181 protein-coding genes, 1 tRNA gene and 2 pseudogenes (2 of these 184 running past the window's edge) are annotated in these 229,855 nt (G+C 73.5%); 72 read left to right on the forward strand and 112 right to left on the reverse strand.

Annotated features, from left to right (window positions below; genetic code table 11):
- From tdh to AC5WAM_RS08045, 8 genes are all read right to left on the reverse strand, one after another.
- Nucleotides 1-574, reverse strand: the 5' portion of a protein-coding gene (tdh, locus tag AC5WAM_RS08010; protein WP_366793235.1) for an L-threonine 3-dehydrogenase. Its footprint begins 455 nt before the window's first position; the window shows 574 of its 1,029 coding nt (coding positions 1-574); the start codon lies at nt 572-574; the stop codon falls past the left edge of the window.
- A 181-nt stretch (nt 575-755) separates the two neighbouring features.
- Nucleotides 756-1,940, reverse strand: a complete 1,185-nt coding sequence (locus AC5WAM_RS08015; RefSeq protein WP_495522115.1) for a Gfo/Idh/MocA family protein — start codon at nt 1,938-1,940, stop codon at nt 756-758.
- Between the two features lie 248 nt (nt 1,941-2,188).
- A complete protein-coding gene (locus tag AC5WAM_RS08020) occupies nt 2,189-2,809 on the reverse strand; it encodes a GAF domain-containing protein (protein WP_495522116.1) in 621 nt (206 codons plus the stop codon).
- A 16-nt stretch (nt 2,810-2,825) separates the two neighbouring features.
- The gene (locus AC5WAM_RS08025) at nt 2,826-3,422 is read right to left on the reverse strand and encodes a GTP-binding protein (RefSeq protein ID WP_495522117.1); all 597 of its coding nucleotides are present in this window, start codon (nt 3,420-3,422) and stop codon (nt 2,826-2,828) included.
- Nucleotides 3,400-3,771, reverse strand: coding sequence for a DUF742 domain-containing protein (locus tag AC5WAM_RS08030; RefSeq protein WP_138962816.1), 372 nt, complete (start codon nt 3,769-3,771; stop codon nt 3,400-3,402). Before AC5WAM_RS08030 ends, AC5WAM_RS08025 begins: the two co-directional genes overlap by 23 nt.
- Nucleotides 3,772-3,773: 2 nt before the next feature.
- Complete coding sequence (locus AC5WAM_RS08035; RefSeq protein ID WP_138962814.1) at nt 3,774-4,208, reverse strand: roadblock/LC7 domain-containing protein; 435 nt, start codon at nt 4,206-4,208, stop codon at nt 3,774-3,776.
- Between the two features lie 80 nt (nt 4,209-4,288).
- Nucleotides 4,289-6,190: a sensor histidine kinase gene (locus tag AC5WAM_RS08040; RefSeq protein WP_495522118.1), complete on the reverse strand. Its 1,902-nt coding sequence runs from the start codon at nt 6,188-6,190 to the stop codon at nt 4,289-4,291.
- A 362-nt stretch (nt 6,191-6,552) separates the two neighbouring features.
- Nucleotides 6,553-7,770: an MBL fold metallo-hydrolase gene (locus tag AC5WAM_RS08045; protein ID WP_495522119.1), complete on the reverse strand. Its 1,218-nt coding sequence runs from the start codon at nt 7,768-7,770 to the stop codon at nt 6,553-6,555.
- A 189-nt stretch (nt 7,771-7,959) separates the two neighbouring features.
- Here AC5WAM_RS08045 and AC5WAM_RS08050 point away from each other — a divergent pair, with 189 nt between their 5' ends.
- Both AC5WAM_RS08050 and AC5WAM_RS08055 read left to right on the forward strand, forming a co-directional pair.
- The gene (locus AC5WAM_RS08050) at nt 7,960-9,150 is read left to right on the forward strand and encodes a Glu/Leu/Phe/Val dehydrogenase dimerization domain-containing protein (RefSeq protein WP_366793229.1); all 1,191 of its coding nucleotides are present in this window, start codon (nt 7,960-7,962) and stop codon (nt 9,148-9,150) included.
- A gap of 10 nt (nt 9,151-9,160) precedes the next feature.
- Nucleotides 9,161-9,769, forward strand: a complete 609-nt coding sequence (locus AC5WAM_RS08055) for a TetR/AcrR family transcriptional regulator (protein ID WP_495522120.1) — start codon at nt 9,161-9,163, stop codon at nt 9,767-9,769.
- 18 nt (nt 9,770-9,787) lie between these two features.
- On the opposite strand, the gene AC5WAM_RS08060 is transcribed toward AC5WAM_RS08055, so the two are convergent.
- The 3 genes from AC5WAM_RS08060 to AC5WAM_RS08070 all read right to left on the reverse strand — a co-directional run bounded on the left by AC5WAM_RS08060 (nt 9,788) and on the right by AC5WAM_RS08070 (nt 13,814).
- Nucleotides 9,788-10,546 (reverse strand): SIMPL domain-containing protein, encoded by a 759-nt coding sequence (locus AC5WAM_RS08060; protein WP_366793227.1) that lies wholly within the window; start codon nt 10,544-10,546, stop codon nt 9,788-9,790.
- A 240-nt stretch (nt 10,547-10,786) separates the two neighbouring features.
- Entirely contained in the window at nt 10,787-11,593 is an 807-nt protein-coding gene (locus AC5WAM_RS08065) for an SGNH/GDSL hydrolase family protein (protein ID WP_366793226.1), read from the reverse strand.
- Between the two features lie 109 nt (nt 11,594-11,702).
- On the reverse strand, nt 11,703-13,814 hold the full coding sequence (locus AC5WAM_RS08070; protein ID WP_495522121.1) for an alpha-galactosidase: 2,112 nt from the start codon (nt 13,812-13,814) through the stop codon (nt 11,703-11,705).
- A gap of 245 nt (nt 13,815-14,059) precedes the next feature.
- On the opposite strand from AC5WAM_RS08070, the gene AC5WAM_RS08075 reads away from it, so the two are divergent.
- Entirely contained in the window at nt 14,060-14,857 is a 798-nt protein-coding gene (locus AC5WAM_RS08075) for a tyrosine-protein phosphatase (protein WP_495522122.1), read from the forward strand.
- A 15-nt stretch (nt 14,858-14,872) separates the two neighbouring features.
- Here AC5WAM_RS08075 and AC5WAM_RS08080 read toward each other — a convergent pair whose 3' ends face one another.
- The 19 genes from AC5WAM_RS08080 to AC5WAM_RS08170 all read right to left on the reverse strand — a co-directional run bounded on the left by AC5WAM_RS08080 (nt 14,873) and on the right by AC5WAM_RS08170 (nt 35,990).
- A complete protein-coding gene (locus AC5WAM_RS08080; protein WP_037827059.1) occupies nt 14,873-14,989 on the reverse strand; it encodes a DUF6126 family protein in 117 nt (38 codons plus the stop codon).
- A gap of 28 nt (nt 14,990-15,017) precedes the next feature.
- The gene (locus tag AC5WAM_RS08085; RefSeq protein ID WP_366793223.1) at nt 15,018-15,650 is read right to left on the reverse strand and encodes a helix-turn-helix domain-containing protein; all 633 of its coding nucleotides are present in this window, start codon (nt 15,648-15,650) and stop codon (nt 15,018-15,020) included.
- An 83-nt stretch (nt 15,651-15,733) separates the two neighbouring features.
- Nucleotides 15,734-17,128, reverse strand: a complete 1,395-nt coding sequence (locus AC5WAM_RS08090; protein ID WP_366793222.1) for an aspartate aminotransferase family protein — start codon at nt 17,126-17,128, stop codon at nt 15,734-15,736.
- Nucleotides 17,125-19,101 carry a 1-deoxy-D-xylulose-5-phosphate synthase gene (gene dxs / locus AC5WAM_RS08095; RefSeq protein ID WP_495522123.1) on the reverse strand — a complete coding sequence of 659 codons (1,977 nt, stop codon included), beginning with the start codon at nt 19,099-19,101 and terminating at the stop codon, nt 17,125-17,127. Before dxs ends, AC5WAM_RS08090 begins: the two co-directional genes overlap by 4 nt.
- Before the next feature lie 25 nt (nt 19,102-19,126).
- Nucleotides 19,127-20,293 (reverse strand): flavodoxin-dependent (E)-4-hydroxy-3-methylbut-2-enyl-diphosphate synthase, encoded by a 1,167-nt coding sequence (gene ispG / locus AC5WAM_RS08100; RefSeq protein ID WP_495522124.1) that lies wholly within the window; start codon nt 20,291-20,293, stop codon nt 19,127-19,129.
- Between the two features lie 4 nt (nt 20,294-20,297).
- On the reverse strand, nt 20,298-21,317 hold the full coding sequence (hpnH, locus tag AC5WAM_RS08105; protein ID WP_138962791.1) for an adenosyl-hopene transferase HpnH: 1,020 nt from the start codon (nt 21,315-21,317) through the stop codon (nt 20,298-20,300).
- Between the two features lie 5 nt (nt 21,318-21,322).
- On the reverse strand, nt 21,323-21,973 hold the full coding sequence (locus tag AC5WAM_RS08110; RefSeq protein ID WP_138962789.1) for a phosphorylase family protein: 651 nt from the start codon (nt 21,971-21,973) through the stop codon (nt 21,323-21,325).
- The gene (gene shc, locus AC5WAM_RS08115) at nt 21,973-23,967 is read right to left on the reverse strand and encodes a squalene--hopene cyclase (protein WP_495522125.1); all 1,995 of its coding nucleotides are present in this window, start codon (nt 23,965-23,967) and stop codon (nt 21,973-21,975) included. Before shc ends, AC5WAM_RS08110 begins: the two co-directional genes overlap by 1 nt.
- Before the next feature lie 105 nt (nt 23,968-24,072).
- The gene (locus AC5WAM_RS08120; RefSeq protein ID WP_366793218.1) at nt 24,073-25,194 is read right to left on the reverse strand and encodes a polyprenyl synthetase family protein; all 1,122 of its coding nucleotides are present in this window, start codon (nt 25,192-25,194) and stop codon (nt 24,073-24,075) included.
- A complete protein-coding gene (gene hpnE / locus AC5WAM_RS08125; RefSeq protein WP_495522126.1) occupies nt 25,191-26,627 on the reverse strand; it encodes a hydroxysqualene dehydroxylase HpnE in 1,437 nt (478 codons plus the stop codon). Before hpnE ends, AC5WAM_RS08120 begins: the two co-directional genes overlap by 4 nt.
- Before the next feature lie 100 nt (nt 26,628-26,727).
- Complete coding sequence (hpnD, locus tag AC5WAM_RS08130) at nt 26,728-27,678, reverse strand: presqualene diphosphate synthase HpnD (protein WP_172387452.1); 951 nt, start codon at nt 27,676-27,678, stop codon at nt 26,728-26,730.
- The gene (gene hpnC, locus AC5WAM_RS08135; protein WP_495522127.1) at nt 27,675-28,577 is read right to left on the reverse strand and encodes a squalene synthase HpnC; all 903 of its coding nucleotides are present in this window, start codon (nt 28,575-28,577) and stop codon (nt 27,675-27,677) included. The genes hpnD and hpnC overlap by 4 nt, the downstream gene beginning before the upstream one ends.
- Before the next feature lie 335 nt (nt 28,578-28,912).
- Nucleotides 28,913-29,695 (reverse strand): ABC transporter ATP-binding protein, encoded by a 783-nt coding sequence (locus tag AC5WAM_RS08140; protein ID WP_495522128.1) that lies wholly within the window; start codon nt 29,693-29,695, stop codon nt 28,913-28,915.
- Nucleotides 29,688-30,617: an ABC transporter permease gene (locus AC5WAM_RS08145; protein ID WP_138962777.1), complete on the reverse strand. Its 930-nt coding sequence runs from the start codon at nt 30,615-30,617 to the stop codon at nt 29,688-29,690. The genes AC5WAM_RS08140 and AC5WAM_RS08145 overlap by 8 nt, the downstream gene beginning before the upstream one ends.
- Nucleotides 30,618-30,733: 116 nt before the next feature.
- Entirely contained in the window at nt 30,734-31,579 is an 846-nt protein-coding gene (locus tag AC5WAM_RS08150) for a glycosyltransferase family 2 protein (protein ID WP_051855813.1), read from the reverse strand.
- A 44-nt stretch (nt 31,580-31,623) separates the two neighbouring features.
- Entirely contained in the window at nt 31,624-32,403 is a 780-nt protein-coding gene (locus AC5WAM_RS08155; RefSeq protein ID WP_138962773.1) for a CDP-alcohol phosphatidyltransferase family protein, read from the reverse strand.
- Nucleotides 32,381-33,445, reverse strand: coding sequence for an iron-containing alcohol dehydrogenase family protein (locus AC5WAM_RS08160; protein WP_366793296.1), 1,065 nt, complete (start codon nt 33,443-33,445; stop codon nt 32,381-32,383). Before AC5WAM_RS08160 ends, AC5WAM_RS08155 begins: the two co-directional genes overlap by 23 nt.
- A complete protein-coding gene (locus tag AC5WAM_RS08165; protein WP_366793297.1) occupies nt 33,433-34,185 on the reverse strand; it encodes a phosphocholine cytidylyltransferase family protein in 753 nt (250 codons plus the stop codon). The genes AC5WAM_RS08160 and AC5WAM_RS08165 overlap by 13 nt, the downstream gene beginning before the upstream one ends.
- Nucleotides 34,182-35,990, reverse strand: a complete 1,809-nt coding sequence (locus AC5WAM_RS08170) for a DUF5941 domain-containing protein (RefSeq protein WP_495523530.1) — start codon at nt 35,988-35,990, stop codon at nt 34,182-34,184. Before AC5WAM_RS08170 ends, AC5WAM_RS08165 begins: the two co-directional genes overlap by 4 nt.
- 278 nt (nt 35,991-36,268) lie before the next feature.
- Between AC5WAM_RS08170 and galE the strand changes: the two genes are divergently transcribed.
- The 3 genes from galE (at nt 36,269) to idi (ending at nt 39,352) form a co-directional block, all read left to right on the forward strand.
- Complete coding sequence (galE, locus tag AC5WAM_RS08175) at nt 36,269-37,258, forward strand: UDP-glucose 4-epimerase GalE (RefSeq protein WP_495522129.1); 990 nt, start codon at nt 36,269-36,271, stop codon at nt 37,256-37,258.
- A 167-nt stretch (nt 37,259-37,425) separates the two neighbouring features.
- On the forward strand, nt 37,426-38,352 hold the full coding sequence (locus AC5WAM_RS08180; protein ID WP_495522130.1) for a cation diffusion facilitator family transporter: 927 nt from the start codon (nt 37,426-37,428) through the stop codon (nt 38,350-38,352).
- 406 nt (nt 38,353-38,758) lie between these two features.
- Nucleotides 38,759-39,352, forward strand: coding sequence for an isopentenyl-diphosphate Delta-isomerase (gene idi / locus AC5WAM_RS08185; RefSeq protein WP_366793300.1), 594 nt, complete (start codon nt 38,759-38,761; stop codon nt 39,350-39,352).
- A gap of 18 nt (nt 39,353-39,370) precedes the next feature.
- Here idi and AC5WAM_RS08190 read toward each other — a convergent pair whose 3' ends face one another.
- Both AC5WAM_RS08190 and AC5WAM_RS08195 read right to left on the reverse strand, forming a co-directional pair.
- Entirely contained in the window at nt 39,371-39,883 is a 513-nt protein-coding gene (locus AC5WAM_RS08190; protein ID WP_242726358.1) for an ATP-binding protein, read from the reverse strand.
- Nucleotides 39,884-39,976: 93 nt separating this feature from the next.
- Nucleotides 39,977-40,684: an HdeD family acid-resistance protein gene (locus AC5WAM_RS08195; protein WP_495522131.1), complete on the reverse strand. Its 708-nt coding sequence runs from the start codon at nt 40,682-40,684 to the stop codon at nt 39,977-39,979.
- Between the two features lie 74 nt (nt 40,685-40,758).
- On the opposite strand from AC5WAM_RS08195, the gene AC5WAM_RS08200 reads away from it, so the two are divergent.
- On the forward strand, nt 40,759-41,532 hold the full coding sequence (locus tag AC5WAM_RS08200) for an enoyl-CoA hydratase/isomerase family protein (protein WP_495522132.1): 774 nt from the start codon (nt 40,759-40,761) through the stop codon (nt 41,530-41,532).
- On the opposite strand, the gene AC5WAM_RS08205 is transcribed toward AC5WAM_RS08200, so the two are convergent.
- Together AC5WAM_RS08205 and AC5WAM_RS08210 are read right to left on the reverse strand one after the other, a co-directional pair.
- Nucleotides 41,513-42,154 (reverse strand): DJ-1/PfpI family protein, encoded by a 642-nt coding sequence (locus AC5WAM_RS08205; RefSeq protein ID WP_366793304.1) that lies wholly within the window; start codon nt 42,152-42,154, stop codon nt 41,513-41,515. The two genes, AC5WAM_RS08200 and AC5WAM_RS08205, sit on opposite strands and share 20 nt — an antisense overlap.
- Nucleotides 42,145-43,143, reverse strand: a complete 999-nt coding sequence (locus AC5WAM_RS08210; RefSeq protein WP_495522133.1) for a GlxA family transcriptional regulator — start codon at nt 43,141-43,143, stop codon at nt 42,145-42,147. The genes AC5WAM_RS08205 and AC5WAM_RS08210 overlap by 10 nt, the downstream gene beginning before the upstream one ends.
- A 144-nt stretch (nt 43,144-43,287) precedes the next feature.
- Here AC5WAM_RS08210 and AC5WAM_RS08215 point away from each other — a divergent pair, with 144 nt between their 5' ends.
- From AC5WAM_RS08215 to AC5WAM_RS08225, 3 genes are all read left to right on the forward strand, one after another.
- A complete protein-coding gene (locus AC5WAM_RS08215) occupies nt 43,288-44,214 on the forward strand; it encodes an SCO6745 family protein (protein ID WP_495522134.1) in 927 nt (308 codons plus the stop codon).
- A gap of 106 nt (nt 44,215-44,320) precedes the next feature.
- Nucleotides 44,321-44,485 (forward strand): LPFR motif small protein, encoded by a 165-nt coding sequence (locus AC5WAM_RS08220; RefSeq protein WP_495522135.1) that lies wholly within the window; start codon nt 44,321-44,323, stop codon nt 44,483-44,485.
- Between the two features lie 67 nt (nt 44,486-44,552).
- Nucleotides 44,553-46,949 carry a Tex family protein gene (locus AC5WAM_RS08225; protein WP_495522136.1) on the forward strand — a complete coding sequence of 799 codons (2,397 nt, stop codon included), beginning with the start codon at nt 44,553-44,555 and terminating at the stop codon, nt 46,947-46,949.
- 119 nt (nt 46,950-47,068) lie between these two features.
- Here the strand turns inward: AC5WAM_RS08225 and AC5WAM_RS08230 are convergent, their stop codons facing one another.
- Both AC5WAM_RS08230 and AC5WAM_RS08235 read right to left on the reverse strand, forming a co-directional pair.
- Nucleotides 47,069-48,712, reverse strand: coding sequence for an ABC-F family ATP-binding cassette domain-containing protein (locus AC5WAM_RS08230; RefSeq protein WP_366793309.1), 1,644 nt, complete (start codon nt 48,710-48,712; stop codon nt 47,069-47,071).
- Nucleotides 48,713-48,836: 124 nt separating this feature from the next.
- A complete protein-coding gene (locus tag AC5WAM_RS08235; protein ID WP_495522137.1) occupies nt 48,837-49,850 on the reverse strand; it encodes an oxidoreductase in 1,014 nt (337 codons plus the stop codon).
- A gap of 66 nt (nt 49,851-49,916) precedes the next feature.
- Here AC5WAM_RS08235 and AC5WAM_RS08240 point away from each other — a divergent pair, with 66 nt between their 5' ends.
- Nucleotides 49,917-50,900 carry an FAD-dependent oxidoreductase gene (locus AC5WAM_RS08240; protein WP_495522138.1) on the forward strand — a complete coding sequence of 328 codons (984 nt, stop codon included), beginning with the start codon at nt 49,917-49,919 and terminating at the stop codon, nt 50,898-50,900.
- Nucleotides 50,901-51,160: 260 nt separating this feature from the next.
- On the opposite strand, the gene AC5WAM_RS08245 is transcribed toward AC5WAM_RS08240, so the two are convergent.
- From AC5WAM_RS08245 to AC5WAM_RS08255, 3 genes are all read right to left on the reverse strand, one after another.
- Entirely contained in the window at nt 51,161-52,852 is a 1,692-nt protein-coding gene (locus AC5WAM_RS08245) for a BCCT family transporter (protein WP_495523531.1), read from the reverse strand.
- A 140-nt stretch (nt 52,853-52,992) separates the two neighbouring features.
- Nucleotides 52,993-54,273 (reverse strand): M14 family metallopeptidase, encoded by a 1,281-nt coding sequence (locus AC5WAM_RS08250; RefSeq protein WP_495522139.1) that lies wholly within the window; start codon nt 54,271-54,273, stop codon nt 52,993-52,995.
- Nucleotides 54,270-56,252 (reverse strand): Xaa-Pro dipeptidyl-peptidase, encoded by a 1,983-nt coding sequence (locus tag AC5WAM_RS08255; RefSeq protein WP_495522140.1) that lies wholly within the window; start codon nt 56,250-56,252, stop codon nt 54,270-54,272. Before AC5WAM_RS08255 ends, AC5WAM_RS08250 begins: the two co-directional genes overlap by 4 nt.
- A gap of 270 nt (nt 56,253-56,522) precedes the next feature.
- On the opposite strand from AC5WAM_RS08255, the gene AC5WAM_RS08260 reads away from it, so the two are divergent.
- The gene (locus AC5WAM_RS08260; RefSeq protein WP_366793315.1) at nt 56,523-58,025 is read left to right on the forward strand and encodes a M1 family metallopeptidase; all 1,503 of its coding nucleotides are present in this window, start codon (nt 56,523-56,525) and stop codon (nt 58,023-58,025) included.
- Between the two features lie 67 nt (nt 58,026-58,092).
- Here the strand turns inward: AC5WAM_RS08260 and AC5WAM_RS08265 are convergent, their stop codons facing one another.
- Both AC5WAM_RS08265 and AC5WAM_RS08270 read right to left on the reverse strand, forming a co-directional pair.
- On the reverse strand, nt 58,093-59,562 hold the full coding sequence (locus AC5WAM_RS08265; protein WP_495522141.1) for an amino acid permease: 1,470 nt from the start codon (nt 59,560-59,562) through the stop codon (nt 58,093-58,095).
- A 184-nt stretch (nt 59,563-59,746) separates the two neighbouring features.
- Nucleotides 59,747-61,552: an AMP-dependent synthetase/ligase gene (locus AC5WAM_RS08270; RefSeq protein ID WP_366793318.1), complete on the reverse strand. Its 1,806-nt coding sequence runs from the start codon at nt 61,550-61,552 to the stop codon at nt 59,747-59,749.
- A 212-nt stretch (nt 61,553-61,764) separates the two neighbouring features.
- Between AC5WAM_RS08270 and AC5WAM_RS08275 the strand changes: the two genes are divergently transcribed.
- Nucleotides 61,765-62,553, forward strand: a complete 789-nt coding sequence (locus AC5WAM_RS08275) for a MerR family transcriptional regulator (RefSeq protein WP_495522142.1) — start codon at nt 61,765-61,767, stop codon at nt 62,551-62,553.
- Between the two features lie 37 nt (nt 62,554-62,590).
- Here the strand turns inward: AC5WAM_RS08275 and AC5WAM_RS08280 are convergent, their stop codons facing one another.
- From AC5WAM_RS08280 to AC5WAM_RS08295, 4 genes are all read right to left on the reverse strand, one after another.
- The gene (locus tag AC5WAM_RS08280; protein ID WP_495522143.1) at nt 62,591-64,768 is read right to left on the reverse strand and encodes a 3-hydroxyacyl-CoA dehydrogenase NAD-binding domain-containing protein; all 2,178 of its coding nucleotides are present in this window, start codon (nt 64,766-64,768) and stop codon (nt 62,591-62,593) included.
- A 48-nt stretch (nt 64,769-64,816) separates the two neighbouring features.
- Entirely contained in the window at nt 64,817-66,031 is a 1,215-nt protein-coding gene (locus AC5WAM_RS08285) for an acetyl-CoA C-acetyltransferase (protein ID WP_366793321.1), read from the reverse strand.
- Nucleotides 66,032-66,159: 128 nt separating this feature from the next.
- Nucleotides 66,160-67,302, reverse strand: a complete 1,143-nt coding sequence (locus AC5WAM_RS08290) for an acyl-CoA dehydrogenase family protein (protein ID WP_366793322.1) — start codon at nt 67,300-67,302, stop codon at nt 66,160-66,162.
- A gap of 53 nt (nt 67,303-67,355) precedes the next feature.
- Nucleotides 67,356-68,498: a CaiB/BaiF CoA transferase family protein gene (locus AC5WAM_RS08295; RefSeq protein WP_495522144.1), complete on the reverse strand. Its 1,143-nt coding sequence runs from the start codon at nt 68,496-68,498 to the stop codon at nt 67,356-67,358.
- Nucleotides 68,499-68,715: 217 nt separating this feature from the next.
- Here AC5WAM_RS08295 and AC5WAM_RS08300 point away from each other — a divergent pair, with 217 nt between their 5' ends.
- On the forward strand, nt 68,716-69,903 hold the full coding sequence (locus AC5WAM_RS08300; protein ID WP_495522145.1) for a saccharopine dehydrogenase family protein: 1,188 nt from the start codon (nt 68,716-68,718) through the stop codon (nt 69,901-69,903).
- Between the two features lie 21 nt (nt 69,904-69,924).
- Here AC5WAM_RS08300 and AC5WAM_RS08305 read toward each other — a convergent pair whose 3' ends face one another.
- Nucleotides 69,925-70,629, reverse strand: a complete 705-nt coding sequence (locus tag AC5WAM_RS08305) for an endonuclease V (protein WP_495522146.1) — start codon at nt 70,627-70,629, stop codon at nt 69,925-69,927.
- A 344-nt stretch (nt 70,630-70,973) separates the two neighbouring features.
- On the opposite strand from AC5WAM_RS08305, the gene AC5WAM_RS08310 reads away from it, so the two are divergent.
- Nucleotides 70,974-72,662, forward strand: a complete 1,689-nt coding sequence (locus AC5WAM_RS08310; protein ID WP_366793326.1) for a hypothetical protein — start codon at nt 70,974-70,976, stop codon at nt 72,660-72,662.
- A gap of 4 nt (nt 72,663-72,666) precedes the next feature.
- Here the strand turns inward: AC5WAM_RS08310 and AC5WAM_RS08315 are convergent, their stop codons facing one another.
- Entirely contained in the window at nt 72,667-74,814 is a 2,148-nt protein-coding gene (locus AC5WAM_RS08315; RefSeq protein WP_495522147.1) for an NB-ARC domain-containing protein, read from the reverse strand.
- Between the two features lie 208 nt (nt 74,815-75,022).
- Between AC5WAM_RS08315 and AC5WAM_RS08320 the strand changes: the two genes are divergently transcribed.
- Complete coding sequence (locus tag AC5WAM_RS08320; protein ID WP_495522148.1) at nt 75,023-76,228, forward strand: hypothetical protein; 1,206 nt, start codon at nt 75,023-75,025, stop codon at nt 76,226-76,228.
- On the forward strand, nt 76,225-76,626 hold the full coding sequence (locus AC5WAM_RS08325) for a hypothetical protein (protein ID WP_495522149.1): 402 nt from the start codon (nt 76,225-76,227) through the stop codon (nt 76,624-76,626). The genes AC5WAM_RS08320 and AC5WAM_RS08325 overlap by 4 nt, the downstream gene beginning before the upstream one ends.
- Here AC5WAM_RS08325 and AC5WAM_RS08330 read toward each other — a convergent pair.
- Complete coding sequence (locus AC5WAM_RS08330) at nt 76,530-79,166, reverse strand: ATP-binding protein (RefSeq protein ID WP_495522150.1); 2,637 nt, start codon at nt 79,164-79,166, stop codon at nt 76,530-76,532. The genes AC5WAM_RS08325 and AC5WAM_RS08330 overlap by 97 nt on opposite strands.
- A gap of 220 nt (nt 79,167-79,386) precedes the next feature.
- Here AC5WAM_RS08330 and AC5WAM_RS08335 point away from each other — a divergent pair, with 220 nt between their 5' ends.
- Together AC5WAM_RS08335 and AC5WAM_RS08340 are read left to right on the forward strand one after the other, a co-directional pair.
- Nucleotides 79,387-82,479: an AfsR/SARP family transcriptional regulator gene (locus AC5WAM_RS08335; RefSeq protein ID WP_495522151.1), complete on the forward strand. Its 3,093-nt coding sequence runs from the start codon at nt 79,387-79,389 to the stop codon at nt 82,477-82,479.
- A gap of 346 nt (nt 82,480-82,825) precedes the next feature.
- Nucleotides 82,826-83,125 (forward strand): YciI family protein, encoded by a 300-nt coding sequence (locus tag AC5WAM_RS08340; RefSeq protein ID WP_495522152.1) that lies wholly within the window; start codon nt 82,826-82,828, stop codon nt 83,123-83,125.
- On the opposite strand, the gene AC5WAM_RS08345 is transcribed toward AC5WAM_RS08340, so the two are convergent.
- A complete protein-coding gene (locus AC5WAM_RS08345) occupies nt 83,122-84,309 on the reverse strand; it encodes a WD40/YVTN/BNR-like repeat-containing protein (protein ID WP_495522153.1) in 1,188 nt (395 codons plus the stop codon). The genes AC5WAM_RS08340 and AC5WAM_RS08345 overlap by 4 nt on opposite strands.
- 281 nt (nt 84,310-84,590) lie before the next feature.
- Here AC5WAM_RS08345 and ssgD point away from each other — a divergent pair, with 281 nt between their 5' ends.
- Nucleotides 84,591-85,007 (forward strand): spore wall synthesis regulator SsgD, encoded by a 417-nt coding sequence (gene ssgD, locus AC5WAM_RS08350; RefSeq protein WP_138962733.1) that lies wholly within the window; start codon nt 84,591-84,593, stop codon nt 85,005-85,007.
- A 104-nt stretch (nt 85,008-85,111) separates the two neighbouring features.
- On the opposite strand, the gene AC5WAM_RS08355 is transcribed toward ssgD, so the two are convergent.
- Nucleotides 85,112-85,945 (reverse strand): isocitrate lyase/PEP mutase family protein, encoded by an 834-nt coding sequence (locus AC5WAM_RS08355; protein WP_495522154.1) that lies wholly within the window; start codon nt 85,943-85,945, stop codon nt 85,112-85,114.
- 369 nt (nt 85,946-86,314) lie between these two features.
- On the opposite strand from AC5WAM_RS08355, the gene AC5WAM_RS08360 reads away from it, so the two are divergent.
- Together AC5WAM_RS08360 and AC5WAM_RS08365 are read left to right on the forward strand one after the other, a co-directional pair.
- A complete protein-coding gene (locus AC5WAM_RS08360) occupies nt 86,315-87,979 on the forward strand; it encodes an ABC-F family ATP-binding cassette domain-containing protein (protein WP_495522155.1) in 1,665 nt (554 codons plus the stop codon).
- Between the two features lie 10 nt (nt 87,980-87,989).
- Nucleotides 87,990-90,278, forward strand: a complete 2,289-nt coding sequence (locus AC5WAM_RS08365; RefSeq protein ID WP_495522156.1) for an ATP-binding cassette domain-containing protein — start codon at nt 87,990-87,992, stop codon at nt 90,276-90,278.
- Between the two features lie 41 nt (nt 90,279-90,319).
- Here the strand turns inward: AC5WAM_RS08365 and AC5WAM_RS08370 are convergent, their stop codons facing one another.
- The gene (locus AC5WAM_RS08370; protein WP_495522157.1) at nt 90,320-91,207 is read right to left on the reverse strand and encodes a DUF4394 domain-containing protein; all 888 of its coding nucleotides are present in this window, start codon (nt 91,205-91,207) and stop codon (nt 90,320-90,322) included.
- 279 nt (nt 91,208-91,486) lie between these two features.
- Between AC5WAM_RS08370 and AC5WAM_RS08375 the strand changes: the two genes are divergently transcribed.
- Nucleotides 91,487-92,791 carry a PucR family transcriptional regulator gene (locus tag AC5WAM_RS08375; protein WP_495522158.1) on the forward strand — a complete coding sequence of 435 codons (1,305 nt, stop codon included), beginning with the start codon at nt 91,487-91,489 and terminating at the stop codon, nt 92,789-92,791.
- A 127-nt stretch (nt 92,792-92,918) separates the two neighbouring features.
- A complete protein-coding gene (locus AC5WAM_RS08380) occupies nt 92,919-93,893 on the forward strand; it encodes an acyl-ACP desaturase (protein ID WP_172382778.1) in 975 nt (324 codons plus the stop codon).
- A gap of 46 nt (nt 93,894-93,939) precedes the next feature.
- On the opposite strand, the gene AC5WAM_RS08385 is transcribed toward AC5WAM_RS08380, so the two are convergent.
- Nucleotides 93,940-97,362, reverse strand: a complete 3,423-nt coding sequence (locus AC5WAM_RS08385) for a hypothetical protein (RefSeq protein ID WP_495522159.1) — start codon at nt 97,360-97,362, stop codon at nt 93,940-93,942.
- A 208-nt stretch (nt 97,363-97,570) separates the two neighbouring features.
- On the opposite strand from AC5WAM_RS08385, the gene AC5WAM_RS08390 reads away from it, so the two are divergent.
- Nucleotides 97,571-100,042 carry a glucosidase family protein gene (locus tag AC5WAM_RS08390; RefSeq protein WP_495522160.1) on the forward strand — a complete coding sequence of 824 codons (2,472 nt, stop codon included), beginning with the start codon at nt 97,571-97,573 and terminating at the stop codon, nt 100,040-100,042.
- Nucleotides 100,043-100,081: 39 nt separating this feature from the next.
- On the opposite strand, the gene AC5WAM_RS08395 is transcribed toward AC5WAM_RS08390, so the two are convergent.
- A complete protein-coding gene (locus AC5WAM_RS08395) occupies nt 100,082-100,342 on the reverse strand; it encodes a WhiB family transcriptional regulator (RefSeq protein ID WP_030668194.1) in 261 nt (86 codons plus the stop codon).
- Nucleotides 100,343-100,793: 451 nt separating this feature from the next.
- Here AC5WAM_RS08395 and AC5WAM_RS08400 point away from each other — a divergent pair, with 451 nt between their 5' ends.
- Nucleotides 100,794-102,017 (forward strand): glycoside hydrolase family 64 protein, encoded by a 1,224-nt coding sequence (locus AC5WAM_RS08400; RefSeq protein WP_495522161.1) that lies wholly within the window; start codon nt 100,794-100,796, stop codon nt 102,015-102,017.
- A gap of 67 nt (nt 102,018-102,084) precedes the next feature.
- On the opposite strand, the gene AC5WAM_RS08405 is transcribed toward AC5WAM_RS08400, so the two are convergent.
- The 3 genes from AC5WAM_RS08405 to AC5WAM_RS08415 all read right to left on the reverse strand — a co-directional run bounded on the left by AC5WAM_RS08405 (nt 102,085) and on the right by AC5WAM_RS08415 (nt 105,691).
- Nucleotides 102,085-103,242: an acyltransferase family protein gene (locus AC5WAM_RS08405; RefSeq protein WP_495522162.1), complete on the reverse strand. Its 1,158-nt coding sequence runs from the start codon at nt 103,240-103,242 to the stop codon at nt 102,085-102,087.
- A 355-nt stretch (nt 103,243-103,597) separates the two neighbouring features.
- Nucleotides 103,598-104,359, reverse strand: coding sequence for an SDR family oxidoreductase (locus AC5WAM_RS08410; RefSeq protein WP_495522163.1), 762 nt, complete (start codon nt 104,357-104,359; stop codon nt 103,598-103,600).
- Nucleotides 104,360-104,599: 240 nt separating this feature from the next.
- Entirely contained in the window at nt 104,600-105,691 is a 1,092-nt protein-coding gene (locus AC5WAM_RS08415) for a LacI family DNA-binding transcriptional regulator (RefSeq protein ID WP_495522164.1), read from the reverse strand.
- A gap of 163 nt (nt 105,692-105,854) precedes the next feature.
- Here AC5WAM_RS08415 and AC5WAM_RS08420 point away from each other — a divergent pair, with 163 nt between their 5' ends.
- Nucleotides 105,855-106,373: an RICIN domain-containing protein gene (locus tag AC5WAM_RS08420; RefSeq protein WP_495522165.1), complete on the forward strand. Its 519-nt coding sequence runs from the start codon at nt 105,855-105,857 to the stop codon at nt 106,371-106,373.
- 38 nt (nt 106,374-106,411) lie between these two features.
- Here the strand turns inward: AC5WAM_RS08420 and AC5WAM_RS08425 are convergent, their stop codons facing one another.
- Nucleotides 106,412-107,431 (reverse strand): multicopper oxidase domain-containing protein, encoded by a 1,020-nt coding sequence (locus AC5WAM_RS08425; RefSeq protein ID WP_495522166.1) that lies wholly within the window; start codon nt 107,429-107,431, stop codon nt 106,412-106,414.
- A gap of 324 nt (nt 107,432-107,755) precedes the next feature.
- Here AC5WAM_RS08425 and AC5WAM_RS08430 point away from each other — a divergent pair, with 324 nt between their 5' ends.
- Both AC5WAM_RS08430 and AC5WAM_RS08435 read left to right on the forward strand, forming a co-directional pair.
- Nucleotides 107,756-110,212 (forward strand): ThuA domain-containing protein, encoded by a 2,457-nt coding sequence (locus AC5WAM_RS08430; protein WP_495522167.1) that lies wholly within the window; start codon nt 107,756-107,758, stop codon nt 110,210-110,212.
- The gene (locus AC5WAM_RS08435; protein WP_495522168.1) at nt 110,209-112,434 is read left to right on the forward strand and encodes an OmpL47-type beta-barrel domain-containing protein; all 2,226 of its coding nucleotides are present in this window, start codon (nt 110,209-110,211) and stop codon (nt 112,432-112,434) included. The genes AC5WAM_RS08430 and AC5WAM_RS08435 overlap by 4 nt, the downstream gene beginning before the upstream one ends.
- 21 nt (nt 112,435-112,455) lie before the next feature.
- Here AC5WAM_RS08435 and ligD read toward each other — a convergent pair whose 3' ends face one another.
- Complete coding sequence (gene ligD, locus AC5WAM_RS08440; protein ID WP_366793351.1) at nt 112,456-113,478, reverse strand: non-homologous end-joining DNA ligase; 1,023 nt, start codon at nt 113,476-113,478, stop codon at nt 112,456-112,458.
- Nucleotides 113,479-113,553: 75 nt separating this feature from the next.
- Between ligD and AC5WAM_RS08445 the strand changes: the two genes are divergently transcribed.
- From AC5WAM_RS08445 to AC5WAM_RS08455, 3 genes are all read left to right on the forward strand, one after another.
- Complete coding sequence (locus tag AC5WAM_RS08445; protein ID WP_366793352.1) at nt 113,554-114,627, forward strand: ATP-dependent DNA ligase; 1,074 nt, start codon at nt 113,554-113,556, stop codon at nt 114,625-114,627.
- 158 nt (nt 114,628-114,785) lie between these two features.
- Complete coding sequence (locus tag AC5WAM_RS08450) at nt 114,786-116,570, forward strand: hydroxysqualene dehydroxylase (protein ID WP_495522169.1); 1,785 nt, start codon at nt 114,786-114,788, stop codon at nt 116,568-116,570.
- 29 nt (nt 116,571-116,599) lie between these two features.
- Nucleotides 116,600-117,565, forward strand: a complete 966-nt coding sequence (locus tag AC5WAM_RS08455) for a DUF3048 domain-containing protein (RefSeq protein ID WP_495522170.1) — start codon at nt 116,600-116,602, stop codon at nt 117,563-117,565.
- A gap of 12 nt (nt 117,566-117,577) precedes the next feature.
- Here the strand turns inward: AC5WAM_RS08455 and AC5WAM_RS08460 are convergent, their stop codons facing one another.
- A complete protein-coding gene (locus AC5WAM_RS08460; protein WP_495522171.1) occupies nt 117,578-118,033 on the reverse strand; it encodes a MarR family winged helix-turn-helix transcriptional regulator in 456 nt (151 codons plus the stop codon).
- Between the two features lie 162 nt (nt 118,034-118,195).
- Here AC5WAM_RS08460 and AC5WAM_RS08465 point away from each other — a divergent pair, with 162 nt between their 5' ends.
- Genes AC5WAM_RS08465 through pcaG form a run of 4 tightly spaced genes read left to right on the forward strand, consistent with a single transcriptional unit; the run spans nt 118,196 to nt 120,948 of the window.
- Nucleotides 118,196-118,951: a CoA transferase subunit A gene (locus tag AC5WAM_RS08465; protein WP_366793356.1), complete on the forward strand. Its 756-nt coding sequence runs from the start codon at nt 118,196-118,198 to the stop codon at nt 118,949-118,951.
- Nucleotides 118,951-119,589 (forward strand): 3-oxoacid CoA-transferase subunit B, encoded by a 639-nt coding sequence (locus AC5WAM_RS08470; RefSeq protein WP_366793357.1) that lies wholly within the window; start codon nt 118,951-118,953, stop codon nt 119,587-119,589. Before AC5WAM_RS08465 ends, AC5WAM_RS08470 begins: the two co-directional genes overlap by 1 nt.
- Nucleotides 119,590-119,629: 40 nt before the next feature.
- Nucleotides 119,630-120,385 carry a protocatechuate 3,4-dioxygenase subunit beta gene (pcaH, locus tag AC5WAM_RS08475; protein WP_366793358.1) on the forward strand — a complete coding sequence of 252 codons (756 nt, stop codon included), beginning with the start codon at nt 119,630-119,632 and terminating at the stop codon, nt 120,383-120,385.
- Complete coding sequence (gene pcaG, locus AC5WAM_RS08480) at nt 120,382-120,948, forward strand: protocatechuate 3,4-dioxygenase subunit alpha (RefSeq protein WP_495522172.1); 567 nt, start codon at nt 120,382-120,384, stop codon at nt 120,946-120,948. The genes pcaH and pcaG overlap by 4 nt, the downstream gene beginning before the upstream one ends.
- A gap of 28 nt (nt 120,949-120,976) precedes the next feature.
- Here the strand turns inward: pcaG and AC5WAM_RS08485 are convergent, their stop codons facing one another.
- Together AC5WAM_RS08485 and AC5WAM_RS08490 are read right to left on the reverse strand one after the other, a co-directional pair.
- Nucleotides 120,977-121,903, reverse strand: coding sequence for an SDR family oxidoreductase (locus AC5WAM_RS08485; protein ID WP_495522173.1), 927 nt, complete (start codon nt 121,901-121,903; stop codon nt 120,977-120,979).
- Between the two features lie 56 nt (nt 121,904-121,959).
- Nucleotides 121,960-122,724 (reverse strand): SDR family oxidoreductase, encoded by a 765-nt coding sequence (locus tag AC5WAM_RS08490; protein ID WP_495522174.1) that lies wholly within the window; start codon nt 122,722-122,724, stop codon nt 121,960-121,962.
- A gap of 71 nt (nt 122,725-122,795) precedes the next feature.
- On the opposite strand from AC5WAM_RS08490, the gene AC5WAM_RS08495 reads away from it, so the two are divergent.
- Genes AC5WAM_RS08495 through AC5WAM_RS08510 form a run of 4 tightly spaced genes read left to right on the forward strand, consistent with a single transcriptional unit; the run spans nt 122,796 to nt 126,410 of the window.
- On the forward strand, nt 122,796-123,596 hold the full coding sequence (locus AC5WAM_RS08495) for an enoyl-CoA hydratase family protein (RefSeq protein ID WP_495522175.1): 801 nt from the start codon (nt 122,796-122,798) through the stop codon (nt 123,594-123,596).
- Entirely contained in the window at nt 123,593-124,585 is a 993-nt protein-coding gene (locus tag AC5WAM_RS08500) for a CoA transferase subunit A (RefSeq protein WP_495522176.1), read from the forward strand. Before AC5WAM_RS08495 ends, AC5WAM_RS08500 begins: the two co-directional genes overlap by 4 nt.
- Nucleotides 124,582-125,349 carry a CoA-transferase subunit beta gene (locus AC5WAM_RS08505; RefSeq protein ID WP_366793364.1) on the forward strand — a complete coding sequence of 256 codons (768 nt, stop codon included), beginning with the start codon at nt 124,582-124,584 and terminating at the stop codon, nt 125,347-125,349. Before AC5WAM_RS08500 ends, AC5WAM_RS08505 begins: the two co-directional genes overlap by 4 nt.
- 14 nt (nt 125,350-125,363) lie before the next feature.
- Nucleotides 125,364-126,410 (forward strand): NAD(P)H-dependent flavin oxidoreductase, encoded by a 1,047-nt coding sequence (locus tag AC5WAM_RS08510; RefSeq protein WP_495523532.1) that lies wholly within the window; start codon nt 125,364-125,366, stop codon nt 126,408-126,410.
- A gap of 182 nt (nt 126,411-126,592) precedes the next feature.
- Here AC5WAM_RS08510 and AC5WAM_RS08515 read toward each other — a convergent pair whose 3' ends face one another.
- From AC5WAM_RS08515 to AC5WAM_RS08530, 4 genes are all read right to left on the reverse strand, one after another.
- Nucleotides 126,593-129,238 carry an ATP-binding protein gene (locus tag AC5WAM_RS08515; protein WP_366793365.1) on the reverse strand — a complete coding sequence of 882 codons (2,646 nt, stop codon included), beginning with the start codon at nt 129,236-129,238 and terminating at the stop codon, nt 126,593-126,595.
- A gap of 192 nt (nt 129,239-129,430) precedes the next feature.
- Entirely contained in the window at nt 129,431-130,588 is a 1,158-nt protein-coding gene (locus AC5WAM_RS08520) for an acetyl-CoA C-acetyltransferase (RefSeq protein WP_495522177.1), read from the reverse strand.
- A 45-nt stretch (nt 130,589-130,633) separates the two neighbouring features.
- Nucleotides 130,634-131,293, reverse strand: coding sequence for a TetR/AcrR family transcriptional regulator (locus AC5WAM_RS08525; RefSeq protein WP_366793367.1), 660 nt, complete (start codon nt 131,291-131,293; stop codon nt 130,634-130,636).
- Nucleotides 131,294-131,308: 15 nt separating this feature from the next.
- Nucleotides 131,309-132,091 (reverse strand): SDR family oxidoreductase, encoded by a 783-nt coding sequence (locus tag AC5WAM_RS08530; protein WP_495522178.1) that lies wholly within the window; start codon nt 132,089-132,091, stop codon nt 131,309-131,311.
- A gap of 107 nt (nt 132,092-132,198) precedes the next feature.
- Here AC5WAM_RS08530 and AC5WAM_RS08535 point away from each other — a divergent pair, with 107 nt between their 5' ends.
- The 4 genes from AC5WAM_RS08535 to AC5WAM_RS08550 all read left to right on the forward strand — a co-directional run bounded on the left by AC5WAM_RS08535 (nt 132,199) and on the right by AC5WAM_RS08550 (nt 137,547).
- Nucleotides 132,199-133,416: an acyl-CoA dehydrogenase family protein gene (locus tag AC5WAM_RS08535; protein WP_366793369.1), complete on the forward strand. Its 1,218-nt coding sequence runs from the start codon at nt 132,199-132,201 to the stop codon at nt 133,414-133,416.
- Nucleotides 133,416-134,414 (forward strand): acyl-CoA dehydrogenase family protein, encoded by a 999-nt coding sequence (locus tag AC5WAM_RS08540; RefSeq protein ID WP_495522179.1) that lies wholly within the window; start codon nt 133,416-133,418, stop codon nt 134,412-134,414. The genes AC5WAM_RS08535 and AC5WAM_RS08540 overlap by 1 nt, the downstream gene beginning before the upstream one ends.
- A 352-nt stretch (nt 134,415-134,766) precedes the next feature.
- Nucleotides 134,767-135,951, forward strand: a complete 1,185-nt coding sequence (locus AC5WAM_RS08545) for an anhydro-N-acetylmuramic acid kinase (protein WP_495522180.1) — start codon at nt 134,767-134,769, stop codon at nt 135,949-135,951.
- Nucleotides 135,952-136,548: 597 nt separating this feature from the next.
- Nucleotides 136,549-137,547: a DUF2510 domain-containing protein gene (locus AC5WAM_RS08550; protein ID WP_495522181.1), complete on the forward strand. Its 999-nt coding sequence runs from the start codon at nt 136,549-136,551 to the stop codon at nt 137,545-137,547.
- 180 nt (nt 137,548-137,727) lie between these two features.
- On the opposite strand, the gene AC5WAM_RS08555 is transcribed toward AC5WAM_RS08550, so the two are convergent.
- A complete protein-coding gene (locus tag AC5WAM_RS08555) occupies nt 137,728-138,369 on the reverse strand; it encodes a TetR/AcrR family transcriptional regulator (RefSeq protein WP_138962695.1) in 642 nt (213 codons plus the stop codon).
- A 159-nt stretch (nt 138,370-138,528) separates the two neighbouring features.
- Here AC5WAM_RS08555 and AC5WAM_RS08560 point away from each other — a divergent pair, with 159 nt between their 5' ends.
- Nucleotides 138,529-139,422 (forward strand): phosphatase PAP2 family protein, encoded by an 894-nt coding sequence (locus AC5WAM_RS08560; RefSeq protein ID WP_495522182.1) that lies wholly within the window; start codon nt 138,529-138,531, stop codon nt 139,420-139,422.
- Complete coding sequence (locus tag AC5WAM_RS08565) at nt 139,419-140,324, forward strand: DMT family transporter (protein ID WP_495522183.1); 906 nt, start codon at nt 139,419-139,421, stop codon at nt 140,322-140,324. Before AC5WAM_RS08560 ends, AC5WAM_RS08565 begins: the two co-directional genes overlap by 4 nt.
- Nucleotides 140,325-140,403: 79 nt before the next feature.
- On the opposite strand, the gene AC5WAM_RS08570 is transcribed toward AC5WAM_RS08565, so the two are convergent.
- Together AC5WAM_RS08570 and AC5WAM_RS08575 are read right to left on the reverse strand one after the other, a co-directional pair.
- On the reverse strand, nt 140,404-141,294 hold the full coding sequence (locus tag AC5WAM_RS08570; protein ID WP_495522184.1) for an LURP-one-related family protein: 891 nt from the start codon (nt 141,292-141,294) through the stop codon (nt 140,404-140,406).
- A 188-nt stretch (nt 141,295-141,482) separates the two neighbouring features.
- Entirely contained in the window at nt 141,483-143,540 is a 2,058-nt protein-coding gene (locus tag AC5WAM_RS08575; protein WP_495522185.1) for a phosphocholine-specific phospholipase C, read from the reverse strand.
- A gap of 241 nt (nt 143,541-143,781) precedes the next feature.
- Between AC5WAM_RS08575 and AC5WAM_RS08580 the strand changes: the two genes are divergently transcribed.
- From AC5WAM_RS08580 to AC5WAM_RS08590, 3 genes are read left to right on the forward strand one after another with little or no spacing between them, the layout of a single operon-like run.
- On the forward strand, nt 143,782-144,702 hold the full coding sequence (locus tag AC5WAM_RS08580; protein ID WP_366792237.1) for an NADP-dependent oxidoreductase: 921 nt from the start codon (nt 143,782-143,784) through the stop codon (nt 144,700-144,702).
- Nucleotides 144,699-145,511, forward strand: coding sequence for a GNAT family N-acetyltransferase (locus tag AC5WAM_RS08585; protein WP_495522186.1), 813 nt, complete (start codon nt 144,699-144,701; stop codon nt 145,509-145,511). Before AC5WAM_RS08580 ends, AC5WAM_RS08585 begins: the two co-directional genes overlap by 4 nt.
- Before the next feature lie 13 nt (nt 145,512-145,524).
- Nucleotides 145,525-146,037 carry an FBP domain-containing protein gene (locus tag AC5WAM_RS08590; protein WP_366792238.1) on the forward strand — a complete coding sequence of 171 codons (513 nt, stop codon included), beginning with the start codon at nt 145,525-145,527 and terminating at the stop codon, nt 146,035-146,037.
- On the opposite strand, the gene AC5WAM_RS08595 is transcribed toward AC5WAM_RS08590, so the two are convergent.
- Both AC5WAM_RS08595 and AC5WAM_RS08600 read right to left on the reverse strand, forming a co-directional pair.
- A complete protein-coding gene (locus AC5WAM_RS08595) occupies nt 146,038-147,378 on the reverse strand; it encodes a 6-phospho-beta-glucosidase (RefSeq protein ID WP_366792239.1) in 1,341 nt (446 codons plus the stop codon).
- A 66-nt stretch (nt 147,379-147,444) separates the two neighbouring features.
- The gene (locus AC5WAM_RS08600; RefSeq protein ID WP_495522187.1) at nt 147,445-147,942 is read right to left on the reverse strand and encodes a thioesterase family protein; all 498 of its coding nucleotides are present in this window, start codon (nt 147,940-147,942) and stop codon (nt 147,445-147,447) included.
- Between the two features lie 178 nt (nt 147,943-148,120).
- Here AC5WAM_RS08600 and AC5WAM_RS08605 point away from each other — a divergent pair, with 178 nt between their 5' ends.
- A complete protein-coding gene (locus tag AC5WAM_RS08605) occupies nt 148,121-150,355 on the forward strand; it encodes a terpene synthase family protein (RefSeq protein ID WP_495522188.1) in 2,235 nt (744 codons plus the stop codon).
- An 11-nt stretch (nt 150,356-150,366) separates the two neighbouring features.
- Here AC5WAM_RS08605 and qcrB read toward each other — a convergent pair whose 3' ends face one another.
- The 3 genes from qcrB to AC5WAM_RS08620 form a co-directional block, all read right to left on the reverse strand.
- Entirely contained in the window at nt 150,367-152,010 is a 1,644-nt protein-coding gene (gene qcrB / locus AC5WAM_RS08610; RefSeq protein WP_495522189.1) for a cytochrome bc1 complex cytochrome b subunit, read from the reverse strand.
- A 91-nt stretch (nt 152,011-152,101) separates the two neighbouring features.
- Nucleotides 152,102-153,250, reverse strand: a complete 1,149-nt coding sequence (gene dgoD / locus AC5WAM_RS08615; RefSeq protein WP_495522190.1) for a galactonate dehydratase — start codon at nt 153,248-153,250, stop codon at nt 152,102-152,104.
- Nucleotides 153,251-153,309: 59 nt separating this feature from the next.
- Complete coding sequence (locus AC5WAM_RS08620) at nt 153,310-154,068, reverse strand: SDR family NAD(P)-dependent oxidoreductase (protein WP_366792244.1); 759 nt, start codon at nt 154,066-154,068, stop codon at nt 153,310-153,312.
- 259 nt (nt 154,069-154,327) lie between these two features.
- On the opposite strand from AC5WAM_RS08620, the gene AC5WAM_RS08625 reads away from it, so the two are divergent.
- A complete protein-coding gene (locus AC5WAM_RS08625) occupies nt 154,328-154,954 on the forward strand; it encodes a response regulator transcription factor (RefSeq protein ID WP_366792245.1) in 627 nt (208 codons plus the stop codon).
- A 19-nt stretch (nt 154,955-154,973) separates the two neighbouring features.
- Here AC5WAM_RS08625 and AC5WAM_RS08630 read toward each other — a convergent pair whose 3' ends face one another.
- Complete coding sequence (locus AC5WAM_RS08630; RefSeq protein ID WP_366792246.1) at nt 154,974-155,843, reverse strand: metallophosphoesterase family protein; 870 nt, start codon at nt 155,841-155,843, stop codon at nt 154,974-154,976.
- Nucleotides 155,844-155,876: 33 nt separating this feature from the next.
- Nucleotides 155,877-156,074 (reverse strand): hypothetical protein, encoded by a 198-nt coding sequence (locus tag AC5WAM_RS08635; protein WP_366792247.1) that lies wholly within the window; start codon nt 156,072-156,074, stop codon nt 155,877-155,879.
- A 957-nt stretch (nt 156,075-157,031) separates the two neighbouring features.
- On the opposite strand from AC5WAM_RS08635, the gene AC5WAM_RS08640 reads away from it, so the two are divergent.
- From AC5WAM_RS08640 to AC5WAM_RS08660, 5 genes are all read left to right on the forward strand, one after another.
- Nucleotides 157,032-158,204: a radical SAM protein gene (locus AC5WAM_RS08640; RefSeq protein WP_495522191.1), complete on the forward strand. Its 1,173-nt coding sequence runs from the start codon at nt 157,032-157,034 to the stop codon at nt 158,202-158,204.
- A gap of 203 nt (nt 158,205-158,407) precedes the next feature.
- Nucleotides 158,408-160,531, forward strand: a complete 2,124-nt coding sequence (locus tag AC5WAM_RS08645) for a DegT/DnrJ/EryC1/StrS family aminotransferase (protein ID WP_495522192.1) — start codon at nt 158,408-158,410, stop codon at nt 160,529-160,531.
- Nucleotides 160,528-161,745: a hypothetical protein gene (locus AC5WAM_RS08650; protein ID WP_495522193.1), complete on the forward strand. Its 1,218-nt coding sequence runs from the start codon at nt 160,528-160,530 to the stop codon at nt 161,743-161,745. Before AC5WAM_RS08645 ends, AC5WAM_RS08650 begins: the two co-directional genes overlap by 4 nt.
- A 10-nt stretch (nt 161,746-161,755) precedes the next feature.
- Nucleotides 161,756-162,904, forward strand: coding sequence for a phenylacetate--CoA ligase family protein (locus AC5WAM_RS08655; RefSeq protein ID WP_495522194.1), 1,149 nt, complete (start codon nt 161,756-161,758; stop codon nt 162,902-162,904).
- Between the two features lie 152 nt (nt 162,905-163,056).
- Nucleotides 163,057-163,914 carry a phytanoyl-CoA dioxygenase family protein gene (locus tag AC5WAM_RS08660; RefSeq protein ID WP_366792252.1) on the forward strand — a complete coding sequence of 286 codons (858 nt, stop codon included), beginning with the start codon at nt 163,057-163,059 and terminating at the stop codon, nt 163,912-163,914.
- 28 nt (nt 163,915-163,942) lie between these two features.
- On the opposite strand, the gene AC5WAM_RS08665 is transcribed toward AC5WAM_RS08660, so the two are convergent.
- Nucleotides 163,943-164,896 (reverse strand): Gfo/Idh/MocA family protein, encoded by a 954-nt coding sequence (locus tag AC5WAM_RS08665; RefSeq protein WP_495522195.1) that lies wholly within the window; start codon nt 164,894-164,896, stop codon nt 163,943-163,945.
- A 13-nt stretch (nt 164,897-164,909) separates the two neighbouring features.
- Nucleotides 164,910-165,932: a zinc-dependent alcohol dehydrogenase gene (locus AC5WAM_RS08670; protein ID WP_495522196.1), complete on the reverse strand. Its 1,023-nt coding sequence runs from the start codon at nt 165,930-165,932 to the stop codon at nt 164,910-164,912.
- Between the two features lie 492 nt (nt 165,933-166,424).
- Here AC5WAM_RS08670 and AC5WAM_RS08675 point away from each other — a divergent pair, with 492 nt between their 5' ends.
- A complete protein-coding gene (locus tag AC5WAM_RS08675; RefSeq protein ID WP_495522197.1) occupies nt 166,425-168,278 on the forward strand; it encodes a glycoside hydrolase family 3 protein in 1,854 nt (617 codons plus the stop codon).
- Nucleotides 168,279-168,365: 87 nt separating this feature from the next.
- Here the strand turns inward: AC5WAM_RS08675 and AC5WAM_RS08680 are convergent.
- Nucleotides 168,366-168,453 (reverse strand) — tRNA-Leu (locus AC5WAM_RS08680).
- A 176-nt stretch (nt 168,454-168,629) separates the two neighbouring features.
- Here AC5WAM_RS08680 and AC5WAM_RS08685 point away from each other — a divergent pair.
- Nucleotides 168,630-169,937, forward strand: a complete 1,308-nt coding sequence (locus AC5WAM_RS08685; protein WP_495523533.1) for a DUF2254 domain-containing protein — start codon at nt 168,630-168,632, stop codon at nt 169,935-169,937.
- Nucleotides 169,938-170,144: 207 nt separating this feature from the next.
- Here AC5WAM_RS08685 and sucD read toward each other — a convergent pair whose 3' ends face one another.
- Together sucD and sucC are read right to left on the reverse strand one after the other, a co-directional pair.
- Nucleotides 170,145-171,050 (reverse strand): succinate--CoA ligase subunit alpha, encoded by a 906-nt coding sequence (gene sucD / locus AC5WAM_RS08690; protein WP_495522198.1) that lies wholly within the window; start codon nt 171,048-171,050, stop codon nt 170,145-170,147.
- Nucleotides 171,051-171,060: 10 nt separating this feature from the next.
- A pseudogene (gene sucC, locus AC5WAM_RS08695) lies at nt 171,061-172,198 on the reverse strand (ADP-forming succinate--CoA ligase subunit beta).
- A gap of 166 nt (nt 172,199-172,364) precedes the next feature.
- Here sucC and AC5WAM_RS08700 point away from each other — a divergent pair.
- The 5 genes from AC5WAM_RS08700 to AC5WAM_RS08720 all read left to right on the forward strand — a co-directional run bounded on the left by AC5WAM_RS08700 (nt 172,365) and on the right by AC5WAM_RS08720 (nt 180,524).
- Nucleotides 172,365-174,059: a thiamine pyrophosphate-binding protein gene (locus AC5WAM_RS08700; protein ID WP_495522199.1), complete on the forward strand. Its 1,695-nt coding sequence runs from the start codon at nt 172,365-172,367 to the stop codon at nt 174,057-174,059.
- 12 nt (nt 174,060-174,071) lie between these two features.
- Nucleotides 174,072-175,340: a formyl-CoA transferase gene (gene frc, locus AC5WAM_RS08705; protein ID WP_495522200.1), complete on the forward strand. Its 1,269-nt coding sequence runs from the start codon at nt 174,072-174,074 to the stop codon at nt 175,338-175,340.
- On the forward strand, nt 175,341-177,497 hold the full coding sequence (locus AC5WAM_RS08710) for an acetate--CoA ligase family protein (RefSeq protein ID WP_495522201.1): 2,157 nt from the start codon (nt 175,341-175,343) through the stop codon (nt 177,495-177,497).
- Nucleotides 177,498-177,616: 119 nt separating this feature from the next.
- The gene (locus AC5WAM_RS08715; RefSeq protein WP_495522202.1) at nt 177,617-179,005 is read left to right on the forward strand and encodes an OFA family MFS transporter; all 1,389 of its coding nucleotides are present in this window, start codon (nt 177,617-177,619) and stop codon (nt 179,003-179,005) included.
- Nucleotide 179,006: 1 nt separating this feature from the next.
- On the forward strand, nt 179,007-180,524 hold the full coding sequence (locus AC5WAM_RS08720; RefSeq protein WP_495522203.1) for an OFA family MFS transporter: 1,518 nt from the start codon (nt 179,007-179,009) through the stop codon (nt 180,522-180,524).
- A 173-nt stretch (nt 180,525-180,697) separates the two neighbouring features.
- On the opposite strand, the gene AC5WAM_RS08725 is transcribed toward AC5WAM_RS08720, so the two are convergent.
- From AC5WAM_RS08725 to AC5WAM_RS08820, 20 genes are all read right to left on the reverse strand, one after another.
- Nucleotides 180,698-181,774 (reverse strand): sugar phosphate isomerase/epimerase family protein, encoded by a 1,077-nt coding sequence (locus AC5WAM_RS08725; protein WP_495522204.1) that lies wholly within the window; start codon nt 181,772-181,774, stop codon nt 180,698-180,700.
- Nucleotides 181,775-181,973: 199 nt separating this feature from the next.
- Complete coding sequence (locus tag AC5WAM_RS08730) at nt 181,974-183,374, reverse strand: alkaline phosphatase family protein (protein ID WP_495522205.1); 1,401 nt, start codon at nt 183,372-183,374, stop codon at nt 181,974-181,976.
- The gene (gene eboE / locus AC5WAM_RS08735) at nt 183,371-184,576 is read right to left on the reverse strand and encodes a metabolite traffic protein EboE (protein WP_495522206.1); all 1,206 of its coding nucleotides are present in this window, start codon (nt 184,574-184,576) and stop codon (nt 183,371-183,373) included. The genes AC5WAM_RS08730 and eboE overlap by 4 nt, the downstream gene beginning before the upstream one ends.
- A 3-nt stretch (nt 184,577-184,579) precedes the next feature.
- Nucleotides 184,580-185,428 carry a TatD family hydrolase gene (locus tag AC5WAM_RS08740; protein WP_495522207.1) on the reverse strand — a complete coding sequence of 283 codons (849 nt, stop codon included), beginning with the start codon at nt 185,426-185,428 and terminating at the stop codon, nt 184,580-184,582.
- Nucleotides 185,428-186,126: an EboA domain-containing protein gene (locus AC5WAM_RS08745; protein ID WP_495522208.1), complete on the reverse strand. Its 699-nt coding sequence runs from the start codon at nt 186,124-186,126 to the stop codon at nt 185,428-185,430. The genes AC5WAM_RS08740 and AC5WAM_RS08745 overlap by 1 nt, the downstream gene beginning before the upstream one ends.
- Nucleotides 186,123-187,196 carry a sugar phosphate isomerase/epimerase family protein gene (locus tag AC5WAM_RS08750; RefSeq protein WP_495522209.1) on the reverse strand — a complete coding sequence of 358 codons (1,074 nt, stop codon included), beginning with the start codon at nt 187,194-187,196 and terminating at the stop codon, nt 186,123-186,125. The genes AC5WAM_RS08745 and AC5WAM_RS08750 overlap by 4 nt, the downstream gene beginning before the upstream one ends.
- Nucleotides 187,193-188,377, reverse strand: coding sequence for an SCO3242 family prenyltransferase (locus tag AC5WAM_RS08755; protein WP_495522210.1), 1,185 nt, complete (start codon nt 188,375-188,377; stop codon nt 187,193-187,195). Before AC5WAM_RS08755 ends, AC5WAM_RS08750 begins: the two co-directional genes overlap by 4 nt.
- 2 nt (nt 188,378-188,379) lie before the next feature.
- Nucleotides 188,380-189,780, reverse strand: coding sequence for an inositol-3-phosphate synthase (locus AC5WAM_RS08760; protein ID WP_495522211.1), 1,401 nt, complete (start codon nt 189,778-189,780; stop codon nt 188,380-188,382).
- 131 nt (nt 189,781-189,911) lie between these two features.
- Nucleotides 189,912-191,342, reverse strand: a complete 1,431-nt coding sequence (locus AC5WAM_RS08765) for a ThuA domain-containing protein (protein WP_495522212.1) — start codon at nt 191,340-191,342, stop codon at nt 189,912-189,914.
- A 15-nt stretch (nt 191,343-191,357) separates the two neighbouring features.
- Complete coding sequence (locus tag AC5WAM_RS08770) at nt 191,358-193,805, reverse strand: PQQ-dependent sugar dehydrogenase (protein WP_495522213.1); 2,448 nt, start codon at nt 193,803-193,805, stop codon at nt 191,358-191,360.
- Between the two features lie 318 nt (nt 193,806-194,123).
- Nucleotides 194,124-195,122, reverse strand: coding sequence for a sugar phosphate isomerase/epimerase family protein (locus tag AC5WAM_RS08775; RefSeq protein WP_495522214.1), 999 nt, complete (start codon nt 195,120-195,122; stop codon nt 194,124-194,126).
- Between the two features lie 57 nt (nt 195,123-195,179).
- A complete protein-coding gene (locus tag AC5WAM_RS08780) occupies nt 195,180-196,604 on the reverse strand; it encodes a Gfo/Idh/MocA family protein (RefSeq protein WP_495522215.1) in 1,425 nt (474 codons plus the stop codon).
- 66 nt (nt 196,605-196,670) lie between these two features.
- The gene (locus tag AC5WAM_RS08785; protein WP_366792283.1) at nt 196,671-197,720 is read right to left on the reverse strand and encodes a substrate-binding domain-containing protein; all 1,050 of its coding nucleotides are present in this window, start codon (nt 197,718-197,720) and stop codon (nt 196,671-196,673) included.
- A 24-nt stretch (nt 197,721-197,744) separates the two neighbouring features.
- The gene (locus tag AC5WAM_RS08790; RefSeq protein ID WP_495522216.1) at nt 197,745-198,764 is read right to left on the reverse strand and encodes an ABC transporter permease; all 1,020 of its coding nucleotides are present in this window, start codon (nt 198,762-198,764) and stop codon (nt 197,745-197,747) included.
- Nucleotides 198,761-200,440: a sugar ABC transporter ATP-binding protein gene (locus AC5WAM_RS08795; RefSeq protein WP_495522217.1), complete on the reverse strand. Its 1,680-nt coding sequence runs from the start codon at nt 200,438-200,440 to the stop codon at nt 198,761-198,763. Before AC5WAM_RS08795 ends, AC5WAM_RS08790 begins: the two co-directional genes overlap by 4 nt.
- Before the next feature lie 118 nt (nt 200,441-200,558).
- The gene (locus tag AC5WAM_RS08800; RefSeq protein WP_366792285.1) at nt 200,559-201,740 is read right to left on the reverse strand and encodes an ROK family transcriptional regulator; all 1,182 of its coding nucleotides are present in this window, start codon (nt 201,738-201,740) and stop codon (nt 200,559-200,561) included.
- Between the two features lie 350 nt (nt 201,741-202,090).
- Nucleotides 202,091-202,768: a GntR family transcriptional regulator gene (locus AC5WAM_RS08805; RefSeq protein ID WP_495522218.1), complete on the reverse strand. Its 678-nt coding sequence runs from the start codon at nt 202,766-202,768 to the stop codon at nt 202,091-202,093.
- A gap of 99 nt (nt 202,769-202,867) precedes the next feature.
- Nucleotides 202,868-203,815, reverse strand: a complete 948-nt coding sequence (locus AC5WAM_RS08810; RefSeq protein ID WP_366792287.1) for a beta-ketoacyl-ACP synthase III — start codon at nt 203,813-203,815, stop codon at nt 202,868-202,870.
- Between the two features lie 123 nt (nt 203,816-203,938).
- Complete coding sequence (locus AC5WAM_RS08815; RefSeq protein WP_172382705.1) at nt 203,939-204,100, reverse strand: MFS transporter small subunit; 162 nt, start codon at nt 204,098-204,100, stop codon at nt 203,939-203,941.
- A complete protein-coding gene (locus AC5WAM_RS08820) occupies nt 204,069-205,403 on the reverse strand; it encodes an OFA family MFS transporter (protein WP_495522219.1) in 1,335 nt (444 codons plus the stop codon). Before AC5WAM_RS08820 ends, AC5WAM_RS08815 begins: the two co-directional genes overlap by 32 nt.
- Nucleotides 205,404-205,686: 283 nt before the next feature.
- Here AC5WAM_RS08820 and AC5WAM_RS08825 point away from each other — a divergent pair.
- A pseudogene (locus AC5WAM_RS08825) lies at nt 205,687-205,809 on the forward strand (2Fe-2S iron-sulfur cluster-binding protein); the annotation flags it as partial.
- Nucleotides 205,810-205,814: 5 nt separating this feature from the next.
- Entirely contained in the window at nt 205,815-206,666 is an 852-nt protein-coding gene (fdhD, locus tag AC5WAM_RS08830; protein ID WP_366792290.1) for a formate dehydrogenase accessory sulfurtransferase FdhD, read from the forward strand.
- Between the two features lie 165 nt (nt 206,667-206,831).
- Here fdhD and AC5WAM_RS08835 read toward each other — a convergent pair whose 3' ends face one another.
- Nucleotides 206,832-207,284: a MarR family winged helix-turn-helix transcriptional regulator gene (locus tag AC5WAM_RS08835; RefSeq protein WP_366792291.1), complete on the reverse strand. Its 453-nt coding sequence runs from the start codon at nt 207,282-207,284 to the stop codon at nt 206,832-206,834.
- 90 nt (nt 207,285-207,374) lie between these two features.
- Here AC5WAM_RS08835 and AC5WAM_RS08840 point away from each other — a divergent pair, with 90 nt between their 5' ends.
- From AC5WAM_RS08840 to AC5WAM_RS08850, 3 genes are all read left to right on the forward strand, one after another.
- The gene (locus AC5WAM_RS08840) at nt 207,375-208,298 is read left to right on the forward strand and encodes a quinone oxidoreductase family protein (protein ID WP_366792292.1); all 924 of its coding nucleotides are present in this window, start codon (nt 207,375-207,377) and stop codon (nt 208,296-208,298) included.
- A 196-nt stretch (nt 208,299-208,494) separates the two neighbouring features.
- Nucleotides 208,495-210,465, forward strand: coding sequence for an exo-alpha-sialidase (locus AC5WAM_RS08845; RefSeq protein WP_366792293.1), 1,971 nt, complete (start codon nt 208,495-208,497; stop codon nt 210,463-210,465).
- A 10-nt stretch (nt 210,466-210,475) separates the two neighbouring features.
- Nucleotides 210,476-211,759, forward strand: coding sequence for a DUF5005 domain-containing protein (locus AC5WAM_RS08850; protein WP_495522220.1), 1,284 nt, complete (start codon nt 210,476-210,478; stop codon nt 211,757-211,759).
- On the opposite strand, the gene AC5WAM_RS08855 is transcribed toward AC5WAM_RS08850, so the two are convergent.
- Complete coding sequence (locus AC5WAM_RS08855; RefSeq protein ID WP_495522221.1) at nt 211,695-212,732, reverse strand: bile acid:sodium symporter family protein; 1,038 nt, start codon at nt 212,730-212,732, stop codon at nt 211,695-211,697. The genes AC5WAM_RS08850 and AC5WAM_RS08855 overlap by 65 nt on opposite strands.
- Nucleotides 212,733-212,889: 157 nt before the next feature.
- On the opposite strand from AC5WAM_RS08855, the gene AC5WAM_RS08860 reads away from it, so the two are divergent.
- Complete coding sequence (locus AC5WAM_RS08860; protein WP_138962641.1) at nt 212,890-213,768, forward strand: LysR substrate-binding domain-containing protein; 879 nt, start codon at nt 212,890-212,892, stop codon at nt 213,766-213,768.
- A 13-nt stretch (nt 213,769-213,781) separates the two neighbouring features.
- On the opposite strand, the gene AC5WAM_RS08865 is transcribed toward AC5WAM_RS08860, so the two are convergent.
- The gene (locus AC5WAM_RS08865; protein ID WP_366792296.1) at nt 213,782-214,741 is read right to left on the reverse strand and encodes an Lrp/AsnC family transcriptional regulator; all 960 of its coding nucleotides are present in this window, start codon (nt 214,739-214,741) and stop codon (nt 213,782-213,784) included.
- 147 nt (nt 214,742-214,888) lie between these two features.
- On the opposite strand from AC5WAM_RS08865, the gene AC5WAM_RS08870 reads away from it, so the two are divergent.
- Together AC5WAM_RS08870 and AC5WAM_RS08875 are read left to right on the forward strand one after the other, a co-directional pair.
- Nucleotides 214,889-216,394 carry an MFS transporter gene (locus AC5WAM_RS08870; protein WP_495522222.1) on the forward strand — a complete coding sequence of 502 codons (1,506 nt, stop codon included), beginning with the start codon at nt 214,889-214,891 and terminating at the stop codon, nt 216,392-216,394.
- Nucleotides 216,395-216,598: 204 nt separating this feature from the next.
- Nucleotides 216,599-218,422, forward strand: coding sequence for an AMP-dependent synthetase/ligase (locus tag AC5WAM_RS08875; RefSeq protein ID WP_366792298.1), 1,824 nt, complete (start codon nt 216,599-216,601; stop codon nt 218,420-218,422).
- Between the two features lie 60 nt (nt 218,423-218,482).
- Here the strand turns inward: AC5WAM_RS08875 and AC5WAM_RS08880 are convergent, their stop codons facing one another.
- The 8 genes from AC5WAM_RS08880 to pqqA all read right to left on the reverse strand — a co-directional run bounded on the left by AC5WAM_RS08880 (nt 218,483) and on the right by pqqA (nt 224,973).
- Entirely contained in the window at nt 218,483-219,583 is a 1,101-nt protein-coding gene (locus tag AC5WAM_RS08880) for a PQQ-dependent sugar dehydrogenase (protein WP_495522223.1), read from the reverse strand.
- 46 nt (nt 219,584-219,629) lie between these two features.
- Entirely contained in the window at nt 219,630-220,457 is an 828-nt protein-coding gene (locus AC5WAM_RS08885) for a polysaccharide lyase family protein (RefSeq protein WP_495522224.1), read from the reverse strand.
- A 7-nt stretch (nt 220,458-220,464) separates the two neighbouring features.
- The gene (locus AC5WAM_RS08890; protein WP_495522225.1) at nt 220,465-221,631 is read right to left on the reverse strand and encodes a glycoside hydrolase family 88/105 protein; all 1,167 of its coding nucleotides are present in this window, start codon (nt 221,629-221,631) and stop codon (nt 220,465-220,467) included.
- On the reverse strand, nt 221,628-222,692 hold the full coding sequence (gene pqqE / locus AC5WAM_RS08895) for a pyrroloquinoline quinone biosynthesis protein PqqE (RefSeq protein WP_495523534.1): 1,065 nt from the start codon (nt 222,690-222,692) through the stop codon (nt 221,628-221,630). The genes AC5WAM_RS08890 and pqqE overlap by 4 nt, the downstream gene beginning before the upstream one ends.
- 131 nt (nt 222,693-222,823) lie before the next feature.
- Nucleotides 222,824-223,045 carry a pyrroloquinoline quinone biosynthesis peptide chaperone PqqD gene (pqqD, locus tag AC5WAM_RS08900; protein WP_172382832.1) on the reverse strand — a complete coding sequence of 74 codons (222 nt, stop codon included), beginning with the start codon at nt 223,043-223,045 and terminating at the stop codon, nt 222,824-222,826.
- Nucleotides 223,046-223,102: 57 nt separating this feature from the next.
- Nucleotides 223,103-223,834, reverse strand: coding sequence for a pyrroloquinoline-quinone synthase PqqC (pqqC, locus tag AC5WAM_RS08905; protein WP_495523535.1), 732 nt, complete (start codon nt 223,832-223,834; stop codon nt 223,103-223,105).
- Nucleotides 223,835-223,917: 83 nt separating this feature from the next.
- Entirely contained in the window at nt 223,918-224,832 is a 915-nt protein-coding gene (pqqB, locus tag AC5WAM_RS08910) for a pyrroloquinoline quinone biosynthesis protein PqqB (RefSeq protein ID WP_495522226.1), read from the reverse strand.
- A gap of 9 nt (nt 224,833-224,841) precedes the next feature.
- Nucleotides 224,842-224,973, reverse strand: a complete 132-nt coding sequence (gene pqqA / locus AC5WAM_RS08915) for a pyrroloquinoline quinone precursor peptide PqqA (protein ID WP_138962631.1) — start codon at nt 224,971-224,973, stop codon at nt 224,842-224,844.
- 348 nt (nt 224,974-225,321) lie between these two features.
- Here pqqA and AC5WAM_RS08920 point away from each other — a divergent pair, with 348 nt between their 5' ends.
- On the forward strand, nt 225,322-226,113 hold the full coding sequence (locus tag AC5WAM_RS08920; protein WP_366792323.1) for an aldo/keto reductase: 792 nt from the start codon (nt 225,322-225,324) through the stop codon (nt 226,111-226,113).
- Between the two features lie 15 nt (nt 226,114-226,128).
- On the opposite strand, the gene AC5WAM_RS08925 is transcribed toward AC5WAM_RS08920, so the two are convergent.
- Nucleotides 226,129-229,855, reverse strand: partial view of an SAV_2336 N-terminal domain-related protein gene (locus AC5WAM_RS08925; protein WP_495522227.1) — the 3' portion only. Its footprint extends 683 nt past the window's final position; only the last 3,727 of its 4,410 coding nucleotides appear in the window; the start codon falls outside the window, past its right edge; it ends in the stop codon at nt 226,129-226,131.

Genomic DNA, 229,855 nt, shown 5'->3' on the forward strand with positions numbered 1-229,855 from the left:
CGACGTTGCGGGCGCCCGCGTGGCGTGCGACGGCGGCGGCCATCAGTCCGATCGGCCCGGCCCCCGTGATCAGCACGTCCTCGCCGACCAGCGGGAACGACAGGGCGGTGTGCACGGCGTTGCCGAACGGGTCGAAGATCGCCGCGATGTCGAGGTCCACCGGCACCCGGTGCACCCAGACGTTGCCCGCGGGCAGCGCGACGTACTCCGCGAACGCGCCGTCGCGCCCCACGCCGAGGCCGACCGTGGCCCGGCACAGATGGCGCCGCCCGGCCAGACAGTTGCGGCACTTGCCGCACACCAGGTGGCCCTCGCCGCTGACGAGGTCGCCCGTCTTGACGTCCGCCACGTCCCGGCCGGTCTCGACGACCTCGCCGACGAACTCGTGCCCGACGATCAGGGGCGCCGAGATCGCCTGCTGCGCCCAGCCGTCCCAGGCCCGGATGTGCAGGTCGGTCCCGCAGATCCCGGTGCGCAGCACCTTGATCAGGACGTCGCCGGGCCCGATGACCGGCTCCGGTACCTCCATGAGACGGAGCCCGGGCTCCGCTTTCTCCTTGACCAGCGCCTTCACGCGACGGCTCCTGTCATGCGACCTAGGGAAGTGGCTGACCGGCATCCCACCGGCCACATCCGCACAGCAATCTTCCGTACGTCACGGCACGGGTCCATCGAGGATTTCTTAACCGCGGCCGCAGCTTTCCTTCAGACCCCGGGCGCACCGAGCCCCCCGCCGGTCCCGGGGCGCGCGTCCGCTAGCGGATCTGCCCCCGTTCGAAGTACGCGATCAGCTCCGCGTCGAGCGGCGGCACCTCCCGCGGGCCACCGCCGTCCCGCAGCGACCGGGTGGCACCCACCCCCGCGGCGACGGCCATGCGCGCGGCCACCGGCGAAGTGTCGGTGCGCCCGCCCTCGCGGGCGAAGCGCAGGAACTCGTCGATGATCAGCGGGTCGGCGCCGCCGTGCCCGGACTCGTCGACAGCGCCCCCGATCGGGTACTCGGCGTCGCCCTCGCCGCGGTGGAGCGAGCGCCCGCCGTTCCACACCCGGACCACGCCGCCGGGGCCGTCGCCGAAGTTCTCCAGGCGGCCCGCGTCGCCGATGACCGTGTAGTTGCGCCAGTAGTCGGGGGTGAAGTGGCACTGCTGGTAGGCGGCGAGGACGCCGTTGTCGAGGCGCAGGTTGACCAGGGACACGTCCTCCACGTCGATCACCGGGTTCAGGTCCCGCTGGGCGCCCGGCGGCCAGGCGCCGTCCTCGACGGGGCCGCCGTCCGGCTTGGGCTCGCCCGGCGCGCGGCGGTGCGGGATGTCGCCGTAGACCATGAGGTCGCCGAGCGCTTGGACCTGCCGGGTGTAGCCGCCCGCGATCCAGTGCACGACGTCGAGGTCGTGGGCGGCCTTCTGGAGCAACAGGCCTGTGGTGTACTGCCGTTCGGCGTGCCAGTCCTTGAAGTACCAGTCGCCTCCGAAGCCCACGAAGTGCCGCACCCAGACCGTCTTGACGGTCCCGATCTCGCCGCGCGCGACGATGTCCCGCATCAGCCGCACGACCGGCATGTGGCGCATGTTGTGCCCCACGTACAGGCGCGTACCGGTCTCGTACGCGGTCCGCAGGATGGCGTCGCTCGCCTCGACGGTCACGTCCAGGGGCTTCTCGACGAAGACCGGCTTGCCCTGGTGCAGCACCGCGCGGGTGAGGGACGCGTGGGTGTGGTCGGGGGTGAGGACGAGGACGGCGTCCACGTCCGGGGCCGTGATGACCTCGCGCGGGTCCGCGGTCGTGCGCAGGCCCGGGAAGTCGCGGGCCGCGCGGGTCCGCGCGGCCTCGTCGGGGTCGGCGAGCGCGGTGACGCGGGCGCCCGCGCCGGGGCGGTGGGCGGTGCGGGCGAGCGGGCCGCGCAGTCCGTAGCCGAGGACGCCGAGCCGGAGGTCGCTCATGCGGTGTGCCTTTCGGTGGGGCCCCGCGCGGGCGGCGGGGGTCTCCGTCAGGGGCCTCGCACCGTAGAGCCATGTCCTTGTATCGTCAACGTACCGCCCTGGAAGCAGACTTGACGGGCGGGCAGCGTCCCGAACGGGCGCGGGGCCGTGCCGACATGCGGCTCCGCCGCGCGGGCGCGACCGGCCACGCCGAGGCCGCGGGCGACCGATCTCCCGGTTCGGCCCTCCCGGCGCGGCGCCGGAGGGCGTCACAGGGGCGCGCCCGACTCCCCCTCGGCCTCGCGCAGGTGGATCCGGTCGGTCAGCTCCGCCGCCATCGACTTGATCGTGTCGAGCCCGGCCCGGCCCCACGGCCGGGGCTCCACGTCGAGGACGCACACCGCGCCGAGCGCGATCCCGGTCCGGTCGATCAGGGGCGCGCCCAGATAGGACCGGACCCCGAACTCGTCGACGACCGGGTTGCCCGCGAACCGCGGGTAGTCGCGGACGTCCTCCAGGACCAGCGCCTTGCCCCGCACCACCACGTGCGGGCAGTAGCCGCGGTCCCGCGCGAGGCGGCGCTCGGCGAACGGCCGCACCACGGGCTCGTCCGCCTCCTCGCCCATCCCGTTCACCGCGAGCCCGAGCGCCCCGGGCTCGGCGGGCCCGCCCTCGGTCCGGTGCAGCCCGGCGAAGAACTGCCCTTCCTCGCCGACGAAGTTGACCATGGCGTACGGGGCGTCCATGACCCGGGCGAGGCGGTCGGCGAACGTGTCGAGCCCGGGTTCGGGCCGCTCGCCGAGGTCCAGCTCCCGCAGCCTGCGCACCCGTGCGGCCGCCCCCTTGTCCACCGGGGTCACCAGCAGGCGGCCGGTCGCTTCGTACATCATGCGTGTGCTCCATGGGTCATGTGTGGGCCCCCGACGTGGGCGTGGCGGGGGCGTGGGCGAGCAGATGGCGGACGAGCGTGAGCAGCGTCTGGATGCCGGAGCTGGAGATCCGCGCGTCACAGCGCACGACCGGCACCTGCGGGTCCAGGTCGATGGCGGTGCGGACCTCGTCGGGCTCGTAGCGGTAGGCGCCGTCGAACTCGTTGACGGCGACGATGAATCCCATGCCGCGCTGCTCGAAGAAGTCGACGGCAGCGAAACAGTCCTCCAGGCGCCGGGTGTCGGCGAGCACCACCGCGCCGAGCGCCCCTTCGGACAGCTCGTCCCACATGAACCAGAACCGTTCCTGTCCGGGTGTGCCGAACAGGTACAGGACGTGGTCGGGGTCGAGCGTGATCCTTCCGAAGTCCATGGCGACGGTCGTCGTGGTCTTGTTCTCCACGCCCGACAGGTCGTCGGTGGCTTCGCTGACCGTCGTGAGCAACTCCTCCGTGCTGAGCGGCGCGATCTCGCTGACCGCGCCCACGAAGGTCGTCTTGCCGACCCCGAACCCGCCCGCCACGAGGATCTTCAGCGCGGTGGGGAAGGCGTCAGAGCTGTCGTCGTAGTCCATCGAGCACTGCCTCCAACAGGGACCGGTCGGTCGGGTTGTGGTAGAAGTCCGGGGCTCTGGTGGTGATCGCCCCGCAGTCGACGAGGTCGGACAGGAGCACCTTGGTCACCGCCACGGGCAGCTTCAGCTGGGCGGCGATCTCCGCCACCGACGTGGGTGCCTCGCACATGCCGAGGGCGAGGGCGTGCTCCGGGCCGAGGTAGCCGGCGGGGGTGGTGCCGGTCGCCCTCACCTGGGACAGCAGGTCGAGCCGCGTGGTCGGTCTGGTGCGTCCGTTGCTGACCGTGTACGGGCGGATGAGCCGCCCTGCGGCGTCGTCGAGCCATGGCCCGTCGTGCGGGGCCCCCACGCTCAGCGCCTCATCGACGCGGGCTCACCGGCGTGCTGGCGCGGCGCTGTGACCAGGTACGGGCGCACGCTCTTGACCAGCATCGCCATCTCGTACCCGAGCACCGCGGCGTCCGCCTCACGCCCGGCGAGCACGGCGAGACAGGTGCCGGAACCGGCGGTGGACACGAAGAGCAGGGTGGAGTCCAGCTCCACGACCACCTGGCGCACGTCGCCCCCGTCGCCGAAGCGGACGCCCGCGCTGCGCCCGAGGGAGTAGAGCCCTGAGGCGAGCGCGGCCATGTGGTCGGCGCTGTCCGGGTCGAGGCCATGGACCGACTTCACGAGTCCGTCGCAGGAGAGCAGGACGGCGCTGTGGGTGTGCGGCACGCGCTGTACGAGGCCGCTCATCAGCCAGTCGAGATCGGATACCTGGCCGGTCGGCGCATCGCTCACCATGGTGGATCGACTCCTTGGGAAGTACGGGTTCGAGAGGGTTCTCGACGTCTGCGGGGCAGACGGGGTGGGGGGTGGTGCGGTCAGCCGCCCTGGTCGCTGCGGCCGACGGGGCCGGTGCGGTCGGCTCTGTCGCCGGGTGTCGGGGGCACGCTGACGTCGTGGTCGGGCAGGGCGTCCCTGGCCTGGGCGGCCTGGGCGAGGCCGATGCCGCGCTGGAAGGCGGCCATCAGGCCCGGGTCGTGGCCGACGAGCTGGTCGTCGGCCGGGCGCGGGGCGCGGGCGTCGCGCAGCTGCGGCGCGAGGTGTTCCTGGGCCCGGCGGCGGGGCAGCTGGGGTTTGCCGACCCGGCCGCGCACGGCGCCGTTGCGGGGCACGGGCGGGGCCGCGGTGTGCTCGGCGGTGACGCTCCGGTCCTCGGGGCGGATGCCGGGCAGGGCTTCGGCGGGGGTGGGCCGGTCGCCGCGCGGGCCGCGGACGGGGAGCGGGGCGGGCGGGGTGGCGGTGGCCGCCGGGGGGTGCGGGGCGGCGGGCCGGTGGGCCGGGGTGCCGTTCCGGTAGGGCGGGTGGGGCGGCTGCTCGTGGGGGGCGGCGGCCGGGTGCGGGGTGGGCGCGGCGGCCGCTTCGCGCGCGGCGGTCGCGCGCGCGGCGCCGGAGGCGGGCGGCGCGGCGGACTGCGGGGAGGTGGGGGCGGAGGTGTGGGCCGAGGCGGGGGTGGCCGTGGGTGCGGCCCGGTGTGCGGCGGGGGTGGCTCCGCGGGGGGCGGCCGGGGCGTCCTGGTCGGCGCCGAGCAGTCCCTGGGGCAGGATCAGGACGGCCTGGACACCGCCGTAGATGTTGGTCTGCAGGCGCACCGCGATGCCGTGGCGGCGGGCGAGGGCGGCGACGACGAACAGGCCGATGCGGCCGTCCTGGAGGAGGCTCGCGACGTTGACCTGGTCGGGGTCGGCGAGGAGTTGGTTCATCCTGGTCTGCTCGACGACGGGCATGCCGAGGCCGCGGTCCTCGACCTCGACGGCGAGCCCGGACGTCACCCGGCCCGCGCGCAGCAGGACCTGGGTGTGCGGAGCGGAGAACACCGTGGCGTTCTCGACGAGTTCGGCGAGCAGGTGGATGACGTCGGCGACGGCGTGGCCGCGCAGGGTGCCGTCGACGGGCGGCACCAGCTTGACCCGCGAGTACTGCTCGACCTCGGCGATGGAGGAGCGGAGCACCTCCGTCATCGACACGGGCCTGCTCCACTGGCGCCGCGACACGGCGCCGCCGAGCACGGCGAGGTTCTCGGCGTGCCGCCGGATGCGGGTGGCCAGGTGGTCGATGTGGAAGAGGCCCTTGAGGAGTTCGGGATCCTCGACGGAGTTCTCCAGCTCGTCCAGGAGCGAGATCTCGCGGTGCACCAGGGACTGCAAGCGCCGGGCGAGGTTCACGAAGACCTCGACCTTCTGCTCGTTGCCCGCCCGTCCGGACAGGCGGGAGGCCTGCACGACGGCGCTGAGGGCGCCCTCGTGGGCGCGGGCCAGCTCGTCGGCGAGCAGGCCGAACTCGTCCTGGGCCGGGGCGGGGCCCGCGCCGGGCTCGCGCACCGCGGGGGTCTCGCCCTGGCGCAGCCGTTCCAGGAGTTCGCGCAGGTCGGCCTGGCCGCGCGCGGTGGCGCGGCGCAGCGCGACGACACGGTCGCGCACGGCCCGCGCGGTCCGGTCGGCGGCCACCGCGGCGACGACGATGCCGAGGACGCCGAGCCCGGCGGCGGCGCCGAGCAGGGCGAGCAGCGGCGGCTGCGGCCGCGCCCCGGCGGCCCGGGCCATGAAGAGCACGGCGGCACAGCCGCACAGGCCGACGGCGACGGCGGGCAGTACGGCGATGCGCATCAGCTGGAGCCGTATGCGCGTCTCGGGAGGGGGCGGCGCGGCGCGGCTCCCGGAGCGTCCGTGCCGTCCGCCCTCACGGCGGTCTGCGCGTGCTGCCGGTGCGCGAAGGTGAGACATCAGCGTCCTCGGTACGTAGCGACGCGTGCCGCAGCGGTCCACTGCGGCACCTCGTCGATGGCATCGCGGTGCCGGCCGGCAGGCCGTGATGCCATCCCTGCGTCGCCCGACGGCCACTCACGGTAGTCGTCGCGACCTCACGTGCGGTGGGCAGTTGACAAAGTCCGGCGGACAGCGTCCCGCTCTGGTATGACGCGTCGCACGAGAGGACGAAATATGTCGTACGTCAGCACGAGCGCGGCGGTGTGCGCCGCACAGGGCGTACGAGGGACACCCGTTCCCCGGGCGCGGCGGACCAAGGGCGCGCCGCCTCAGGGAGTCGCCCGCCCCGGGCGCCCGCTCCTGTCGTCCGCCGCCCGGCGTCAGCCGACGGGCGCGGTCTCCTGGTCGGCCGCGCCCAGCGCGGGGCCCGGGGCGTGGTCGCTCCAGCCGCCCGCCGGCGCGACGGCGATCTCGCGCCACCACGGGGCGTCGGGCACCGCCTCGGACGCCGGCTCGAACGGCTCGCCGGGGATGGGCAGCGCCACCGGGGCGCCCGCGGCGCGCGCGGCGGCGAGCGTGCCCTCGGCGGGCTCCGACCAGGCGTGCGGCGCGAGGTTGAACGTGCCCCAGTGGATCGGCAGGAGCACGCCGTGCGGCCGTCCGCCCTGGAGGTCGAGGTGGGCCCGCACGCCTTCCTCGGGCCTCATGTGGATGTCCGGCCAGAACTCCGAGTAGGCGCCGATCTGGATCATCGTGGCGTCGAACGGGCCGTGGGCGGCGCCGATCTCCGCGAAGCCCGGGAAGTACCCGGTGTCGCCGCTGTGGAAGACGCGGTGCTCGGGGCCCGCGACGCTCCAGGACGCCCACAGCGTGTGCTGCTGGTTGCGCAGCCCGCGGCCGCAGAAGTGCCGGGCGGGCGTCGCCGTCAGGGTCAGGCCCGCGACGTCCGTGGACTCGTGCCAGTCGAGCTCGCGGAGCCGGTCCGCGGGGACGCCCCAGTGCTCCAGGTGCGCGCCGACGCCGAGCGGCACCGCGAACACCGTGTCCGTGCCCGCCAGGGCCTTGATGCTGGGCAGGTCCAGATGGTCGTAGTGGTCGTGCGAGATGACGACGGCGTCGACCGGGCCGAGCGCCGCGAGCGGCAGCGGCACGGGGTGCAGGCGCTTGGGTCCGGCGAAGGCGAAGGGCGAGCAGCGCTCGCCCCACACGGGGTCGAAGAGCACCCGGCGCCCGTCGATCTCGGCGAGGACGCTGGAGTGGCCCATCCAGGTGAGCCGGAGGCCGCTCGCCGGGGGCTTGGCGAGGTCCGCGAGGGTCGTGGCGTGCACCGGCACATGGCCCGCCGGGACGCGCCGGGAGCGCTCCTCGCGGCGGAAGTAGACCTTCGCGAACTCCAGGGCGGACCCGGAGGGCCTGGTGCGCGCGCCCACCGGGTTCTGGAACGAGCCGTCGGCGAAGTTCGGCGATCTGTGGATGCGCGCGAGCCGGTCACCGGCCGGATCCGCACCGAACGCGGGCGTCCGCAGGGAGCGGAGCAAGGGGCTCAGGGACCGGGACACGGCGCACCTCCAGAAACAGGGCTGCTCAAGCCTCCCCATTATGTGCGCCACCGCTGACAACGACCGCCGGGGGCCGTCCGCGGGGCCCGCACGGACCACCGCCCCCGCACACCCCCGCGCCCCCGTTCCGCGAAGGACGCCGACGTTCCGCGAAGGACGCCGACCCCACCGCGCGGCGTGCTGTACTTGCTACTGAATGATCGGTCAGTAGCACGTACAGGAGTCCGCATGCCCGTGCCGTCCGCGCCCCTCATCTCGCTGACGTGGACCGATCACGTCACCGGCCGCCAGGGCTTCCTCGTCGTCGACCGTCTGGTGCGCGGCGTGTGCAGCGGCGGCCTGCGGATGCGGCCGGGCTGCACGCTCCAGGAGGTCACCGGGCTCGCCCGCGGCATGACCATGAAGGAGGCCCTGCACTACGACCCGGCGGCGCGGTACGTCCCGCTCGGCGGCGCCAAGGGCGGCATCGACTGCGATCCGCGCTCCCCCGAGGCGTACGGCCTGCTCGTGCGCTATCTGCGGGCGGTGCGGCCGTACGTCGAGGCCTTCTGGAACACCGGCGAGGACCTCGGCCTGACCCAGGACGTCGTCGACCGGGCGGCCGCCGAAGCGGGCCTGACCTCCACCGTGCAGGCCGTCTACCCGCTGCTCGACGACGCGGCCGCGGCCCGGCGGCGGCTCGCGGACGCCTTCGCCGTGGAGGTCGACGGGATCGGCCTGGACGCGCTCGTCGGCGGCTGCGGCGTCGCCGAGTCCGTCCTCACCGCCCTGGACGCGGCGGGCGCGGACCGCGGCCACGCGCGCGTGGCGGTGCAGGGCCTCGGCACGATGGGCGCCGCCACCGCGCGCTTCCTCACGCGCGCGGGACTCACGGTGGTGGCCGTCGCCGACATCAAGGGCACCATCGCCAACCCCGAGGGCCTCGACGTGGAGGCGCTGCTCGCCGCGCGCGACGCGTACGGCACCGTCGACCGCGCCGCGCTGCGCCCCGGCGACCGCGAGCTGCCGGGCGACGCCTGGCTCGCCGCCGACGTGGAGGTCCTGGTGCCCGCCGCCGTGTCGTACGCGATCGACGCGGCGAACCAGGAGCGGATCACGGCGCGCTGGATCGCCGAGGCGGCGAACATGCCGGTGCTCCCGGAGGCGGAGCGGCTCCTCGCCGCGCGCGGCACCACGGTCCTGCCGGACGTCGTCGTGAACTCCGGTACGAACGCCTGGTGGTGGTGGACCCTGTTCGGCGACATCGGCGAGGCCCCCGACAAGGCGGGTGAGGCCTTCGCGTACACGCGCCGGGCCCTGCGCGCACTGGTCGCGGAGCTGCTCGCGCGCGCGGAGCGGGACGGCACCACGCCCCGTGCCGCCGCCCACGCCCTGGTGGCCGACCGCCTGCCGCGGATCGCCGAGCGCGTCGGTCGGTAGGGTGCGGAGCGTGGCGAGGGTGCGGCTGAGCGTGGCGGAGCGGCGGGTGGAGCTGCTGACCGCCACCGTCGGGCAGATCGAGGAGCGGGGCGTGGCTGCCGTGCGCATCGCCGACGTCGCGGCCGCCCTCGGGGTGAGCAACGCGCTCGTGCTGTACCACTTCTCCACCAAGGACGAGCTGGTCGCCGCCGCGTTCGCGCACGCCGCCGAGGGCGACCTCGCCCGCCTCGACAAGCTGCTGCGCCGCCGTACGACCGCGCGGCGCCGGCTGCGGGCCGCCGTGCGCTGGTACGCGCCGACGGGGCAGGCCAAGGGCTGGCGGCTGTGGATCGAGGGCTGGGCGGCGGCCGGGCGCGAGCCCGCCCTGCGGGAGGTGGCGCGCGACCTCGACCGGCGCTGGAAGGCGGCGCTCGCCGAGGTCGTCGCGGAGGGCGTGGCCGCGGGCGAGTTCCGCTGCCCCGACCCGATGGGCACGGCCCTGCGGCTCACGGCGCTGCTCGACGGCCTGGCCGTCCAGCTCACGGCGTACGGCGCGGTGTCCCGGGCCCGTGCCCGCGGCTGGGCCGACGAGGCGCTGGCCCGGGAGCTGGGCCTGGCCGTGGCGGACCTGCGGGCCTGAGGGCCCGGACCGCCGGGGCTAGTCCAGCTCGTACACGGCGGTGAGCGTCACCTGGTCCTCGATCTCGCCGGGCGCGACGGGGACCCCCTGGTCCTTGGCGAGGGCCTCCACGGGCACCGCCAGCGGTCGCGGGCCGCCGCCGTCGCTCTCGCTGAGCGAGACGAGGCGGCCGAGGGGGCGGCCGGTCAGCTGCGCGTACTGCTCCGCCTTGGCGCGCGCGTCGTCGTGGGCGGCCGCGCGGGCCTCGGCCCGCAGCCCCCGCTTGTCGGCGACGTCGAAGGCCACGCCGTCGACGCGGCCCGCGTCACCGGCGGCGTCCATCGCGGCCTGGAGGACCCGGCCCGTGGCGGGCAGGTCGCGCACGGTGAGCGAGAACGACTGGGACGCCCGGTACCCGGTCAGCTTGGACGCGCCGTCCTCGTCCTTGTACACGGCGGACAGCGACAGGCCGACCGTGCGGGCGTCGCGCTCGGCGACGCCCTGCTCGCGCGCGGCGGCGAGCAGCGCCCGCGCCGCGGTGTTCTGCCCGGCGAGCGCCTTCTTGGCCGTCGGCGCGGTCACCTCGACGCCCATGCTGATCACGGCGAGGTCCGGCGCCGCGCTGGCGGAGCCGGTGCCGGTGACCGTCACGGTGGCGGGTTGCCGCGCGGAGACGGCGGCGGGCGCCTCGGCGACCGGCGCCACGGCCCCCGCGGGCGCGGCCCCGACCCCGAGCGCGGCGAGGGCGAGCAGGGCGGTGGCGAGCGGACGTGCGGGCGCGTACGAGCGTGGCGGCATGGGCGGGAGTCCTTCCGGTCTGCCGGTCGTCCGCCCCGCGCGTGCGACCCGCCGCCCCGCAGAGGGACGGCCGGGGCCGCACGGGGACGGCTGGCGGCCATCCCAGCACGCGCGCACGCGCGCGCGGGGACGCCACGCCCGCCCTGTCACCCCACCGGACCACCCCCGTCGCGGACCGGGTGGGCGCCTACAGCCGTATCAGGACGGCGACATCAGAACAGCCCCGCCAGGTCGCTGGCCTCAGGTCAGCGGCATCAGGTCGGGCCGCTTCGCCGCCACGTGGTCGCCCGACGACTCGCCCCGCAGCCGCCGCCCGATCCACGGGACCAGGTGCTCACGCGCCCAGTGGATGTCGTCGCGGCGCACCTCGAGGGTGCCGCGCGGCGGCAGCGGCGGCCACGCCTGGTCGGGGTCGGCGGGCACGGGGATGCCGAGCACCTGGGCCGCGCGCAGCGCCACGCGCGTGTGCCCGTCGGGCGACAGGTGCAGCCGGTCGGCGTCCCAGGCCCGCCGGTCCTGGACGGTCTTCAGCGACCACAGGTCGAGCACCGGGCAGCCGTAGCGGTCGGCGACCGCGCGGACGTGGCCGTTGTACGTGGCGATCTTGCCGCGCAGATGCTTGAGGAGGGCCACGCCGCGGGTGTCGAAGCCGGTGGTGACCACGACGGTGCCGACGGCCGACGAGAGGTCGGCGACGGCCCGCTCGAAGCGCTCGGCCACGTCGTCCGGATCGGTGCCGGGCCGGATGATGTCGTTGCCGCCCGCGGCGAACGTCACCAGGTCCGGGGCCAGCTCCTTGGCCCGCGGCACCTGGTCCGCGACGATCTGGTCGAGCAGCTTGCCGCGCACCGCGAGGTTCGCGTAGCGGAAGGTGTGCTCCGGTGCCAGGTCGTCGAGCAGGACGGCGAGCCGGTCGGCCCAGCCGACGAAGGTCCCGTCGGGCCCGGGGTCCCCCACGCCCTCGGTGAAGCTGTCGCCGACCGCTGCGTAGGAGGTGATGGTCTCTGTGGGTACGTTTTTGACGAAAGGTGTCGACTCTGCTGTCACGTCGTCCCATCTTTCCTTCCGTCAAGTGACCTACGCCACCGTAATATGGGGTTGACGTGGCGTGAGATAAGCCATTGGTCAAGATTGCGCCAACCCGGAATACCCAGGCCTACGGCCTCGACGGGGCGCCCGCGACCCGGCTCAGGCGGAAGACCGCCGCGTCCAGATCGCCGCTGAGGCCCGTGCGCAGGCCGTGGTGGAGCAGGACCGCGCCCCGGTGCACCGCGCCGGTGTCCCGGCACACGTACGCCGCCGCCGGGTCGAGCCCGCGCAGCCGCACCGGGGCGGGCTCCTCGCCGTACGCCTGGGCCCGCAGCCAGGCGAGCACCACGGCCTCGTCGCCCCGCACGTACTGCACCGCGCTGAGCCCCTCGCCGGGTGCCCGCAGGCGGTACAGCTCGCCGAGCTGCACGATCGGCCTGATCTCCTTGTACAGCTCCACCCAGCCGCGCGCCTCGGCCCGTTCCGCCGCGCTCCACCGCGTGAGGTCGCCGCCCACGCCGAGCACCCCGGCCATGGCGCTGACGAACCGGAACCGCAGGGAGCTGACGCGCCCGTTGAGCTGGGTGTTGGGGCTGTCGGTGACCCAGGCGGCCATCACGCGCGCGGGGTGCACCTGGCTGAAGCCGTGCTGGATGGCGAGGCGGTCCGCCGGGTCGGTGTTGTCCGAGGTCCACACCTGGTCCGTACGGGCGAGGATGCCGAGGTCGACCCGGCCGCCGCCGCCCGAGCAGGACTCGAAGGCGACGGACGGATGCGCGGCCCGCAGCCGGTCGATGAGGTCGTAGACGGCGTGCACATGGGCCGACCAGAGGCGTTCGGGATGGGCGTCGCCGGGCCAGCCGGGGTCCGTGAAGCAGCGGTTGAAGTCCCACTTCACATAGTCGATCGGGGCGCCGGACAGGAGCGCGTCCAGCTGCTCCCACAGGTACTCCCGCACGTCCTCGCGCGCGACGTTGAGGACGAGCTGGTTGCGGAACTCCGTGCGGGTGCGGCCCGGCTGGTGCTGCACCCAGTCGGGGTGCGCGCGGTACAGGTCGCTGTCCGCGTTCACCATCTCCGGCTCCACCCAGATCCCGAACCCCATGCCCAGGCCGCGCACGTGGTCCGCGAGCGGCTTCAGACCGCCCGGGAACCGCTCCGGGTTCGGCGTCCAGTCGCCGAGCCCGGACCGGTCGCTGACGCGTCGGCCGAACCACGCGTCGTCGACGACGAACAGCTCGACGCCCATCTCGGCGGCCCGCTCCGCGAGGTCGCGCTGCTGGTCCTCACCGATGTCGAAGCCGGTGGCCTCCCAGGAGTTGTAGAGCACGGGCCGCACCTCGTCGGCGTCCGGGATGACGTGCGCACGCTGGTAGGCGTGCCAGGCCCGGCTCGCCCCGCCGAAGCCGCCGTCGCTCCACAGACCCGCGAAGACGGGCGTGACGACCGCCGTGCCGGGCCCGAGCACCTCGTGGCCCGCGTCGTCGTGGCCGGAGCCGCCCGTGATCTGCACGGCGCCGTCCGGGAGCTGGTGCACCGCCACGCGCCACGACCCGGACCAGGCGAGCGCGCAGCCGTAGACCTCGCCGTGCTCCTCGGTGGCGCCGTCGGCGTCGAGCGCCACCCAGGGCAGGTGCTGATGCCCGGTGTGCCCGCGACGGCTGCCGATGATCCGCTCCCCGTACGTGAGGCCGGAGCGCACGAGGCGCGACTCCGCCGCCCAGCGGCCGTGCAGCTGGGACAGACGCCAGTGGTCGCGGCGCGGCAGGGTCCAGGTCGCGGAGTCGGCGCGCAGCAGCTCCACCTCCGGGGACCCGGCGGGCCCCTGGTGCATGACGACCACGTACCGCTCGACCACGTCGCCGCGCAGCCGGTAGTCGAGCAGCACCGCCAGGTGGTGCACGGGGTCGGTGAAGTTCAGCTGGAGCTCGTCCTCGTCGTGCCAGGCACTGGCGAACCGCCACTCCGTGCCCCGCACCCCGCCGCCGCGCACCGAGAACGCGGGCCGTACGAAGCGGGGGCCACCCTCGACGGGATACTCCTCGTGCCCGTCGATGCGGGACTCGAAGGGCCGCTCGGGCGGCAGCGGCGCGGCGGCCAGGGCCTCGGCGTCGGCCAGGGCGATCCGCGGGCCCCAGTGCAGGTGCAGCAGCTCGTCACGGCCGGTGAGGCGGAGCGCGTAGCTGCTGGTGGGCCCCGACAGGAGCCACGTACGACCGTCCTCGCCGACCTCGATCATCAAACCCCCACAGGTCCTCTGACAGATCTCAACAGCCGCGCGGGCGTACGCACATCTTCGAGCCCGTGCGACCACCGGGGCAACGCCCGTGCGCGCTCCGCCGCGACTGATTGCCTGAGGAACCCGTGTCGTATCGTCGAAGGCGCAACCACCGACCGCCGGCGTCAGGCCGCGGCGAGCCGCGCGGTGCCCCGCTCCCGGCCGGTCCGACGAGCGCCGACCAGTCCCGACCCAGAGGAGAGCCCGTGACGCAGCAGGTTCCGTCGACCGAACCCGAGCTCGCCGGTGTGCGCAACTTCCGTGATGTGGGCGGACTCTCGACCGTCGACGGCCGCCGGGTCCGCCACGGCGTCCTCTTCCGCAGCGGCCACCTCGCGCACGCCACCGCCGCCGACGCCGCGTTCCTCTCCTCGCTCGGCCTGCACACGGTCTTCGACTTCCGCAACGCCGCGGACCAGCGTCTCGAAGGCCCGGACGTGGAGCTGCCGGGCGTGCGCAACGTGAACCTGCCGCTGACCGACCCCGCCGACGGCGCCGAATTCTGGAAGATGGTGCGCGACGGCGACCTGGACCAGCTGCGCGCGGCCCTGTCCGACGGCAAGGCCGCCGAGCGCATGGCGTCCTCGTACCGCACGATCATCAGGGAGCGGACGGCCGAGCACAGCCGGGTGCTGCACGCGCTGGCCGAGGACAGCGTGCCCGCGCTGATGCACTGCGCCGCGGGCAAGGACCGCGCGGGCCTGTCGATCGCCGTGACGCTGCTGGCCGTCGGCGTGGAGCGCGAGGCGATCGAGGCGGACTACCTGGAGTCGAACGCGGCGCACCGCCGCTACAAGGTGCACCGCAGCGCGACCTCGCCGGACGCGATGTCGCCCGAGGTCATGGAGCTACTGAGCCCCCTCTTCGACGCCCGCGCCGAGTATCTGGCGGCGGCCTTCGCCACCATCGAGCAGACCTGGGGCGACACCGACACCTACCTGACCGAGGGGCTCGGCCTCGCGCCCACGACGCGCGAGCGCCTGCGCGAGCGGCTCCTCGACTGAGCGGTCCGGGAAGCGTTACTGGTTCTGTCCGCCGAGGACGAACAGCAGATAGATGAAGCCCGCGAACAGGTGGCCCACGGCGACGTAGACGATCAGGCGGACCCACAGGGCGCGGGGGAACTTCTCCTCCATGGACATGCGGCGCGCGGGCTGCTGCGGTTCAGATTCCGTCATGTCGGTCTCCCTCGGTGGGGCCGCCGAGACAGAGCGCGGCGGCGGGGCTCTGCAGCAAGGTGTGGACGAAGAGGAGGTCGGCGCCGCCGTGGTCCACGGCGGCGATCCGGTGCGGCGTCAGCGAGTCGAAGTGCGCGCTGTCGCCGGGCGCGAGGGTGTACGAGGTGTCGCCGAGGCGCAGCCGCAGGCGGCCCTGGAGGACGTACAGCCACTCCTCCCCCGGGTGCACGCGCACGATGTCGCCCTGCGCGCCGTGCGGCACGTGCACGCGCAGCGCCTGCATGCCGCGGCCCGGGGAGCCCGCCTGCCAGTACGTCCAGCCGCCGGCGGCGGTGGGCTCCATGTCCGGGGCGCGGACGACGGCGTCCCGGTCGGCGGGCGTCTCGCCGAGCAGCTCGGAGACCGTCGTACCGTAGGTACGAGCGAGCGCGAGCAGCATCGGCAGGGACGGCTGGCGCTGCCCCGTCTCCAGGCGGGACAGGTGCGCGGGCGAGAGCCCGGCCGCGCGGGCGGCGGCCTCCAGGGTCAGCGCGGCGCGGCGGCGCAGCTCACGCAGTTGCGGGGCGACGGCGGGCAGCGCGTCGGCCGCCTCACCGGCGTCCGGGGTGGCAGGGCTCATACCCTCGATTGAGCCAGAGCCTTACCCGAGAGGCAATTTTCTTGCCTCAGAGGCAAGAACCGTCGGCCCGCCGAGCCGCCCGGCTACCGGTTCGCCACCGCCTGCTTCACCAGTGTCTTGCCGAAGTCCCAGATCAGCCCGCCGCCCCCGTGCGCCTCGTCCATGACGTCGGTGAAGGCCGCGACGAAGCGGTCGACCTCCTTCTCGCCGATGATCAGCGGCGGGATGAGCTTGATGACCTCCAGGTGGTCGCCGGAGACCTGGGTGAGGATGCGGTGCTTCTGGAGCAGCGGTACGACCACCATCTGCGCGAACAGGCCCTTGCGGGCGGCCTGGAGCATGGTCCAGCGGCTGCGCAGCTTCAGGGACTTCGGTCTGCCGAACTCGATGCCGATCATCAGGCCGCGGCCGCGGACGTCGCTGAGCAGCTCGTACGTGTCGACGAGTGCCGCGAGCCGCTCCTTGAGCAGCTCGCCCGTCGCGCGCGCGTTCGCGACGGTCTGCTCGTCGTCCATCACGGCGAGGACCGCGAGCCCGGCCGCCATGGCCTGCGCGTTGGACCCGAAGCTCGCGGAGTGGACCAGGACCCGGTCCATGGACGAGTAGACCTTCTTGAAGATCCAGTCCTTGCCGAGGGTCGCGCCGACCGGGACGTAGCCGCCGGACAGCGCCTTGGCCACGCAGACCAGGTCGGGCTCCACGCCCTCCTCGTGCTGGTGGGCGTAGAAGGCGCCGGTCCTGCCGAGCCCCGTCTGCACCTCGTCGGCGATCAGGAGCGCCTTGTGCTGGTGGAGCAGTTCCTGGGCGGCGCGCAGATAGCCGGGCGGGGGCTCGTGCACGCCCTTGCCCTGGACCGGCTCGACGATCAGGGCGGCCACGTCCCCGCGCTTGAGCTCCCGGCGCAGCGCGTCGAGGTCGCCGAGGGGCACGGCCGTGTCCGGCAGGAGCGGGGCGAAGCCGTCGCGGAAGCCGGTCTCGCCGTTCACGGACAGGGAGCCGGTGGTCAGGCCGTGGAAGGCGTGCGCGCAGTACAGGATCCGCGGCCTGCCGGTGGCGTAGCGGGCGAACTTCAGGGCGGTCTCGACGGCCTCGGTGCCGCTGTTGCCGAAGAAGACCCGGTCCAGGTACGGGCTGTGCGCGAGCAGCCGCTCGGCGAGCAGCCCGGGCAGCGGCTGGCAGTCGAAGCGGGTCAGATCGGCGAGGGAGGCGTCGAGCACGTCGTGCAGGGCCTTGCGGACGACCGGGTGGTGGCGGCCGAGGCCCATGACGCCGAACCCGGCGAGCATGTCCAGGTAGTCCTGCCCCTCGGCGTCCCAGAAGTAGGCGCCCTCCGCGCGTTCGTAGACCTTGTCGAAGCCGATGGTGTGCAGCATGCGCGGCAGCTGGTGGTTGAGGTGCCGGGTGTGCAGCTCGTACCGCTCGCCGCCGCGCTCGGCGAGCAGTCTGCCGAGGTCGAACTCCTTGCCGGTGCTTGTCATGCTCGGTTCTCCTCGCCGGGTGTCCCGGCTGTCTTCGGGCCGGACTCCCCGGCCTCCTGCGGGCCGGGCACCCCGGCCGTCTCGCGGGCGCCGGCCCGGGCCGCGTCCTGGCGGGCCATCGTCGCGCCGACGCGGCCCGCGATCTCCACCGGGGTGAGGCCGACGTCCGCGAGGACCTCGCCGCGCTTGGCGTGCGCGAGGAACTGCTCCGGAATGCCGAAGCGCCGTACGGGGACGTCCACCTCGGCGTCGTCGAGGGCGAGGGCCACGGCCGAGCCGACGCCGCCCGCGCGGCTGTTGTCCTCCACGACCGCGACGAGCCGGTGGCACGCGGCGAGCGGCGCCAGGGCGGCGTCGACGGGCTTGACCCAGCGCGGGTCGACGACGGTGCAGCCGACGCCCCGCTCGGCGAGGAGGTCGGCGGCCTGGAGGCACACCGGTGCCATCACGCCGACGGCGACGAACAGCACGTCCGGGTCGGGGTCCTGGCGCAGGACGTCCATGGCGCCCACCCGGTCCACGGCCGGGATCGCGGGCCCCACCGACTCCTTGGGGAAGCGCAGCAGGGTCGGCGCGTCGTCGACGTTCACGGCCTCGCGCAGCTGGACGCGGAGCTGGTCGGCGTCGCGGGGCGCGGCGATCCTGAGGCCCGGCACGACCTGGAGGACGGACATGTCCCACATGCCGTTGTGCGAGGGCCCGTCGGCGCCGGTGACCCCGGCCCTGTCGAGCACGAAGGTGACGCCGCAGCGGTGCAGCGCCACGTCCATCAGGAGCTGGTCGAAGGCGCGGTTGAGGAAGGTGGCGTAGACGGCGACGACGGGGTGGAGGCCTCCGGTGGCCAGTCCGGCGGCGGCCACGGCGGCGTGCTGCTCGGCGATGCCGACGTCCCAGACGCGGTCGGGGTAGGCCGCCGCGAACTGGGTGAGCCCCACGGGGTGCAGCATGGCGGCCGTGAGGGCCACGACGTCCTCGCGCTCGGCCCCGATGCGGACGATCTCGTCGCCGAACACGGAGGTCCAGGAGGGGCCGTTGGACGGGGCGAGCGGCTCGCAGGTGAGGGGGTCCATGACGCCGACGGTGTGGAAGCGGTCGGCCTCGTCGGCGAGCGCGGGTTCGTAGCCGCGGCCCTTCTCGGTGAGGCAGTGGATGAGGACGGGGCCGTGGAAGCGCTTCGCGCGGCGCAGCGCGGACTCGACGGCCTTGATGTCGTGGCCGTCGATGGGGCCGACGTACTTCAGGCCGAGGTCCTCGAACATGCCCTGGGGCGCGAAGGCGTCCTTGAAGCCCTTCTTGGCGCCGTGCAGGGACTCGTACAGCGTCCGGCCCACCACGGGGGTGCGCTGGAGGACGTCCTTGCCCCAGGCGAGGACCTTCTCGTAGCTGTCGGTGGTGCGCAGGGTCGCGAGGTGGTTGGCGAGGCCGCCGATGGTGGGGGCGTAGGAGCGCTCGTTGTCGTTGACGACGACGATCAGCGGCTGGTCCTTGGCTGCCGCGATGTTGTTGAGCGCCTCCCAGGCCATGCCGCCGGTGAGGGCGCCGTCGCCGATGACGGCGACGACGTGGCCCCGCTCCCCCTGGACCCCGCGGGCCTTGGCGAGGCCGTCGGCCCAGCCGAGCGCGGTGGAGGCGTGGCTGTTCTCGACGATGTCGTGCGCGGACTCCTCGCGCGAGGGGTAGCCGGACAGGCCGCCCTTGCCGCGCAGCTTCGAGAAGTCTTGACGCCCGGTCAGGAGCTTGTGCACATAGCTCTGGTGGCCGGTGTCCCACACCAGGCGGTCCACGGGCGACTCGAAGACCCGGTGCAGGGCGATGGTCAGCTCGACCACCCCCAGGTTGGGCCCGAGGTGTCCGCCGGTCCGCGCGACCGCGTGCACCAGGAACTCCCGGATCTCTTCGGCCAGTTCGGCCAGTTCGGACTCGGTCAGCGCCTTCAGGTCGCGCGGCCCTCGGATGGTTTCCAGGATGGTCATGCTCAGGCCCCCTAACTGGTTGTCCTCAGCTCACCGTGACGTCGGGCTCCCCGGACGGGACTCCGGCGGCCTCCATCCCTGCGGCGATCTTCATCGCCTCTTCGATCAAGGTCTCCACGATCTTCGACTCGGGCACCGTCTTGATCACCTCACCCTTGACGAAGATCTGCCCCTTGCCATTGCCGGACGCCACCCCGAGATCGGCCTCCCGCGCCTCACCCGGACCATTGACGACACAGCCCATCACCGCCACCCGCAGCGGCACCTCCATGCCCTCAAGCCCCGCGGTCACCTCGTCCGCCAGCTTGTACACATCCACCTGCGCCCGCCCGCACGACGGACACGACACGATCTCCAGACGCCGCTGCCGCAGATTCAACGACTCCAGAATCTGAATGCCGACCTTGACCTCCTCCGCCGGAGGAGCCGACAACGACACCCGGATCGTGTCACCGATCCCCTCCGCCAGCAGCGCACCGAACGCCACCGCCGACTTGATCGTCCCCTGGAACGCCGGACCCGCCTCCGTCACACCCAGATGCAGCGGATAGTCGCAGGCGGCCGCCAACTGCCGGTAGGCATTGACCATCACCACCGGATCGTTGTGCTTCACCGAGATCTTGATGTCCCGGAAACCGTGCTCCTCGAACAGCGAGGCCTCCCACAACGCCGACTCCACCAACGCCTCCGGCGTGGCCTTGCCGTACTTCGCGAGCAGGCGCCGGTCGAGCGACCCGGCGTTCACCCCGATGCGGATCGGGACCGCGGCGGCGGACGCCGCCCGCGCGATCTCCTTGACCTTGTCGTCGAACTGCTTGATGTTCCCCGGGTTCACCCGCACCGCCGCACACCCCGCGTCGATCGCCGCGAACACGTACTTCGGCTGGAAGTGAATGTCCGCGATCACCGGAATCTGCGACTTGCGCGCGATGACCGCCAGCGCGTCCGCGTCATCCTGCGTAGGACACGCCACCCGCACGATCTGACAACCCGACGCCGTCAGCTCCGCGATCTGCTGCAACGTCGCCGCGATGTCCGACGTACGCGTCGTCGTCATCGACTGCACCGACACCGGAGCGCCGCCCCCGACGGCCACCGACCCGACCTGGATGCGCCGCGCGGTGCGGCGCTCCGCTATCGGCCGGGCCGGTGGCTCGGGCAGGCCCAGGGAGACGGGGCCTGAAGGGGTCATGACGTCACCGGTTCCCGGAGACGGTCTCGCGCATGGCGCGCAGCGACTCCTTCAGCGACCCCATCGTGGCGAGCACGGCCGTCGGCTCGTACCCGCAGTGCGCCATGCAGTTGGCACACCGGTCGTCCTTGCCGCGGCCGTACTTGCTCCAGTCCGTCTCCTCGATCAGCTCCCGGTACGTCGGTACGTAGCCGTCGCTCATCAGATAGCAGGGGCGCTGCCAGCCGAAGAGCGAGTAGTTCGGGATGGCCCACGCCGTGCACTGGAAGTCGACCTTGCCCTCCAGGAAGTCGAGGAACAGCGGCGAGTGGTTCAGGCGCCAGCGGAGCCGGTTGCCGCCCGCGAAGGCCTTCTTGAACAGCTCGCGGGTCTGCTCGACGCCGAGGAAGTGCTCCTGGTCCGGCGCCTTCTCGTAGGCGTAGGCGGGCGAGAGCATCATCTCGTCGACCTTCAGGTCGTCGTTGAGGAAGTTCAGGACCTCGATGATGGTCTGCGGGGTGTCCGTGTTGAAGAAGGTCGAGTTGGTGGTCACCCGGAAGCCGCGGCGCTGGGCCTCCTTGATGGCGGCCACGGCCTCGTCGAACACGCCTTCCTTCGCCACGGACTCGTCGTGGCGCTCGCGCATGCCGTCGATGTGCACGGCGAACGCGAAGTACGGCGACGGCGTGAACTTGTCCATCTTCTTGCGCAACAGCATGGCGTTCGTGCACAGGAAGACGAACTTCTTCCTCGCCACCAACTGGCGCACGATCTCATCGATCTGAGGGTGCATCAGCGGCTCGCCGCCCGCGATGGACACCATCGGCGCGCCGGACTCAAGGACGGCCCCCACGGCCTGGGCCACCGGCATGCGCTGCTTGAGCACACCGGCCGGGTGCTGGATCTTGCCGCAGCCCTCGCACTTCAAATTGCACGCGAACAGCGGCTCCAACTCGACGATCAAAGGAAACTTGTCACGCTTGCGCAGCTTCTGTTCAAAGAGATAGGTAGCGACCTTGATTGACTGACGCAGCGGCATAGCCATCTGGCTCACCTCCGGGGGAGCGGCGAAGATCGGTGCCATTCGAAAAAAGCGGGAAGCACGGCGCGGAGCACGCGGAAGGCCGATATTCCACCGCGGACCGTGCCGATGCGGACGAGTTCGTGCTGGGGGGCGTCGACGACCACCCGGACGGCCGCAACCGGCCGGGGTCCGGCCGTGACGGCACTGCGCAGCGTGACGGCGGACTCCATGTCGACCGCGATCGCGCCGGTGGCGAGCAGATCGCCGCGTTCGTGGCCGCGGACGACGTGGTCGGAGCCCGTGAGCGGGCCGGTGTGCACGGTGCGGCCCGGCACGGCCCGCACCAGCTCCTCGACCAGGAGCGCGGTGCCCACACACGGCGTGCGGCCGCCGTCGTGCCGGGTCTCCTCGGCGACGACGAGGTCACCGGGGTGCATGCCGGGGGCGAGCCCGGCGCAGAACCCGGTCGCCACGACGGCCGCGTCGCGCAGGGAGTCCTTGCCGAGCGCCCGGGTGACGGCACGCTCGGCGGCCTTGGGCCCCATGCCCGTGCGCAGCACGGTCACGGGGCCCCGGGCACCGCCGCGGTCGGCGGTGCGCAGGGCGAGGCGCTCGATGCCCAGCGCACAGGCGACGAGCAGCGGAGCGGGCCCCGGGCGCGCCGGGTCCGTGCTCATCAGCTCCCCTTGCCCGGGCCGCCGACGGACGGCTCGCCGTGCACGTACCGGCCGAGGGCGGTCAGCGGGAAGACCTGCCGGTACAGGTGGTAGTTGATCGAGAAGTCCCAGGGGAAGCCGGTGCCGGTGAAGTACGGCTCGTCCCAGGAGCCGTCCTCGCGCTGGCTCTCGGCCAGCCAGACGACGCCCCGCTCGACGGCCTTGGAGTCCCGCTCCCCCGCGGCGAGCAGCGCGATCAGCGCCCACGCGGTCTGCGAAGCGGTGGACGCGCCGTGCCCGATCCACTGCTCGTCGCGGTACGAGCGCAGGTCCTCGCCCCAGCCGCCGTCGTCGTTCTGCACCGACTCCAGCCAGGCGACCGCGCGGCGGATCGCCCCGTGCGCGGCGGGCAGACCGGCCGCGACGAGGGCGGGGACCACGGAGCCCGTGCCGTAGACGTAGTTGACGCCCCAGCGGCCGAACCAGGCGCCGTTCGCCTCCTGTTCGGCGAGGAGCCACTCGATGCCGCGGCGGGTGCGCGGGTCGTGGGACTTGCCCTCGTAGGCGAGCATCTCCACGACGTGCGCGGTGACGTCGGCGGACGGCGGGTCGATGACCTCGCCGAAGTCGCAGAACGGCAGCTTGTTCGGCAGCGGGCTGGTGTTGTCGACGTCGAAGGCGGCCCAGGCGCCGTTCCTGGACTGCATGCCGAGGTTCCACTCCACGCCCCGGGCGATGGCGCTGTCCATCCGGCTCCGGTCCGGGTGGGCGACGCGGCGCAGCGCGAGGACGACCTCGGCGGTGTCGTCGATGTCGGGGTAGTTGTCGTTGTGGAACTCGAACGCCCAGCCGCCCGGCGTGAGCCGGGGCTTGCGCACCGACCAGTCGCCCGGCCTGACGATCTGCTCGCCCAGCATCCAGTCCGCGGCCTTCACCAGCTGCGGGTGGTCGGCGGGCACCCCGGCGTCGGCGAGGGCGATCGTGGCCAGACAGGTGTCCCACACCGGGGACTGACAGGCCTCGATCATCCGCGCGCCGTCCTCGCGCCACACCGCGAACCGGTCCAGCGACTCGATGCCCGCCTTGAGCACGGGGTGGTCGAGGTCGTAGCCGAGCAGGTGCAGCGCGATGATCGAGTACACGGCGGGGGGCTGGATGCCGCCCCAGCAGCCGTCGTTCTCCTGCCGCTCGATGATCCAGCGCGCGGCGCTGTTCATCGCGGCCTTGCGCAGACCGCGCGGCGCGACCTTGTGGTAGACGTGCAGCGCCTTGTCGAGGCGCTGGAAGACGCCGTCCCAACTCGCCACCGGGGCAAGGGGCCTGGGCGGGTTCGGCACGGCCGGGTCGGTGTGCAGCTCGTCGAGCGGGAAGGGCGCGGGGCGCACCGGGCGCTTCGCGGAGACGATGGTCAGCGGCACGATGGTCTGCCGCGCCCAGCAGCCGAAGTCATAGATGTTGAGCGGGAACCACTTCGGGAAGTAGAGGAGCTCCGGCGGGAGTTCGGGCAGGTCGTCCCACTTCCACCAGCCGAAGAGGGCGAGCCAGATCCGGGTGAAGACCCGGGCCGCGGCGATGCCGCCATGCTCGCGGATCCAGGCGGAGGCTCTCGCCATGTGCGGCGCGTCCGGAGCGTCCCCGGCGAGGCGCAGGGCCACATAGGCCTCGATGGTGGCGGAGAGCTCGCCGGGGCCGCCGTAGAAGGTGGCCCAGGTGCCGTCGTCGCGCTGCTCGCCGCGGATGAAGAGCGCGGCGGCGCGGGTGGTGGCCTCGTCCCTGATGCCGAGGAACTGGCGGAGCAGCAGGTCCTCGGCGTCCATGGACACGTTCGTCTCCAGGTCGCCCTTCCACCAGCCCTGGGCGTCCTGGCGGGAGAGGAGGAACTCCGTGGAGCGCTCCACGGCACGCTTGGCGGCTTCCGGTGCCCCGGCCGCCCCGGGGTTCGTGTCAGGTGTTTCGGTGGCCGAGGCCGCGCGGGGCGTCACCGCTCCGGTGGAACCGTCGGTCGTCGCTGTCATGGCTTCCCCTTCGACGCAGTGCTTCTCTCTGCTGGGTCCGCCGTCGGACACCGCCCGCACCGGGGCGGTGTTCGGCGACTGCGAGTCAGGTGTGCCCGATAGTGATCATCTCTTCCGTACGACGACGAAGTCGGCGAGCGCGGTGAGCTGCGCCCGCACCAGGTCCGGCATCTGGACCGCGTCCAGGGCCTCGATGGCGACGGCGTGCTGCCGTCGCGCCTCCTCGGCGGTCCACTCGCGGCCGCCCGCCTGCTCGATGAGCGCGGCGCGCGCGGCGAACTCCGCCTCGGAGAAGCTGTCGAAGTCATTGCTCTTGGCGTCGGCGGCGAGCAGCTCGCCGAGCTGCTCGGAGGCGGGGCCGCCCGCGGCGAGCGCGGCGACGACCGGCAGCGACTTCTTGCGCTGGCGCAGGTCGCTCCAGGTCTGCTTGCCGGTGGCCTCCGGGTCGCCCCAGATGCCGAGCAGGTCGTCGACGGCCTGGAAGGCGAGCCCGAGGTGGTAGCCGTACCTCTCCAGGGTGTCGGCGGTGGCGTCGTCCGCGCCGCCGAGGACCGCGCCGATGGAGACCGCGCAGGCGAGCAGGGCGCCCGTCTTGTTGCCCTCCATCTCCAGGCACTCCTCGACGGTGACCCGCTCGCGGTGCTCGTAGGAGATGTCCTGCGCCTGGCCGTCGATGAGGGCGCGCGTCGCGGTGGTCAGGCGGCGCGTGGCGCGGCCCGCCTCGACGGTGCCGATCTCCAGGAGGACCTCGTTGGCGAGGGCGAAGAGGGCGTCGCCGACGAGGATCGCCTGGGCGGGGCCGTGCACCTTCCACACGGTGTCGCGGTGGCGGCGCTGTTCGTCGCCGTCCATCAGGTCGTCGTGCAGGAGCGAGAAGTTGTGGACCAGTTCGACGGCCACCGCGCCGGGCACGCCGACCTCCGGCAGTGCGCCCGCGGCCTCGGCGGACAGGAGCGCGAGCGCGGGGCGCACGGCCTTGCCGCCGTCGCCGTCGGCCGGATTGCCCGCGGCGTCGATCCAGCCGAAGTGGTAGGCGGCGACGGTGTCCATGGGGGGCGCGAGGCGGTCCACGGCGGTCCGCAGCACCGGGGTGGCCAGTGTCCGGCCCCGCTCCAACAGCGCGGTCACGTCCACAGCGGCCGGTTGGGCCGAGGGCACAGTCGGCACAGTCTCTCCTCTAGTTCCGGTGCGGGGGTTCTGGGACGGCCCCAGAAGGTCGAGCGTCACGCCGCCTCCTCGAAGAGGTGGTCGCGCGGGCGGTCGAGCGCGGTCAGCGCCGCCCTCGCGGCACTGATACCGCTGCGAACAGCACTTTCCATCGTCGCGGGCCAGCCGGTGGCGGTCCACGCGCCGGCCAGGTAGAGCCCGCGCGCCTTGGTGTGCGCGCCCGGTCGCAGGCGGCCGACGCCCGGTGTCGGCGCGAACGTCGCCGTGCGCTCCCGGGTCACGAAGAAGTCCAGGACCTGTGCGCCGTGCGCGGCGGGCAGCAGGCGCTCGAGCTCGGGCAAATAGCGCTCCCTGAGCGCCGCCACGGGGGCGTCGATCTCGTCCTGGGCGGCCGACTGGGACACCGCGAGGTACTGGCCCGACCGCAGCCCGGAGGCCTCGGTCCGGTCGAAGACCCACTGGACGGGGGTGCCGAGCGCGGCGAAGAAGGGCCGCTTGAGGACCTTGCGGTCGTAGACCACGTGGACGTTGAGGATCGGCGCGGTGTCGATGCCGAGCAGCCGGTCCGGGTCGTCGAGGGCGCCCTCCGGGAGCAGGTCGTGCGTCTCGGTCTGGGGCACCGCGAGGACGACGGTATCGGCCTCGATGCGCTCGCCGGGAACCTCGACGCGCCAACCGCCGTTCTTAGTAGGCGAGATGGAGGTGACACGTGTTCGCACTTCGGTACGGACGCCCGCGGAGTCGAGCGCCTTGCGCGCCAGGCGGTCATGGAGTTCACCGAGGGGCACCCGCGCCCAGCCGATGTCGGCGGCGCCCGGGTCCGAGAGCAGCCCGGTCTTGAAGACCATCGCGGCGAGGCCGAGCGAGGCATCGCCCGCGACGGCGTTCAAAGTGGCGACGCCGACGAGGTCCCACAGGGCCTCGATGGCACGCGTCGACTGACCGTGCGCGGCCAGCCAGCTGCCGAAGTTCTGGCTGTCGAGCGCCGGGTCGGCCGGGTCGAGCCCCTTGAGGGCGAGCGCCGCGCGGCCCACCTGGGCGCGCTCGGCGAGCGACAGATGCGGATAGGTGGCGAGGCTCGCGGCCAGGTGCAGCGGCACGGGCAGCGCGGTGCGTCGCAGCCGTCCGAGGCGATTGCGCTCGGCGTCGAGCACGGGCACGTCGAGGCGCTCCTGCAGCGGCGCCAGGTGCGCGCCCTCGACGCGGTCGAGGAACCAGCGGTAGGCGGTGCAGCAGCGCAGATAGACGTGCTGGCCGTTGTCGACGGTCAGCTCGCCGCGCTGGAAGGAGAAGGCGAGCCCGCCGAGCCGGGGGCGCCCTTCGAGGAGCGTGACGTCGAGCCCGGCGTCGGCGAGGGCGAGGGCGCTGGTGATCCCGGCGAGTCCGCCGCCGACGACGACGGCGGAGGTCGCGGGCCGCCCGCCGCGCGCTCCGCCCGGATGGTCCGCGTCCGTGTCACCGCCTGGTTCGGGCCGGCTGTCGTCCTGCCTCATGCGTCCTCCCTTTCGGCGGTTGCAGTCTGGGACGCCAAGGTCATGCGGAGGGTTGCCCGCCGGTTGCGGCGGTGGGAGCCGCCGGTGCCGCGGTCGCGCGTCACGTGCGCCTCCTGACGGCCTGACGTGCGACATTGCGCGCGTCGAGGCCGGAGAGACCACGCACGGCGACATACGCCTTCTCGCGCCCCGGGAGGGAGACGCGGCCCCGCAGGACCGCTTCCGGCTCGCGCTCGATGCGGTCGAGCAGACGGCGGTAGATGCCCGCCATCGCGGCCACGCAGGCACCGCTGCGCCGGTCGAGCAGGGGCAGGAGGCGGTACCCCTCGGCGAACAGCGCGCGGGCGCGGCGCACTTCGAAGTGGACGAGGCCCGCGAAGTCGGACCCGGCGGGCGGCTCGGGCCGTGCGAACCCGGCGGAGCAGCCGAATTTGGCCAGGTCGTCGGCCGGCAGGTAGGTCCGGCCCTCCAGGGCGTCCTCGCGAACGTCCCTGAGGATGTTGGTGAGTTGCAGCGCGAGCCCGAGCGTGTCGGCGTACTCCGGCGCGCGCTCCGCGTGCGGCGCCCCCGGCTCCGTGCCGAACACGCCGAGCGAGAGCCGCCCGATGGCCCCGGCCACGCACCGGCAGTAGACCTTGAGGTCGTCCCAGGTCTCGTACGTCTCGCCGCGCACGTCCATCAGGACGCCGTCGATCAGCTCGTCGAGCCCGCCGAGCGGGATCGGGAAGTGCCGCGCGGCATGGCTGAGCGCCACGGCCACGGGGTCGGTGTCGTCCTCCTCCACCGAGCCGTCGTGGATGCGGCCGAGCAGGCTCCGCGTCTCGTCGAGACGGGTCTGCTTGACGTCCGGCGCGAGCGCGCCGTCCCCGATGTCGTCCACGCGCCGTGAGAACGCGTAGAGCGCCGACATCGCGCGCCGCTTCGGCGTCGGCAGCAACCTGATGCCGTACGCGAAATTTCGTGCCTGCTGCCCGGTCACGGCCTCGCAATAGCTGTATGCGGCGAGTACCGGTGCGGACACGCGAGGTTCTGACTCCACGGTCCGGCTCACCCCTCTCCTCGCAGAACCGCACCCACCTCGCGCAGCAAACGCGGTTTCGTGGGCTTCGGCGGCCTTGGAAGTACGTCGTATCCGGCGGCGGCGATCGCCGAGACGGCCGCCCTCCCCCCTGCCACGAACCCTGCCAGCAGCAGCTTCAGCCTGCCGTGGACGCTACCCACCAGGGGGGTGCCTTCATTCAGGAGGCGGTGGGCGCGTTCCGCTTCAAACGCAACCAGGGCGCGCACCGACGCGCCTGCGGTAGGAGCGGCCAGATCCCGTTCCTGGACGTGAAAGCGCTTCATGTCCTGGGCGGGCAGATAGATCCGGTCGCGCTCGAGGTCCTCGCGCACGTCCTGGAGGTGCTCCACGATCTGGAGCGCGGTGCAGACGGAGTCCGAGAGCCGGATCCGCTCGGGTGTCGCGGTGCCGGTGATGGCGAGCACGAGGCGCCCGACCGGGTTCGCCGACAGTTCGCAGTAGGCGACGAGGTCGTCGTACGTCTCGTAGCGCTTGACGAGCTGGTCCTGGCGGTTGGCGGCGATCAGGCCGAGGAACGGCTCGGGGGTGAGGCCGCGGCGGCGCACGGTGGGCCCGAGGGCGCGCAGCAGGGGGTGGCCCGGCTCGGGGCCCGCGGTGAAGACCTTGCGCAGATCGGCCTCGAAGGCGTCCAGGAGGGCGAGCGGGTCGCCCGCGGCCTCGGGGTCCGCGCCCAGGTAGCGGGCGTGGGCGGCGCCACTGGCCAGGTCGGAGTCGCCGATGTCGTCGACCAGGCGGGCGAAGCCGTACACGGCCATGAGGTCCTCGCGCCAGGCGCGCGGGAGGAAGAACGGGGCCACGGGGAAGTTCTCGTCCGCGGCTTTGGCGAGGACGGCGGACGCATCGCGGAGCTGGAGATCGTCCGTAGCCATTGCCGTCACATCTCCCGTTCTACACTGCCGACCCAATACATCCTATTTCGGACACGCCGCCAAGGCCGCCCAGCGGCGCAGCGCGCCCCGCGCCCATCCAGGGAGCGATATCGCCCCACTTGCCGCGAATCAGCACCGGTACAGCTTACGTTGTACAACGGACGGCCCTTCGTCGGGGTGTTCCGCACATCACAAGAACGCACCGATTGGCTTCAATCTTCCCTGAACTCCTGTGACTTGGGAGAAGCCTGATGTCTGAAAACGAGTCAGGGCCCGGCCGGGGTGCCCGGCGGGGCCCTGCTCCATTCGGCCGCGACCAGACGGCGGCCTTCCGGCTACTTACCGGTGAACTTCTCGTACTCCTTGATGACCTCGTCGGTGGGCCCGTCCATGCGCAGCTCACCGCGCTCCAGCCACAGGACCCGGTCGCAGGTGTCACGGATCGACTTGTTGTTGTGGCTGACCAGGAACACCGTGCCCGCCTCCTTGCGCAGCTCGCGGATGCGGGCCTCCGAGCGCTTCTGGAACTTGCGGTCCCCCGTCGCGAGCGCCTCGTCGATCATCAGCACGTCGTGGTCCTTGGCCGCCGCGATGGAGAACCGCAGCCGCGCCGCCATCCCCGAGGAGTACGTCCGCATCGGCAGCGTGATGAAGTCACCCTTCTCATTGATCCCCGAGAAGTCCACGATCTGCTGGTAACGCTCCTTGATCTGCTCCCGGCTCATCCCCATCGCCAGACCGCCCAGGATCACATTGCGCTCACCGGTCAGATCGTTCATCAGCGCCGCGTTCACCCCCAGCAGCGAGGGCTGGCCATCGGTGTAGACCCGGCCGCGCTCGGCCGGCAGCAGCCCCGCCACCGCCCGCAGCAGCGTCGACTTGCCCGACCCGTTCGACCCGATCAGACCGATCGCCTCACCCCGGTACGCCGTGAAACTCACCCCCCGCACCGCATGCACCTTGCGCACCCCCGGCGACTCACCCCGCCGCACGATCCGGCTCAACGCCGCCGTCGCACTTCCCCGGCCCGTCTTCCCACCGTTCACCCGGTACACGATGTGCAACTCGTCCGCGATCACCGTGGGGCGGCGCGCCCCTGCGTCCTTGTCGTCAGCCACGGCCGTACCGCTCCTCTGCCTTCCAGAAGTAGACGAAGCCGCCCACGGCGACGAGCACGGACCAGCCGAGCGCGACCGCCCACACGTGCGGGGGCAGGTTCTCCGAGCCGTAGCCGTCGATGAGGGCGAAGCGCATCAGGTCCATGAAGATGGCCGCCGGGTTCCACTGGAGGACGTCGGCGATCCAGGCCGGCTTGTCCTTCAGCATCACCGGGATGGAGAACATCACGCCGGACGCGTACATCCACGTGCGCATCACGAAGGGCATCAGCTGGGCCAGGTCCGGCGTCTTGCTGCCGAGCCGGGCCATGACCAGGGCGAGTCCCGTGTTGAACAGGAACTGCAGGGCCAGGACCGGGACGATCAGGAGCCAGGACAGCCGCGGGTAGCTGCCGAAGCCGATCGCCACGACGAACAGCACGAGCATCGAGAACAGCAGCTGCTGGAGCTGCTGGAGCGAGAACGAGATGGGCAGCGAGGCGCGCGGGAAGTGCAGCGCGCGCACCAGGCCGAGGTTGCCCGAGATCGCCCGTACGCCCGCCATCACCGAGCTCTGCGTGAAGGTGAACACGAACACGCCGGTGACCAGGAACGGGATGTACACCTCCCGCGACATGCCGCGGTCGGCCTTGAGGATCAGGCCGAAGATGAGGAAGTAGACGAGCGCGTTGAGCAGCGGCGTCGCGACCTGCCAGAGCTGGCCGAGCTTGGCCTGGCTGTACTGGGCGGTCAGCTTCGCCTGCGAGAAGGCGAGGATGAAGTGGCGCCGCCCCCAGAGCTGGCGGACGTACTCCACCAGGCCCGGACGGGCACCGCTGACGGACAGCCCGTACTTGGCGGCGAGCTCGGCCGGGGAAAGCCCGTCGTCGGGCGACGGTGGCGCGGTCACCGCGACTCCACCGTCCTGCGTTGTCTCACTCACGAGTGGAAACTTTCGTCTTCAGATGCGCGGCCGGTCGGGCGTAGGCGCGGGCCAGGTCGGGCAGGGGCCGGGCCAGGGACCGGGATACGGCCCGAATGTTCTCAGACCAGAGCTTGTCAGATGACAGGAGGTCGGCCCAGTCGGGTCAGGCGCCACACCGTGCGCCAGCTCATGGGCCTGCGGGGTCCGCACGGGCTGGTCCAGCCCTCCTTGAAGCCGCCGAACCAGGCCTTCAGGGCGGGCCGCGAGGGGCGCCGGGCCAGGGTCAGGAGCAGCCATACGCCCAAATACACGGGGACCAGGAGCGCGGGCAGGTTGCGGCGGGCGAGCCAGACGCGGTTGCGGGCCACCATGCGGTGGTAGACCGCGTGCCGCGAGGGCGCCGTGGTCGGGTGGTACAGGACCATGTCGGCGCGGTAGTCGATCATCCAGCCCGCGTTCAGCGCCCGCCAGGCCAGGTCGGTCTCCTCGTGGGCGTAGAAGAACTCGTCGGGCAGGCCGCCGACCTGTTCCAGGACCTTGGTGCGGACGGCGTTGGCGCCGCCGAGGAACGTCGTCACGCGCGAGGAGCGCATCGGGTCGGACGCGCGCAGGCGCGGCACGTGCCGGCGCTGGGTGACGCCCGTGTCCGGGTCGGCGATGCGGAAGCTGATGATCCCGAGAGCCGGGTCGGCGGCGAAGGCCTCGCGGCACAGCCGAGCGGTGTCGGTGTGCGCCAGGAGGCCGTCGTCGTCGAGGAACAGCAGGATGTCGACGTCGGTGCCACCGGGCCCGAAGGCCTCGATGCCGACGTTGCGCCCGCCGGGGATGCCCAGGTTCTCGGGCAGTTCTATGGTGCGGACGCCCGGCGGGACGTCGGGCACGGGGGCGCCGTTGCCGACGACCACCACCTCGACCGGGTCGCCGTCCTGCTTGGCGACCGAGTCGAGCAGCGCCCGCAGCTCCTGCGGGCGGTTGCCCATGGTGATGATGACCGCGCCGACCTTCGGCGGCTGTGCCGGAGTGCTCACTTCAGCCTGCTCGAGGCGAGGATGGACACCAGGTGCAGCAGCGTCTGCAGGAGCGCGATCCCGGCCAGCACGGCGACGCCGAGGCGGGAGAAGAAGAGGTCGCCCCGGGCCGAGTCCACGATCGCCAGGACCAGGATCAGCAGGGACGCCTCGATGCCGAGGATCAGCCGGTGGAACTTGAGCGCGGCGGCGGCCTTGCGGGCGAGCGCCACGCCGGAGGCGCGCGGCACGGCGGCCGACTCCTGCACGGGCGGCAGCCCCTGCTGGTGCCGGGCGACGCCCACGAGGTCGGTCTCGGCCTTGATCAGGATGGCGCCGAGCGCGGCGAGGGTGCCGAGGAAGGCCCACAGCCAGTCGATGCGCCCCGAGCCCCACAGGTCGGCGGCGCGCAGGCCGAAGCCGACCAGGACCGCGGCGTCGCACAGATAGGCGCCGACCCGGTCCAGGTACACGCCGGACATCGAGTACTGCTTGCGCCAGCGGGCGATCTCGCCGTCGACGCAGTCGAGCAGCAGATAGAGCTGCACCGCGACGACGCCGAGCACGGCGCCCGTGATGCCCGGCACGAGGAGGGCCGGGGCCGCGAGCACGCCCGCGACGGTCATCAGGTAGGTCAGCTGATTGGGCGTGATCCTGGTGTTCACCAGGTACCGGTCGCAGCGCAGCGAGATCTCTCGCATGTACAGGCGTCCCGCCCAGTGCTCACCGCTGCGCCGGTCCTTCACCCCCGCGGGGTGAACGACGGGCCGGAGTTCAGCTACCGATGGCCTTGGCATAGTCGGCGTATGCGTCCTTGATCTGGTCGGTGTTCAGATTGAGGTGCTCGAGGATCGTGTAGCGGCCCGGCCGGGTCTGCGGCGCGTACTCCACGACCTGGACGAACTCGTCCACGGTGAAGCCGATCTCCTCCGGCAGGACCGGCAGGCCGTGGCGGCGCAGGACCTCGGCCATGAACGCCGCCTCGTCGCGGGCACCGCGCAGGTGCATCGCGAAGGCGGCGCCGAGGCCGCACTGCTCGCCGTGGCTCGCCGCGCGCTTCGGGAACAGCAGGTCGAAGGCGTGGTTGATCTCGTGGCAGGCGCCCGAGGCCGGGCGGGAGTCGCCCGAGACGGACATCGCGATGCCGGTGAGGACGAGGCCCTCGGCGAGCACCTGGAGGAAGCCGTCGTCGCCGACGCCGCCGGGGTGGCGCAGGACCGCCTCGCCGGCCTGGCGCGCCATCGCGGCGGCGAGGCCGTCGATGTCCTCGCCGCGCTCGCGGGCGGCGAGTTCCCAGTCCCGGATCGCGGAGATGTTGGACAGGGCGTCACCGATGCCGGAGCGCACGAAGCGGACCGGGGCCTCGCGGATGACGTCGAGGTCGATGACGACCGCGATCGGGTTCGGCACGCCGTACGAGCCGCGGCCCGCGTCGTTGTCGAGGGTCGCGACGGGCGAGCAGAGGCCGTCGTGCGACAGGTTCGTGGCGACGGCGACCAGCGGCAGGCCGACGCGCGCCGCGGCGAACTTGGCGCAGTCGATGATCTTGCCGCCGCCGAGGCCGACGACCGCGTCGTAGCGGCCCTTCTTCATGGCGTCGGCGAGCTTGATGGCGTCGTCGAGCGTGCCGCCGCCCACCTCGAACCACTCGGCACCCGGCAGCGACGGGGAGAGCCGCCCCCGCAGGACCGCGCCGGAGCCGCCGCTGATCGCGATGGCGAGCTTGCCGGTCGACGAGCAGATCCTCTGGTCGGCGAGGACACCGGCCAGGTCGTTCAACGCCCCCGGCCGGATGTCCACGACGACCGGCGAGGGGATGAGCCTCGTCAGTACTGGCACGCGATCTCACGTCCCTTGGCGAGGTCGTCGTGGTTGTCGATCTCGACCCACGAGACGTCGCCGATCGGCGCGACATCGATCTTGAAGCCGCGGTTGACGAGCTCCTGGTAGCCGTCCTCGTAGTAGAGGTCGGGGTCGCGCTCGAAGGTGGCCTTCAGGGCGTCGGCCAGCTCCTCGGCGGCCTCGCCCTCGATGAGGGTGACGCCGATGTACTCACCGGTGGCCGTCGCCGGGTCCATCAGCTTGGTGATCTTCTGGACGCCCTTCTCGGGGTCCACGATGACCTTCATCTCCTCGTCGGCGAGGTTCTTCACCGTGTCGAGGGCGAGGATGATCTTCTTGCCGTCGCCGCGGGCGGCGAGCAGCGTCTTCTCGACGGAGACCGGGTGCACGGTGTCGCCGTTGGCGAGGATCACGCTGTGCTTGAGGGCGTCACGGCCGCACCACAGGGAGTAGGCGTTGTTCCACTCCTCGGCCTTGTCGTTGTCGATGAGGGTGAGCTTGAGGTTGTACTTCGCCTCAAGGGCCTCCTTGCGGTCGTAGACGGCTTCCTTGCGGTAGCCGACGATGATCGCGACGTCGGTCAGGCCGATCTCGGCGAAGTTCTTCAGGGTGAGGTCGAGGACGGCCAGCTCATTCTCGGTACCCTCGCCCACCACGGGCACCAGCGCCTTGGGCAGCGTTTCGGTGTAGGGGCGCAGACGCCGGCCGGCGCCGGCGGCCAGGACGAGGCCGATCATGCGGGTTCTCCTTCATCGTGTACGGCGGGTGCGCCGCGGTTGTGCGCGGTCACCCAGAAGTGGATGCTCTCGACGAGCACCACGAGTGCCACGGCCACGGCGAGCGCCGTGAGCGCGACGGTGAAATCTGTGGTTGTCAGCAGGGCGGCGGCGACGGTGACCGCGAAGGTCCTGCCCTCGTGCCCGCCGATCACCCGCACCAGCCAGCGCGGCGGCGCGACGACACCGCGAATGCGGTACACGGTGTCGTAGTGATGGTAGGCGACCGCGGCCACCAGGCCGAAAGCCGCGGGAAGGGCTCCGTTCACGTCCGCTTTGGCCGCCAGCACCAGGACGGTGCCGTATTCGGCGGCGCGCAGGAAGGGCGGGACCAGCCAGTCGAGGGCGCCCTTGAGGGGCCGTGCGACGGCGAGGCCCGAGGTGATCACGTACCCGGCGGCGGCGATGACCGGCCAGGGGCTGCCGAAGGAGGTGAGGGCCGAGGTGACGACGACGGCCGCGCCGCCTGCCAGGGCGAGGGCCGGGGCCAGCCCCGGCAGGCCCCGGAGCGTGGCGAGCGCGCCCGCGAAGGGCCCGGTGTCGGCGAGGTCGGCCAGGGCCGTGGCGGCCCGGTCGGTGCGCCTGGCCTTGCGGGTCAGGGAGCGCAGGACGCGGCCCGCGGTGGTGTAGCAGGCGGCGAGGCCGCAGCCGATCAGGAGCACGACGAAGGTGACGCGCGGGGTGGTGAGCGCGGTCAGGACGGCGATCAGGGCCCAGCGCTCCCCGATGGGCAGGACGATCATCCGGCGCGCCCACACCGTCCAGCCGCGGCTGTCGAGCTTGTCCGAGAGCGCGGCGGTGGGGCTGGTGTTGGCGGTCGCGTCGTGGTTGGCCTCGTTGAACGAGAAGTCCACGACGTGGCGGCAGGTCTGCAGGATCATCGCGCCGAGCGCGAGGGCCCAGACGTCGTCACTGCCACCGCCGCGGGCCGCGCCGAGGGCGAGGCCCGCGTAGTACGCGTACTCCTTGGCCCGGTCGAAGGTCGCGTCCAGCCAGGCGCCGAGCGTGGAGTACTGCAGGGAGTAGCGCGCGAGCTGGCCGTCCGTGCAGTCCAGGACGAAGGAGAAGAGCAGCAGGAGACCGGCGGCGACGAAGCCGCCGCGGGTGCCGGTGGCCGCGCAGCCCGCCGCGATCAGGGCGACGAGCAGCGAGGCGGTGGTGACCTGGTTCGGGGTGAGGCCGCGCCGGGCGCACCAGCGCGCGAGGTAGCGGGAGTACGGGCTGATGCAGTACGTGGTGAAGAAGCCGTCCCGGGCCTTGACCGCGCTGCGCAGGCGTACGGCCTCGTCGTCGACGGCGGCGACGGCCTGGCGGGCGGTGTTGCGGGCCTCGGGGTCGGCGGGCACGGCCGCGACGAGGGTGCCGAGCTCGGGCCGGTACACGTCGACGGCGGCCGCTTCGAGGGCCTCGGCGAGCCGGTCGGGCACGGCGTCCGGCACCACCGTGACGGCTCCGGCGCCGCCCGCGCCGACGGCTGTGCGCAGCGCGTTCGTGAGCGCGCCGCGGGCCTCGGGCTTGACGGTGACGGCACCGGGCACGGCGGCCGCGGCGAAGCGCGGGTCGGTCAGGCCGAGGCGCAGGGCGTGGACGTGACCGACGAAGCGGGTGTCGACGACGGCGACGCGCTGGTCCGCGGGGACGGTCCGCACGAGCGTCTCGGCGTCGGCCGCGTCCCGGGCGGTCCGCACGTCGAAGCCCAGGGACCGCAGATCGCCTTCGAGGGGCGAGCCGGGCACCGGCTGGCCGGTGAGGATGGCGGTCGACAGGACGAACTCACTCCTTGACTCCCGCGCGCGGCGCGCGCGGGCACATGCGTGACGGGGGGGCGCCCTCGCCGGGATGCGGCCGGGCGGCATGTCGGCAGAGGCTATCGGATGCCGGGAAGCGGGCGTTCACCGCCCGTTCACGCCCCGATCAGCCCGATCTGCAGGGGTCGGCACGGGCTGCGCCGCCCTTGATCGCCGCGATCATCATCGTCGATGGCGGGCCGCGGCCACAAACCGCGTGGGACCGAACCACGCAAGCCCGCCTAAGGTGGACGCCCATGACATGGCTGATCACAGGCGGGGCGGGATATATCGGGGCACATGTGGCGCGGGTCATGGCCGCCGCCGGGGAGCGGGTGCTCGCTCTCGACGACGTGTCGTCCGGAGTGCCGGAGCGACTGCCCGCCGGCATTCCGCTCGTACGGGGCTCGTCGCTCGACGGCGCGCTCGTCGAGCGGGTGCTCGCGGAGCACGCGGTGACGGGTGTGGTGCATCTGGCGGCGCGCAAGCAGGTCGGCGAGTCCGTGGAGCAGCCGCTGCGTTACTACCGGGAGAACGTCGGGGGCCTGGTGACGCTCCTGGAGGCGGTCGCCGCGGCCGGGGTCGGGCGGTTCGTCTTCTCCTCGTCGGCCGCGGTGTACGGCGAGCCCCCGGCGGCCGGGCTGATCACCGAGGACACCCCGTGCGCGCCGGTCAGCCCCTACGGCGAGACGAAGCTGGCCGGGGAGTGGCTGGTCCGGGCCGCCGGGCGGGCCCACGGGATCACCACGACCTGTCTGCGGTACTTCAACGTGGCGGGGGCCGCGGCGCCCGAGCTCGCGGACACCGGGGTCTTCAACGTGGTCCCGATGGTCTTCGACCGGCTCACGCGCGGCGAGGCCCCACGCATCTTCGGCACCGACCACCCCACCCCGGACGGCACCTGCGTGCGCGACTACGTGCACGTGACCGACCTGGCCGGGGCGCACCTCGCGGCCGCCCGCAGGTCCGCCGCCCCCGGCACCGATCTGACGGTGAACATCGGCCGCGGCGAAGGCGTTTCCGTACGCGAACTTTTGACCGTCATCGGCGAGGTCACCGGGGACACGCGCGCGCCGGTGGTGGAGCCGCGCCGGGCGGGGGACGCCCCCAGCGCGGTGGCGGACGTCGGCCTCGCGGCGCGGGAGCTGGGCTTCAGGGCGGGGCTCGGGGTGCGCGAGATGGTGGCTTCGGCCTGGGCGGGCTGGTGTCTGCGCCATCCGGAGGCCGGGGGCGCCCGGTCTGTCTGACACGGGCCCTTTCCGTAGGCCCCTTCCCCGGACAGCTGACCGTTTCCGCAGGCCAGCGCATATGACAACGGTGTTCACGATCGCGTTGCCGGATACCCCCCACCCGTAGTTCACTGTGATCGTCGCCGCGGACGGCGATCCCACTACGGATCCGGGAGGACCACGCGATGGGGGCTGGACACGGCCACGCGCCGCCGGCGAACGGCACCGTGACGGCCGCGTACAAGGGGCGGCTGCGGATCGCGCTGTCCCTCACGGTCACCGTCATGGTGGTGGAGATCGTCGGCGGCCTCGTCGCGGATTCGCTCGCGCTGATCGCGGATGCGACGCACATGGCCACCGACGCCCTCGGGCTCGGCATGGCGCTGCTCGCGATCCACTTCGCGGGCCGCCCCGCGAGCGAGAGCCGCACCTTCGGCTACGCCCGCGCGGAGATCCTCGCCGCGCTCGCCAACTGTCTGCTCCTGCTCGGCGTCGGCGGCTATGTGCTGTACGAGGCGATCCAGCGGTTCGTCACGCCGTCGGAGACCGAGGGCGGTCTCACCATCGTCTTCGGCCTCATCGGCCTGGCGGCGAACCTCGTCTCGCTGCTCCTGCTGATGCGCGGCCAGAAGGACAGCCTCAATGTGCGCGGCGCCTTCCTGGAGGTCCTCGCGGACGCGCTCGGCTCGGTGGCGGTCCTGGTGTCCGCCGCCGTCATCCTGCTGACCGGCTGGCAGGCGGCCGACCCGATCGCCTCCCTCGTGATCGGCCTCATGATCGTGCCGCGCACCTGGAAGCTGCTGCGGGACACCCTGAACGTCCTGCTCGAAGCGGCCCCCAAGGGCGTGGACATGGCCGAGGTGCGGGCCCACATGCTGGCCCTGCCCGGTGTCGAGGACGTCCACGACCTGCACGCCTGGACCATCACCTCGGGCATGCCGGTGCTCTCCGCGCACGTCGTGGTGAGTCCCGAGACGCTCAGTGCGGTCGGCCACGAGAAGATGCTGCACGACCTCCAGGGCTGCCTGGGCGACCACTTCGACGTCGAGCACTGCACGTTCCAGCTGGAGCCGAGCGGTCACGCGGAGCACGAGCCGAAGCTCTGCCACTGACGGTGCCGCTCCCACCAGCGCGCGGGCGCCGGTAGTGCGGTGGTGCGCGCCTCCCTGAGCGCCGTGCGCGCCCCGGGTCGAGCATCCGGTCCTCGTCCTCGGCCAGCCCGACCGCTGCCCGCGGTTCGGCTTCGCTCCGGCGTCGCGGTACGGGATCAAGCCAAGTTTCGAGGTGCCGCACGAGGCGATGACGGCGCTGGTCCTCGACGGGCCCCGCGAACAGGCCGGTCGGGCGGGCGTCCCGCGCGGGACGATCAGCTGTCCGGCGGCGTTCGGCGTCTGATCGCGCCGTTCCCGCGCGCCCCGTTCGCAGCGTTGCGGACGGGACATGCGGGGCCCCCGGAGTGCCGGGCGCACCGGTGTCGTACGGCAGACTTGAGCTCCGAGACCGAAGCGAAGGATGGGTATGCCGATCACACCTGCCACCGCGGCGCACAGCTCGTCGAACGGCACCGAGGAGACAATCATGCTCGAGCTCGTCGACGAGGACGGCAGGACCATCGGCACGGCGGAGAAGCTGGCCGCGCACCAGGCACCCGGTCAGCTGCACCGGGCGTTCTCCGTCTTCCTCTTCGACGAGCAGGGCCGCCTGCTGCTCCAGCAGCGGGCGCTCGGCAAGTACCACTCCCCCGGCGTGTGGTCCAACACCTGCTGCGGCCATCCCTACCCCGGCGAGGCGCCGTTCGCGGCGGCGGCCCGGCGCACCTTCGAGGAACTCGGCGTCTCGCCGTCGCTGCTCGCCGAGGCGGGCACCGTGCGCTACAACCACCCGGATCCGGAGTCCGGCCTGGTGGAGCAGGAGTACAACCACCTGTTCGTCGGCATGGTGCAGGCCGAGCTGCGCCCCGACCCGTCCGAGGTGGGCGAGACGGTGTTCGTGACGGCCGGCGAGCTGGCCGAGCGGCACGCGAAGGGCCCGTTCTCCGCGTGGTTCATGACGGTCCTGGACGCGGCGCGGCCCGCCATCAAGGAGCTGACGGGCCCGGGCGCGGGCTGGTAGGGCGCCGCGCCCGCGCCGCTAGGCGCCGTTCGGCTTCAGGGGCAGGGCCGCCCAGATGACCTTGCCCCCGCTCGCCGTGTGCTCGACGTCGCAGGCGCCGCCCGCCTCGCGGGTGATCTCCCGCACCAGGAGCAGGCCGCGCCCGCCCGTCTGGCCGTGGTCGGCCACCAGGGCGGTCGGGCGGTAGGGGTGGTTGTCCTCGACGGACACCCGCACCCACTCGGCGCCGACCGCGACCTCCACGGCGAGCGTCGGCGACAGGAGCGCCGCGTGCCGCACCGCGTTGGTGACCAGCTCGGAGACGATCAACAGCAGGCCCTGCACCAGGTCGTCGGGGGCCGGTACGCCTTGGCGCGCGAGCAGGTCGCGCACCGCGTGCCGCGCCTGGGGCACGGACGCGTCGACGGCGGGCGCGGTGAACCGCCACACCCCTTCGTACGGCACGGGCCCGCTGCCCCGCGGGAGCGGGCCCGGCCCCCTCCCGTCGTTCCCCATCGCCCGGTCGCCGCCCTCGCGCTCGATTGTCACCACACGTCGAGTGTTGGGAACGCACTGGTCCGGACCGCACTACTGACCAGAAGTCAGCGAGTATCGACGGGATTTGACCGGGGCCGCATGGCGGCGTCAGTTGTGCGACTGGTCCTGCCCTTCTTGTGCTGCCTTCACAGGTTCTTCAGGTTGTACGGCTTCCCGGGTCCCGCTCCCGTCGGCGCCCACCCGGTCCGACACCAGGCTGATGATGCGCCGGGCGCCGACGCCCGTGGCGAGGAGGCCGAGGCCGTCGAAGAGCAGCGCGAGCGAGAAGAAGGTGCCGATGACGTACTGGCTGCTGCTCGGCCACCCGGCGAGCACGAGCACGCCGAGCAGGACGCCGAAGGCGCCTTGCAGCAGCGTCACCGCCATCTGCGGGCCGCGCACCACCAGGCTGCCCACCAGGCGGAACACACCGCCGGTGAGGAACAGCAGCGCCGCGAACATCGTCAGTGCCTCGGCGGCCACGTCCGGCCTGCGGATGACGACGAAGCCCGCCGCGAGGTTCAGCGCGGCGACCACCACGCCGAGCCAGAAGAAGCTGGTGCCCCGCGACTGCACCGCGTGCAACAGCGCCACGATGCCGCCGACGAGCAGCAGCCAGCCGAACAGGAGCATCGAGGTGAGCGTGGCGACACCGGCGTAGACCAGGCCGACGAGCCCGCCGACGGCCAGGACGGCGCCGAGCAGCGCCAGCCAGCCGAAGCTGCGGCTGAGGGACCGGGGGTCCGCGCCGCCGGTTCCCTCCGGGTCACCAGTCGTGTCGCGCGCCGTGGCGCGCGCCTTGTCGCGTCCGAACATGAGCGCCTCCGTCCGCTGTGCGAAGCCGCCCCTTCTTGATCGTACGTTCGTACGGTGCGGATAGCATCCGGCGCATGGAGCCGCAGCTGAGGCACGCCGTCGCGGACGGCGTCGCCACCGTCGTCATCGACCATCCGGCCAAACGCAACGCCATGACGGCGGACATGTGGCGCGCGCTGCCGCCGCTGCTCGACGCGCTGGCCGCCGACCCCGCGGTGCGCGCGCTCGTCCTCACCGGTGCGGGCGACACCTTCTGCGCGGGCGCCGACATCTCCTCGCTGCGCGCCGAACCCGGCCGCCCGCAGGAGCTCGCGGTCCTCGCCGAGGAGGCCCTGGCGGCCTTCGCGAAGCCGACGCTCGCGGCGGTGCGCGGGTACTGCGTGGGCGGCGGCTGCCAGCTCGCGGCGGCCTGCGACCTGCGGTTCGCGGACGAGGGCGCCTCCTTCGCGGTCACTCCCGCGAAGCTGGGCATCGTCTACCCGGCCTCGTCGACGCGGCGTCTGGCCACGCTGGTGGGCCCGGCCACGGCGAAGTACCTGCTGTTCTCGGGCGAGTCGATCGGCGCGGCGCGGGCGCTGCGGACGGGCCTGGTGGACGAGGTCCTGCCGGTCGGCGAACTGGACGCGCGCGTGAAGGAGTTCACGCGGGTCCTCGCCTCCCGCTCGCTCCTGACGCAGGCGGCGGCCAAGGAGTTCGCGGCGGGCCGCGCCGACCGGGACGCCCACTGGGCGGACCAGGCGCGCGGCAGCGGCGACACCGCCGAGGGCGTCGCCGCCTTCCTGGAGCGCAGGCAGCCGCGCTTCACCTGGACCGTGCCGGACGGCGCGGCTACGCCGGGGCGTCCTTGAACCGGCTCTGCTCGCGGAACATCGCGACGAGGTGGGCGGGCGCCTTCTTCGGCGACCCCGCGTCGTAGGGCGGCTGCGGGTCGTACTCGGTGATGAGCTGGACGGCCTGGGCGCGCTCGTCCCCGGCGATCCTGCCGACGAGCGCGAGGCCCATGTCGATGCCGGAGGAGACACCGGCGGCCGTCACGTACTTGCCGTCGAAGACGACCCGCTCCTCGGAGGGGGTGACGCCGAGCTTCGCCAGTTCGCCCAGGGCCAGCCAGTGGGAGGTCGCGGTGCGGCCTTCGAGGAGTCCGGCGGCGGCGAGCGCGAGGGAGCCGGTGCACACGGACGTCGTCCAGGTGCTGGTGGTGTCCGCGGTGCGCAGCCAGTCGAGGAGCGGTGCGTTGTCCATCTGGTCGCTCTGGCCGGGGCCGCCCGGCACGACGAGCACGTCCGGGCTCGGGACCTCGGCGAAGGTCTTGTCGGCGGCGAGGGCGAGCTGCCTGCTGTCGTCGCGCACCGGGCCCGTGCGCTCGGCCACGAAGACGACCTGGGCGTCCGGGATGCCGCTGAGCGTCTGGTAGGGGCCGATCGCGTCCAGGGCGGTGAAGCGCTCGTACAGGGCGATGGCTATCTGCATGGGGACTCCTGAAGGGTGATGGGGTGTGCCTCGGGCAGGGGTGCGTGGAAGCGGCGGCGGTACTCGGCGGGAGAGGTGCCGAGCGCCTTGAGGAAGGCGCGGCGCATCGCCTCCGGAGTGCCGTAGCCGCAGGCGCGGGAGACCTCCTCGACGCCGTGCGAGGTGTCTTCCAGGAGCCGGCGCGCGTGCTCGACGCGGACGCGGTCGACGTACTTGCCGGGCGTCGTGCCGGTCTCCGCCTGGAAGGCGCGGGCGAAGTGGCGCGGCGAGAGCCGGGCGCGCTCGGCCAGCCTCTCGACGCAGAGGTCGTCGTCGGGGTGTTCGGTGATCCACTGCTGGACCTCGCGCAGCGGCTCGCGGCGGGCGGTCTGCGCGGCGAGCTGGGCGCTGAACTGTGCCTGGTTGCCGGGCCTGCGCAGGAACACGACCAGGTGGCGGGCGATGGTGAGCGCCATGTCCCGGCCCAGGTCCTCCTCGACCAGGGCGAGCGCCAGGTCGATGCCCGCCGTGACGCCCGCCGAGGTCGCCACGTGTCCGTCGCGCACGTAAATGGGGTCGGGCTCCACGCGGACGGCCGGGTGGTCGCGGGCGAGCTTGTCGCAGTACGCCCAGTGGGTCGTCGCGCGGCGGCCGTCGAGCAGGCCCGCGCGGGCGAGCACGATCGCTCCGGTGCACACCGAGACGAGCCGCTGGGCGCGGGGGCCGTGGGTGCGCACCCAGTCGACCAGGTCCGGGCCGTCCGGGCGGGTGCCGATGCCGCCGGGCACGAGCAGGGTGTGCGGCGCGGGGGCGTCCGCGAGGGTGTGGTCCGGGACCAGGGTGAGGCCGCTGGACGTGCGCACGGGCGCGCCGTCCAGGGAGGCGGTGCACACCCGGTACGCGGGGTCGCCCGCGGGCCCGGTGGCCCCGCCGAAGACCTCCACGGGGCCGGTGACGTCGAGACTCTGTACGCCTTCGAAGAGGACGACCAGGACGGTTCGCTGCGCCATGCCCTCGATTCTTGGGGCAGCGCGGGGTGGCTGCAATGACGGGTGTCCCACCATTCCTGCCACGCGGGCCCGGCCGGTCCGCCGGGCACGGGGTGCCGCGGCCCCGCCCTTCACGTCATACCAACCAGTCGGTAGCGTACGGGCATGACCTCTCCCACGGCCTCTCCCACGGGCCCCACGGCCTCCTCCACGGGCCCGTCCGCGACCGGTGCGGCCCTCCACCCGCGCGCGGGACGGCGCTGTCACAGCGTGCTCAACGCCCTGCACGCCACCCACTACTTCTCCCCCGACCTCGGGCGGGAGCTGGGCGCCCTGGGGATCACCCACCCCAGGGCCGTCAACTTCGCCGCGCGCGCGGCGGCGATGGGCGCCGTCGGCGCCGGGACGGTGACGGCGGCCTTCTTCAACTACAAGCCGGAGGCCGTCGCCGCGCACGTCCCCGCGGTGTGGCGCACCGCCGCGCCCGAGGACGTCCTCGCGGCGCGGCTGCGGGCCGTCGACGCCACGCTGCGGCGGCTGCTCGGCGACGAGGCCGTCGCGTCACCGGAGATGGCCGAGGCCGCGGAGCTCGCGCTGCGCGCCACGGAGGCCTGCGTGCGCAGCGCGCGCCCGCTGTACGCGGCCCACGCCGACCTGCCGGTGCCCGACGCGCCGCACCTGGCGTACTGGCACGCCGCGACGCTGCTGCGCGAACACCGGGGCGACGGGCACCTGGCCGCCCTCCTGGACGCCGAACTCGACGCCGTGGAGGCCCTGGTGAGCCACACCGCCACCGGCAAGGGCATGACACCGGGGCGGAACCTGCGCACGCGCGGCTGGACCCAGGAGGACTGGGACGGGGCCGTGGAGCGGCTGCGGGAGCGCGGACTCCTGGACGCCGAAGGCGAGTTGACGCAGGCGGGCGTGGAGCTGCGGCAGACCGTCGAGGAGCGCACCGACCGTCTCGACCGGGCCCCGTACGCGCACCTGGGCGAGGCCGGGGTCGAGCGGCTCACCGAGCTGGGCGGCGCCTTCGCCGGGGCGGCGCTGGCCGCGGGGGCGTTCCCCGCGGACCTGTTCGGCAAGGCGTAGCGCCACCGGGCGGGCCCGGGGCCGGGGCATGGCACGCGATTTCCGCGGTACTCGTCCGGTCCCGGCCCGCCGACCGTCGCGGGCCGCGTGCCGAAAGGAGACCCACGTGTTCCGTGCGATCGCGGACGTGCTGCGACAGATCGGGGCCGCCATCGCGACGGTGGTGACGCTGCCGTTCCGGGCGCTGGCCCGGCTCTTCGGCGGAGCCTCTCGTTCCGGGCGCCGCGGCGCCGGGCGCACGCGAGGATCAGGGCGGACCCGCCGGGTCTGACTGCCCCGCTGTCCGTGCCACCTGCCACAATTGCCGGGCAACCTCAGTGAGAAGGCGGTACCGGAACGTGGCACCTTTGCAGACGTCCACTCCAGCGTCCATCGAAAGCAGGATCGCCGAGGAACTCGGCGTGCGGGAGCGGCAGGTCAAGGCCGCCGTCGACCTGCTCGACGGCGGGTCGACGGTGCCCTTCATCGCGCGCTACCGCAAGGAGGCGACCGAGTCGCTCGACGACGCGCAGCTGCGCACGCTCGAGGAGCGCCTGCGCTATCTGCGCGAGCTGGAGGAGCGGCGCGCCGCCATCCTCGAATCGGTGCGCGAGCAGGGCAAGCTCACCGACGACCTGGAGGCGCGCATCCGCGAGGCCGACACCAAGGCCCGCCTCGAGGACATCTATCTGCCGTACAAGCCCAAGCGGCGCACCAAGGCGCAGATCGCCCGCGAGGCGGGTCTGGAGCCGCTGGCCGAGGGCCTGCTCGGGGACCCGGGCGTGGAGCCGCTCGCGGCCGCCGCCGCGTTCGTCGACGCCGACAAGGGCGTCGCGGACGCGCAGGCCGCGCTCGACGGCGCCCGGGCCATCCTCACGGAGCGGTTCTCCGAGGACGCCGACCTGATCGGCGAGCTGCGCGAGCGCATGTGGGTGCGCGGGCGGCTCGCCGCCAAGGTGCGCGAGGGCAAGGAGGAGGCGGGCGCGAAGTTCGCCGACTACTTCGACTTCGCCGAGCCGTTCACGGAGCTGCCCTCGCACCGGATCCTCGCCCTGCTGCGCGGCGAGAAGGAAGACGTCCTGGACCTCGTCCTGGAGCCGGAGGAGGCCACGGAAGGCCCGAGCTCGTTCGAAGGCACGGTGGCCCAGCGCTTCGGCATCGCCGACCGCGGCCGCCCCGGCGACAAGTGGCTGACGGACACGGTCCGCTGGGCCTGGCGCACCCGCATCCTGGTGCACCTGGGCATCGACCTGCGGCTGCGGCTGCGCACCGCGGCCGAGGACGAGGCCGTGCGCGTCTTCGCGTCGAACCTGCGCGACCTGCTGCTCGCCGCCCCCGCGGGCACGCGCGCGACGCTCGGCCTCGACCCGGGTTTCCGTACGGGTGTGAAGGTCGCCGTCGTGGACGCGACCGGCAAGGTCGTGGCGACCGACACGATCTACCCGCACGTGCCGGCGAACAAGTGGGACGAGTCCCTCGCCAAGCTCGCACGGCTCGCCCAGGAGCACGCGGTCGAGCTGATCGCGATCGGCAACGGCACGGCCTCGCGCGAGACCGACAAGCTCGCGGCCGACCTGATCGGCAGGCACCCCGAGCTGAAGCTCACCAAGGTGATGGTCTCCGAGGCGGGCGCCTCGGTGTACTCCGCCTCCGCCTTCGCCTCCCAGGAGCTGCCCGACCTGGACGTGTCGCTGCGCGGCGCCGTCTCGATCGCGCGCCGCCTCCAGGACCCGCTCGCCGAGCTGGTGAAGATCGACCCGAAGTCCATCGGCGTCGGCCAGTACCAGCACGACCTGTCCGAGGTGAAGCTCTCCCGCTCCCTCGACGCGGTCGTCGAGGACTGTGTGAACGGCGTGGGCGTGGACGTCAACACGGCCTCCGCCCCGCTGCTCGCCCGCGTCTCCGGCATCGGCTCCGGCCTCGCCGAGAACATCGTGGCGCACCGCGACGCGAACGGCCCCTTCCGCAACCGCAAGGCCCTCAAGGACGTCGCGCGCCTCGGCCCGAAGGCGTACGAGCAGTGCGCGGGCTTCCTGCGCATCCGCGGCGGCGACGACCCGCTGGACGCCTCCAGCGTGCACCCCGAGGCGTACCCGGTGGTGCGGCGGATGGTGAAGGAGGCGGGCGTCGACGTGCCGTCCCTCATCGGCAGCACGGCGACGCTGCGCGCCCTGAAGCCCGCCGCCTTCGTGGACGACGTCTTCGGCCTGCCGACCGTCACGGACATCCTCAAGGAGCTGGAGAAGCCCGGTCGCGACCCGCGGCCCGCCTTCAAGACCGCCACGTTCAAGGAGGGCGTCGAGAAGATCGGCGACCTGACGTCGGGGATGGTGCTCGAGGGCGTGGTCACGAACGTCGCGGCGTTCGGCGCGTTCGTCGACGTCGGTGTCCACCAGGACGGCCTGGTGCACGTCTCCGCGATGTCCAAGACCTTCGTCAAGGACCCGCGGGACGTGGTGAAGCCGGGCGACATCGTGAAGGTGAAGGTCCTGGACGTCGACGTGCCGCGCAAGCGGATCTCGCTGACGCTGCGTCTGGACGACGAGGCCGCCAAGGGCTCCGCCCCGGGTGAGGGCCGCAGGGAGCGCGGCGGGCGGCCGCCGCAGCAGCGCCAGCAGCAGGGCCGCGGGGGCCAGCAGAACCGGGGCAACCGTGCCGCCAAGGGCGGGGGGCAGCGGCAGGGGCCGCCCCCTGCCAACGACGCCATGGCGGAGGCTCTGCGCCGCGCCGGTCTGGTCGACCCCAAGCGGCGTTGAGCGCTCCACCGGGGCTGCCGCGCCAGGCCGTCGGGCGGGTGCGGACTCGTTCCGGCTGAGCGCGCAGTTCCCCGCGCCCCTGAGGGGGCACCCCAGTACGGGGCGCCCCCTTGGGGAGGTCAGGGGGACCGTTCGGTCACCTTGCCGTCCGCCACCTCCAGGCGGCGGGTGACGTGCACGGCGTCGAGCATGCGGCGGTCGTGCGTGACGAGCAGCAGCGTGCCCGCGTAGGAGTCGAGAGCGGACTCCAGCTGTTCGATGGCGGGCAGGTCGAGGTGGTTCGTCGGCTCGTCGAGGACCAGCAGGTTCACGCCCCGGCCCTGGAGCAGCGCGAGCGCGGCGCGGGTGCGCTCGCCCGGGGAGAGCGTCGCCGCGGAGCGCAGCACGTGCTCGGCCTTCAGGCCGAACTTGGCGAGGAGCGTGCGGATCTCGGCCGGTTCGGTGTCGGGCACGGCCGCGCGGAAGGCGTCGAGCAGCGTCTCCTCGCCGTGGAAGAGGGCCCGCGCCTGGTCGACCTCGCCCACCACGACGCCCGAGCCGAGCGCGGCGTGCCCCTCGTCCACGGGGGTGCGGCCGAGCAGGGCGCGCAGCAGCGTCGTCTTGCCCGAGCCGTTCGCGCCGGTGATGGCGACGCGATCGGCCCAGTCGAGCTGGAGGTGCACCGGGCCGAGCGTGAAGGGGCCGCGGCGCACCACCGCGTCGCGCAGGGTGGCGACCACGGCGCCCGAGCGCGGGGCCGCGGCGATCTCCATGCGCAGCTCCCACTCCTTGCGCGGCTCCTCGACGACGTCGAGCCGCTCCAGCATCCGCTGCGTCTGGCGGGCCTTCGCGGCCTGCTTCTCACTGGCCTCGCTGCGGAACTTGCGGCCCAGCTTGTCGCTGTCGGTGGCCTTGCGGCGGGCGTTCTTCACACCCTTGTCCATCCAGGTCCGCTGCATCTGGGCCCGGTCCTGGAGGGCGGCCTTCTTGTCGGCGTACTCCTCGTAGTCCTCGCGGGCGTGGCGGCGGGCGACCTCGCGCTCCTCCAGATAGGCGTCGTAACCGCCGCCGTAGAGGTTGATCTGCTGCTGCGCCAGGTCGAGTTCGAGGACCTTGGTGACCGTGCGGGACAGGAACTCGCGGTCGTGGCTGACGACCACGGTGCCCGCGCGCAGACCGCGCACGAACTCCTCCAGGCGCTCCAGGCCCGCGAGGTCCAGGTCGTTGGTGGGCTCGTCGAGGAGGAAGACGTCGTAGCGGGAGAGCAGCAGCGAGGCCAGGCCCGCGCGGGCGGCCTGGCCGCCGGACAGCGACGTCATCTCCTGGTCGAGGTCCACGCCGAGGCCGAGGGACCGGGCGACGTCCTCGGCGCGCTCGTCCAGGTCGGCGCCGCCGAGGGCCAGCCAGCGCTCCAGGCTCGCCGCGTAGGCGTCGTCGGCGCCGGGCGTGCCCGCGACGAGCCCCTCGGTGGCCTCGTCCATGGCCTGCTGGGCGGCGGTGACGCCGGTGCGGCGGGAGAGGAACGCGCGGATCGTCTCGCCGGGGCGACGGTCCGGCTCCTGCGGCAGGTGTCCGACGATCGCCGTCGGCGGCGACAGGCTGATCCGGCCGGACTCCGGGGCGTCGACGCCCGCGAGCAGGCGCAGCAGGGTGGACTTGCCGGCGCCGTTCGCGCCGACGAGGCCGATGACGTCGCCGGGGGCGACGACGAGGTCGAGTCCCTCGAAGAGGGAGCGGTCGCCGTGGCCGGCGGCGAGTTGCTTGGCGACGAGGGTTCCATTCATCAGGGGTCGAGCCTAACCGCTGCCCCGGGGTGCCCCGGGTGCCCGCCGTCGTGGGGCCGTGCCCCGGCCCGTTCCGCCCCTGGCCGGGCCCGCTGCCTCCCGGCGGGGACGGCGACGGGGGCGGTCAGCCCGTGGCGGCGGCCGCCACCAGGACCGCGTCGGAGCTGCGCGCCACCACGTACGGCGCCCCGCCCGGGAGGGCCACCCGGTGCTCCCCGGGCTCCAGGACCTCGTCGAACACCTCGTGGACGCGGGCCCGGCGCAGCCGCCCCACCCGGTAGGCCGTGAGCCGCACCCGGCACGGCGACGTGACCTCGGTGACCACCTCGCTGTCGGTGACCGCGAGCCGCGCAAGACGCCGCGCCGCGGGCCCCGGGTCCAGGGCGTACTCGATCTGCGCCACGAGCAGCGGCACGATCGGCGCGAGCCCGTCGACGTACGCGACGTCGACCCCGGCCCGCTCGAACGCCTCGCGCACGGAGCCCCGCACCGCCTCGGGCACGGCCTGCCCGAAGGCCACGGCCCCGTACGTGCGCAGCTCCTCCGCCGGTACGCCCGCCGCGTCCGCGGCGATCTCCGCGCCGATGCCGATGGTGCGCAGGGCCGCCGCGAGCTTCGCGAGCAGCGCGACGCGCGCCCCGACGAGGAGCACCCGGCGCCGCACGGCACCCGGGTCGTCGCCGGTGAGCAGGCGGCCGAGCTGCTCGCGGTACTCCCCGCCGTGGAAGCGGAACGGGCCTATGCCGCGGTAGCCGTTCAGCTCCAGGTCGGCGTGGTCGGAGGTCTGCCAGGCGAAGTCCCGCCACACGTAGTCGTCGTCGGCGCGCTCGATGACGGCCGTGACCGCGCCGCACTCCAGGCCCTCGCACTCGGGACAGCCGTAGATGACGTACCGGCCGTCGAGCAGCGGCGGGTCCGCCTCCAGGAGGAGCCTGCGCACATGCGTGGTGAAGATCGCCGGGGGGATGTCGGACGCGAGCGGGGAGACGGCGTCGAGGTCGGCGAGCTGGAACAGCAGCGGGCGGCCGTTCACCACGAAGTCGACGAAGTCGCGGTGCACTTGGTAGGCACCGCTCGCGAGAACTCCACCGGCGCGCATCGCCGGGGCCAGGCCGAAGGTCGCGTACTCGGCAAGCATGGTGTGAGTATCCCCACCCGTGGGGGCGTCTGCGCGCCCCTTGCGGGGTTCCGCTACGTTTCGGGGATGACGCATGGCGATGACACGGATGTGATCGTGGTGGGAGGCGGCGTCGCGGGGCTCACCACCGCGGTGGTGCTCGCGGAGCGCGGACGCCGGGTGCGGGTGTGGACGCGGGAGCCCGCGGAGCGCACGACCTCGGCTGTTGCGGGCGGTCTGTGGTGGCCGTACCGCATCGAGCCACAGGGTCTGGTCGGCGACTGGTCGCTCGTGTCCCTGGAGCGCTACCAGGAGTTGGCGGCGGACCCGGAGCGCACGGGCGTACGCGTGGTCGAGGGCGTACACGCCGAGACGGGCCTGGACACGCTCGGCCCGTGGGCGAAGCGGGTACCGGGGCTGCGGGCGACGACGGCCGAGGAGTACGCGGGCGTCGGCCTGTGGGCGCGCCTTCCGCTGATCGACATGCCGGCGCATCTGGCGTGGCTGCACGGCCGCCTGCGCGCGACGGGCGGGTCCGTGGAGGTCAGGGCGGCCGCGTCGCTCGCCGAGCCGCTGGCCGAGGCGCGGCACGTCGTCAACTGCTCGGGCCTGGGCGCCCGGAGCCTGGTGCCGGACGCGTCGGTGCGCCCGGTGCGCGGGCAGCTGGTCCTGGTGGAGAACCCGGGGATCCGGACGTGGTTCACGGCCGCGGACAGCGCCTCGCACGAGACGACGTACTTCCTGCCGCAGCCCCGCGGCCTCGTGCTCGGCGGGACCGCCGAGGACGGCTCGTGGTCCCTCGAACCGGATCCGGCGGTGGCGGAGGCCATCGTGGCGCGCTGTGCCCGGGTGCGTCCGGAGATCGGCGGGGCGCGGATCATCGGTCACCGGGTGGGGCTGCGGCCCGCGCGGCCCTCCGTGCGCCTGGAGCGCGAGCGCACGCACGACGGGCGGGTCCTCGTGCACAACTACGGGCACGGCGGGGCGGGCGTCACGGTGGCGTGGGGCTGCGCGCGGGCGGCGGCGGAGCTCCTGACGGAGGAGACGGAACAGGCGGCGCGGGCGGAGTAGGCCGAGCGGGCAGCGCCCCGAAGGGGCGCGGGGAACTGCGCGACCAGCCACGAGGGCCCCGCAGTCGATCGACGGCCCATCGCGGCGATTCCAGCGAAGCGCTGAGAGGCGCCACAGGCCGAGCGGGGCGGGGCCGCGGTGGGCTGGCCGGGGCCATCGCCTCGGCCGGGCCCGCCCTCGGGTGAGCCCGGCCCGGAGGGTCCGGAGGTCAGGGTCTCCGGGGCGGGTCACGCCAGCGCGGGCCCAGGGTGGCGGTCGCTTCAGCGGGCGGGGTCGGGCCGCGCCGACGGGCTGTCGCCGCCGGTCTCGGCGTCCGTGCTGTCGCTCGGGCCGATCTGGAGCTCGAAGTCCCCGTCGTACTGCGCGTGACCGGCGAGGACGGCCCGCTCCACGGCGTCCGTGCCGTGTTCGCCGCGCACGATCAGCGGGTCGTGGCGCAGGTCCTTCATCAGCGCCACGCACATTCCGATCATCACCAGGACGAAGGGCGCGGCCACCAGGATCGTCAGGTTCTGCAACCCGGTGAGCGCGTTGTCCTTGCCGTCGCCGATGAGCAGCATGATGGCGGCGACCGCGCCCGTGACCACGCCCCAGAAGATGACGACCAGGCGGCCGGGTTCGAGAGAGCCCTTCTGGGAGAGCGTGCCCATGACGATGGATGCGGCGTCCGCCCCGGACACGAAGAAGATGCCGACGAGGATCATCACGAGCAGGCTGGTGGCGGTGGCGATCGGGTACTCGTGCAGCAGCCCGAACAGCTGCGCCTCGGGCGTGGTGTCGCCCTCCAGGCCGCCGCGCTCCCTGACGGTCATCGCGCTGCCGCCGAAGACGGCGAACCACAGCAGGCTGACCGTGCTCGGCACGAGGATCACGCCGCCCACGAACTGCCGGATCGTACGGCCCCGGCTGATGCGGGCGATGAACATGCCGACGAAGGGCGTCCAGGAGATCCACCAAGCCCAGTAGAAGACCGTCCAGCTGCCCAGCCAGTCGGAGACGTGCTCGCCGCTGGAGGCCTCGGTGCGCCCGACGAGCTGCGGCAGGTCGCCCAGGTAGGCGCCGATGGAGGTGGGCAGCAGGTCCAGGATGATGACGGTGGGGCCCGCGACGAACACGAAGACGACCAGGAGCAGCGCGAGCACCATGTTGATGTTCGAGAGCCACTGGATGCCCTTCTCGACGCCGGAGACCGCCGAGGCCACGAACGCGACGGTCAGGACGGCGATGATGGCGACGAGCAGACCGGTGCTCGCGTTGTCCATCCAGTCCAGCTCTTCGAAGCCGCTGCCGATCTGTAGCGCACCGAGGCCGAGGGAGGCGGCGGAGCCGAAGAGGGTGGCGAAGATGGCGAGGATGTCGATGACGCGGCCCCACGCGCCGTGGGCGTGCTTCTCGCCGATGAGCGGGACGAAGACGGAGCTGATGGTCTGGCGCCTGCCGCGCCGGAACGTGCTGTACGCGATGGCGAGGCCGACGACGGCGTAGATCGCCCAGGGGTGCAGCGTCCAGTGGAAGAGCGTCGTCGCCAGGGAGGTCTCCACGGCGGCGGCCGGGTCGTCGGGGTGGGTGCCGGGCGGCGGCTCGGTGAAGTGGGCCAGCGGCTCGCTCACTCCGTAGAACATCAGGCCGATGCCCATGCCCGCGCTGAACATCATCGCGACCCAGGACACGGTGCGGAACTCGGGCTCCTCGCCCTCCCGGCCCAGTGTGATCTTCCCGTAACGGCTGATGGCGAGCCACAGGGCGAAGACCACGAAGCCGGACGCGGCCAGCATGAAGGCCCAGCCGCCGTTGTGGATCAGGCCCTCGAGCAGGTGCGACGAGACGTCTTCGAGGGTGTCCGTGGCGGTGGCGCCCCACACCACGAAGGCGAGGGTGAGGACGGCGGTGACGCCGAACACCACCCGGTCGGTCTGGGGGGAGCGGTCGCCGGAGTGGCCCCCCACGGACAGGGGCGGGCCTCCTCCGGCGACCGGCTTCCGGGGTTCCTGCGTCACGTGTGCACCTTTCGCGGAGTGATCACGACTGACGGTTCGTCGGTTGTTCTTCTCTCCGCTAACCCCCTACCACATGTGACGTACCCGTACTGCGCTCAACAGTCGGTGTCGGGCTGTCCCGTGACGAGGTGGTAGGCGGCCCGGGCGTCGAGCAGCAGCGGCACCAGGGCGCGGGCGGGCTGGCGCAGCGGGACCAGGGCGCCGCCGTGGCCGTCGCGGCGCGCGCTCACGCCGTGCAGGTCGAGCTCGTCCTTGACCTCGGCGTACTGCTCCGGGGTCAGGCGGTAGCCGCAGGGCGGGTCCTGGATGATCTCGGCGGGCTCGGCCGGGTCGTTGTCGGCGCCGCCGAGGTAGACGGGGCCGCGGTCGCGCAGGCCCTTGAGGCGGGACGCGGTGGTGGCGGCCTCCAGGCGCCACCTGTGCTGGTCCGCGTAGCTGAACAGGCCCTTCAGGGCGGAGAGTTGGGAGTGGACGCGGCGGCGGTTGTTGTGGGCCGGGTCGTTCTTCTCCTGTTCGGTGAGGGGGTCGACACGGCTCTCGATGAGCAGGCCCGCGGCGTGTTTGATGCCGGAGACGTTGCGCAGGATGCGTTCCTGGCCGTCGCCCGCGACCTGTTTGACGGGCTCGCCGGTGACGGGGTCGGTCCAGATGCCGTAGGTGCCGGTGGTGTAGCCGTCGGCGGTGGCGGCGGGCCGGACGTAGTCGCGGGAGAGCTGCTCGGCCTCCCGGTGCACCGCGTCATCGGTGTTGAGGTTGCGCGGCCACAGGTCGAACAGGTCCTTGTCGTAGTACTTCGGCGTGGCGCCGTACTCGTGCAGGTCGTAGACGGCGTCGGGGGCGCGGTCGCGGATGACGGCGGCGAGCGCGCGGGTCTCGGCGGTCTTGAGGGCGATGTGGTCGCGGTTGATGTCGACGCCGTCGGAGTTGCCGCGGGTGTTCGCGGCGCGGCCGTCCGGGTTGGCGGTGGGCACCACGAGCAGCGTGGTGCGGGACAGGAACCGCTGCGTCTCCTTGTCCTTGGCGTACGCGAGGTCGCGGACCGTGCTCAGACAGGCCTCGCGGCCCGACGGCTCGTCACCGTGCTGGCTGCACACGAGGAGCACGGTGGACGCGGTGCGGCGCTCGCCGACGCGGACGAGCTGGAGCGGCCTGCCCTGGTCGGTGGTGCCGATGCGGGAGACGGAGACCCGTGCGCTCGCCTTGTCGACGGCGGCGAGGAGCTGCTGCTCCTCCGGCTGGCTGGTCCAGCGGGCCCCGCCACTCTGTTCGAAGCCGGTGCGCGGCAAGGTGGCGGCCTGCGCGGGCGCCGTCACGAGCGGGGCGGTGAGCGCGGCGCAGGCGCAGGCCAGGGCCAGGACGCGGATGCGGGACGTCATGAAGTACGGCCTCCCGGTCGGGGGGTCAGCGGACGCGCGGGGGCCACGCCGTCCAGGCGGGACTCGCGCGGAACGGTAGCGTGCGGGGCGGTCGCGAGGGCCTTGGCGCCGCCGACGAGCGGCACCCGGGCGAATGTGCGGGCGAGGTCCACGGTGAGGGCCGGGGTGTCGGCGGGGGCGGTGATGAGGTTCCGGTCGGTGCCGCCGACGATCAGCGCGAGCCGGTGTCCCGCGGGCACGACGTGGTCGCTCGCGGCCAGGTCGAGGGTGATGGTGACGGGCTCGCCCGGGGTGAGGGGGCGGCCGTGGTGGTCGTCCGCGTGGTTGCCGAGGTCGGCCCAGCCGCGGCTGAAGACGGTGTAGTCGACGGCCTTGGTGCGGGCCTCGGTGTCCTTGAAGCAGGCGCTGTCGCCGTCGGTGCTCGCGCCCCAGCAGCTGCGCGTGGGCAGGGTCGTGATGCCTTCGCCACTGGCCGCGTAGTCACGGATGGTGGCGGGCCCGACGTCGACGAGCACGGCGCTCAGGTGCGCGGTGCGGGCCGACGGCGTGACGGTGACGGTGACCTTCGAGGAGCCGGACAGGCGCAGGTCGCGGGCGAGCGGCCGGGTGGTGAAGCCCGCCTTGGCGGGGGTGGGGGTGTCGATGGCGGAGGCCCAGTCGGTCTCGCCGAGGCGCCGGTCGTCGGTGAAGGTCTCGGTGCCCTTGCCGCGCCGGGTGCCGAGCGTGCCGACGCCCGGGGCGGTGCCCTTGGCGGGGCGGAGCGTCACGGTGTCGGTGGCGCGGGGCGGCCAGACGCGGTCGGTGGTCCACCGGTCGGGGGCGCGCTCGATGTCGGCCATGGGCTCGCGGTCGATCCCGTTGCGGTAGCCGAGGAGCTCGTGGTCGAACCAGCGGTGCAGGGTGCGCACCCAGTCCTCCCGGCGGAAGTCGAAGGGGTCGACGTGCCCGGCCTGGCTGAGCCACAACTTGCGCTCGACGCCCGCGTCGCCGAGGGCGTCCCACCACTGGCCGAAGTGCTTCATGCGCACGTTCAGGTCCTGGAGGCCGTGCACGGCGAACACGCTGGCCCGCACCTCGTCGGCGTCCGGGACGTAGTCGCGCGCTGTCCACAGCGGGGTCCAGTCGCCGCTGCGCGGCGCGCCCTCGACGAGGCGCTCCTGCACGCGGCCGCAGCGGGCGCGGGCCTCGGGGCTCTCGATGCCGTTGGACAGGCCGTCGGGGCCGCTGTTGAACAGCGGGGCGCCCTTGGCGAAGTAGTAGTCGTACCAGGAGGAGATGGCGCCGATCGGCACGATGGTCTTCAGGCCCTCGACGCCGGTCGCGGCGACGCCGTTGGCGATGGTGCCGTCGTAGCTCTTGCCGATCATGCCGGTGCGGCCGTTGGTCCAGTCGGCCCGGGCGCGTTCGGCGCCGGTGCGCGAGGTGTAGGCGCGGGCGCGGCCGTTCAACCAGTCGACGACGGCCTTGGCGGACTGGATGTCGGAGCGGCCGCCGATGTCGACACAGCCGTCGGAGCGGTTCGTTCCGGTGAGGTCGACGGCGACGTAGGCGTAGCCCCGGGGCACGAAGTAGTTGTCGTAGTACAGCGGGAACTGCACCGGTCTGCCGTCGGCGTCGTAGGTCTTCTTCTGGCTCTCGTTGCCCCGTCCGCAGCAGGCGTAGTAGGGGCTCGCGTCCATGATCACGGGTATCTCGCGGCCGTGCTGGGCGGGTTCGCGGGGGCGGACTATGTCCACGGCCACGCGGTCGGTCCTGCCGTCCTCGTCGCCGTCGACCCGGGTGTCGACCCACACGGACTCGCGTATCGCGTCCGCGTAGGAGTAGACGGGTCTGCTCTCCTTCGCCGCCCCCGGTGCCGCCGGGGTGCGCGGCGCGGGGTGCGCGGCGCCCGGGGCGAGGAGGGTGGCGAGCAGGGCGGCCAGTGCCGCCGTCAGAAGCGTTCTCCACATCGGCAGGCGCATGCGCGCGCGTATCGGCATGGCCGGAAGGTACACGCGTCAACTGCGGCCGGAAAGAGGGCCGCAGGGGGTGGTGAAAGGTGCGTGGGACGTCTTGGCACATGTCAGCCGAATGGCGATCGTGTGACATATGCGGCCATGGACATGACTGGGGGTCACGGGGCTCAATAGGGTCGATCGCATCGTGAGTTGTACGGCGCCGGACGGCGCGTCCCCGCTCGCCGCCTCGTGGCGCGGGGCCGCTTCGCCCGGTGCGATACCACCCGCACCGCCTATCACTTGGAGACTTACGTGCACCGCAGCAGACTCATCGCCCCGGGCGCGCTCGCCGCCTCGCTCCTCCTTGCGATCCCGGCGACGGCCGCCGACTTCACGCCCGGGGCGCCCGGCGCGGGCGACTCCTACTACCCCGACGCGGGCAACGGCGGCTACGACGTCTCGCACTACGACCTGCGGCTGAAGTACCAGCCGAAGACGGACCTGCTGGAGGGCACGGCGACCATCAACGCCACCACCACGCAGGACCTGTCGCGCTTCAACCTCGACTTCGGCCTCAAGGTGAGCGAGGTGCGCGTCAACGGCAAGAAGGCGGCGTTCGCGCGCTCGGGCGAGCAGGAGCTGGAGGTCACGCCGAAGTCCGGCCTGCCCAAGGGCAGCGCCGTGACGATCGTCGTGCGGTACGCGGGCAAGCCCTCCGAGGTGAAGATCCACGGCTTCACCGCCTGGCAGCGCACGCCCGACGGAGGGGTCGCGGCCCAGGAGCCGGAGTCGGCCGCCTGGTGGTTCCCCGCCAACGACCACCCGCGCGACAAGGCGACCTTCGACGTGTCGGTGTCCGTCCCCGACGGCACCCAGGCCATCTCCAACGGCGTGCTCCAGCGGCAGAGCTCGCGCCTGGGCTGGACCCGCTTCGACTGGCGCTCCAACAAGCCGCAGGCGCCGTACCTCGCGACGCTCGCCGTCGGCAAGTTCGACATCACGACGGACAAGACCGAGAGCGGTCTGCCCGTCCTCAACGCCTACAGCAAGGACCTCGGCGACAACGCGGGGGCCTCGCGCGCCAGCATCGAGCGGACCACCGAGGTCGCGGAGTGGCTGGAGGAGGTCTTCGGCAAGTACCCCTTCAACGCGCTCGGCGGCTACGTGCCCAACGTGCCGACCAGCTTCGCCCTGGAGACCCAGACGCGGCCGTTCTACAGCCCGAAGGCCTTCGCGAACGGCTCCAACGTCTCCATCGTGGTGCACGAGCTGGCCCACCAGTGGTACGGCGACAGCGTCTCCGTGGAGAACTGGAAGGACATCTGGGTCAACGAGGGCTTCGCCCGCTACAGCCAGTGGCTGTGGTCGGAGAAGGAGGGCGAGGGCACGGCGCAGGAGCTCGCCGACTACACCTATGCCTCGCGTCCCGCCGAGGACCCGTTCTGGCAGGTCAAGCCGGGTGACCCGGGCCCGGACAACCAGTTCCACGGTGCCGTGTACGACCGTGGCGCGCTGGCCCTGCAGGCGCTGCGGAACAAGGTCGGCGACAAGACCTTCTTCAAGATCCTGAAGGGCTGGCCGACGGAGCGCCAGTACGGCAACGCGAGCGTGGGCGACTTCGTGGCGTACGCGGAGAAGATCAGCGACAAGCCGCTGTCGGCGCTCTTCGACACGTGGCTGTACAAGCCCGGCAAGCCCGCCGCCCCGGCCGCGAAGAAGGCGGGCCTGGTCCGCTCGGCGGCCAAGGGCGCGCCGGCCAAGCCGAAGTCCTGGAAGAAGATCGCCGCGACGAACTCGCTGCACGACCACAACTGACACACACGGCGGCGGGCGGCGCCCCCTGAGGGGTGCCGCCCGCCGTTGCTGTCGCTGTCGCAGGTGCCTACTCGGTGAGCCCGGCCGCCTCGCGGTCGGTCTCCCGCGCGGCCTTGCGCTTGATCCCGTACCAGCCCGCGACGAGCGCGGCGGCGACGACCGGGATCAGGAAGAGCGTCTTGCGCCCGACCTCCGCGTCCTTCCACATCAGGCCGAGCACGGCGAGCAGGAAGGCGATCGTGACGTACTCGGTGACGCCGCTGCCGGGCAGCCGGAAGTTCGGCCGCGTGATCAGGCCCTCCTTGGCGCGCTTCACGAACGCCAGGTGACAGACCATGATGCTGATCCAGGTGCCGATGATCCCGAGCGAGGCGACGTTCAGGACGATCTCGAACGCCTTGTCCGGGACCACGCTGTTCAGGCCGACGCCGAGGACACCGATGCTCGCGGTGAGCAGGATGCCGCCGTAGGGGACCTGGTTGCGGTTCATCTTCGCGGTGAACTTGGGGGCCGAGCCCGCCATCGCCATCGAACGCAGGATGCGGCCGGTGGAGTACAGGCCGGAGTTCAGCGAGGACATGGCCGCGGTGAGGACGACGAAGTTCATCACGTCGCCCGCGCCGGAGACGCCGATCTTGGAGAGGACCGTGACGAAGGGGCTCTCGTCGGCCGAGTACACCGAGCCGGGCAGGAGCAGCGCGAGGAGCACGACCGAGCCGACGTAGAACAGGCCCACGCGCCACATGATCGAGTTCACGGCGCGCGGCACGACCTTGTGCGGGTCCTTGGTCTCGCCCGCCGCGACGCCGACCAGCTCCAGGGAGGCGTACGCGAAGACGACGCCCTGGAGGACGATCACGACCGGCATCAGGCCGTTCGGCAGGAAGCCGCCGTGGTCGGTGATCATGTTCAGACCGGGCGTCTCGCCGCCGACGTCGTGCTGGGTGGACACCAGGAAGATGCCGACGAACATGAAGGCCACGAGCGCGGCGACCTTGACGATCGCGAACCAGAACTCCATCTCGCCGAAGTACTTCACCGAGATCAGGTTCACCGAGAGCACCACCGCGAGGGCGACGAGCGCGAGCACCCACTGCGGGATGTCGGTGAAGAAGCTCCAGTAGTGCGTGTACAGCGCGATCGCGGTGATGTCCGCGATGCACGTCGTCGACCAGTTGAGGAAGTACATCCAGCCGGCGATGTAGGCGCCCTTCTCGCCGAGGAACTCACGCGCGTAGCTGACGAAGGAGCCGGACGAGGGCCGGTAGAGGACCATCTCGCCCAGGGCCCGTACGACGAAGAACGCGATGACGCCGCACACGAGGTAGGCGAGGGCGAGCGCGGGGCCCGCCGAGTGGAGGCGGCCGCCCGCCCCGAGGAAGAGACCGGTGCCGATCGCGCCACCAATGGCGATCATGTTGACGTGGCGGGCCTTGAGGTCCTTGCTGTAACCGGCGTCGCCCGCGTCAGCGGGGGCCTGGGACTCAGCGGCGCGCGCTGCGTCCACGGCGGCCGTGTCTACGGCGTCGTTGCTCACGTGGAAGGTCCACTCTGTGGTGCCCGGAAAGAGCTCCCGGGGTCCGGATGTGCTCCGGCCCGTGGCACCCCTGACGCACCACGGACCGACCCGACACCTTCCCTTACGCAATGCCGATAATGCGGTGGCGCACGTCACATAGCGGTACTTCTCACATGCTGAGAGCCGTGTGTACAGGCGTGCGTCACCCGGTGTACAGGCTCTCGATGAGGTTCCGGTACTTCTCCCTGATGACCCGGCGGCGCAGCTTGAGCGACGGCGTCAGCTCGCCGGTCTCGGGGCCCCACTCCTCGGTGAGCAGCAGATGGCGCTTGACCTGCTCGGTGCGGCTGAGGCGCGCGTTCGCCTCCTCGACGGCGCGGGCGACCTCCCGCCGGACCTCGGCGGCGGCCGCCGGGTCGCCCTCGATGCCGCGCGCGGCCGCCCAGGCGGCGGCCGCGTCGGGGTCCAGGACCAGGAGCGCCACCAGGTACGAGCGGCCGTCGCCGTGGACCAGGGCCTGGCCGATGAGCGGGTGCTCCTTGAGCGCGTTCTCGACGAGGGCGGGCGCCACGTTCTTGCCGGTCGAGGTGACGATCAGCTCCTTCTTGCGGTCGGTCACCCACAGATAGCCGTCCTCGTCGAGCCGTCCGACGTCACCGGTGGCGAACCAGCCCTCGGCGTCGCAGACGTCGTCGACGCCGCCGTCGGCCCGCAGATAGCCCTCGCACACATAGGGGCCGCGCACCAGGATCTCGCCGTCGTCGGCCGTACGGACCTCCATGCCGCGCAGCGGCTTGCCCACCGAGCCGAGCCGGAAGTCCTCGGGGCCGTTGGTCGTGACCACGCCGCTGGTCTCGGTCAGGCCCCAGGCGTCCACGACCACCAGGCCGAAGCCCGCCCAGAACCGGGCCACGGCCACCGGCATCGGGGCCGCCGCGCTCGCCGCCCACAGCAGCCGGTCGAGTCCGGCGCGGGCGAGCAGCGGGTCGAGGACCTCCGCCTTGGCCGTGCGGAAGGCGGCGTCGAGGTCGGCGGGCGGGCGCTCGCCGCGCTCGCGGCAGGCCACGTGCGCGCGGGCCGTCTCGTTCGCCGCCTCGACGGCGCGCCGCCGCTCCTCGGGCAGGGCGGCGAGGCCCGCCCGGAACGCCGCGGCGAACTTCTCCCACACCCGCGGGACGCCGAAGAACTGCTGGGGCCGCAGCTCGGCCACGGTGGCGGCGACCTGGGCGGGGTCCGCGCACAGGTGCACGGGCGCGACGCGGAGCTGCGGCAGGTAGATGCCGAGGGCGCGCTCCGCTATGTGTGCGAAGGGCAGGTAGCAGAGGTGGTCCGCGCCCGGCGGGAAGCCGATGGCCTCGTCCAGGGCGAGGCCGTTCAGGACGACCCCGCGATGGGTCAGGCGCACGCCCTTGGGAGCGCCGGTGGTGCCCGAGGTGTAGACGACGGTCAGCGGATCGGTGGGGCGGACCTCGCGCCAGGCCTTGTCGAAGGCGTCGGCCCGGTACGCCCGGGTGCCGCTCTCGCGCAGCGCCGCGTACGTGCCGTGCTCCCCCGCCGCGGCCTCCTCGACGACCACGAGCCGCTCCAGGGGCACCTCGGCGTCCGCGAGGGCGGGCTCCCAGCGGGCGAGCTCGCGCGCGCCCTCGACGACGGCGAGGCGGGCGCGGCTGTGCCGGGCGATGTGGGCGATCTGCTCGGGCGCCGAGGTGCCGTACACGGTGACCGGGACGGCGCCGAGGTGGGTCAGGGCCAGATCGCTCAGCCAGTGCTCGGGGCGGTTGGCCATCATCATCAGGACGTGCTCGCCCCTGCGGACGCCGAGGGCGGCGTACCCGGCGGCGAGGACCGCGACCTCGCGCCGCACCTCGGCCCAGGTGAGCGTCGCCCAGCCCGGTCCCGCGCGCCAGGACAGGGCGGGCAGGTCGGGGTGGTCCTCGGCGTTGCGCAGGAGCAGAGCGGGGAAGGTCAGGTCGGCGGCGTGTCCGGGAAGTCGCGGGCTTGTGCTCATGAACCCCTCCTCACGGTGTTGCGCCCCGTAGGGGGCGCGGGGAACTGCGCGACCAGCCCCGACGGACCCGCAGACGAAGGGCGGCGTACACATCTCACCAAAGGTGCGGCAGGGGCTACGGGGCGTGACTGCCCCGGAGGCTTTCACAGCGGCGGTGGTACAGCAATACTGTTGCACCGCATTGCCGCACGACCTGGGAGGCGACGCACCGCATGGCGACGGGCACGGAGGAGTCGGTGACGGGCACCCACGAGTCGGCGGGGGACCCGCAGGGGCCGACGGCTCCGCAGGAGTCGAGCTACACGGTCGACGAACTCGCCGCGCGCGCGGGCGTCACCGTGCGCACCATCCGCTTCTACAGCACCAAGGGCCTGCTGCCGCCGCCCGTGATCGGCCCGCGCCGCGTGGGCCACTACGGCCCCGGGCACCTCTCCCGGCTCGCCCTCATCGAGGAGTTGCAGCACCAGGGCATGACCCTCGCGGCGATCGAGCGGTATCTGGAGCAGCTGCCGCCTGACCTGAGCGCGCACGACCTGGCCATCCACCGCGCGGTGGTGGCCTCGTGGGCGCCGGAGGGCGCGGAGGAGACCTCCCGCGCCGGTCTGGAGCGCCGGGCGGGCCGGGCGCTCTCGGCGGAGGACGTGCGGCGCCTCGCCGCGATGGGCGTCGTCGCCTACGACGAGGAGGCCGACCGCTGCCGGGTGGACCCGGGGCTGCTGCGGCTCGGCCTGCGGCTGCTCGACGTACCGATTCCGCACGAGACGATCCTGGCGGCGCGCACGGTCCTGATGGAGCACACGCGCTCGGCGGCGCACGAGCTGTCGCGGCTCTTCCGCGACCAGGTGTCGGGCCCCTACCGCGAGCACGCGTCGGAGCCCGAGCACGTGGCCGCGATGAGGTCGCTCTCGGCCCATATGCAGCCGCTGGTGGTGCAGGCCCTGGTCACGGCGTTCCAGCGGTCGCTCAAGGAGGAGCTGAGGGAGTGGCTCACGGAGACGTGAGCAAGGAGGTGAGCCACTCCCCCGCGCGGCCGCCGGCTCAGGCGTCGCTGAACCTCTCGCCGCTGTCCGCCTTCGCCACGAGCAGCGCGGGCGGCGCGAACCGCTCGCCGTAGCGCTCGGCGAGCTCGCGCGCGCGGGCCACGAAGCCGGGCAGGCCCCCTTCGTAGCCGTTGATGTACTGCAGGACGCCGCCGGTCCAGCCCGGGAAGCCGATGCCGAAGATGGAGCCGATGTTGGCGTCGGCGACCGAGGTGAGGACGCCCTCCTCCAGGAGGCGCACGGTGTCGAGCGCCTCGGAGAACAGCATCCGCTCCTGCATGTCCCGGAAGGGGATGCTGTGGCCGGGTTTGGTGAAGTGCTCGCGCAGGCCCGGCCACAGGGCCGTGCGCCTGCCGTCGTCGCCGTAGTCGTAGAAGCCCCTGCCGCCGCTGCGGCCCGGCCGGTCGAACTCGTCGACCATGCGGTCGATGACGGCCTCGGCGGGGTGGGTGGGCCAGGTGCCGCCCGCCTCCTCGACGGCGCGCTTGGACTCGTTGCGGATCTTGCGGGGCAGCGTCAGCGTCAGCTCGTCCATCAGGGACAGGACCTTCGCCGGGTAGCCCGCCTGCGCCGCGGCCTGTTCGACGGACGCGGGCTCGATGCCCTCGCCGACCATCGCGACGCCCTCGTTGATGAAGTGGCCGATGACGCGGGAGGTGAAGAAGCCGCGCGAGTCGTTGACGACGATGGGGGTCTTGTTGATCTGGCGGACGAGGTCGAAGGCGCGGGCCAGGGCCTCCTCGCCGGTGCGCTCGCCCTTGATGATCTCCACCAGCGGCATCTTGTCGACGGGCGAGAAGAAGTGCAGGCCGATGAAGTCCGCCGGCCGGGCGACGCCCTCGGCGAGCAGGGTGATCGGCAGCGTGGAGGTGTTGGAGCACAGGAGCGCGTCCGGCGCGACGACGTCCTGGACCTCCTGGAACACCTTGTGCTTGAGCTCCGGGTTCTCGAAGACCGCCTCGATGACCGCGTCGCAGCCCGCGAGGTCGGCCGCGTCGGCGGACGGCGTGATGCGGGCGAGCAGCGCGTCCGCCTTCTCCCGGGTGGTGCGGCCGCGCGCGACGGCCTTCTCGCACAGCTTCTGGGAGTAGGCCTTGCCCTTGGCCGCGGCCTCGGCGGAGACGTCCTTGAGGACGACCTCGATGCCCGCGCGGGCGCAGGAGTAGGCGATGCCCGCGCCCATCATCCCGGCGCCGAGCACGGCGGCCTTGCGGACCTGGCGCGGCTCGATGCCCCGGGGGCGGTTGGCGCCGGAGTTGACGGCCTGGAGGTCGAAGAAGAAGGCCTGGATCATGTTCTTCGAGGTCTGCCCGGTGACCAGCTCCGTGAAGTACCGGGCCTCGATGGTCAGGGCGGTCTCGAAGTCGACCTGGGAGCCCTCGACGGCGGCCGCGAGGATGTTGCGCGGGGCCGGGTAGGGGGCGCCGTTCAGCTGCTTCTTGAGGTTGGCCGGGAAGGCCGGGAGGTTCGCGGCGAACTTCGGGTGCGCCGGGGTGCCGCCGGGGATGCGGTAGCCGGGCACGTCCCAGGGCTGCTGGGACTCGGGGTGGGCGTCGATGAAGGCGCGGGCCTTGGCCAGCATCTCCTCGGGGGTGGCGGCCACCTCGTGCACGAGGCCGTTCTCCAGGGCCCGCTGCGGGCTGTACTGGGTGCCCTGGAGGAGCACCTTCAGGAGGGCGTCGGCGATGCCCATGAGGCGGACGGTGCGGGTGACGCCGCCGCCCGCGGGGAGCAGGCCGAGCGTGACCTCGGGCAGTCCGATCTTGGAGCCGGGGGCGTCGAGGGCGATCCGGTGGTGGCTGGCGAGGGCGATCTCGTAGCCGCCGCCGAGGGCCGCGCCGTTGATGGCGGCGACGACGGGCTTGCCGAGGGTCTCGATGCGGCGCAGCGAGTTCTTGATCGCGGTGCCGGTCTCGAAGGCGACCTGGGCGCTCTCGGGGCCGATCCGGATCATTTCCTTGAGGTCGCCGCCCGCGAAGAAGGTCTTCTTGGCGGAGGTGTAGACGATGCCGCGGATGGCGTCCTTCTCGGCCTCGGCCCGGTCGGCGATCGCGGCGATGGAGTCCTTGAACGCCTGGTTCATCGTGTTCGCGGACTGGTTCGGGTCGTCGAGGACGAGGGTGACGACGCCGGTGTCGTCCTGTTCCCAGCGGATGGTGGTGCTCTCGGTGGTCATGTGGTGGTCTCCGTAGAAGTCTTGGAAGGCAGTCCGAGCCGCTGGGGGTTACACACGTTCCACGATCGTCGCGATGCCCATGCCGCCGCCGACGCACAGCGTGGCGAGGCCGTAGCGCTTGTCCTGGCGCTCCAGTTCGTCGACGAGGGTGCCGAGGATCATCGCGCCGGTGGCGCCGAGGGGGTGGCCGAGGGCGATCGCGCCGCCGTTGACGTTGACCTTGTCCAGGCTCAGGCCCATGTCCTTGACGAAGCGCAGGACGACCGCGGCGAAGGCTTCGTTGATCTCGACCAGGTCGATGTCGTCGATGCTCAGGCCCGCCTTGGCGAGGGCCTTGCGGGTGGCGGGGGCGGGCCCGGTGAGCATGATGGTGGGCTCGGACCCGGAGACGGCCACGGAGACGATGCGGGCGCGCGGGGTGAGGCCGTAGCGCTCGCCGATCTCCTTGTTGCCGATGGCGACGAGGGCGGCGCCGTCGACGATGCCGGAGGAGTTGCCCGCGTGGTGGACGTGGTCGATCTTCTCCACCCAGTGGTACTTCTGCAGCGCGACGGCGTCGAAGCCGCCCAGGTCGCCGATGTCCTTGAAGGACGGCTTGAGCTTCGCGAGCGTGTCGGCGGTGGTGCCGGGCCGCAGGTGCTCGTCGTGGTCGAGGACGGTCAGGCCGCTGCGGTCCTTCACCGGCACGACGGACTTCTCGAAGCGGCCCTCCTTCCAGGCGGTGGCCGCGCGCTCCTGCGAGAGGGCGGCGTACTCGTCGACGTCGCGGCGCGTGTAGCCCTCCAGGGTGGCGATCAGGTCGGCGCCGATGCCCTGCGGGACGAAGCCGGTGTCGATGTTGGTCATCGGGTCGTTGAACCAGGCGCCGCCGTCGGAGGCCATCGGCACCCGTGACATGGACTCGACGCCCCCGGCGAGGACCAGGTCCTCCCAGCCCGAACGGACCTTCATCGCCGCCATGTTGACGGCCTCCAGGCCCGAGGCACAGAAGCGGTTCTCCTGGACGCCCGCGACCGTGTCCGGCAGGCCGGCCGCGATGGCGGCGATCCGCGCGATGTCGGAGCCCTGGTCGCCGACCGGCCCGACGACACCGAGGACGACGTCGTCGACGGCCGCCGGGTCGAGGCCCGGAAGGCGGCGGGTGACCTCCCGCATCAGGCCGGTGACGAGGTCGATCGGCTTGGTGCCGTGCAGGGCGCCGTTCGCCTTGCCGCGGCCGCGCGGGGTGCGGATCGCGTCGTATACGTACGCTTCGGAGCTCACTGGGAAGCCTTTCGGGGGAGGGTCGGTCGGGGCGGGCCCGGCGGGTCGGCCGCGGGGTCCCGGGGCGGGCGGGGGCGTCCGGCGGGGGTCGGTCGGGGAGGGCGGCGGTCAGTCGAGGAAGACGCGGATCAGTCGAGAAGGGCGCGGCCGATGATCTCCTTCATGATCTCGGTCGTGCCGCCGTAGATGGTCTGGATGCGGCCGTCCGTGAACGCCTTCGCGACGCGGTACTCCGTCATGTAGCCGTATCCCCCGTGCAGTTGCAGACAGCGGTCGGCGACCCGCTTCTGCAGCTCCGTGGCCCACCACTTGGCCATCGACGCGTGCACCGCGTCGAGCTGCCCGTTCGAGTGATCCACGATGCAGCGGTCCAGGAACGTGCGGGTGACGGCGCACTCGGTGGCCATCTCGGCGATCTCGAACCGGATGTGCTGGAGCTTGGCGAGCGGGCGGCCGAAGGCCTCGCGCTCCTTGACGTAGGCCTTGGTGATCTCCAGGAGGTGCTCGGCGGCGGCGATCCCGGCGACGGCGATGCCCATGCGCTCCTGCGCGAGGTTCGTCATCAGATGGACGAACGCGCCGTTCAGCTCGCCCAGGAGGTTCTCCTTGGGCACGCGCACGTCGTGGAAGAAGAGTTCGGCGGTGTCCTGGGCCTTCTGGCCGATCTTGTCGAGGTTGCGGCCGCGCTCGAAGCCGGGCATGCCGCGCTCGACGACGAGCAGCGACAGGCCGTGCGCGCCGCCCTCGGGCGTGGTCTTGGCGACGACGATGACGAGGTCGGCGAGGATGCCGTTGGAGATGAACGTCTTGGAGCCGTTGAGCAGCCAGTGGTCGCCGCGGTCCTCGGCGGTCGTGCGGATGCCCTGGAGGTCGGAGCCCGCGCCCGGCTCGGTCATGGCGATGGCGGTGATCAGCGAGCCGTCGCAGAAGCCGGGCAGCCAGCGCCGCCGCTGCTCCGCGGTGGCGAGGCCGGTCAGATACGGGCCGATGATGTCGTTGTGCAGGCCGATGGCGAGGCCCGCGGCACCCGCCCGGGTGAACTCCTCGGCCAGTACGGCGGCGTAGCGGAAGTCGGCGTTGCCGCCGCCCCCGTGCTCCTCGGGCACGGCGATGCCGAGCAGGCCCTGCTTGCCCGCCGCGCGCCAGGCGTCGCGGGAGACGATGCCGTCGCTCTCCCACTGCTCGTAGTGCGGCAGGACCTCCTTGGCGAGGAAGGTGCGCACGGTCTCGCGGAACGCGTCGTGCTCGGCGTCGAAGATCTGCCGTTCCATGGTCTTCCGTTCCGTCGTCGGGGGTGGTGGCGGGCGGTGCGTGCGCGGTGTCCTCAGGAGTGCGGCGCGGTGTCGCGCAGCGCCGGTACGTCCCAGTCGCGGGCGACGTCCTCGGTGTCGGCGCCGGGGCGCGCGGGCCCGGAGCGCACCGCCGTGGGCGTCGCCGAGAACCGGGGCGCGGGCGCGGGCTGGGTGAGGCCGCCGTGCTCGGTGAAGGTGCCGCGGGCGGCCAGGTGCGGGTGGCCGGGGGCCTCGCGCAACGAGAGCACCGGCGCCACGCAGGCGTCCGAGCCCTCGAACACGGCCGTCCACTCGGCGCGCGTACGGGTCTTGAAGCGGGCGGCGACGGCCGCGCGCAGCTCGCCCCAGCGGGCCAGGTCCCCGCGCGCGCCGGCGACGTCCTTCAGGCCCATCAGCTCGACGAACTCGTCGTAGAAGCGCTGTTCCAGGGCGCCGACGGCCATGTGGCCGCCGTCCGCCGTCTCGTACGTGCCGTAGAACGGGCAGCCGCCGTCCAGGAGGTTGGCGCCCCTGCGGTCCTGCCAGCCGCCCGCCGCGAGCATGCCGTGGATCATCGTGGCCAGATGCGCGGCGCCGTCCACGATCGCGGCGTCCACGACCTGCCCGGTGCCGTGCTCCCGGGCGTGCCGCAGCGCGGCGAGCACCCCGACGACGAGGTACAGCGAGCCGCCCGCGTAGTCCCCGACGAGGTTCGCCGGGACGGCGGGCGGCTCGTCGGCCGCGCCGATCATGCCGAGGGTGCCGGTGACGGCGATGTACGCGATGTCGTGCCCGGCGCGCGGCGCGAGCGGGCCCTGCTGTCCCCAGCCGGTCATGCGGCCGTAGACGAGCCCCGGGTTGCGGGCGTGGCAGTCCTCGGGGCCGACCCCGAGGCGCTCGGCGACGCCGGGGCGGTAGCCCTCGATGAGCACGTCGGCGCGCTCGACGAGGTCGAGCACGCGGGCCGCGCCGCCCGGGGCCTTCAGATCGACCAGCACGCTGCGCTTGTTGCGGTTGGTGAGGTCGTACGCGGGGTCGACGGCGAGCCCGGCGCCGCCGGGCCGGTCGACGCGCACGACGTCCGCCCCGAGGTCGGCCAGGAGCATGGCGGCGAACGGGCCGGGGCCGATGCCCGCGAGCTCCACTACGCGCACTCCGGCGAGCGGTCCGTGAACGCCCTTGTCCGGCACTGTCATTGAGCCCCCAGCGCTCTGCCGCCGCTATGACACAACTGATGTAACACCAGTGATGCTAAGAACGTGTTCCACTGGGCACAAGCCCTTGACGACCCCGAACGAGCAAGCGCTTAGCCGGGTGGCGGCGCCCGGGCGCCCCGCGGCGGCCCGCCGCACGGTGTCCGGGCACGCTAGCCTCAGCCCCCGACAACGGCGCGGGACACGGCAGAGAGGTGCCATGACCAGTCACGACAAGGACCGTCCGTACGACATCGCGCTCTTCGGAGCGACCAGTTTCGTGGGGATGCTCACCGCCGGGTACCTCGCCGCCCACGCCCCCGCCGGGCTGCGCTGGGCGATCGCCGGGCGCGACACCGCGAAGCTGGAGCGGCTGCGGGAGCGCCTCGCCGAGGACCACCCCGCGTGCGCGGAGCTGCCCCTGCTCCGGGCGGACGCGGGCGACCCCGCGTCGCTGCGCGAACTGGCCGCCCACGCGCGCGTGGTGGCCACCACCGTCGGCCCGTACCTCGCGTACGGCCAGGACCTGGTGGCGGCCTGCGCCGACGCGGGCACGGACTATCTGGACCTGTCCGGCGAGCCGGAGTTCGTGGACCGGATGTACGTACGGCACGACGCCCGCGCGCGGGAGACAGGCGCGCGCCTGCTGCACGCCTGTGGCTTCGACTCGGTCCCGCACGACCTCGGTGTGTACTACACGGTGCAGCAGCTGCCCGAGGACGTGCCGCTGCGCGTCGACGGGTTCGTGCGCACCCACGCGCGCTTCTCCGGCGGTACGTTCGCCTCCGCCCTCCAGCAGTTCGCGCGCGGGCGCCAGCTGGTGGCCGCCGCCCGCGAGCGGCGGCGGCACGAGCCGCGCCTGGTGGGCCGCACCGCCTACGCGCCGCCGGGCCCGCCCCGCTACGCCGGGGAGGTGGGCGCGTGGGCGCTGCCGCTGCCGACGATCGACCCGCAGGTCGTTCAGCACTCCGCGCGGGCGCTGCCGCGCTACGGCCCCGACTTCCGCTACCGGCACTACGCCGCCGTGCGCTCGCTCCCCGTGGCCGTGGGCGGCGTCGCGGCGGTCGGCACGCTGCTCGCCGCCGCGCAGGTGCCCCCGGCGCGGCGCTGGCTCTCCGGCCTGGTCAAGCCGGGCGAGGGGCCGGACGCCGCACGCCGGGCCGCGAGCTGGTTCTCCCTGCGGTACGTCGGCGAGGGCGGCGGGCAGCGCGTGTACACCGAGGTGAGCGGCGGCGACCCCGGGTACGGCGAGACCGCGAAGATCCTCGCGGAGGCGGCGCTGTGCCTGGCGCTCGACGACCTGCCCGAGACCTCGGGCCAGGTGACGACGGCCATCGCCATGGCCGAGCCGCTCATCGCGCGCCTCACGGCGGCGGGCATCGGGTTCCGGGTGGCCGCGGTGCGCTGACGCCCCGCGGTACCGGCCGGTTCAGCGCGTGGCGTCCCGCAGCGCCGCGCGGCACAGGGCGTCCGCCCTGCGGGTGGTCTCCGGCAGCCGGTAGCGGGGGGTGAGGTGCAGGGTGTGGGCCCGCGCGTGCGCGAGGTCCACCCGGTGGCCGACCGACACGAACACCGGCTTCACGCCCGCGCGCGTGCGCAGTGCGACGCCGACCTCCTCCGCGCCGTCGAGGAGCGGCGCCGTGCTGCCGCGCGCGGCGTCCGGGTCCTCGTACGCGAAGGTGAAGGGGTTCTTGGCGACGCCGATCGTGGGGAGCCCGGTGACCACGCCGAGGTGGCTCGCGAGGCCGAAGCGGCGCGGGTGCGCGACGCCGTAGCCGTCGCAGACGACCAGGCCCGGGTCGACGGTGAGCGCGTCCAGGGCGGCGAGCACCGCGGGCAGCTCCCGGAAGGCCAACAGGCCCGGCACGTACGGGAACGCGACGGTGCCCACCGCCGTGGCCTCCTCGACGACGGCGAGGCTCGCCGCGTCCAGGACCACGACCGCCGCGGCGACCACGTCCCGCTCGTCGTCGTACGCCACGTCCACGCCCGTCACACGGCCGGTGCCGGGCGGCGGGCCCGGCTCGTCGCGCACCACGCGGGTGCGCAGGGCGTCCTGGACGGCGCGGGCCGCCGTCTCGTCCACGGGCCAGTCGGCGGGCAGGGGCGGGATCGTCACGGTGGGCGTGTTCATGGTGATCTCAGCCTAGGGCCTCCCGGGGAGGGGGCTCCGGTACCGTTCTCGGGTCTCCGTCGTCCAGGGCGGGCGCATCGCGCGGGGCCGGGAGGGATTGGCACAGGACGTGATATCTGGTAGCGCGCAACCTCACCGCGAACCGCGAACCGCGAACCGCGAACCGCGAACCGCGAACCGCGAACCGCGAACCGCGAACCGCGAACCGCGAACCGCGAACCGCGAACCGCGAACCGCGAACCGCGAACCGCGAACCGCGAACCGCGAACCGCGAACCGCGAACCGCGAACCGGGTGCTGGGCGCCGGGCGCCGGGCGGGCCGGAGCGCATAGCCGGAGGCCCGCGTGGGCGGTAGCCCCGAGCCGCTGCGGGCCCTGGTCGGGGGCGACGCCTGGCGCTGGTCGACGTTCCAGGGCAGCAGGACCCTGGTCGTGGCCGCGCGCACGGTCACCTCGACGGTACGGATCCTGGAGTGCCTGCCCGCGCTGCTGCGCGGCGACGCCCGGGTGACCGTCGTCTTCGCCCACGACCCGACCTCGGCGTTCGGCGAAGGCGTCGCGGACGTGCTGCACGACGCGGGCTGCCGGGTCCTGCCGTGGGACCGGCTCGGCGACATCGCGCCGGACCTCGTGCTCTCCGCCAGCGAGAACATCGACGTGCCGGACGGCGACTACCCCGTCCTCGTGCTGCCGCACGGCATCGGCTTCCAGAAGCTCGTCCCCGACTCGCGGACCCCGCGCAGCAGGCTCTCCGGAGCCGTGCCGGACGCGCTCCTGGACACCGGCCGCGCCTGGCTCGCCACCTCGCACCCCGACCAGGAGCGGCAGTTGCTCGCCGCCCACCCCAAGGCGGCCGGGCGCACCCTGCTCGTCGGCGACCCCTGCTTCGACGAACTCCTCGCGAGCCGGGAGCACGCCGACGCCTACAAGGCCGCCCTCGGCGTGGCGGCCGGGCAGCGGCTCGTCCTCCTCAGCTCCACCTGGGGCCCCACGTCGCTGCTCGGCCGGGCTCCGGAGCTGCCCGCGCGGCTGCTCGCCGCGCTGCCGTGCGACGAGTACCGGGTGGCCGCCGTCCTGCACCCCAACGTGTGGTCCGCGCACGGGCCCTGGCAGATCCGCACCGTGCAGGCCGCCGCGCTCGACGCCGGGCTGCTGCTCGTGCCGCCGGTGCACGCCTGGCGGTCCGCGCTCGTCGCCGCCGACGCCGTGGTCGGCGACCACGGCTCGGTGACCCTGTACGGCGCGGCCCTCGGCAAGCCCGTGCTGCTCGGCGCGTACGGCAGCGACGCGGTGCCCGGCACCGCCGGGGCCCACCTCGCCCGCACCGCGCCCCGACTCGACCTCGACGGCGACGTGCGCGCGCAGGTCGCGGCCGCGCTGCGCGGGCCCTCGGCGGCGGCCCCGGCCGCCGTGGCCCGTCTGGCGTTCGCCGAGCCCGGCCTCGCGCTGCCCCGCCTGCGCACCGCCCTCTACCGGCTGCTCGGGCTGCCCGAACCCGCGGGCGAGGCACCGTCCGCGCTGGTCCTGCCGCCGCCCCGGGCCGAGTCGCGGGACGTCACCTCCTGGGCGGTGACCACGTCCCTCACGGACGGCGCGCGGCCCGGGGACGGGCCCGTGGTCGACGTGCGGCGCAGGCCCGCCGCCGTGTCCGGCGCGGCCGGTGACACCTCCCGTACGTACGCCCATCTCGCCTGCGACGCGGCCGAGCGGGACCGCCGCCTCACCGAGAGCGCGTCGGTCCTGACCGCCACGCGGCCCGCGCCGTCGGCCGCGGCGGCGCGGCGGTGGGCCGAGGGCGCGCTGGACCGCTTCCCCGGTGCGCTGCTCGCCGCGTCGGCCGGGGCGGACGGCGAGGTCGTGGCGAGCCTGCGCGACGGCCGGGCGGTGGTGGCGGTCACGCGCGAGGACACCGCGCCCGGCCTCGCGGCGGCCGTCGTGTACACGTGCCTGCGGGCCGGGCTGCCGCTGGAGGCGGCGGTGACGCTGCGCGTGGGCGGGCTCCCCGAGCGGCGGGTGACGCTGCGCCGCGCCTAGCGGCTCAGGCCGGGCCGAGCTCCGCGAGCCGGGCGCGCACCGCGTCCGCGCGGGGGCTGCCGTAGGCCTCGTACACCTCGAGTGCCCTGGTCAGCAGGGGCCGTACGGCGTCCGGGCCGCTTCCCGTGCGGCTGAGGAGATCGGCCAGGGCAGCGCGCGCGTCGGCCTCGTAGGCGTACGCCTCGGTCGTGTGCAGGGCCTCGGCCGCCGTGGTGAGGGCCCGTGCGGCGGCGTCGGTCTCGCCCAGGTGGTCGTGGGCGAGGCCGACGGCCAGGGTGGCGCGGGCGGCCATGCGGTGGTCGGCGCGGGCGGCCAGGCGGGCGCGGGCGTCGCGCAGGGTGGCGAGGGCCGCGCGGGGCCGCCCGGCCGCGTCCTCGGCACGGCCGAGGAAGTACGCGGCGAGGGCGGCGCCGCGCTCCTCCCCCGCGGCCGTGTTGAGCGCGAGGGAGGAGCGGTAGGCGGCCATGGCCGCGTCCAGGTCGTGGTGTTCGAGACAGCGGCCGAGGAACTCCTGGACGGAAGCGCGCAGGACGGTGTGGCCCGAGACCTCGGCGCAGGCGACGGCCGCGGCCAGTTCGGCGCGGGCCTCGTCGTGTGCGCCGAGGTCGAGCAGGGGCCGCGAGCGCAGGCTGCGCAGGCGGGCCTCGGCCGCGGAGTCGACGGCCTCGGCGGCGGCCGCGGCGCCGAGCGCGAGCGACTCCAGCCAGGGCCCGAGGTGCCGGTGGTGCAGGAACAGGACGGTGAGCGCCTCCGCGGTCTGCCAGAGCGGCACCTGGAGTCCGGGCACGCGGGCGGCGGCGCGCAGCACGCCGAGGATGTTGGGGTACTCGGCTTCGAGCCAGGTCAGCGGGGCGGGCCCGCCGGGGGCCGCGAAGGGGTCGGGGGCGTCGCGCAGCACGTCGGCGAGGTCGGCGACGCGCAGCCTGTCCTGCCGCACGGCGCGGTCGGCGAGGGCGGTGAGCCGGAGGTAGTGGCCGAGGACGCGGGCGAGCGCGGCGCGGCCGCTCGCGGGCGCGTCCTCCTGCTCCGCGCGCTCGCGGGCGTGCAGCCGGACGAGGTCGTGGACGCGGTGGCGGCCGTCGCCGGTGGCCTCCAGGAGGCTCAGCGCCTCCAGTTCGCGCAGCTGGGCGCGGGCCTGCGCGAGGTCCACGTCGGCGGCCGCCGCGACGACCGGCTCGTCGAGGGCGGTGAGGGGCAGCGAGCCGATGAGCCGGTAGAGCCGGGCCGTCGCGGGCGGCAGCGCACCGTAGGCGAGGTCGAGGGCGGCGGTCATGGAACGGCTCCTTCCCACGGACAGGCCCGACAGGCGGTGGGTGGCGTCGGCGAGTTCGTCGGCGAGGCGGGCCAGGGTGAGGCTGCGGGCCGTCCGCAGCCGCCCGGCCACGATGTCGAGGGCGAGCGGAAGGCGCCCGCACAGCTCGACGACACGGGCGGCGGCCGCCGGGTCGGCGGCGACGGCTTCCGCACACCGGTCCGTGAGCAGCCGCAGCGCGCTGGCCGCGTCCAGCGGGTCGACGTACACCAGCTGGGCGTCGACGGAGAGTTCGCCCAGCTCGCCGCTGTCGCCGCCGAAGGTGACGAGGACGACGCTGCCGGGCCCGCGGGGCAGCAGGGCGCGCACCTGCGCGGCGCGGCTGACGTTCTCCAGGACGACGAGCAGCGGCTGTCCGGCGGTGCGGGAGCGGAAGCGGGCGGCGCGCTCGGGGAGGGAGTCGGGGATGAGGGGCTCGTCGACGCCGAGGGACCGCAGGAACTGTCCGGCGGCCTCGGAGACGTCCGCGCCCTCCCGTCCCTCCCGCAGGGCGGCGAAGTCGTGGTAGAGCTGCCCGCCACGGAACAGGGCGCGCCTGCGCTCCGCCCAGTGCCTGATCACCGCCGTGGTGCCGACGCCGGGCAGCCCCTGGAGCACCGCGACGCCCACGGGAACGTCCCGCCCCGGCGCCGCGAGGGCGTCCAGGCGCGCGAGCACGTCGACCTGGTTGAAGAACCGGGCGCTGAGGGGCGGCACTTCGTACGGGATCACGTGCTGCCGCGCCGGGGACGGCAGCACGTTGAGGGTCACGTCGCCCGCGACGTGACCGGCCTGAACGCTGTGGCCGTGCACGGTCCCTGACAGGTCGTTGCCCCCGACGGGTGCCTCATGGTCGCCCAACTCGTCCTCCGCACGGGTCCTTTGCCGTCGTGACACCTCGGCGTGTGCCGTGCGGCTCACCGTATGCCGTGCGGCGGCGGTGCGTACCACCGCGCCGCGCCGGTCCCGGCGTTCTGCAAGGTTTCGGCAAGCCCCGGGCAAGGCTTCTGTCCGCGGCGCCGGGCATGTCCGTCGCAGAGTCCGTCTCACACCACACCGGGGGGATCCCGTGGAACGTACGCAGTGGCTGACGCTGCCCGGCTGCAAACGCGTCCTCGTCGTCGTGCACACCGAGGTGTACGGGCAGCGCCTGGGGGACGTGCTGCCGCTCCTAGAGTCCGACCTGCGGCTCCAGGTCGACTTCACGGTGGCACCGCACGCCTTCAACGCGGGCGCGCTGCGCTCGCTCAGGGCGCTCGGCACACCCGTCCTGCCCTGGCGCGCCGCGCTGCGCAGCGACTTCGACCTGGTGCTGGCCGCCGGGTCGCAGGGCGTGGACCGGCTGCGCGGCCCGCTGGTGCGGCTGCCGCACGGCGCGGGCCACATCAAGCTGTCCAGGCCCCTGGACGACCGGGATCCGGGGGCGCCGCGCACGGTCGGCGGGCTCGGCCCGCAGTATCTGACGCGCAACGGGCGGGTCGTCCCGGCCGCGCTCGCCCTCGCGCACGAGGAGGACCTGACGACGCTGGGGCGCAGCTGCCCCGCCGCGCTGCCCGTCGCCGAGGTGGTGGGCGACGCGACGTACGACCGGATCGTGGCGAGCCTGCCGCTGCGGCGCCGCTACCGGGCGGCCCTCGGTCTGCGCGGCGGCCGCAAGCTGCTCCTGGTCTGCTCGACGTGGGGGCCCGGCTCGTCCTTCAGCCGGCTCGACGCGCTGCTTCCCCGGCTGCTCACGGAGCTGCCCCGGGAGGAGTTCCAGGTGGCCGTCCTGGTGCACCCCAACGTGTGGGCCGGGCACGGGGACTGGCAGGTGCGCTCCTGGCTGTCCGCGGCGCGGCGGCAGGGCATCGCCGTCCTGCCGCCGGAGGCCGACTGGCGGGCGCCGCTGATCGCCGCGGACTGGGTGATCGGCGACCACGGCTCGGTGACCCTGTACGCGACGCTGACCCGGGCCGCCGTGCTCCTCGCGCGCTTCCCCGAGGCCGACGTCGACCCGGCGTCGCCGGGGGCCGAGCTGGCCAGGGTCGCCCCGGCCCTGTCGTTCGCGCGCCCGCTGCCCGAACAGCTCGCGTACGCGCGCGCCGAGTACCCGGGCGAGCGGTACGCCCGCATCGGCCGCCGCATCTCCTCCGAGCCGGGCCGCTTCGGGCGCAACGCCCGGCGCCTGCTGTACCGCGTCCTCGGCCTCGGCGAGCCCGCGTACGCGCCCGCCCTGCCACCGCTCCCGGTGCCCCGGCGCCGGTCGCGCGCCCACCGGGACGAGGTGCCCGCGTGACCGGGCCCGTCCTCGTGTGCTTCGACTCGGGGTGCCCCGGCGGCACGGGCGAGGCCTGGCGGGAGTGCGCGGACGTGCTGTACGGCAGCCGCCCGTACGCCGCCGCCGAGGTGCCGGTGGTGGCCGGGCGGCTGCTCCGGCGGTATCCGGGGTGCGCCCTGGTGGCGTTGCGGGTGCGGGGCGGGGGCCGCGTCGCGGTGAGCCGCGGCGGTGCGCGGCACGGGCGTGCCGGGGACGGAGGCGGGGGCGGGGGTGTCGGCGGGCTCCTGGCCTTCGCCGTCGCGGCGTACGGGCGCCTGGTTCAGGAGGGTCCGGGCGGGGCCGCGGGGTCCGTCGGCGGGAGCTGCCGGATGCGGCGGGCCAGCCGGTCGGTGTCAGGGGCCCCGGCCGACGTGTAGCGGGCCAGGGAGTCCTCGTACCACTGGAGGGCCGCGGCCGGGTCCCCGCGGCTCTCGGCGCTCTCGCCGAGCATCTCCAGGACCCGGCCCTGCCAGTGCGCCGCGCCCGTGGCCTCGAACTCGGCGAGGGCGGCGCGCAGTTGCTCCTCACCGGCGGCCCGCTCGCCGCCGCCGATGAGGGTGCGGCAGTGGCCGATGAAGGCCAGGGCGCGGGCGGCGTCGTAGGGGTCGTCCTCGGCGAGCAGGTCGACGCGGGCGCGCGCGAGGGGCTCCAGGGCGTCGTCCGGGCGGCCCGCGGCCAGGGCGACGTCGCCGAGGCAGATCCGCGTCAGGGCGGTGCCGCGCCGGTGGCCGGCCGCCTCGCGCAGGGCGAGGGCCCGCTCGAAGTGGTCGGCGGCCTCCGCGAGCCGCCCGGCGAGCCGGCACGACTGGCCGATGCCGTGCAGGGCCTGGGCCTCGGCGCGGTGCGCCGCCGCCAGGGCGGGGCCGCCGCCGTCGGGGTGCCCGGTCAGCCGGGCCACCTCGTCGCGGGCCGCGCGCAGCGCCTGGGTGAACCAGGCGATCGCCTCGTCGTGGCGGCCCACGTTGCGCAGCCCGGTGCCGCCGGAGGTGAGCATGCGGCTCTCGCCCTCGCGGTCGCCAGCCCGGCGCGCCGCCGCGAGGCCCCGCTCGTGCGCCTCGATCCACAGGTCGTAGGGGCGCAGCCGCAGGAACATGGGCCACAGGGCGTCGGCGAGCTGCCACACGGCGGCGTACATGCCCTTGGCCTCCGCGGTGCGCAGCACGGCCATCAGCTGGGTGCGTTCGGCGTCGAGCCAGCGCAGCGCGCCGGGGGCGTCGGCGAACGGCGGCTCCTGGGCGAGGGGTTCGGCGTAGTCGCGGCGCAGGGTGCGGTGGCTCGGGCTGAGCAGGGCTTCGGCGGCGGTCGCGACGGCGAGGTGGTAGTCCACGACGCGCCGCACCGCGGCGGCCGCTTCCGCGGCCGTCTCCTCGGCCTCGGCCAGGCGCTGCGCGTGCGCCCGGACCAGGTCGTGGAACCGGTATCGGCCGAGGCCGGTGCGCGGGTCGGGGCCGAGGTCCTCCAGGAGGTTGACCTCGGCGAGTTCGTCCAGGACCTCCACGGCGTCGGCGCCAGGGCCGAGACGGCAGGCGGCCGCCGCGACCGGCGGGGTGAGCACGGCGACCGGGGCCAGGCCCAGGCAGTGGTAGCAGCGGGCGAGTTCGGGCTCCAGATGGCGGTACGAGGCGTCGAGGGCGCCGCGCACGGCGTACTCGCCCTCGATGCGCAGCGCGTCCAGGGCGGGGGCGGCGCCCCGGCCGAGCGCGCCCGCCATCGCGGCGAGGGGCTGGCGGGGCCGGGCCGCGAGGCGGGCGGCGGCCACGCACACGGCGAGCGGCAGGCCCGCGCAGGCCGTGGCGACCTTGAGGGCCGCCTCGGGCTCGCGGTGCACGCGGTCGGCGCCCACCCGGCGGCTGAGCAGCCGTACGGCGTCCTTGGCGGCGAGCACGTCCAGGGGCTGGAAGGCCGCGCCGTCCATGCCGAGGCCGGTGAGGCGCCCCCTGCTGGTGACGACGGTGAGCGCGCCCTGGGCGGCGGGCAGCAGGGGGCGGACCTGGGCGGCGCTCAGGGCGTTGTCGAGCAGGACCGCGATCCGTGATCCGGCGGTGGCCGTGCGCCACAGGGCCGCGCGTTCGCGCAGTTCCGCGGGCGGCCGCTCGTGGCCGAGGGCGCGCAGGAACTCGCCGAGCAGCTCGTTGGGCCGGGCCGGGCCGTCGTCGGCGTGGCCGCGCAGATCGGCGTAGAGCTGGCCGTCGGGGAAGGCGTCGGCGTGGGCGAGCAGCCACCGGCGCGCCAGGGCGGTCTTGCCGACACCGGCGGGGCCGCTGATGACGACGATCCGCGAGGCGTGCCGGGCGGCGCCCACGAGCCGGTCGAGGGCGGCGAGTTCGGTGTGGCGGTTGGTGAAGTGGGCGGGCACCGGCGGGAGCTGGCGCGGGGCCGGGGCCGACGGGGGCCGGGCCGCGGGGTGGATGTGCACGTCGCCGTGGATGCCGTGGGCCTGGAGGACGGGGCCGGTGACATGGGCGCCGGGGCCGATGGTGTTGGCGGTGGCGGGGTCCGGTCTTCGCTCCGCGCCCGGAGGGAGGCTCGATCCCTGGGGTCGGCTGCCCGGAACCTGAGGTCTCGATCCCTGGGGCCGGTCGCCCGGATTCTGAGCTGTCGATCCCTGGGGCCGGTCGCCCGGGTCCTGAGGTGGGGTCACATCCCCTTCGGCGTCGGTCAGTTCGGTGAGCCAGGCCGTCAGGGCGCGCGCCAGCTGTGGTCTCTCCCGCGCGTCCGCCGCGAGGGCGTCGGCGACGGAGCGCACGGCCTCCGGGTCCCGGCGTCCCGCCTCCGTGGCCGCCCAGGCGCGCACCAGGGCGGCCGTGGCGGGCGCGGCGGACGTCCGGGCGAGCGCGCGCAGGGCGTCGCGGTGGCGCGACAGGGCGGCGGCCCGCGGCAGGGCGGCCATCAGCGCGACGGCCGTCACCTGCTCCATCCCGCCGCCCTTTCCCCGCTTCACCGTGGCCGTGCGCGTTACCGTTCCAGCGTTGTACCCGCCCGTATCTGATCGAATAACTAAGCAATCCGAACGACAAAGCAAATCAAGCCAATAAAAGAAGTCGCGCACCCTCCCCATGTGAACGATATGGACCGCGTGCGATTCTTTAACGCCCAACCAGAGTGCGAACCGACCCGCGGAGCACCGGGAGGCACTGGTGGACTTGGGCATTCGCGTCCTCGGCCCCGTCGAGCTGCGCCGCGCCGGGCACGGCGACCGCCTCGGGTCGGCGAAGGAGCGCCTCGTCCTCGCCGCCCTCGCGCTCGACGCGGGCCGCCCGGTCTCCCTGGACACCCTCATCCACCGGCTGTGGGAGGACGCCCCGCCCGCCAAGCCGCGCGCCAGCGTGCACGCGTACGCGGCGCGCATCCGCCGCCGGCTCCGGGCCGTGTGCGACGGCGAGCTGCTCCTCCAGCAGGCGCACACGTACACGCTCGCCCTGCGCCCGTGCCAGGTCGACTGCCACCGCTTCGCCGAACTCGCCGACCGGGCCCGGTCCCTGACCGACGGCGGCGGCGACGCCGAGGCCCTCGGCCTGCTGCGCGAGGCGGAGGAGCTGTGGCGCGGCGAGCCGCTGGCCGGGCTGCCGGGGCTCTGGGCCGCGCGGGTGCGCGCGGGCCTGGAGGAGAAGCACCTCGCCGCGCAGCTGACCCGCTTCGGCATCGAGCTGCGCCGGGGCCGCTTCGCCGAGCTGGTGCCCGAGGTGGGCGCGCTCCTGGAGCAGTACCCGAGCGACGAGACGCTCGCCTGCCAGCTGATGACCGCCGCCTACGGCTGCGGGCGGCAGTCCGACGCCCTGCGCGTGTACGACACCGTCCGCCGAAGACTGCGCGAACAGCTCGGCACCGACCCGGGCGACGCCCTCACCCGGCTGCACCGGCTCGTCCTGAACGGCGCGCCCCTGCACGAGCTCCTGCCGCCGCCCGAGCCCGCCGTGGCCGCGCCCCGCACCCTGCCGAGCCACCCCGAACTGGTCGGCCGCACCCACGAGTTGGACACCATTCTGAGCGCGGCGCCCGCACGGTCCGAGCCCGGCGCCGTCATCGCGCTGCAAGCCATCTCCGGCATGGCCGGGGTCGGCAAGTCCCTGCTCGCCCTGCACGCGGCGCGGCGCCTGGGCGGCCGCTACCCCGACGGCCAGATCCATCTCGACCTGCGGGCGCACTCCCCCGGCCAGCAGCCCCTGACCCCCGAGGCCGCGCTGATGGCGCTCCTGCGGGTCCTCGGCGTACCGGCCCGCGCCGTCCCCGACAGCCTCGACGAACTCGTCAGCCTGTGGCGCACGCTGCTCAGCGCCCGGCGCGCGGTCATCGTCCTCGACGACGCGGCGGGCCCCGAGCAGCTGCGTCCACTCCTTCCCGGCGCCTCCCCCTCGCTCGTGATCATCACGAGCCGCCGCCGGATCACCGGGCTCCCCGGGGTGCGGCCCGTCCTGCTCGACGTACTGCCGCCGGACGACGCCGTCGCGCTCTTCCGGCGCCTGGCCGGGCCGGAGCGCACGGGGCGCGCCCACGAGGTCGCGGACATCGTGCGGCTCTCCGGGTACCTCCCGCTCGCGATCGAACTGGCCGCCGGACGCCTCGCCTCACGGCCCGCCTGGACCACCGCGAACCTGCTGCACCGGCTCACCCACGGGCACGGGCGCCTCGCGGAGATCCGCGACGGGAGCCGCGAAATGGTGCGCGCGTTTGAAGTCTCGTACATGACCTTGACCGCCGAAGAACGGGCCGTTTTCCGGAAGCTCGGGCTCCAACTCGGGCCGGATTTCGAGACGTTCACGACAGCCGCGCTCACGGGGCTTCCCGCGCACCGGGCGGAGCGCGTCCTGGAGTCCCTCCTGGACGCGCATCTCATTCAGGAGCCGAAGCCGGAACGCTACGTTTTCCACGATCTGCTGGGTGAATATGCACGCACGCTTTCACTGTCCGAAGATCCAGCCGACGTGCGCGCCGGGGCGCTGCGCGGGCTGATCGATTTCTACGTACAGGCATGCGACGCCGCGGACCGTCTGGTCTATCCCCGCCGGGCCCGCCCCGACGCGCCCCGCCCCGACCGCGGCCGCACCCTGCCCGCCTGGCCGAGTCCCGACGCGGCCCGCCGCTGGCTCACCGCCGAACGCGCGGGCCTCGTCGCCGCGGAACGCCACTGCCGCGCCGAGAACGCCTCCGAGGACGCGGCACTGCTCGCGGCGGCGCTGGCGAACTTCCTGGACGAGGAGGGGTACTCGGCGGAGGCCCAGCGCATGCTCGCGGCCGCGGCGACGCACTGGCGTGCGGTGGAGGAGCCGCACACGGAGGCGCACGCCCTGCTGAAGCTCGCCACCGCGCAGTCCCGCTGCGCCCGCTACGACCAGGCGAGCACCACGCTGCGGCGCGCGCGGGCCGTCGCGGACCGGCTCGGCGACACCGCGCTGAGGGCCGAGGTGCGCCATCAGCTGGGTGTGCTGCACTGGAACCTCGGCCGCCTCCCGGACGCCCTCGCCCACCAGAACGCCGCCCTCGCGCTGCGGCTGCCCACCGGCGACCTCTGGCAGATCGCCCGCTCCCAGAACAACCTCGGGATCACCCGCTTGTATTTGGGCGATGTCCGGCGCGCCGAGGAACACTTCAACGCCGCACTCTCCGGATTCCATGCGTCCGGGGACGACCGGGAAAAGGCACATGTACTCAACAACCTGTCCGACCTCCAAGGGAACCTCGGCAATCAGAAGTCCGCCCGGGATTTCCTGTGCCGCGCCCTCGAATTGCTGGAGGAATCGGGTAGCCCGTCAGAGCACGCCATCACCCAGGTGAATCTCGCACACACCATGAACTCGCCCGCCGAGCTCGATGCGATGCTGGATCTCTATCGCGATTCCCTGAATACGTTCCGGCGCATCGGCGACCGCCGCAACGCCTCCATCACGCTGCACGACATGGGTCTCGCGCTGAGCGCGGCTCACCACGCCCACGAGGCGGCCGACCAGCATCGGCGCGCCCTCGATCTGGCCCGCAGCATCGGCGCCGCCCATGAGGAGGTCCAGGCGCTGCTCGGCCTCGGCGCCGCCGAGGAGCAGACCGGACAACCAGCGGCAGCGGCGGGGCACCTAGAGGCGGCCATCGAGGTGGCGGAGCGCTCGGGAATGGCCCACGAGGCGGACCGCGCCCGCGCGATTCTGCGCGAACTGCACACCCGTCCGCGCGATCCGCACACCCGCACGGCGGCGGACGGCCGCAGCGGTGAACGCGCCCACGGAAATCCCCTGCAATAGCAGAGGAAACGCGCCTCGGTCACACACCATCCACGTTTCGGGACCACTTTCCGCAGAGGCCTTGCCTCATCCAGGTCCGTTGCTCAAGACTCTGCGATCGAGGCGACGGGGGTGCCTCATTTACCGTGTGGTTCTACTGAGAGGTCATGTTCAAGCACATGAAAAACAAGTTCATGCGGCGAGTGGTCTTGGCGGTCGCCCTCGTAACCGCCATATGCATCCCCTCCCTGGTAGGGACGTCCGTGCCGTCTTCCGCACCCGTCGGCCACCATGTGTCGGCGATGCCCGGGACCGGCGGCGCCGACCGCGTCTGATCGCTCGCCCCGGGGCGGAGTAGCCTCGGCCCATGTTCGTCATGGAGCTCACCTACACCGCCCCGGTCGACCGCGTCGACGCCCTGCTCGCCGAGCACGTCGCCTGGCTCGACGCGCAGTACGCCGCCGGGGTGTTCCTCGCCTCGGGGCGGAAGAACCCGCGTGACGGCGGGGTGATCCTGGCCGTCGGGGACAGCCGGGAGGAGATCGAGCGGGTGGCGGCGCTCGACCCGTTCGTCACCGGCGGGGTGTGCGAGTACCGGATCACCGAGTTCGTGGCCACGAAGACGGCGCCCGCCCTGGCCGAGTACCGGCAGCAGCTGCCCGCCTAGGGCCGTTCGAGGCGCGCCACGCGGCCCTTCTCGCCCGCCGCCCAGCAGCCGAGGTCCGGCGCGCAGTCCACGGTGTCGTACGACCCGTCGTCGACCGTGCGCCAGGAGCGCCCCGCGTCCGTCGTGAGGTCGGTGCCGGTGGGCCCGACGGCGAGGGCCGTGGTGCGGCTGTACGGAAGCCAGGCGACGCCCGAGCGGTAGGCGGGCACGGGACGCGCGGCCGGCCGCCAGGTGCGCCCGCCGTCGCGGGTCACGGCGGCGGCCCGGGGCGACGCCTCCCCGGCGCGGTAGTCGCCGCCGACGGCGAGCCCGTGCGTGCGGTCGCGGAAGGCGAGGCCGAAGACCCCGCGCGCCGGGTCGCCCGCCGGGATCGGCGCGTCGGCGGCCGTCCAGGTCAGACCCCGGTCGGCCGAGTGCAGGACCCGGGCGCGGGCGGCGCCCCCCGTGGCCAGCCACACGTCGCGCGGGCCCGCGCTCACCAGGCACTGGCCGCTCGCGGCGAAGGCGCTCTCGCCCTCCTGGGCGGCGGGCATGCCCGTGGCCGGAAGGACCTTCCAGGAACGGCCGCCGTCCGCGGTGGACAGGATGCGGTACGTGCCGTCCACCGGGTCGCTCATGGCGAGCCCGTGGCGGCGGTCGAAGAAGGTCATGCAGTCGTAGAAGGCCTTGGGCTCCGCGTTGCGGAAGGCCTCCGTCCAGGTCTTGCCGCCGTCGGTGGTGCGGTAGAGCCGCGAGGCCTCGCCCTCGCCGATCGCGAGGGCCACGGCCCGGCGTGCGTCGAAGGCCTCGACGTCGCGGAACTCCAGGCCGGCCGCCCCGGGCGGCGAGACGTTCCGCCAGTGCGCGCCGCCGTCCGCGGTGCGCAGCACGGTGCCCTTCGAACCGGCCGCCCAGGCGGTGCTCCGGCTCACGGCGGCGAGGCCGCGGAAGCGGGCGTCGGTGCCGGTGGGCTTGAGGTCCCAGCGCGGGGACCCGCCCCGGTGCCCGGCGGCCCCGGCGCCACCGGCCTCCGCGGCCGCACCGCCCCGGGCCTCGGCCGCCTCTCCGGCCCCGGCTCCGGCTCCGGCCCGGTCCGCCGCCCCGGCCGCTCCCGGCGCGACCAGGGACGCCGCCGCGAGCGCCACCGCGCCCAGCGCCACTCCCAGACCGCTCGCCCCGCGTCGCGTCACCCGTCCCGTACGCACCACACGCCCCCTGACGTCCGCATGCCTCAACTGCCCCGTGCCTCTCTCCTGGCGGGCGAAGCTAGCCCACGGCGCGAGTGGCGTCCAGATGGCCGAACCGGGGCACTCGTGAGGCCGACGGCCGGAACCGCGCCGCGGTTCACGGTGTCGCGGTGACAGAGGTCACTCGGCCCGACCGGGCCTCGCATGCACGGATTCCCCGATTCCCACGTCTATTCAAGTGCCCGACCACCGTCGTGCACACCCAGGTCGTCCAGTCGCCAGAGTCAAGGGAGCAGGCCTTGTCCACTGTCATCGAGCAGGCCGTCGAGGCCCGCCTGGTCGCCGCCGCACCCCGGATGCCGACCATCCCCGCCACGCTCCACTACGACCAGCGCGACCCCTTCGCGGTGCGCATGAGCTTCCCGGCCCCGGCGACCCTGGAGGGCGTCGAGGTGCACTGGACCTTCGCCCGCGACCTACTCAGCCAAGGTGTGGAGAACACGGTGGGCGACGGCGACGTCCGGGTGCGCCCGTACGGCTACGAGCGCACGGTCCTGGAGTTCCACGCCCCCGAGGGCACCGCCATCGTGCACGTCCGCACCGGCGACCTGCGCCGCTTCCTGCACCGCACGATGGTCCTCGTCCCCGCGGGCCAGGAGCACCGGCACGTGGACCTGGACCAGGACCTGGCCGATCTGATGCGCGACGCCTGCTGAGGCGCGGCCGCCCCCGTCCCACCGGGCCGCCGCCCCCGTCCCACCGGGCCGCCGCGCCCGTCCCGTCGGGCCGCCGTCCCCGCTCGGGCCGCCGCGCCCGGCCGTCAGCGGCTGAAGAGGCCGTCGGCCTCGCCGAAGTCGAGCCCGCCCGTCAGTGATCCGTACGTTCCCTCGGTGAGCAGTTCCCGCGCCGCCCCGCGCACCAGTGCGTGCGCCGCCTGGGCGATGCCCGAGCCGACGCTGACGCGCGCCACGCCGAGGGCGGCGAGCCGCGCCACCGGCGGTGCCCCCGGCCCGGCCATCACGTTGACAGGACCGTCGACCTTTGCGACCAGGGCCTCGACGGTCTCCGGGTCCACCACCCCGGGGACGAAGACGCCGTCGGCCCCGGCGTCGAGGAACGCGGCGGCCCGCTCCAGGGTCAGCGCGAGCCGTTCCTCCGGCCCCTCCCCCGCGCCGCGCAGATAGGTGTCGACGCGCGCGTTCACGAACAGGGGCACGCCCGCCGCGTCGGCGGCACCGCGCGCGGCCGCGATCCGTTCGGCCTGCTCGGCGAGCGGCCGCAGCGGGTCGCTCCCGCCGTGGCGGCCGTCCTCGATGTTCACGCCGACCGCGCCCGCGGCGAGGACCGCCCGGACGGTGTCGGCGACGCCCGCGGCGTCCTCGGCGTAGCCGCTCTCGATGTCGGCGGTGACGGGCACGGACACCGTGTCCACGATCCGGGCCAGGGCGCCGAGCGCCTGGTCGCGGGTGAGCCGGTCGCCGTCACCGGCGCCGAGGGCCCAGGCGAGCCCGGCGCTGGTGGTGGCGACGGCGGCCGCTCCCGCCGTCTCGACGAGCCGGGCACTGGCGGCGTCCCAGGCGTTGGGCAGGACCAGCGGGGACCCGGGGACGTGCAGGTCACGGAAGGCGGTCGCGAGGTCGTTCACATGCGTCATGCGCAGCACTCAACCAGCCTCCACCGCACCGGGTCTGGCAGGAATCCGACACGGCCGTCGCACACGGCGCACCCGCGCCCGGGGCGGAGGGAAATTGCGTTGACAGCGCTTCCAGGCGCTTCTTACGGTGGTACCGCTTCTGTTGCCGCCGATTGGAGAAGGACGTTGCTCGTCTGAGGTCTTGAGACACCGCGTCACACAGCCGTTCCACCGCTGTGTGCGTCGCGTGCGACCTCGGCGTTCGAGCCGTCCCGCCCCGGCACAGGGCCCTCCTTCCGTGTCCGGCCCCTCAGGCCCGCCACGCCCGGCCCCCGCGGTGTCTCACACGCGTTGCCCCCCGTTCACCCCACCGAGCAACCGCGAGGCCGTATGTCCACCCTCCCCACCCCGTCCATCACCTGTACGTCGCTGTCCTTCGCCTGGCCCGACGGCACCTGCGTCTTCGACGGCCTCCAAGCCGCGTTCGGCCCCGGCAGGACCGGGCTCATCGGCCGCAACGGCTCCGGCAAGTCCACGCTCCTCAAACTCGTGGCGGGCGAACTCGCCCCGGCCGAGGGCACCGTGCGCACCGCCGACGACGTCGGCTACCTGCCGCAGCACGTCACCCTCGACACCGCGCTGCGTGTCGACGAGGTCCTCGGCATCGCCGGGACGCGCGCCGCCCTGCACGCCATCGAGGGGGGCGACGTGCGCGAGGAGCACTTCACCGCCGTCGGCGACGACTGGGACGTCGAGGAGCGCGCCCGGGCGACGCTCGACCAGCTCGGGCTCGGCCGCATCGGCCTCGACCGCACCACGGGCGAGGTGTCCGGCGGCGAGTCGGTGCTGCTCCGCCTGGCCGCGCTGCTGCTGCGCAGGCCCGGCGTCCTGCTGCTCGACGAACCCACCAACAACCTGGACCTGTACGCCCGGCGCCGTCTGTACGCGGCCGTCGACGCCTGGTCCGGCGTGCTCGTGGTGGTCAGCCACGACCGCGAACTCCTGGACCGCGTCGACCACATCGCCGATCTGCACGAGGGCGAGCTCACCTGGTACGGCGGGAACTTCTCCGCGTACGAACAGGCGCTGGCCGTCGAGCAGGAGGCGGCGGAGCGCATGGTGCGCGTCGCCGAGGCCGATCTGCGCAAGCAGAAGCGCGAACTGGCCGACGCCCAGGTCAAATTGGCCAGGCGCAAGCGGTACGGCCAGAAGATGTGGGACCAGAAGCGCGAGCCGAAGGTCGTCATGGGCAACCGCAAGCGGGCCGCCCAGGAGTCCGCGGGCAAGCACCGCATCCTGCACGAGGAGAAGCTCGCCGAGGCCAAGGAGCGCCTCGACGACGCGGTGGAGGCCGTGCGGGACGACGACGACATCCGCGTCGACCTGCCCCACACGGCGGTGCCGCCGGGCCGCACCGTCCTCACCCTGAGCAATCTGACGCTGCGTTACGGGGCGCGCGTACGGGGCGAGTTCGAGCTGCGGGGCCCGGAGCGGGTCGCGCTCGTGGGCCGCAACGGCGCGGGCAAGACCACGCTCCTGCGGACCATCGGCGGGGACCTCGCACCGGTCGGCGGCGAGGCGCTCGCCCAGGTGCCGCTGCGCTTCCTGCCGCAGCGCCTCGACGTGCTCGACGACGACCTGACCGTCGCCGAGAACGTGGCGCGGCAGGCCCCGGACGCGACCAACAACCGGGTCCGGGCCCGCCTGGCCCGCTTCCTGTTCCGGGGCGCCAAGGCCGACCAGCGGGCGGCGACCCTGTCGGGCGGCGAGCGGTTCCGGGCGGCGCTCGCGGCGCTCATGCTGGCCGAGCCGGCACCCCAGCTGCTCCTGCTCGACGAGCCGACGAACAACCTCGACATGGCGAGCGTACGGCAGCTGTCCTCGGCCCTGGAGGCGTACGAGGGCGCGCTGATCGTGGCCAGCCACGACGTGCCGTTCCTGGAGTCGATCGGCATCACGCGCTGGCTGCTGCTGGACGGCGAGATCAAGGAGATCACGGGAAAGCACCGGGAGAACATGGAAAACCGGACAGAGGCTGTCGGGTATCCCGCATAGCTTCGGCGGTATGCACGCAGCAGCCGACCATGGCCACATCACCCTCACCGGTGCCCGCGAGAACAATCTGAAGGAGGTGAGCCTGCGCATCCCGAAGGGCAGGCTCACCGTCTTCACCGGCGTCTCCGGCTCGGGCAAGTCGTCGGTCGTCTTCGACACCGTCGCCGTCGAGTCGCAGCGCCAGCTCAACGAGACCTTCACCTGGTTCGTCCGCAACCGCCTGCCGAAGTACGAGCGACCGCAGGCGGACGCCATCGAGGACCTGGCGCCCGCGATCGTCGTCGACCAGAAGCCGATCGGCGGCCACTCCCGGTCCACCGTCGGCACGATGACGGACATCTACTCGGTGATGCGGGTCCTGTTCTCGCGGCACGGCACCCCGAGCGCGGGCCCGGCCACCGCGTACTCCTTCAACGACCCGAGCGGCATGTGCCCCGAGTGCTCCGGGCTCGGCCGCACCGTGCGGCCCGACTACGACCGCATCCTGGATCCGGCCAGGTCCCTGGCGGACGGCGCGGTCCTGTTCCCGCCGTTCGCCGCCGGGACCTGGCAGGGCCAGACCTACACCAACTCCCCCGACCTCGACCCGCACAAGCCGCTCGGCGACTTCACCGCCGAGGAGCGGCACTTCCTGCTGCGCGGACACCCCGGCAGCGGGAAGGTCAGCGTCGACAACACCGGCGGCGCCCGCGCCATCGACTTCGAGGGCCTCGCCGACCGCTTCGAACGCCTCTACCTCCACCGCGACCTGTCGGCGCTGTCCCAGAAGACCCGCGACCTGGTGCAGGGCTTCCTCGTCGAGGACCGCTGCCCCGCCTGCGCGGGCGCGCGGCTCAATCCGGCGGCGCTGGCCAGCCGCATCAACGGCCTGAACATCGCCGACTGCGCCCGCATGGAGGTCACCGACCTCATCGCGGAGCTCGGCCGCGTCCGCGGCCCGGTCGCGGGCCCCGTCGCCCGGGCCGCCGTCGCCGCGCTCGAACGCGTCGAGGCGATCGGCCTCGGCTACCTCAGCCTCGACCGCGAGACCTCCACGCTCTCCGGCGGCGAGGGCCAGCGCCTGAAGATGGTCCGGCACCTCGGCTCCAGCCTCACCGGGATGACGTACATCTTCGACGAGCCGAGCGTCGGTCTGCACCCGCGGGACGTGGGGCGCCTGGGCGATCTGCTGCTGCGCCTGCGCGACAAGGGCAACACCGTCCTGGTCGTCGAGCACGACCCGGACGTCATCGCGATCGCCGACCACGTCGTCGACATGGGCCCGGGCGCGGGCACTCACGGCGGCCGGGTCGTCTTCGAGGGCACCCCGGAGGAGCTGCGCGCCGCCGACACCCTGACGGGCCGCGCCCTGCGGCGCCCCGCGGGCGTGCGGGAGCATCCGCGCGAGCCCGTCGGCGGCGCCTGGATCAAGGGCGCGGACCTGCACAACCTCAAGGACGTCAGCGTCCGTGTGCCCCTCGGCGTGCTCACGGTGGTCACCGGCGTCGCGGGCTCGGGCAAGAGCACCCTCGTCGCCGGGGCGTTCACCGCGCAGCACCCGGACGCCGTGGTCGTCGACCAGTCGGCCATCGGCATCTCGGGCCGGTCGACCCCGGCTACCTATCTGGGCGTCATGGACCGCGTACGGGCCCTGTTCGCCCGGCACACGGGCACGGAGCCCGGCCTGTTCAGCTTCAACTCCAGCGGTGCGTGCGAGCGTTGCCAGGGCCGCGGCATCAGCTACAGCGACCTGGCGTTCATGGACCCGGTGACGACGACCTGCGAGGAGTGCGCCGGGCGGCGGTTCAAGCAGGAGGTGCTCCGGCTGACCGTGGGCGGCCGCTCGATCGCGGACGTCCTGGACATGACCGCCGAGCAGGCCCTCGCGTTCCTGGCGGACTTCCCCGACCCGGCGGTGCGCCGCCGCCTCGGCGCCCTGCGGGACGTCGGTCTCACCTATCTCACCCTGGGGCAGCCGCTGAGCACCCTCTCGGGCGGCGAGCGCCAGCGCCTCAAGCTGGCCACCCAGCTGCACCGCACCGGGACGACGTACGTCCTGGACGAGCCGACGACCGGTCTGCACATGGCGGACGTCGGCGGGCTCCTCGCCCTGCTCGACCGGCTCGTCGACGCCGGGAACACCGTCCTGGTCGTCGAGCACAACCTGGACGTCGTCCAACACGCCGACTGGATCATCGACCTCGGCCCGGACGGCGGCAAGCACGGCGGCCGCGTCGTCTTCGAGGGGACGCCGCGCGAACTGCTGGCCGCCGAGGGGTCGTTCACGGCGGAACACCTGCGGCGCTCGGTGGCCGCGTAGGCCTTACCGCGGCCCGGCGGTCGCCGGGCCGCGGCGCGGGCTCACTTGCTGGGGTAGATGGCGATGTCCGTGATGTTCACGGGGAACCGGCCGATGACGTCGGTCGCGCCGGTGAACAGGTTGACGTTGTAGAGGCTCGGATTGCCGGTGCCGGACGCGGGGCCGAGGATGGCGAAGCCCGCGTTCGAGACGGTCTTGCCGCCCGAGAGGGTGCTGTAGATGTCGAGGCCCGCGTTGGGGCCCGCGTCGACGCCCAGGGAGCCGATCGGCGACAGGGTGCCGTTGTTGGCCGGGGCCTGGACAAGCAGTTGGTCCGTCTTGGTGTCGATGTCGAACAGGAGGGTGGCGGTGGTCCCGTTCAGGTCGTTGTTCGTGTAGCCGGCCGCGCTGACGCCCCTGGTCCACCCGGTGATGGGCGGGGTAGTGAGGGCGACGTCCTCATCCGTGGTGTGGGTGTTCAGGTTGTGCCGCAGGTTCTGCGCGCCGTCGCTGATCACCCGGAGCCGGTCGGCCGCCGGGTTGAAGTCGACGCCGAAGTTGGTGCCGAGCAGGTCGAACTGGAGTTGAGAGACCTTGGTGGCGGTCGGCTCCGGGACCTCGGGCGGCCACTTGAACGTGTAGATCCCGCCCTTGTCACCGACCCCGTACAACTGGCCGTCCTGGACCCGGAAGTCGATGCCGACCACCTTCTGGTCACCCTTGAGGCCGGTGATCTCCCGCACCCAGTCCAGCTGCCGCGGATTGTCGGTCTTGAACGCGGCCATCAGGAGGCCGTCGCCGCTGATCCCGAACGCCTGGAGGCTCGGGGTGGCGGTGGGCGCCGCCGAACCGGTGCCGGGGGCGCCCATCACGAGCGCTGTCGAGGCGGTGAGGAGTGCGACCGCCGCCGCGAATCTCCTTCTGCCGTGCGTTCTGCTTCGTATCTTCATCAGTGGTTCCCTCCCGTTGTTCCTTGAATACGTCATGGGGCACATGCGAGGTGTCCCGATCGCCACGGTGTTCCCCCCACGGGCGGGTGCGCGGTTCCCATTAAGCCCAGGTCACCGGGGTCCGACAAGCGCTTGCAGGGACAAGGAGGCCCCGTTCGCGGAACTTTGCGCACGGTGACAAACGGCCGCCCGCCGCCCCGGCCGGAATGTGTGCGAGGTGTGAACGCCGACCGGATTCCCCCTGTCGGGCCGCTCGCGCGCGGTGGCATGCTCGCGGCCATGGGGAGCCTCTTCGCCGAGCTGGCCCGGCAAGCGGCGAACAGCGCGCGCCGGGAGGTAGAGACGTACGCGCGCGAGATCCCGGAGTTCGCCTCCCTGGACGCCGACACCCGCGCGCGGGCCCAGACGCTGGAGTACGCGGTGTGGCTGCGCCGCCGGACGCTCGAACTGTCGCCGGACAACACCGCGTTGACGGCGAGCGACCTGGCCGACATCGCCTCGATGGGCGAGGTGCGGGGCGGCTCGGGCATGTCCCTGGAGTCGCGGCAGGAGGTCCTGCGCCTGCACACCGCACTGATGCTGCGCGAGATCAACGAGGCCGTCGAAGCGCAGCGCGGCGGCGGCGCCCAGGAACTCCTGCGGATGATGAGCTGGTTCGCCCCGCAGGGCGAGCGCGGCATCGCCGCCTACTGCCAGGGCTTCGTGACCGCCCTCAGCCGCCGGCTGCCGTACGTCGAGCAGGTCGCCCTGCTCGCCAGGACGCTCCTCGCCCACGACCCCCTGGCGGCGGAGCTCGCCCCGGCCGTGGGCATGGAGCTGCCCGGGTCCTTCGCGGTGACGGTGATCCGGGTGCCGGGCGGGACCGGCGGCCACCACGGCCCGGAGCGCGAGGTCGAGGCGCTGGTGAGAGCACACCGGGTGCCGATGGTGTGGTGCCCGGCGGGCGACGGCGGCGGCGAGCTGATCGCGCTGATCCCCGACGCCGACGACGACACCGACGCGGACACCAACTCCGACGCCGACGCGGGCACCGACGCCGACGCCGACGCGCCGCCGCGAGCACGCACCGTGACCGACCGCGCACCCGATCACCTCCCCGGGCTCGTGTTCGACCCCGTGCCCGGCCTCGCCCTCGACCTCGTGCGGGACTTCGCCGGAGCCGTCGGCCGTCCCTGCGCCGCGGGCACCGCCACCGCGCCGCTCACCGAGCTCGCCGACGCCCTGGAAGGGGCCCGGCGGATCAGCCGGGCGACGCCCCTGCGCCGGGCGCCCGCCCGGCTGCGGCCGCACACCGCGGCGGACGTCTTCGTCGAACTCGCTGTCGTGGACGTGCCGTTCGTCGACTCCTGGCTCGCTACAGTGGCCCGGCACCTGGAACCCGGACCGGACCTCGTACTCACTCTCGACGCCTACTACCACCACGACATGGACCGGGGAGCCACGGCGGCCGCCCTGAACGTGCACCCCCGCACCCTCGACTACCGGCTGCGCCGGGTACGGGACCTCACCGGTCTCGCGCCGGGCTCGACCCGGGGCGTGCGGGTCCTCAGCGCGGCCGTCACCCGGCACCTGGCGGTGCGCTGAGACCACCGTCACTCTTTACCGCGGGCTTAACCTACGGGAACGTAACCTACGATGCCGTAGGTAACCTCCCTCGCGGCACCCCGTGCCGCCCCCTTCCGTCCCCCTCCCCCTCCCCCCTGGAGCACCCGTGACGCTGACCTCTCCCCACCTCGGCAGCCCGGACACCTGGACCGACGCCCGGTTGCTGTACGCGCTGGAGGAAGTGGTCGAGCAGGAGCTCAACCGCCATCTGAAGGTCGCCAAGGACTGGATGCCGCACGAGTACGTGCCGTTCTCCGACGCGCGGAACTTCCCCGGCCAGTTCGAGGACGGCGAGGCCTGGGCGCTCGGACAGTCGCCCGTCACCGACGTCGGGCGCATCGCCCTCGTCGTCAACCTCCTCACCGAGGACAACCTTCCGAGCTACCACCACGAGATCGCCACGCTCTTCGGGCGGGACGGGGCCTGGGGCACCTGGGTGCACCGCTGGACAGCCGAGGAGGGCCGCCACGGCATCGTGATGCGGGACTACCTCCTAGCCTCCCGCGCGGTGGACCCGGACGAGCTGGAACGTTTCCGTATGGCACACATGAGCGAAGGGTTCGAGTCCGACAACCGGCACTCGATGCTTCACTCGGTCGCGTACGTGGCCTTCCAGGAGCTGGCCACCCGCATCTCCCACCGCAACACCGGGCACCAGTCGGGCGACCCGGTCTGCGACCGGATGCTGGCGCGCATCGCCACCGACGAGAACCTGCACATGGTCTTCTACCGCAACCTCCTCAGGGCCGCCTTCGACCTCGCGCCGGACGCCACGATGATGGCCGTACGGGACGTGGTCGTCGGCTTCCGCATGCCCGGGCACGGCATTCCCGGCTTCGAGCGGGCCGCCGCGAAGATGGCCATCGGCGGGGTGTACAACCTCCGCATCCACCACGACGACGTGCTCCAGCCCGTCCTGCGCTTCCTCAAGATCATGAGCATCCCCGGGCTCGGCCCGGAGGGGGCGCGGGCCCAGGAGGAGCTCGGGCTCTTCCTCGACGGGCTCGACGGGGAGGCGCGGCGCTTCGACGAGCGCCTCGCGGCCCGCCAGGCACGCATCGATGCCAGGGCCAAGGCCTGAGCCCGGCCACCCGTACCGCCCCAGCCGCGCCGGGCCCACGGCGCGGCTACGGCAAGGCCACCGCCAGCGCCGCGTCCCTGGTGTCGGGGAGGGCGTGGTGGCGCAGGGCCGCGAGGAGGTCGCGCCACGGTGCGGGCCAGCCCGCGCGGGAGCCCAGGGTCCGGGCGAGGGAGACGGCGAAGAGGGGCCTGGCGGGGCCGGGCCCCTCGGCGAGGGCCCGGGCCACGGGCAGCAGGGCCGCCCCGGCGACGGAGGCGTCCACCCCGGCCAGGCGCTCCGCCAGGGCCCGCGCGGTCGCCCCGGCGAGGACGGGCCTGCCCTCGTGCAGCTCCGCGACCCGCTCCAGGTCCCGCCCCACCCGTGCCTCGCCGACCTCCACCGCGGCCACCAGCAGCCGCACGGCCTGCGGCCTGAAGTCCTCGTAGGAGGCGAGGAGTTCCCCCGCGCGCCGGGCCACCGACCGCCCCGCCGCCCCCTGCCGCACCACGAGCCGCGCGACCACGTGCTCGACCCGCCGCCGGGCCCCGAGCCCCGCCTCCCCGGGCACGGCGGCCAGCGAGGCGAGCGCCCCGCACAGGGCCTCGTCGCCGCGGACGGCCGTGACCGCCGCCGCGACCAGGCCGTCCGCGGCCGCCTGCCACACGGCCCGGCCCCGCGCCAGGTCCGCGCAGGCCGCGCCGAGCACCTCCGCTGCCTGGGCCGACCAGGGAGCCCACCGGGGCAGCACGCCGAAGGCGAGGACCGCCGTCTCGGCGTCGTCGGCCGCGCCCACGTCGCACACGAGGCGCGCGTACCGCTCCCGGTGCGCGGGCGCGACGTCCAGGGGCGCCATCCGCAGGAGGGCCAACCGTGACACCAGGTCGCCCCGCGCGGCGTCGGCGAGCAGTTCCCCCACGGGCGCCTCGCCGAGCAGCCCGCCGCAGGACGCCACGCACGCGGCCCGCACGTCCGGGTGGGCGCCCGGCGCCCGGTACGCCTCGCGCAGCAGCCCGGCCGCCGTCGCCGCGGGCAGGCGGGCGGCCGCGAGCCGGGCGGCCTCCTTACGGCTGGTGACCTTGGCCCCGGGCCCGGTGAGGACCTCGCGCAGCGGCCCGGCGAGCAGCGAAGGCGCCGCGAACCGGGAGGCCCGGCCCGCCGCGTACACCGCGACCCGCGCCCGCTCGTCGCCCGCGTGCGCGAGCAGCGCGGGCACGGCGTCGCCGGGCCGGTCCGTGTGGGCGAGCGCGGCGAGGCCCGCCTCACCGAGGCGTACGTCGGCGGCCGCGCTCCAGTGCCGGGCGAGGTCCGCCCCGGCGCCGGGCACGGCCGCGCAGCGGGCGAGGGCGGCGGCGCGCTCCGCGAGCGGCAGCTTCTCGTCGGCCACGGCGGCCCCCAACTGCCTTGCCCACGCCTCCTGTTGCCGGGCCGTCCAGCGCCGCACCGCCCGCGGCGCGGCGGGCAGCGTCCAGGCGGACCCCGGGGCGAGGAAGCGGCCATACGGCGGCCGCGTGCCGAGCAGCGGGTCGAGCAGGTCGGTGCGGCGGTGGGTGAGGACGGTGCGCACGGGGTCGAGGGCGGCCGCCGAGGGCTCCCGGGCGAGGACGCGCGCCACGCGGTCGTCGCGCTCGGCCGGGGTCGGCGCGGCATCGAGCCACAGGCCGATCGCCGTGGCCGCCGTGGGGTTGTCGCCGCACCGGACCGCCCGCCACAGCAGGTCCTGGAGCGCGGCCATGCCGCGCGCACGGCGCCCCACGGCACGGGCGAGGGCGAACGCCAGGCCGTAGTCGGCCTTCTCCGCGCCCGCCTCGATCCAGGGCCGCAGCGCTTCGTACACCGTGTGTTCCTGGCCGCGCCGCAGCACCCGGTCGAGCCGCCCGAAGTCGGCGCGGCCGGTGCTGCCGGTGAGGAGGGTGAGGGTGCGCAGGCCCCACCCCACCAGCTCGGTGCGGGGGTCGGCGGCGCGCTCGCGGAGCACGGCGAGCGCGAGGGAGCCGAGCGCGTCCCTGGTGTCGTACGAGCAGTCGCGCGCGGCCACGGCGTCGGCGGCGATCCGGTCCAGCTGCTCCACGGCACCGGGATCGAGCAGCGCGGGCCGCACGGCGGAGAGCGCGTACAGGGCCTCGGAGCGCACCGGGTCCTGCTCGTTGGCGAGGCGCTCGGCCATGTCCCGTACGACCAGAACGACTTCGGCCGCGTCGCGGGAGCGGGCCGCGTTGCGGACGAGGAACGGCCAGGCCTCGGCGCGGTCGTCGGCGACGGGACGGCGGGTTGCGGCGACGAGGCGCTCGCGGACCTCCGCGCACGGCAGATGGGACTCGGCGGCGAGCACGGTGGTCCAGTACGCGCCCTCCGCGCGGGCCCGGGCGGCGACCCGGCGGGCCTCGTCGGCGGCGGCGCGGCGCGGCAGGACGTCCCACAGGGCGCTGTCGACGGTGGCGGTCCCGGGCCCGCGGCCCTCGACGGCGGCCGCGAACAGCGCCGGCCGGGCGGCGGGCGGGAGCGCGGCGAGCAGCAGGGTGAGGGCGGCGGAGTCGTCGGCGACGGAGCGGGCGTAGGCGGTGAGGCGGGGGCTGCCGTGCCGGGCGAGGCGGCGCAGCACGGACCGGGTCAGCCGGCCGCTGCGGCGCAGCGCCGCACCCCACTCGCCGGTGAGGAGGCGCAGCACCCGGTCGGGCGCGACGGCGGCGAACGCCCCGAAGCGGGGCAGGAGTTGGCTGGGGAAGCGGGTCGGCGCGTACCGCTCCAGGAGGTCGAGGGCGCGCAGCGGGTCGTGCTCCGCGCCCGCTGCCAGGGCGGCCCCGCACCGCTCCCAGCAGGCGTCGCGCAGGGCGTCGGGCGCGGCGGCGAGCTCGCGCGTGACGACGTCGAGCAGGACGCCGTGGTGCCGCTTGGCGAGGGCGCCCAAGGCGCGTACGGCGTACAGGACTTCGGGCAGCAGGCGGGCCACCGCGTCGTCGGAGCAGCCGGGCAGCAACCGGGCCGCCTCGGCGTCGCCCCAGTCCCGCCGGACGCCGTCGACGAGCCGGTCGGCGAGGGCGGTGCGGCGCCCGGCGGCGAGCGTGCGCAGCAGGGAGCGGCGCACGGCCTGGGGCGCGTCGGCGAGCGCGGCCTCGAAGGCGGCGTCGGGCACGCCCACGGCGTCGGCGGCGCGCAGGGCGTGGCCGCGGACGAACGCGTCGGGGTCGGCGAGGCGGGCCGCGATCCACGCGGTGTCCTCGGTGACGGCGGCGAGCAGCACCGCGACGCCGCGTTCGTGGGCGCGGCCGGGCACGAACCGGCCCGCGCTCTCGCGCTCCCGCCGGGCGCGGCCCCAGCGGCGGCCGGAGCCGGGCGCGTCCGCGCCGCCGTCGAGCACCGGGAGCAACTCCCGGACCTCGCCGCGGCGCTCCTGCCCGACGCGGGCGAGAAGCCGCATCCGTTCCGGGTACGGCAGCGGGTCGAGGTCGGCGAGCAGACGGGCGGCCGCAGCGCCCGGATCGGAGCGAGCCATGCGCCGATTCTGCCCGCCGGGCCCGGCCGAACGTACCGATTTACGACCCGCGGAAGCGGTGCCATGGTGGGCGGACAGACCCTGAGCGGCGGCCCTGGGAACCGCGCGACCGCCACGGTGGATCCGGGGGCGAGAGACGGCCCAGGCCCGTCGCGGTGACTCCAGCGGAGCGCTTGGGCACATCGTCGGCCCCTGGGGGTGGAAAGGCGTGGCACAGACGCACGAGTGGATGTTCTACGAGGTCATGTGGCGCGGGTGGGCGGACCGGGCGCGGGTGCCCCACCCCGTGCCGTGGTGGGCGCAGGCCGCGTTCCGGCGCTGGAGCGACGACTTCGACCAGGGCACGTACGCGTCGAAGGAGGCCGCCTTCGCCTCCAACGCCCTGTACCGCTACTGGCACATGGTGGGGGTGAAGGACCACCGCCAGGAGTCCCTGGTCGGCCAGGCGGGCGAGATCGAGCCGGTCTACGACAAGTACTGTCTGGCCTTCTTCCTGTACGACCCGGCGGCGGGCACCGTGCGGCTGCCGCAGCTGGCCGGGGGCGGCACGGTGGAGCAGCGCGTCGAGGCGCCGCACCTGCCCGTGGTGGTGACGGCGTTCCGCTCGGCGGACGGCGTCGCGTACGAGCAGCGGACGTTCGCCACCGCGGTCGGCGCGCGGCAGCGGGACCTGGCGGTGACCCGGCTCGCGGTGCGCAGCCCGGACGGGCGCCCCCGCGAGGGCTGGCTGTGCGCGGCGGTGCTGCCCGCGGGGCCGAGCGGCTTCCAGCGGCACGACCGGCGCGGCGAGCAGCTCACCGACCGGCGCCTGACGTTCCTGCGGTACCTGCCGGACGAGGCACGGGTGGAGACCAACAGCGGCTGGGGCCCGGTGTTCGACGCCCCGCCGGAGCACTACGGCGTGTACGGCAACCCCGACTTCACGACCGACCCCGGGGCCTATCTGGTCCGCAGCCCCTTCCACGACCTGGTCACCGGCGGCAAGCTCAACGCGGCCCTCCAGGCGCAGGACCAGGTGGCGGGGTTGTGCAGCGCGGCGTTCGCGTGGCCGTTCCGGGTCGCGGACGACGAGGCGTTCACCCTTGACGTGCGGCTTCCGGTCGATCTGTACAGCGGCGCGGACGACCTGGCGGAGCTGCGCGCGACGCCCGCCGCGGACCTGGAGGAGGCGAACCGGGCGTTCTGGACGGCGAAGCTCCTCGGCCAGGGCGTGCGGCCCGAGCTGCCGGAGCCCGTGGCGCATCTGGCGGACCGGTTCCGGCAGTGCCGGGCGCAGCTGCTCGTGCTCTCCGACCACGGGGAGATCCATCCCGGCCCGACGGTGTACGACTCGTTCTGGATCCGCGACTCGTCGGTGGAGGCCACGGCGTGCTCGCTGGTGGGCGACACGGCCCTGGCGGAGCACCAGCTGGGCACGCACTACCCGCTGCGGTTCAACCGCGGCACGGGCCGGATCGGGCCGTGCGCCGAGTACGGCTTCTACGGCGGCCCGCACGAGAAGGACGACCGCGAGTGGGACAGCAACGGCCAGGCGCTGTGGGCGATCGGCCGCTTCGACCGCACGCGCGGCCGCGACGCCGCGTTCGGCGCGAAGCTGTACGCGCCGTACGTCGTCGACGCCGCGCGCTGGCTGCGCGACAACCGGGACCCGTACGGCCTGCTGCACAGCGGCTGGAGCGCCGAGCACCTCGGCGAGCGGGACAAGCCGCACTACTGGGACGACCTGTGGGGCCTGGCGGGCCTCTACGAGGCGGCCCGGCTCGCCGAGCGCCTCGGCACTCCCGAGGTGGCCGAGCTGTGGGCCGCGTTCGACGACCTGAAGCAGGCCACGGCGGCCTCGATCCGCTGGGTCCTGGCCGAGCAGCGGCGCCGCGGCGACTGGGAGACGTACATCCCGACCGGGCCGGGTGACGTGGGGCGGCTCGACTCGACGATGATCGGCGCGGCGGCGTACTTCCATCCGCTGCGGCTGCACATGGGCGACAAGCTGGGCGGCGACGTCGACCGGGCGGCGCGCTGGACCCTCGACACGATGTACGCGCGCTTCGTCACCGGCGGCTTCCGGCACGAGGCGGCGTGGAACGCGTACGGGCCGTATCTGACGATGCAGCTGGCACACGCCTGTCTGCTCGCCGGGGATCCGGCGCGGATGGACGCGCTGCTCGGCTGGGCCGTGGCCGCCGCCTCGCCGCGCGCCGAGGGCCGGGCGGTGGCGCTCGGCGCCTGGAACGAGCAGCACGCCTTCCCCATCGCCTCCGACTACGGCGAGGTGCCGTACCGCCACTGGTACATGGGCGACATCCCGCACGGCTGGGCGGCGGCGGAGTATCTGCTCCTCGTCCGCGACATCCTCTTCTTCGAGGCGGACGAGGACCGCGACCCGCATGTGTACGTGGCGCCGGGCGTGCGCCCGCACTGGGTGCCGGACGGCGCGGCGGTGGCGGTCGAGGCGGCGCCGACGCTGTTCGGCGCCCCCTTCGGCTACCGGCTCGCGCACGACGCGGGCGAGCGCACGGTGACCGTGGACGTCACCGAAGCGCCGCAGGGCGTGCGGTACGTCTATCCGTGCCGGTTCGGCCCGGTGCGGGCGGCCACGGCGGACGGGCGCGCCCTGCCGGTCGCGGGCGACGACGTGCACGTGCCCGCGGGAACGGCGCGGTTCACGGTCACGTACGGCTGACGAGCCGCGGCCGCGGCGGGGCGGGCCGCGGCCGGGCGCTCATGCGGTGCGCGAGACCCTCTCGCGCCGCAGGCTCTGCCGTTCCTTCTCGGAGAGCCCGCCCCAGACGCCGAACCGCTCGTCGTTGTCCAGCGCGTACGCGAGGCAGGCGGAGCGCATGTCGCACAGGCGGCAGATGCGCTTCGCCTCACGCACCGAGCTGCCGGGGTCGGGGAAGAAGAAGTCGGGTCCGGTCTGCGCGCACAGCGCCTGCTCCTGCCAGGCCAGTTCGGCTTCGGTCACCGTGGTGTCAATGTGCATGCGACGATCGTGGACGAAAGCGCGAAACAACCGATCAACGTTCGATCAACGCGGCGCACGGGCCCCCGGGGCAAGGGGCGACCGACCGTTCGGCATGACCCACCGTACGGGCCCGCGCAAGGCCCCGTCGCACCTTTGCGCGCACCGGGCGCGTCGCGCCGCGTCGCTTCAAGAACCTGAGGGCGGCCCGCCCATGACCGCGCGGGGTCGGATTCCCGTCACCCTCCGCCGAGCGCGCCCTCACCTTGTGAAGCCGGAGAAGATTCTGAGAGCGCTCTCAGTCACATCTCTTGACGCCGCGATTTCGGGGCCGGGACAGTGAAGAGCACCTTGAGTCGCCTTGAGGTCCCCCGGAGGCGCTCACAGCACCTCGGGCACACGACGCACCACCGCGCACCCGGGCCGCGCTCCTGCACCACTCCCCCCACGTTTCAGCCAGGAGAGAGATGCCGTGATCTCGCGCAGAGTGTTCCTGACGTCATCCGCCGCCACCGCGGGCGCCCTCACCTACCCCGCCCGGGGCGGCGCGCTCAGCCCGCGCGCCGAGGCGGCCCCCGCCACCTGTGAGCTCGTCCTGCGGAACAAGTCCCTGCCGGGCCAGGTCCGCGCCTACGTCACCGGCCACGAGCCCGGCACCGGCCGCTGGCTGCTTCTGCGGCCGGACGGCGGCGTCCACCGCCCGGAGTCGCCCCCGGCCCCGCGGACGCCGCTGGCCGTCGACTGCGCCGTCCCGCTGGGCGCGGCCGGATCCGCGCCCCGGATTCTGACGCTCCCTCAGATGTATGGGGCCCGGGTCTACTTCGTGCGCGACGACAAGCTGGACTTCCTCCTCAACCCGGGCCCCGCGCTCGTCGAGCCCGCCTTCGCCGACCCGGCCGACCCCCACTACGGCCGCACCTGGTCGTTCTGCGAGTTCACCTTCAACAGCACCCAGCTGTACGCGAACATCAGCTACGTCGACCTGGTCACCGCCCTGCCCATCGGCCTGACCCTGGAGGGCGACGCCACGCACACCGTGGCGCCGCTGCCCGACGGGGCCGTCGACAGGATCGCCGCCGACCTGGTGGCGCAGGCGGGCCGGGACGGGCAGCCCTGGGACAGGCTGGTCGTCCGCGGCGGCGGGCGCGTCCTGCGCGTGGTCTCGCCGCAGAACGTCATGGCGCCGTACTTCGACCGCCCCGACCAGATGCCGTTCCGCGACCTGTTCACGGCCTACGTCGACCAGGTCTGGGAGAAGTACCGCTCGACCGACCTGCGGATCGACCTCCAGGGCGGCCGGGGCGTCCGCACGGGCCGGGTCACGGGCGGCACGCTCACCTTCACGGGCGGCCACACCTTCGCCAAGCCGTCCTCGAAGGACGTCTTCACCTGCAACCACGGCCCGTTCGCCAACCACCCCGCCGACCCCGACGACAAGAAGGCCCTGCTCGCCCGGCTGGCCGCCGGCTTCAACCGCGGCCTCATGCTGACCCACCCCACCCAGCCGAACGGCACGACCGCCGCCGACTACTACCGCGGCCCCGTCACCAACCACTGGGCCCGCGTGGTGCACGCCCGCTCCCCCATCGGCTACGCCTTCCCGTACGACGACGTACGCCCGGACGGCCAGCCGGACGTATCGGGCGCGGCCCACGACGGCAACCCCCGCCGCTTCACGGTGTCGGTCGGGGCGTAGCGCCCTCCCGCACGACGCGTGCCCCGGCCCCATGGGGGAGGGCCGGGGCACGCGCGCTGTGGGCCGCCTAGTCCTGCGCGGCGGTGAGGGGTTCCGCGGTGGGGGCGGGTGCCGGGGCCGGCTTCGGGCGCGGAGCGCTGCCGAACTTGCGGACCAGGGGCGACTCCACCCAGGTGAAGAGGGCGTAGGCCACGGCGAGGCTCCCCGCGAAGCAGCCGACGAACGTCGCGAGGGCGGCGCCGTCCGACATGTCCTGGACCAGCCAGCGCTGGGCCGACACCAGGAACATCACGTGCACCAGGTAGAAGGCGAACGACAGCTCGCCGAGCTTGACCATCACGCGCCCGCGCATCGCCGAGCGGGTCCCGCGCACGTCGGCCGTCGCACCGGCGACGACGAGCGGCGCGACCCAGAAGGCCGCCGTGCCGCCGACGCTGTAGAGGTACGGCACCTGGGCGTTGAGGAGGTAGCCGCCGAGCGCGAACAGCGCGGCCGGGACCAGGCCGACGCGCGGCACGAACCCGCCGAGGACCAGGCGCGCGACCACGATGCCGAGGACGAACTCGGCCATGCGCGTCACCGGGAAGAAGTACACGAACCACAGCTGCTCGTGGGTGAGCGGCTGGCCCGGCACCAGCGGGGTGCCGTCGATGACGTTCTGGGCGAACAGCACCGCGAGCCAGGGGACGGCGACGAGCACCCCGGCCGCCACCCACAGGCCGCGCACCGACAGGCGCCGCACCAGCGGAAGGAGCAGCGGGAAGCTCAGATAGAAGAGGACCTCGCACGACAGCGACCAGGCCACCGGGTTCATACCGGTGAGCACCGGCAGCTCCGGCACCCAGGACTGGACGAGGAAGAGGCTGGTGAAGAACTTCTTCGCCTCGAACGGGTCGGACGCGAGCAGCATGATCACGACGGTGGCCGCGAAGGCGATCAGATGGTTCGGATAGACCTTGATCATCCGGCGTCGCCAGAAGCCCGGCACCGTGTCGCGCGGCCGTGCCGACCAGGTCAGGATGAAGCCGCTCAGCACGAAGAAGAAACTCACGCTCGGCGTGCCCGCGTCCTTGAAGAGGTCGGTGAAGAACTCACCGGTGTCACCGCGCAGGAAATTCATCCCCGAGGTCCCGTGGAATGCGAATACCGGCAGTGCCGCGATGAATCGCATCCCGCTCAAGGAGGGAAGTCTGGACAGTTTTGGACGTACGGCCTCTGTGGTCATGGGAAATCCTCCGGTTGCTGCTGCCCCGTCGGGCACCGCGTGCCCGTGGCGGGCCCGCCGGGCCCGCGCGTGCCGAACCGCGAGCGGCCCCCGCCGAGCAGGTCACCCGAGATCCTCAAGTCGTCCATAGAGGCTGACGGTTGAAGATCCCCGCCGCAAGATTTCCCGGCCTTTTCGCTGTCCCCGGTACCGCCGTTTTCCTGGCCCGTGTACCGCCGACAGTACGGAGGGCACGGAAGCGGAAGAAGGGTTCACCACACCGCCGTCCCGACGGCCGAGTTCACCGCGCGGGCTCCGGAGGAATCCGGAATGCCGTGCACCGGTGCACCGCCCGCGGGACGCGGGCCGGGACCGGCTACCGCACGCGTTCGGCGAGGAATTCCTCCCAGGTGCGCTCGCCGACCGACGCGCCCTCCAGCGTGAGGTTCTCGCCCGCGCGGTAGGCCCGGCCCGCCTTGCCGGGCATGCGGACCGGCATCAGGAGGCGGTGCTTGCCGCGCGCCTTCAGATAGCCGCGGTTCAGCTCGCCCATGCCGTACACCTTCGGCCCGGCCAGGTCGGCCACCAGGCCCGCCGGTTCGCCGAGGGTCAACTCGGCGAGCCTGGCGGCCACCTCCCGGGCGTCGACCGGCTGGAAGCGCAGTCCGCCGGGGACCGGGAGCACCGGCAGCTTCGCCATCTTCTCGGCCATGGTGAGCACCAGGTCGTGGAACTGGGCGGCGCGCAGCGTGGTCCACGGAATGCCCGACTCCGCCACGGCCCGCTCGGCCTGGAGCTTCGAGCGGAACCATCCGAGCGGCACCCGGTCCGCCCCGATGACCGAGATGTACACCAGGTGGCGCACCCCCGCCGCCCGGGCCGCCCGCACCAGGTGCCCGGCCGCCTCGGCGTCGCCCTTGGGTCCGCCCGCCAGGTGCAGCACGGTGTCGACCCCGGCCACGGCCTCCGCCACGCCCTCGCCCTTGACCAGGTCACCGGCGACGTACGTGACGCCGTCACCCGGCGCGTGGGCGTGCCTGCTGAGCACCCGCACCTCGTGCCCGGCCGTCCGCAGGAGCGGCACGACGAGCCGCCCGAGCGTGCCCGTACCACCCGTGACCAGGATCGATGCCGCCATGACTACTCCTCGCTCGTGGGGTCCGGGAGGGGCTCCCGGGCGCTGCCGCCGTATCGGCGGAGTCATCGCTATGACCCCTGGCGGGAGAGAAGTGTGACCGGATGCGCGGAAAACTTTCGGACCGGATGCGCGGAAGACTTTCGGCAGGCGCCGCGGAACGCCGCTCTCCGGCGTCCCCGCCGCGCCCGCTCCCGGTCCGCCCCGCCCCTCGACCACGCCGGTTCCGCCGCGCCCCTGCGGCTACGCCGACTCCCGTCGCACCAGCTCCGTCGGCAGGACCACGCTCGCCGCGTGCCCGACGTCGTCGGCGCCCCGCGGCCGTTCCCGCGGGCGTACGCAGCTCTCGTCCCGGGCCTGGCACCGGTCCTGGCCGCGGAGCAGCATGGCCGCCATCAGACGGCCCATCTCCTCGATGTCCTGACGCACCGTGGTCAGCGGCGGGTCGGCCTGCTCGGCCACGGGCAGCATGTCGTCGAAGCCGACGACCGCCACGTCGTCCGGCACGCGCCGCCCGGCCGCGCGCAGGACCCGCAGCGCACCGGCGGCCGACAGGTCGTTCGCAGCGAACACGGCGTCGACGTCCGGGCACCGGTCGAGCAGGTGCCGCATGGCGCGCTCGCCGCCCGCGGGCGTGAAGTCGCCCTCGGCGACGAGCCGCGCGTCCCCGGCGGGAAGCACGTCCCGGAAGCCGTCGAGGCGGTCGGCCGCCGACGTCTGGTCGAGGGCCCCGGTGATGTGCGCGATGCGGGTGCGGCCGAGCCCGGCGAGGTGGCGCACGGCCGTGCGCGCGCCGCCGCGGTTGTCGCAGTCGACGTACCGCACGCTGTCCTCGCCGCCCGTCCAGCCGGGGCGCCCGCCGAACACCGTGGGCACGCCCGCGCTGTTGATGATGACCGGCAGCGGGTCGTCCAGGTGCAGCGAGAAGACGAGGGCGCCGTCGACGTGGCCGCCGGACAGATAGCGGCCCACGCGCGCGTGGTCGGCGCGCCCCTCGGTGAGGAGCAGGACGAGCTGGACGTCATGGGCCGTCAGTTCCTTGCTGATGCCGCGCAGTTGGAGCGCGAAGAACGGATCGGCGAAGACCCGGGTCTCCGGCTCGGCGATGACCACGGCGACGGCGTCGTAGCGCCGGGTGACGAGGCTGCGGGCGGCGCGGTTGGGCACGTAGCCGAGTTCGTCCACGGCCCGTCTGACCTTCGCGGCGAGGACTTCCCGTACCCCTGCCTCGCCGTTCACGACCCGGGACACCGTCGCGCGCGAAACGCCGGCCCGCGCGGCCACTGCCTCCAGGGTGGGACGCGCCCCTGCCTCGCTCACCTCGGAACTCCTCATCGGCGGTTGCCGATCAGAATAGCCGCGGCGGCGGCGCCCGGAGCGCGCCGGAACAGGCCCGCAGGCTGGTTCGCGCCCCCCGTTGTCCCCCGTTTCGGCGATGGTGCAGCGCGGCGCCGTGCCCCAGCATCGGGATCACCACCGCCACCGGAAGGACCCCCTGATGAAGGTCTCACGCCGGCTCACCGCTCTGGTCGCGGCCCTGGTCACGGCCGTGAGCGGCGCCCTCCTCACGGGGGCGGCGCCCGCGGGCGCCGCCGAGCCCGACCCCGGGAGCCTGTTCCGCAACACGGGCAACGGCCTGTGCATGTCCACCGCCGCCGACCCGGCCAACGCCTTCCAGGGCACCGCCACCTTCGCGCCCTGCGACCTCGGCGACCCTCGGCAGCGCTGGAACCTGAAGCCGGCCGACCAGCCCGCGTGGCAGATCGTCTCCGTCAGCACCGGCACGTGCCTGGCGGACGTGGCCGGTTGGGGCCTCGCCTGGCTCGGCAGGTGCGACGCGAACGACGTCGACCAGTTCTGGCACTTCAACGGCAACCAGGCCGGCGACCTGTTCTGGGTGTCGCACGACGACGGCAAGCTCCTGAGCACGCCGTACCGCGAGGGCACGTCCTATGTGACGGTCCGCCACGACCTGGACCCCAAGGACGCCCGGTACAAGTGGAGCCTCCTGCGCTGACAGCGGCCGTCACGGGGCGCCCCGAAGGGGCGCGGCACCTAGTGATGGGCCCCGCCCGGCTCGGCACCGGCACCGGCACCGGCCCCGGCCCCGGCCCCGGCATGGGGATGATGCGGCTCGTATTCCGGAATCGAGCCATCCGGCTTCTTCACCAGGAACAGCCCCACCATCCCCATGTCGGAGTGGCTCTGCACGTGGCAGTGGTACATCCACGCCCCCGCTCCGACCCCCTCTCCCGCGATCACCTGGAAGCCGAACGAGTCCCCCGGTCCGGTGATCTTGTCGTCGAGGATCTGGCTGGGGTCGTCGGGCCCGGTCAGCATGCCGGTGCGGTTGTCCGCCCAGCGGTGACCGTGGAGGTGGAAGGTGTGGTAGTACTCGCCGTGCGTGATCGACACGAACTCGACCCGGTCGCCCACGGTGGCCTCGAAGTCCGGGCCCGAGTGGGCGGGCTTGTTGTTGATCGTCATGTCGTTGAACACGATCACGCAGGTCTTGTCGGGCAGGACGTCGCCCTCGCGGCGCACGATCACCGCCCCGTACAGGCCCTTGCGCAGGCCGCCGGTGCCGTGGTCCGTGCCGACCACGTGGTCGTGGTAGTGCCAGTACCCGGCGGTGCCGGGCCGCCAGGTGCCGTCCTTGCGGCGCCCGGGCACGTGCGTGCGCCAGGTGTACGTGCGCTTCCTTCCCGGCGCCACGTCGGACCTGGTGTGCTTGGTGCCGTCACTGGAGATCTCGTAGTCCATGCCGTGGACGTGCAGGCTGACGGCGACGTCCGTGGCGTTCTCGAAGTCGACGTGCAGCGTGTCGCCCTCGTTGAGCTCGATCAGCGGGCCGGGCACGGACGCCTTGCCGCGCTCCAGGCCGTAGCCCAGCTGCCCGTCGGGAAGCTTCTCGGCGTACATCGTGACGCGGCGCACCTCGCCGCCCGCCGGGGCCCTCCTGGGCGGCTTCTCGGCCGGCACCGCCTCGGGCGCCATGGCCGACATCGATGTCACCCCGGTCGCCGCGACCGCTCCGCCCACCAGCACCCGTCGGTTGAAGCTCCGTCTGTCCATGCCGAACTCCCCCACTGTGGAATGGAAACTGACACTGCGTCAGGCACGGTCGTGGCGCGCGAGGCACCGGATTCGGCCACACGCTAGCGGCAGCCCACCCGTTTCTCCACAGGCAGGACAAAGTTCGGGTGAAGTGACGTCATAGCTCTTGGCTAGCCGTCGAAAGAGGGCTAGCTTCAACCGCGCTGTTGTTGTAGTCGCCGCAGTCGTGACCAACGAGGGGTCGGTGTTCTCATGCGGCTCACACCGCGCCAACAACCCTTAGCCACACGAGAGTTCGGCAGATCCAGGTACAGAGCCACCCGTCGCGCCTGGGCGGCGGCCGTGGCCGCGGGAGCGCTCGCGGCCGGGGTCCTGACCGGGCCCGCCGCGTCCGCGCGCCCCTTCCCCGAACCGCTCAGCGACGCCGAAGCCATGAAGACAACGATGTCACGGGCCTTGCCCGCGCCCCCCGGTGGCGCGAACGTGCGGGTCCTCGCCTTCTACGGATCAGCGGCCCCCGGGGACGAGTCACCGGTCGTCGACGCCGCCATCGCCGCGATCGAGAAGATCGGCGGGTCGGGCCCCACCGCCCAGCGGTTCACCGTCACGGCGACCGACGACCCGGCGGTGTTCACCGACGCCGGGCGGCTCGGCAGGTTCAACGCGGTCGCGTTCGTGACCGGCGGGGGCGACGTGCTCGACCCCGAGCAGGAAGCGGGCCTGGAGGCCTATATGGAGGCGGGCGGCGGCTTCCTCGGCCTGCACGACGCGGCCCGCGCCGAGCCGTACTCCAGCTGGTTCACGGGCCTGGTCGGGGCCCGCCCGAAGGACGAGAGCCCCGCGGCCGTGCAGCGCGCGACCGTCGAGGTCGGCGACCGGCAGAGCCCGGCCACCAAGGACCTGCCCCTGGAGTGGAAGCGCCCCGACAAGTGGCTCAACTGGGAGACCAACCCGTCGGGCGCCGTCCACACCGTGGCGCGGGTGCGCGAGACGACGTACAAGCCGGGCGCGGGCGCGAACGGCTGGGACCACCCCATCTCCTGGTGCCGCGACTACGACGGCGGCCGATCCTTCTACACCGGCATGGGCGGCACGGCCGACGCGTACGACGAGACGGACTTCCGGACGCATCTGCGCGGGGCCCTGCTGTGGACGACCCGTCTGGTGCGCGCCGACTGCAAGGCGGCCATCACCGACAACTACCGGGCCGAGCGCCTCACCCAGCCCAACAAGCCCGGCCAGAACGACCAGATCGGCGAGCCGCACGGCCTGGTGACCGCCCCCGACGGAACGGTCTTCTCCATCGGCCGCGGCGGCGCCGACTCCTCCCGGCCGGTGATCACCGACTGGAACGATCCCGACGTCGGCAAGGGCCGCGGCGAGATCCACGTCTACGACCCGCGGACGAAGCAGGTGACGCTCGCGGGCGCCGTGAGCGTCTTCGGCAACAAGGGCGGCGGCGGTGAGCTGACCAAGAACGAGGAAGGCCTGCTCGGCATCGAACTGGACCCGCGGTTCGAGTCCAACGGATGGGTGTATCTCCACTACACCCCGCACGCCCGGATCAACCGCGAGACGCACATGGGCGAGCGCTACGTCTCCCGCTTCACCTACGACAAGGCGTCCGGCAAGCTCGCCATGGACAGCGAGAAGGTGCTCCTCAAGTGGCCCGTGCAGATCCACAGTTGCTGTCACGCGGGCGGCGGGATGGCCTGGGACTCCCAGGGCAATCTGTACATCGCCACGGGTGACAACAACTCGTCCGGCTTCAGCGACGGCTACTCCGGCAACAACCCGCAGCCGAACTTCAAGGGCGTCTCCTTCGCCGACGCCCGGCGCACGGCGGGCAACACCAACAACCTCAACGGCAAGATCCTGCGCATCCATCCCGAGCCCGACGGCACGTACACGCTCCCCGAGGGCAACCTCTTCACCGGCAAGGAGCCGGACGAGGGCGGCGGCAAGACGCGCGGCGAGATCTATGTGATGGGCGTCAGGAACCCGGCCCGCATCTCCGTCGACAAGAAGACCGACACCCTGTACGCGGGCTGGGTCGGCCCCGACGCGGGCGAGCCGTCGACCACGTGGGGCCCGGCCAAGTACGACACGTTCGCCGCGATCACCCACGCCTCCAACCGAGGCTGGCCGTACTGCATGGGCAACAACCAGCCCTACCGCGACCGCAATCTGCCCGACCCGAGCAAGCCGCTGGGCTGGTACGACTGCAAGAACCTGCGCAACGAGTCGCCGAACAACGACGGCCTGGTGAAGATCCCGCCCGCCGAGCCCAACACCATCTGGTACTCCCCGCAGGGCGGCGGCATCGACTACCCGCGCGACGCGAACGGCGTCCCGAGCTACCGGACGGCGGAGCAGCAGCAGCTCCTGCCGTGGCTCAAGGGCGGCGGCCAGGCGACGATGAACGGCCCGGTCTACCGCTACGACCCGGCGAGCACCAGCGCGGACAAGTGGCCCGCGTACTGGGACGGCAAGTGGTTCGTCGGCGACTTCTACGACGGCGACCAGCCGCGGCACGCGGTGCTCACCGACCCGAGGACGGCCGGCACGGGCGGTCTGCCGGTGCACGCCGAGTCCCTCCGCAAGATCATTCCGGTGGGCAACGACCGCATCAAGAACCTCATGGACTGGAAGTTCGCCCCCGACGGCTCGCTGTACGTCCTCGACTACGGGCGCGGCTTCTTCACCTCGGACGCCAAGTCCGCGCTGTGGCGCGTGACCTACACCGGCGGCGGGGCGACCCCGGCCGCCGGTGACCTGGCACGGAAGGCGGGACGATGAGAGCGCACGGCGGGACGACGGGGCCCGCGCGCAGGCGGGCGCGGCCCGTGAGCGCCTGGGCGGCGGTGCTCGCCGCGTTCGCCCTGGTGCTCGGCCTGACCTCGGTGGCGGCGGCGCGCCCGGGCGGGCCGCGCGCGCAGCAGCAGACCCTGACCTGGACCGCGGACAACGACATCAGCAAGTACACGTCGGCGCCGACGACGGCGGTCGCGGGCAAGGCCACGATCGTCTTCGAGAACAGCGTGGCGACCGGCAACACCACCGGCATGCCGCACACGCTGACGTTCGACGTCTCGGACCCGGAGTACAACAACGACGTCCCGTTGAACCTCCTCGCCAATCCGAACGACGAGAAGGGCGGAAAGTGGACCGCCGAGGTGACGCTCAAGCCCGGCCGCTACCGCTACTACTGCACGATCCCGGGGCACGGGGCGATGCGGGGCGTCCTCGTGGTGACCGACGGCGGGGGCGCGGACACGACGGCCCCCGAGACCGGGGCGAAGGTCGACGGGGCGACCAACTCCGAGGGCGCGTACGTCGGTTCGGCGACCGTGACGGTGACGGCCACCGATGAGGGCTCGGGCGTCGACAAGGTCGAGTACGCCGTCGGGGCCGGCGCCTGGCAGCCGTACACCGCGCCGGTCGTGGTGAACACGGTCGGCACCCACACGATCCGCTATCGCGCGAGCGACAGGGCGGGCAACGTGGCGGCCGAGAAGGCGGTCGACTTCCGGGTCGTGGCGCCGCCGACCGACGACAGGACGCCGCCCGAGACCTCGGCGACGGTCAGCGGCGAGCAGAACGGCCAGGGCCAGTACCTGGGCATGGCGACGGTCACCGTGACGGCGTCCGACGCGGGCTCGGGCCTGAACAAGGTCGAGTACGCGCTCGGTGACGGCGCCTGGACGACCTACACCGCACCGGTGATGGTGCACGCGGTGGGCACCCACAGGGTGCGCTACCGCGCGTCCGACAAGGCGGGGAACACGGCCGCGGAGAAGGCGGTCGAGTTCACGGTGGTCACGTCGCCGCAGGAGGACAGGACCCCGCCCGAGACCTCGGCGAAGGTCGAGGGCGACAAGAACTCCGACGGCGCCTACATCGGCCGGGCGAAGGTCACGGTGACCGCGACCGACGCGGGCTCGGGCGTGGACAAGGTCGAGTACTCCCTCGACGGCGGCCCCTATGTGACCTACACCGGTCCGGTGGTGGCCGACCGCGTCGGGCGGCACACGGTGGCGTACCGGGCGAGCGACAAGGCGGGCAACACCGCGCCCGCGAAGTCGGTGTCGTTCACCGTCGACGAGGGCGGCGGGGTCCCGGGCCCCAACTGCCCGGAGTACGACGAGCGGTTGACGGTGTTCGTGGGCACGGTCGACACGGGCATCCCGAACCGGGTCACCAACAACCGCTGCCGCGTCGGCGAGCTGATCGAGGACGAGAAGGACTGGTCGTCGCACGCGCTGTTCCTCAAGCACGTCAAGACGGTCACGGACCGCCTGAAGCGGGCGGGCGAGATCGATCTGCGCGAGTACGACAAGATCAACAAGGCGGCGAAGGACTCCGGCATCGGCAAGCCCGGCCAGACCGAGGGCTACCGCCCCCTCTTCGACGGCACGCAGAAGTCCTTCGCCAAGTGGAGCCAGGTGGGCGGCGGTTCGTTCGGCCTGAACGCCGACGGCTCGATGACCTCGGGCACCACGAAGAGCGGGCTCGGCATGCTGTGGTTCCCCGAGCGCAAGTACGGCGACTTCTCGCTGAAGCTCCAGTGGCGGGACGACGCGCCCGGCTCCGGCAACGCCAACTCCGGTGTCTTCGTGCGCTTCCCGCAGGTGTACGACCACCCGGAGGAGTCGCGTCCGGAGTGGGTGGCCATCAAGTACGGCCATGAGATCCAGGTCCTCGACCGGCCCGACGGAGACATGTACAAGACCGGGTCGGTGTACGGCTTCGACCGGGTCGGCCTCGCGGGCGCGGGCGTGACGCCCAAGGGCACCTGGAACGACTACGAGATCCGCGTGGTCGACCAGCACTACGCGGTCTACCGCAACGGCGTCCTGATCAACGAGTTCGACAACACCGGGGGCCAGGTCTTCGAGCCGCCGCGCGGCGACGACCCGGGCACGGACGGGCGCCGCTTCGCGTCCGGTTACGTGGGCCTCCAGGTCCACGGGGTCACCGACGTGGTGTCGTACCGGGACATCCGGATCAAGGAGCTTTAGGCGCCTTCCCCCGGGGCGGGTTCAGCCGTCGTCGTGCTTCGCGCGGCTCGGCTGGACCCGCTTCGGCTCGCCCGGCATCTTCGGGTACTCGGGCGGATAGGGCAGGTCGCCGAGGCCGTGGTCGCGCTCGTCGCGGTCCGCCTGTTCGAGCAGGCCCTCCAGCGAGAAGGCGTGCTCGTCCATGTCCCGGTGCACGTCACCGACCTCTGCGAAGCGCCCGGGCATGGTGGCGAGGTCGAAGTCGCGGGGCACCGCGTCGTCCAGCTCCTCCCAGCGCAGGGGCGCGGAGACGGGCGCGTGCGGGCGGGCGCGCACCGAGTAGGCGGAGGCGATGGTGCGGTCGCGGGCCGTCTGGTTGAAGTCCACGAAGATCCGCTCGCCGCGCTCCTCCTTCCACCAGGCGGTCGTCACGGCGTCCGGCATGCGCCGCTCCAGTTCGCGCCCGCAGGCGATGGCGGCCCGCCGCACCTGCACGAAGGTCCAGCGCGGCTCGATGGGCACGAAGACGTGCAGGCCGCGTCCGCCGGAGGTCTTCGGCCAGCCGCGCAGCCCGAACCCGTCGAGCACCGCGCGCAGTTCGTGGGCCGCGCGGACGGCGTCGGCGTAGTCGGTGCCGGGCTGCGGGTCGAGGTCCAGACGCAGTTCGTCGGGGTGGTCGGGCGCGGCGCTCCGCACCGGCCAGGGGTGGAAGGTGAGCGTGCCGTACTGGGCGGCCCAGACGACGGCGGCGACCTCGGTCGGGCAGATCTCGTCGGCGGTGCGGCCGCTGGGGAAGGTGATGGTGGCGGTCGGGATCCAGTCGGGCAGGTTCTTGGGCGCCCGCTTCTGGTAGAAGGACTCGCCGCCGACGCCTTCGGGGTAGCGCTCCAGGGTGGTGGGCCGGTCGCGCAGGGCCCGCAGGATCCCGTCGCCGACCGCGATGAAGTACGCGGCGAGGTCCCGCTTGGTGAAGCCGCGCTCGGGGAACAGCACCCGGTCGGGGCTGGAGAGCCGTACCGTCCGCTCTCCCGCCGTCAGCTCCACCGCCGCGCCCGCGCCACCCATGCGAGCCACGCTAGACGCCCGCGCACGACCCCGCATATCGGGCGATTCCCCCCGTCCCGGAGCAGAATCGGGATCATGGACCTGCCGGTGATGCCTCCCGTGAAGCCCATGCTCGCCAAGTCCGTGGCGAAGATCCCGCCGGGCATGCAGTACGAGGCCAAGTGGGACGGCTTCCGCGCGATCGTCTTCCGGGACGGCCCCGAGGTGGAGATCGGCAGCCGGGGCACGAAGTCCCTGACCCGCTACTTCCCCGAACTGGTCGAGGCCCTGCGGGAGCGGCTGCCGCAGCGCTGCGTCCTGGACGGGGAGATCGTGCTCGCGCGCGGCGGGCGCCTGGACTTCGACGCCCTCACCGAGCGGATCCACCCGGCGGACTCGCGGGTGCGGCTGCTCGCCGAGCGGACCCCGGCGTCGTACGTCGCCTTCGACGTGCTCGCCCTGTTCGACGAGCCCCTGGGGGACCTCCCGCTGCGCGACCGGCGCCGGCTGCTCGCCAAGGCGCTCGAAGACGTCACCGCGCCGGTGCACCTGGCGCCCGCGACCCTCGACGAACAGGTGGCGCGGGAGTGGTTCGAGCGGTACGAGGGGGCGGGGCTCGACGGGGTGATCGCCAAGCCCCTCGACCTCAGGTACCGCCAGAACGAACGCCTGATGTACAAGATCAAGCACGAGCGGACGGCGGACTGCGTGGTCGCGGGCCTGCGCCCGCACAAGAGCGGGCCCGTCGTGGGCTCGCTCCTGCTCGGCCTGTACGACGACGCGGGCGCGCTCCAGCACGTCGGGGTGTGCGCCGCGTTCTCCATGAAGCGGCGCGAGCAGCTCATGGAGGAGCTCGCGCCGCTGCGGATGGACTCCGTCGCGGGCCATCCGTGGGCGGCCTGGGCGGACGAGGCGGCCCACGAGAGCGCGCGGCTGCCCGGGGCGGTGAACCGGTGGTCGGGCAAGAAGGACCTGACCTGGGTGCCGTTGCGGCCCGAGCGGGTGTGCGAGGTGGCCTACGACCACATGGAGAACGGGGCCCGCTTCCGCCACACGGCCCAGTTCCGCACGTGGCGCCCCGACCGGGACCCGGAGTCGTGCACGTACGCCCAACTGGAGGAGCCGGCCGGATACGACCTGGCGGAGGTGCTTGGCTCGGCGCCCGCCTGAAGGGACGGGCGGTGGGAGAAGCCCGCCGCGGCAGCGGCGGCGCCCACCCGCCCGCAGACGTTTTCCGGCCAACCCCACCCGCCCGCTTCCACCCCGCAGAGCACAGCCGTAGGCTCCGCGCCTGACACAGGCGTTACCAACGGTAAGGGGAGGGCTCGATGGGGCGGCCGCAGGCATCGGGAAGCACACGCCGGACCTTCGTCAAGGGCGCGGCGACAGCGGGCGGCGCGGCCGCCCTCGGCCTCGCCGGGCCACCCGGCCCCGCGAGCGCGGCCCCGCGCGCCAGACAGGCCGTGGCCGTGCTCGGCGGCGGCGTCGCAGGCCTGACCGCCGCCCACGAACTCGCCGAGCGCGGCTTCGCCGTCACGGTCTACGAGCGCCGCGCCCTGGGCGGCAAGGCCCGCAGCTTCGGCGTGCCGGACAGCGCGAGGGGCACCCGCAAGCCGCTCCCGGGCGAGCACGGCTTCCGCTTCATCCCGGGGATCTACCACAACCTGCCGGACACGCTGCGCCGCATCCCCTTCCCCGGGAACCGCAACGGCGTCTGGGACAACCTGATCGCGCCGCCGGAGATGAGCTTCACCCGCGCGGGCGGCCGCGAGGACATCCGGCTGCCCATCCCCGGCCGCGACGGCGAGCCCGCCGACCTGACGCCCGACGACATCGCCCGCGCCCTCACCGCGTTCCTCGACACCGCCTTCCACATCCCCGCGCACGAGATCGCGTACTTCGTCAACCGCGCCCTGGTCTTCCTCACCAGCTGCGACGAGCGCCGCGACGACCAGTGGGAGGCCAAGCCCTGGTGGGACTTCGTGCGCGCCAAGGACATGTCGTACGACTACCAGCGCATCCTCGCGATCGGCGTGACGCGCAACATCGTCGCGACGAAGGCGGAGGTCGCGAGCACCCGTACCGTCGGGACGCTCGGCGAGGCCTTCGTGTTCAACGCCCTGGGCCGGGGCGCGGACGGCCCGCCCGACCGCATCCTGAACGCGCCGACCAACGAGGCGTGGATCGACCCGTGGGTGGCGCATCTGAAGTCCCTCGGCGTGGAGTTCCGCGTCGGCTGGACCGTGCGCGAGGTCGCGTACGGCGACGGCCGGGTGACCAAGGCGGTGATCGAGGACGGCCAAGGCGTCCGTCAGGACGTCACCGCCGACCACTACGTGCAGGCCATGCCGGTGGAGCACGCCCGCAGGACGTGGGGCGCCGCGCTGCGCGCGGCGGATCCGCAGCTGGCCCGCTGCGACAAGCTGCGCACGGACTGGATGACGGGCATCCAGTTCTATCTGACCGAGCGGCCGAAAGTCGTCGACGGGCACTTCAACTGCATCGACTCGCCCTGGTCGCTCACGGGCATCGCCCAGGCCGCCCACTGGAAGGGCCGTGACTTCCCCGCCGATTACGGCGACGGCGTCGCGGTGGACTGTCTGTCGGTGGACGTCTCCGAGTGGGACAAGCCGGGGATCCTGTACGGCAAGACGGCGAAGAACTGCACGCGCGAGGAGATCGCACGCGAGGTGTGGGCCCAGCTGAAGGCCCATCTCAACGACACCGGCAAGCAGGTCCTGACCGACGGCAAGCTGCACTCCTGGCACCTGGACCCGGGCGTCGACGGCACCGGCGGCCCGAATCCGCGCAACGACGACGAGCTCCTGATCCACCCGGTGGGCACGCTGCACAACCGCCCGTCGGCCGCGACGAAGATCCCCAACTTCTTCCTGGCGGGCGACTACGTGGCCGTGGACATCGACCTGGCCACCATGGAGGGCGCCAACGCGGCCGCACGCCAGGCCGTCAACGCCCTCCTGGACCGGGTGGGTTCCAGCGCGCGGCGGTGCACGGTGACGTCCCGCTACCGCCCTCCGGAGCTCGAAGGGCTCAAGCGCGCCGACCGCACCCGCTACCGCCTCGGTCTGCGGAACGCCTTCGACCTGGGCTGACCACGGCCGGATGCGGGTACGTCCCGGGCATGGAACGGCGAACACGCGTGGGGCACACGACGGCGCGAGGCGCGCGGGGATGGCGTGCGGCGGTCGCCGCACTGGCGCTCGCCGCGCTCGCGCCCGCCTGCACCCTCGACAGGGCGGGCACGGACGGGCGGCCGAGCGGCCGGGACGAGGGCGGCCGGGTGCTCGCCGTGAAGGTCGACAACGTGGGCCCCGCGCGCCCGCAGACCGGCCTGGAGGCGGCGGACGTCGTGTACGTGGAGCGGGTGGAGGCCGGGCTGAGCCGCCTGATGGCCCTCTACGCGCGCCGGCTGCCGCCCGTGGTGGGGCCGGTGCGCAGCGCCCGGGAGACGGACCTGGAGCTGCTGCGCCAGTTCGACGACCCGGCGCTCGCGTTCTCCGGGGCGCAGTCGAAGCTGCTCCCGTTGATCGACGCGGCCCCGCTGCGCGCCCTGCCCCCGGACGGGGCGCCCGGCCGGGCCTACTACCGGGGCGGCGCGAAGCCCGCGCCGCACAACCTCTACGTCCGCCCGGACGCGCTGGGCGCCCGGGTGTCGGCCGAGGGCCTGGAGAGCACGGGCTTCCGGTTCGGGCCGCGCCCGGCGGGCGGCACGCCCACGAACCGGCTCACGCTGCGCTTTCCCTCCGCGCGCTTCGCCTTCACCTGGGTCGAGTACGAGGGGCGCTGGCACATCGCGATGGACGGCACGCCCGCCCGTACCGCGTCGGGGGCCGCGCTCGGCGCCGCCACGGTGGTCGAGCAGCGCGTCGACATCCGCGACTCGCGCTTCCACGACCGCTCGGGCAGCGCGTCGCCGTTCAGCCGCACGGTCGGCTCGGGCAGCGCGCGGGTGCTGCGGGACGGGCGCGCGTACGAGGCGCGCTGGCGCCGGGACGCGGCACAGGACGGCACCACGTTCACGACCCGCGACGGCAAGCCGCTCGCGTTCGCGAAGGGGCCGGTGTGGGTGGTGTTCACCCAGGCGTGAGCGCGGTGGCGCTCAGGAGGGCGTCAGGGGCGCCGACCGCAGGTGCTCGGCGGCGTCCGCGACCCGCTGGGCCAGGCCGAGGAACAGCCTGCGCTCCTCGTCGTTCAGCGGGGCGAGGAAGATCTGGTTCATCCGGGCCGTGCGCACCGTCAGCTTGCGGTGGACGCTCCGCCCTTCGGGGGTGAGCCGCAGCAGGGCGCGGCGGCCGTCCTGCGGGTCGCGGACCTTGTCGACGAGGCCGCGGCGGCTGAGCCTGCTGATGACCTCGGCGACGGTCGACCGGTCCAGGCCCACGCGCTCGCCGACGCCGCGCTGATCGAGGCCGGGCTCGGCGACCAGGCTGTTGAGGACCGCGAACTGGGAGGACGTGGTCTCCTCCGAGACCATCGTGGTCCACAGCAGGTGGTGGGCCTGCTGGAGGCGGCGGGCGAGGTGCCCCGGATGGCTGGTCAGATCCACCGCGGCCATGGCGGCCCCCTCCCTGACGCGACAGTTCGTGCACTGAACGATAGCCGACCTGAGGCAGCCTTGACGGCCCTACGGGTCGGTGGCAGCGTGAACTTGAGTTCAGGGGACGGCAGATGGCAGTAGTCAGTGTGCTGACGATCGCAGGGAGATGAGGCTGCCCGGATGGACAAGGTGGTCGCCACGGCCGCGGCGGCGGTGGCCGACGTGCGGGACGGCGCGTCCCTCGCGGTCGGCGGCTTCGGGCTCAGCGGCGTGCCGAACGTCCTGATCGAGGCGCTGCACCGGCGCGGGACCACGGACCTGCGCGTGGTGTCGAACAACTGCGGCGCGCTCGGCACGGGCCTGGCCGCGCTGCTCGCGGCGCACCGCATCGCGCGCGTGACGGCCTCGTACATCGGCGGCAACGCAGAGTTCGCGCGCCAGTACCTGGCGGGCGAACTGGAGGTGGAGCTGATCCCGCAGGGCACCCTCGCGGAGCGCCTGCGCGCGGGAGGCTGCGGCATCCCCGCCTTCTACACCCCGGCCGGAGTGGGCACGCAGGTCGCCGACGGCGGGATCCCCTGGCGGTACGACGCCGCGGGCGGGGTCGCGGTGGCCTCGCCGCCCAAGGAGACGCGGGAGTTCGACGGCGTGCCGCACGTCCTGGAGCACGGCATCCGCACCGACTTCGCCCTGGTGCGGGCGGCCCGCGGCGACCGGCACGGCAACCTGGTGTTCGCCAAGGCGAGCCGCAACTTCAACCCGCTGGCCGCGATGGCGGGACGGGTCACCGTCGCGGAGGTGGAGGAGCTGGTGGAGCCCGGCGCCATCGACCCGGACGGGGTGCACCTGCCGGGCGTCTTCGTGCACCGCGTCGTCGCCCTCGGCCCGCGCGAGGCCGCCGCCAAGCGCGTCGAGAAGCGGACGGTGAGCGGCTGATGGCGTGGACCCGCGAGCAGGTGGCGGCCCGGGCGGCGGGCGAGCTGCGGGACGGCCAGTACGTCAATCTGGGCATCGGCCTGCCGACGCTGATCCCGGGCTTCCTGCCGCCGGGCGTGGAGGTCGTCGTGCAGTCCGAGAACGGCGTCCTGGGCGTCGGCCCCTACCCCGCGGCGGACGCGGTCGACCCGGACCTGATCAACGCGGGCAAGGAGACCGTGACGGCGCTGCCCGGGGCGGCGTACTTCGACTCGGCGCTGTCGTTCGGGATGATCCGCGGCGGCCACCTCGACGTGGCGGTCCTGGGCGCGATGCAGGTCTCCGCGCGCGGGGACCTCGCCAACTGGGCGGTCCCCGGGCGGCTCGTGACGGGGATCGGCGGGGCGATGGACCTGGTGCACGGCGCCCGCCGGGTGATCGTGACGATGGCCCACACCGCCAAGGACGGCTCGCCCAAGCTCGTGCAGGAGTGCGACCTGCCGCTCACCGGCAGGCGGTGCGTGCACCGCGTCATCACGGACCTCGGGGTCTTCGACGTCACCGAGGACGGACTTCAGTTGACCGAGTGCGCGCCGGGAGTCGGCGTCACCGAGATCGTCGCGCGGACGGCGGCGAAGGTGCGCGTCCCCGGCGCGTGAGGACCGGCCCCGACCGGTCCGGAAGGGAGCGGCAGCCGCCATGACCCCCCATCCCCCGTACGAGGACCTGAGCGCCCGCCGGAGGGGCGCCGGGCCGGGCGCCGCCGCGCCCCCGCTGCCCGGCACGCCCCACGGCGTCCCGCCCTACCGCGGGGCCCTGCTGCGCCATCCCCGCCACTCCGCCGTGCCCGTCCGCGACCCGGAGGCCGTGGAGCTGTCCGGGCCGGTCTTCGGCGTCGCGGACGTCACCGACTTCGAGCGCGATCTGACCCGCCAGCACACGGGCGAACCCCTGGGCGAGCGCATCGTCGTCTCAGGTCGCCTGACAGACCGTCACGGACGTCCGCTGCGAGGCCAGTTGGTCGAGATGTGGCAGGCCAACGCGTCCGGCAGATACGTCCACCGGCGCGATCGGCACGCGGCGCCGCTCGACCCGAACTTCACCGGCTTCGGCCGCTGTCTGACCGACGACGACGGCGCGTACTCCTTCACCACGATCCGGCCCGGCGCCTACCCCTGGCGCAACCACGACAACGCCTGGCGCCCCGCCCATCTGCACTTCTCGCTGTTCGGCAGGGCGTTCGCGCAGCGCCTGGTGACACAGATGTACTTCCCTGCCGATCCGCTGCTCGCCTACGACCCCGTCTTCCTGTCGATCCCCGACGAGGCGGCGCGGGCCCGTCTGGTGGCCGCGTACGACCACGGTCTGACGGTGCCGGAGTGGGCGCTCGGCTACCGCTGGGACATCGTCCTGGACGGCCCGTCCGCCACTCGCTTCGAGGACGGTGCCGCATGAGCCCCGTGCCGCCGCACGCGCCGACGCCCTCGCAGACCATCGGCCCTTTCCACGGCTACGCGCTGCCGTTCCCGCGCGGCGGCGAGATCGCGCCCACGGGCCGTCCGGACGCCGTCACGCTCCACGGATACGTGTACGACGGCAAGGGCGTGCCCGTGGACGACGGCCTCGTGGAAACGTGGCAGGCCGCTCCGGACGGCTCGCGCGCGGGCGCTCCAGGGTCGCTGCGCCAGGATGCGGTCAGCAGGGTGCCGCGGGGGCGCGACGGCGTCACGTTCACGGGCTTCGGCCGGGTGCCGACGGACCCGGACGGGCACTGGGCGGTACGCACCCTCAGGCCGGGCGGCGTCCCGTACGTCTGCCTGGCGGTGTTCGCGCGCGGGCTCCTGGACCATCTGTACACGCGCGCGTACCTGACGGACGACCCGGACGACGCCCTGCTCCGCTCGCTGGCCCCCGACCGGCGCGCGACGCTGCTCGCGCGCCCGGGCCCGCACGGCACGTACCGGTTCGACATCCACCTCCAAGGGGACGACGAGACGGTGTTCCTGTCGTTCGGGTGACCGCGTCGGCCGGGCGGCGGGCGCGCGGTCAGCGCGCCCCGTACACCGGCTGCGGCGGCTCGGCGCGGGAGAGCAGCTTCAGGGCCGCCTCGCCCGCCTCGGCCGGGCTCCAGCGGGCGCCCTTGTCGGCGCTGGGTCCTGGCCGCCAGCCCTCCATGACCGTGATGCGGCCGCCCTCGGCCTCGAAGACGCGGCCCGTGACCCCGGCCGACGCGGTGGAGCCGAGCCAGACGACCAGCGGGGACACGTTCTCCGGGGCCATGGCGTCGAAGGCGCCCTCCTGGGGGGCGGCCATGGTGTCGGCGAAGGTCTGCTGGGTCATGCGGGTGCGGGCGGCGGGCGCGAGGGCGTTCACGCGCACTCCGTAGGCCGCGAGTTCGGCGGCGGCGACCAGCGTGAGGCCGAGGACGCCCGCCTTGGCCGCGCTGTAGTTGCCCTGCCCCACGCTGCCGAGGAGGCCCGCTCCGGAGCTGGTGTTGACCACGCACGCGTGTGGGGCGCGCCCGGCCTTGGCCTCGGCACGCCAGTGCGCGCCCGCGTGCTTCAGGGGCAGGAAGTGCCCCTTGAGGTGCACGCGGAGCACGGCGTCCCAGTCGTCCTCGTCGAGGTTGACCAGCATGCGGTCGCGCAGGAAGCCCGCATTGTTCACGAGGGTGTCCAGGCGGCCGTAGGTCTCCAGGGCGGCTTGGACGAGCGATGCGGCGCCCTCGGGTGTCGCGATGTCGCCGCAGTGCGCGACGGCGTCGCCGCCCGCCGCGCGGATCTCCTCGACGACGTCCTGCGCGGGGCCTCCGGAGACGCCGGAGCCGTCGAGGCCCGCCCCGAGGTCGTTGACGACGACCCGCGCGCCCTCGGCCGCGTACGCGTGCGCGTGCGCCCGGCCGAGGCCCCGGCCCGCGCCCGTGACGATCACGACGCGGCCCGCGCAGATCCCGGAATCGACGGCTGCGGTCATACGGAACTCCTTCGTACGGGCGGGGTGTTCGGCGCGCCGGGCGGGCGGCACGGGGGTCAGTGGTTCACCGTCGCGGCGTCCAGGAACGCGGGCCGCTCGCCGCCGCCGTCCACCTGGAGGGCCGCACCGCTGATGTACCGCGCGGCGGCGGAGGCGAGGAACACGCAGGCGTCGGCGGCGTCCGCGGGGTCGGCGAGGCGGCCGAGCGGGATCGTGCGGGCCACCGCGGCGACCCCCTCCTCGTCGCCGTAGTGCAGATGGGTGCTCTCGGTGCGGACCAGGCCGAGCACCACGGTGTTCACGCGCACGTGCGGGGCCCATTCGACGGCCATGGTGCGGGCCAGGTTCGCCAGGCCCGCCTTGGCGGCGCCGTAGGCCCCCGAGCCGGGCGAGGGGCGGGTGCCGCTGACGCTGCCGATCATGATGACGGCGCCGCCGGTCCCCTGACGGCTCATCACCTCGTGGGCGGCGAGGGAGGCGTACAGCGGCGCGAGCAGATTGAGCTGGACGATCTTCGTCTGCCGGGCGGCGGTGGTCCCGGCGAGGAGGCCGAAGGGTGTGCCGCCCGCGTTGTTCACCAGGACGTCGAGCCGTCCGTGGTCGGCGGCGACCCCGGTGATCAGGGCGTGCGCCGCCTCGGCGTCCCGCAGGTCCGCCGGGCGGAACTCCGCGGTGGCGCCGGGCACTTCGACCGGCCGCTCGGGCGGCTTGCGGGCGCAGATGACGACGTGCGCGCCGGCGGCCAGGAAGCCACGGGCGATCCCGGCCCCGACGCCGCGGGTGCCGCCGGTGACCACGACCACCTGTCGATTGTCAGTCATCGCTGCTACCTTCCTGAGCAACTAACAAATGTTTGGTTGAAGGCGCTGGTTGAAAGGTAGCGGATCCTCTGATGCCTGTCTCCACTTCGCCCCCCGAGGAGGGCGTGGCCGTCGTCACCGTCGACTACGCACCGGTCAACGCCCTTCCGGTGCACGGGTGGTTCGCCCTGGCGGACGCGGTGCGCGCCGCGGGCCGCGACCCCGAGGTGCGCTGCGTGCTGCTCGCCGCCGAGGGCCGGGGGTTCAACGCGGGCGTGGACATCAAGGAGCTGCGCCGCGACCCCGGCCACGGCGCGCTGCTCGGCGTCAACCGCGGCTGCGCGGAGGCCTTCGCGGCGGTGTACGACTGCGCGGTCCCGGTCGTCGCGGCCGTCCAGGGCTTCTGCCTGGGCGGCGGCATCGGCCTCGTGGGCAACGCGGACGCGATCGTGGCGAGCGACGACGCCACGTTCGGCCTCCCGGAGCTGGACCGCGGCGCGCTCGGCGCCGCCACGCACCTGGCCCGTCTGGTCCCCCAGCACCTGATGCGCGCGCTGTTCTACACCTCGCGCACGGCCACCGCGGCCGAGCTGCACGCGCACGGCTCGGTGTGGCGGGTCGTGCCGCGCGCCGACCTGCGCGCGGCGGCCCTCGCCCTCGCGCGCGAGATCGCCCGCAAGGACGGCACGCTGCTGCGCCTGGCCAAGGCCGCGATCAACGGCATCGACCCGGTGGACGTGCGCCGCAGCTACCGCTTCGAGCAGGGCTTCACCTTCGAGGCGAGCCTGAGCGGCGTGGCCGCCCGCGTCCGCGACGGCAGCGTCGGCGACGGCTTCGGCGCGCCCGCCGCGCCGTCCGAGAGTTCCGTACCGGCCGGGGAGGACACGGCATGAGCGATCCAGCGGACACCCCTCAGGCCCGGCGCGGCCGGGACAAGACCATGACGCCCGAGGACGTCGTGCGGCGCCTGGAGAGCGGGATGACGCTCGGCATCGGCGGCTGGGGCTCGCGCCGCAAGCCGATGGCGCTGGTCCGCGCCCTGCTGCGCTCGGACGTCACGGACCTGACCGTCGTGGCGTACGGCGGCCCGGACGTCGGCCTGCTCCTCGCCGCGGGGAAGGTCCGCAAGCTGGTCACTGCCTTCGTGACGCTCGACTCGATCCCCTTGGAGCCGCACTTCCGGGCGGCCCGCGAGCGGGGCGGCCTCGACCTGGTCGAGCTGGACGAGGCGATGTTCCTGCAAGGGCTCACCGCCGCCGCCCAGCGCCTGCCGTTCCTGCCCGTGCGCGCGGGTCTCGGCTCGGACGTCCTGCGGGTCAACCCCAAGCTGCGCACGGTCACGTCGCCGTACGAGGACGGGGAGGAGCTCGTCGCCGTCCCGGCCCTGCGCCTGGACGCGGCCCTGGTGCACCTGAACCGCGCGGACCGCCTGGGCAACGGCCAGTATCTGGGCCCCGATCCGTACGTCGACGACCTGTTCTGCGAGGCGGCCGACGCGGCGTACGTGTCGTGCGAGCGCCTGGTCGACTTCGGTGCGCCTGCGGACGGCGCCGCTCCGGCCCCCGCCACGGCCTCCCCCGCCTCCGGCGCCTCCGCTGCCTCCCCGGGGCTGACGGCTGCCTCCCCCGGGCCGGCGCATCAGGCGGCACCCCAGACCCTGCTCGTCTCGCGGCACAGCGTGACGGGCGTGACCGAGACCCCAGGGGGCGCGCACTTCACCTCGTGCGTGCCGGACTACGGCCGTGACGAGCCCTTCCAGCAGGCGTACGCCACGGCGGCGGCCGCCCCCGACGCCTGGGCGGAGTTCCACGACCGCTTCCTGTCCGGCGACGAGGAGGACTACCGACAGGCCGTCCGGACCTGGCACAAGGAGCAGCCATGACGCACACCACGACCGCCGTCACCCGCGCCGAGTACTGCGTGATCGCCTGCGCCGAGGCGTGGCGCGGCGACGGCGAGGTCCTGGCCGCGCCCATGGGCACCGTCCCCACGCTCGCGGCCCGGCTCGCGAAGCTGACGTTCGCCCCGGACCTGCTGCTCACGGACGGCGAGGCCCTGCTCATCGGGGACGTGCCCGCGCTCGGGGAGCGCTCGGCGGTGACGGAGGGCTGGCTGCCGTTCCGCCGCCATCTGACGATGGTGATGGGCGGGCGGCGGCACGTGATGATGGGCGCGAGCCAGATCGACCGCTTCGGCAACCAGAACATCTCCTGTGTCGGCGACTGGCACCGCCCCACCCGGCAGCTCCTCGGAGTCCGCGGAGCCCCCGTGAACACGCTGAACAACCCGGTCAGTTACTGGATACCGAAGCACGCGCGGCGCGTGTTCGTCGAGAAGGTCGACATGGTCAGCGGCGTCGGCCACGACCGCGCCGCCGCGGCGGGCCCTTCCGCGACCCGCTACCACGACCTGCGCCGCGTCGTGTCGAACCTGGGCGTGTTCGACTTCGCCACGCCCGACCGCTCGATGCGCCTGGTGTCCGTCCACCCGGGCGTGCCGGCGGCGGAGGTCCGCGAGGCGACGTCCTTCGCGCTGCCCGTCCCCGACGAGCCGCCCCGCACCCGTGAGCCCGCACCGGCCGAACTGCGGCTGATCCGCGACGTCCTGGACCCCGGGCGGCTGCGCGAGCGCGAGGTCCGCCCATGACGGCGGCGCCGCTCCTGGAGACACCGCTGACGCGGCTCGTCGGCGTCCGGTACCCGATCGTGCAGACCGGCATGGGCTGGGTCGCGGGCCCCCGGCTGGTCACGGCGGCGGCGGACGCGGGCGCGCTCGGCGTCCTGGCCTCCGCCACGATGTCCCTGGATCAACTGCGTTCGGCGATACGGGAGGTGAGGTCCCGCACGTCCGCCCCGTTCGGCGTGAACCTCCGTGCGGACGCGGCCGACGCGCGCGACCGCGTCCGGCTCCTCATCGCCGAGGGCGTACGGGTCGCGTCCTTCGCCCTGGCCCCGTCCGAGGCCCTCATCGGGGAGCTGAAGGCGGCCGGAGTCGTCGTGATGCCGTCCGTGGGCGCCCGCAGACACGCCGAGAAGGTGGCGGCGTGGGGCGCGGACGCGGTCGTCGTCCAGGGCGGCGAGGGCGGCGGGCACACCGGTGACGTGGCCACGACCGTGCTCCTGCCGCAGGTCGTGGACGCCGTCGACATCCCCGTCGTGGCGGCGGGCGGCTTCCACGACGGCCGGGGCCTGGTCGCCGCCCTGGCCTTCGGCGCGGCGGGCGTGGCCATGGGCACCCGCTTCCTCCTCACGGCGGAGTCCCCCGTCCCGGACGCCGTGAAGGCCCGCTATCTGGCGGCCACGGTCAGGGACGTCACGCTGACCTCGCGCGTGGACGGCCTCCCGCACCGGATGCTCCGCACGGACCTGGTGACGTCCCTGGAGCGCTCCGGCCGCACCGTGACCCTGCTGCGCGCGCTGCGCCACGCGGCGGCGTTCCGCCGGATGTCGGGCCTGAGCTGGCCCGCCCTGGCCCGCGACGGCCGGGCCCTGAAGCGCGCCAAGCGACTGACCTGGCCCCAAGCCCTGCTCGCCGCGAACACCCCCATGCTCCTCAAGTCGGCCATGGTGGACGGCGACCCGGACCGCGGCGTCATGGCCGCGGGCCAGGTGGCGGGCGTCCTGGACGACGTCCCGACCTGCGAGGAGCTGATCGGGAGAATCATGGGGGAGGCCGAGGAGACGCTGAAGCGCCTGGAAGGGCCTTAGCCGCCGTGCCGTACGGCAGGGGCGGATTCCAGACCGTCACGCCCGTCACATCCGTCAAGCCCGTCGCGTCCGTCACGTCCGTCCGGCGTTCGCGGACGAGGCCGGAGGGCGATCGGCCCCGACCCCGAACCCGAACCCAGACCCAGACCCGGCCCCGGCCCCGGCCCCGGCCCCGCGAAACGCTAGACCGTCGCGAGGAACCGCTCGGCCTTGTCGGCCAGCCCGTCGGCCCCACAGCTGCGCGCCAGCGCGAGCCCGTGCTCCAGCTCCGCCACGCTGCCCGAGGCGACCCCGTACTCCACGCGCGCGACCGCGTGTTCGTACGCGCAGGGCGAGGCCTCCAGATACGCCACGGCCTTCGCGTAGAGCGCCACGGAGCGCGGTCCCGACGCCAGCGCGGCCTCGCACCGGAGCGCCTCGCCGATCGCCGTGTCCGTGCCGAACCGCTCGGCCTGCACGCGCGCGTCGGCGACCAGGTCGGCGGCGCGCCGCGGGTCCTCGTCGGCCAGGGCCCGCGCCAGGTCGTACGCCCACGGCGCGAGCACCGTGTTGTACTGGCCGCGCGCGGTCAGCGCCTTGGCGGTGGCCTCCAGTTCGTTGAGGCCCTCCTCGCGGCGGCCGAGGGCGAGCAGGAGCCTGCCGCGGACGGACATCGCGTCGGGGACGTAGATCGTGGAGGCGTTGGGCGGCGCGAAGCCGTAGCGGTCGGCCACCGCGCTGGCCTGCTCGGCGTGGCCGCGAGCGAGCAGCGTGTCGATGAGCATGCTGGCCGCCTCCCAGTGCATCGGGAGCCCGCCCTGGCCCACGCGGTCGGCGAGCCGCAGGCTCTCGCGCAGCGACTTCTCGGCGTCCCTGAGCCGCCCGCGCCTGCGGTACACATAGCCGAGGAAGGCATGCGCGAGGGCGAGGTGGCCGCCGCTCCAGCCCGCCGTCTCGTACGCCTTGACGGCCTCGGTGAACAGGCTCTCGGCGCGGTCGAGCCGGTCGGCGAAGGCGTACGAACCGCCGAGCATCAGGCGCAGTTCGAAGCTCCACTCGGCGTCGGTCCAGCCGAGCCCGGGTGCGAGGCGGCCGTTGACGAGGGCGCGGTCGCAGAGCTCGACGACCTCTTCGGCGTTCTCACCGCGGGTCATCGCGTCGAAGGCGCGCAGGATGAGCAGGGCGCGCTCGGCGTTGTCGCGCCCGGCGAGGGGTCCGGCGAGGGCGGCGAGCCTGCGCGAGCGCCCCGGTGCGTCCTCCTCGCCCGCGTGGATGCCCTCCCACATGAAGTGCACGGCCTGGAGGCGGAGCCGGTCGGTGCCCGCGGGCAGCCGCGCGGCCTCCTCGGTGATGGCGCGCAGGCCGTCGCCGAGCTGGTCGTTGTGCACGAGGGCCTGCGAGAGGCGGCACACGGCGTCGACGCGCAGCTCCTGGCTCAGGCCGCTCATCGACAGGGCCTCGCGCAGATGCCCGATGGTGGTGACGGGCGAGGTGAGCAGGGTGGCGCAGCCGAGTTCGTAGAGCACGCGGGCGTGTACGTCGGGCCGGGGCGGCTCGCGCAGGGCCCGCTCCAGACAGCGCCGGGCGGCGTCGGGCGCGCCGACCGCGAGGTGCTCGGTGGCGGCCTCGCGCAGCTGCTCGACGAGCTCGGGATCGTCGTCCGGGATGACTTCGAGCAGGTGCCGGGAGGCCGCTGCGGCGCCGCGCCCGGAGCGGGTGACCGCCCAGGCGGCCTGGCCGTGCATCGCGGTGCGGGTGGCAGGCGGGATGGAGTGGTACACGGCGTGGGCGATCAGCGGGTGCACGAACTCCAGGCCCTCTTCGCCACCGGTCACGATCCGGGCGGTGCGCAGCCGCTCGGCGCACCGCTCGGCCGTGTCCCTGCGCAGTCCGGCGAGGGACGCGGCGAGGTCGACGGAGATCGCGGAGCCGAGGATGGCGGCGGCCCAGGCAAAGCGGGTGACGTCGGTGCCGAGCTCTTCGAGGCGGGCGACGAGGCCGCGGCCGCGGGCGGAGCGGTTCAGGGCGCGCAGTTCGGCGGCCGAGCTCTCCACCGGTTCGAGCTCGCAGTCCTGCACCTTGGCGAGGAGCTCCACGGACTCGTACGGGTTGCCGTCGGTGACGGCCCAGACCTCGCGGCAGAACGGGCCGTCCGCGTGCTCGCCGAGCGTGGCGCGGGTGAGCCCGGCCGTGGCGTCCGGGGTGAGCTTGCGCAGCTGGGTCGCCGGGCGGGCGGCGGCGCCGATGCGCGCGAGGTGGTGGACGCTGTCGCCCTCGGCCTCGCCGGGGCGGTAGGCGACCACGACGAGCACCGGCAGGTCGTCCAGGCGCTCGGCGAACGCGGCGAGCCAGTGCAGCGTCTCCTGGTCCGCCCAGTGCGCGTCGTCGACGAGCAGCACCAGCGGCCAGTGGAGATGGGCGAGGCGGGAGACCACCGCGATCAGGCCGTCGCACACGGCTTGCGGCTCGGGCCTGCCGCCACCGGGCTCGGCTATGCCGAGGGCGGGGCCCGCGATCTCGTACCAGTCGCCGAGGTACTCACGGGCCTCGTCGGGGGTGAGGGCCACGAGGGCGGGCTGGAGGAGCTGTCGTACGACGTTGAAGGGCACGGTTTTGAGGGTCGGGCCGCCGCGTGCCGCCCATACGGTGGCCCGGCCGTGGGCGATGCGACGGACTTCGGCCATGAGCGCGGTCTTGCCGAGTCCGGCTTCACCGCTGAAGACGAGCAGGCCGCCCTCGGTCGTCATGTCCGAGCACAGTCCGGACACGGCCCGCTCGGCCGCGCCGATTTCCTCGTCGCGCTCCCACAGCGGGGCCCAGGTGCCACCTCCGGGCCGTCCCTGCGTCATCGCGCTACCTCCCGGGGTCGCTCAATCGACGTACAGAACTTGAGACTAGCCGGGCCGGGGCCGCCGCGGAGCGAGGTCCGGCCAGCTCCTCCCGCACGGGTGACAGACGGTCATATGCCAGGCCACCTGCCGGGTACGGGTGCGGCGCGCCGGGGCGGCACCCGGGACGGCGCGCGTCGGCGGGCCGCGCGGTCACAGCCGTTCGATGACGGTGACGTTGGCCTGGCCACCTCCTTCGCACATCGTCTGGAGGCCGAACCGGCCGCCGGTGCGCTCCAGTTCGTGCAGGAGCGTCGTCATCAGGCGGGCACCGGTGGCACCGAGGGGGTGACCCAGGGCGATGGCACCGCCGTTGACGTTGACCCTCTCCGGGTCGGCGCCGGTCTCCCGCAGCCAGGCGAGCACGACGGGTGCGAACGCCTCGTTGATCTCGACGAGATCGATGGCGTCGAGCGTCATGCCGGTCTTCTTCAGGGCGTGCGCGGTGGCCGGAATGGGGGCGGAGAGCATGCGGATCGGGTCCTCGCCGCGCACGGAGAGGTGGTGGACGCGGGCGCGGGGGGTCAACCCGTGGTCCCGCACCGCCCGTTCACCGGCGATGAGCAGGGCGGCGGCCCCGTCGGAGACCTGGGAGGAGCAGGCGGCGGTGATGCTGCCGCCCTCCATGACGGGGGCGAGGGCCGCCATCTTCTCCGGGGTCGTGTCGCGGCGCGGGCCCTCGTCGGCGACGACGTCTCCATAGGCCGCGGTCTCGCGGTCGAAGCGGCCTTCGTCGAGGGCGCGCAGGGCGCGCCGGTGGGAGCGGAGCGCGAACTCCTCCATGTCCCTGCGGGATATGCCCCACTTGTCGGCGATCAGCTGGGCGCCGTGGAACTGGTTGACGGGCCGGTTCCCGTAGCGGGCGCGCCAGCCCTCGCTGCCCGCGAAGGGGCCCTCGGTGAGCCCGAGGGGCTCGGCCGCCTGCCGGGAGGCGAAGGCGATGGGGATCATCGACATGTTCTGCGTGCCGCCCGCGACGACGAGGTCCTGGGTGCCGGAGAGGACGGCCTGCGCGGCGAAGTGCAGGGCCTGCTGGGACGATCCGCACTGCCGGTCGACGGTCACTCCGGGCACCTCCTCGGGGAGCCCGGCCGCGAGCCAGCTGGTGCGGGCGATGTCCCCGGCCTGCGGCCCGACCGCGTCGAGACAACCGAAGACGACGTCGTCGACGGCGGCGGGGTCGACGCCGCTGCGCTCCATGAGCGCGGTGAGCACATGGGCGCCGAGGTCGGCGGGGTGCGCGGCGGCGAGGCCGCCGCCGCGCTTGCCGACGGGCGTGCGGACCGCCTCGACGATGAAGGCCTCGGCCATGGCTGCGTACTCCTCGCGTGACGGGCGCCGCGCGGCGGCGCGGGGCTAGGCGCGGACGGCGATGCCGTCCAGGACCATCGACAGGTACTGGCGGGCGATCTCCTCGGGGCTGTGGCCGCCGCCCGGCCGGTACCAGGACGCGGCGACCCAGACGGTGTCGCGCACGAACCGGTAGGTGAGGCGGACGTCCAGGTCGGCGCGGAAGGCGCCGTCGGCGACGCCCCGTTCGAGCGTGGTGAGCCAGGTCTTCTCGAAGCGCCGCTGGGACTCCAGGAGGTACTCGAAGCGGGTCTGGGTGACCAGGTGGCGGGACTCCTTCTGGTAGATCGCGACGGCCGCGCGGTGCCGGTCGATCTCCCGGAAGGACTCGGTGACGAGGGCCTCCAGGGTCTCGCGCGGGCCGAGCGGCGCGGCCAGGACCGCGTCGTACCCGTCCCACAGCTCCGTCAGGAACGTCCGCAGGATCTCTTCGAGCATCGACTCCTTGGAGTCGAAGTGGTAGTAGAGGCTGCCCGCGAGCATGCCCGCGGCGTCCGCGATCTTGCGGACGGTCGTGGCGTTGTACCCCTGCTCGGCGAAGACCTCCGCGGCGATGCCGAGGAGTTCGGCGCGGCGCTCGGGCGAGGGCGGCACCGGGGGCTTCTTCGGCTTGCGGGCCGCGGGGGACGCGACGGGGCTCTTGGTCGGCTGTTTCTGGGTCGGCACGGGCTCATTCTCCGCCTAGGGGTGCTGGCTGCTGACGGAGACCGTCTCGCCCGTCATGTACGAGGAGTAGCCGCTGGCGAGGAAGACGATGACGTTGGCTATCTCCCAGGGCTCGGCGGCCCGCCCGAAGGCCTCGCGCGCGGTGAGCTCGTCGAGCACGTCGGCGGTGGTGACCTTGGCGAGGTGGGGGTGCAGGGCGAGGCTCGGCGCGACCGCGTTGACCCGGATGCCGTGCGGGGCGGCTTCCAGGGCCGCGCAGCGGGTGAGGGCCATGACGCCCGCCTTGGCCGCGGCGTAGTGCGCCTGGCCCTCCTGGGCGCGCCAGCCGAGCACCGATGCGTTGTTCACCACGACGCCGCCCGTGCCGGTGGCGCGCAGGCGGCGCAGGGTGGCACGGATGCAGCGGAACGTGCCGGTCAGTGTGGTGTCGACGACCTTGTGCCACATGTCGTCGGTCATGTCCGTGAGGGTGGCGGTGCCCCCCAGGCCCGCGTTGTTCACCACGATGTCCAGGGCTCCGTGGCGCCGCTCGGCGAGGTCGAGGAGGGCGGTCACGTCGGACTCGTCGGTCACGTCGCAGCGGACGCCGTCGACGCGGTCGGGGCCGAACTCGTCCGCGAGCGCGGCCGTCGCCTCCTCGGTGCGGCGGGCGTGCGCGTCGCCGATGACGACGCGGGCCCCCTCCTCCAGGAAGCGGCGTGCGGTGGCCGCGCCGATGCCCGCGCCGGCCGCCGCGGTGACGACGGCGGAGCGGCCGGTGAGCAGACCGTGCCCCGGCACGTACGGCGGCGCTGCCATGGGCGATTCCCCCGATCGAGTGCTCGACGGCTGACCGCTCCCACGATAATCTACCAAACACTTGTTAGGGAAGAGCGGACGGGTGGGCCAGAGACGGGAGCAGGGCGATGGACCTCGACTTCACCCCGGAGGAAGAGGAGTTCAGACTGCGGGCCCGCGCCTGGCTCGCCGCGCACGTCCCCCGCGCTCCGCTGCCGTCCCTGGAGACCGCGGAGGGCTTCGCCGCCCACCGCGCCTGGGAGGGCACGCTGGCGGCGGGCCGCTGGTCGGTGGTGTCCTGGCCCGAGGAGTTCGGCGGGCAGGGGGCCGACCTCGTCAAGTGGCTCCTCTTCGAGGAGGAGTACTACGCGGCGGGCGCCCCCGGCCGCGTCTCGCAGAACGGCATCAGCCTCCTGGCCCCCACCCTCTTCGACCACGGCACCCCTCAGCAGCGCGCCCGGGTCCTGCCGCCGATGGCGCGCGGCGAGGTCATCTGGGCCCAGGCCTGGTCGGAGCCGGAGGCCGGGTCGGACCTCGCGGCGCTGCGCTCCACGGCCCGGCCCGCGCCCGGCGGCTGGCGCCTGAGCGGGCAGAAGACGTGGTCGTCGCGGGCCGCGTTCGCCGACCGTGCCTTCGGCCTGTTCCGCAGCGACCCGCGCGCGGAGCGGCCGCACCAGGGGCTCACCTACGTCATGTTCCCGCTCGACGCGCCCGGCGTCACCATCCGCCCCATCGGCCGCCTCGACGGCAAGCCCGCCTTCGCCGAGGTCTTCCTGGACGACGTGTTCATCCCCGAAGAGGACGTGATCGGCGCCCCCGGCGACGGCTGGCGCATCGCCATGGCGGCCACCGGCGACGAGCGCGGTCTGGCCCTGCGCTCCCCCGGCCGCTTCCTCGCCACCGCCGACCGCCTCGTCCGGCTCTGGCACGCCCACGGCGACCCCGCCGACACCGCGCTGCGCGACCGGGTGGCGGACGCGGTCATCGGCGCCCGCGCGTACCAGCTCTTCACCTGGGCCCACGCCGCGCGGGCGGAAGCGGGCGAGAAGCTCGGCGCCCACTCCAGCCTGAACAAGGTCTTCTGGTCGGAGTACGACATCGCGGTGCACGAGGCGGCCCTCGACCTCCTCGGCGCGGACGGGGAGTTGACGGACACCGGCGAGCCCCCCGGCTCCGACCCGGCCGCCCCGGACCCAGCCGCCGCGGATCCGGCCGCCCCGGACCCCGCGCCCTGGACGGAGGGGTACGTCTTCTCCCTCGCCGGCCCCATCTACGCGGGGACGAACGAGATCCAGCGCGACATCATCGCCGAGCGCCTGCTCGGCCTCCCCAAGGGGCGGCGCTGATGAGGTTCCTTCTGGACGACGAGCAGCGGGCGTTCGCCCGGACGCTTGACGGCGTGCTGAAGGCCGCGGACACCCCGGCGGTGGCAAGGGCCTGGGCCGCGGGGGACCACGCGCCCGGGGCTGCGGTGTGGCGACGCCTCGCGGACGCGGGGGTGTTCGCCCTCGCGGCGGCCGAGGAGTTCGAGGGCGTGGGGCAGTTGCCCGTCGACACCGCCGTCGCCTTCGTGGAGCTGGGGCGGCACGCCGTCCCCGGGCCGCTGGTCGAGACCGTGGCCGCGGCCGCGCTCCTTTCCCGCCTCGCCGAGCTGGGCGTGCCGGGGCCCGCGAAGCGGCTGCTGCCACCCCTGGTGACGGGCGAGGCGCGGGCGACCCTCGCCCTCGCCGACACCGGGCCGTACGTCCTCGACGCGGACGCCGCCGGTCTCGTCCTGGCCGTCGACGCCGGGCGGCTGCGGCTCGCCCCCGGCCACGCGCGCGTGCGGGCCTCCCTCGACCCGGCGCGGCGGCTCGCGCGGCCGCTGCCCGGCGGGGAGGTGCTCGCGTCCGGGCCCGCGGTGGTGGCGGCGGCGCGGTGGGCCCTGCGCTGGGCGGCGCTCACCACCGCGGCGCAGTGCCTCGGTGTGGGGCAGGCGCTGCTCGACCGCACGGTGGCGCATGTGCGGCAGCGGACGCAGTTCGGGGTGCCGGTCGGGTCCTTCCAGGCCGTCAAGCACCGCCTCGCGGAGGTGCTCGTGGGGCTCGAGTTCGCGCGGCCCCTGGTGTTCGGCGCGGCGGTGTCGCTCGGCGCGGAGGAGGCCTGGGGGGACGTGGCCGCCGCCAAGGTCTGCGCGGCCGAGTCCGCGTACCGCTCGGCGCGGGCCGCGCTCCAACTGCACGGCGCCATCGGGTACACCGCCGAGTACGACATATCCCTCTGGCTCCTCAAGGCCCGCGCCCTGCGGGGCGCCTGGGGAGGCCCGGGCCAGTGGCGCGCCCGGGTGGTGCCCCCGCCGCCCTGACCCCTCGCGGCCTCCGACAGGCGCACCGGCGCGGCGAAAGGGGGCACGCGGCGGCGCGGGGCGGTCCCTGACGCGCGGGGGAATTCAAGCCGGTCCGGCGACGCGGGACGCGTGCGTCGGCGCCGCGGCGGGGCGGTCGCGGCGGCGCCGCGGAACGGGCGGGCGGTCAGGGAAGGCATGGCTGCCCTGAGGTTGTGCGCGGGCACAGAGGCGGGCGGAAAGGGCGGGTGAGTGGGGGGAATTGAGCCTGGCGGGCCAGGGCGGCTGGATGGGGCCCGGTGAGGTGCGGGCATAGTGGGAGGGACCCGGGCCCGGCGCACGGGCTGGCCGAACCGGAAAGAGGAGACTTCGCGTGCGTGTGATCGGCCTGATGTCCGGCACCTCCTACGACGCCATCGACGCCGGCGCCGTCGACCTCACCCTCGACGGCGACCGCCTCGTCATGACCCCCCTGGGCCTCATCAGCCGCGGCTACGACGACGCGCTCCGCTCGGCCCTGGCCACCGCCCTGCCCCCGGCGACCACCAGCCTGGCCGACGTCTGCCGCCTCGACACGCTCATCGGGCAGGCCTTCGCCGCGGCGGCCGTGGAGGCGGACCGGGAACTGTGCGACGGCCGCGCCGAGTTGGTGGCCTCGCACGGCCAGACCGTCTACCACTGGGTGGCGGACGGCCAGGTGCGCGGCACCCTGCAGATCGGGCAGCCCGCGTGGATCGCGGAGGCCACGGGGCTCTGCGTGGTCGCGGACTTCCGCCCGCGCGACGTGGCCGCGGGCGGCCAGGGCGCTCCCCTGGTGAGCCTGGTCGACCAGATGTGGCTGCGCGGCAGGCCGGGCACGCCCGTGGCACTGAACCTGGGCGGCATCGCCAACATCACCGCCCCCGACGGCACCGCCTTCGACACGGGCCCGGCCAACGCGCTGATCGACGCGGCGGTGCGGGAGCTCACGCCGCAGGGCCGCGCGGCCCATCTGCCGTTCGACAGGGACGGGGAGCTGGCCGCGCGCGGCACCGTGCACGAAGGCCTGCTCGCCCGGCTGCTCGCCGAGCCGTACTACGCGCTGCCCGCGCCCAAGACGACGGGCAAGGAGCTGTTCCATCCGGCGTATCTGCGCGAGGCCCTGGCGGGCCTCGGACCGCTGGGCGCCGAGGACGTGGTGGCGACGCTGACGCGGCTCACGGCCGTGACGGTCGCCGACGCGGTGCGCACGACCGGGGCCACGGAGGTCATCGCCTCCGGCGGCGGGGTCCGCAACCCCACGCTCATGGCGATGCTGCGGTCCGAGCTGGGCACGGCCGTGCCGGTCCGCGGCTCCGACGACCTCGGTCTCCCCTCGGCGGCCAAGGAGGCGTACGCCTTCGCCGTCCTGGGCTTCCTGACGGCCCACGGCCTGCCCGGCACGGTGGCGGCGAGCACCGGAGCCCGACACCCGAGCGTGCTCGGCTCCCTCACCCCGGGCCGCGCGGGCTTCCGCCTGCCGACCCCCACGGAGGCGGGCGCACCCACACGGCTCGTGGTGAACGGACACGCGCACTGAGCGGCCGGGCACGCGCGGGCCGGGGCCGGGCGGTGGGCAGAGACCTGCGGCGGCCCCTCGTACGCCATCGCCCAGAGCCCCGCCTGCCGCACCGCGGCCGAGCCCGGCGCCGGGCAGCAACCCGCGACGGACAGAGGCACGCGGCAGGCGCGGCGACGCGCAGGGGCGGAGACCGGCAGCGGGCAGGGCCCCCTGGCGGCCGGGCACCCGCAACGGGCGCTCGCACCACATCCCCGGGAACCCAGCCACCGCACCGTGGCGGAGACCGGCGAAGGACAGCAACGCGCGACGGACGGAGGCACGCGGCAAGCGCGGCGACGCGCAGGGGCGGAGACCGGCAGCGGGCAGCGGCCCGTAGCGGACAGGGACCGGCGGCAGCCGCTCGCACACCGGCCCGGTAGCCCCGGCCACCGCCTCGCACGGCACGGCACCGCCAAGCACCGCGCCGCCAAAGGGAAGCACTCCGGCCACCGTCTCCCGCCCGGCCCGGGCATATGCGTGCGACAGGGGCGAATCCCCGTCGCCCGGCCGGAGTTGGCCTGATCCGGTGGACCCCCTCTCATCGGGCTTTCAGGCGGGGCCCATACGCTGACGCCCATGACGCACGCGACTCCTCCCGGCTGGTATCCGGACCCCGGGCAGACCCCTGGCGCCCCGCCGTCCGAGCGGTGGTGGGACGGGAACACGTGGACGGATCACGTCCGTGCGCCGGGCGGGGGCGGCTTCCCCACCCCCGGCTACTCCGTCCCCGGCCCGCCGGCCCCCGGCTACCCCCAGCAGCCGCCGGGCCCGCCCCGGCGCCGCGTACGTACGGCGATAGGCGTGGTCGTCGCCCTCGCGGTGCTCGCGGGCATCGGAGGCGGGATCTACGCGCTGACCGCCGACGGCGACGACGACAAGGACGGCGCCAAGGCCCCGGCCCCGTCGGCGTCCTCGAAGCCCGGCCCGAAGGACGACGGCAAGAGCGAGGGGCCCGAGGAGTCGCCGTCGCCAGGACCGTCCGGACCGTCCGAAGGCCCCCGGACCGAGGAGGGGTACGCCACCGACGGCGCGAGCGGCATCAGCATGCCCGTCCCCGACGGCTGGGAGGGCCAGTCCAGCGGCGTCGGCGCGGGCGTGACGACCGGCAAGTACCCCTGCCCCGGCGACTCCGCCAAGCAGTGCGTGCGCGGCGGCGCCTTCTCCTCGCCCGCGGTCCGCATGAAGATAACCGCGTCGACGCCGGAGGCCGCCGCCAAGGCCGACATCAAGAAGAACGCCGCGGAGTCCTACGGCGGCGCGATCTACGGCGGCGCCCCGAAGTCGCACGACCAGCTCGCCTCGAAGGCGGTCACGGTGGCCGGGCAGAAGGGCTATCTGGTCCGCTGGAAGGTCGACGCGCGCAAGGGCCCCGACGGCTACGTCCAGTCGCTCGCGTTCAAGTCCCCGGCCGACGGGATGACGATGGTCCTCGTCCGCTTCGGCATCGACATCCACGACGACGCACCGCCCCTGTCGTCCATGGACGAGATCACCAAGGGCATCAAGAAGGCCCGCGGCGGCGGGGGCGGCGACGGACAGCAGGTCCAGGCCCCCGCGAGCGGCCGGGAGCGGTAGGAACCGCCCCGCCGAGGGACCGACGGCGCAAGCCCTCGCGGGCGCGCCGGTGGCCGGAACCACCGCCGGGCGGGCCGATCACGATCGGCCCGCCCGGCGGTGGTGGCGCGCCGCCCCCGTCCCCACGGTGCGGCGCGGGCGGGCCCCGGTCCGGTCATCCTCCGGCCCCGGGCCCACGCTTCAGTCGGCGGCGGCGCCGCCCGCGAGTCCGAGGACGGGCAGCAGCACCGCGTCCACGAACCGCGTCAGATACTCCGCGTCCGCGTTCTTGCCCTCCAGCATCGGGCGCACCCGCAGCACGCCGAAGAGCTGCGCGGCCACGAACTCCGTCGCCGGATGGTCCGCGGGCAGCTCGCCGCGGTCGACGCCCCGCCGGACGATGGCGTCGATCGCCTGCACCTCCGGCTCCACGAGCGCCTCGCGCAGCGCCCGCTGGAGGTCCTCGTCCTGCTGGACGGCGTGGCTGAGCGCCTGCACCAGCATCGTGTCGCGCTCGCTCCAGGCCGCGGCCGAGCGCGCCGCCTCCCGCAGGTCACCGGCGACCGAGCCGGTGTCGATGCCCGCGAACCGCACACAGCGGTTGGCGCGCAGCGCGGCGGCCACGAACTGGGGCTTCGTCTTCCACTGGCGGTAGAGCGTGGACTTGCTGCACCGGGTGGCGGCGGCGACGCCCTCCATGGTCACGGCCTCGTAGCCGCACTCGCGGAGCTGCTCCAGGACGGCGTCGTAGAACTCCTGCTCGCGCTCGGGCGTGAGCTTGGAGCGGCGCGAGGCGGACGCCTGGCCGCACCCGTGCTCCCGTACCGGTTCCCGCGACGTCATGGCTCTTCACTCCTCGGTGGGGGCGGCCCGCCGTGGCCACCTTATCGATACGCCAGTGTACCGGTACGCCTCCGTATCGGTACACTGGCGTATCGATGTGTGCGTTCAGGGGTGCCCACATCACCGCACCACCCAGTCGTCACGTAAAGGGGCCGGGGCATGGAAGCCCGCGAATCCCGCACCGAGGCCGCCGCAGGGGAGCCCGGGATACCCCCGGGGCCGCCGGGGGCAGCCGCCGCACCGCCGGTCGCGGCGGCCGGGCGCACCGCCGCCCGGCCGCCCCTCGTCCGCGAGCTCCTCCTCGTCGTGGGGCTCTTCCTCGTCTACAAGTTCGGCAGGCAGCTCGCGAACGGCCACACCGGCGAGGCGCTCCGCAACGCGCACCGCGTCTGGGACGCCGAGCGGACCCTGCGGCTGCCCGGCGAGGGCCTCGTCCAGGACGCGCTGCTGCACGGCGACGGCCTCGTACAGGTGGCGAACACCTACTACGCGGCCGTGCACTTCCCGGCGACGCTGCTCTTCCTGGTGTGGCTGTATCTGCGCCGGCCCCGGCACTACGTGTGGGCGCGGCGCGTCCTCGCCGTGCTCACCGCCGCCGCGCTCGCGCTGCACCTCGGCTTCCCGCTCGCGCCGCCCCGGCTGCTGCCCGCGGCCCACCTCGTGGACACCGCGCAGGTGTACGGCCCTTCCGTGTACGCGGCGAAGCCCGCGGCCGACACCATGGCCAACCAGTTCGCGGCCATGCCGTCGCTGCACTTCGGCTGGGCCCTGATGCTGGCGATCGGCCTGATCGTGGCGACCGGCTCCCGCTGGCGCTGGCTGTGGCTGCTGCACCCGCTCGTCACGCTCCTGGTGATCGTCGGGACCGCCAACCACTACTGGCTCGACGCGCTCGCGGCCGCCGCGCTGCTTGGGATCGCGCTGGCCGTCGTCCGGCCGCCGCGCCCGGCGCGTTCACGGGTGGTCCGCCGCTCCGTGCCCGCACCGGCCCCCGCCCCCGATCCGGTCCCCGTCCCCGTTCCCGTTCCCGCCGGCTCCGGAGCCGGGCGGTGAGCGCCACCCTGCTGGCCGTCGCGCTCTCTCTGGTGTCGGCCGTCGCGTACGCCGCCGCGGCCGTGGCCCAGGAGCGCCTGGCCGCGCGCCTCACGGACAGCGGGCCCCGGGTGCTCCGGCTGCTCGGCAGCGGGGCGTGGTGGGCGTCCGTCGGACTCAACGCGTCCGCCGCGCTGCTGCACGTCGCGGCCCTGAAGTACGGGCCCCTCACGCTGGTGCAGCCGCTCGGTGCGCTCACCCTGGTCGCCGCCGTGCCGCTGGGGGCGCGCCTGGCCGGGCGGCGCGTCACCCGCCTGGAGTGGCGCGGCACGGGGCTCACCCTGATCGGCCTGGGCGCGCTGCTGCTCACCGCTTCGGGCCCGGCGCCCGACGACACCCTGACCCTGCCGGAGGCCGTGACGGTCGCCGCGGTGACGGCCGCCGTCATCGGGATGCTCTCCCGGCGCGGCGCCCGCTCCGGGCTGCGGCACGCGACAGCGTCCGGCTTCGCCTCGGGGGTCGCCTCCGCGCTCACGCAGACCGTGACGGTCGCGGCGACCGACACCTCCGGGCCGCTGTTCAGCGCGCGGGTGGTGGTCGTGGCGCTGCTCGTCGCGGCGTTCGCCGTGGGCGGTCTCTTCCTGTCGCAGACGGCCTACCGGGGCGGCCTGGGCGCGCCGCTCGCCGTGGTCACGCTGGCCAATCCGGTGGCCGCGTCCGCGATCGGCGTCGCGCTGCTCGGCGAGCGGCTGCGGGGCGGCGCGGGCGGGGTCGTCCTCGCGGCGGCGGGCGCGGCGCTCGCCGCGTACGGGGTGGTGCTCTTGACCCGGTCGCCACGGTCCCCCGCGCCCGTCGCCGGGTCGCTGCCGTCGATCCCGGGCCAGCCGGAGCCCGCGGAGGCGCTGTCCGTCCGTCGCGGCTAACTCCTCCGGTACGCACGGAAGCGGCCGCGCTCCCTCCAGGGGAGTGCGGCCGCTTCCGTGTGTCCGTGGACGGTGCGCGTCAGCCGAGGCCGCGCGAGTCCTGCTTGAGGGCCGTGTCGACGGTCAGGGCCGTCGCCACCACCAGGCTCAGGAGCGGTTCCGGGAGCTGGAAGTGGATCTGGAGGACGTAGTTGTCCGCCGTCGTGAACATCGTCTTGGCGAGGCCTTCCCAGGTCTTGGTGATCCGGGCCACCTCGTTGTCGGTGTGGTCGACGATCGAGAAGTTCCAGGCGCGCCAGTTCTCCGCCTTGATGGCGCCGACCTGCTGGCCGTTGGCCATCATCGCGAAGTTGATCTTCCCGAAGACGTTCTGCTGGACGATCTCGCCGACCTGCTGGCCGTCCGGGCGCTCCACGACGACCCGCGACTTCATGAACTTGCGGGGGCGGGTCAGGCGCAGCTGCGGCTGGCCGTGGACGTCGCGGATCTCCAGCGTGTGCGTCATGAACTGGTCGAGGCTGGAGACGAAGCGGGCGACCTTCTTGAGCGCGCTCTGGTCGACCTGGGTGACCGAGCCGAGCTGGTTGCCCGCCTGGTCCATGACCTTGTACTCGTTGGTCAGCTCGATGAGCTTGGCCTTCTGGTTCACCACCAGGACCGGCTCGGTGAACAGGGTGCCGCCGCCCTGCGCGGTCGGCGTGATGCCCGCCTGCTGCTGGACCTGGCGCTGGACCTTCGCCGGGTCGGCCGCCGGGGCCGCCTGCTGCGGCGCGGCGAAGGGCGCCTGCTCGGCGACGGCCTGGGCGGGGGCCGCCGGTCCCGCCTGGGAGGGGACCTGCTGGCCGGGCGTGCCCTGCTGGGCCGCCGTGGTGTGGTCGGTCCACTGCGCGCCGTCCCACCAGCGGAGCAGCTGGGAGGCGCCCTGGGGATCCGGGTACCAGCCTGCAGGAGTGTTCGATTGCGTTGTCACCCGGGCACACTACCCCGCTCCCCTATGGGCTCCGCCAGCCCCGCGTTCCGCTCAGCGGAACGCCGCGAGCAGCACCTCCACGCACAACTCCCCGTCAGCTTCACGCACCGCCACCGTCCCCACCCGCCCCCGGGCAGGGCGGGTGAGGGGAAGAACGGTCGGCGCGACAGCGGTGGATCGCTCGGGGATCAGGCCGTCGTGAGGCCCGGGTCGCTGATGCCGGGGGTGCCGGTCTCCACGTGGCCTGCGAGGCGGCGCAGGAAGCCGGGGTCGGTGTCGGCGAGCACCGTCAGGTCGTACCAGCGCTTGCCGGCGCGCAGGTCGACCGTGTGGTGGACGGTCGCCCCGGGCGCGACCCGGACGGTGTCCTTGCGGCCTCCGTAGGCGTTCGTCACCGTGAGGGCGCAGGTCACGGGCCCGGCGTTGGTGAAGGTCAGCCGGATGTTGCCGGTGGCGCGGTCGTGGCGGGCTGTGACCTCGGGGCCCGCCTTCTTGCCGGGGCCCCTGAAGGTGCGCAGGAACCCGTTGGGGCCGTGGACGGACAGGTCGTGGCTGCCGCCCGAGTACGCCGAGTTCCAGGCGTCGGAGATCGTCTTCCCGGCCTCGGTGGTGTACGTCCAGGGCCCGTCGCCGCGGTTGCCGGAGCGGACGTGGAAGCAGACGCCCGCCGCGTCCCCGCCGCCGAAGGTGAGCCGGAGCTTGCCGTCGGCGGGCGTGGCCGCGGCGTCGACGAGCGGCGCGTACGGCAGCGGGCGGGTGCGCCGGGAGCCGGGCTCCTGCTTCGGCAGGGCCGGGCTCGCGGGCGCCTTGGGGAAGTAGTCGGGGTGGCGCGCGTGGTCCGGCGGCCGGTAGCCGGAGGTGTCGGGCAGCGCGGCCGGGGCGGTGTCCCTGCCCGTGAAGTCGAAGGCGGCGGTCAGGTCGCCGCAGACGGCCCGGCGCCACGGCGAGATGTTGGGCTCGCGCACGCCGAAGCGGCGCTCCATGAAGCGGATGATCGACGTGTGGTCGAACACCTGTGAGCAGACGAACCCGCCGGTGCTCCACGGCGAGACGACGACCATCGGCACGCGCTGGCCGAGGCCGTAGTGCCCGGCGGCGTACTGGGCGTTGCCGGGGAAGTGGTCGAGCGCGGTGGCGACGGTGGACAGGCCCTGGTTCGCCGAGGAGGGGACGTAGGGCGGCACGACGTGGTCGAAGTACCCGTCGTTCTCGTCGTACGTGAGGAACAGGGCGGTCTTCGCCCACACCTCGGGGTTGGCGGTGAGCGCGTCCAGGATCTGCGCGATGTACCAGGCGCCGTAGTTCACGGGCCAGTTGGGGTGTTCGCTGAACGCCTCCGGGGCGGCGATCCAGGAGATCTGCGGCAGCCGGTCCGCCTTGACGTCGGCCTTCAGGATGTCGAAGTAGCCGTCGCCCGCCTTGACGTCGGTGCCGGTGCGGGCCTTGTCGTAGAGGGGGTCGCCGGGCTTGGCGCCGCGGAAGGCGTTGAAGTAGAGCAGGGAGTTGTCGCCGTAGTTGCCGCGGTAGGCGTCGGGGATCCAGCCCCATTTGCCCGCCGCGTCCAGGCCGTCGCCGATGTCCTGGTAGACCTTCCAGGAGATCCCGGCCTTCTCCAGGCGCTCGGCGTACGTGGTCCAGCCGTAGCCCGCCTCCTGGTTGCCGAGGACGGGGCCGCCGCCGGTGCCGTCGTTGCCCACGTGTCCGGTGAGCATGTAGTAGCGGTTGGGGTCGGTGGCCCCCATGAACGAGCAGTGGTAGGCGTCGCAGATGGTGAAGGCGTCGGCGAGCGCGTAGTGGAAGGGGATGTCCCCGCGCGTGAGGTACGCCATGGTCCGCTCGGACTTGGCGGGGATCCACTGGTCGTACGCGCCGTGGTTGAAGGCCCGGTGGCCGCCCGCCCAGTCGTGGTCGAGCCCGGCGATGAACTGCATGCCCAGGTCGTCCGCGTCCGGGTGGAACGGGAGGACCTCCTTGGTGCCGCTCCTCTGGTGCCACACCGGCTTGCCGCCGGGCAGCGTCACCGGGCGGGGGTCGCCGAAGCCGCGCACGCCCTTGAGGGTGCCGAAGTAGTGGTCGAAGGAACGGTTCTCCTGCATCAGGACGACGATGTGCTCGACGTCCTCGATGGAGCCGGAGCGGCGCCGGGCGGGCAGGGACGCGGCGCGGCCGATGCTCTCGGAGAGGGCGGAGAACGCGGCGGTGCCGCCGGCGAGCTGCAGGAACCGGCGCCGGTTGAGTTCGGGCATGGGGAAGGGACCTCACGTGAAGTGGGGGGCGTGGGCGGATGCAGTGTGCCAAGGGAGTCAGGCTGACGGAAGAGGTGGGCGGTGCGATGACCCCCGCGTGACCGGACGGCCAACGTTGCGGCCCCGTGAACACTCCGCGGCCGGGGAATGCCCGCACGGCGGCCCGGCCTTGTGATCGTTGGTGCGGTGCCCGACGGTGCCCGGCGCCGCCCGACCCGTTCGCGGAGGAAGCGAGGAGCGCATGGCCAAGGCGTATGTGTACACCCGGCACGGCGGACCCGAGGTGGAGGCCCTCATCGACCGGGAGCCGCCACGGCCGGGCCCGGGACAACTGCTCGTGGCCGTACGGGCCGCGGGCGTCAACCCCGTCGACCACAAGCTGCGCGGCGGCTACCGCAGGCCGGGCCAGGCTCCCGCCGAACTGCCGGAGGTCCTGGGCAGCGAGGCGGCGGGCGTCGTGGCGGAGGTGGGCCCGGACGTCACCGGGTTCGCCGTCGGGGACCCGGTGTTCGGGTCCACGCTGACCGGCGGGTACGCCGAGTACACGCTGCTTCCGGTGGCGGTCGCCGCGCACAAGCCGCAGGGGCTTTCGTTCGCCGAGGCGGCGGCCCTGCCCGTGGCCGCCGCGACCGCGTACGACGGCGTCCGCCAGCTCGCCCTGCCCGCCGGGGCCACGCTCCTGGTCACGGGCGTCGGCGGCGGGGTCGGCGGCTTCGTGGCGCGGCTCGCCCGCCACGAGGGGCTGCGCGTCATCGGCACCGCGAGCGACGGCAAGAAGGAGTACGTCGAGTCGCTCGGCGTCACCCACGTCGCGCCGGGGCCCGACCTCGTGGAGCGGATCCGGGCCCTGGCGCCGGACGGCGTCGACGGCGTCTTCGACCTGGTCGGCGGCGAGCACCTGCGGACCGTCGCCGAGCTCGTGGCGGACCGCACGAAGCTGATCACCGCGGGCGGCAAGGGGATCGTCGGCGAACTGGGCGGCTCCCCCGTCGCCCGGGCCCGCACCGCCGAGGTCCTGGACGCGGTGGCCGCGCTCGCCGCGGCGGACGTGCTGCGTCCGCACATCACGGCGGTGTACCCGCTCGCACGGGCGGGCGAGGCCCTGCGGTCCGTCGAGTCGGGGCACGCGCGCGGCAAGGTCGTGATCGAGGTCGGGCAGTGACGGGCGGAACGCACCCCCCGGACAGCCGCGCGCACCCCCGGGACAGCGGCGCGCACCCCCTGGACAACCCCGGGCTCGCCTCCCTGACCGGCCCGCACGCCCGGTTCGCCGAGCGGCGCGGGCGCGTGGTGCGCTACCCCGTGGACGTCTCGCCCTGGCTCGGCCTCCCCGCCGAGCCGGACGCGGCGGACTGGGCTGACCTGGCGGCCTTCGCCGGGGCCGACGGGTCGGTGCCGCTGCCCGGCGTCGGCGCGCGGGTGCCCGCGGGCTGGGAGCTCACCTTCGACGTGCCGGGCGTGCAGCTCGTCGACGGGGGCGTGGCGGCCGCGCCCGACGCCGCCGCGGTGCGGCTCGGGCCCGCCGACGTGCCCGAGATGCTCGACCTCGTCGCGCGCACCCAGCCGGGTCCCTTCCTGCCCCGCACCGTCGAACTCGGCACGTATCTGGGCCTGCGGGAGGGGGGCGCGCTCGTCGCGATGGCCGGCGAGCGGCTGCGGCCGCCGGGGTTCACCGAGATCAGCGCGGTGTGCACCGACCCGGCGTACCGGGGGCGCGGGCTCGCCGCGCGGCTCGTGCGCGCCGTCGCCCACGGCATCCGGGAGCGCGGTGACACGCCCTTCCTGCACACCTCGGCGCGGAACACCGGGGCGATCCGCCTGTACGAGGCCCTCGGCTTCGAGCTGCGGCGCTCCCTCGCGTTCCGGGCGGCGCGGCCGCCGCTGCGGGCGACGGTGGCGGTGGCTGCGGCGGCAGGCACGGCTGCGGACTCGGCGGCGGAAAATGGGAGGACGACCGTCCGTTCCGGTTGATAACTTCCGGATCATGGAACCACTCGGCGAGAAAGAGATCCGCGCGTCCTTCGTGAACTGCTCCAAGGGCGAGGCGCGGCGCCTCGCGCTGCCCCCGGGGTTCGCCGAGACCCCCTGGGACGACCTTGACTTCCTCGGCTGGCGCGACCCCAAGGCGCCCGAGCGCGGCTATGTGGTCGCGCGGCGGCAGAGCGGGGCGGGCGAGCTCGTCGGGGTGGCGCTGCGGGCGTCCGCCGGGGCGCGCCGGAGCCTGCTCAAGTCCAGCATCTGTTCGGTGTGCGTGACCCCGCAGGCCGGGTCGGGGATCACCCTGTTCGTGGCGCCCCGCGCGGGCGAGGCGGGGCGCCAGGGGAATTCGGTGGGGCTCTACATCTGCGCCGACCTCGCCTGCTCGCTGTACGTACGGGGCAGGAAGACGTCGGCCCTGGCCCGGCGGTTCGAGGAGAGCCTGAGCCCGCAGGAGCAGAACGAGCGGACGCTCCGCAACCTCCACGGCTTCCTGGACCAGGTCAGCGCGACCGCCTAGTCACGTCAGATACGCCAGGGCGGGGTGGGCCTGCTGGTAGGCGGCGGTCAGGCGGCGCGCCACCGTGACCGAGTCGACCAGGGGGTGCAGGGCGAACGCCTTGACCGCCGCCGCGCGGGAGCGGCTCTCCACCGCCGTGAGCACCTCGCGCTCCACGGCCTTCACCGCGCAGACGAGCCCCACCGCGTGCCCCGGCAGCGGATCCACGGACACCGGGTGCGCCCCGCTCGCGTCGACGAGGCAGGGCGCCTCCACCACGGCGTCCGCGTCGAGCACCGGCAGCGTCGTGCGGTTGCGGACGTTGAGGATCAGCGTGGTCCGCTCGTCGCGGGCGACGGCCCGCATCAGGGCCAGGGCGACGTGCTCGTAGCCGCCGGACTCCAGGTCCTCCGCGGCCCGCTCCCCGGCCCCCGCCGCCTCCCGGCTCGCCGCCATGTACGTCGCCTCGCGTTCGGCGCGGGTGGCGTCCCAGGTCTCCAGGGCGGGCACCGCGGGGCCGCCGAGGGCGTCGTAGAACCGCGCCTGCTGGTCGCGCAGGAAGGCCCCGCGCGTCCGCTCGGCCCGCTGGTAGGCGGCGACGGCCTCACGGGTGAAGTAGTAGTAGTGCAGGTACTCGTTGGGGATCGCGCCCAGGGACTGGAGCCAGTCGGCGCCGAAGAGCTTGCCCTCCTCGAAGGACTCCAAGAGGTCCCGGTCGGCGAGCAGGCGCGGCAGCTCGTCGTGGCCGTCGACCCACAGGCCGCGCAGCCAGCCCAGGTGGTTGAGGCCCACGTAGTCGGCCCAGGCACGGTCCGGCGCGATCCCGAGGAGGCGCGCGACGCGGCGGGCCAGACCCACCGGCGAGTCGCAGATGCCGATGACCCGGTCGCCGAGGTGCCGGGACATGGCCTCGGTGACGAGCCCGGCGGGGTTGGTGAAGTTGATGACCCAGGCGTCGGGCGCGAGCCGCGCCACGCGCCGGGCGATGTCGAGGGCGACGGGCACGGTCCGCAGGCCGTACGCGATGCCGCCCGCGCCCACGGTCTCCTGCCCGAGCACGCCCTCGGCGAGGGCGACCCGCTCGTCGGCGGCGCGGCCCTCCAGACCGCCGACGCGGATCGCGGAGAACACGAAGTCGGTGCCGCGCAGCGCCTCGTCGAGGTCGGTGGTGATCCGCACCGGCGGGGCGTCCGGCACGCCCTCGGCCTGCTCGGCGAGCACCCGCGCGATCGCGCCGAGCCGCGCGGCGTCCACGTCGTACAGGACGACGTCGGTGACGCGGCCCTCCTCGTGGTCGTCGAGCAGCGCCCGGTACACCAGCGGTACGCGGAACCCGCCGCCGCCGAGAATCGTCAGCCTCACGTCTGCGCCACCTTGCCCTCCAGTCGCCCTGCGCCTCACAGGGCGCTCCCCTGAACTCCTACCACTTCAGCGGGGCGGCGCGCCGACCGCCCTGCCCGCCCACGGCGGCACCTGCTCGACGAGGCCCTCGTGCCGCTCCCGCACCGGCTCGGGGAACGGCACCGAACGGCCCCGCTCCCGGTCGACGTGCAGCGCGAGCAGCTCGCAGGTCGCGACGGGCTCGGCGTCCGGCGCGGGTACTGCCCCGGGCCCCTCGACGACGTACATCTCGTGGGCGAAGTGCAGCCGGCGCGCGAAGGAGCCGAGGACGCGGCTGCGGATCACCAGGTGGGCGCCCTCGGCGACCTGGCGCAGGAGCCGCACATGGGCCTCGACGGTCCAGAGGGTGGCACCCGTGGCGGCGCGGTAGTCGGCGTGCAGCCCCGTCGCCTCCGTCAGGCTGTCCGTGGCGGAGCCGAACGCCACGGAGTAGTGGGCCTCGCTCAGATGCCCGTCGTGGTCGATCCACTCGGGCGGCACGACCCGCCGGTACAGCGGCAGGTCGTGCCGGACTTCCCCGGTCATGCGCTCTCCTCACGGTTCGCTCCGGCGCGCGGCAGTTCGCACGGACGTTTGGGGCGCACCACACTTTCGCATCGGCGTATCACGCGATGGTGTGACCGCGGGCCCCGCGCCGCTTCGAGCGGCGCGCCGGGGGTAGTGCCTGGCTGCCGTACGCCCCCTTTTTTGAGGAGACCTCCGTATGCCGCGGCCGACACGCCCCTTCGAACTGCCGGACTTCTACATGGTGCATCCGGCACGCCTCAATCCCCATGTGGAAGAGGCGCGTTCGCACTCCCTGCGGTGGGCGCGCGGGATGGGCATGCTGGAGGGCTCGGGCGTCTGGGAGCAGGCGGACCTGGACGCGCACGACTATCCGCTGCTGTGCGCGTACACCCACCCGGACTGCGACGGCCGCGCGCTCTCGCTGGTCACGGACTGGTACGTGTGGGTCTTCTTCTTCGACGACCACTTCCTGGAGCTGTTCAAGCGCACCCAGGACCGCGAGGGCGGCAAGGCCTATCTCGACCGGCTGCCCGCGTTCATGCCGATGGACCTGGCGACGCCGGTGCCGAAGCCCACCAACCCGGTGGAGGCGGGCCTCGCGGACCTCTGGCGGCGCACGGTGCCCCACATGTCCCCCGACTGGCGCGCCCGCTTCGCGGAGAGCACCCGCAACCTCCTGAACGAGTCGCTGTGGGAGCTGTCCAACATCAACGCCCACCGGGTCGCCAACCCCGTGGAGTACATCGAGATGCGCCGCAAGGTGGGCGGCGCGCCCTGGTCGGCGGGGCTGATCGAGTACGCGACGGGCGCCGAGGTGCCGGCCGCCGTGGCGGACGCGCGCCCGCTGCGGGTCCTCAGGGACACGTTCGCCGACGCGGTGCACCTGCGCAACGACCTGTTCTCGTACCAGCGCGAGGTCGAGGACGAGGGCGAGCTGAGCAACGGCGTCCTGGTCCTGGAGACCTTCCTCGGCTGTACGACGCAGGAGGCGGCGGACTCCGTGAACGAGCTCCTCACGGCGCGCATGCAGCAGTTCGAGGACACGCTGTTCACGGAGCTGGCGCCGCTGTTCGCCGAGAAGGCGCTGCCGCCCGGCCAGTGCGCGGACGTCCTCGCGTACGCCAAGGGGCTCCAGGACTGGCAGTCGGGCGGCCACGAGTGGCACCTGCGCTCCAGCCGCTACATGAACGAGGGCGCCACCGCCACGGCCTCGCCGCTGACCGGTCCCTCGGGCATCGGCACCGCCGCGGCGGGCGTCAAGGAGCTGCTGTCCGCGACCGGTGCGCAGCGTCGGCGGCGCTTCACGCACGTGCCGTTCCAGCGCGTGGGCCCCTCCCGGATCCCGGACTTCGACCTGCCGTTCACGACGACGCTCTCCCCGCACCTGGAGCACTCCCGGCGCGAGGTCGTCGACTGGTGTCTGCGGATGGGCCTGCTCCAGCCGCAGCCGGGCGTGCCGGCCTCGCACATCTGGGACGCGCACAAGCTCGCCCGGTTCGACTTCGCGCTGTGCGCCGCGGGCATCCACCCGGACGCGACCGCCGAGCAGCTGGACCTGGACTCCTGCTGGCTGGCGTGGGGGACGTACGCGGACGACTACTACCCGGCGGTGTTCGGCAGGTCCCGGGATCTGCTCGGCGCGAAGGTGTGCACGGACCGCCTCACGCTGTTCATGCCGCTCGACGGCTCCCCTCCCCCGCCCCCGGCCAACGCGCTGGAGCGGGGCCTCGCGGACCTGTGGGCGCGCGCGACCGCCCCGATGGACGCGGAGTGCCGGGCCGCGCTGCGCCGGTCCCTGGTGGAGATGACGGACAGCTGGCTGTGGGAGCTGGCCAACCAGGCGCAGCACCGCGTCCCGGAGCCGGTCGACTACATCGAGATGCGCCGCCACACCTTCGGCTCCGAGTTCACGTTGAACCTGAGCCGCCTGGCCCACGGCGGGCTGATCCCGCGCGAGGTCCTCGACAGCGGTCCGCTGCGCACCCTGGAGAACGCCGCCGCCGACTACGCGGCCCTGATGAACGACGTCTTCTCGTACCAGAAGGAGATCGAGTACGAGGGGGAGCTGCACAACGCCGTGCTCGTCGTGCAGAGCTTCTTCGACTGCGACTACCCCACGGCGCTGCACATCGTCGACGACCTGATGCGCTCCCGCATGCGGCAGTTCCAGCACGTGGTGGCGCACGAACTGCCGGTCCTGTGCGCGGACCTCGGCCTGGACGCGCGGACGCGGAGCGCCCTCGACGGCCATGTGCGGCACCTGGAGAACTGGATGGCGGGCATCCTCCGCTGGCACCGCGACTGCGGCCGCTACCGCGAGGAGCACCTCACGCGCGGGCCGCTGCCGGTGCCGACGGGGCTCGGCATGGAGGTCGTGCGCCCCGCCTGGCTGCGGGAGCTCGCCGCCACCCCCCGGCCCCTGCCGGCCTGAGGGCGCCGCCCTCAGGGGTGGCCGTCGCCGCTGTGGACCTGGCGGTACTCCTGCGCCGTCGGCTTGGGCACCTGGGTGCCGGGGCCGTACATGGCGCGGGAGAGCCGGGCCCGCAGGCGGTCGGCGCGGGGGACCTTGCGGGCCACGCCGTTCGCGTCGACGAGCGGCCCGACCTCGAACGGCACGGGCTGCTCGTGGGCGGTGAGCGTGTACCGCTCGGCCTGGCTGAGCGGCTGGTGGACCTCCACGTACTCGCCGTGCGGGAGGCGCTTGATGATGCCGCTCTCCCGGCCGTGCAGCACCTTGGCGCGGTCGCGCCGCTGGAGGCCGAGACAGACCCGGTACGTGACGGCGTAGGCGAGCGGCGGCACGACGAAGAACGCGATCCGCACGAACCACGTGATGGCGTTGATGGACAGGTGGAAGTGCGTCGCCCAGATGTCGTTGCCGCCGCCGACCATGAGCACCCCGTACAGGGACAGCCAGGCGACGCCGAACGAGGTGCGCGCGGGCGCGTTGCGCGGCCGGTCCGCGATGTGGTGCTCGCGCCGGTCCTTGGTGACCCAGGCCTCCGCGAACGGGTACACCGCGATCGCCACCATGATCAGCGGGAACAGCGCGAACGGGATGAAGACGCCCAGTTCGAGCGTGTGCCCCCAGGCGTCGATCTCCCAGCTCGGCATCACCCGGATCAGCCCTTCGGAGAACCCGAGGTACCAGTCGGGCTGGGCGCCGGTGCCGACCATGTCGGGCCGGTAGGGGCCGAGCGCCCACACGGGGTTGATGGTGGCGACCGCGCCCATGAGGGCGAGGACGCCGAAGACGAGGAAGAAGAAGCCGCCCGCCTTGGCGACGTAGACGGGGAAGAGGGGCGCCCCGATGACGTTCCGCTCGCTGCGGCCGGGCCCCGCGAACTGGGTGTGCTTGTGGTAGAAGACCAGGATCAGATGGGCCACGACCAGGCCCAGCATGATCCCCGGCAGCAACAGCACGTGCACCGCGAACAGGCGCGGAATGATGTCGTGCCCCGGGAACTCCCCGCCGAAGAGGAAGAAGGATAGGTAGGTCCCCACGACGGGGATCGACAGGATGGCGCCCTGCGCGAACCGCACGCCGGTGCCGGACAGCAGGTCGTCGGGGAGCGAGTAGCCGGTCAGGCCGGTGATCAGGCCGAGCATCAGCAGGGTCCAGCCGAACAGCCAGTTGAGCTCGCGCGGCTTGCGGAAGGCGCCGGTGAAGAACACCCGCATCATGTGCACCAGCATGCCCGCGACGAACACGAGCGCCGCCCAGTGGTGGATCTGCCGGATGAGCAGGCCGCCGCGCACCTCCATGCTGATGTCGACGGTCGACTCGTAGGCGCGCGTCACCAGGACGCCCTTCAGCGGTTCGTACGTGCCGTTGTACTCGACCTCCATGCCGCTCGGCTCGAAGAACAGGGTCAGCCAGACGCCGGTGAGGATGAGGATCAGAAAGCTGTAGAGGCAGATCTCGCCGAACATGAACGACCAGTGGTCCGGGAAGACCTTGCGCAGCTGCGACTTGCCGAGGGTGTGGATGCCGAGGCGGCCGTCGGCCCAGTCGGCGAGGCGCTCGCCCTTGGCGGGCGGGGTGGGGCGTCCGTCCTGACCGTGGTCCTGGGTGCGTTCGCTCATGCGGCTCCCCCCTCGGGCGGCTACCAGCGTAGGCGCGTGCCCGGGCGGGGCCAACAGTGCGTGCGCGCCCGCGCGTTGGGGCGGCCGGAGGTCACCACTCCGCGAACGAGCCGTCCGGCTGCCGCCACACCGGGTTGCGCCAGGCGTGCCCGCGCCGGTCCGCGGCCCGCACCGCGGCCTCGTCGATCTCGACGCCGAGGCCCGGCAGGTCCGTGCGGTGCGCGTGCCCTTCGGTGAAGCGGAACGGCTCGGTGTCCACGACGTACGACAGCAGGTCGGCGTCCCTCCTGTTGTAGTGGATGCCCCGGCTCTGCTCCTGGATGAGGAAGTGGGGCGTGACCCAGGCGACCTGGAGGCTCGCGGCCAGGGCGATCGGGCCGAGCGGGCAGTGCGGGGCGAGCAGCGCGCCGTAGGTCTCGGCGAGGGCGGCGATGCGCAGCACCTCCGTGATGCCGCCCGCGTGGCTGAGGTCGGGCTGGGCGACGGCGATGCCCGCGGTGAGCGCGGGCAGGAAGTCGGCGCGGGAGTAGAGCCGTTCACCGGTGGCGAGGGGCACGGGGCTCGCGGCGACCAGGGCGGGAAGCAGATGCGCCTGGTCGGGAAGGAGCGGCTCCTCGGCGAACAGCGGGTGCAGTGGGGCGAGTTCGGGCAGGACGCGGCGGGCGCTCGCGGGGGTGAGGCGGCCGTGGAAGTCGACGGCGACGTCGCGGTGCGCGCCGAGCACCTCGCGGGCGACGGCGACCCGCTCGACGACCGCCGTTGTCTCGGCGGGGGTGGTGAGGGGCGACGTCACCCCCGCCGCGTTCATCTTGACCGCCGTGAAGCCCGCGTCGACCTGCGCGGCGACCTGTTCGGCGAGCGCGCTCGGCTCGTCGCCGCCCACCCAGGCGTACACGCGCGCCCGCTCCCGCACGGGCCCGCCGAGCAGCGCGTGCACGGGCGCCCCGTACGTCTTGCCCGCGATGTCCCACAGCGCCTGGTCCAGGCCCGCGACGGCGCTGGAGAGCACCGGGCCGCCGCGGTAGAAGCCGCCCTTGCTGAGCACCTGCCAGTGGTCCTGGATGTGGGCGGGGTCCTTGCCGAGCAGATGCTCCGCGAGGACGTCGACGGCGGCGCGCACGACCTCGGCGCGGCCCTCGACGACGGGTTCGCCCCAGCCGACCACGCCGTCGTCGGTCTCCACGCGGCAGAACAGCCAGCGCGGCGGGACGAGGAAGGTTTCCACCCGGGTGATCTTCAACTGCCGCTCCTTCGGTGTCTCTTCTGGGCGGGTTCTCGGGCGGGTCGCCTTCCGCGGGGTCAGGCCGAGTCCTTCACCACGCTCCAGCCGCCGTCCACGACCAGGCTCGTGCCGGTGACGTACGAGGCCTCGTCCGCGGCGAGGAACGCGATGGCCGCCGCCACCTCCGCGGGCGAGCCGAACCTGCGCGCGGCGGTGCCCACGACGCTCCGCTCCCGGTCCTCCTCGGTCATCCGGTCCCAGGCGGGCGTCAGGATCGGCCCCGGCAGCACCGCGTTGACCCGCACCTCGGGCCCGTACTCGACGGCGAGCTGCCCGCACAGGGAGACCAGGGCGCCCTTGCTGGCCGCGTACCCGGGGTGGCCGGGGATGCCGTGGGTGGCGTGCACGGAGGAGGTGACGACGACCGCGCCGCGGTGCGCGCGCAGATCGTCCAGGACCGCCTTGACGCCGAGGAAGGCGCCGGTCACGTTCACGGCGAGCTGGTGCTCGAAGGACGCCCGGGTCATCGCGTGCGCGGGGGCGATCTCGGAGGCGTAGGCGTTGCTGACGAGGACGCCGACCGGGCCGAAGCCGTGGGCGGCGGCGAGGACGCGCTCCCAGTCGGCGGCGTCGGCGACGTCGGCGCGCACGAAGGCCGCCCGGCCGCCCTCGGCCCGGATGCCCTCGGCGACGGCCGTGCCGCGCTCGGCGGCCACGTCGGCGACGACCACGGCGGCGCCCTCCGCGGCGAGGCGCACGGCGGTGGCGGCGCCGATGCCGGAGGCGGCGCCGGTGACGACGGCCACCCGGTCGGTGAAGCGGGCGCTTGCGTGCATGGCGAGGTCGTCCCCTTCCGTCGTCCTCTTCCGCGGAGGGCGGTCGTCCCCTCCGGCGGCAGCGGGCCACGTCGTTCGCTGGCACGGTACCCCGCGCGGGCGCGCGAACGGCGGCGCGGCGCCGCGCGGGGTGCGGGACGCCGGTGTGAACCGCACGGCCCGTCCTATCCTGGAGTACTGTTCCGCGCCGCCGGGGAACAGTCGCCGGGGGGCGGGACGGGCCGAACGCTCCAAGCAACCGGGGGAATTGATGTCAGGCTTGGCGTGCACCAGGGTCCTCCTGGTCGATTCGCATCCCATCTCACTGACGGGGCTCCGCACCATCCTCGACGCCTGTCCCGACCTCGACGTGGTCGCGGTCGCCGAGGACGGCCCGGGCGCCGCGGTCCGCTTCCGCGAGCTGCGCCCCGACGTCGTCGTGGTCAACTCGCACACCGGCGCGGCGGAGGCGCTCTCCTGCGTGTGCGCCCTGTCCCGCCCCGCCCCGCCGCGGCCCGCGAACGTCCTGGTGCTGCTCGACAACGTGGACGCGGCGGCCGGGCAGGTCCTTCGGGTCGGCGTGCGCGGTCTGCTGTCCAGCGCGAGCGGCTCGGGCGAGCTGGCCGCCGCCGTGCGCGCGACGGCGGCCGGGCGCCCCGCGGGCGGGCCCGCGCGGGCGCCCGGCGTCGGCGCGGCGCCGCTGCGCCGCCTCACCGACCGGGAGACCGAGGTCTTCAAGCTGGTCGCGCGCGGCTTCAGCAACGCGGAGATCTCCCGGGAGCTGACGCTCAGCGAGAGCACCGTGAAGTTCCACATCCAGCGGATCATGGAGAAGCTGGGGCTCCGCAACCGCGTGCACGCGGTGATCTTCGCCTATGAGAAGGAGCTGATCCGCGTCGGCTCCTGAGCCGCCCCCGGCCGGCCCGTCACCGCGCGGAGCGGGCGGGCGCCGGCAGGATCTGCCGCAGCTTCGGCGACGGGTGCCAGTCGCGCTTCCACTCGCGCGGGTAGCCCACCGACACCTCCTCGTGCCGGATCCCGTCGTGCCAGGTGGTGCGGGGCACGTGCAGATGTCCGTAGACCACCGCCGCGGCGCGGTAGCGCACCGGCCAGTCGGCAGTGGCCTCCGTGCCGCACCACAGGGCGAACTCGGGGTAGCGCAGGATCCGGGTGGGCTCGCGCACGACCGGCCAGTGGTTGATCAGGACCGTCGGCAGGCCCGGGTCGACCGCGTCGAGCCGCTCCTTGGTGATCGCGACCCGGGCCCGGCACCAGTCCTCGCGGCTGGGGTAGGGGTCCGGGTGCAGCAGCACCTCGTCCGTGCAGACGACCCCCGTCTCGTACGCGTACTCCAGCGCGTCGCGCTTCGCGTACGTCCCCTCGGGCCGGAACGTGTAGTCGTAGAGGAGGAAGAGCGGTGCGATGGTCACCGGGCCGCCCTCGCCGCGCCAGACCGGGAAGGGATCCTCCGGGGTCAGCACGCCCAGCTCGCGGCAGAGCTCGACCAGGTGGCGGTAGCGGGGCTCGCCGCGCAGCTGGTTGGGGTCGTCCCGGGGCGTCCACAGCTCGTGGTTGCCCGGCGACCAGATCACGGTGTCGAAGCGCTCGGCGAGGGTGCGCAGCGACCACTCGATGTCGGCCGCCATCTCCGCGACATCACCGGCGACTATCAGCCAGTCGCCCTCGTGTTCCGGCCAGAGCTCGTCGACGAACTTCCTGTTCTCGGGATACGCCACGTGCAGGTCACTGATGGCGAACAGCCTCGGTGCCCTCCGTGGTGCTGCAGATGTCGTCACCAAGTGAGGCTAACCGAAGGGGCTGGATCTCCCCTAGCCCGGCCGGGACAGCGGGCCGGGGACCCGGAAGGGTTCGGCGAGCGGCCGGTGCGGCTCGGCCGCTTCCTGCTCCTCCCCGGTCACCGCCGCACCTTCAGCACCGGTGGTGCCCTTCGCCTCGGACGAGGCGAGCCCCATGGCGGCGGCGGTGATCCGCCGCGCCCTGGCGGGCGCGCACACCGCCCGGCCCAAGGCCGACAGCCTCCGCCGACTTGAACGCCGCACCCTCCTTCAAGACCTCACCGGACAACGGCATGTTCGCAGCCGCGCTCGGTCACCCCCTGAAGCGGAACCCGGGCGACCGGAAAAGGTTCCTTGTATACGGCAACCGTCCGGACGACGTGTACGCGCGCAATCTCCACCGGCCGCTCCGGAAAAAATTCGGCAAGACTTACGGGCCCCGCCGACGCTCGGCCACTTACCCCGGCCCGACCGGCCCCGCCGTCGGCATCCCGCAGCGATTCCAGTCCGCCGCCCAGAAGGCCCGCCTCCCCGAATCCGACACGGAGTTCTTCACGGGCCGCGGCCCGGACCTGTCCGCACTCGCGAAACATCGGCGAGAAGCCCCTCGACGACGGTTACGCGATCATGCACCACGCCGCGTTCACGCTACTGCCCCACGCGCATGACAGCTCGTACTCCGAAGCAAACGAGAAGGCCGGGAGCAACGACGGGACACAGGCTCCGGGCGCCCGCTGTGCACCAACTTCCGTCAGGCCTCGGCGGATACGGAAGCCTGCGCGCAGATGCCCGAGAAGGATCAGTGGCCGATCCGCACGCCCATACCGGCGATCGAGCACCCGGCGCAAGGGCGCGGCGGGCCGGGGACGACGTACCGGACTTTCGAGGGCACGTACACGTACCCCTGTCCGTGAAGTTCACGGCTCATCCATCACACTGAGGCCCGCCTAAGTGACCTTGTCCCACCAGCCCTTCTTTCATTGGCACATGACAAGAACACGTGCTCAGCACAGTTGGCCGGAACCGGCGGCACGGTAGATGTTTACTCAACTTCCTGGTTGTCTAGACCCATTGACACTTCTGGAAGCGCTCTCCTACCGTCACCAAGGTCGCTCGGACAACGCTAAACACCGCCAAAAGCGTGTGGAGGAGTTCGTGAACAGCACTGAAGGTGCCCGCGATATCGCAATGGCCGCGCCCCGGAACGGCGAGGGCCTCCCCGAGGTCAGTCTCGATCAAGCACACTCCCCGCAGAAAGTCCTGGCCCACGGCGATCTGCTCCGCCGATTCGTCGCGGACGAGGAGATCAAACCGGTCCACATGCGGATCGGCATCATGGGTGCCTGCAATATGCGTTGCAATTTCTGCAACTTCCATTCGCCGAACGAGGAGCAGTTCTACGACCTGTTCTCGTTCAAGGACTCCATCACCACCGACAAGGCGATCAACCTCCTCAAGGAGTTCGCCGAGAACGACGGCCGCGCCGTGACCTTCTGCGGCAGCGGCGAGTGCACCATCCACCCGGGCTACGCGGACATCTGCAACGCCGGGCACGACGTGGGCCTGCACATCGGCCTGATCACCAACGGCTCCCGGCTCGGCCGCCCGAAGGTCGCCGACACCGTCATCAACACCCACACCTGGGTGCGGGTCGGCATGAACGCGGGCACGGAGGCCACGTTCAACGACATCACGCGCGACCGTGAGCAGACGTTCTCGAAGTTCATCGACAACATCGGCCACCTGCGCGAGAACGCCGTCGCACCGGACTTCCGCATCGGGTTCAACTACGTGATCACGATGCAGAACTACCGCGAGATCGTCTCGGCGGCCCGCATCGCCCACGAGTCCGGGGCGCACTACGTCCGCTTCGAGCCCGAGTTCTACAGCGCGATGGGGCACGAGACCATCGAGACCGTCATGGCGGAGATCTCCGACTCCCTCGTCGCGGCCGCCGCGCTGTCCACGGACGCCTTCGAGGTGTCGGTGCCCAAGCTCGACCGCGGCCCGATGGACCAGGTCGAGGACGTCGAGGGCGACTTCGAGCGCTGCCACTACAGCCGCTTCGTGACCGCCGTCGGAGCCGACGGCCATCTGTACCCGTGCCCGCAGGTGCACCTCAACAGCCGCTACCGCATCGGCGACGTCGTCGACCTCGGGTACCCCCAGGTCCTGGAGGGCGGCCCGCGCGCCGAGTGGGAGGCCTCCAACCCCCGCCGCACGGACCTGTGCAAGTCCTGCTTCTACCGGCCGCAGAACGAGCTGCTCGAACTGCTCAAGCGAGGGCAGATCAAGCTGGACGAGGCGCTGGACGCGTACGCGGTCGAGGTCCCCGAGACCTTGCACGCCGACTTCGTCTGAGCCGTCCTCCTCCCACCCGCCCGCCCCTTCGCACCCTTCGGCCTCGCCCGAGGCCCCCAGCCCGTCCGGCGCGTGCGGACGAGGCCGAAGGCCGATCAACGGGGGTCCAGGGAGCGGGGCCCCCTGGTTTCGGAGAAGGGGCGGGCCCGGGGGCGCCCCGCGAAGGCCCACCACCCGCACCCACTGGAGCGAACGAAACCCGCATGCAGACCACCCACCTGCACCACCTGCTCACCGCCGGGCCGGCCCTGCGCTTCGCCCCGCCCCACACCCCCTGGTCCCGCCGACTCCGCGCCGTCGTGCAGCGCCTGGCCCGCGTGGAGCGCACCCCCCTGACCACGACCACCACCGCCACGACCACCGCGGACGGCCTGCGCCGCGAGCGGCTGGCCTTCGCCTCCCCCTTGCGCGGCACCTTCCACGGCACCGTCACCGCCCCCGCGGACGCGGGTCCGCCCCTCCCCGCGGTCCTCGTCCTCGGCGGGAAGAACGCCCGGATGGAACAGCTCACCGGCGAGACGCCTCCGGACTTTCCCGACCGGAACGTCGCCGAGCACCTCGCCCGCGCCGGGTTCGTCACGCTGTCCTTCGAGCACGGCATCGGCGGCGGCCTCGACGAGGAGCGCCGCGCGGGGCGGGACGAGGGCGCCCTCCTCGCGCACGCCTTCGCCCTGACGGGCCGCTCGCTGCTCGGCGCCCTCGTCGGCGACGCGCTCGGCGCCCTGGACGTCCTCGCCGCGCATCCGTGGGCCGACCCCGGCCGCGTCGGTGTGTTCGGGCACAGCCTGGGCGCGGCGGTCGCCCTGCACTCCGCGCTGCTCGCGCCGCGGCCGCTGCCGGTCTGCGCGGCCAGCCATCTGGGCAGCTACCCGGCCCTGTTCGCCCGACTGCTCACCGGCTACGAAGGCGCCGTCCTGCCGGGCATCCTGGAGTACGCGGACCTGGCCGACCTGTACGGCGCGCTCGCCCCGGCCCCGCTCCAGCTCCAGTACGGCACCGCCGACTCCTTCCTGGAGCCGGCCGACGCGCGCGCCGCGGCCGACGCCGTGCGCCGCGCCTACGCGTCGGCCGGGGGCGATCTGGAGGTCCACGAGCTGGCGATGGGCCACGGCACCCACGTGGGCCACGCCGCCGCCTTCTTCACGCGGACCCTGTCGGGGCCCCCGGCCGCGCCCGCCGACGTCCCCGCGCAGCGCATCCACTTCGAGGTCGCGGACCGGCGCGCGGTCCTCGACCGGGTGGACGCGGCGCTCGCCACGGGCCATCTCACCCAGGGCCCCGAACTGGCCCGCTTCGAGGCGCTCTCGCGGACCTGGACGGGCGCCGAGGGCGTGGCCGTGGCGTCCGGCGCCGCGGCCCTGGAGATCGCCCTGCGGGTCATCGGCGTGGCGAACCGCACCGTGCTCGTGCCGGTGAACACGTTCTTCGCCACGGCGGCGGCCGCCGTGCGGGCGGGCGCGGCCGTGCGGTTCGTGGACATCGAGCTCGACGGCCTCGGCCTGGACCCGGACGCGCTGCGGGCCGCGCTCGACCGCCACCCGGACACGGCGGCGGTCCTGCCCGTCCACATCGGCGGCATCGTTCCCCCGTCCCTGACCGAGGTGCTCGCGCTCTGCGCGGAGCGGGGCGTACCGGTCGTGGAGGACGCCGCGCACGCGCTCGGGTCCACCTTGAACGGCCGGTTCGCGGGCTCCTTCGGCCGGTTCGGTGCGTTCTCCTTCTTCCCCACGAAGGTCGCGGTCAGCGGCGAGGGCGGCCTGGTCACCTGCGCGCGGCCCGACGCCCCCGGTGACGCGGCCGCCGACGCCGAGCAGGTGCGGCGCTGGCGCGACCACGGCAAGAGCGCACAGGGCTCCACGCTGCACGACCGGCCCGGCGGCAACTGGCGCATGAGCGAGCTGCACGCCGCCGTCGGCACGGTCGACCTGGAGCGCTTCGAGGGGACCCTGGCGGCCCGCCGCGACCTCGCCCTCGCATACGACGAGCTGCTCGCCGACGTCCCGGGCCTGCGGGCCCACGCGGTGCCGGCCGAGGCGCGCAGCAACTACTACAAGTACCTCGCCTACCCGGAGGGGCCCGTCGACCGGCCGCTCCTGAAGAAGCGGCTGCGCGAGCGGCACGGCGTGGCCCTGGCGGGCGAGGTCTACGACCATCTGCTGTGCGACCAGCCGTACTTCGCGGACACGGCACCGCCCGCGGACGCCGAGGGCCCGTACGAGCAGGCGCGCTGGTTCGCGCGCCACCACATCGCCCTGCCGCTGTACCCGACGCTCACCCGCGCCGAGCAGACGCGGGTAGTCGCCGCCTTGCGGGAGGAGCTGTCGTGACCGCCGCGCCGGAGCACCCGCCCGTCGTCTCCGCCTTCCGCCGGGGCGCGTGGCAGGAGTCCCTGGACACCGCGGCCCTGCCGGGCTCCCCCGCGCGGCGCCTCGCGCTCGTGCCGGAGATCGTGGCGCACGCCGACCGCCGCTGGTGGCGGTCGGCCCAGGCGGCGCTGCCGCCGCTGACCGACCGCCGTGCCCGCATCCGCACGGCCCTCGACCTGTTCGCGCACGGCACCGTGACCGTGGGCGGCCTCGGCCCGCAGAGCGCGGCGGCCTTCCGCGGCGCGCTGTGGGAGAGCGCGGGCCTGCCCGGCCCGCTGGTCGAGCGCTGGTGCGCGCTGCTCGCCGACGGCATGGCCCACCGCGAACTCCCGGACGCCGACGACGCGCTCGCCCTGGTCGCACTGCCCGGCAACACCTTCACCTGCCTGGACTCCGTGCTCGACCAGGCCGAGCGCTCGGCGGCGGTGTGGGTGCGGCCGAGCCGCCGCGAACCGCTCTCGGCGGCCCGCCTGGTCGCCGCGCTGCTCGCGGCGGACTGGCCGGCGGAACGCATCGGCCTGTACCCGACCGGGCAGCGCGATCTGCACGGCCTGGTGAAGCTCACCGACCGGCACGTCGTGTACGGCGGCGCCGGGCTCGCCGCCTCGATGCGGGACGCGCCCACCCTCACCCTGCACGGGCCGGGCCGCGGCTGCGCCCTGGTGCCGCCCGGCCTGCCGGTGGACGACGCGGTGGCCTGGCTGCTGCCGCTGGTCGCCGCCGACTCCGGCCGGTTCTGCCGCAACGTCCGCACGGTGGTCTGCCTCGACGCCGACCCCGAGCCGGTGGCGAAGGCCCTGGCCACTGCCCTCGACGGGCTGCACCCGGGGCCCGCCCCCGACCCGGCCGCCCCCGACTGGCCGCTGACCGCCTTCCGCGACCCCGGCGAGGCCGAGCGCGCCACCGCCCACGTCCGCGCCTGCCTGCGCGCCGGTGACCGGCTGCTCACCCGCGAGCCACCGGTCGTCGAAAGCGCGGGCAGCGACGTCTTCGTCCGCCCTCATCTCGTCCTGCTCGACGGCCGCTTCGCCGTGCCCTCCGACGTCGCGCATCCGCTCGTCGGGCACGAGGTGCCCTTCCCGTTCGCCGCCGTGCTCGGCGCCACCGCCGAGGCCGGCCGCGCGATCGCCGACGGCTCCCTCTTCGTCCACCGGCCACCGACCCCGCACTCCTAGGAGGAGGCCCATGACGACCACGGCCCGCGACGGGCACACCCCGCAGGTCACCTTCGCCACCCTGTACGACACGCTGCGTGGGCGCGTGCCCGAGCTCGCCGTGGATCTCGACGCGTGGACGCGGCGCATGATGCGCTGGCACTTCTCGCCCGAGACGGGCTCCCCCTTCTGGGTGGCCCGGCTGCCCCGGCTCGGCTTCGACCCGCTCAAGGACGTCGACTCCTTCGCCGCCCTCGAACTGTTCGGCCTGTTCGACAAGGGCGAGCTGCGGGCCGCGAGCGCCCTGGACCTGCGCCCGCGCGGCTATCACGACCGCCCGTTCCGGGTGTTCGAGACGGGCGGCACCACCGGCGCGCCCTGCCGGATCGTCAACGTCACACGGCTCGCGTACGACGTCGAGGTCTACCGCACGGTCCTGGAGGCACGCGGCGTCGCGGGCGGTGACGTGCTCGCGATGACGCCGAGCGGCCCGCACGCGTACGGGCACTTCGTGGAGGGCCTCGCGGACAGCTGGCACGGCGCGGTGTTCGCCATCGACTTCGACCCGCGCTGGGTGAAGGCGTCGCTGCGCGCGGGCGGCGAGGCCGACGCGTACACCTCCCACCTGGTGGAGCAGACCCTCACCCTGCTGACCGCCGAGCGCCCGGCGCTGCTGTTCACCACCTCGCGGCTGCTGCTCGAACTCGCGATGCGCCTGCCGCGCCCCCTGCACACGTACGGCATCCGCGCGGTGTGCACCGGCGGCACCACGTGCAGCGCCGCCGAGGCCGCGTTCCTGCGCCAGGAACACCTGGACGGCGTGCAGTGGATCGACACGTACGGCAACACGCTGGCGGGCCACGCGCTCCAGGCCGACGCGGTGCCGGGCGCGCCACGGCTGCCCGAGGGCACCGGCCACTCCTACCACCTGCCACCGCCCTTCGCGGTGCTCCAGGTCGTCGACCCGGAGGATCCGTGGCGCGAGGTGGCCGAGGGCGAGCGCGGCCGGGTGCGCGTCACCACCCTCCTCGAAGACCTCTTCCTGCCCAACCTCCTCGAACGGGACAGCGCCATCAGGACCGGGCCGCATCCGTGGTTCCCCTGGGACGGCGTGGCCGCGGTCCGGCCCCACCGCGACGGCCTCGCGGGCACCGAGGAGGCGGTCGAGGGCGTCTACTGACGCGGCCCCGCGCCCCTTTCCGACTGGCCATCAGTTCCGCTTCTCCGGCTGCGCTCCGAGCCCTCCGGCCCGGCGCCGCCGCCCCTCCCTCCTGCTCTCTTCGGCCCTTGTCGTAAGGACTGCTCTGTCGACCCTGACGTAAGGACTCCGTCGTGAACCTCTCGTCGAACGGCGTACCCATACCCTTTTCGCCCGAGCTCTTCGGCCCGCTGCGCCCCACCGGCACGGAGCCCCTGCCGGACCCCGCCGTGCTGCGGGAGCGGCTGCGTGCCGACGGCTATCTGTATCTGCCGGGGTTCCTCGACCCGGAGGAGGTGCTCCGGCTGCGCTCCGCGTACTTCTCGCTGCTGCCGCGCGGCTACTTCGCGCCGGGCACCACCCCGCGCGAGGGCGTGTTCTCCGGCCGGGTGCCGAAGGAGCTGCCCGAGCACGGCGTGGCCGGGCATCCGGCACACGACTTCGTGCGCTCCGAGACCTTCGACCGCTTCCTCGACAACCCCCAGCTCGCCAAGCTGGCCGCCGACCTGCTGGAGGGCGACGCCCGGATGCTGCCGCGCCGCATCCTGCGCCACTTCCACCGGGGCACCGCCCGCGCCTCGCGCGCCCACGTCGACCTGGACTACATGGACGAGGGCTCGCCCCGGGTCGTCACGATGTGGATCCCGGTCGGCGACTGCCCGCCGCGGTCGGGCGCGCTGGTGTACCTGGAGGGCTCGCACACGCTGTCCCCCGAGGAGTACGAGCCGCTGCGCGACACCACGGACCGGCCGGACGACCGGCGGCAGATCTGCCACGACCTGGAGTTCACCGCGCGCGCCCTGGACCGCCGCTGGCTGCACGCGGACTTCGCCGCCGGGGACCTGATGGTGCACGTGCCGAGCGTCATCCACGCGTCCCTGGACACGACGACGGACGCGATGCGGCTCTCCATCGACACCCGGTTCATCCGCGCGGGCGACACGCCAGACCCGCGCTGGCTGCGGCCGTGGTCGGCGGACGACGGGGCCTGAGGCACCCGGTCGGACCTTGCAGGAACGTTCAGCTGGACCCGGTGGAACACGGACGCCCCGCCGCGGCGATGATCTCGTCGACGATCCGGGCGTCCGGCACCGGGCACGCCGGCGGCCGACCGGTCGCGACCGCCGCGACGAAGTCGGCGATCAGCGGCCGGTGGGGGTTGGACACCGGCGGCAGCGTCACCTCCCGTGATCCGTGGGCCGTGCGCACGCGCAGGCGGCCCGAGTCGAGCGGGTCGAGCGTCAGGGTGCGGCCGTCGCCCACGACCTCGAACCGGTCCACGGGCGGCGCGTCGCCCCACTCCGCGACGACGTGCGCCCGTACGCCGGACGCCCAGGCCAGCTCCACCTCGGCCCGCCGCTCCGCGCCCGCGGGGAAGCGGTCCGTGAGCCGGCCGCGCACCTCGTCCGGGCGGCCGAACAGCATGACGAGCAGGTCGAGCCGGTGGCTGCCCGCGTCCGCGAGCACCCCGCCGCCCGCCACCGCCGGGTCGGTGCGCCAGCGCATCGGATGGTCAGGGCCCGGGGCGAAGGCGCAGCGGAACCGCACGTCCACGCGCGCGGGCGTCCAGCCCGCCAGCTCCGCGCGCAGGCGACGCACGGCCGGGGCGAGCCTGCGGTAGTACGCGACCGCGGCGGTCGGCCCGCCCTCCAGGTCCGCGGCCGTGCCCACGTCCTGGTCCAGGCCCCCGGCGAGCGGCTTCTCCACGAGCACCGGGCGCCCGGCCGCCAGCGCCGCGCGCGCCAGCGGGACGTGGCGCGCCACGGGCGTGGCGACGTACACCGCGTCGACCTCGTCGCCCAGCAGCCCGCGCTCGTCGCTGCCGGAGTCCCGCACGCCGTGCCGGGCGGCGACGCGCGCCGCCCGGTCCGGGTCGCGTCCCCACAGGTACACCGGTTCCTCGCCGAGCGCCCGCAGGGCGGGCAGGACCCGGCGCTCCACGACGTCGCCGTATCCGGCGACCGCCCACCTCACCGTCCGGCCGCCGTCACGGGACGATGACGACCTTCAGGGTCTCGGGCGGCGGCCCGTCGTACGGGGCGCGTTCGGCGTCGGGGTGCAGCGACCTGCTGGCGGACAACTGCTCCATGGCCTTGGGGAGTTCGTCGAGGGCGTACGTGTGGGTGTGCAGGTCGGGCAGGCGCAGCCGCCCGGCGTCGCGGTGGACGAGGCGTTCGGCGACGGCCAGCGCCTCGGCGCGCGCGGTGTCCACCGGCTCGGCGGAGCTGTGCACCCGCAGGCCCTTGCGCTCCCACGTCACGAGGTCGACGGTGACGTGCGTGTCGACGTGGTGGGTGCCGAGCATCACGACGAGGCCGTTCTGCCTGACCAGGTCGACGCAGGCGTTGAGGGTGGTGGGGGTGCCGACGGCGTCGATCGCGACGTCGTACTCCTCCCCCTGCGCGGCGAACTCCTCCTTGAGGGCGGCCAGTCGGGAGGCGCTGCCGTCGACGTGGCGCACCGCGTCGGCGCCCGCCCGGCTCGACCGCTCCAGGCGCCATGCGTCGAGGTCGACGGCGGTGAGGTGGGCGGCGCCGCGGCGCGCCGCCATCCGCAGCGCCATCTGGCCGACCGGCCCCTGCCCGATGATGACGACCCGGTCCCCCAACCGCACCCCGCGCGTGGCGTGCACGGCGAGCGGCAGCAGCTGGAGCATCGAGCCCTGCTCGAAGGGCACGGAGTCGGGGAGCGCGCCGACGGCTATCTCCCGCGCGAGGGCGAACTCCGCGTAGCCCGACGTCAGCGGGGTGCGCACGAAGACGCGCTGCCCCGGCGCGACGCGGGAGACACCGGGTCCGACGGCCTCGACGACCCCGGCGATCTCATGGCCGTAACAGCCCGTCGCGCAGTGCTCCCGGAGACCGTAGTAGTGGTAGTACGCGAGGTCGCTGCGGTTGCAGACGCTGCACGCGCGGACGCGGACGAGCACCTGGCCCGGTCCTGGCTCCGGCACCGGCGCGTCGGTGACCAGTCTGATGTCACGCCGTCCGACAAGTTCGTACCGCCGCAAGGGGTTCCTCCTCAGCTCGGCCGCGTTCGGGCCCGGGGCGGGGCGCCGCGCTGCGGCGGGAGTCCGGCCCCTGGCTCGTACACGAATTCCATCGCGGGAACGCGAGTCCTACAAGGTGGCCTCTGGGGGCGGGGGGCGACGGGGGGCGGGTGGGGGTGGGGTGCGCTTCGGCGTGGGTGCCGGGGCGGGGTGGGGCCGAGGCATCCGGGTGCGCTTCGGCCGGGGCGGCGGGGTGCGCTTCAGCCGGGGCGGCGGGGTGCGCTTCAGCCGAGGCGTCGGAGTGCGCTTCAGCCGGGGCGTCGAGGTGCGCTTCGGCCGAGGTCAGGCCGCTGTGCCATGTGCTGGTTCACCTTCCGTTTCCTGGCGGTTCGTATGCCTTGACAGTCCCAAATGGCCTGAGCCAACATCCGATTGGCCTGTACCAAGTCGCGCAGCACGGTGTCGGCCCGCTCTCCCACCCCCCCGCTCCCCTGTCTCATCGGAGGTCCCGGCATGGTTTCGAGCAGTCCCCCGAGACTGGCGCAGCTCGCCAACTCCGTGCTGCAACCGGGCTTCGTCGGCACCACCGAGGTCCCCGACTGGCTGCGCCGCAGGATCGCCGCCGGGCTCGGGGGCGTGGTTCTCTTCGGCCGCAACATCGTCGACCCGGAGCAGGTCGCGGGCCTCACCGCCGCCCTGCGCGCCGAGAACCCCGACCTCATCGTCGCCATCGACGAGGAAGCGGGCGACGTGACGCGCATGGAGGCCTGGACGGGCGCGTCCCGGCCCGGCAACCTCGCGCTCGGCGCCGTGGACGACATCGACCTCACCGAGCGCGTCGCCCGCGACATCGGGCGCGAACTGCACGCGGCGGGCGTCTCCCTCAACTACGCGCCGAGCGCCGACGTGAACTCCAACCCGCTCAACCCGGTCATCGGCGTGCGCTCCTTCGGCGCCCGCACTGACATCGTTTCCCGGCACACCGCCGCCTGGATCCGGGGGCTCCAGTCCGCCGGGGTCGCCGCCTGCGCCAAGCACTTTCCCGGCCACGGCGACACGTCCGTGGACCCGCACTTCGGCCTGCCCCGCGTCACCGGCGGCGCCGAGGAGATCGCCCGCACCGCGCTCCCGCCGTTCATCGCCGCGATGGAGTCGGGCGTACGGGCCGTCATGACGGCGCACCTGCTCGTACCCGCGTACGACCCCGCGCTGCCCGCGACGCTCAGCCCGCGCATCCTGAACGACCTGCTCCGCGGCGAGCTCGGCTTCGACGGCATGGTCGTCACCGACGGCATCGAGATGGGCGCGGTCACCGACCGCTACGGCATCGACGGCGCCACGGTCCGCGCCGTCGCCGGCGGCGTCGACGCGGTGTGCGTCGGCGGCGAGCGCGCCGAGGAGTCGACGGTCGACCTCCTCACGGACGCACTGGTACGGGCGGTACGCGACGGCACCCTCCCCGAGGACCGCCTCACCGAGGCCAGCACCCGCGTACGGGACTTCGCCGCCTGGTCAGGAGCCCGCTCCCGAGCCGCCACGGCCACCGGCCCCCGCTCGGACATCGGCCTGATCGCGGCGCGACGCGCGGTACGGGTGCGGCCGCGGCGGGATGAGGAGGCGGTGACGGTCCCTGAGGTGGCGACGGCCCGCGCGGACTCCGCCGGGGCCCTGCACGCCACCGGCTTCCCACGGACCACGGGCACCACGGATACGCCCCGCGCCACGGATACGCCCCGCGCCACGGCTGCCACGGCTGCCACGGGATCTTCCGGGAGCGGGGGCGCGGCGAGCGCTCCGGGGACGCTGGTCACGGCGAGCGCGACGAACGCCACGGGAAGCACGGGCACCACGGACTGGGCGGGCACGGCGGCCGGCGCAGGTACGGCGGGCGGCGTCCCGGGGGCCCCGGCGAACCCCCTCCTCCCCCTCACCATCGCGCCGCACGTCGTGGAGCTGTCCCCCGTGATGAACCCGACTGTCGACGGCGGCACGCCCTGGGGCGTGGCCGATCCGCTGCGTGCGCTGCGGCCCGACACGACGTCCGTGCGGCTGACGGAACGCGAGCTCGACGGTTTCGACGACGTCCTGGACCGGGCCGCGCTCACCCCGGCGGACGGCCGCGCACTGGTGGTGGTCGTCCGCGACGCGGCCCGCCACCGCTGGATGACCGAGGCCCTGGCCCGCCTGCTGCGCACCCGCCCCGACGCGCTCGTGGTGGAGATGGGCGTACCGACGGGCGTTCCCCTCGGCGCCGTCCACCTGATCACCCACGGCGCGACCCGCGTCTCGGGCATAGCCGTAGCGGAACTGCTCACGGGCCGGTCCTACGCCCCCGCGGCCCCGGTCGGCCTGTCCCCCCTGGCCTGACCGGGGAACTCACCGGCCCGCCAGGCACGCGGTGGGCCACGCCCCTGCCCAGATACGAAGAAGGCCCCTCGAGAGGGGCCTTCTTGCTGGTGTCCGAGGGGGGACTTGAACCCCCACGCCCGATAAAGGGCACTAGCACCTCAAGCTAGCGCGTCTGCCATTCCGCCACCCGGACTAGGTGTCTGCCGCCTTTGCGGTGTTTCCCGCGGCGACGAGGACAACAATACCAAGGTTTCGGAGTGCCTTTCACCTGCGTATCCACCGGGTACGCCGTACCGCCGCGCGCCACGCCCCGGCGCACGCCCCTGCGCCTAGAGTTTCACCATGAGTGACGGTTTGCTTACGGGTGCGCTGGGTGACGTACGGGTCCGGCGGCCGCGGGTGCTGTCTCCCCTGCGCGAGCATCTGCGGGACACGATGTGGTTCGCGCCGACGGCGGGCCTCGTGGGCTCCCTGCTGCTGTGGTGGGTCACCTCCGAGGTGGACGCGCAGTGGGTGCGCTTCCTCCAGGACCACGGGGAGTACGACGCGATCAAGGACATGAACCAGCTCGCCGAGGACACGAAGGTGGTGATCAGCACCATCGGCTCGGCGATGATGACCTTCATCGGTGTGGTCTTCAGCATCTCGCTGGTCGCCGTACAGATGGCGAGCGGCCAGTTCAGCCCGCGCGTGGTGCGGCTCTACGTCCGCTCGCGGATCACCAAGGCCACGCTGACGGTCTTCCTCGCGACGTTCCTGTTCTCCCTGATGACGCTGACGTCGTTCGACAGCGAGAAGGACCCGCGGCTCGTGACGAACGTGCCCCTCGTCGAGGGGCTGCTCGCCCTCCTCATGGTCCTCCTGAGCCTGCTGCTCTTCGTGGCCTATGTGAACGGCACCCTGCGGATGATGCGGATCGGCTTCGTGATCGACCGGATCGCCCGGGAGGCGTTCCGCGTGGCCGCGAAGCACCCGGCGGAGGGGCAGGTCGACGACGAGGGCCTCGGCCCGGAGACCGCGCGGATCACCCACGAGGGCCAGGCCGGGGTCCTGCGGGACGTGCACATCGCCCGGGTGGTACGGGCCGCGCGCCGTCAGGGCGCCGTCCTGCGGCTGTTGCCGCGCACCGGGGACTTCGTGGTGCCGGGCACCCCCGTCTTCGCGGTGCACGACGGCCCGCCGCCGGGACGCCGCGCCCTGCGGTACACCGTGTACGTCGGGGTGGAGCGCACCTTCCACCAGGACCTGGGCTTCGGTCTGCGGCAGCTGTCCGACATCGCGCTGCGAGCCCTGTCCCCGGCCGTGAACGACCCGACCACCGCCGTGCAGGCCCTGGACCGCATCGTGCAGTTCCTCGCGGTCCTGGCCCCCCATCCGCTGGGTGCGCTGCGCCACCGCGACCGGCGCGGCGCGGTGCGGCTCATCCAGCCCGTGCCCGACTGGACGGACCTGGTGGACCTCGGTCTGACCGAGATCCGCGGCTGCGCTCCCGGCAACCCTCAGGTCACCCGGCGCATGCTGGCCGGCATCGACGACCTGCTGCTCCTCGCCCCCGAGGACCGCAGAACACCGCTCCTGCGCCACCGGGCCCTCCTCGAGCAGGCGGTGGAGCGGGTGGTGCCCGAGACCGCCGACCGCGAGTTCGCCCTGCTGCCGGACCGCCAGGGGATCGGCTGAGCGGGGGCGGGGCCGCACCGGCCTTGCGCATGAGGGTCGGCGGGGTGGAGGTCCTGGGCTCACCCGCCCCGCTTCTGGCCCGAGCCCTCGGGTGCGGGACGACCGCTTTCGGGTCCGAGGGGGTCACGGGTCGGTGTGGGACGGCCGTCCATCGGCGCGAGCCACCCACCCATCGGCGCGGGACGGTCACCCGTCGGCGCGGGACGGTCACCCGTCGGCGCGGGACCGGTCGCCCGTCGGCGCCAGGCAGTCGCGCACCAGGCGCGCGGTCGCGCTCGGCGTCTCCCCCACGCGTACGCCGACCGCCTCCAGGGCCGCCCTCTTGGCCCGTGCCGTGCCGGACGTACCGGAGACGATGGCTCCGGCGTGGCCCATGGCCCTGCCCTCGGGGGCGGTGAATCCGGCGATGCAGGCGACGACGGGTTTGGTCACGCGCCCGGCGATGGACGCCGCCGCCCGCTCCTCCGCGTCGCCGCCGATCTCGCCGACGAGGACGATCAGGTCGGTCTCGGGGTCGGCTTCGAAGGCGGTCAGGCAGTCGATGTGGGTGGTGCCGACGACGGGGGCGCCGCCGATGCCGACGCAGGTGGAGAAGCCGATGTCGCGCAGCTCGTACATGAGTTGGTACGTGAGGGTGCCGGACTTGGAGACCAGGCCGACGCGGCCGGGTTTGGTGACGTCGGCGGGGGTGATCCCCGCGTTGGACTGCCCGGGGGTGATGAGGCCGGGGCAGTTGGGTCCGATGATCCGGGTGCCGCGGCGCCGTGCGTGCGCGTGGAAGGCGACGGCGTCGTGCACGGGGATGCCTTCGGTGATGACGACGCGAGCGGGATTTCGGGCGTCGGCCGCCTCCACGACGGCGGCCTTGCCGACGGCGGGCGGCACGAAGAGGACGCTGACGTCCGCTCCCGTCGCCTCGCGCGCGTCGCGGACCGAGCCGAAGACGGGCACGGCCCGGTCGCCGAAGTCGACGGTGCGGCCCGCCTTGCGCGGGTTGACGCCGCCGACGACGTCCGTACCGGCGGCGAGCATGCGGAGGGTGTGCTTCATGCCCTCGGCTCCCGTCATGCCCTGGACGAGGACCTTGCTCTCCTTGGTCAGATGAATCGCCATGTCCGGCTCGTCAGACGACGGGTGCGGTGCGGGCGAGTTCGGCGGCGCGGCAGGCGGCGCCACCCATGGTCGTGGCCTGCTCGACGAGCGGATGGGCGCGTGCGTCGAGGACGGCCCGCCCGTGCACCGCGTTGGTGCCGTCGAGCCGGAGGACGAGCGGCTCGGTGAGTCGCACGCTCTCCAGCGCCCGCACGATGCCGTCGGCCATGGCGTCGCACGCGGCGATCCCGCCGAAGACGTTCACCAGGACGCAGGTGACGGACGGGGCTCCGAGGACGACGGCCAGGCCGTCCGCCATGACCTGCGCGGAGGCGCCGCCGCCGATGTCGAGGAGTTCGCGGGCCGGGCGCCGCGCCCCGCGACGGCGTCGAGCGTCGCCATGACGAGGCCCGCGCCGTTGCCGATGACCCCGACCTCGCCGTCGAGCTTCACTAGGTGAGCCCCTTGGCCACCGCGGCCGCCTCGCGCACCTCGTCGTACGTCGCGTCTTGCGCGCCCCAGCGGGCCTGCCGGAAGCGCGCGTTGTCATCGAGGGTCACTTTCGCGTCAAGTGCGATCAACTGCCCCTGAGGTGTGCGAACGAGGGGATTGACCTCGACGAGCAGCGCGTCCTCGCAGGTCGGAACGTTCCATAGTACGACCAGGACGTCAGCCGCCTCGACGGGGAGGCCCGCCGAGGCGGCAAGCTCGTCGGCCTTGCTTCGGGTCACGCCCTCGGCGGGGTCGACGAGCACGCGCGCCACCGCCTCGGGGCGAGTCGCGGCGACCTCCTCGATGCCCATGCCACCTCGGGCGGAAACGATCGCGAGGAACCTCACCGCAGCTCGGTCCAGTGCGTACGAGACGTAGAACTCGCCCTCGCCCACCACCGGTTCGGCCAGCATCACCGCGCGCACGGCGTGGCCCTTGATGTCCATGCCGAGGATCCGGCGTGCCGCCCGCTCTGCGGCGGCGGGGTCCGCGGCCCGCCGCGCACCACCCGCCTTGCCCCGGCCGCCGGTCTTCACCTGCGCTTTCACGACGGCGGGGCCACCGAGGCGCTGGGCGCACACGCGGGCCTCCTTGGTCGACGCGGCGGCCTCGGCGCGCGGCACCAAGATGCCGTGTTCCGCGCAGAGTTCCCTCGCCAGGCGCTCGCACAGGTCCATGCCCGCTCCTGTCTGAAAGTGCCGCATGCCCCCTGGACAGCCTGCGCTGGATACGGGATAACGAGCTTCATACAGTATTCGTCGACTGTATGCAATGTACTGCGAGGGCGTCCCGCGCCCCGTGCGAGTGCGCTCCAACTCCCCTACGAAGGGACAGGACTTCGACATGCCCGACGACAGCAGCGACACGAGCAGCACCCTCATCTCCGGAGGTCATCTGGTCGCCAAAGCACTCAAGGCGGAGGGTGTCGACGTCATCTACACCCTGTGCGGCGGCCACATCATCGACATCTACGACGGGTGCGTCGACGAAGGCATCGACGTCGTCGACGTACGCCACGAACAGGTCGCCGCCCACGCCGCCGACGGCTACGCGCGGGTGACCGGCAAACCGGGCTGTGCCGTGGTGACGGCCGGGCCCGGCACGACCGACGCCGTCACCGGCGTCGCGAATGCCTTCCGCGCCGAGTCCCCGATGCTCCTGATCGGCGGCCAAGGGGCCCACACCCAGCACAAGATGGGCTCCCTCCAGGACCTGCCGCACGTCGACATGATGACGCCCATCACCAAGTTCGCCGCGACCGTGCCGGACACCACGCGCGCGGCCGACATGGTGTCCATGGCCTTCCGCGAGTGCTTCCACGGCGCCCCCGGCCCGTCCTTCCTGGAGATCCCCCGCGACGTGCTCGACGCCAAGGTGCCCCTGGAGAAGGCACGCGTCCCGCGCGCGGGGCACTACCGCGCCTCCACCCGGTCGACCGGGGACCCCGAGGCGGTGAAGAAGCTCGCCGACCTTCTGGTGCACGCCGAGAAGCCCGCGATCCTCCTGGGCAGCCAGGTGTGGACCACACGCGGCACCCAGGCGGCCGTCGAACTGGTCCGGACCCTCAACGTCCCCGCCTATATGAACGGCGCCGGCCGAGGCACCCTGCCGCCGGGCGACCCCCACCACTTCCAGCTCTCACGGCGCTACGCCTTCTCCAACGCCGACCTCATCGTGATCGTCGGCACCCCCTTCGACTTCCGCATGGGCTATGGCAAACGCCTCTCTCCGGACGCCACGGTCGTCCAGATCGACCTCGACTACCGCACCGTCGGCAAGAACCGCGACATCGACCTGGGCATCGTGGGCGACGCGGGACTCGTCCTGAAGTCCGTCACCGAGGCGGCCTCCGGGCGCCTCAACGGCGGTGCGTCCCGGCGCAAGGAGTGGCTGGACGAACTGCGGGCGGCCGAGCAGATCGCCGTCGAGAAGCGGCTGCCGCAGCTGCGCTCCGACGCCTCGCCCATCCACCCCTACCGGCTGGTCAGCGAGATCAACGACTTCCTCACCGAGGACTCCCTGTACATCGGCGACGGCGGCGACATCGTCACCTTCTCCGGCCAAGTGGTCCAGCCCAAGGCACCCGGGCACTGGATGGACCCGGGGCCGCTCGGCACGCTCGGCGTCGGCATCCCCTTCGTGCTCGCCGCCAAGCAGGCCCGGCCCGACAAGGAGGTCGTGGCCCTCTTCGGTGACGGCGCCTTCAGCCTCACCGGCTGGGACTTCGAGACCCTCGTGCGCTACAACCTCCCCTTCGTCGGCATCGTCGGCAACAACTCCTCCATGAACCAGATCCGCTACGGCCAGCGGGCCAAGTACGGCGCCGAGCGCGAGCGCGTCGGCAACACCCTCGGCGACGTCCCCTACGACCAGTTCGCGCGCATGCTCGGCGGCCACGGCGAAGAGGTCCGCGACCCCGCCGACATCGGCCCCGCGCTGCGCCGCGCCCGGGAGTCCGGCAAGCCCTCGCTGATCAACGTGTGGGTCGACCCGGACGCCTACGCCCCCGGAACCATGAACCAGACCATGTACAAGTGAGGTGTCCCTGCCATGGCTCACGAGACGCATACCGCCCCTGCCGCCCGGGCGGCGGCCAAGGCCCTCGACGGAATCCGCGTCCTGGACATGACGCACGTCCAGTCCGGCCCCTCCGCCACCCAGCTCCTCGCCTGGCTCGGCGCGGACGTGGTGAAGCTGGAGGCCCCGACCGGTGACATCACGCGCAAGCAGCTGCGCGATCTCCCCGACGTGGACTCGCTGTATTTCACGATGCTCAACTGCAACAAGCGGAGCATCACCCTCAACACCAAGACCGCGCGCGGCAAGGAGCTCCTCACCGAGCTGATCCGGCGCTCGGACGTCCTGGTCGAGAACTTCGGCCCCGGCGCGGTCGACCGCATGGGCTTCACCTGGGAACGCATCCAGGAGATCAATCCACGTATCGTCTATGCCTCCATCAAAGGTTTCGGGGACGGTCCGTACACCGGCTTCAAGGCGTACGAGGTCGTGGCTCAGGCCATGGGCGGGTCCATGGCGACCACCGGCTTCGAGGACGGGCCGCCGCTGGCGACGGGAGCCCAGATCGGGGACTCGGGCACGGGCATCCACGTGGTGGCGGGGATCCTCGCGGCGCTGTTCCAGCGCGAGAGCACGGGGCGCGGTCAGCGGGTCAACGTGGCCATGCAGCATGCCGTGCTCAACCTCTGCCGGGTGAAGCTGCGCGATCAGCAGCGCCTGGCCCATGGCCCGCTCGCTGAATATCCCAACGACGACTTCGGCGACGAAGTTCCCCGGTCCGGCAATGCCTCCGGCGGCGGCCAGCCCGGCTGGGCGGTCAGGTGCGCGCCGGGCGGCCCCAACGACTACGTGTACGTCATCGTGCAGCCCGTCGGCTGGCGGCCCATCACCGAGCTGATCGGCCGCCCCGAACTCGCGGACGACCCCGAGTGGGCCACGCCGGAAGCCCGTCTCCCGCAGCTGGCCAAGATGTTCCAGATGATCGAGGAGTGGTCGGCCACCCTGCCCAAGTGGGAGGTCCTGGAGCGGCTGAACGCCCACAACATCCCGTGCGGACCGATCCTGTCGACCAAGGAGATCATCGAGGACTCCTCGCTCGTCGCCAACGAGATGATCGTCGAGGTCACCCACCCCGAGCGCGGCACGTTCACCACCGTCGGCTCCCCGCTGAAGCTCTCCGACTCCCCCGTGGACGTCGTCGCCTCACCGCTGCTCGGCGAGCACAACGCAGAGGTGTTCGTCAGCGAACTCGGCCTGGAGGAAGAGGAACTGCGCCTCCTCAAGTCGAACGGAGTGATCTGATTGCCGGCCGACGACCGTTCGGAGCGCGTGCGCGCCCTGCTGGACTCCGTCCGCGCCGAGGGGCGCACCTCGCTGACGGCGCCGGAGGGCAAGGTCCTCGCCGACGCCTATGGCATCGCCGTTCCCGGTGAGGAGCTGGCCCGGGACGTCGACGAGGCGGTGGCGCACGCGGCGCGCTTCGACGGGCCCGTCGTCCTGAAGATCGTGTCACCGGACATCCTCCACAAGACCGAGGCCGGTGGTGTGGTCGTGGGCGTGGAGGGCGCCGAGGACGTCCGCGCGGCCTTCCACCGGATCGTCGACAACGCACGCGCGTACGCGCCGACCGCGCGGATCGACGGCGTACAGGTCCAGGAGTTGCTGCCGTCCGGCGCGGACGCGCGGGAGGTGATCGTCGGGGCGGTCACCGACCCGACGTTCGGCAAGGTCGTCGCCTTCGGGCTGGGTGGTGTGCTCGTGGAGGTCCTCAAGGACATCACGTTCCGCCTCGCGCCCGTCGACGTCGACGAGGCCGCCTCGATGCTCGACTCGATCGCCGCGGCCGAGCTCCTGCGCGGCGTCCGCGGCGCGCAGCCCGTGGACCGCGGAGCGCTGGCGGAGCAGATCCGCCGCGTCTCCCAATTGGTCACGGACTTCCCCGAGATCGCCGAGGTCGACCTCAACCCCGTGATCGCCACTCCCCGGGGTGCGCTCGCCGCGGACGTCCGCGTCATCCTCGGCGACGGGGCAGCCGAGGAACGGCACACCTACACGCGCGCGGAGATGCTCGCTTCAATGCGACGACTGATGCAGCCCCGCTCCGTCGCCGTCATCGGCGCCTCCAACGAGCCCGGGAAGATCGGCAACTCGGTGATGCGCAACCTCATCGACGGCGGCTTCGCGGGTGAGATCCACCCCGTGAACCCCAGGGCCGACGACATCTTGGGCCGCAAGGCGTACAAGAGCGTCACGGACGTTCCCGGTGAGGTGGATGTGGCGGTCTTCGCGATCCCCGCCGCGTTCGTCGCGAAGGCCCTGGAGGACGTCGGCCGCAAGGGGATCCCGAACGCCATCCTGATCCCCTCCGGGTTCGCCGAGACCGGCGAACAGGCCCTCCAGGACCAGATCGTGGCCATCGGGCGACGGCACGGAGTGCGGCTGCTCGGGCCGAACATCTACGGCTACTACTCGACGTGGCAGGACCTGTGCGCGACGTTCTGCACGCCGTACGACGTGAAGGGCGGGGTGGCACTCACCTCGCAGTCGGGTGGCATCGGGATGGCCATCCTCGGCTTCGCGCGCGCCACGAAGACCGGCGTCTCGGCGATCGTGGGGCTCGGCAACAAGTCGGACGTCGACGAGGACGACCTGCTCACCTGGTTCGGCGAGGATCCCCACACCCAGTGCATCGCCATGCACCTGGAGGACCTCAAGGACGGCAGGGCGTTCGTGGAGGCCGCGCGTGCCACCGTGCCGAAGAAGCCGGTCGTGGTCCTCAAGGCGGGCCGCACCGCGGCGGGCGCCCGGGCCGCCGGGTCCCACACGGGCGCGCTGGCCGGCGACGACGCCGTCTACGACGACGTTCTCCGGCAGGCGGGCGTGATCCGCGCGCCGGGCCTCAACGAGATGCTGGAGTACGCGCGGGCGCTGCCCGTCCTCCCCACGCCCCGGGGTGACAACGTCGTCATCATCACGGGTGCGGGCGGTTCCGGGGTGCTGCTCTCCGACGCCGTGACCGACAACGGCCTGCGGCTCATGGAGATCCCGCCCGACCTGGACGCGGCGTTCCGCGCCTTCATCCCGCCGTTCGGCGCCGCGGGCAATCCGGTGGACATCACCGGCGGCGAGCCCCCCTCGACGTACGAGGCGACGATCCGGCTCGGCCTGGAGGATCCGCGCGTCCACGCGCTCGTCCTCGGCTACTGGCACACCATCGTCACCCCTCCCCTGGTGTTCGCCGAGCTGACGGCCCGCGTGGTCGCCGAGTTCCGCGCGCGCGGCATCGACAAGCCCGTCGTGGCCTCCCTTGCGGGCGACGTCGAGGTGGAGGAGGCCAGCCAGTACCTCTTCGAACGGGGAGTCGTGGCCTACCCGTACACCACGGAGAGGCCGGTCGAGGTCCTCGGGGCGAAGTACCGGTGGGCCCGCGCGGCGGGGCTGCTGGGAGGCGGTCGATGAGGTGACCGTGCTCGGGGCGGACGGCGGCGCGCGTCGGCCACCCCAGGACCCGTACGCGCGCGAGGGACCGGACAGGGGGCGCTGGCCAGCTCTTTCGACGCAAGGGGTGCGACTCGACCATGACCACCACCGACCCCACGACTCCCGTCCCCTTCAGGAAGGTGACGGACCGCCACGGCCGCCTCTACCGCATCGGCGAAACAGACGTCGACATCATGGGGCGACCGCGCTGGACCATGGTGCTCTTCCCCTGGATGGGCATGCTGGGCATCAGCTCATCGGAATACGCGTTCACCTCCGCCGAGGACACGCTGCGCGACGCGCACCTGTGGAGCAGCGGGCACGTCTTCTGGCTGATGGACGTCTGGGTGTTCTTCCAGGCGGCCGTCGCCTTCCCGGCCGGACGGCTGCGCGAGAGCGGCAGGCTTCCCGCGCGCTACGCGATGCTCCTCGGCGCCTTCGGCACGGTCTGCGGCCATCTCTCGCTCGCGTACGCGCCGCACGTGACGGTCGCCTACGTCGGCTTCGGCGTGTTCAGCGGCATCGGCGCCGGCCTGGTCTACGCGACCTGCGTGAACATGGTCGGCAAGTGGTACCCGGAACGCAAGGGAGGCAAGACCGGCCTGGTGAACGGCGGCTTCGCCTACGGCTCCGTCCCGTTCGTCTTCCTCTTCACGTCGTACATGGACGTGAGCAACTACCACGGCGTCCTGATCTGTGTGGGCGTCGTCTGCGCGTCCGTCGTGGCGTTCGCCGGATGGTTCCTCAAGGACCCGCCCAAGGGCTGGTGGCCGCCGCACGTCGACCCCCTGAAGGTGTCGGCCGACCCGCGCGTCCGGCGGGCCCTGGAGAAGAACCCGCCCGCCGTCAAGCAGTACAGCCCCAGGGAGGCCGCCCATACCCCCGTGCTGTGGATGATGTGGTTCTGTCTGCTGTGCACGGCCGGGATCAACATCTTCGGGATCGCCTTCCAGGTGCCGTTCGGCAAGGACATGGGCTTCGCGGGTGGTGTCGTCGCCACCGCTATGTCCCTGAAGGCCATTGTCAACGGCACGGGGCGGGGCGTGATCGGCTGGATCTCGGACCGCTACGGACGACGCCACACCCTCGTCATCGTCTGTCTCGTCCTCGGCGCCGCCCAGTTCGGCGTCCTGGCGTCGGGCTCCCTGGGCAACATGCCCTTCTTCCTGTTCTGCTCCATGGTCTCCGGTTTCGGCGGCGGCGCGATCTTCCCACTGTTCGCCGCGATGACGGCCGACTACTTCGGCGAGAACAACAACGCCACCAACTACGGCGTGGTCTACAGCTCGAAGCTGATCTCCGGACTCGTCGGCTCCGGCATGGGGGCCGTCGTCGTGGACGCGTGGGACTACGAAGGCGCGTTCGTCATCGCCGGCTGCATCGGCATCTGCTCGGCCGCGCTCGCGCTGTTCCTGAAGGCACCGGGCAGGCCATGTGCCCGGCGCGTCGTACCCAACCCGCACCCCTTAGGTGAGGAGATGGCTTGATATGACGGCGGAGCCCTTCGCCGAACACCCCGCGTCCGGCCGTGCGGACGCGCACGGCTCGGGCACCCGGGGACCGGACACCCCGGAGCCCGATACGCACGGGCCCGGCTCCCCCGGGCCGGACGACCACGGACCCGAGACCCCCGGTCCCGACGCTCATGGCCGGGACGCGCCGGACCGGCCTTACCGAGAGCTCACGGACGCGCGAGGGCGCGTCTACCGGGTCGGCGAGAGCGACCTGCAGATCCTGGGCCGCCCCCGCTGGACGATGGTCGCCCTCCCCTGGGTGGCCATGATCGCCATCAGCGTCTTCGAGTACGCCTACGGAGCGGCCGAGGACACCCTGTCGGACGCGCACCACTGGACGTCGTCCAACACCTTCTGGGTGCTGAGCGTGTGGATCTTCTTCCAGGCGGGTGTCTCCTTCCCGGCCGGGAAGCTGCGCGAGAAGGGCATCCTGACCAGCCGGGCCGCGATGCTCACGGGCTCCGTCCTGTCGCTGCTCGGCTTCGTCAGCCTCAGCCACGCGCCCAACGTCCTGGCGGCGATGGTCGGCTTCGGACTGCTCGGCGGCGTCGGCTCCGGGCTCATCTACTCGACGAGCGTCAACATGGTCGGCAAGTGGTATCCGGAGCGGCGCGGCGGCAAGACGGGCTTCGTCAACGGAGGGTTCGCCTACGGAGCGGTGCCTTTCATCTTCCTGTTCTCCTACGGCTTCGACACCTCCAACTACCGCACCGTGCTCGACCTCGTCGGCTTCTATGTGCTCGCCGTGACCCTGGTGGCGGGCCTGTTCTTCAAGGACCCGCCGAAGAACTGGTGGCCCGAGAGCGTCGATCCCCTGCGGTCCGTGACGGGCACCCGCACCGCCGTCGCGCTCGCCAAGAACCCTCCTGCCGTCGCGCAGTTCACCCCAGGAGAGGCGTTACGCACCGGCGTCGTGCCGCTGATGTGGATGTGCATGCTCTGCTGCGCGGGAGTGTCCATCTTCGGGATCTCGTTCCAGGTGCCGTTCGCCAAGGAGATGGGGTTCGGGCCGATGATCGCCGCGTCGTCCATGGGCGTCATGTCGGTGATCAACGGCACGGGGCGCGGCGTGGTGGGCTGGCTCTCGGACCTGCTGGGACGGCGTCCCACACTGACGTACGTGTGCCTGGCCCTGTCGGTGGCGCAGTTCGGCGTCCTGTGGGCGGGTGAAATCCGCAACGAGCCGCTGTTCCTCGTCTTCGCCTTCCTGTCGGGCTTCGCGGGCGGTGCGTTCTATCCGCTGTTCGCCGCTCTGGTCCCGGACTACTTCGGGGAGAACAACAACGCCTCCAACTACGGCATGGTCTACAGCGCGAAGCTGGTCAGCGGCCTGTTCGGCGGGGGCCTCGGCGCGATGGTCGTGCACTCCTGGGGCTACATCGGCGCCTATACGACGGCAGGAGTGGTGTCACTGCTCGCGGCAGGCCTCTCCTTGCTGCTGCGTCAGCCGGGCTCGCCACGCGCGCGTGGCGAGGTGGCGCGGTCGGGCTGAGCCGCTCGGCGCCCGGCGTTCGGCGCCCGGCGTTCGGGGTTCGGGGTTCGGTCAGAGGGAGGGCCCCGGCCGCCTGCGCGGCGGCCGGGGCCCCTGGCAGGGGTCGGCTTGCCCATGGCGTCAGCCGCCCCCCACGTACGGGCCCTGGGGCCGGTCCGTCCTTCCGGTCCCGGTCAGTCCCCGCAGCGCTCTCTCAGCGCGTGCAGGTGGGCGCTGGACTTGCGCGCGAAGGTGAAGGAGTCGGACGGGGAGTCGTGCTCCACCTGCCAGTGGTGGTAGCGGCGCCCTCCATGCGTGCGGGCGGTCACCTTGGACAGGAACTTCTTGTAGTCGATGTCGCCGTCCCCGACATCGACCATGCGGTACCCGTCGCGGGTGGAGTCGTCACGGATCCCGTCCTTGACGTGGAACAGCGGATAGCGGTGCGGCCGCCGCAGGACGTAGTCGATCGGGTCGAAGGGCCTGGGGGTGCCGTCCACCTGCTTCCCGAAGCGGAACTGCGCGCTGTGCGCCCAGTAGATGTCCATCTCCAGGTAGACCAGATCGGGGTCGGTCTCGGCAAGGAGCACGTCGTAGAGGCGCACGCTCGGCTTGTCGGTGGCGAAGGAGAACTCCTCGGCGTGGTTGTGCTGGTAGAACTTCATGCCCCGCGCCCGGGCCGCCTCGCCGTACGTGTTGAAGTCCTCGGCTGCGCGCTTCCAGGCATCGACGGTCGTGCCGTAGCGGAAGGGTCCCGACGCGGTACCGATGTACTTCAGCCCGAGGGCCTCGGCGTCGTCCAGGACCTTGGTGAGGTTCTGCGCGAACGTGTACGCGTTCGGGTCACCGTCGGAGTAGTAGCCGACGTGACTGCCAATGGCGGTGAGCCCGTGGTCGCGGACCAGTCTCCTGAGCTGGGCGAGCGTGATGGCGCCCGCGGAGCCCTGGGTGTACCCGGCGAACTCGATCTCGTCGTATCCGTACCTCGCCAGTTCGGCGAAGACAGCGGCGAACCCGAGGGACGACACCTTGTCGCGGAGGCTGTAGAGCTGGACGCCGAGACGGCCGGGCGGCAGGACGGGTCGGCCGCGCCCCTTGCTCGACGGCTGGGCGGAGGCCGCGGTCGGGGCGGTGGCGGCCGAGGCCGGGCCTGCGGCGGCAGCAGTACCGGCGAGCGCGGCCGCGGTGGCGCCCGCGGCGACGCCCAGCATGCCGCGCCTGCTCAGTCGGTGGGCGAGCTCGAGGTCGTCGGGCGTCGGCTTGCGGCTCATGCGGGCCTCCCAGGAGGGGGTCAGGGTGGTGTCAGGGATGGGTTCGAAGAACGCCTCGGGGTCGGGTCAGGGGCGAACCCTGATGGCAGCGCCCGCGCTCTCTGGTTCAGTGGAAACCACGCGGACGGGGCGGCGTGGACGACGCCACCGCCGAGCGGGGCGCTGACGGCGCCGCGTCCGCGTGAGCGCTCACGGGCTTTCAGTCAAGGCCGGCGAGCTGGAGCAGCAGGGACTTCACATCGGTGGCCGCGACGCGGCCGGTGACAACGCGGGGGGTGGAGCACAGAATGAGCGGTCCGGAATCGGAATCCTCGCTCGTCGGGAGGCGGCCGTGGCTGCCGCGAATAGGCGACGGGTCCAGGGGCACCACCGCCATGCGGTAGCGCATGCCGAGCTTCTTGCGCGCGAGCGCACCCGCGGCCTTCAGCCGGACGTAGGGATCTTCGGGGTCCATGAACAGTTCGACCGGGTCGTAGCCGGGTTTGCGGTGGATCTCGACGAGCGGCGCGAAGTCGGGCGCGCGGGCGTCGTCGAGCCAGTAGTAGTACGTGAACCAGGCGTCGGCCTCGGCGACGGCGACCAGCTCACCCGAGCGGGGATGGTCCAGGTGGTGGGCCTTCTTGCCCTCGTCGTCGAGGAGTTGGTCGATGCCGTCCAGACCGTCGAGGGCCGCGCGGGTGGCCTCCAGGTCCTCCGGGCGTCGCACATACACGTGGGCGATCTGGTGGTCCGCAACGGCGAAGGCCCGGGAGGCCATCGGGTCGAGGTACTCCATGCCGTCCTGGGTGTGCACTTCCAGGAGCCCGGCGCGGCGCAGCGCGCGGTTGATGTCGACGGGGCGGCTCACCCGTGTGATGCCGTACTCGGACAGGGCGACGACCGTGCGGCCCTCGGCCTTCGCGTCGGCGAGGAGCGGGGCGATCACCGCGTCCAGGTCAGCGGCGGCCCGGTGGGCACGCGGGTCGTCGGGGCCGAACCGCTGCAGGTCGTAGTCGAGATGAGGGAGGTAGCACAGGGCGAGGTCGGGGTGACGGGTGTCGATGATGTGGCGGGTGGCGTCCACGATCCACCGGCTGGAGACGATGTCCGCGCCGGGGCCCCAGAAGTGGAAGAGGGGGAACGTGCCGCATTTCTCGGTGAGTTCGTTGTGCAAGGCGGGGGGCCGGGTGTAGCAGTCGGGCTCCTTGCGGCCGTCGGCGTAGTACACGGGGCGGGGGGTGACAGTGATGTCGGTGTCGGCGCCCATGGCGTACCACCAGCAGATGTTGGCGACGGTGTAGCCGGGGTGGGCGCGGCGGGCGGCGTCCCACAGCTTGTCACCCGCGACGAGGCCGTTGTGCTGGCGCCACAGCAGGACGTCGCCGAGCTCGCGGAAGTACCAGCCGTTGCCGACGATGCCGTGCTCGGCGGGGGTGGTGCCGGTGAGGAACGTCGACTGGGCGGCGCAGGTGACGGCGGGCAGGACGGTGCCGAGGGGTGCTCGGGAGCCGGATGCGCCGAGGGCCGCGAGGTGCGGCATATGGGCGAGCAGATGGGGAGTGAGGCCGACGACGTCGAGGACGAGGAGCGGGTTCGGCCGTCCTGGGGCGGGAGGTGTCATGGCAGTTCCTTCAGGCCGAGGTCCGTCAGGAGGTCGCGGGCGAGGGTGAGTTCGGCGGCGATGCCGTCGACCAGCTGGGGGCGGGCGCGCGGGCGCAGCTCGGGCGGGAGTGCCTGCCAGGTGTAGGTCTCGACCTCGAGGTGGCGGGTGCGCGGGTGCGGTCCGCCGACGAGCAGGGCGAGCGTGTCCTTGAGGACGGAGAGCGTGGAGGTGAGCGGCGGCGCGGGGGCCGCGTGCAGCGGTACGTGGAAGTGGGAGCGCCAGGGTGCCGTGTCGGGCAGGGCGCCGGGGGTGAGGGCCTCGCCGAGGTCGTCGGTGCCGCGCAGGGCGGTGCCCGGGGTTCCCGTCGTGTCCGGGCGGGCGGGGCCGTGCGGCACGGTGCGGGTCTGGTGCAGGAAGCGGGGTTCGTCGAAGGCGGCGAGGGCCGCGCGTACTTCGGGGAGGTGGGGGTGTTCGGCGTGCAGGGCGGCGGAGAGCTGGGCTTTGACGACGGGGATGCCCGCGGCGGTGAGGGCGCCGAGGGCGGTGTGCGGGTCTTCGAAGGAGGTGGCGAGGTGACAGGTGTCGACACAGACGCCGATGCGGTGGTGGCCGACCTCGGTGAGGGGCTCGATGGCGTCACCGGTGGTCTCCACGATGCAACCGGGTTCAGGTTCGAGGCCGATGCGGATGGACCGGCCGGTGAGTTCGGCGAGGGCGTCGAGGCGCGCGGCGAGCGAGCCGAGGGCGGTGCGGGCGGCCTGGGCACGGGCCGGGCCGGAGGCGGTGCGCCAGGCCAGCGGCAGGGTGGAGATGGAGCCTTCGGTGACGTCGTCGGGCAGCAGCTGAGCGAGGATACGGGCCAGGGAGGAGGTGTGCTCCAGGCGCTCGGGGTCGGCCCAGTCCGGCTTGTAGACGCGGTACTTGACCTCGGCGGAGCCGAAGCCCTCATAGGGGAAGCCGTTGAGGGTGACCACTTCCAGGCCGCGTCGGTCGAGTTCGGTGCGCAGGCCGCGCAGCGCGGCGGGGTCCGTGACGAGGGCGTGGGCGGCGTCCTTGGCGAGCCACAGCCCGATGCCGATGCGGTCCCGGCCGAGCCGTTTGCGGACGGGTTCGCAGTGGTCGCGGAGCTGCGTGAGGACGCCGTCGAGGGTCTCGGCGGGGTGGACGTTCGTGCAGTAGGCGAGGTGGACGGTGGAGCCGTCGGGGTGGCGGAAGCGCATGGCTCACGCCCCGCCGCGGAGGATGGAGTTGCCCTCGTGGGTGGCGTCGGTGTCCGCGACATCCAGGGCGAGGCGGCCGCTGAGCCCGTAGAAGGCGACGGGGTTGCGCCACAGCACGCGGTCGACCTCGTCCGCGGTGAATCCGGCGTCCAGCATCGTGTCTGCGACCTTGCGCGTCTTGAGGGGATCGCTCCTGCCCCAGTCGGCTGCCGAGTTCACGAGGACGTGCTCCGGGCCGTACTGGCGCAGGATCGCGACCATCCGCTCCTCGTCCATCTTGGTGTCGGGATAGATAGAGAAGCCGAGCCAGCAGCCCGCGTCCTTGGCTTCCTTGACGGTGGTCTCGTTGAGGTGGTCGATCAGGACGCGGTCCGGGGGCACCGCGGACTCCGCGACGACGTCCAGGGTGCGGCGCAGTCCCGCGAGTTTGTCGCGGTGCGGGGTGTGCACGAGCGCGGGCAGCTCGTGGTCGGCGGCGAGCTGCAATTGGGCCGCGAGGGCGGTGTCCTCGGCGGGTGTCATGGAGTCGTAGCCGATCTCACCGACGGCGACGACGTTGTCCTTCATCAGATAGCGAGGCAGCAGGTCGAGGACGGGGGTGCAGCGCGCGTCGTTCGCCTCCTTGGGGTTGAGCGCGATCGTGCAGTGGTGGGCTATGCCGTATTGGGCGGCACGGAAGGGCTCCCAGCCGAGGAGGGAGTCGAAATAGTCGACGAAGGAGGCCGGCGAGGTGCGGGGCTGCCCCAGCCAGAAAGCGGGTTCGACGACGGCGCGCACCCCTGCGGCGTGCATGGCCTGGTAGTCGTCGGTGGTGCGGGAGCTCATGTGGATGTGGGGGTCGAAGATGCGCATCAGGACTCCTGCTCCTCGCCGATCGGGGTCGATGGGGCCGTGACGGTCACGGAAGCCACCGGGTCCGGGAGGTCCGAAGGGTCCGGTGGGGCGGCCAGAGCCAGGACGCGACGCAGCTCGCCGGGGACGGGGCGGCCGGCGGCGGTGCGTTCGTCCGCGTAGTCGGCGAGCATCCGGGCCAGTTCGGCGTCGGCGTGGGCCCGGCGCTCCAGGTCGGCGACGGCGTCCACGGGCACGCCGGTGAACAGGCACTTGAGGACGGCGTGCCGCCAGGCGTGCGAGGGGAGGTGAGCGGCGGCGTAGGGGCCGAGGGCAGCGGCGAGGAGCCGGGTGTCGTTGGTACGCAGGGCGTCGTCGACCAGCGGCAGCGCGACGGGGCCCGACACCAGGAGGGGGAGGGAGCGCAGGACGGCGCGGCGTTCGGCAGCGGTGCCCTGGTCGTAGAGGCGGGTGAGGGTGGCGGTGTCAGCACGGGCGGCGTGGAGCAGCAGCAGGCGGGCGGCGTCGGCGTGCTCGGACCCGCAGCGGCGACCGGCTTCGGCGAACCGCAGTTCCCAGGTGGGGTGGGCGGCCCGGTCGTCGGCGGTGGGGTGCGCGGTGGCTTCGGCGACGGCCTGGTCGAGCCAGGCGCGGGCGGCGCCACCGAGGGTGGCGTCGAGGCGGGAGCGGAGGTCGGCGACGGTGGACGTGTCGGTCACGGGGTTCCTCCTGGGGGTGAGGCCTCGCGGAGCGGCAGCGGGACGGTGACGGGACGGGAGGGAGCGCGAGGGGAGGTGCGAGTGCCGCAGGTCTCGGTCTGTGGCCGTGCGACGGTCGCGGCACGGCGGAGGAAGTCCATTGACTGGGAGGCGAGTTGTGGGCCTGCGTGGGAGTGGCGGGGCAGCTCGACGACGGTCAGGCCTTGGTAGCCGGTGTCGGCGAGGGCGCGCAGCACGGGCGGGAAGTCGATCTCGCCGTCGCCGAAGGGGAGGTGTTCGTGGACGCCCCGGCGCATGTCCTCGATCTGGACGTGCCGAAGCCAGGGGGCGGCGGCGCGGACGCAGTCGGCGGGTGACTGCGGTTCGAGGCACTGGCAGTGGCCGATGTCGAGGGTCAGGCCCAGGAGTTCGGGGTCGCCGAGGAGATGACGGAGGTGGTGGAAGTCGGCGAGGGTGGCGAGGAGATGGCCGGGCTCGGGTTCGATGGCCAGCGGCAGGCGGGCCTCGGACGCAGCGTCCAGGACGGGCTGGAGCGCGTCGGTGAGCCGCGACCAGGCGGTGTCCACGGAGGTGCCGTCCGGTGTGCTGCCGCTGAAGCAGTGCACGGCGTGAGCGCCGAGGTCCGTGGCGACCTGCACGGCGCGGACGAGGAGGCGGACCCGTTCGGCACGGCCCTGCGGATCGGGGTCCAGCAGGGAGGGCCCGTGCTTGCGGCGTGGGTCGAGCACATAGCGGGCGCCCGTCTCCACCGTGACCGTCAGCCCCAGCCGATCCAGGCGCCGGGCCACCCTCTGGGTGCGGGCGGCCAGGTCGGGGGCGAGGGGGTCGAGGTGCATGTGGTCGAGCGTGAGGCCGACACCGGCGTAGCCGAGGTCGGCGAGGAGGCCGAGGGCGTCGTCGAGACGGAGGTCGGTGAGGCCGTTGGTGCCGTAGCCGAAGCGGAGGTGGGCGGGGGTGCCTTCAGCGGGGAGTCCTGCGGCCGGGGCCTCCTGGGCAGTCGGGGCTCCGGCGCGGGGGCCGTCGTGGCGCGAGGCACCGCGCGCGGGTGGGGGCTCGTTCGGGGCAGTCATGTGACGCTCACCCTGCGGGCGAAGCGGCGGGCCGCCGGGGCCAGGCTCGCGGCGACGAGGGCGCTGCCGAGGGCTCCGGACCGCGCGGCGAGCGCGGCCTGTAGCGGGATGAGGGCGCGGATGCCGCCGCCGACGGCGCGCTGGGTCAAGGGGGGTGAGGGGTTCAGGGCCGCGTGGAGGAAGGGCCGACCGGCGGTCGCGGTGTAGGCCAGGGCGAGGGCGGTCCGGGTGAGGGCAGCGGTGTCTTCGGCCGGGCGGGCCGGTCGAGTGGTGCCCGGTAGGCCGAGCCTGACTGCTGGCCGTCGGCCTGCCGGGAGCGAAGGCGGACCATCGGTCGACAGCGGGAGCGAAGGAGGACCATCCGTCTGCTGCGGGAGCGAAGGAGGTCCGTGTACCGCCCGCCGGTGCGCAAGGGGGCCGACCGCCGCCCGCCGGGGCCGGGCCACCGCGTGGGCCAGCGCGAGGGTCGTGGCGAGAGCGCCCAACGGGGCCGCGGTGGTGCCGCCTTGGGTCTCATGGCGGGAGACGGAGGTGACCGCGAGGGTGTGTGCGCCGAGCGCCAGGGCGGCGGGAAGCGCGGAGCTCACCCGGCTCACGCCTTCCCGGGCCCCGGTAGCCCCGGCCACACTGCCGCCTGCGGTTGCCCCGCGGGCACCCCGCCCCCGCCCCGCCCCCACGCGCCCCTCAACAGATTCCGAAGCCGTTGCCGTAGCCGAGGCCGTCGCCGTCGCCGTCGCGCCGAGGAGGAGGTCCAAGGCGCGGGCCGTGGCCATGGCGGTGGGACCCGCCTTGGTGTGTTTGAGGGTCAGGTCGTAGGCCCAGACGGTACCGGCCAGGGCGGTGGCCACGGTCAGGGCGGGGCGGCCCGCTCGGGCGGCCAGGGCCAGGCCCGCCGCGGTGAGGGCGGCGGCGGCCGTGAGGGCGGCGGTGGGGTGGACGCGGCCGGAGGGGATGGGGCGGTGCGGACGGTCCACGGCGTCCTCGGCGCGGTCGGCCCAGTCGTTGAGGGCCATGCCCGCCTCGTAGAGGCAGAGGGAGGAGGTGAGGGCGAGGGCAGTGCCCCGGCCGGGGCGCAGGCCGGTGGCGGCGGCGCCCGCGAGGGCGTCGCCGGGGACGGTGAACAGGGCGGGGAGCCGCAGGAGTTCGGCCCAGGCGCGGGCGTGGGCCCGGAAGGAGGGCACAGCTACTCACCCCGTCCCTGGAGGCGGGCGGCGAAGGCGGTGAGCGCGGCGTACTGGTCCCCGAGGGCCGCGGGCGCGCCGGGGTCGGGGTCCTTGAAGTAGAAGGCGAGTTCGGGGCGGGGGCCGGAGAGGCCGTGGGCGTGGGCGGCGGAGAGGAGGCGGGCCAGATCGAGGATCAAGGGGGCGGCGAGGGCGGAGTCGCAGCCCTGCCAGGTGGTCTGGAGGATCATGCGGGTGCCGAGGAAGCCGTCGAAGGCGATGTGGTCCCAGGCGGTCTTCCAGTCGCCGAGGGCGGGGACGTCGTCGATGTGGACCTCGCCCTGGGGGACGGCGCCGAGGGTGTCGGCGAGGACGCGCTCCTTGCCCGCGTTCTTGGCGGCGGCCGCGTCAGGGTCGGCGAGGGCGGCGCCGTCACCGCCGCCGAGGAGGTTCGTGCCGGACCAGGCGCGGACGGCCAGGGCCCGCTGGGCGAACATCGGGCCGAGCACGGAGCGCAGCAGGGTCTGGCCCGTCTTGCCGTCGCGGCCCGCGTACGGGAGTCCGCTGGACGCGGCGAGGTCGGCGAGGGCGGGGTGGTGCAGGCCGGTGGAGGGGGTGAAGTTCACGTAGGGGCAGCCCGCGCGGAGGGCCGCTGTCGCGTAGAGGGAGCTGGCCGGCAGGCGGCGGCCGGGGGGCGTCCCCGTGCCGGGCGGCAGTTCGGTGGGCCCGGCGTGCCCGGTGACCTCGGCAGACCCGGCGCACCCCGTGGCCTCGGCAGACCCGGGTGGCCCGGGTGGCCCGGGTGGCCCGGCGGACCCTGTGGCCTCGGCAGAGCCAGCAGGCCCCATGGCCTCGACAGACCCGGGTGCCCCGGCGGGCCTGGCCGCCCGGAGGGACCCACTCCTCGCGGCAGCCCCAGCAGCCCCAGCAGCCCCGGCTGCCCCGGCGAGCCCGGCCGCCCCCGCGAGCCGGGTCGGTTCCGTGGAGGCCACGTTGATGACGACCGCGCGGGCGAGGCCGTGGCGGTGCAGGAAGTCGGAGATTTCGGAGGTGAAGGCAGAGATGAGTTCCTCGTCGGTGCGGGTGTCGCCGGGCAGGGGGCCACCAGTGCGGATCTCGGCGTCGGCGGCGACGAGTTCGGCGCGGACCGCCGTGGGCAGGCCGTGCGGCAGGACGCCCTGGGCGGCCAGTTGTTCGGCGCGTTTGGGCAGGGGGCACTCCACGGTGTCGTGGCCGCCGAAGACGAGGGTGAACAGGGCGGGCAGCCCGGCGCGGGCGAAGGGCGGGGTCTCCGTGACCAGGCCGGTCGGTGGGTGCAGTCCTGCCGTCATCGCCGCGCAGCCCGCGACGGCCGTGGTCGCGACGGACCCACGGGCCCCGATCAGCCACACCCCCGTGGGTTCCTCGGTAGCGGTAGTGGACACGGCTGCCTCCTGTCTCGGCACGCGGTCGGTGCGCATGCGCTCAGTCATCACACGTGCCTCACGAGGAGGCAAGACGGCGACAAGACGTTGGGACGGTGGGCGGAGGTCCGGCGTCCTCCGCCCACCGCCGTCTATCGGGCGCCCGCTCCCCGGGCCTCGGGGGCGGTGGCGGACGCGTCGGTGGCGCGGGCCGCGGCCAGGTCCTTCACGCGGATGTCGCGGAAGGCGACCTGGTCGTCGGCACCGTGGTTCTGGATGCCGATGTGGCCGTCGCGCAGGCTGCGGGCGGGGTCGGTGTTGGTGAAGTCGTTGATCAGGGTGCCGTTGAGCCAGATCCGCAGGCGCTCGCCCTCGACGCGGAGTTCGTAGGTGTTCCACTGGCCCGGCGGGTTCAGGGCGCGGTCGCGGGCGGCCAGGTCGGCGGACTTGAAGCCGTACACGGAGCCGGTGGTCTTCTCCGGCACGTCGGTGGCGTCGATCTGGATCTCGTAGCCGTTGTTGACGGCCGACCACGGGTCGTCGGAGGGCGGGAAGCCCACGAAGACACCGGAGTTGTCGTCCTTGTCGGCCCCGGTCATCTTCCAGTCGAGCTTGAGGGAGTAGGAGGCGAAGGAGCGGTGGGCGTACCAGAGGAGGCCCATGCCGCCGACGGAGGTGAGGGTGCCGTCGTCGGCCAGGGCGAAGGAGCCGGGCCCGGCCTGTTTCCACCGGGTGAGGGAGGCGGTGGTGCCGTCGAACAAGGAGGTGTAGCCCTGCTCGGGGCGGCAGTCTGCCCGCGCGGCGCCCGTGGCGTACTGGATGCCGCCGAGGAGGTGACGGCGGAAGGCAGGGTCGGCGTAGGACTGCTTGGTGTGGCCGCCGCCGGTGTAGAAGGAGCGCCCGGCGCCGCCGTCGACGGAGCTCTGGCACCAGGCGATGGGGTGGTCGCCGCCCATCGAGCCGCCGCTGTAGGAGGACTCGTCGAGGGAGGCCAGGACCCGGGCCCGGGTGCGGGGATTGGAGCGGTAGTTGTACCACTCGTCGGTGCGGTCCCAGCCGGCGCCGAGGTGGGCCGTCGCCGGGTGGGTGCGGTCCTCGACCTTGATCTTCGCGGGCTGGACGGCCGGGTGCGACTGGAAGTGGGCGCCGACGAGGGCGCCGTAGAAGGGCCAGTCGTACTCGGTGTCGGCGGCCGCGTGGACACCAGCGTAGCCGCCGCCCGCGCGGACGTAGCGTTCGAAGGCGTTCTGCTGGGCGGAGTTGAGGACGTCGCCGGTGGTGGAGAGCCAGACGACGGCGTCGTAGCGGGACAGGTTCTTGGGGGTGAAGGCGCGGGCGTCGTCCGTCGCGTCGACGGAGAAGCCGTGGGCGGCGCCCAGGTCCCGGACGGCGGCGATGCCGTCCGGGATCGAGTCGTGGCGGAAACCGGCGGTCTTGGAGAAGACCAGGACCCGTTCGCCGTCCTTGCCGCCCGTGTGCCCGCCGTCGTCGGGGTCCGGCCTGGACTGGGCGGGACCCGAGACGCACCCGATCAGCAGGGTGGCGGCCGCCGTGGCGACGACGAGCCGCGCGCGTGCGCGCATCGCGGTGCCTCCCTCTCAGCTCGTGGTGAAGGTGAAGTCGTCGACGTCGTACAGGGCGCCCGTGCCCGCGCCCTTGAAGACCAGATAGAGCGTGGTCGTCCCCGTGGGCGCGCCCGTGATGGCCGTGCTGACGTCGGTGTACGTCTCCCACGACCCGGTCGGGTCGACCTTGGCGCTGCCGAGCAGCGTGCCGTCGGCCGTGCCCGCGCGGATCTCCAGGGTGCCGCCGGAGCCCGCGGAGGCCACGCGCGCCGTCAGTTTCGTGGCGTTGCCCAGCCGGTAGGGCTTGAAGGAGATCCAGTCGCCGTTGTGGATGTCGCCGACCGTCTTGCCGCCGTGGGCGGGGGTGTGGCTGATGACGCTCACGCCCTGGGAGGCGCCGTAGTGCTCGGCCTGGCGGTGCCGGGTCTGGGTGACGCTCTGGTCGTGGGTGGTCAGCGGGGGCTGGCCGTTCGCGCCCTTGTCGGTGTACTCGGCGTCGAAGACGCCGAAGATGTTCGCGTTCGGGTCGTGCTCGCTGTCCGCGGACGTCTGGAGGGTGCCTTCGCAGCCGTTCGCGGAGGTGACCGGGTGGCCGTGGCTGTCGTGGCCGAGGATGTGGGTGACCTTGACCTTGGAGCAGTCGACGGCCCCGTCCTCCGGATCGGTCACCGTCACCTTGAAGGGCACCTTGTCGCCGAAGGTGAACAGCTGGCCGTCGCCGGGGAGTTCCAGCTTCACGGCGGGCGCGGTGTTGCCGACGGTGATGTGCGCGCTCGCGGTGCCGGTGCGGCCGCCGGGGTCCTTGGCGGTGACGGTCGCGGTGTAGACGCCGTTCTTGTCGTACGTGTGCGAGGGGTTCTGCTCGGTGGACGTGCCGCCGTCGCCGAAGTCCCACGCGTAGGTGAGGGCGTCGCCGTCGGCGTCCGTGGCCCTGGCCGTGAACTGGGTCTTCAGGGGGATCTGGCCGCTGGTGACCGAGGCTGCGGCCTCGACGACCGGCGAGTGGCCGCCGGTGGCGTTCTCGATGCGGTACAGGGCGGAGTTCTGGTCGCCGTTGAAGTAGCCGGTGCCGTAGTCGAGGACGTACAGCGCCCCGTCCGGGCCGAACTCCATGTCCATCACCTGGGTGCCCTTCCAGGGGAAGGCGTTGATGGACTTCACGGTGCCGTCCGCGCCCTGGTCGATGCGCTTGATCCAGCGGCGTCCGAACTCGCCCGCGAAGTAGTTCCCGTCGTAGGCCTGCGGGAACTTGACCGGCGATGCGAGGTTCGCGTCGTAGCGGTAGACCGGGCCGCCCATCGGCGACTCCGAGCCGGTGCCGAACTCCGGGACCGAGCCGCCGTCGTACGGGATCCACGCGGGCTGCGCGGGCGGCAGCTGGGTCAGGCCGGTGTTGCGCGGCGAGGTGTTGCGCGGGGCGGCGCAGTCGAAGGCCGCGCCGGAGGCGCCGGTGGCGAAGTCGTAGTCGACGTAGGCGTCGTTCTTGCCGGTGCAGTAGGGCCAGCCGTAGTTGCCGGGCTTCGTCACACGGGTGAACTCGACCTGTCCGGCCGGGCCGCGCTTCGGGTCGGCCTTGCCCGCGTCGGGGCCGTAGTCGCCGAGGTAGACGATGCCGGTGGGCTTGTCGACGCTCATCCGGAAGGGGTTGCGGAAGCCCATCGCGTAGATCTCGGGGCGGGTCTTCGCAGTGCCCTTGGCGAAGAGGTTGCCGCGCGGGACGGTGTACGAGCCGTCGTTCCTGACCTTGATACGGAGGATCTTGCCGCGCAGGTCGTTGGTGTTGGCGGCGGTGCGCTGGGCGTCGTAGGCGGGGTTGCGGCCGGCGCGCTCGTCGATGGGGGTGTAGCCGTCGGAGGCGAAGGGATTGGAGTCGTCGCCGGTCGACAGATAGAGGTTGCCCTGCCGGTCGAAGTCGATGTCGCCGCCGACGTGGCAGCAGATGCCGCGGCTCGCGGGGACGTCGATGACCTTCTTCTCCCCGGCCAGGTCCAGGGTGCCGTCGGGCTTGAGCACGAAGCGGGACAGCCGGTTCACGCCGTCGAACTTCTTGAAGTCCGCCGCGGTGCCGTCGTTGGGCGCGTCGCCCGCGGGGGTGCTCAGGGGCGGGGCGTAGTAGAGGTAGACCGCCCTGTTCTTGCGGAAGTTCGGGTCGATGCCGACGCCTTGCAGGCCTTCCTCGTCGTGCGAGTACACCGGTATCCTCCCGGCGACCTTCGTCTCTCCCCTGGCGTCCGTCAGGCGCACCGTGCCGTCGCGGGACGTGTGCAGGACCGAGCGGTCGGGGAGCACGGCGAGGGTCATGGGCTCGCCCATCTCCGGCTCGCCCTTGGCGAGGGTGACCTGCTGGAAGTCCTCCGCGCGCGGTTGCGACGGCGCTTGGGCCGTGCTGTGGGGGGCGGCGACGGTGAGGGTTGCGGCGGTGAGGAGGGTGCCGGTGAGCAGGGCGAGGGCCTTGCGGGGGGTGGGGCGCGGTCTGTGCACGGGGTCCTCCGGTCGGGGGCCGTGTGGGGCTGGCTGCTGCCTGGCGCCCGGGGTGCGCCGTCACCCCGGGAGTTATGTCCTGTACACCTCAGCGACGGTAGCCGCGTTTGTCCGTGGCGGAAAGCCCTTGCGCGGCAAGGGTGTTCGGCTTCTTCCTTGGGCGGGACAAAGTGGGAGCCCTCGCGGGTGCGCCCCGGACCCGCCCCTTCCCGAACCGGAGGGCTCCGCCCCCGTATCCCCCGAGAACGGCGCTCCGCGCCTCGTCCTCAGACGCCGGACGGGCCGCATCTGTCGCCGGTTCGGGCCGCGGACGAGGGGCTACTTCGCGAAGGCCGCGTCGAAGGAAGCTGTCGGGGGCTCGTAGTCGTACGACCTGAGGTGGCGGAGGGCCTCGGGGGCGCCCTGGAGGCGGTCCATGCCCGCGTCCTCCCACTCGACCGAGATCGGGCCGTCGTAGGAGATGGCGCGCAGCATGCGGAAGACGTCCTCCCAGGGGACGTCCCCGTGGCCCGCCGAGACGAAGTCCCAGCCGCGGCGCGGGTCGCCCCACGGCAGATGGGAGCCGAGGCGGCCGTTGCGGCCGTCGAGCCGGCGCCGGGCCTCCTTGCAGTCGACGTGGTAGACGCGCTCGCGGAAGTCCCAGAGGAACGACACCGGGTCGAGGTCCTGCCACACGAAGTGCGACGGGTCGAAGTTGAGGCCGAAGGCGGGACGGTGGCCGACGGCGTCCAGGGCCTTCTGCGTGGTCCAGTAGTCGTACGCGATCTCGCTCGGGTGGACCTCGTGGGCGAAGCGGACGCCCTCCGCGTCGAACACGTCCAGGATCGGGTTCCAGCGCTCCGCGAAGTCCTCGTAGCCGCGCTCGATCATCGACTCGGGCGCGGGCGGGAACATCGCCACGAGGTGCCAGATCGCGGAGCCGGTGAAGCCGACCACCGTCCGCACGCCGAAGGCCGCGGCCGCGCGCGCCGTGTCGGCCATCTCGGCGGCGGCCCTGCGCCGCACGCCCTCCGCGTCGCCGTCGCCCCAGATCCGGCGGGGCAGGATCGCGCGGTGGCGCTCGTCGATGATGGCGTCGCACACCGCCTGCCCGACGAGGTGGTTGGAGACGGCCCAGCACTTCAGGCCGTACTTGTCGAGCAGCGCGCGGCGGCCGTCCGCGTACGACGGGTCGGCGAGGGCCTTGTCGACCTCGAAGTGGTCGCCCCAGCAGGCGAGTTCGAGGCCGTCGTAGCCGAAGTCGCGGGCCAGCGAGCAGACCTCCTCCAGGGGCAGATCCGCCCACTGGCCGGTGAAGAGGGTGAACGAGCGGGGCATGACCGGTTCCTTTCCCGACGTCGGACGTCACGGGCTTTCGCGGGGCTCAGGTCGTACTCAGGTCGCCGTCGGCGCGGCCGCGACCGGCGTGTACACGGAGTTCTTCTGCGCGCTCTCCTCCACCGCGGCGAGCACCCGCTGCACGGCGAGCCCGTCGGCGAAGGACGGCTCGGGAGCGGTGCCGGTGGCGATGGCGTGCAGCAGGTCGCGGGCCTGGTGCACGAAGGTGTGCTCGTAGCCGAGGCCGTGGCCGGGCGGCCACCAGGCCGCCAGATAGGGGTGGGTGGACTCGGTGACGAGGATGCGGCGGAACCCGGCCGACGCGGCGGGTTCGGTGTGGTCGTGGAAGGAGAGCTCGTTCAGGCGCTCCAGATCGAAGGCCAACGAGCCGTCGGAGCCGTTGAGTTCGAGGCGCAGCGCGTTCTTGCGGCCCGCCGCGAACCGCGTGGCCTCGAAGGTGGCGAGGGCGCCGGAGGGGAAGCGGGCCGTGAAGACGGCGGCGTCGTCGACCGTGACCTGCCCGACCGCGACCTGGCCCGCCCTGCCGCCACCCGCCCCGGCACCGCTCGCACCGCCGCCACCCGCCCCGGCACCGTCCGCGCCGCCGCCACCCGCCCCGGCACCGTCCGCGCCGCCGCCCCCAGCCCCGGCACCGTCCGCCCCCGCGCCGCCCGCCGCGAGCCCGCCCGCCGCGAGCCCGCTCGACGCGCCCTCCAGGAGGGGCCGTTCCCGTACGAACGTCTCCGTCAGGGCCGACACCCCCGCGACGGCCTCGCCCGTCAGGTACTGCGCGAGGTCCACGATGTGCGCGCCGAGGTCGCCGAGGGCCCCCGAGCCCGCCCGGTCCCTGCGCAGCCGCCACGTCAGCGGGAAGCCGGGGTCGACCAGCCAGTCCTGGAGGTAGGTGAGGCGTACGTGGCGCAGCGTCCCGAGGCGGCCCGCGGCGACCAGCTCGCGGGCGAGGGCGAGGGCGGGCACGCGCCGGTAGTTGAAGCCGACCATCGCCATCTGCCCCCGGGTGCGGGCCCGTTCGGCGGCGGCGACCATGGCCTCCGCCTCCTCCACGGTGTTGGCGAGCGGCTTCTCGCACAACACGTGCTTGCCCGCCTCCAGGGCGGCGATGGCGATCTCCGCATGGCTGTCGCCGGGGGTGCAGACGTCGACGAGGTCGACGTCGTCCCGGGCGATGAGCGCGCGCCAGTCGGTCTCGGCGGCGGCCCAGCCGAGCCGGTCGGCGGCGGCGCGCACGGCCGCGCCGTCGCGGCCGCAGACCGCGGCGAGCCGCACCTCGACCGGCAGGTCGAAGACGCGCCCCACGGTCCGCCAGCCCTGGGAGTGGGCGGCGCCCATGAAGGCGTAGCCGACCATCCCGACGCCGAGGCGGCGCCGCGCGGCCGCCGGACCCGGCGCCGGCCCGGCCCCGGAAGCGACGGCCCCGGAAGCGGCGGCCCCCGAAGCGGCCTCGTGCTCCGTCTCACTCATGCGGTAACTCCTCCTGGTCGGCGCGTCGACGCCTGGTTCGCGGGTCATGCGCGGGCTGGGGGCACCTCACTTGAAGCCGGTGGACATGTACTGGTCGACGTTGTCCTTGTCGACGACGGCCGAGTAGAGCGTGATGGAGGCCGGGATCTCGTACTCGGCCATGCCGCCGATGCCCTTGCCCTGCCCGAGCGCGCGGGCGAGGTCGATCGCGGACGCCGCCATCGTCGGCGGGTACAGGACGGTGGCCTTCAGCACGCCCCGGTCGGCCTTGATCTCCTGGAACGCGGAGAGGGCGCCCGCGCCGCCGACCATCAGGAAGTCGTCGCGTCCGGCCTGCTTGATGGCGCGCAGGGCGCCGACTCCCTGGTCGTCGTCGTGGTTCCACAGGGCGTCGATGTTCTTCTGCGCCTGGAGCAGCTGCGACATCTTCGCCTGGCCGGACTCGACGGTGAACTCGGCGGCCTGCCGGGCGACCTTCTCGATGTTGGGGTAGTTCTTCAGGGCGTCGTCGAAGCCCTTGGTGCGCTGCTTGGTCAGCTCCAGGTTGTCCAGCCCGGCGAGCTCCACGACGCGGGCGTTCTTCGTGCCCTTGAGCTTCTCGCCGATGTAGTGCCCGGCGTTGAGGCCCATGCCGTAGTTGTCGCCGCCGATCCAGCAGCGGTAGGCCTGCGCGGAGGCGAAGATCCGGTCGAGGTTGACCACGGGGATCCCCGCCTTCATGGCCTTCAGGCCGACCCGGGTGAGGGCCTTGCCGTCGGCGGGCAGGATGACGAGGACGTCGACCTTCTTGTTGATGAGGGTCTCGACCTGGCCGATCTGGGCGGCGGTGTCGTTGGAGCCCTCGGTGGCCTCCAGGGTGACGTCCTTGTACTTCTCCGCCCGCTCCTTGGCGTTGTCGTTGATGGCGTTCAGCCAGCCGTGGTCGGCCTGCGGCCCGGCGAAGCCGATGGTGACCTCCTTGCCGGGCTTGTCGTCGGCGGGCCGGTTGTCGCCCGCGGGTGCGGCGTCGCCGTCGGAGTCCTTCGACTCGTTGCTGGTGCAGCCCGTCAGGACGGCCCCCGCGGACACGGCGGCCGCCCCGAAGAGCAGCCCTCTGCGGCTCGTGCTGTGTGGCATGGCGGTGACCCCTTCGGATGGTGGTCAGGTGGTGGCCGTACGGCGCTGCACCAGGACGGCGGCGACGATGATCGCCCCCTTGGCGATCTGCTGGACGGCGGTCTCCAGGTTGTTGAGCGCGAAGATGTTGGTGATCGTGGTGAAGATCAGCACGCCGAGCACGGAGCCGGTGATGGTGCCGCGCCCGCCGCTGAGCAGGGTGCCGCCGATGATCGCTGCGGCGATGGCGTCGAGTTCGTACAGGTTGCCGTTGGTGTTCTGGCCCGAGCCCGACAGGACGATCAGGAGGAAGGCCGCGATGCCGCAGCACAGGCCCGAGAGGAGGTAGAGGTAGAGCCGCTGCCGCCGTACGTCGATGCCCGCCAGACGCGCGGCCTCCGCGTTGCCGCCCACCGCGACCGAGCGGCGCCCGAACGTGGTGCGGTTCAGGAGCAGCCAGCCGAGGAGGGTCACCCCCGCGAAGACGAGCACGAGCGGCGGGATGCCGAGCACGTACGCGTCGCGCTCGCCCAGCTTCAGGACGCCGTCCACGGTGACCATCTGGGTCTTGCCGTCGGTGATCTCCAGGGCCAGGCCGCGCCCGGAGGCCAGCATGGCGAGCGTGGCGATGAACGGCACCAGGCCGCCGTACGCGATGAGCAGCCCGTTGACGAGCCCGCAGCCGAGGCCGACGACGACGGCCGTGAAGAGGATCCCCGCGAAGCCGTACTCCTGGGTGGCGACGGTCGTGGCCCACACCGAGGCGAGCGCGACGATCGCGCCGACGGACAGGTCGATGCCGCCGGAGATGATGACGAAGGTCATGCCGACGGTGACGACGCCGATGACGGACGCCTGGGTGAGGATCAGCTGGACGTTGTCGGTGTCGAGGAACGCGTCGGGCTGGGTGACGCCGCCGATCAGGATCAGCACGGCGAGGACGCCGAGCAGCGACAGGGTCCGCAGGTCGACGCGGGCGGCGAGGGCCCACAGAGGGCCGCGTTCGCTGTCGGTCGGGGGGCTCTTCTCGGTGACGGGCCGGGCGGGCGATGCGGGCTGCGTCATGACGCCGGGCTCCCTTCCGTGGTGACGGTGTCTTCCGGGCCTTGACGGTCTTCGGGCCCCGCCCGGTCTTGGGGCCCCGCCCGGTCGTCAGGTCCCGCCCGGTCTTCGCGGCCCGCCCCGTCTTCAGGTCCCGCCCCGTCTTCGGGGCCTCCCGGGCGGGCCGTGCCGGACGCCAGGACCAGGTCCAGTACGCGGTGCTCGTCCAGCTCGCGCGCGGGCGCCGTGTGCACCACCCGGCCCTCGCGGAGCACCAGGACGCGGTCGGCGAGGCCCAGGACCTCGGGCACCTCGCTGGACACGAGCAGCACGGCCAGGCCCTCGTCGGCGAGCCGCCGCACCACGGCGTACAGCTCGGCGCGGGCGCCGACGTCGACGCCGCGCGTCGGCTCGTCGAGCAGCAGGACCCGGCAGCCGCGCAGCAGCCACCGGGCGAGGACGGCCTTCTGCTGGTTGCCGCCGGACAGCGTGCGGACGGGCGCCGAGGGGTTGTCGGGCCTGAGCGACAGCTCCCGCGTCGCGGCGCGGGCGGCCTCGCGCTCCTTGCCCCGGTCCAGCCAGCCGCCGCGCGAGAAGCGGGACATGGAGGACACCGACACGTTGCGCGTGACGGACTCCAGCATCAGCAGGGCCTGCGCCTTGCGCTCCTCGGGGGCGAGGCCGAGCCCGGCGCGCACGGCCGCGCGGACGCTGCCGGGGCGCAGGGCCCTGCCGTGCACGCGGACGTGGCCCGCGGTCGGCCTGCGCGCGCCGTAGATGGTCTCCAGGATCTCGGACCGGCCGGAGCCGACGAGCCCGGCGAGCCCGACGATCTCCCCGGGCCGCAGTGCGAGGTCCAGGGGCGCGAACTCGCCCTCCCTGGCCAGGCCGTGGACGGTGAGGAGGGGTTCGGGCGAGGGCTGCCGATCGGCCTCAGGCCGCGGCGGGAAGACGTACTCGACGCTGCGGCCCGTCATCAGCGCGACGATCTCGCGCGTCGGCGTCCGCCGCGCGGGCAGCCCGACCGCGACGGCCCGGCCGTCCTTCAGGACGGTGACGCGGTCGCCGATGCGGCGGATCTCCTCGAGCCGGTGCGAGATGTACACGACCGCGACGCCGTCGGCGGTGAGGTCGCCGACGATGCGGAAGAGGTTGTCGACCTCGCCGGGGTCGAGTGCGGCGGACGGCTCGTCCATGACGATGAGACGTACGTCGTGCGAGAGCGCGCGGGCCATCGACACGATCTGCTGCTGGGCGGCGGACAGTTCCCCCACGAGGCGGGCGGGGCTGATCTCGGCGTGACCGAGTCGCTTGAGCAGAGCGGCGGTCGACGCCTGGGCCGCGCCCCTGCGGACGACGAACCCGGCGGCCGTCGGCTCGTGCCCGAGGAAGACGTTCTCGGCCACGGACAGGTGCTCGACCAGGTCGAGTTCCTGGTAGATGGTGGCGATGCCGAGCCGCATGGCGGCGATCGGCGAGCGCGGGGTGACCGGGTCGCCGCGCCAGGCGATGGTGCCGCCGTCGGGCTGGTGGGCGCCCGCGAGGACCTTGATGAGCGTGGACTTGCCCGCGCCGTTCTGACCGAGCAGGCAGTGCACCTCACCGGCCTGTACGTGCAGGTCGACGCCGTCGAGCGCACGGACGCCGGGGAACGACTTGGTGATGCCGGACATGCGGAGCAGCGGTGGTTCTGGTGCCATGACGGTTCCCTCGTACGGGTGTGGCCGGTTTCAGGGCAGAGCAGGGTGAGCGCTGTACTGGGGCGTGCCGAGGTGACGTGCGCGCGGGGGCGGGCCGCCGCCGTGTCCGCGGGGCGGGTCAGGCCGGTGAGAACAGGTGGTCGCTGATGAGCCGGGCGCCGCCGGTGACTCCGGCGGCGGGGCCGAGCTCGCCGAGGACGATGGGGAGGTTGCCGGTCGCGAGGGGCAGCGACTGGCGGTAGACCTGGGTGCGGATCGCGGCGAGCAGGGTGTGGCCGAGTCCCGTGACACCGCCGCCGATCACCACGAGACCCGGGTTGAAGAAGCTGACGAGGCCCGCGATGACCTGGCCCGTGCGGTTGCCGCCGGCGCGGATCAGGTCGAGCGCGGTGGGGTCGCCCGCGGCGGCCGCCGCGGCGACGTCGGCGGCCGTGAGCGCGCCCGCAGCCTCCAGGCGGGCGGCGAGCTCCGGCGAACGGCCCTGGTGGGCGGCCTCCTGGGCGTCACGGGCGAGCGCGGCACCGCTGAAGTGGGCTTCCAGGCAGCCCTTGTTGCCGCAGGCGCAGGGGCGGCCCTCGGGTTCCACCTGGATGTGGCCTATGTCGCCCGCGCTGCCGGTCGTGCCCCGGTACACCTGGCCGCCGACGACGATGCCGCAGCCGATGCCGGTGCCGATCTTGACGCAGAGGAAGTCGCCCACGGAGCGGGCCACGCCCGCGTGCTGCTCCCCCATCGCCATCAGGTTCACGTCGTTGTCGACCATGACCGGGCAGCCGAGCTCCTGGCTGAGCGCCTCCCTCACGGGGAAGCCGTCCCAGCCGGGCATGATCGGCGGGGCCACGGGCACGCCCTCGGGGAAGCGGACGGGGCCCGGCACGCCGATGCCCGCGCCGTCGAAGCCCTCCGCGAGGCCCGACGCCCGCAGCTTCGCGGCCATGGCGAGGACCTGCTCGAAGACCGCGACCGGGCCTTCGCGCACGTCCATGGGCTGGTTGAGGTGGCCGAGCACCTCCAGCTCGGCGTTGGTGACGGCGACGTCGACCGAGGTGGCGCCGATGTCGACGCCGAGGAAGCGGAGGTTCGGGGCGAGGCGGATGTTGTGGGAGCGGCGGCCGCCGCGGGACGCGGCGAGGCCGTCGGCCACCACGAGTCCCGTCTCCAGGAGGCGGTCCACCTCCACGGCCAGCTTGGACCTCGACAGGTCCACCTGGTCGCCCAGCTGGGCGCGGGAGTTGGGGCCGCCGTCGCGCAGCAGGCGCAGCAGGCGCGCCTGGTGCGCGTTGGCGGGCCTTGCCGTCATGCGTCTCACGCGCCCCTCCCGCCTCATCGGCCTTGTCCCTCTTGCGTGGTGGGCTTTCGAGGGGAACGTAGCAGTGGGTGCCGGGGCTGGGAAGAACTTGCGCGGGGATTGCTCTCTACTTTCTCCTGTGGCAGGACAAAGCTGGGCCTCGCGGCGCGCCCCAGACCCGCCCCTTCCCGATCCGGGGGCTCCGCCCCCGTGCCCCCGTTCTTTTCGGCGCTCCGCGCCTCGTCCTCAAACGCCGGACGGGCTGAAAGTCGCCGGTGCGGGGCACTGATCAGCCCGTCCGGCGATTGAGGGCGAGCCCGGAGGGCGGCGAGAGGGCGGGCGGGTGGGAGGGGAGCGTCCCGTCAGGCCGGGGTGCGGTCGTGGTAGGTGCGGCGGGTGTGCTCCGTGTGGGCCCGCATCACGGCCACCGCCCGAGCCTCGTCCCGCGCGGCGATCGCCGCGATCAGCTCCCGGTGCTCGACCCAGGAGCGGATGCCCCGCTGCCGCGCCACCGGCGTGTAGTACCAGCGGACCCGGCCGTCCACCCGGCCCGCGAGCTCGGCGAGGACCACGTTGCCCGCGAGCTCCATGACCTTGGCGTGGAACGCCGCGTTCGTGGCGACGACGAGGTCGACGTCCCCGTCGGCGACGGCCGACTCCCCCCGGGCGCAGAGCTCTTCGAGGGCGGCGATGCCCGCGGAGCCCGCGTTCGCCGCGGCCAGGCGGGCCGCCTCCGCCTCCAGGAGCGTACGGACCGTGAGCAGTTGGTCCGCCTCCTCCTCGGTCGGCTCGTGGACGAACGCGCCCTGTGCGGGCCTGAGGTCCACCCAGCCCTCGGTGTTGAGCCGCTGGAGGGCCTCGCGCACGGGCTGCCGGGAGACGCCGAGGTGCCCGGCCAGCTCGCTCTCGACGAGGTGCTGGCCGGGCCTCAGGGCGCGGGTGGTGATGAGTTCGAGCAGCGCCTCGTAGACGCGCTCGCGCAGCGGGCCGGGCCGCTCCAGCTTGGGCACCGTCCCCTGCGGCAGTCCTGCGGACAACATCCCGTCCCCCTCCTGCGCCCCCTCGGCATGGGCTTTTGTCTACAGTTTACCGAGCACCGCGGCCAGGACCAGAGGGAGTTGGGCCCGCCGCGGCCCGCGTCACGGGCAGCGCACGACCTGCCCCGCGTACGACAGGTTGCCGCCGAAGCCGAAGAGCAGCACCGGGTCGCCGGTGACGATCTCGCCGCGCTCGACCAGCTTGGAGAGCGCGAGCGGCACGGACGCGGCCGAGGTGTTGCCCGAGTCGACCACGTCGCGGGCGACCACCGCGTTCACGGCGCCGATGCGCTCGGCGAGCGGTTCGACGATGCGCAGATTGGCCTGGTGCAGGACGACCGCCGCGAGGTCGGCGGGGGTGAGCCCGGCCCGCTCGCAGGTCGCGCGGGCCAGCGGCGGCAGCTGCGTCGTGGCCCAGCGGTACACGCTCTGGCCCTCCTGGGCGAACCGCGCGGGCTGGCCCTCGATCCGCACCGCGTGCCCCATCTCCGGCACGGAGCCCCACAGCACGGGGCTGATGCCGGGCTCCTCGTCCTCCCCGCAGGCCTCGACGACGGCCGCGCCCGCGCCGTCGCCGACCAGGACGCACGTGGTGCGGTCCGTCCAGTCCGTGATCTCGGACATCTTGTCGGCCCCGATGACCACGGCCCGGCTCGCGGCCCCGGCCCGCACGGCGTGGTCGGCGGTGGCGAGCGCGTGCGTGAAGCCCGCGCAGACCACGTTGACGTCCAGCGCGGCGGGCGAGGGCAGGCCGAGCCGGGCGGCGACGCGGGCGGCCATGTTCGGCGAGCGGTCGACCGCCGTGGAGGTGGCGACGACGACCAGGTCCACGGACGCCGGGGCCCGGCCCGCCGCCGCGAGGGCCTTGGCGGCGGCATGCGCGGCGAGCTCGTCGACGGGCTCCTCGGGGCCCGCGATGTGCCGGGTGCGGATGCCGACCCGGGAGCGGATCCACTCGTCGCTGGTGTCCACCATGCCCGCCAGGTCGTCGTTGGTCAGCACCTTGGCAGGCTGGTAGTGGCCGACGGCGGCGATGCGTGAGCCGGGCATGGGCGGGTCCCCTCGTGGTGCCGGATGTACGGGACCGTCCAGTCTGCTGAGCGACTCACGGGTAGCAGGTGACGTAATGCGACAGGATTGGGACCGCTCGTTTGGATGCTTCTCATCATCGCGTCACCCGGTGAAGAGCTGTCTGGCCTTGTGTACGAGTTCGTAGAGGCCGTATGCCAGCGGCACGGTCACCCACAGCCAGGAGCCCAGGATCAGCGCGCGGCGGCGCGGCGGCGGCGCGGGTGCGCCCCCGTCAGCGGGCGGCGGGCTCGGCGGTGTCGTCATCGGCGGCCTCCTTCGGCGCGGCGAGGTGGTGGCGCGGGTGGACGGGGCGGACCAGTTCGTTGGCGACGAAGCCGACGACCAGCAGACCGATCATGATCGAGAAGGAGAGCCCGTACAGGGCCGCGCCCTCCTTGCCCGCGTCCTCCTGCCGGTCGGCCACCCAGTTCACGATCAGCGGGCCGAGGACCCCGGCGAGCGACCAGGCCGTCAGGAGGCGGCCGTGGATGGCGCCCACCTGGTAGGTGCCGAAGAGGTCCCTCAGATACGCGGGGACGGTCGCGAAGCCGCCGCCGTAGAAGGAGAGGATGACCAGCGCGCAGCAGACGAACAGCGGCTTGGAGTCATCGCCGAAGCGGGCGATGAGCAGGTACATCAGCGCGACGGCGCCCAGGTAGACCCGGTACACGTTCTTGCGTCCGAGCAGGTCGGACGCGGACGACCAGCCGATGCGGCCCGCCATGTTCGCGGCCGAGAGCAGGGCGACGAACCCGGCGGCCGCCGACGCGGAGACCGGCGTCGCGGAGTCCGCGAAGAAGTCCGTGATCATCGGCGCGGCCTTCTCCAGGATGCCGATCCCGGCGGTCACGTTCATGCACAGGACGACCCACAGGCACCAGAACTGCGGGGTGCGCACGGCCTCGCGGGCCGACACCTGGGGTCCTCCGGAGGCGCCCGCGGCGGCCTGGCCGCGGGCGTCCCGCGGCGCCGGGACCCGCACCAGGAGCACACCGAGCGCCATGAAGACCGCGTACGTCAGGCCGTGCACCAGGAAGGCGAGCGCGATGCCGGAGGAGTCCGTGCCGAACGAGTCCAGCATCCGCGCGGACCACGGCGAGGCGATGAGCGCACCGCCGCCGAACCCCATGATCGCGATGCCGGTGGCCGTGCCGGGCCGGTCGGGGAACCACTTGAGCAGGGTGGACACCGGGGAGATGTAGCCGATGCCGAGCCCGATGCCGCCGACGAAGCCGTAGCCGAGGACGACGAGCCAGTACTGGCGCGTCGCGGCGCCGAGCGCGGCGAGCAGGAAGCCGGAGGAAAAGCAGACGAGCGCGACGGACATCGCCCAGCGCGGGCCGTTGCGCTCCACGAGCGTGCCGCCGAACGCGGCGGACAGGCCCAGCATGACGATGCCGAGCTGGAAGGGCAGCGCGCTCTGGGTGCCGCTGAGGTCGAGGGCGGACTCCAGGGGCGGCTTGAAGACGCTCCAGGCGTAGGCCTGGCCGATGGAGAGGTGCACCGACAGGGCGGCGGGCGGCACGAGCCACCGGCTCCAGCCGGGAGGTGCGACGGGGGGCCTCATGATCCCGAACGGTAGGAATCCGGCGGGTCGTTGGGAAGGGGGCGGGCCGGGATTCGTCGACGGTATGCGATGTCACGTGCGCCCCTTGCCGCCCCAACTTCCATACTGTAGACAATATTCCGTCCCCTCTCGCGTGCCGCCGAGGCCATCGCGACAGGCCCGCCGGAACGATGCGACCGAACGGAGCGCCCCTCGTGAGAGCCGCAGTCCCGGGCGCCGGAGCGTTCGGCGCCCGCGCCGGAGCCGCGCCGCACCGCGCGTCCGGCGTCGAGCGGACCGCCGCACGCCGCGCGTGCAGGACAATGAGATCGTGAAGGTCACCTCGCCGCACGGCGGCCCGGTGACCCACGGCAGCCTCTGCCTCAAGGGCCGCTCCGGCCACCAGCACGGACAGAACCGGGACTGATCGACATGGGACGAGTCACGGAGCGCCGCCGCGTCCTCCGCATCCGCGACGGCGCGGTCAGCGAGCGGCCCGACACGCTCGTCGCCGAGGAGCCGATGGAGATCCGCCTCAACGGCAGGCCGCTCGCCATCACCATGCGCACGCCGGGCGACGACTTCGCGCTCGCCGCGGGCTTCCTGGTCAGCGAGGGCGTCCTCGGCACGGCGGACGAGCTGCGGAACATCGTGTACTGCGCGGGCGCCACCCAGGACGGCTCCAACACGTACAACGTGGTGGACGTGTCGACCGCGCCCGGCGTCGTCATCCCGGACATCACCCTCGAACGGAACGTGTACACGACCTCGTCGTGCGGCCTCTGCGGCAAGGCCAGCCTGGACGCGGTCCGCACGACGGCCCGCTGGGCCGTCGACGACGGCCCCGACCCGCTGCGGCTCACCCCCGCGCTGCTCGCGGACCTTCCCGAACGGCTGCGCGCGGCCCAGCGCGTCTTCGACCGGACCGGCGGCCTGCACGCGGCCGCGCTGTTCTCCGAGGACGGCGAGCTGCTCGACATACGCGAGGACGTGGGGCGCCACAACGCCGTCGACAAGCTGGTGGGGCGGGCCCTGCAGAACGGCCGCCTGCCACTGTCCCGCGCGGTCCTGCTCGTGTCGGGCCGCGCCTCCTTCGAGCTGGCGCAGAAGGCCGTGATGGCGGGCATCCCGGTGCTCGCGGCCGTCTCGGCACCCTCGGCGCTCGCCGTCGACCTCGCGGCCGAGACGGGGCTCACGCTGGTGGGCTTCCTGCGCGGCACCTCCATGAACGTGTACGCGGGCGAGCACCGGGTGGCCTTGCAGGCCATGGCCGACCAGGGCTAGGCGGGGCCCGGGCCGCCCCCCCGGCCTCGCCCCGCTCGCGGCGGGGCCGTCGCGCTGCGCGCTCGTCCTCAAGCGCCGGACCGGCTTGACCCATTGCCGCTTCGCGGCTCGTCCTCAAACGCCGGACGGGCTTGATACCTGCCGGTTCGCGCCCACCCTCACGCCTCACGCATCCGGCGCGTCCACCGCTGCCACCCGCGTCAGCATCTCCGTGAAGCGCGCGCGCTCCTCCTCCGACAAGGGCGCCAGGAGGTCGGCGTTGGCCCGCCGGGCCGCGCGGGCGCAGCGCTGGACCATGCGGCGACCCTCGTCCGTGATCGTCACGGCGTTCTTGCGGCGGTCCTTGGGGTCGGGCGTGCGGTCGACCAGACCCGCGTCCTGGAGGTCGTTGAGGACGCCGACCATGTCCTTGGGGTCGAGCGACACGCTGCGGCCCAGCTGCGCCTGGGCGACGGGGCCGAGGTCGGCGACGGCGGACAGGACCACGTGGTGCCACATCCGCAGGCCCTCGGCCGCGAGGGCGTCGGCGACCAGGGCGCGGCCGCGGGCGGCGGCGCGGCCGAGCAGCCAGCTGGGCAGGGTGCGGATGGTGGAGGGGGCGGGCGGGGTCTCGGGCATGGGAGGAGCGTACCGAAGAACCGTTGGACTTCCCAACGAAAAGAGGGCTATCGTTGGGACCACCAACGGTTCTGCCCCGAGGAGGCACGCATGCGTCGCGTTCGGTACGACCACAGCGGAGGCCCGGAGGTCCTGCGGCTCGAAGAGGCCCCCGTGCCCGCACCGGGACCCGGCGAGCTGCTCGTGCGCGTCGCGGCGGCCGGCGTGACGCTGCCCGTCGTGCGCAAGGTGCGCGAGTCCCCCGAGCCGATACCGCTCGGCGGCGAGATCGCGGGCGAGGTGGCCGGGCTCGGCCCGGGCGTCACCGGCTTCGCGCCCGGCGACCGCGTCACCGGCCTGACCTTCGGGCACGGCTACGCCGACTACGCCCTGCTGCACACCGCCATGGCCTCCCCCGTGCCGGAGGGCGCGAGCGCGACCGACGCGGTGGCCCTGGTCCGCAGCGGCCTGGTCGCCTACGGCGCGCTCCAGGCGGCGCGCCCCGCGCCCGGCGAGGCCGCGCTGATCACGGGGGCGGCCAGCGGCGTGGGCCATCTGGCGGTGCAGCTGGCCGCGCTCGGCGGCGCCGGGCGGGTCGTGGGCGCCGTGTCGGACCCCGCCAAGGCCGGCTTCGTGCGCTCCCTGGGCGCCACCGAGGTGGTCACGTACGACCGGGAGGGCTGGGGCGAGCCCGTCGACTACTGCCTGGACGCGGTGGGCGGCGAACTGCTCGCCCCGGCCCTGGCCGCGCTCGCCCCCTTCGGCCGCCTCGTCGCCTACAGCTCGGGCGGCGGCACCGTGCGGGCGTACGACCTGCTCGTCGGCGCCAAGTCCGTGACGGGATTTCAGATGGCACTCATCGCCCGGGGCCGCCCGGACACCTACGAGGCGTGGCGCCGGGAGCTGTGGCGGCTGTTCGCGGCGGGCGCGCTGCGGCCCGCCGTGCACGCCGCGTTCCCCTTGGAGGAGGCGGCGAAGGCGCACGAGGCCATCGAGTCGCGCGCCAATCTCGGCAAGGTCGTCCTCGTCCCGTAGCGGCCATCGGGGTGGTCGCTACGGCGGCATTCTCACCCGTTGGGAGGGTTGATTCCGGACCCGCTCGCCCGTATGGCTTCAGCTACACGCACGGTTCTTGTGCGGCCCCAGCGGCCCAAGTAGCGTCGGCGCCCCGCACCTTGGACATGGGATGTCCATATGTCCGGTCGATATGGTCACTACGAAGGGCCGCCGTATGCCCCTGAGACACCGCGCACGCCCCAGACCTGCCCGGCTCGACCTCGTCGCACCCCCTGCCCGCCCCCGTCCGCCCCGGCGCACCGTCGCCGCGCTGACCACGGCCACCCTCACCGCGCTCGCCCTGCCGTCGGCGCTGAGCGGCTCGGCCGCGGCCGGTGACCGGGCGCTGCCGTCCTTCGAGCAGCAGGTCCTCTTCAAGGCTTCCCAGGATCCCGGGTACACCTGCTTCCGTATACCGGCCGTCGTGAAGACGGTGAAGGGCACGCTGCTCGCCTTCGCCGAGGGCCGTGTCAACGACTGCAGCGACGCGGGCGACATCGACCTCGTCCTCAAGCGGTCCCACGACGGCGGCCGCACCTGGGGGCCCATGCAGGTCATCAACGAGGGCGCCGGGAACACCCACGGCAACCCGACGCCGATCGTGGACCGCGACACGGGCCGCATCGTGCTCGCGGAGACGTACAACACGGGACGCACGGACGGCAAGAACTGCGAGGTGCCGTGCGACCGCACCCCGCACCTCCAGTACAGCGACGACGACGGCGTGACCTGGTCGGCGCCGCGAGACCTGAGCAAGGAGATCCTGCCCGCCAGCTGGAACTCCTGGTACGCGACCGGGCCCGTGCACGGCCTCCAGCTGACCCGCGGCCGCCACAAGGGCCGCCTCGTCTTCGCCGTGAACGCCGAGACGTGGAACGGCAGCCGGGTCACCGCCAACCACGCCGCGCTCATCGTCAGCGACGACGGCGGCGAGCGGTGGCGCATCGGCGCCACCGACTCGTATCCCGTCGACGCCGCCGACGGCACGTTCCGGCAGAAGCCGTCGGAGATGACCGTCACCGAGCGCCAGGACGGCTCCATCTACGTCAGCGGGCGCGAACAGGACGGCACCGACCTCGGGCACCGCTCCCACACCGTCAGCCGCGACGGCGGCGACAGCTTCATCGCGCCCTTCCGCCCCCAGCCCGACCTGTACACGCCCCAGGTGCAGGGCTCGACGCTGCGGCTCGGCAGCCGGCTCCTGCTCGCCTGCCCGGGCGACCCGGACCGGCGCCGCACCATGACCGTCCGGTCCTCCTACGACGGCGGGCGCACCTGGGACAGCTTCGACCGCGGCACCGTCGTCACCACCGACTGGTCCGGCTACTCGGACATGGTGCACGCCGACGCCGACCACGTGGGCCTGATGTACGAGGGCGGCCCGGTCGACGCCCGCGACGAGATCCGCTTCGCGCGCTTCACCGAGGACTGGCTGAAGCCGCGGCGCGGCCCCGACCCGCACACGAGCGACTGGGCTCCCGGCGCGCCCGGCGCCGCGGTGCTCGGCGGCGCGCGCCCCACCGACGGCGTCACGGGCGACGCGCTCGCCTTCGACGGCACCGATGACGCGGTACGCCTGCGCTTCCGCCCCCAACTGCCGCTGGGATCGGGCGACTTCACCCTGTCCCTGTGGTTCCGCTACTCCGCCACCAGCGGGGAGCAGCCGCTGCTGTGGATGGGCGGCGTCGGCACGAACCAACCCCAGGTGTGGCTGCGCGGCGAACCCGCGGCGGGCCGCGTCACCGGCCTGATCACCACCCGTGAGGGCGGTACGCCGCCCCGCTCGGCCTCCCTGAGCACCCAGGGCGCGTACAACGACGGCGCGTGGCACCACGCCGTGCTGCGGCGCGGCGACGGGGAGCTCACGCTGTTCGTGGACGACACCGAGCTGTCCCGGCCCGACGTGCCGGGCACGGTCAGCCGCAACTCGCCGTTCGGCGTGCACATCGGGCAGCGCGTCGACAGCCGGGCCCACTTCGCCGGAGCCATCGACGAGGTACGGGTCTTCAAGCGCGCCCTGACCGACGCGGAGGTGGACGAGCTCGCCTCGGTGGCCGGCTCCGACGGGCGGCGGGCCGGCCGCTCCGCTGTGACACCGGACACCGTCGCCTGGCTGCCCATGGACCGCGTGCGCCCGAGGAACTAGCGTCCCGGGCGTGTCCCAAGCCACACGCCAGCTCACCGGTCCGGCGGCGGCGAACCGGCAGCGGGGCGGCCCCGGTTCACCCGTGCTGTGGGTCGCCCTGCTGGTGGTGCTCGCCTGCGCGGCCGTGCTCCTGACGGCCCTTCCGGACGACGAGGACGACCGGAAGGGCCCGGCGGCGTGCACGGCCCGCGGCGTGGACTCCTGGCGCCCCGAGACCGGCCTGACCGACGCGTTCGCCGCGTACGGCGACGACGCTGCGCGCGACGACGACTGGAGCGGCGGCGACGGCACCCACTCGGTGAAGCTGCCCGACGGGCGCGTCCTGTGGCTGTTCTCCGACACCTTCCTGGGCCGGGTGCACCCGCCGCCCAACCAGCAGGGCAAGCCGCACAAGTGGCGCGACGGCGGCGCCCCGATGGTCCGCAACTCCGGCGTGGTGGCGTCCCCCTCCGGGACCCTGGAGCGGACCCTGCCCACGCCCCTGTTCGCCGACCCCGCGCCCGGGCAGTGGCGCTGGCCGGTCGCCGCGAAGGTCGAGCCGCGCACGCCGGGCGGCGGCGAGCAGGTCGTGCGCGTCCTGCTGTGGACCCGGGCCGCGGGCCCCGCGCCGTGGATCTTCGGGGTGCCCGCCGCCACCGAGGTCGCCACGCTCACCCTGCCCGACCTCGCCCTCGAAGGCATCACGCAGATCTCCGACCAGCGCGGCGTCGCCGACCCCGAGCGGCGGGTGCTGTACGGCACCACCACGGTCGAGGACGGCGAGTGGACGTACGTCTTCGGCGGCAACGACGCGCAGACCGCCTCGCGCCCCTCCTCGCGCGCCTATGCCGCCCGCGTCCCGCACGGCGGCCTCGGCGACCCCTCGGCCTGGCGCTACTGGGACGGCCGCGCCTGGTCGCGCGCCGGGGCGAAGCCGCGCTCGGTGCTCGGCGACGACGACCAGAAGGGGGTCGGCAGCGCGTTCACCGTGGTCCGGGACGGCGGCACGTACGTGCTGTTCACGATGGCGGCGGGCGCGCGGGGCCTGACCACCGTCACGTCGTACTGGGCGTGCTCGCCGAGCGGGCCCTGGCACGGCCCCGCCAAGGGCTTCGCGCCGCCGCTGCCCGCGGACTCGGCCGCGTACAACCCGCAGGCGCACCCCGCCCTGAGCGGCGGCGGCCGCCTCGTGCTGAGCTACGACGTGAACGCGCCGGACGCCACGGCGACGGCGGCGGGGCAGGCGAACGTCAACCGGAACGTGGAGCTGTACCGGCCGCGGTTCGTGACGCTGCGCCTGTCCCGGCCGGAGTGAACTCCTCCAGGTCGTGGGAGCGGCGCTTGGCGATCACCGCGCAGACCATCAGCTGCATCTGGTGGAAGAGCATCAGGGGCAGGACCGCGAGCGAGGCCTGCGCGCCGAACAGGACGCTGGCCATGGGCAGCCCGGCCGCCAGGGACTTCTTCGACCCCGCGAACTGGATCGCGACCCGGTCGGCGCGGTCGAAGCCGAGCCGCTTCGCGCCGTACCAGGTGAGGCTGAGCATCAGCGCGAGCAGCACCGCCTCGACGCCGAGCAGCGCGGCGAGCCGGGCCGGGGTGACCTGGCTCCAGATGCCGCGCACCATGCCCTGGCTGAACGCGGTGTAGACGACGAGCAGGATCGAGCACCGGTCGATCAGGCTCAGCACTTTCTTGTGCCGCGTGACGAATCCCCCGATCCAGCGCCGCAGCACCTGCCCCGCGAGGAACGGCACGAGCAGCTGGAGCACGATCTTCACGAACGCGTCGGCGGAGAAGCCGCCGCCGGTGTCGGCGAGCAGCCAGGCCACGAGCAGCGGGGTGAGCACCACCCCGGCGAGCGAGGAGAACGTGCCCGCGCAGATCGCCGCGGGCACGTTGCCGCGCGCCAGCGAGGTGAAGGCGATCGACGACTGGATCGTGGAGGGCACCAGGGTCAGGAACAGGAAGCCGCTGTAGAGCGCGGGCGTCAGGAGGTGCGGCACGAGCCCCTTGGCGGCGAGGCCGAGCAGCGGGAACACCAGGAACGTGCACAGCAGCACGGTGAGGTGCAGCCGCCAGTGCCGCAGCCCGTCCAGCGCCTCCCGGGTCGAGAGGCGGGCGCCGTAGAGGAAGAACAGCAGCGCGACGGCCGTGGTGGAGGCCCCGGACGCGACGTCGGCCGCGGTGTCCCGGGCGGGCAGGAGCGCGGCGAGGCCGACGGTGCCGAGCAGCACCGCGATGAAGGGGTCGACCGGCATCCACGACGGCCAGGACGGGCGTTTCACAGGGCTCCGTGCTCTCGGGGTCTCGGGGTCTCGGTTCCTCGGGCCCGTCCACGGGCCGGACCCGGTACGTGCCCTCTCCATGGTCCTCCTCTTCCACGCGATCGGGAATCCCGTACACCGCTCTGACTGTCATCACGTACCGCGATAACCTGGCGGGGTGTACGACCCCGCTCAGCTGCGTACGTTCCTCGCGGTGGCCCAGACCTTGAGCTTCACGCAGGCCGCGCGGCGGCTCGGCCTGCGCCAGTCGACGGTCAGCCAGCACGTGCGGCGCCTGGAGGACGCGACCGGGCGGCCGCTGTTCGCGCGGGACACGCACCGCGTGGAGCTGACCGAGGACGGCGAGGCGATGCTCGGCTTCGCGCGCCGCATCCTGGAGGTGCACGAGCAGGCCACGGCGCACTTCACAGGCGCCCGGCTCGGCGGGCGGCTGCGCTTCGGCGCGTCCGAGGACTTCGTCCTGACCCGCCTCACCGACATCCTGCAGTCCTTCCGGCGCGAGCACCCGGAGGTCGACCTGGAGCTGACGGTCGAGCTGTCCGGCACGCTGCACGAGCGCCTGGACGCGGGCAAGCTCGACCTCGTCCTCGCCAAGCGGCGCCCGAAGGACCCGCGCGGCGAACTGGTCTGGCACGACGACCTGGTGTGGATCGGCGCGCCGCGGCTGCGCCTGGACCCGGGCCGCCCGGTGCCGCTCATCGTCTATCCGCCGCCGGGCATCACCCGGGCGCTCGCGCTGCGGGCCCTGGAGGGCAGCGGCCGCCCCTGGCGGATCGCCTGCACCAGCGGGAGCCTGAACGGCCTGGTGGCCGCCGCGCGCGCCGGGCTCGGCGTGATGGCGCACTCGCGCGGCCTGGTCCCGCCCGGCCTGGTGCGGGTCTCCGACCGGCTCGGCCTGCCGGAGCTCGGCGCGGTGGACTTCGTCCTGCGGCACGGCGAGCGGCGCCCGGCCGCACCGGGCGCCCACGCGGCGGCGGACGCCCTGGCGGCGGCGATCCTGGCGGGCGGGGACCGGTTGCAGCGCGGGCGCCCGTGACGCCGGGCGGGCGCTAGCGCGTGGGCCGGTAGATGAGTTGCTTGACGCGGCGCAGATACGGCGTGGTCTCCACGTGCTGCACGCCTTCCAGGCCGCCGATCTCCCCGCTGAGGTAGGCGTACAGGCCCGCGGTGTCCCGGGTGACGACCGTCGCCACCAGATTGGAGGGGCCCGCCGTCGCGGCGACGTAGGCGATCTGGTCGTGCTCGGCGAGCGCCTGGCCGACGGAGTGCAGGGCGGCGGGGGCCGTGGTGATCCACAGGGTGGCGCCGCAGCGGTAGCCGAGGGCCTCGGCGCTGTACTCGATGTCGACGTAGATCGCCCGGGACTCCAGGAGCGCGGCCAGGCGGCGCTTGACCGTGGACTCCGAGAGTCCGGTGAGGCGCTGGAGTTCGGGGTATCCGGCGCGGCCGTCCGCCTCCAGCGCGGCCACCAGGGGCTCGTCCTCCGGGGAGATGCGGGCCGGGGCCGCGGGCGGCGCGGGAAGCCGCGGGGTCAGCGCCGCGAGCTGTGCGGCGCTCAGCGGGGCGAGCTTGCCGAGCCAGCCGCGGGGCCCGCCGAAGAAGGTGTGCAGGAGCTGGTGGGCGCGGATGTCCACGATGTGCGGGGTGCGGGGCAGCTTGCCGAGCAGCAGGTCGTGGTCGTCGGGGGTGCGGGGCTTGGTCATGCACAGGACCTCCGTGCCCCCGGCGGCCAGGCCCACCCAGAACGTGTCGGGGCGGCGGGCCAGGGCGTGTGCGATGGTCTGCGCGGCGTCCGGGGCGCAGCGCAGCCGGAGCATCCAGTGGTCCTGGCCGAGCCGCTCGGCGTTGCGCAGCACCACGACCCGGAGTCCGGCCTCGGCGGTGAGCCGGCGGAAGCGGCGCGCGATCGTCTGGTCCGAGACGCCGAGCACCGCCGCGATCTTGCTGAACGGCGCGCGCCCGTCGGTCTCCAGGGCCTGGAGCAACTTCTGGTCCAAAGCGTCCAGCATGGAGGATTCCATCGCCGACCTCCCCCGAGATGTCGAATTCCGCCGCAGTGCGGCCCATGACCGTCACGATCGTCCGGCCGCCACGGATCGTACGGCATCGGAGCCACCGATCGGTGGCGCAGGGAACCAGGGAACGGGAGTAAGACCATGCGCTCATGGGGGCCGTTGACGGCGGTGTGCCTGGGCACGTTCATGCTGCTGCTCGACGTGACGATCGTGGTCGTGGCGCTGCCCGACATGGCGCGGGCGCTCGACGCCTCGCTCAGCGATCTGCAGTGGGTCATCGACGGGTACGCGCTCGCGCTCGCCGCGCTGCTGCTCGGCATCGGCGCCGCCGCCGACGTGGTGGGCCACCGGCGGGTCCAGCTCGCGGGCACCGTCGTCTTCGCGCTGGCCTCGCTCGGCTGCGGGCTCGCGGCGAACGCGGAGCTGCTCGTGGCGGCGCGGGCCGTGCAGGGGCTCGGGGCCGCCGCGATGTTCGCCACGACGCTGCCGCTGCTCGGCGCCGCGTACCAGGGCAAGGAGCGCTCGGTGGCGCTCGGCCTGTGGGGGGCGGTGAGCGGTGCCGCCGCCGCGCTGGGGCCGATCGCCGGCGGGCTGCTCACCGAGGGGCCCGGCTGGCGCTGGATCTTCTTCGTCAACCTGCCGGTGAGCGTGGCCTCGGTGTGGCTGACGCTGCGCGCGGTGCCGCCGTCGCGCGGGCGCGCGGAGCGGCGCGTGGACTGGGCGGGCACGGCGACGTTCGCGCTGTTCGCGGGCGCGCTCACGTTCGGCGTGGTGCGGGCGTCGACGGTCGGCTGGGCCTCGGCCCGCACCGGTGTGACGCTCGCGGTGGCGGCGCTCGCGCTGCTCGCCTTCGTCGTGGTGGAGCGCCGCGCCGCGCATCCGCTGCTCGATCTGCGGCTGCTGCGCAAGCCCGCGTTCACCGGGGTCCTGATCGGCGCGATCGGCTACAACGCGGCCGCGTTCGGCGTGATCCCCTACCTCTCGATCTGGCTGCAGACCGTGCTCGGCATGAGCCCGGTGCGCGGCAGCCTGGTCCTGGTGCCGCTGTCGGCCACGTCGTTCGTGGTGGCGGCGATCGGCGGGCGCCTGCTGCACGGGGTGCCGGGGCGGTACGTCATCGGCGTCGGGCTGCTCCTGATCGGCGCGGGCGGCCTGGCGATGGCGGTGCTCGACGCGGGCTCGTCCTGGGGTGCGCTCGTGCCGGGCCTGGTGCTCGCGGGCGTCGGCATCGGCCTGGTCTCGCCGGGGCTCGCGGGGGCCGCGCTCGCCGCGGTGCCACCGCGCGACGCGGGCATGGCGGGCGGCGCGGTGAACACCTTCCGCCAGCTCGGCTACGCCCTGGGCGTCGCCGTCTTCGGCACGGTCCTGACGTCGCGGATGCAGGACGCGCTCGGCCACGACGCGGCGCACACCGTGGCGGGCGGCGGGGCGGCGGCGGTCCGGGGCGCGTTCTCCGAGCACAGCGTGCGCGCGGCGTTCGCATCCGGGCTCAACGGCGCCTCGCTCGTGGCGGGGATCACCGGCCTCGTGGCGGGGGTCGTGGTCCTCGTGATGGTCCGGACCAAGCGGACGGCCGACGCGGACCGGGGGGCCGCCGGAGCCGAACGCATGGTCGAGGGCACGCCCGCGAAGCAGCTCCAGGCGTAACTTCCGCGTACAGATTCGGTGGAGATCACGCCACCGAAACTTACTCATCCGTCAGGAAACTGTCCGGCCCTTCCCCTTGTGGCCGCATTTCACCAGCTGACCTGTGACGATCGTGCCCATGGGCCCGTTCCCCACCCCCCTCCCGGAAGGGACGGGGGTGGGGTACCGTCACCGGCGCTGTGCGGAGCGCCACAAGGAGCACCATTGCGCGAGTTCACGAACCCTCCCCTGGCGTCGGCTCCCAAGGTGGGCGGCCTTGCCGACGCCGTCTTCGACCATGCCCTGGAGGATCCGGTCCGCGTCGTGCTCGGGCGCAAGGGCCCCGACGGCGTCTGGCGGGACGTGACCTCGGCACGGTTCCGCGACGAGGTCCTCGCGCTCGCCAAGGGCCTGCTCGCCCGGGGCGTGCGCTTCGGGGACCGGGTCGCCATCATGTGCCGCACCCGCTACGAGTGGACCCTTTTCGACTTCGCCCTGTGGACGGTCGGCGCCCAGGTCGTGCCCGTCTACCCGACGTCGTCGGCCGAGCAGGTCTTCTGGATGCTGCACGACGCGCAGGTCACCGCGGCCATGGTCGAGCACGAGGACCACGCCATGACGATCGGCTCGGTCGTGGACCGCCTTCCGCTGCTCCGCTGTCTGTGGCAGCTCGACGAGGACGCGGTGCGCGAGCTCGGCGAGGCGGGCCGCGACCTGGACGACGAGGTGGTGCACCGCCACCGCCGCGCGGTCACGCCCGACTCCGTCGCCACCGTGATCTACACCTCCGGCACCACGGGCCGACCCAAGGGCTGTGTGCTCACCCACGCGAACTTCATGTTCGAGGTGGACACGGTCATCCGGCGCTGGGAGCCGGTGTTCCACTCCAAGCGCGGTGACGAGCCGTCCACGCTGCTGTTCCTGCCGCTCGCGCACGTCTTCGGGCGCATGGTGCAGGTGGCGGCGGTGCGCGGCCGGGTCAAGCTCGGGCACCAGCCGAGCCTGACCGCGGCGGCGCTGCTCCCGGACCTGGCCGCGTTCCGGCCCACCTTCTTCCTCGCCGTGCCGTACGTCTTCGAGAAGGTCTTCAACGCGGCCCGGCGCAAGGCCGAACGGGAGGGCAGGGCGGGCCCGTTCGACAAGGCCGTCGAGGTGGCCGTGAAGTACGCCGACGCGATGGAGGCCAAGGCCTTCGGCACCGGGCCCGGACCCTCGGCGGGCCTGCGGATGCAGCACCAGCTCTTCGACAAACTGGTGTACGCCAAGGTGCGCGAGGCGATGGGCGGCCGGGTGCGGCACGCGATGTCCGGCGGCTCGGGCATGGACCGGCGCCTCGGCCTGTTCTTCGCGGGCGCGGGCGTCACCGTCTTCGAGGGCTACGGCCTCACCGAGTCCTCGGCCGCCGCAACCGCCAACCCGCCCGAGCGCACCCGCTACGGCACGGTCGGCCAGGCCCTCCCGGGCACGACCGTGCACATCGCGGACGACGGCGAGGTGTGGCTGCGCGGCCCCCACCTCTTCCAGGGCTACCTCAACGACCCCAAGGCCACCGACGCGGCCCTGCACGACGGCTGGCTCGCCACCGGAGACCTGGGCGCCCTCGACGAGGACGGCTACCTCACGATCACCGGCCGCAAGAAGGAGATCCTGGTGACCTCCGGCGGCAAGAGCGTGTCCCCCGCCCAGCTGGAGGAGCGGGTGCGCGACCATCCGCTGGTCGCGCAGTGCATCGTCGTCGGCAACGACCGCCCGTACGTCGCGGCGCTCGTCACCCTGGACGCGGAGGCCGTCGACCACTGGCTCGCGCTGCGCGACAAGCCCCCGCTCGCCCTGGCCGACCTGGTGCGCGAACCGGACCTGGAGACCGAGGTGCGGCGCGCGGTGGTCGCCGCCAACACCCTGGTCTCGCAGGCCGAGTCGATCCGGACCTTCCGGATCCTGGCGCACCAGTTCACCGAGGAGCACGGCCTGCTCACGCCCTCCCTCAAGCTGAAGCGCAAGGCCATCGAGCAGGCGTACGCGAACGAGGTCGCGGCGCTGTACCCCTGAGGGACCGGTGTGCCCCTGAGGGACCGGTGTGCCCCTGACGGCCCGGCCGGTGCTCGCGGGCTAGCCGATCGAGACGCGCAGGATCTCGTCCGCGCCGTCCGGCTCGCCGCCGTTGTTGTCGGCGTTGGTCGTGGACACCCACAGCGCCTTCGCGCCGGGCACCGCCGTCACCGCCCGCAGGCGGCCGTACCGGCCGACGTAGAACGCCTTGGCGGAGCCGACGTTCTCGTTGTCGGCGTTGATGGGGATGCGCCACAGGCGCTCGCCCTTGAGGGCCGCCATGTAGACCGCGCCGTCCACGACGGCGACGCCGCTCGGCGAGGCCTCGGCGACGCCCCAGGTCTGCTTGGGGTTGGTCATCCCGGACACGTTGCAGGTGCCCTCGCAGGTGGGCCAGCCGTAGTTCTTGCCGGGCTTGATGAGGTTCAGCTCGTCCCTGGTGGCGTCGCCGAGCTCGGCCTCCCACAGGCGGCCCTGCGGGTCGAAGGCGATGCCCTGCGGATTGCGGTGGCCCAGGCTGTAGACGAGCGTGCCGAAGGGGTTGCCGGGGGCGGGCTCGCCGTCCCGGGTCAGGCGCAGGATCTTGCCGTTGAGGGAGCTCTTGTCCTGGGCGAGCTTGCGGTCCTGGGCGTCGCCCGTGGTCGCGTACAGGAAGCCGTCGGGGCCGAAGGCGAGGCGGCCGCCGTTGTGGTACTTGGCCTTCTTGATGCCCTTGACCAGGACCGTGTAGCCGCCGAGCGAGGAGCCGTCGTAGGTCATGCGGGCGACGCGGTTGCCCTCGGCCGCGGTGTGCATGACGTACACGTAGTGGTTGGACGCCCACTGCGGGTCGACGGCGACGCCCATGAGGCCGCCCTCGCCGCCGGTGGTCTGCGCCTCCGGCACCGTGCCGAGCTGCTTCTTCGTGGCGCCGTCGGCCGACACCGACCAGACGCGGAAGTCGTCCCGCTCGGTGACGAGCGCGGACTTGCCGTCGGGGAGCCAGGAGGTGCCCCACGGTATGGTCCAGCCGCTGGAGACGGTCCTGACGCCGGTGGGCTCACCGGCCGGGGCGGGCGGCGCGGCCACCGCCGAGGGGACGTGGGTCACGAGTCCCGCGGTGAGGACGGCGGTGGCCGCCAGGGCCACGCTCCGGGCGGTCGGCCTGCTGGTGCCGTGCATGGGTGCCTCCTGTGGGCCGGGGGGTGGGAGATGCCGGTGCGACGCGTCAGACGAGCTGGTAGGCGCGCGGGTCGGACAGGAGCAGATAGGTGTCCCGGATCGCGCCGGAGGTGTCGCCGAGGGAGCGGTAGATGCCCCACTTGGGCCGCACCCGGTCGGCGAGGAAGGTGTCCACGCCGGATGCCTCCCGGTCGACGACCGTCGTACCGCCGCTCGTGAGGATCCAGCGCACGGAGCCCGCCGCACCGTCGCCGATCGTGATCCGGAAGTCGACGTCGGTCCACCGGTCGTGCAGCGGCTCCAGATCCGTGCGGCCGACGAGGACGTCCTGCCCGAAGACCTTCAGCTCGATGGTCTGCTCGCCGCCCGAGCGGCGCAGCGACTGCACGACGAGCGGCGCGCTGCCCGTGCCGGGCTGTTTCATCTGCATGATGTGCGTGAACGTCGTGGTCGCCCGCAGCGAACTCGGCAGGAACATGCGGTAGGTGACCCGCCAGGTCTCGCCCCGCCGCCACTTCAGACAAGTGTCGCCGGTGCGGCAGCCGGTGACCTCCTGGCGCTGGCGGTCGGCGCTGGTGTCGCGGTCGACGGTGTGGATGGCGAAGCGGATGGTGTCGCCCTCGGCGGAGATGTGCGGCGCGGCCTCGGGGTGCGAGCCGGCGCGGTCGTCCTCCAGGGTCTCGAAGGCGCGGGTCCCGACCTCGCGGACGGACGGCGCCCAGCGCAGCTGCCATGCGGCCGCGGGGCCCGCCGCATCGGAGGTCGCCGCCCCGGCAGGTCGTGCTCCGGCGGGCGGTGCTCCGGCGGCCGTGGCGGCGGCGCCCGCTCCGGCGCCGAGTGCCGCGCCCAGCACGGCCCTTCGTGAGGGGGTCATGCCCGGCTCACCTCTGCTTCCGCAGTTGCTCGTTCATCAGCAGGAAGGCGCCGAGCCCGTGGAAGTCGTCGGTCCGGCGGGGCCGGGCGACGTAGAAGGCGTAGTCGCCGACGTTCGTGCCGATGGAGATGTCGGTCAGATGGGTCAGTCCGTCGGTGCCGCGCGAGATCTTCTCCAGGACGCCCCGGTAGCCGCGCCGGGCGACCTCGCGGTACGACGCGGAGACGTAGCCCTTCTCCGCGGCCCGCGAGAGGGCGTAGGTGAACATGCTGGAGCAGGACGTCTCGGTCCAGTTCCCCTCCCGGCCGCCCTTGTCGGCGACCTGGAACCAGCGGCCGGTGGCCGGGTCCTGGGTGCGCGCGATGCCCGCGGCGAGCTTCCGCACGGTGCGCAGGAGCTCCTCGCGGCCCGGCCCGTCCTGGGGCGTGGCGTCGAGGACGTTGACGGCGGCCATCGCGTACCAGCCGATGGCCCGGCACCACTGCTCGGGGGCGCGCCCCGTCTCCTTGTCGGCCCAGGCGGCGGTGCGCGACTCGTCGAAGGCGTGCTGGAACAGGCCGTTGTCCGCCTGGAGGTGGCGGGCGTAGGTGTTCAGCTGCTCGACGGCCTCGCGGTCGGTGTACGCCTCGTCGTCGAACTCCGCGCCGTACTCGACGAGGAACGGCGTCACCATGTAGACGCCGTCCGACCAGAGCTGGTGCGCGCGGCTCGCGGTGTCGGCGTGCCAGAAGCCGCCGTCGGACGTGCGCGGGTAGGACGTCAGGCGCTCCCGGATCCTGCGCGCGGCGATCCGGTAGCGGTCCTCGCCCGTCTCGTGGTGCAGGATCACCAGGAGCCGCCCCGCCTGCATGCTGTCGAGGCTGGTGAACTTCTGCGCGGTGTTCCCGTCCTGGTCGACGAACCGGTCGACGTACGCCTTCACGTACGCCAGGTAGCGCGCGTCGCCGGTGCGCAGGTACGTGCGGTACTGGCCGTAGAGGTAGAGCCCGACGGGGTACGACCAGCCGCCGATGGACGTCGGCGTGTGGCGGGCCATGGTGGACTCCACGAGGGCCACGGACCAGTCGTCGGCGGTGGGTGTCCGGGGAGCGGCGGCCGGGGTCGCGGGGGCGGTCCCCACGAGGCCCGCCAGGGCGAGGGCGCACGCCGCCACGGACAGGGCGGGACGTTTCATGATCCTCCTTCGCGGTAGGCGTAGCCGCCGTCGGCCCGCGCGGGCCTGCGCGCGGCGTCGACGAGGGCCCGGACGATCCCGTGGTCGGGCGCGTGCCGGCAGGCGGGGTCCGTGCGGGCGGCGTCGCCCGTCAGGGCGTACGCCTGGCAGCGGCAGCCGCCGAAGTCGACGGTCCGCAGCTCGCAGGAGCGGCAGGGCTCGGGCATCCAGGCCTCGCCCCGGTAGCGCGTGAAGGCGGGCGAGGACCGCCAGATCCAGTCGAGCCGCCGCTCCCGCACGCTGGGGGCGGCCGCGCCGAGCAGCTCGGCGGCGGCCGGGCAGGGCAGGACCGTGCCGTCGGGCGCGACCGTCAGGGACACCGCGCCCCAGCCGCCCATGCAGGGCTTGGCGGTGGCGTCGACGTAGTCGGGGGCCACCCACACCAGTTCCATGCGCCCGGCGAGGTCGGCCCGCCACCGCTCGACGGTGCGGCGGGCGCGGGCCACCTGCTCGGGGTGCGGCAGGAGCGCGTCGCGGTTGCGCAGGGCCCAGCCGTAGAACTGGGTGTTGGCGAGCTCGACGCGCTCCGCGCCCCAGGCCAGGCCGAGTTCGACGAGGGCGTCGAGCGCGTCCAGGTTGGCGCGGTGCAGGACCACGTTCAGGCCGAGCGGCAGTCCGGCGTCGCGGACGACGCGGGCCGCCCGCTCCTTGGCGGCGGACGCCCGCGCCCCGGCGATGCGCTGGGCGGCGCGCGGGTCGGTGTGCTGCACGGACAGCTGCACGCTGCGCAGGCCCGCGGCCACGAGGGCGGCGAGCCGGGCCTCGTGCAGACCGACGCCGCTCGTGACGAGCTGGGTGTGGATCCCCGCGCCGTCGGCGGCGGCCACGATGCCCGGCAGATCGCGGCGCAACAGCGGCTCGCCGCCGGACAGATGGGTCTGGACGACGCCCAGGTCACCGGCCTGACGGAAGACGTCGGCCCACTCGGCACCGGACAGCTCGGCTGACCGACCAACCAGTTTGGCCGGGTTGGAGCAGTAGGAGCAGCGCAGCGGACAGCCGTGCGTGAGCTCGGCGAGCAGGGCCCAAGGGGGATCCGGGGGCGGGGGCGGTGGGGAGTCCGGGCGCGGCCCGGGAGCGGGGGGCGGTTCGGGGGCGGAGGGCGGCCCGGGGGCGGGCTGCGGCGCGGCGGCGGGCTGCGGCGCGGCGGCCGTCACCGCAGCCACCCCTCGTCCCGCAACTGTTCGAGGAAGACCGGCACTTCGGCGGCGACCGGCGCCGCCGGGTGGCGCCGCGCCAGCTCCGCGACGATCGCCTCCACGTCGCGCTCCCCGTCGCACAGCGCCACGATGCTCCCGGCGGCGCCGCGCAGGACCACCACCCGCTCGGGCAGGACGAGCAGGTCGACGCCGCGCACCCGGTCGTGGCGGAGCATCACCGAGCGGGCGAGCACGGGCCGCCAGTCGAGTCGTACGAGATCGGTCACGGCGGCTCACTCCTTCGCGTGGGCCCCGGCGGGGCCGCGGTCGACGGCGTCGAGCAGCGACCACAGCACGTCGCACTTGAAGGCGAGCGCGGCCACGGCCCGCTCCTGCTGTTCCCGGGTGCGTGCCCACGCGCGGACCAGGCCGAGCGCCTCCTGCCCGTCGCGGCCGCCCTGTTCCACCCGGCCGCGGAAGTAGGCGAGGCCGTCGGCGTCGATCCACGGGTAGTGCTTCTCGAACGCGGCGATCCGGGTGCGCATCAGGTCCGGCGCGGACAGCTCGGTGAGCGAGGCGGCCACGGCGTCGAGCGCGGGCCGCAGGCGGCAGAAGTTGACGTATCCCTCGACGGCGAGCCGCACCCCCGGAAGGACCCGCGACGCGTCCTGAAGCTCGTCGCGCCCGAGACCCGCCGCCTCGCCGAGCCGCAGCCAGCGCTCGATGCCGCCGTCGCCGGGGCGCTCGCCGTCGTGGTCCCGGATCCGGCGCAGCCAGCCGCGGCGCACGGACGGGTCGTCGAACTTGGCCAGGATCAGGGCGTCCTTGACGGGGATGTGGCGCTGGTAGTGGAACCGGTTGGCGATCCAGCGGCGCAGCTCGCCGGGGCTGAGGTCGCCGTCGTGCATCCGGACGTTGAAGGGGTGGTGGTCGTGGTAGCGCTCGGCGGAGACCGCCCGCAGCCGCTCGGTGAGCTCGTCGGGCGTCCACGGCTCGTGCTCACCGGGCCGCGTGGCGTCGGGCAGCGCGCCGTCCGGTCGCGTGCCGTCGGGCACCGCGCCGTCCGGCCTCGGTCCGTCCGGCCTCGTGCCGTCCTGGGTGGCCGTCCTCACAGTTCGATCACCATCCGCTCCGCCGCGACGTCGAGTCCCCGCTCCGCGAGCTGCTTGTGCTGCTCGGCGCCGGGGTCCCCGAGGGGGTTCGTATTGTTCAGATGCGTGTACAGACAGCGGCCCGGCAGGCGTGCGAGCCGGTGCGCGGTGCCACCCGGACCGGTGATCGGCAGATGGCCCATCCCGGTGGCGGTGGTGCGGGAGAACCCGGCCCGCAGCGGCTCCTCGTCGTCCCAGAAGGTGCCGTCGACGAGGACGAGGTCGGCCGCGCGGGCGGCCTCCTCGAAGGCGTCGGTCCAGGCGGCGAGGGCCGGTGCGTACAGGGCGGTGGCGCCCGTCGCGGTGTCCCGCAGGAGCAGGGCGACCGACCAGGCGTCCCCCTCGGCCCCGGGCCCGGTGGCGTCGGCCGCGTAGCGCGGGCGCTTGGCCGAAACGGGCACCGCGCTCACGGCGACCTCGGCCCCCTCCTCCAGGGGCACGGCAGCGGCGGTCAGCTCGCGCCAGCGGACGGTGGTGTAGGGGCCGAGCACGGCGTCGAGGCCGAGCCGCTCGCGGACGGCGTGGCGCACCGGCGCGGTGGCGCACACGGCCACGCCGTCGCGGGCCTCCCGCAGCCGGGCGATGCCGAGGGTGTGGTCGAGCTCCGCATCGGTGAGCAGGACTCCGGCGAGCGGGGAGCGGCGGACGTCGGCCGCGGGGTCGGGCAGCAGCTCGGGGCACCCTTCGATCTGCTCGCCGATGTCGGGGGTGGCGTTGACGAGGTACCAGCGGCCCGGGCCCGCGCGGACGGCGAGCGACGCGTGGCGGCGGCGGCGCTCGGGGTGGGCGCGGGCCCCGGCACAGCCGGGGCACGCGCAGTTCCACTGGGGCAGCCCGCCGCCCGCCGCGGTGCCGAGCACCTGGAGCAGCACGGTCCGTGCTTACCGGTCGGCGAGGCGGTACGCGGTGACCTCGAGCGAGGTCTCGACGACCGTGTACTCGGGGGTCTGCCAGGCCGTGCGGTCGGCCGGGCCCGGGGGAAGCTCCGATGTCTGCGTGTCGTGGCTGTTCATGGGCGCGTCCTGCCTTTCCTGAAGAAGTGGGGGGTTCAGGAGCCACTGGGATACACCACCACCGGTGTGCGTAGGGTGTTCACATGGATGGCCTGCGTTCAGTGACGTGCAACAGAGTCGCGGCATGACGGGACGCGGTCAATGGTTCGGACCGATGAGGTCGGAGCTATATCCGGCCATTCTCCGAGGGCCGCCACGCCCCGTGCCCGCCGCGGCGCATCCCGGGTCCCCCGCCAGGAATGCGGCACGGCCTCTGATCGTTGACCATGGACGTACCACCCGACGACGCATAAGGATCGAGAGCCCGTGAGCAAGGTCCCCCCGATCATCCTGAACAACGGCATCGAGATGCCCCAGCTGGGCTTCGGCGTCTGGCAGGTGCCGGACGACGAGGCGGAGCGGGCGGTCGCGACGGCCCTGGAGTCCGGGTACCGCAGCATCGACACGGCGGCCGTCTACGAGAACGAGACGGGCACCGGCAAGGCCGTCGCGGCCTCCGGCATCGCCCGCGAGGAGCTCTTCGTCACGACGAAGCTCTGGAACAGCGCGCAGGGCTACGACGCGACGCTCCGCGCGTTCGACGCGTCCCTGGAGAAGCTCGGCCTCGACTACGTGGATCTGTATCTGATCCACTGGCCGATGCCGGACAAGGACACATACATCGACACGTACAAGGCCTTCGAGAAGATCCACGCGGACGGCCGCGCCAAGTCGATCGGCGTCTCCAACTTCCTGCCGGAGCACCTGGAGCGCCTCATCGACGCCACGTCGGTGATCCCGGCCGTGAACCAGATCGAGCTGCACCCGCACCTCCAGCAGCGCGCCGCCCGCGAGTACCACGCGGAGCAGGGCATCGCCACCGAGGCCTGGTCGCCGCTCGGCCAGGGCAAGGGCCTCCTGGAGGTCCCGGCGATCGTCGCGATCGCCCAGAAGCACGGCCGCACCCCGGCCCAGGTCGTCCTGCGCTGGCACCTCCAGCTGGGCAACGTGGTCATTCCCAAGTCGGTGACCCCGTCCCGCATCGCCGAGAACATCGCGGTGTTCGACTTCGAGCTCGACCCGGAGGACATGGCGGCGATCAGCGCCCTGAACGAGGACCGGCGGCTCGGCCCCGACCCGGCGGACTTCCACGTCGTGTGACGCGCGCGAGCCCCGTCACGGCCCGTCCGCGCCCCCTCTTCCCCGGGGGCGCAGACGGGCCAGTTCGTCCTTGAGGGCCAGGACGTCGCGGTGGTCCGCGCCGAGCGCGGGCGCGAGGGCGGCCACCGCGTGCTCCAGGACCTCGACGGCCCCGAGGCGGTCGCCCCCGGAGAGCTGCGCGTGGACGAGGTTCCTGGTCATCGCCACGGTGCGGGGGTCCGCGTCGCCGAACAGCTCGACGCACCCTTGGAGCGCGGTCCGATACGTCACGACGGCCCGCGCGGGGTCCCCCGCCTCCAGGTGCGCGTATCCCAGATAGCTGTACGTCTTGAGCACGTCGGCGTGCCCGTCACCGAGCACCCGGCGGCGCAGGGCAAGGACCTGGTCGAGCAGGGCGACGGCCCTGTCGTGGCGTCCGGCGCCGAGCAGCGCGATCGCCGTGCGGTCGAGCGCGGCCAGGCTCTCCTCGTGCTCCTCCCCCAGGCTCTCCCGCCGTACGAGCAGCGCTCGTTCGTACAGGGGCAGCGCCCGGGCCACGTCGCCCACCCCCGCGAAGAATTCGGCGAGGCGGTCGTAGGACTCCCACGTTTCCGGGGAGTCCTCGCCGAGCACCTCGCGCTGGAGGTGCAGCGTGCGCTCGTACAGCGGAATGGCCAGGCTCCACGCGCCGTTCTCCCCGTACGCGCGGGCCAGGCGCGCGGACGCGCGCAGGGTGGCGGGGTGCCGCGGGCCCAGCGCCTCGTCCACCGCGGACCGCCACTCCTTCGCGACCTCGACCGCGCTCTCCGGGTTCCCCACCCGCACCTCGACGTCGACCAGGTGGCTCCACAGGCGCTGGGTCTCGGGGTGCGTCTCACCGCGCGCCGTCCGGCTGCGCCGCAGGGCCTCGCCGTACGCGTTGACGGCGTCGGGGAGCGTCTCGTCGTCGCCCTCCAGGGCGTGGGCCACATCGCTGAGGGCGCTGATCACCCGGGGGTGGTCCGCGCCGAAGACGCGGGTGAGGTCGACGAGGACCCGCGTGCCCTCGCGTGACGCCCGCCCCCGCTCCCCCGCCGCGTACAGAGCGGCCGCGAGGCGGCCCCGGACGGCGAGGGTGTCCGGGTGGTCCTCTCCCAGCTCCCGGCGCGCGGCGGCCAGGGTCGCCTCGTACAGCTCCACCGCCGTGTGCGACCTCCCCAGGGCCAGGGCCAGGTCCGCGATGGCCGCGCAGGGCGGGACCAGCTGGGGGGACGCCTGCCTATCGAGGGCCCGGAACGCGGACTCGCGCAACTTCGCGAACTGCTCGCTCGCCGCATTGACGTCTCCCAACTGGTGCTTCAGCGAGGCGAGTTCGACCCGCAGCAGGAGGACGTCGAGGAGGGCTTGGGGGTCGTTCGGGACGGGCAGCCAGCGCGCGGTCTCACACCGCCGCACCGCTTCCGGCAGGCGGCCCGCCCGCCGCAGCGCGTTCACCAGCAGCCGGGTCGTCCGCAGGCTCTCCGGGGAACCGAGCCCGGGACCGCGCTCCCTGCCCGCTTCCGCGCGCTCCAGCAGGGCGACGGCACGCTCCGTCCGGCCCTGCCCGATGACGAACTCCGCCGCCGCCTCCAGGACGTGGACGAAGTCCGCGTCGTCGTCCTCGGGCGCGACCGACTCGGCCAGGTGGTCGATGTGCGGCAGCAGGGCCTGCCAGCGCGGCCAGGTCGCGGGATCCTCGGCGTCTCCCGGCAGCGCGCCGTCGAGGCAGGCCGTGGCCTCGCGTCGCGCGGCCTGCCTGGCCGCCGGGTCACGCCACGGGTCGTCCCCGCCCGGCTCGTTGAGGAACTCGTGCACCAAGGGGTGTATCCGCACTGTGGCGCTGTCGCCGCTGATGAGGCCGAGCTCCTCCAGTGCCTCAAGAGCGCCGACGCCGTCGATGGCGGACAGCAGAGCCAGCGGGACCGGCTCCGGGGCCAGCCAGGCAAGGACGTTCATGATGCGGTACGCCGACGGGTCGTCCACGCGGCGCAGGGACATGCGGACGGCTTCGCGGACGCCGTACCGGTCCCCGCCCCGCCGGGCCCGGTCGCGTTCGAGGCGCATCAGGTACTGGGCGGGGGACATCCTCTCCCGCACCATGCGCCCGGCCGCCACCGACAGGGCGAGCGGCAGACGTCCGAGCGCTTCGGCGAGGCTGTGCGCGTCGCCCTCCAGGATGTCCGCGTCCAGGCGGGCGCGGAGCAGGTGGACGGCCTCGGCGGGCTCCATCGCGCCCAGTTCCAGGACCGGCCCCACGCCTTCCCAGCCATCGGCCCGCCTGCTGGTGACCAGGACCCGGCCGCCCGTGCCCAGGCGCTCCAGGAGCGCGCAGACGTCGGCCGGGTTCTCCGCGTCGTCGAGGACCAGCAGCCAGTCGCCGTGTGCGGCCAGCCAGCCGACGGCCCACTCGCTCGCCGCCTGCCGCGTCACGTCCGAGGACGCGGGCCGCAGGGCGTGGGCCAGCTCCGCGAGTCCCTCGGCCGGGGAGGACGCGCGCAGCCACCACACCGGGTTCAGCGACGCGCGGACGGCGTCGCTCGCTCCCCACCGCGCTGCCAGCGCCGACTTGCCCGCTCCTCCGGTTCCGCGTACGACGACCGCGCGCGGGCCGTCCGTCCGCGTGCGGGGAGCCAACAGGTCCTCGTCCAGGCGCTGGAGGGCCACGGCCCGGCCCACGAACGGCTTCGCGGGACGAAGATTCGTCAGGCCCGGCGGAGCCGACACCTCGCCGGACGCGAGGAACCGCTCGGCCACTTCCTCGTCGAAGATCTCCAGCGACGTGGTGCGCACGCTCATGACCGGGGCCCCTGCCGCCGGCCGCTGGGCCACCCGGATCGCCGCCCCCCGCAGCACCTCCAGCGCCTCCTCGCTGACCAGCGCGAACGGCTGCCCCGCCGCGCCCAGTTGACGGGTGCCCCCGCCGTCCGCCACGGGGACCGCCGCGCGGAAGGAGCGGGCGGCCGAGCCCGCGCGGGACTCGATCTCCTCGCCGAGGCGGGTGAGGAGGTCGGTGACGGCCAGGGACTCGGGGCGCGGCAGGGTCTCGATGAGGGCGGCGCGGGCGCCGGGGGCGAAGTCGTAGCGGCCGCGCTCCAGGTCGACGGGTTCCAGGAGGCCGCTGAGCAGGACCTCGGCGAGGTCGCTCGGCCGGGAGCCGGGGGTGACGCGCTGCTGGATGAGGCGCATCACGGGGAGCGCGGGCACCGAGAGGGCCACGTGCGCGGCGAGGTCGGCGGCCGTGCGGGACGCGGCGAGCTGGAAGCGCAGGACGCGCTCGGCGATCGGCAGATCGCCCTCGTCCGCGAGGGGCTCGGCGCGGGCGGGCGGGGCGGCGCCGACGTAGGTGACGGCGGTGTCGCGGGGGCGGTCGCCCGCCGCCGCGACCAGGGCGGCCCAGTCGGCGAGCCACTCCGGCGCGAGTTCGAGCACGGGCACGGGCAGGGCCCCGGCGGGGCGGTGGGCGCGGCCGTGGTGCGGGGTGAAGCGGAGCGCGGTGTTCGGGGCGTGGGCCCGCGCGGCGGTCGCCCTGCCGGGCGCGGTGGGCGCGGCGGTGCGCCGCCAGAGGCGTTCGGGCAGCGGCTGGAGGACGGCGGTGGGCCCGCGCCGCGCCCAGGTGTGCAGGGCCCGTCCGGCGCGCCCGGCCCACCAGTGCGGGCCGGAGCAGTCGCTGAGGACCAGGGTGAGCTGACGGCCCGTGGGGTCGGCCGCGGCGGCGGGGGGCACGGCCGGGCGGCCGGGCGCGGGC

This window comes from Streptomyces sp. JLYT201, assembly GCF_059448825.1.

What these genes read in the sequence shown, in the direction of transcription:
- AC5WAM_RS08015 (WP_495522115.1), bottom strand. Translation starts at nt 1,940, where the DNA reads ATGAGCGACCTCCGGCTCGGCGTCCTCGGCTACGGACTGCGCGGCCCG.
- AC5WAM_RS08020 (WP_495522116.1), bottom strand. Translation starts at nt 2,809, where the DNA reads ATGATGTACGAAGCGACCGGCCGCCTGCTGGTGACCCCGGTGGACAAG.
- AC5WAM_RS08025 (WP_495522117.1), bottom strand. Translation starts at nt 3,422, where the DNA reads ATGGACTACGACGACAGCTCTGACGCCTTCCCCACCGCGCTGAAGATC.
- AC5WAM_RS08035 (WP_138962814.1), bottom strand. Translation starts at nt 4,208, where the DNA reads ATGGTGAGCGATGCGCCGACCGGCCAGGTATCCGATCTCGACTGGCTG.
- AC5WAM_RS08040 (WP_495522118.1), bottom strand. Translation starts at nt 6,190, where the DNA reads ATGTCTCACCTTCGCGCACCGGCAGCACGCGCAGACCGCCGTGAGGGC.
- AC5WAM_RS08045 (WP_495522119.1), bottom strand. Translation starts at nt 7,770, where the DNA reads ATGGGGAGGCTTGAGCAGCCCTGTTTCTGGAGGTGCGCCGTGTCCCGG.
- AC5WAM_RS08050 (WP_366793229.1), top strand. Translation starts at nt 7,960, where the DNA reads ATGCCCGTGCCGTCCGCGCCCCTCATCTCGCTGACGTGGACCGATCAC.
- AC5WAM_RS08060 (WP_366793227.1), bottom strand. Translation starts at nt 10,546, where the DNA reads ATGCCGCCACGCTCGTACGCGCCCGCACGTCCGCTCGCCACCGCCCTG.
- AC5WAM_RS08070 (WP_495522121.1), bottom strand. Translation starts at nt 13,814, where the DNA reads ATGATCGAGGTCGGCGAGGACGGTCGTACGTGGCTCCTGTCGGGGCCC.
- AC5WAM_RS08080 (WP_037827059.1), bottom strand. Translation starts at nt 14,989, where the DNA reads ATGGAGGAGAAGTTCCCCCGCGCCCTGTGGGTCCGCCTGATCGTCTAC.
- AC5WAM_RS08085 (WP_366793223.1), bottom strand. Translation starts at nt 15,650, where the DNA reads ATGAGCCCTGCCACCCCGGACGCCGGTGAGGCGGCCGACGCGCTGCCC.
- AC5WAM_RS08090 (WP_366793222.1), bottom strand. Translation starts at nt 17,128, where the DNA reads ATGACAAGCACCGGCAAGGAGTTCGACCTCGGCAGACTGCTCGCCGAG.
- dxs (WP_495522123.1), bottom strand. Translation starts at nt 19,101, where the DNA reads ATGACCATCCTGGAAACCATCCGAGGGCCGCGCGACCTGAAGGCGCTG.
- ispG (WP_495522124.1), bottom strand. Translation starts at nt 20,293, where the DNA reads ATGACCCCTTCAGGCCCCGTCTCCCTGGGCCTGCCCGAGCCACCGGCC.
- hpnH (WP_138962791.1), bottom strand. Translation starts at nt 21,317, where the DNA reads ATGGCTATGCCGCTGCGTCAGTCAATCAAGGTCGCTACCTATCTCTTT.
- AC5WAM_RS08110 (WP_138962789.1), bottom strand. Translation starts at nt 21,973, where the DNA reads ATGAGCACGGACCCGGCGCGCCCGGGGCCCGCTCCGCTGCTCGTCGCC.
- shc (WP_495522125.1), bottom strand. Translation starts at nt 23,967, where the DNA reads ATGACAGCGACGACCGACGGTTCCACCGGAGCGGTGACGCCCCGCGCG.
- hpnE (WP_495522126.1), bottom strand. Translation starts at nt 26,627, where the DNA reads ATGAGGCAGGACGACAGCCGGCCCGAACCAGGCGGTGACACGGACGCG.
- hpnC (WP_495522127.1), bottom strand. Translation starts at nt 28,577, where the DNA reads ATGGCTACGGACGATCTCCAGCTCCGCGATGCGTCCGCCGTCCTCGCC.
- AC5WAM_RS08150 (WP_051855813.1), bottom strand. Translation starts at nt 31,579, where the DNA reads ATGGGCAACCGCCCGCAGGAGCTGCGGGCGCTGCTCGACTCGGTCGCC.
- AC5WAM_RS08155 (WP_138962773.1), bottom strand. Translation starts at nt 32,403, where the DNA reads ATGCCAAGGCCATCGGTAGCTGAACTCCGGCCCGTCGTTCACCCCGCG.
- AC5WAM_RS08165 (WP_366793297.1), bottom strand. Translation starts at nt 34,185, where the DNA reads ATGATCGGCCTCGTCCTGGCCGCCGGCGCCGGCCGGCGTCTGCGCCCC.
- galE (WP_495522129.1), top strand. Translation starts at nt 36,269, where the DNA reads ATGACATGGCTGATCACAGGCGGGGCGGGATATATCGGGGCACATGTG.
- AC5WAM_RS08180 (WP_495522130.1), top strand. Translation starts at nt 37,426, where the DNA reads ATGGGGGCTGGACACGGCCACGCGCCGCCGGCGAACGGCACCGTGACG.
- idi (WP_366793300.1), top strand. Translation starts at nt 38,759, where the DNA reads ATGCCGATCACACCTGCCACCGCGGCGCACAGCTCGTCGAACGGCACC.
- AC5WAM_RS08195 (WP_495522131.1), bottom strand. Translation starts at nt 40,684, where the DNA reads ATGTTCGGACGCGACAAGGCGCGCGCCACGGCGCGCGACACGACTGGT.
- AC5WAM_RS08200 (WP_495522132.1), top strand. Translation starts at nt 40,759, where the DNA reads ATGGAGCCGCAGCTGAGGCACGCCGTCGCGGACGGCGTCGCCACCGTC.
- AC5WAM_RS08205 (WP_366793304.1), bottom strand. Translation starts at nt 42,154, where the DNA reads ATGCAGATAGCCATCGCCCTGTACGAGCGCTTCACCGCCCTGGACGCG.
- AC5WAM_RS08210 (WP_495522133.1), bottom strand. Translation starts at nt 43,143, where the DNA reads ATGGCGCAGCGAACCGTCCTGGTCGTCCTCTTCGAAGGCGTACAGAGT.
- AC5WAM_RS08215 (WP_495522134.1), top strand. Translation starts at nt 43,288, where the DNA reads ATGACCTCTCCCACGGCCTCTCCCACGGGCCCCACGGCCTCCTCCACG.
- AC5WAM_RS08230 (WP_366793309.1), bottom strand. Translation starts at nt 48,712, where the DNA reads ATGAATGGAACCCTCGTCGCCAAGCAACTCGCCGCCGGCCACGGCGAC.
- AC5WAM_RS08235 (WP_495522137.1), bottom strand. Translation starts at nt 49,850, where the DNA reads ATGCTTGCCGAGTACGCGACCTTCGGCCTGGCCCCGGCGATGCGCGCC.
- AC5WAM_RS08240 (WP_495522138.1), top strand. Translation starts at nt 49,917, where the DNA reads ATGACGCATGGCGATGACACGGATGTGATCGTGGTGGGAGGCGGCGTC.
- AC5WAM_RS08250 (WP_495522139.1), bottom strand. Translation starts at nt 54,273, where the DNA reads ATGACGTCCCGCATCCGCGTCCTGGCCCTGGCCTGCGCCTGCGCCGCG.
- AC5WAM_RS08255 (WP_495522140.1), bottom strand. Translation starts at nt 56,252, where the DNA reads ATGCCGATACGCGCGCGCATGCGCCTGCCGATGTGGAGAACGCTTCTG.
- AC5WAM_RS08270 (WP_366793318.1), bottom strand. Translation starts at nt 61,552, where the DNA reads ATGAGCACAAGCCCGCGACTTCCCGGACACGCCGCCGACCTGACCTTC.
- AC5WAM_RS08275 (WP_495522142.1), top strand. Translation starts at nt 61,765, where the DNA reads ATGGCGACGGGCACGGAGGAGTCGGTGACGGGCACCCACGAGTCGGCG.
- AC5WAM_RS08280 (WP_495522143.1), bottom strand. Translation starts at nt 64,768, where the DNA reads ATGACCACCGAGAGCACCACCATCCGCTGGGAACAGGACGACACCGGC.
- AC5WAM_RS08290 (WP_366793322.1), bottom strand. Translation starts at nt 67,302, where the DNA reads ATGGAACGGCAGATCTTCGACGCCGAGCACGACGCGTTCCGCGAGACC.
- AC5WAM_RS08295 (WP_495522144.1), bottom strand. Translation starts at nt 68,498, where the DNA reads ATGACAGTGCCGGACAAGGGCGTTCACGGACCGCTCGCCGGAGTGCGC.
- AC5WAM_RS08300 (WP_495522145.1), top strand. Translation starts at nt 68,716, where the DNA reads ATGACCAGTCACGACAAGGACCGTCCGTACGACATCGCGCTCTTCGGA.
- AC5WAM_RS08305 (WP_495522146.1), bottom strand. Translation starts at nt 70,629, where the DNA reads ATGAACACGCCCACCGTGACGATCCCGCCCCTGCCCGCCGACTGGCCC.
- AC5WAM_RS08330 (WP_495522150.1), bottom strand. Translation starts at nt 79,166, where the DNA reads ATGGAGCAGGTGACGGCCGTCGCGCTGATGGCCGCCCTGCCGCGGGCC.
- AC5WAM_RS08340 (WP_495522152.1), top strand. Translation starts at nt 82,826, where the DNA reads ATGTTCGTCATGGAGCTCACCTACACCGCCCCGGTCGACCGCGTCGAC.
- AC5WAM_RS08355 (WP_495522154.1), bottom strand. Translation starts at nt 85,945, where the DNA reads ATGACGCATGTGAACGACCTCGCGACCGCCTTCCGTGACCTGCACGTC.
- AC5WAM_RS08360 (WP_495522155.1), top strand. Translation starts at nt 86,315, where the DNA reads ATGTCCACCCTCCCCACCCCGTCCATCACCTGTACGTCGCTGTCCTTC.
- AC5WAM_RS08365 (WP_495522156.1), top strand. Translation starts at nt 87,990, where the DNA reads ATGCACGCAGCAGCCGACCATGGCCACATCACCCTCACCGGTGCCCGC.
- AC5WAM_RS08370 (WP_495522157.1), bottom strand. Translation starts at nt 91,207, where the DNA reads ATGAAGATACGAAGCAGAACGCACGGCAGAAGGAGATTCGCGGCGGCG.
- AC5WAM_RS08375 (WP_495522158.1), top strand. Translation starts at nt 91,487, where the DNA reads ATGGGGAGCCTCTTCGCCGAGCTGGCCCGGCAAGCGGCGAACAGCGCG.
- AC5WAM_RS08385 (WP_495522159.1), bottom strand. Translation starts at nt 97,362, where the DNA reads ATGGCTCGCTCCGATCCGGGCGCTGCGGCCGCCCGTCTGCTCGCCGAC.
- AC5WAM_RS08395 (WP_030668194.1), bottom strand. Translation starts at nt 100,342, where the DNA reads ATGCACATTGACACCACGGTGACCGAAGCCGAACTGGCCTGGCAGGAG.
- AC5WAM_RS08405 (WP_495522162.1), bottom strand. Translation starts at nt 103,242, where the DNA reads ATGACCACAGAGGCCGTACGTCCAAAACTGTCCAGACTTCCCTCCTTG.
- AC5WAM_RS08410 (WP_495522163.1), bottom strand. Translation starts at nt 104,359, where the DNA reads ATGGCGGCATCGATCCTGGTCACGGGTGGTACGGGCACGCTCGGGCGG.
- AC5WAM_RS08415 (WP_495522164.1), bottom strand. Translation starts at nt 105,691, where the DNA reads ATGAGGAGTTCCGAGGTGAGCGAGGCAGGGGCGCGTCCCACCCTGGAG.
- AC5WAM_RS08420 (WP_495522165.1), top strand. Translation starts at nt 105,855, where the DNA reads ATGAAGGTCTCACGCCGGCTCACCGCTCTGGTCGCGGCCCTGGTCACG.
- AC5WAM_RS08425 (WP_495522166.1), bottom strand. Translation starts at nt 107,431, where the DNA reads ATGGACAGACGGAGCTTCAACCGACGGGTGCTGGTGGGCGGAGCGGTC.
- AC5WAM_RS08435 (WP_495522168.1), top strand. Translation starts at nt 110,209, where the DNA reads ATGAGAGCGCACGGCGGGACGACGGGGCCCGCGCGCAGGCGGGCGCGG.
- ligD (WP_366793351.1), bottom strand. Translation starts at nt 113,478, where the DNA reads ATGGGTGGCGCGGGCGCGGCGGTGGAGCTGACGGCGGGAGAGCGGACG.
- AC5WAM_RS08445 (WP_366793352.1), top strand. Translation starts at nt 113,554, where the DNA reads ATGGACCTGCCGGTGATGCCTCCCGTGAAGCCCATGCTCGCCAAGTCC.
- AC5WAM_RS08450 (WP_495522169.1), top strand. Translation starts at nt 114,786, where the DNA reads ATGGGGCGGCCGCAGGCATCGGGAAGCACACGCCGGACCTTCGTCAAG.
- AC5WAM_RS08455 (WP_495522170.1), top strand. Translation starts at nt 116,600, where the DNA reads ATGGAACGGCGAACACGCGTGGGGCACACGACGGCGCGAGGCGCGCGG.
- AC5WAM_RS08460 (WP_495522171.1), bottom strand. Translation starts at nt 118,033, where the DNA reads ATGGCCGCGGTGGATCTGACCAGCCATCCGGGGCACCTCGCCCGCCGC.
- AC5WAM_RS08465 (WP_366793356.1), top strand. Translation starts at nt 118,196, where the DNA reads ATGGACAAGGTGGTCGCCACGGCCGCGGCGGCGGTGGCCGACGTGCGG.
- AC5WAM_RS08470 (WP_366793357.1), top strand. Translation starts at nt 118,951, where the DNA reads ATGGCGTGGACCCGCGAGCAGGTGGCGGCCCGGGCGGCGGGCGAGCTG.
- pcaH (WP_366793358.1), top strand. Translation starts at nt 119,630, where the DNA reads ATGACCCCCCATCCCCCGTACGAGGACCTGAGCGCCCGCCGGAGGGGC.
- pcaG (WP_495522172.1), top strand. Translation starts at nt 120,382, where the DNA reads ATGAGCCCCGTGCCGCCGCACGCGCCGACGCCCTCGCAGACCATCGGC.
- AC5WAM_RS08485 (WP_495522173.1), bottom strand. Translation starts at nt 121,903, where the DNA reads ATGACCGCAGCCGTCGATTCCGGGATCTGCGCGGGCCGCGTCGTGATC.
- AC5WAM_RS08490 (WP_495522174.1), bottom strand. Translation starts at nt 122,724, where the DNA reads ATGACTGACAATCGACAGGTGGTCGTGGTCACCGGCGGCACCCGCGGC.
- AC5WAM_RS08495 (WP_495522175.1), top strand. Translation starts at nt 122,796, where the DNA reads ATGCCTGTCTCCACTTCGCCCCCCGAGGAGGGCGTGGCCGTCGTCACC.
- AC5WAM_RS08500 (WP_495522176.1), top strand. Translation starts at nt 123,593, where the DNA reads ATGAGCGATCCAGCGGACACCCCTCAGGCCCGGCGCGGCCGGGACAAG.
- AC5WAM_RS08505 (WP_366793364.1), top strand. Translation starts at nt 124,582, where the DNA reads ATGACGCACACCACGACCGCCGTCACCCGCGCCGAGTACTGCGTGATC.
- AC5WAM_RS08515 (WP_366793365.1), bottom strand. Translation starts at nt 129,238, where the DNA reads ATGACGCAGGGACGGCCCGGAGGTGGCACCTGGGCCCCGCTGTGGGAG.
- AC5WAM_RS08520 (WP_495522177.1), bottom strand. Translation starts at nt 130,588, where the DNA reads ATGGCCGAGGCCTTCATCGTCGAGGCGGTCCGCACGCCCGTCGGCAAG.
- AC5WAM_RS08530 (WP_495522178.1), bottom strand. Translation starts at nt 132,091, where the DNA reads ATGGCAGCGCCGCCGTACGTGCCGGGGCACGGTCTGCTCACCGGCCGC.
- AC5WAM_RS08535 (WP_366793369.1), top strand. Translation starts at nt 132,199, where the DNA reads ATGGACCTCGACTTCACCCCGGAGGAAGAGGAGTTCAGACTGCGGGCC.
- AC5WAM_RS08540 (WP_495522179.1), top strand. Translation starts at nt 133,416, where the DNA reads ATGAGGTTCCTTCTGGACGACGAGCAGCGGGCGTTCGCCCGGACGCTT.
- AC5WAM_RS08550 (WP_495522181.1), top strand. Translation starts at nt 136,549, where the DNA reads ATGACGCACGCGACTCCTCCCGGCTGGTATCCGGACCCCGGGCAGACC.
- AC5WAM_RS08555 (WP_138962695.1), bottom strand. Translation starts at nt 138,369, where the DNA reads ATGACGTCGCGGGAACCGGTACGGGAGCACGGGTGCGGCCAGGCGTCC.
- AC5WAM_RS08560 (WP_495522182.1), top strand. Translation starts at nt 138,529, where the DNA reads ATGGAAGCCCGCGAATCCCGCACCGAGGCCGCCGCAGGGGAGCCCGGG.
- AC5WAM_RS08575 (WP_495522185.1), bottom strand. Translation starts at nt 143,540, where the DNA reads ATGCCCGAACTCAACCGGCGCCGGTTCCTGCAGCTCGCCGGCGGCACC.
- AC5WAM_RS08580 (WP_366792237.1), top strand. Translation starts at nt 143,782, where the DNA reads ATGGCCAAGGCGTATGTGTACACCCGGCACGGCGGACCCGAGGTGGAG.
- AC5WAM_RS08590 (WP_366792238.1), top strand. Translation starts at nt 145,525, where the DNA reads ATGGAACCACTCGGCGAGAAAGAGATCCGCGCGTCCTTCGTGAACTGC.
- AC5WAM_RS08600 (WP_495522187.1), bottom strand. Translation starts at nt 147,942, where the DNA reads ATGACCGGGGAAGTCCGGCACGACCTGCCGCTGTACCGGCGGGTCGTG.
- AC5WAM_RS08605 (WP_495522188.1), top strand. Translation starts at nt 148,121, where the DNA reads ATGCCGCGGCCGACACGCCCCTTCGAACTGCCGGACTTCTACATGGTG.
- qcrB (WP_495522189.1), bottom strand. Translation starts at nt 152,010, where the DNA reads ATGAGCGAACGCACCCAGGACCACGGTCAGGACGGACGCCCCACCCCG.
- AC5WAM_RS08620 (WP_366792244.1), bottom strand. Translation starts at nt 154,068, where the DNA reads ATGCACGCAAGCGCCCGCTTCACCGACCGGGTGGCCGTCGTCACCGGC.
- AC5WAM_RS08640 (WP_495522191.1), top strand. Translation starts at nt 157,032, where the DNA reads ATGGCCGCGCCCCGGAACGGCGAGGGCCTCCCCGAGGTCAGTCTCGAT.
- AC5WAM_RS08645 (WP_495522192.1), top strand. Translation starts at nt 158,408, where the DNA reads ATGCAGACCACCCACCTGCACCACCTGCTCACCGCCGGGCCGGCCCTG.
- AC5WAM_RS08655 (WP_495522194.1), top strand. Translation starts at nt 161,756, where the DNA reads ATGACGACCACGGCCCGCGACGGGCACACCCCGCAGGTCACCTTCGCC.
- AC5WAM_RS08675 (WP_495522197.1), top strand. Translation starts at nt 166,425, where the DNA reads ATGGTTTCGAGCAGTCCCCCGAGACTGGCGCAGCTCGCCAACTCCGTG.
- sucD (WP_495522198.1), bottom strand. Translation starts at nt 171,050, where the DNA reads ATGGCGATTCATCTGACCAAGGAGAGCAAGGTCCTCGTCCAGGGCATG.
- AC5WAM_RS08700 (WP_495522199.1), top strand. Translation starts at nt 172,365, where the DNA reads ATGCCCGACGACAGCAGCGACACGAGCAGCACCCTCATCTCCGGAGGT.
- frc (WP_495522200.1), top strand. Translation starts at nt 174,072, where the DNA reads ATGGCTCACGAGACGCATACCGCCCCTGCCGCCCGGGCGGCGGCCAAG.
- AC5WAM_RS08715 (WP_495522202.1), top strand. Translation starts at nt 177,617, where the DNA reads ATGACCACCACCGACCCCACGACTCCCGTCCCCTTCAGGAAGGTGACG.
- AC5WAM_RS08720 (WP_495522203.1), top strand. Translation starts at nt 179,007, where the DNA reads ATGACGGCGGAGCCCTTCGCCGAACACCCCGCGTCCGGCCGTGCGGAC.
- AC5WAM_RS08725 (WP_495522204.1), bottom strand. Translation starts at nt 181,774, where the DNA reads ATGAGCCGCAAGCCGACGCCCGACGACCTCGAGCTCGCCCACCGACTG.
- AC5WAM_RS08730 (WP_495522205.1), bottom strand. Translation starts at nt 183,374, where the DNA reads ATGACACCTCCCGCCCCAGGACGGCCGAACCCGCTCCTCGTCCTCGAC.
- eboE (WP_495522206.1), bottom strand. Translation starts at nt 184,576, where the DNA reads ATGCGCTTCCGCCACCCCGACGGCTCCACCGTCCACCTCGCCTACTGC.
- AC5WAM_RS08740 (WP_495522207.1), bottom strand. Translation starts at nt 185,428, where the DNA reads ATGCGCATCTTCGACCCCCACATCCACATGAGCTCCCGCACCACCGAC.
- AC5WAM_RS08750 (WP_495522209.1), bottom strand. Translation starts at nt 187,196, where the DNA reads ATGACTGCCCCGAACGAGCCCCCACCCGCGCGCGGTGCCTCGCGCCAC.
- AC5WAM_RS08765 (WP_495522212.1), bottom strand. Translation starts at nt 191,342, where the DNA reads ATGCGCGCACGCGCGCGGCTCGTCGTCGCCACGGCGGCCGCCACCCTG.
- AC5WAM_RS08775 (WP_495522214.1), bottom strand. Translation starts at nt 195,122, where the DNA reads ATGCCCCGCTCGTTCACCCTCTTCACCGGCCAGTGGGCGGATCTGCCC.
- AC5WAM_RS08780 (WP_495522215.1), bottom strand. Translation starts at nt 196,604, where the DNA reads ATGAGTGAGACGGAGCACGAGGCCGCTTCGGGGGCCGCCGCTTCCGGG.
- AC5WAM_RS08785 (WP_366792283.1), bottom strand. Translation starts at nt 197,720, where the DNA reads ATGCCACACAGCACGAGCCGCAGAGGGCTGCTCTTCGGGGCGGCCGCC.
- AC5WAM_RS08790 (WP_495522216.1), bottom strand. Translation starts at nt 198,764, where the DNA reads ATGACGCAGCCCGCATCGCCCGCCCGGCCCGTCACCGAGAAGAGCCCC.
- AC5WAM_RS08795 (WP_495522217.1), bottom strand. Translation starts at nt 200,440, where the DNA reads ATGGCACCAGAACCACCGCTGCTCCGCATGTCCGGCATCACCAAGTCG.
- AC5WAM_RS08800 (WP_366792285.1), bottom strand. Translation starts at nt 201,740, where the DNA reads ATGACGGCAAGGCCCGCCAACGCGCACCAGGCGCGCCTGCTGCGCCTG.
- AC5WAM_RS08805 (WP_495522218.1), bottom strand. Translation starts at nt 202,768, where the DNA reads ATGTTGTCCGCAGGACTGCCGCAGGGGACGGTGCCCAAGCTGGAGCGG.
- AC5WAM_RS08810 (WP_366792287.1), bottom strand. Translation starts at nt 203,815, where the DNA reads ATGCCCGGCTCACGCATCGCCGCCGTCGGCCACTACCAGCCTGCCAAG.
- AC5WAM_RS08815 (WP_172382705.1), bottom strand. Translation starts at nt 204,100, where the DNA reads ATGACGACACCGCCGAGCCCGCCGCCCGCTGACGGGGGCGCACCCGCG.
- AC5WAM_RS08820 (WP_495522219.1), bottom strand. Translation starts at nt 205,403, where the DNA reads ATGAGGCCCCCCGTCGCACCTCCCGGCTGGAGCCGGTGGCTCGTGCCG.
- fdhD (WP_366792290.1), top strand. Translation starts at nt 205,815, where the DNA reads ATGGGACGAGTCACGGAGCGCCGCCGCGTCCTCCGCATCCGCGACGGC.
- AC5WAM_RS08835 (WP_366792291.1), bottom strand. Translation starts at nt 207,284, where the DNA reads ATGCCCGAGACCCCGCCCGCCCCCTCCACCATCCGCACCCTGCCCAGC.
- AC5WAM_RS08840 (WP_366792292.1), top strand. Translation starts at nt 207,375, where the DNA reads ATGCGTCGCGTTCGGTACGACCACAGCGGAGGCCCGGAGGTCCTGCGG.
- AC5WAM_RS08845 (WP_366792293.1), top strand. Translation starts at nt 208,495, where the DNA reads ATGCCCCTGAGACACCGCGCACGCCCCAGACCTGCCCGGCTCGACCTC.
- AC5WAM_RS08865 (WP_366792296.1), bottom strand. Translation starts at nt 214,741, where the DNA reads ATGCTGGACGCTTTGGACCAGAAGTTGCTCCAGGCCCTGGAGACCGAC.
- AC5WAM_RS08870 (WP_495522222.1), top strand. Translation starts at nt 214,889, where the DNA reads ATGCGCTCATGGGGGCCGTTGACGGCGGTGTGCCTGGGCACGTTCATG.
- AC5WAM_RS08880 (WP_495522223.1), bottom strand. Translation starts at nt 219,583, where the DNA reads ATGCACGGCACCAGCAGGCCGACCGCCCGGAGCGTGGCCCTGGCGGCC.
- AC5WAM_RS08885 (WP_495522224.1), bottom strand. Translation starts at nt 220,457, where the DNA reads ATGACCCCCTCACGAAGGGCCGTGCTGGGCGCGGCACTCGGCGCCGGA.
- AC5WAM_RS08890 (WP_495522225.1), bottom strand. Translation starts at nt 221,631, where the DNA reads ATGAAACGTCCCGCCCTGTCCGTGGCGGCGTGCGCCCTCGCCCTGGCG.
- pqqD (WP_172382832.1), bottom strand. Translation starts at nt 223,045, where the DNA reads ATGCTCCGCCACGACCGGGTGCGCGGCGTCGACCTGCTCGTCCTGCCC.
- pqqA (WP_138962631.1), bottom strand. Translation starts at nt 224,973, where the DNA reads ATGAACAGCCACGACACGCAGACATCGGAGCTTCCCCCGGGCCCGGCC.
- AC5WAM_RS08920 (WP_366792323.1), top strand. Translation starts at nt 225,322, where the DNA reads ATGCCCCAGCTGGGCTTCGGCGTCTGGCAGGTGCCGGACGACGAGGCG.